This window comes from Streptomyces candidus, from assembly GCF_014207445.1.
Classification (GTDB): domain Bacteria; phylum Actinomycetota; class Actinomycetes; order Streptomycetales; family Streptomycetaceae; genus Streptomyces; species Streptomyces candidus.
In genome coordinates this window covers 171,646-402,331 of sequence record NZ_JACHEM010000005.1, presented here as the reverse complement: position 1 = coordinate 402,331, position 230,686 = coordinate 171,646, and the positions used below count along the sequence as shown (strand labels likewise).

The 230,686-nt window shown below is 70.9% G+C and carries 182 protein-coding genes, 1 tRNA gene and 6 pseudogenes (2 of these 189 running past the window's edge); 85 read left to right on the top strand and 104 right to left on the bottom strand.

The window, feature by feature from the left end:
• The 5 genes from HNQ79_RS12715 to HNQ79_RS12695 form a co-directional block, all read right to left on the bottom strand.
• Positions 1 to 651, bottom strand: the 5' portion of a protein-coding gene (locus HNQ79_RS12715; RefSeq protein ID WP_185030077.1) for an alpha/beta fold hydrolase. It extends 165 nt beyond the left edge of the window; the window shows 651 of its 816 coding nt (coding positions 1–651); its start codon is at positions 649 to 651; its stop codon lies beyond the left edge, outside the window.
• Positions 652 to 988: 337 nt separating this feature from the next.
• On the bottom strand, positions 989 to 1,750 hold the full coding sequence (locus HNQ79_RS12710; protein WP_185030075.1) for a glycerophosphodiester phosphodiesterase: 762 nt from the start codon (positions 1,748 to 1,750) through the stop codon (positions 989 to 991).
• 133 nt (positions 1,751 to 1,883) lie between these two features.
• Positions 1,884 to 2,084: a hypothetical protein gene (locus HNQ79_RS12705; RefSeq protein WP_185030074.1), complete on the bottom strand. Its 201-nt coding sequence runs from the start codon at positions 2,082 to 2,084 to the stop codon at positions 1,884 to 1,886.
• A 322-nt stretch (positions 2,085 to 2,406) separates the two neighbouring features.
• Positions 2,407 to 3,318, bottom strand: coding sequence for an endonuclease/exonuclease/phosphatase family protein (locus HNQ79_RS12700; protein ID WP_221507631.1), 912 nt, complete (start codon positions 3,316 to 3,318; stop codon positions 2,407 to 2,409).
• Positions 3,319 to 3,991: 673 nt separating this feature from the next.
• The gene (locus HNQ79_RS12695) at positions 3,992 to 4,270 is read right to left on the bottom strand and encodes a Kazal-type serine protease inhibitor family protein (protein ID WP_185030070.1); all 279 of its coding nucleotides are present in this window, start codon (positions 4,268 to 4,270) and stop codon (positions 3,992 to 3,994) included.
• A 206-nt stretch (positions 4,271 to 4,476) separates the two neighbouring features.
• On the opposite strand from HNQ79_RS12695, the gene HNQ79_RS12690 reads away from it, so the two are divergent.
• Entirely contained in the window at positions 4,477 to 4,866 is a 390-nt protein-coding gene (locus HNQ79_RS12690) for an FKBP-type peptidyl-prolyl cis-trans isomerase (protein WP_185030067.1), read from the top strand.
• A 453-nt stretch (positions 4,867 to 5,319) separates the two neighbouring features.
• Here the strand turns inward: HNQ79_RS12690 and HNQ79_RS12685 are convergent, their stop codons facing one another.
• On the bottom strand, positions 5,320 to 7,578 hold the full coding sequence (locus HNQ79_RS12685) for a hypothetical protein (protein ID WP_185030065.1): 2,259 nt from the start codon (positions 7,576 to 7,578) through the stop codon (positions 5,320 to 5,322).
• A tRNA-Arg gene (locus HNQ79_RS12680) sits at positions 7,578 to 7,653 on the bottom strand. The genes HNQ79_RS12685 and HNQ79_RS12680 overlap by 1 nt, the downstream gene beginning before the upstream one ends.
• 242 nt (positions 7,654 to 7,895) lie before the next feature.
• On the opposite strand from HNQ79_RS12680, the gene gdhA reads away from it, so the two are divergent.
• From gdhA to HNQ79_RS33695, 3 genes are all read left to right on the top strand, one after another.
• Positions 7,896 to 9,281 carry an NADP-specific glutamate dehydrogenase gene (gene gdhA / locus HNQ79_RS12675; RefSeq protein WP_185030064.1) on the top strand — a complete coding sequence of 462 codons (1,386 nt, stop codon included), beginning with the start codon at positions 7,896 to 7,898 and terminating at the stop codon, positions 9,279 to 9,281.
• A gap of 934 nt (positions 9,282 to 10,215) precedes the next feature.
• A complete protein-coding gene (locus HNQ79_RS12670; protein ID WP_185030062.1) occupies positions 10,216 to 10,842 on the top strand; it encodes a class I SAM-dependent methyltransferase in 627 nt (208 codons plus the stop codon).
• 348 nt (positions 10,843 to 11,190) lie between these two features.
• Positions 11,191 to 11,532, top strand: coding sequence for a hypothetical protein (locus HNQ79_RS33695; protein ID WP_229923407.1), 342 nt, complete (start codon positions 11,191 to 11,193; stop codon positions 11,530 to 11,532).
• A gap of 88 nt (positions 11,533 to 11,620) precedes the next feature.
• Here the strand turns inward: HNQ79_RS33695 and HNQ79_RS12660 are convergent, their stop codons facing one another.
• Positions 11,621 to 12,241 carry a class I SAM-dependent methyltransferase gene (locus tag HNQ79_RS12660; RefSeq protein WP_185030058.1) on the bottom strand — a complete coding sequence of 207 codons (621 nt, stop codon included), beginning with the start codon at positions 12,239 to 12,241 and terminating at the stop codon, positions 11,621 to 11,623.
• Positions 12,242 to 12,304: 63 nt separating this feature from the next.
• Between HNQ79_RS12660 and HNQ79_RS12655 the strand changes: the two genes are divergently transcribed.
• From HNQ79_RS12655 to HNQ79_RS12640, 4 genes are all read left to right on the top strand, one after another.
• Complete coding sequence (locus HNQ79_RS12655) at positions 12,305 to 12,967, top strand: TetR/AcrR family transcriptional regulator (RefSeq protein WP_185030056.1); 663 nt, start codon at positions 12,305 to 12,307, stop codon at positions 12,965 to 12,967.
• A 420-nt stretch (positions 12,968 to 13,387) separates the two neighbouring features.
• Positions 13,388 to 13,810, top strand: coding sequence for a CNNM metal transporter family protein (locus HNQ79_RS12650; protein WP_185030054.1), 423 nt, complete (start codon positions 13,388 to 13,390; stop codon positions 13,808 to 13,810).
• A 67-nt stretch (positions 13,811 to 13,877) separates the two neighbouring features.
• Positions 13,878 to 15,230 (top strand): hemolysin family protein, encoded by a 1,353-nt coding sequence (locus HNQ79_RS12645; RefSeq protein ID WP_185030052.1) that lies wholly within the window; start codon positions 13,878 to 13,880, stop codon positions 15,228 to 15,230.
• Complete coding sequence (locus HNQ79_RS12640) at positions 15,227 to 16,246, top strand: hemolysin family protein (protein ID WP_185030050.1); 1,020 nt, start codon at positions 15,227 to 15,229, stop codon at positions 16,244 to 16,246. The genes HNQ79_RS12645 and HNQ79_RS12640 overlap by 4 nt, the downstream gene beginning before the upstream one ends.
• Positions 16,247 to 16,417: 171 nt before the next feature.
• Here the strand turns inward: HNQ79_RS12640 and HNQ79_RS12635 are convergent, their stop codons facing one another.
• The 4 genes from HNQ79_RS12635 to HNQ79_RS12620 all read right to left on the bottom strand — a co-directional run bounded on the left by HNQ79_RS12635 (position 16,418) and on the right by HNQ79_RS12620 (position 19,773).
• Entirely contained in the window at positions 16,418 to 17,293 is an 876-nt protein-coding gene (locus tag HNQ79_RS12635) for a poly(ethylene terephthalate) hydrolase family protein (RefSeq protein WP_185030048.1), read from the bottom strand.
• 90 nt (positions 17,294 to 17,383) lie between these two features.
• Positions 17,384 to 18,034, bottom strand: coding sequence for a 3-oxoacid CoA-transferase subunit B (locus HNQ79_RS12630; protein WP_185030046.1), 651 nt, complete (start codon positions 18,032 to 18,034; stop codon positions 17,384 to 17,386).
• Complete coding sequence (locus HNQ79_RS12625; protein ID WP_185030351.1) at positions 18,031 to 18,789, bottom strand: CoA transferase subunit A; 759 nt, start codon at positions 18,787 to 18,789, stop codon at positions 18,031 to 18,033. The genes HNQ79_RS12630 and HNQ79_RS12625 overlap by 4 nt, the downstream gene beginning before the upstream one ends.
• Positions 18,790 to 18,975: 186 nt before the next feature.
• A complete protein-coding gene (locus tag HNQ79_RS12620; RefSeq protein ID WP_185030044.1) occupies positions 18,976 to 19,773 on the bottom strand; it encodes an esterase/lipase family protein in 798 nt (265 codons plus the stop codon).
• Between the two features lie 312 nt (positions 19,774 to 20,085).
• On the opposite strand from HNQ79_RS12620, the gene HNQ79_RS12615 reads away from it, so the two are divergent.
• The 4 genes from HNQ79_RS12615 to HNQ79_RS12600 all read left to right on the top strand — a co-directional run bounded on the left by HNQ79_RS12615 (position 20,086) and on the right by HNQ79_RS12600 (position 26,526).
• Positions 20,086 to 21,153, top strand: a complete 1,068-nt coding sequence (locus HNQ79_RS12615; RefSeq protein ID WP_308437328.1) for a 3-hydroxyacyl-CoA dehydrogenase family protein — start codon at positions 20,086 to 20,088, stop codon at positions 21,151 to 21,153.
• A 145-nt stretch (positions 21,154 to 21,298) separates the two neighbouring features.
• Positions 21,299 to 23,176 carry a helix-turn-helix domain-containing protein gene (locus HNQ79_RS12610; RefSeq protein WP_185030040.1) on the top strand — a complete coding sequence of 626 codons (1,878 nt, stop codon included), beginning with the start codon at positions 21,299 to 21,301 and terminating at the stop codon, positions 23,174 to 23,176.
• A gap of 124 nt (positions 23,177 to 23,300) precedes the next feature.
• Positions 23,301 to 24,962, top strand: a complete 1,662-nt coding sequence (locus HNQ79_RS12605) for a tannase/feruloyl esterase family alpha/beta hydrolase (RefSeq protein ID WP_185030038.1) — start codon at positions 23,301 to 23,303, stop codon at positions 24,960 to 24,962.
• Positions 24,963 to 25,143: 181 nt separating this feature from the next.
• Positions 25,144 to 26,526 carry an MFS transporter gene (locus tag HNQ79_RS12600; protein WP_185030036.1) on the top strand — a complete coding sequence of 461 codons (1,383 nt, stop codon included), beginning with the start codon at positions 25,144 to 25,146 and terminating at the stop codon, positions 26,524 to 26,526.
• A gap of 367 nt (positions 26,527 to 26,893) precedes the next feature.
• Here HNQ79_RS12600 and HNQ79_RS12595 read toward each other — a convergent pair whose 3' ends face one another.
• The 4 genes from HNQ79_RS12595 to HNQ79_RS33690 all read right to left on the bottom strand — a co-directional run bounded on the left by HNQ79_RS12595 (position 26,894) and on the right by HNQ79_RS33690 (position 29,463).
• Positions 26,894 to 27,205 (bottom strand): hypothetical protein, encoded by a 312-nt coding sequence (locus HNQ79_RS12595; RefSeq protein WP_185030348.1) that lies wholly within the window; start codon positions 27,203 to 27,205, stop codon positions 26,894 to 26,896.
• A 477-nt stretch (positions 27,206 to 27,682) separates the two neighbouring features.
• Positions 27,683 to 28,024 carry a hypothetical protein gene (locus HNQ79_RS12590; protein WP_229923406.1) on the bottom strand — a complete coding sequence of 114 codons (342 nt, stop codon included), beginning with the start codon at positions 28,022 to 28,024 and terminating at the stop codon, positions 27,683 to 27,685.
• Positions 28,025 to 28,421: 397 nt separating this feature from the next.
• Entirely contained in the window at positions 28,422 to 29,126 is a 705-nt protein-coding gene (locus HNQ79_RS12585) for an ANTAR domain-containing protein (protein ID WP_185030034.1), read from the bottom strand.
• Between the two features lie 124 nt (positions 29,127 to 29,250).
• Positions 29,251 to 29,463: a hypothetical protein gene (locus HNQ79_RS33690; RefSeq protein WP_229923405.1), complete on the bottom strand. Its 213-nt coding sequence runs from the start codon at positions 29,461 to 29,463 to the stop codon at positions 29,251 to 29,253.
• A 534-nt stretch (positions 29,464 to 29,997) separates the two neighbouring features.
• Between HNQ79_RS33690 and HNQ79_RS34500 the strand changes: the two genes are divergently transcribed.
• Both HNQ79_RS34500 and HNQ79_RS12570 read left to right on the top strand, forming a co-directional pair.
• The gene (locus HNQ79_RS34500; protein ID WP_185030032.1) at positions 29,998 to 30,735 is read left to right on the top strand and encodes a GAF and ANTAR domain-containing protein; all 738 of its coding nucleotides are present in this window, start codon (positions 29,998 to 30,000) and stop codon (positions 30,733 to 30,735) included.
• The gene (locus HNQ79_RS12570; RefSeq protein WP_185030030.1) at positions 30,732 to 31,460 is read left to right on the top strand and encodes a GAF and ANTAR domain-containing protein; all 729 of its coding nucleotides are present in this window, start codon (positions 30,732 to 30,734) and stop codon (positions 31,458 to 31,460) included. The genes HNQ79_RS34500 and HNQ79_RS12570 overlap by 4 nt, the downstream gene beginning before the upstream one ends.
• A 582-nt stretch (positions 31,461 to 32,042) precedes the next feature.
• Here HNQ79_RS12570 and HNQ79_RS12565 read toward each other — a convergent pair.
• Complete coding sequence (locus HNQ79_RS12565; protein ID WP_185030028.1) at positions 32,043 to 32,180, bottom strand: hypothetical protein; 138 nt, start codon at positions 32,178 to 32,180, stop codon at positions 32,043 to 32,045.
• Here HNQ79_RS12565 and HNQ79_RS35000 point away from each other — a divergent pair.
• The 3 genes and pseudogenes from HNQ79_RS35000 to HNQ79_RS12555 all read left to right on the top strand — a co-directional run.
• Positions 32,179 to 32,466, top strand: a pseudogene (locus HNQ79_RS35000) (3-methyl-L-tyrosine peroxygenase-related protein); the annotation flags it as partial. The gene HNQ79_RS12565 and the pseudogene HNQ79_RS35000 sit on opposite strands and share 2 nt — an antisense overlap.
• Before the next feature lie 513 nt (positions 32,467 to 32,979).
• Positions 32,980 to 33,843 (top strand): poly-gamma-glutamate hydrolase family protein, encoded by an 864-nt coding sequence (locus HNQ79_RS12560; protein ID WP_185030026.1) that lies wholly within the window; start codon positions 32,980 to 32,982, stop codon positions 33,841 to 33,843.
• Positions 33,844 to 33,979: 136 nt separating this feature from the next.
• Complete coding sequence (locus HNQ79_RS12555; protein ID WP_185030024.1) at positions 33,980 to 34,777, top strand: SAM-dependent methyltransferase; 798 nt, start codon at positions 33,980 to 33,982, stop codon at positions 34,775 to 34,777.
• Between the two features lie 141 nt (positions 34,778 to 34,918).
• On the opposite strand, the pseudogene HNQ79_RS12550 reads toward HNQ79_RS12555, so the two are convergent.
• Positions 34,919 to 35,122: pseudogene (locus HNQ79_RS12550) on the bottom strand (aldehyde dehydrogenase (NADP(+))); the annotation flags it as partial.
• An 18-nt stretch (positions 35,123 to 35,140) separates the two neighbouring features.
• Between HNQ79_RS12550 and HNQ79_RS12545 the strand changes: the two are divergent.
• Positions 35,141 to 35,371: a hypothetical protein gene (locus HNQ79_RS12545; protein ID WP_185030019.1), complete on the top strand. Its 231-nt coding sequence runs from the start codon at positions 35,141 to 35,143 to the stop codon at positions 35,369 to 35,371.
• Positions 35,372 to 35,443: 72 nt separating this feature from the next.
• On the opposite strand, the gene HNQ79_RS12540 is transcribed toward HNQ79_RS12545, so the two are convergent.
• A complete protein-coding gene (locus HNQ79_RS12540; protein ID WP_229923404.1) occupies positions 35,444 to 35,782 on the bottom strand; it encodes an STAS domain-containing protein in 339 nt (112 codons plus the stop codon).
• A 665-nt stretch (positions 35,783 to 36,447) separates the two neighbouring features.
• Between HNQ79_RS12540 and HNQ79_RS12535 the strand changes: the two genes are divergently transcribed.
• Positions 36,448 to 36,750, top strand: coding sequence for a GNAT family N-acetyltransferase (locus tag HNQ79_RS12535; RefSeq protein ID WP_308437327.1), 303 nt, complete (start codon positions 36,448 to 36,450; stop codon positions 36,748 to 36,750).
• Here the strand turns inward: HNQ79_RS12535 and HNQ79_RS12530 are convergent.
• Positions 36,726 to 36,977, bottom strand: coding sequence for a hypothetical protein (locus tag HNQ79_RS12530; protein ID WP_185030017.1), 252 nt, complete (start codon positions 36,975 to 36,977; stop codon positions 36,726 to 36,728). The two genes, HNQ79_RS12535 and HNQ79_RS12530, sit on opposite strands and share 25 nt — an antisense overlap.
• A gap of 73 nt (positions 36,978 to 37,050) precedes the next feature.
• On the opposite strand from HNQ79_RS12530, the gene HNQ79_RS12525 reads away from it, so the two are divergent.
• Positions 37,051 to 38,142 (top strand): carboxylate-amine ligase, encoded by a 1,092-nt coding sequence (locus tag HNQ79_RS12525; RefSeq protein ID WP_229923403.1) that lies wholly within the window; start codon positions 37,051 to 37,053, stop codon positions 38,140 to 38,142.
• 351 nt (positions 38,143 to 38,493) lie between these two features.
• On the opposite strand, the gene HNQ79_RS12520 is transcribed toward HNQ79_RS12525, so the two are convergent.
• Positions 38,494 to 38,886: a DUF6415 family natural product biosynthesis protein gene (locus HNQ79_RS12520; protein WP_185030013.1), complete on the bottom strand. Its 393-nt coding sequence runs from the start codon at positions 38,884 to 38,886 to the stop codon at positions 38,494 to 38,496.
• 47 nt (positions 38,887 to 38,933) lie between these two features.
• A complete protein-coding gene (locus tag HNQ79_RS12515; protein WP_229923402.1) occupies positions 38,934 to 39,101 on the bottom strand; it encodes a hypothetical protein in 168 nt (55 codons plus the stop codon).
• Positions 39,102 to 39,266: 165 nt separating this feature from the next.
• Here HNQ79_RS12515 and HNQ79_RS34495 point away from each other — a divergent pair.
• Together HNQ79_RS34495 and HNQ79_RS12510 are read left to right on the top strand one after the other, a co-directional pair.
• Positions 39,267 to 39,375 (top strand): annotated as a pseudogene (locus HNQ79_RS34495) (DUF1905 domain-containing protein); the annotation flags it as partial.
• A gap of 244 nt (positions 39,376 to 39,619) precedes the next feature.
• Entirely contained in the window at positions 39,620 to 40,060 is a 441-nt protein-coding gene (locus tag HNQ79_RS12510) for a DUF7144 family membrane protein (RefSeq protein WP_185030010.1), read from the top strand.
• A gap of 687 nt (positions 40,061 to 40,747) precedes the next feature.
• Here the strand turns inward: HNQ79_RS12510 and HNQ79_RS12505 are convergent.
• From HNQ79_RS12505 to HNQ79_RS12495, 3 genes and pseudogenes are all read right to left on the bottom strand, one after another.
• A pseudogene (locus HNQ79_RS12505) lies at positions 40,748 to 41,224 on the bottom strand (thiolase family protein); the annotation flags it as partial.
• Between the two features lie 82 nt (positions 41,225 to 41,306).
• Positions 41,307 to 42,353 (bottom strand): glucose 1-dehydrogenase, encoded by a 1,047-nt coding sequence (locus HNQ79_RS12500; protein ID WP_185030006.1) that lies wholly within the window; start codon positions 42,351 to 42,353, stop codon positions 41,307 to 41,309.
• Positions 42,354 to 42,581: 228 nt separating this feature from the next.
• Positions 42,582 to 42,944 carry a MerR family transcriptional regulator gene (locus HNQ79_RS12495; RefSeq protein WP_185030339.1) on the bottom strand — a complete coding sequence of 121 codons (363 nt, stop codon included), beginning with the start codon at positions 42,942 to 42,944 and terminating at the stop codon, positions 42,582 to 42,584.
• A 71-nt stretch (positions 42,945 to 43,015) separates the two neighbouring features.
• Between HNQ79_RS12495 and HNQ79_RS12490 the strand changes: the two genes are divergently transcribed.
• Positions 43,016 to 43,879, top strand: a complete 864-nt coding sequence (locus HNQ79_RS12490) for an NAD(P)-dependent oxidoreductase (protein WP_185030004.1) — start codon at positions 43,016 to 43,018, stop codon at positions 43,877 to 43,879.
• A 246-nt stretch (positions 43,880 to 44,125) separates the two neighbouring features.
• On the opposite strand, the gene HNQ79_RS12485 is transcribed toward HNQ79_RS12490, so the two are convergent.
• The 3 genes from HNQ79_RS12485 to HNQ79_RS12475 all read right to left on the bottom strand — a co-directional run bounded on the left by HNQ79_RS12485 (position 44,126) and on the right by HNQ79_RS12475 (position 45,551).
• Complete coding sequence (locus tag HNQ79_RS12485; protein WP_185030002.1) at positions 44,126 to 44,365, bottom strand: DUF6411 family protein; 240 nt, start codon at positions 44,363 to 44,365, stop codon at positions 44,126 to 44,128.
• Between the two features lie 467 nt (positions 44,366 to 44,832).
• A complete protein-coding gene (locus HNQ79_RS12480; RefSeq protein ID WP_185030000.1) occupies positions 44,833 to 45,054 on the bottom strand; it encodes a helix-turn-helix domain-containing protein in 222 nt (73 codons plus the stop codon).
• The gene (locus HNQ79_RS12475) at positions 45,054 to 45,551 is read right to left on the bottom strand and encodes a DUF2975 domain-containing protein (RefSeq protein ID WP_185029998.1); all 498 of its coding nucleotides are present in this window, start codon (positions 45,549 to 45,551) and stop codon (positions 45,054 to 45,056) included. Before HNQ79_RS12475 ends, HNQ79_RS12480 begins: the two co-directional genes overlap by 1 nt.
• A gap of 320 nt (positions 45,552 to 45,871) precedes the next feature.
• Between HNQ79_RS12475 and HNQ79_RS12470 the strand changes: the two genes are divergently transcribed.
• Both HNQ79_RS12470 and HNQ79_RS12465 read left to right on the top strand, forming a co-directional pair.
• Positions 45,872 to 46,192, top strand: coding sequence for a hypothetical protein (locus HNQ79_RS12470; protein ID WP_185029996.1), 321 nt, complete (start codon positions 45,872 to 45,874; stop codon positions 46,190 to 46,192).
• A complete protein-coding gene (locus HNQ79_RS12465) occupies positions 46,152 to 47,084 on the top strand; it encodes an NAD-dependent protein deacetylase (protein ID WP_185029994.1) in 933 nt (310 codons plus the stop codon). Before HNQ79_RS12470 ends, HNQ79_RS12465 begins: the two co-directional genes overlap by 41 nt.
• A gap of 156 nt (positions 47,085 to 47,240) precedes the next feature.
• Here HNQ79_RS12465 and HNQ79_RS12460 read toward each other — a convergent pair whose 3' ends face one another.
• From HNQ79_RS12460 to HNQ79_RS12450, 3 genes are read right to left on the bottom strand one after another with little or no spacing between them, the layout of a single operon-like run.
• Complete coding sequence (locus tag HNQ79_RS12460; protein ID WP_185029992.1) at positions 47,241 to 47,897, bottom strand: response regulator; 657 nt, start codon at positions 47,895 to 47,897, stop codon at positions 47,241 to 47,243.
• On the bottom strand, positions 47,894 to 49,057 hold the full coding sequence (locus HNQ79_RS12455) for a sensor histidine kinase (RefSeq protein WP_185030336.1): 1,164 nt from the start codon (positions 49,055 to 49,057) through the stop codon (positions 47,894 to 47,896). The genes HNQ79_RS12460 and HNQ79_RS12455 overlap by 4 nt, the downstream gene beginning before the upstream one ends.
• Positions 49,057 to 49,893: a CPBP family intramembrane glutamic endopeptidase gene (locus HNQ79_RS12450; RefSeq protein WP_185029989.1), complete on the bottom strand. Its 837-nt coding sequence runs from the start codon at positions 49,891 to 49,893 to the stop codon at positions 49,057 to 49,059. Before HNQ79_RS12450 ends, HNQ79_RS12455 begins: the two co-directional genes overlap by 1 nt.
• Before the next feature lie 273 nt (positions 49,894 to 50,166).
• On the opposite strand from HNQ79_RS12450, the gene HNQ79_RS12445 reads away from it, so the two are divergent.
• The gene (locus HNQ79_RS12445) at positions 50,167 to 51,126 is read left to right on the top strand and encodes an ATP-dependent DNA ligase (RefSeq protein WP_185030333.1); all 960 of its coding nucleotides are present in this window, start codon (positions 50,167 to 50,169) and stop codon (positions 51,124 to 51,126) included.
• A gap of 113 nt (positions 51,127 to 51,239) precedes the next feature.
• Here HNQ79_RS12445 and HNQ79_RS12440 read toward each other — a convergent pair whose 3' ends face one another.
• Genes HNQ79_RS12440 through HNQ79_RS12430 form a run of 3 tightly spaced genes read right to left on the bottom strand, consistent with a single transcriptional unit; the run spans position 51,240 to position 56,001 of the window.
• Positions 51,240 to 51,494, bottom strand: a complete 255-nt coding sequence (locus HNQ79_RS12440) for a hypothetical protein (protein ID WP_185029987.1) — start codon at positions 51,492 to 51,494, stop codon at positions 51,240 to 51,242.
• Positions 51,491 to 52,555: a DNA polymerase Y family protein gene (locus HNQ79_RS12435; protein ID WP_185029985.1), complete on the bottom strand. Its 1,065-nt coding sequence runs from the start codon at positions 52,553 to 52,555 to the stop codon at positions 51,491 to 51,493. Before HNQ79_RS12435 ends, HNQ79_RS12440 begins: the two co-directional genes overlap by 4 nt.
• Complete coding sequence (locus HNQ79_RS12430; protein ID WP_185029984.1) at positions 52,552 to 56,001, bottom strand: DNA polymerase III subunit alpha; 3,450 nt, start codon at positions 55,999 to 56,001, stop codon at positions 52,552 to 52,554. The genes HNQ79_RS12435 and HNQ79_RS12430 overlap by 4 nt, the downstream gene beginning before the upstream one ends.
• 248 nt (positions 56,002 to 56,249) lie before the next feature.
• On the opposite strand from HNQ79_RS12430, the gene lexA reads away from it, so the two are divergent.
• Entirely contained in the window at positions 56,250 to 56,933 is a 684-nt protein-coding gene (gene lexA / locus HNQ79_RS12425; RefSeq protein ID WP_185029982.1) for a transcriptional repressor LexA, read from the top strand.
• A gap of 61 nt (positions 56,934 to 56,994) precedes the next feature.
• Here lexA and HNQ79_RS12420 read toward each other — a convergent pair whose 3' ends face one another.
• Both HNQ79_RS12420 and HNQ79_RS12415 read right to left on the bottom strand, forming a co-directional pair.
• Positions 56,995 to 58,161 carry a serine hydrolase domain-containing protein gene (locus tag HNQ79_RS12420; protein WP_185029980.1) on the bottom strand — a complete coding sequence of 389 codons (1,167 nt, stop codon included), beginning with the start codon at positions 58,159 to 58,161 and terminating at the stop codon, positions 56,995 to 56,997.
• A 143-nt stretch (positions 58,162 to 58,304) separates the two neighbouring features.
• The gene (locus HNQ79_RS12415; protein ID WP_185029978.1) at positions 58,305 to 58,661 is read right to left on the bottom strand and encodes a hypothetical protein; all 357 of its coding nucleotides are present in this window, start codon (positions 58,659 to 58,661) and stop codon (positions 58,305 to 58,307) included.
• A 328-nt stretch (positions 58,662 to 58,989) separates the two neighbouring features.
• Between HNQ79_RS12415 and pdxR the strand changes: the two are divergent.
• Positions 58,990 to 60,467: pseudogene (gene pdxR / locus HNQ79_RS12410) on the top strand (MocR-like pyridoxine biosynthesis transcription factor PdxR).
• Between the two features lie 190 nt (positions 60,468 to 60,657).
• On the opposite strand, the gene HNQ79_RS12405 reads toward pdxR, so the two are convergent.
• Positions 60,658 to 61,470, bottom strand: coding sequence for a DUF6042 family protein (locus HNQ79_RS12405; RefSeq protein ID WP_185029976.1), 813 nt, complete (start codon positions 61,468 to 61,470; stop codon positions 60,658 to 60,660).
• 749 nt (positions 61,471 to 62,219) lie between these two features.
• Between HNQ79_RS12405 and HNQ79_RS12400 the strand changes: the two genes are divergently transcribed.
• A complete protein-coding gene (locus tag HNQ79_RS12400) occupies positions 62,220 to 62,966 on the top strand; it encodes a phosphotransferase family protein (RefSeq protein ID WP_185029975.1) in 747 nt (248 codons plus the stop codon).
• A 10-nt stretch (positions 62,967 to 62,976) separates the two neighbouring features.
• On the opposite strand, the gene HNQ79_RS12395 is transcribed toward HNQ79_RS12400, so the two are convergent.
• Together HNQ79_RS12395 and HNQ79_RS12390 are read right to left on the bottom strand one after the other, a co-directional pair.
• Positions 62,977 to 63,387, bottom strand: a complete 411-nt coding sequence (locus HNQ79_RS12395) for a hypothetical protein (protein WP_185029973.1) — start codon at positions 63,385 to 63,387, stop codon at positions 62,977 to 62,979.
• A gap of 428 nt (positions 63,388 to 63,815) precedes the next feature.
• Complete coding sequence (locus HNQ79_RS12390) at positions 63,816 to 65,036, bottom strand: lipase family protein (protein ID WP_185029971.1); 1,221 nt, start codon at positions 65,034 to 65,036, stop codon at positions 63,816 to 63,818.
• Positions 65,037 to 65,485: 449 nt separating this feature from the next.
• On the opposite strand from HNQ79_RS12390, the gene HNQ79_RS12385 reads away from it, so the two are divergent.
• Positions 65,486 to 66,463 carry a zinc-binding dehydrogenase gene (locus tag HNQ79_RS12385; protein ID WP_185029969.1) on the top strand — a complete coding sequence of 326 codons (978 nt, stop codon included), beginning with the start codon at positions 65,486 to 65,488 and terminating at the stop codon, positions 66,461 to 66,463.
• A 419-nt stretch (positions 66,464 to 66,882) separates the two neighbouring features.
• On the opposite strand, the gene HNQ79_RS12380 is transcribed toward HNQ79_RS12385, so the two are convergent.
• Both HNQ79_RS12380 and HNQ79_RS12375 read right to left on the bottom strand, forming a co-directional pair.
• Positions 66,883 to 67,140 carry a hypothetical protein gene (locus tag HNQ79_RS12380; RefSeq protein WP_185029967.1) on the bottom strand — a complete coding sequence of 86 codons (258 nt, stop codon included), beginning with the start codon at positions 67,138 to 67,140 and terminating at the stop codon, positions 66,883 to 66,885.
• Positions 67,130 to 67,366, bottom strand: a complete 237-nt coding sequence (locus HNQ79_RS12375; protein WP_185029965.1) for a hypothetical protein — start codon at positions 67,364 to 67,366, stop codon at positions 67,130 to 67,132. Before HNQ79_RS12375 ends, HNQ79_RS12380 begins: the two co-directional genes overlap by 11 nt.
• A 441-nt stretch (positions 67,367 to 67,807) precedes the next feature.
• Between HNQ79_RS12375 and HNQ79_RS12370 the strand changes: the two genes are divergently transcribed.
• The 6 genes from HNQ79_RS12370 to HNQ79_RS12345 all read left to right on the top strand — a co-directional run bounded on the left by HNQ79_RS12370 (position 67,808) and on the right by HNQ79_RS12345 (position 76,621).
• On the top strand, positions 67,808 to 68,794 hold the full coding sequence (locus HNQ79_RS12370) for a LacI family DNA-binding transcriptional regulator (protein WP_229923430.1): 987 nt from the start codon (positions 67,808 to 67,810) through the stop codon (positions 68,792 to 68,794).
• Between the two features lie 388 nt (positions 68,795 to 69,182).
• Positions 69,183 to 70,544 carry an ABC transporter substrate-binding protein gene (locus HNQ79_RS12365; protein WP_185029963.1) on the top strand — a complete coding sequence of 454 codons (1,362 nt, stop codon included), beginning with the start codon at positions 69,183 to 69,185 and terminating at the stop codon, positions 70,542 to 70,544.
• Positions 70,545 to 70,606: 62 nt separating this feature from the next.
• Positions 70,607 to 71,512, top strand: coding sequence for a carbohydrate ABC transporter permease (locus tag HNQ79_RS12360; protein WP_185029961.1), 906 nt, complete (start codon positions 70,607 to 70,609; stop codon positions 71,510 to 71,512).
• On the top strand, positions 71,509 to 72,405 hold the full coding sequence (locus HNQ79_RS12355) for a carbohydrate ABC transporter permease (RefSeq protein ID WP_185029959.1): 897 nt from the start codon (positions 71,509 to 71,511) through the stop codon (positions 72,403 to 72,405). The genes HNQ79_RS12360 and HNQ79_RS12355 overlap by 4 nt, the downstream gene beginning before the upstream one ends.
• Complete coding sequence (locus HNQ79_RS12350; protein WP_185029957.1) at positions 72,402 to 74,480, top strand: beta-galactosidase; 2,079 nt, start codon at positions 72,402 to 72,404, stop codon at positions 74,478 to 74,480. Before HNQ79_RS12355 ends, HNQ79_RS12350 begins: the two co-directional genes overlap by 4 nt.
• Positions 74,477 to 76,621, top strand: coding sequence for an alpha-galactosidase (locus tag HNQ79_RS12345; protein WP_185029955.1), 2,145 nt, complete (start codon positions 74,477 to 74,479; stop codon positions 76,619 to 76,621). The genes HNQ79_RS12350 and HNQ79_RS12345 overlap by 4 nt, the downstream gene beginning before the upstream one ends.
• 148 nt (positions 76,622 to 76,769) lie before the next feature.
• Here the strand turns inward: HNQ79_RS12345 and HNQ79_RS12340 are convergent, their stop codons facing one another.
• On the bottom strand, positions 76,770 to 77,171 hold the full coding sequence (locus HNQ79_RS12340) for a hypothetical protein (RefSeq protein ID WP_185029953.1): 402 nt from the start codon (positions 77,169 to 77,171) through the stop codon (positions 76,770 to 76,772).
• A gap of 64 nt (positions 77,172 to 77,235) precedes the next feature.
• On the opposite strand from HNQ79_RS12340, the gene HNQ79_RS12335 reads away from it, so the two are divergent.
• Positions 77,236 to 77,721 carry a TetR/AcrR family transcriptional regulator gene (locus HNQ79_RS12335; RefSeq protein WP_185029951.1) on the top strand — a complete coding sequence of 162 codons (486 nt, stop codon included), beginning with the start codon at positions 77,236 to 77,238 and terminating at the stop codon, positions 77,719 to 77,721.
• Positions 77,722 to 77,831: 110 nt separating this feature from the next.
• Here the strand turns inward: HNQ79_RS12335 and HNQ79_RS12330 are convergent, their stop codons facing one another.
• Entirely contained in the window at positions 77,832 to 78,362 is a 531-nt protein-coding gene (locus tag HNQ79_RS12330; RefSeq protein WP_229923401.1) for a TspO/MBR family protein, read from the bottom strand.
• Between the two features lie 256 nt (positions 78,363 to 78,618).
• Positions 78,619 to 79,311: a restriction endonuclease gene (locus HNQ79_RS12325; protein WP_185029949.1), complete on the bottom strand. Its 693-nt coding sequence runs from the start codon at positions 79,309 to 79,311 to the stop codon at positions 78,619 to 78,621.
• A gap of 208 nt (positions 79,312 to 79,519) precedes the next feature.
• On the opposite strand from HNQ79_RS12325, the gene HNQ79_RS12320 reads away from it, so the two are divergent.
• Positions 79,520 to 80,347: a gamma carbonic anhydrase family protein gene (locus tag HNQ79_RS12320; protein WP_229923400.1), complete on the top strand. Its 828-nt coding sequence runs from the start codon at positions 79,520 to 79,522 to the stop codon at positions 80,345 to 80,347.
• A gap of 130 nt (positions 80,348 to 80,477) precedes the next feature.
• Positions 80,478 to 81,359, top strand: a complete 882-nt coding sequence (locus HNQ79_RS12315; RefSeq protein WP_185029947.1) for a GNAT family N-acetyltransferase — start codon at positions 80,478 to 80,480, stop codon at positions 81,357 to 81,359.
• Positions 81,360 to 81,541: 182 nt separating this feature from the next.
• Here the strand turns inward: HNQ79_RS12315 and HNQ79_RS12310 are convergent, their stop codons facing one another.
• Positions 81,542 to 83,053: an alpha/beta hydrolase gene (locus HNQ79_RS12310; RefSeq protein ID WP_185029945.1), complete on the bottom strand. Its 1,512-nt coding sequence runs from the start codon at positions 83,051 to 83,053 to the stop codon at positions 81,542 to 81,544.
• Positions 83,054 to 83,219: 166 nt separating this feature from the next.
• On the opposite strand from HNQ79_RS12310, the gene HNQ79_RS12305 reads away from it, so the two are divergent.
• Entirely contained in the window at positions 83,220 to 83,966 is a 747-nt protein-coding gene (locus HNQ79_RS12305) for a helix-turn-helix domain-containing protein (protein WP_185029943.1), read from the top strand.
• A 101-nt stretch (positions 83,967 to 84,067) separates the two neighbouring features.
• Here HNQ79_RS12305 and HNQ79_RS12300 read toward each other — a convergent pair whose 3' ends face one another.
• Positions 84,068 to 85,057, bottom strand: coding sequence for a multicopper oxidase domain-containing protein (locus HNQ79_RS12300; protein WP_185029941.1), 990 nt, complete (start codon positions 85,055 to 85,057; stop codon positions 84,068 to 84,070).
• Positions 85,058 to 85,231: 174 nt separating this feature from the next.
• Here HNQ79_RS12300 and HNQ79_RS12295 point away from each other — a divergent pair, with 174 nt between their 5' ends.
• Positions 85,232 to 87,721: a ThuA domain-containing protein gene (locus HNQ79_RS12295; protein ID WP_185029939.1), complete on the top strand. Its 2,490-nt coding sequence runs from the start codon at positions 85,232 to 85,234 to the stop codon at positions 87,719 to 87,721.
• Positions 87,722 to 87,781: 60 nt separating this feature from the next.
• Positions 87,782 to 89,947, top strand: a complete 2,166-nt coding sequence (locus tag HNQ79_RS12290) for an OmpL47-type beta-barrel domain-containing protein (RefSeq protein ID WP_185030324.1) — start codon at positions 87,782 to 87,784, stop codon at positions 89,945 to 89,947.
• A gap of 148 nt (positions 89,948 to 90,095) precedes the next feature.
• On the opposite strand, the gene HNQ79_RS12285 is transcribed toward HNQ79_RS12290, so the two are convergent.
• Positions 90,096 to 90,902 (bottom strand): thioesterase II family protein, encoded by an 807-nt coding sequence (locus tag HNQ79_RS12285; RefSeq protein WP_185029938.1) that lies wholly within the window; start codon positions 90,900 to 90,902, stop codon positions 90,096 to 90,098.
• A 44-nt stretch (positions 90,903 to 90,946) separates the two neighbouring features.
• Positions 90,947 to 98,353 (bottom strand): type I polyketide synthase, encoded by a 7,407-nt coding sequence (locus HNQ79_RS12280; protein ID WP_185029936.1) that lies wholly within the window; start codon positions 98,351 to 98,353, stop codon positions 90,947 to 90,949.
• A 521-nt stretch (positions 98,354 to 98,874) separates the two neighbouring features.
• Here HNQ79_RS12280 and HNQ79_RS12275 point away from each other — a divergent pair.
• The 10 genes from HNQ79_RS12275 to HNQ79_RS12230 all read left to right on the top strand — a co-directional run bounded on the left by HNQ79_RS12275 (position 98,875) and on the right by HNQ79_RS12230 (position 123,005).
• On the top strand, positions 98,875 to 100,452 hold the full coding sequence (locus HNQ79_RS12275) for a S15 peptidase family protein (protein WP_185029934.1): 1,578 nt from the start codon (positions 98,875 to 98,877) through the stop codon (positions 100,450 to 100,452).
• A 38-nt stretch (positions 100,453 to 100,490) separates the two neighbouring features.
• Complete coding sequence (locus tag HNQ79_RS12270; RefSeq protein WP_185029932.1) at positions 100,491 to 101,861, top strand: wax ester/triacylglycerol synthase domain-containing protein; 1,371 nt, start codon at positions 100,491 to 100,493, stop codon at positions 101,859 to 101,861.
• Between the two features lie 84 nt (positions 101,862 to 101,945).
• Positions 101,946 to 102,395: a helix-turn-helix transcriptional regulator gene (locus tag HNQ79_RS12265; protein ID WP_221507630.1), complete on the top strand. Its 450-nt coding sequence runs from the start codon at positions 101,946 to 101,948 to the stop codon at positions 102,393 to 102,395.
• A 311-nt stretch (positions 102,396 to 102,706) separates the two neighbouring features.
• Positions 102,707 to 104,128 carry a PfaD family polyunsaturated fatty acid/polyketide biosynthesis protein gene (locus HNQ79_RS12260; RefSeq protein ID WP_229923399.1) on the top strand — a complete coding sequence of 474 codons (1,422 nt, stop codon included), beginning with the start codon at positions 102,707 to 102,709 and terminating at the stop codon, positions 104,126 to 104,128.
• 434 nt (positions 104,129 to 104,562) lie between these two features.
• On the top strand, positions 104,563 to 107,514 hold the full coding sequence (locus HNQ79_RS12255) for a type I polyketide synthase (RefSeq protein WP_185029927.1): 2,952 nt from the start codon (positions 104,563 to 104,565) through the stop codon (positions 107,512 to 107,514).
• 156 nt (positions 107,515 to 107,670) lie between these two features.
• Positions 107,671 to 108,390 (top strand): phosphopantetheine-binding protein, encoded by a 720-nt coding sequence (locus tag HNQ79_RS12250; protein WP_185029926.1) that lies wholly within the window; start codon positions 107,671 to 107,673, stop codon positions 108,388 to 108,390.
• Positions 108,387 to 110,720, top strand: a complete 2,334-nt coding sequence (locus HNQ79_RS12245; RefSeq protein WP_185029924.1) for an SDR family oxidoreductase — start codon at positions 108,387 to 108,389, stop codon at positions 110,718 to 110,720. The genes HNQ79_RS12250 and HNQ79_RS12245 overlap by 4 nt, the downstream gene beginning before the upstream one ends.
• A gap of 161 nt (positions 110,721 to 110,881) precedes the next feature.
• Entirely contained in the window at positions 110,882 to 119,587 is an 8,706-nt protein-coding gene (locus HNQ79_RS12240) for a beta-ketoacyl synthase N-terminal-like domain-containing protein (RefSeq protein ID WP_185029922.1), read from the top strand.
• Between the two features lie 77 nt (positions 119,588 to 119,664).
• Entirely contained in the window at positions 119,665 to 121,539 is a 1,875-nt protein-coding gene (locus tag HNQ79_RS12235; RefSeq protein ID WP_185029920.1) for a 1-acyl-sn-glycerol-3-phosphate acyltransferase, read from the top strand.
• Entirely contained in the window at positions 121,536 to 123,005 is a 1,470-nt protein-coding gene (locus HNQ79_RS12230) for an HAD-IB family hydrolase (RefSeq protein ID WP_185029918.1), read from the top strand. Before HNQ79_RS12235 ends, HNQ79_RS12230 begins: the two co-directional genes overlap by 4 nt.
• A gap of 1,036 nt (positions 123,006 to 124,041) precedes the next feature.
• Here HNQ79_RS12230 and HNQ79_RS12225 read toward each other — a convergent pair.
• Positions 124,042 to 124,248 (bottom strand): hypothetical protein, encoded by a 207-nt coding sequence (locus HNQ79_RS12225; RefSeq protein ID WP_185029916.1) that lies wholly within the window; start codon positions 124,246 to 124,248, stop codon positions 124,042 to 124,044.
• A gap of 163 nt (positions 124,249 to 124,411) precedes the next feature.
• Between HNQ79_RS12225 and HNQ79_RS12220 the strand changes: the two genes are divergently transcribed.
• Positions 124,412 to 125,974 carry an alkaline phosphatase family protein gene (locus tag HNQ79_RS12220; protein ID WP_373312537.1) on the top strand — a complete coding sequence of 521 codons (1,563 nt, stop codon included), beginning with the start codon at positions 124,412 to 124,414 and terminating at the stop codon, positions 125,972 to 125,974.
• 296 nt (positions 125,975 to 126,270) lie between these two features.
• On the opposite strand, the gene HNQ79_RS12215 is transcribed toward HNQ79_RS12220, so the two are convergent.
• Positions 126,271 to 128,271 carry a putative Ig domain-containing protein gene (locus HNQ79_RS12215; RefSeq protein ID WP_185029913.1) on the bottom strand — a complete coding sequence of 667 codons (2,001 nt, stop codon included), beginning with the start codon at positions 128,269 to 128,271 and terminating at the stop codon, positions 126,271 to 126,273.
• Positions 128,272 to 128,820: 549 nt separating this feature from the next.
• Here HNQ79_RS12215 and HNQ79_RS12210 point away from each other — a divergent pair.
• Positions 128,821 to 131,721, top strand: coding sequence for a helix-turn-helix transcriptional regulator (locus HNQ79_RS12210; RefSeq protein WP_185029910.1), 2,901 nt, complete (start codon positions 128,821 to 128,823; stop codon positions 131,719 to 131,721).
• A 65-nt stretch (positions 131,722 to 131,786) separates the two neighbouring features.
• On the opposite strand, the gene HNQ79_RS12205 is transcribed toward HNQ79_RS12210, so the two are convergent.
• Positions 131,787 to 134,219 (bottom strand): polysaccharide lyase 8 family protein, encoded by a 2,433-nt coding sequence (locus HNQ79_RS12205; RefSeq protein ID WP_185029908.1) that lies wholly within the window; start codon positions 134,217 to 134,219, stop codon positions 131,787 to 131,789.
• Positions 134,220 to 134,378: 159 nt separating this feature from the next.
• On the opposite strand from HNQ79_RS12205, the gene HNQ79_RS12200 reads away from it, so the two are divergent.
• The 6 genes from HNQ79_RS12200 (at position 134,379) to HNQ79_RS12175 (ending at position 141,893) form a co-directional block, all read left to right on the top strand.
• A complete protein-coding gene (locus tag HNQ79_RS12200) occupies positions 134,379 to 135,500 on the top strand; it encodes a substrate-binding domain-containing protein (protein WP_185029906.1) in 1,122 nt (373 codons plus the stop codon).
• Between the two features lie 46 nt (positions 135,501 to 135,546).
• The gene (locus HNQ79_RS12195; protein WP_185029904.1) at positions 135,547 to 137,382 is read left to right on the top strand and encodes a glycoside hydrolase family 35 protein; all 1,836 of its coding nucleotides are present in this window, start codon (positions 135,547 to 135,549) and stop codon (positions 137,380 to 137,382) included.
• A gap of 224 nt (positions 137,383 to 137,606) precedes the next feature.
• Positions 137,607 to 138,929 (top strand): ABC transporter substrate-binding protein, encoded by a 1,323-nt coding sequence (locus HNQ79_RS12190; RefSeq protein ID WP_185029902.1) that lies wholly within the window; start codon positions 137,607 to 137,609, stop codon positions 138,927 to 138,929.
• A gap of 164 nt (positions 138,930 to 139,093) precedes the next feature.
• Positions 139,094 to 139,942 carry a carbohydrate ABC transporter permease gene (locus tag HNQ79_RS12185; protein ID WP_185030321.1) on the top strand — a complete coding sequence of 283 codons (849 nt, stop codon included), beginning with the start codon at positions 139,094 to 139,096 and terminating at the stop codon, positions 139,940 to 139,942.
• Positions 139,939 to 140,871 (top strand): carbohydrate ABC transporter permease, encoded by a 933-nt coding sequence (locus tag HNQ79_RS12180; protein ID WP_373312532.1) that lies wholly within the window; start codon positions 139,939 to 139,941, stop codon positions 140,869 to 140,871. The genes HNQ79_RS12185 and HNQ79_RS12180 overlap by 4 nt, the downstream gene beginning before the upstream one ends.
• Complete coding sequence (locus HNQ79_RS12175; RefSeq protein ID WP_185029900.1) at positions 140,868 to 141,893, top strand: hydroxyacid dehydrogenase; 1,026 nt, start codon at positions 140,868 to 140,870, stop codon at positions 141,891 to 141,893. Before HNQ79_RS12180 ends, HNQ79_RS12175 begins: the two co-directional genes overlap by 4 nt.
• 583 nt (positions 141,894 to 142,476) lie before the next feature.
• Here HNQ79_RS12175 and HNQ79_RS12170 read toward each other — a convergent pair.
• Positions 142,477 to 144,159 (bottom strand): class I adenylate-forming enzyme family protein, encoded by a 1,683-nt coding sequence (locus HNQ79_RS12170; protein ID WP_185029898.1) that lies wholly within the window; start codon positions 144,157 to 144,159, stop codon positions 142,477 to 142,479.
• A 733-nt stretch (positions 144,160 to 144,892) separates the two neighbouring features.
• Here HNQ79_RS12170 and HNQ79_RS12165 point away from each other — a divergent pair.
• The 3 genes from HNQ79_RS12165 (at position 144,893) to HNQ79_RS12155 (ending at position 147,651) form a co-directional block, all read left to right on the top strand.
• The gene (locus tag HNQ79_RS12165) at positions 144,893 to 146,083 is read left to right on the top strand and encodes a globin domain-containing protein (protein ID WP_221507629.1); all 1,191 of its coding nucleotides are present in this window, start codon (positions 144,893 to 144,895) and stop codon (positions 146,081 to 146,083) included.
• On the top strand, positions 146,080 to 146,769 hold the full coding sequence (locus HNQ79_RS12160; protein ID WP_185029896.1) for a pyridoxamine 5'-phosphate oxidase family protein: 690 nt from the start codon (positions 146,080 to 146,082) through the stop codon (positions 146,767 to 146,769). The genes HNQ79_RS12165 and HNQ79_RS12160 overlap by 4 nt, the downstream gene beginning before the upstream one ends.
• Before the next feature lie 444 nt (positions 146,770 to 147,213).
• Positions 147,214 to 147,651 (top strand): ATP-binding protein, encoded by a 438-nt coding sequence (locus tag HNQ79_RS12155; RefSeq protein WP_185029894.1) that lies wholly within the window; start codon positions 147,214 to 147,216, stop codon positions 147,649 to 147,651.
• Between the two features lie 567 nt (positions 147,652 to 148,218).
• On the opposite strand, the gene HNQ79_RS12150 is transcribed toward HNQ79_RS12155, so the two are convergent.
• From HNQ79_RS12150 to HNQ79_RS12140, 3 genes are all read right to left on the bottom strand, one after another.
• The gene (locus tag HNQ79_RS12150) at positions 148,219 to 148,818 is read right to left on the bottom strand and encodes a class F sortase (RefSeq protein WP_506005053.1); all 600 of its coding nucleotides are present in this window, start codon (positions 148,816 to 148,818) and stop codon (positions 148,219 to 148,221) included.
• A gap of 64 nt (positions 148,819 to 148,882) precedes the next feature.
• The gene (locus HNQ79_RS12145) at positions 148,883 to 149,482 is read right to left on the bottom strand and encodes a hypothetical protein (protein WP_185029890.1); all 600 of its coding nucleotides are present in this window, start codon (positions 149,480 to 149,482) and stop codon (positions 148,883 to 148,885) included.
• 140 nt (positions 149,483 to 149,622) lie between these two features.
• Positions 149,623 to 149,868 (bottom strand): hypothetical protein, encoded by a 246-nt coding sequence (locus HNQ79_RS12140; protein ID WP_229923396.1) that lies wholly within the window; start codon positions 149,866 to 149,868, stop codon positions 149,623 to 149,625.
• Between the two features lie 49 nt (positions 149,869 to 149,917).
• Here HNQ79_RS12140 and HNQ79_RS33680 point away from each other — a divergent pair, with 49 nt between their 5' ends.
• Together HNQ79_RS33680 and HNQ79_RS12130 are read left to right on the top strand one after the other, a co-directional pair.
• Positions 149,918 to 150,052 carry a hypothetical protein gene (locus tag HNQ79_RS33680; protein ID WP_260421597.1) on the top strand — a complete coding sequence of 45 codons (135 nt, stop codon included), beginning with the start codon at positions 149,918 to 149,920 and terminating at the stop codon, positions 150,050 to 150,052.
• A 428-nt stretch (positions 150,053 to 150,480) separates the two neighbouring features.
• Positions 150,481 to 151,830 carry a carbohydrate-binding protein gene (locus tag HNQ79_RS12130; RefSeq protein ID WP_185029888.1) on the top strand — a complete coding sequence of 450 codons (1,350 nt, stop codon included), beginning with the start codon at positions 150,481 to 150,483 and terminating at the stop codon, positions 151,828 to 151,830.
• A 102-nt stretch (positions 151,831 to 151,932) separates the two neighbouring features.
• Here the strand turns inward: HNQ79_RS12130 and HNQ79_RS12125 are convergent, their stop codons facing one another.
• The 6 genes from HNQ79_RS12125 to HNQ79_RS12100 all read right to left on the bottom strand — a co-directional run bounded on the left by HNQ79_RS12125 (position 151,933) and on the right by HNQ79_RS12100 (position 157,744).
• On the bottom strand, positions 151,933 to 153,033 hold the full coding sequence (locus HNQ79_RS12125) for a serine hydrolase domain-containing protein (RefSeq protein ID WP_185029887.1): 1,101 nt from the start codon (positions 153,031 to 153,033) through the stop codon (positions 151,933 to 151,935).
• On the bottom strand, positions 153,030 to 153,950 hold the full coding sequence (locus HNQ79_RS12120; protein WP_185029885.1) for a DUF6895 family protein: 921 nt from the start codon (positions 153,948 to 153,950) through the stop codon (positions 153,030 to 153,032). The genes HNQ79_RS12125 and HNQ79_RS12120 overlap by 4 nt, the downstream gene beginning before the upstream one ends.
• Positions 153,947 to 155,026 (bottom strand): DUF6895 family protein, encoded by a 1,080-nt coding sequence (locus tag HNQ79_RS12115; RefSeq protein ID WP_185030311.1) that lies wholly within the window; start codon positions 155,024 to 155,026, stop codon positions 153,947 to 153,949. The genes HNQ79_RS12120 and HNQ79_RS12115 overlap by 4 nt, the downstream gene beginning before the upstream one ends.
• 11 nt (positions 155,027 to 155,037) lie before the next feature.
• The gene (locus HNQ79_RS12110; RefSeq protein WP_185029884.1) at positions 155,038 to 155,766 is read right to left on the bottom strand and encodes a serine/threonine-protein kinase; all 729 of its coding nucleotides are present in this window, start codon (positions 155,764 to 155,766) and stop codon (positions 155,038 to 155,040) included.
• A gap of 13 nt (positions 155,767 to 155,779) precedes the next feature.
• Positions 155,780 to 155,962, bottom strand: a complete 183-nt coding sequence (locus HNQ79_RS12105) for a hypothetical protein (RefSeq protein ID WP_185029883.1) — start codon at positions 155,960 to 155,962, stop codon at positions 155,780 to 155,782.
• A 954-nt stretch (positions 155,963 to 156,916) separates the two neighbouring features.
• Positions 156,917 to 157,744 carry an ATP-grasp domain-containing protein gene (locus tag HNQ79_RS12100; RefSeq protein ID WP_229923395.1) on the bottom strand — a complete coding sequence of 276 codons (828 nt, stop codon included), beginning with the start codon at positions 157,742 to 157,744 and terminating at the stop codon, positions 156,917 to 156,919.
• Between the two features lie 549 nt (positions 157,745 to 158,293).
• Between HNQ79_RS12100 and HNQ79_RS12095 the strand changes: the two genes are divergently transcribed.
• Entirely contained in the window at positions 158,294 to 158,899 is a 606-nt protein-coding gene (locus HNQ79_RS12095) for a DUF11 domain-containing protein (RefSeq protein WP_185029882.1), read from the top strand.
• Positions 158,900 to 159,235: 336 nt separating this feature from the next.
• Positions 159,236 to 160,609, top strand: coding sequence for a serine/threonine-protein kinase (locus HNQ79_RS12090; RefSeq protein ID WP_229923394.1), 1,374 nt, complete (start codon positions 159,236 to 159,238; stop codon positions 160,607 to 160,609).
• A gap of 190 nt (positions 160,610 to 160,799) precedes the next feature.
• Here the strand turns inward: HNQ79_RS12090 and HNQ79_RS12085 are convergent, their stop codons facing one another.
• The gene (locus HNQ79_RS12085) at positions 160,800 to 161,987 is read right to left on the bottom strand and encodes a cyanophycinase (protein WP_221507628.1); all 1,188 of its coding nucleotides are present in this window, start codon (positions 161,985 to 161,987) and stop codon (positions 160,800 to 160,802) included.
• 344 nt (positions 161,988 to 162,331) lie between these two features.
• On the opposite strand from HNQ79_RS12085, the gene HNQ79_RS12080 reads away from it, so the two are divergent.
• From HNQ79_RS12080 to HNQ79_RS12050, 7 genes are all read left to right on the top strand, one after another.
• Positions 162,332 to 163,279 (top strand): ABC transporter substrate-binding protein, encoded by a 948-nt coding sequence (locus HNQ79_RS12080; RefSeq protein WP_185029880.1) that lies wholly within the window; start codon positions 162,332 to 162,334, stop codon positions 163,277 to 163,279.
• Position 163,280: 1 nt separating this feature from the next.
• Complete coding sequence (locus tag HNQ79_RS12075; protein ID WP_185029879.1) at positions 163,281 to 164,240, top strand: amino acid ABC transporter permease; 960 nt, start codon at positions 163,281 to 163,283, stop codon at positions 164,238 to 164,240.
• On the top strand, positions 164,237 to 165,001 hold the full coding sequence (locus HNQ79_RS12070; protein WP_308437326.1) for an amino acid ABC transporter ATP-binding protein: 765 nt from the start codon (positions 164,237 to 164,239) through the stop codon (positions 164,999 to 165,001). Before HNQ79_RS12075 ends, HNQ79_RS12070 begins: the two co-directional genes overlap by 4 nt.
• Positions 164,998 to 166,233, top strand: a complete 1,236-nt coding sequence (locus HNQ79_RS12065) for a M20 family metallopeptidase (protein WP_185029878.1) — start codon at positions 164,998 to 165,000, stop codon at positions 166,231 to 166,233. Before HNQ79_RS12070 ends, HNQ79_RS12065 begins: the two co-directional genes overlap by 4 nt.
• 17 nt (positions 166,234 to 166,250) lie before the next feature.
• Positions 166,251 to 167,546, top strand: coding sequence for a cyanophycinase (locus HNQ79_RS12060; protein WP_185029877.1), 1,296 nt, complete (start codon positions 166,251 to 166,253; stop codon positions 167,544 to 167,546).
• Positions 167,547 to 167,653: 107 nt separating this feature from the next.
• Complete coding sequence (locus tag HNQ79_RS12055; protein ID WP_185029876.1) at positions 167,654 to 168,526, top strand: MurR/RpiR family transcriptional regulator; 873 nt, start codon at positions 167,654 to 167,656, stop codon at positions 168,524 to 168,526.
• 55 nt (positions 168,527 to 168,581) lie between these two features.
• The gene (locus HNQ79_RS12050) at positions 168,582 to 168,818 is read left to right on the top strand and encodes a hypothetical protein (protein WP_185029875.1); all 237 of its coding nucleotides are present in this window, start codon (positions 168,582 to 168,584) and stop codon (positions 168,816 to 168,818) included.
• 12 nt (positions 168,819 to 168,830) lie between these two features.
• On the opposite strand, the gene HNQ79_RS12045 is transcribed toward HNQ79_RS12050, so the two are convergent.
• Positions 168,831 to 169,268, bottom strand: a complete 438-nt coding sequence (locus HNQ79_RS12045) for a hypothetical protein (RefSeq protein ID WP_185029873.1) — start codon at positions 169,266 to 169,268, stop codon at positions 168,831 to 168,833.
• Positions 169,269 to 169,442: 174 nt separating this feature from the next.
• On the opposite strand from HNQ79_RS12045, the gene HNQ79_RS12040 reads away from it, so the two are divergent.
• Positions 169,443 to 169,871 (top strand): PRC-barrel domain-containing protein, encoded by a 429-nt coding sequence (locus HNQ79_RS12040; protein ID WP_229923393.1) that lies wholly within the window; start codon positions 169,443 to 169,445, stop codon positions 169,869 to 169,871.
• A gap of 369 nt (positions 169,872 to 170,240) precedes the next feature.
• Here the strand turns inward: HNQ79_RS12040 and HNQ79_RS12035 are convergent, their stop codons facing one another.
• The 6 genes from HNQ79_RS12035 to HNQ79_RS12010 form a co-directional block, all read right to left on the bottom strand.
• The gene (locus HNQ79_RS12035) at positions 170,241 to 170,639 is read right to left on the bottom strand and encodes a sensor histidine kinase (protein WP_229923392.1); all 399 of its coding nucleotides are present in this window, start codon (positions 170,637 to 170,639) and stop codon (positions 170,241 to 170,243) included.
• A gap of 208 nt (positions 170,640 to 170,847) precedes the next feature.
• Positions 170,848 to 171,390 (bottom strand): sugar O-acetyltransferase, encoded by a 543-nt coding sequence (locus tag HNQ79_RS12030; protein WP_185029868.1) that lies wholly within the window; start codon positions 171,388 to 171,390, stop codon positions 170,848 to 170,850.
• Between the two features lie 57 nt (positions 171,391 to 171,447).
• A complete protein-coding gene (locus tag HNQ79_RS12025) occupies positions 171,448 to 171,675 on the bottom strand; it encodes a hypothetical protein (RefSeq protein ID WP_185029866.1) in 228 nt (75 codons plus the stop codon).
• Positions 171,676 to 171,901: 226 nt separating this feature from the next.
• Positions 171,902 to 172,324 carry a hypothetical protein gene (locus tag HNQ79_RS12020; protein ID WP_185029865.1) on the bottom strand — a complete coding sequence of 141 codons (423 nt, stop codon included), beginning with the start codon at positions 172,322 to 172,324 and terminating at the stop codon, positions 171,902 to 171,904.
• A 277-nt stretch (positions 172,325 to 172,601) separates the two neighbouring features.
• The gene (locus tag HNQ79_RS12015) at positions 172,602 to 173,441 is read right to left on the bottom strand and encodes an ABC transporter permease (RefSeq protein WP_185029864.1); all 840 of its coding nucleotides are present in this window, start codon (positions 173,439 to 173,441) and stop codon (positions 172,602 to 172,604) included.
• Positions 173,438 to 174,376: an ATP-binding cassette domain-containing protein gene (locus HNQ79_RS12010; RefSeq protein WP_185029862.1), complete on the bottom strand. Its 939-nt coding sequence runs from the start codon at positions 174,374 to 174,376 to the stop codon at positions 173,438 to 173,440. Before HNQ79_RS12010 ends, HNQ79_RS12015 begins: the two co-directional genes overlap by 4 nt.
• A gap of 165 nt (positions 174,377 to 174,541) precedes the next feature.
• Between HNQ79_RS12010 and HNQ79_RS12005 the strand changes: the two genes are divergently transcribed.
• Positions 174,542 to 175,168: a PadR family transcriptional regulator gene (locus tag HNQ79_RS12005; protein WP_185029860.1), complete on the top strand. Its 627-nt coding sequence runs from the start codon at positions 174,542 to 174,544 to the stop codon at positions 175,166 to 175,168.
• A 61-nt stretch (positions 175,169 to 175,229) separates the two neighbouring features.
• On the opposite strand, the gene HNQ79_RS12000 is transcribed toward HNQ79_RS12005, so the two are convergent.
• Positions 175,230 to 175,514 carry an aldo/keto reductase gene (locus tag HNQ79_RS12000; RefSeq protein ID WP_185029858.1) on the bottom strand — a complete coding sequence of 95 codons (285 nt, stop codon included), beginning with the start codon at positions 175,512 to 175,514 and terminating at the stop codon, positions 175,230 to 175,232.
• Between the two features lie 220 nt (positions 175,515 to 175,734).
• Positions 175,735 to 177,108 carry an NAD(P)-binding domain-containing protein gene (locus tag HNQ79_RS11995; protein WP_185030301.1) on the bottom strand — a complete coding sequence of 458 codons (1,374 nt, stop codon included), beginning with the start codon at positions 177,106 to 177,108 and terminating at the stop codon, positions 175,735 to 175,737.
• Positions 177,109 to 177,331: 223 nt separating this feature from the next.
• Between HNQ79_RS11995 and HNQ79_RS11990 the strand changes: the two genes are divergently transcribed.
• Together HNQ79_RS11990 and HNQ79_RS11985 are read left to right on the top strand one after the other, a co-directional pair.
• A complete protein-coding gene (locus HNQ79_RS11990) occupies positions 177,332 to 177,691 on the top strand; it encodes an ArsR/SmtB family transcription factor (RefSeq protein WP_185029856.1) in 360 nt (119 codons plus the stop codon).
• 30 nt (positions 177,692 to 177,721) lie between these two features.
• Entirely contained in the window at positions 177,722 to 178,246 is a 525-nt protein-coding gene (locus HNQ79_RS11985; protein ID WP_185029854.1) for a GNAT family N-acetyltransferase, read from the top strand.
• Positions 178,247 to 178,387: 141 nt separating this feature from the next.
• Here HNQ79_RS11985 and HNQ79_RS11980 read toward each other — a convergent pair whose 3' ends face one another.
• From HNQ79_RS11980 to HNQ79_RS11970, 3 genes are read right to left on the bottom strand one after another with little or no spacing between them, the layout of a single operon-like run.
• The gene (locus HNQ79_RS11980; protein WP_185029853.1) at positions 178,388 to 179,452 is read right to left on the bottom strand and encodes an ArsO family NAD(P)H-dependent flavin-containing monooxygenase; all 1,065 of its coding nucleotides are present in this window, start codon (positions 179,450 to 179,452) and stop codon (positions 178,388 to 178,390) included.
• A complete protein-coding gene (gene arsB, locus HNQ79_RS11975; RefSeq protein ID WP_185029851.1) occupies positions 179,449 to 180,564 on the bottom strand; it encodes an ACR3 family arsenite efflux transporter in 1,116 nt (371 codons plus the stop codon). The genes HNQ79_RS11980 and arsB overlap by 4 nt, the downstream gene beginning before the upstream one ends.
• Positions 180,561 to 180,869: an ArsR/SmtB family transcription factor gene (locus HNQ79_RS11970; RefSeq protein WP_185029849.1), complete on the bottom strand. Its 309-nt coding sequence runs from the start codon at positions 180,867 to 180,869 to the stop codon at positions 180,561 to 180,563. Before HNQ79_RS11970 ends, arsB begins: the two co-directional genes overlap by 4 nt.
• Positions 180,870 to 180,964: 95 nt before the next feature.
• Between HNQ79_RS11970 and HNQ79_RS11965 the strand changes: the two genes are divergently transcribed.
• Entirely contained in the window at positions 180,965 to 181,378 is a 414-nt protein-coding gene (locus HNQ79_RS11965) for an arsenate reductase ArsC (protein WP_185030299.1), read from the top strand.
• A 224-nt stretch (positions 181,379 to 181,602) separates the two neighbouring features.
• Here the strand turns inward: HNQ79_RS11965 and HNQ79_RS11960 are convergent, their stop codons facing one another.
• From HNQ79_RS11960 to HNQ79_RS11870, 19 genes and pseudogenes are all read right to left on the bottom strand, one after another.
• Positions 181,603 to 182,670, bottom strand: coding sequence for a sugar phosphate isomerase/epimerase family protein (locus HNQ79_RS11960; RefSeq protein WP_185029847.1), 1,068 nt, complete (start codon positions 182,668 to 182,670; stop codon positions 181,603 to 181,605).
• 82 nt (positions 182,671 to 182,752) lie between these two features.
• A pseudogene (locus HNQ79_RS11955) lies at positions 182,753 to 184,135 on the bottom strand (alkaline phosphatase family protein); the annotation flags it as partial.
• Positions 184,136 to 184,308: 173 nt separating this feature from the next.
• Positions 184,309 to 185,592, bottom strand: coding sequence for a metabolite traffic protein EboE (eboE, locus tag HNQ79_RS11950; protein ID WP_185029842.1), 1,284 nt, complete (start codon positions 185,590 to 185,592; stop codon positions 184,309 to 184,311).
• 182 nt (positions 185,593 to 185,774) lie between these two features.
• Positions 185,775 to 186,626 (bottom strand): TatD family hydrolase, encoded by an 852-nt coding sequence (locus tag HNQ79_RS11945; protein WP_185029840.1) that lies wholly within the window; start codon positions 186,624 to 186,626, stop codon positions 185,775 to 185,777.
• Positions 186,626 to 187,354: an EboA domain-containing protein gene (locus HNQ79_RS11940; protein ID WP_373312531.1), complete on the bottom strand. Its 729-nt coding sequence runs from the start codon at positions 187,352 to 187,354 to the stop codon at positions 186,626 to 186,628. The genes HNQ79_RS11945 and HNQ79_RS11940 overlap by 1 nt, the downstream gene beginning before the upstream one ends.
• Positions 187,351 to 188,286, bottom strand: coding sequence for a sugar phosphate isomerase/epimerase family protein (locus tag HNQ79_RS11935; protein WP_185029838.1), 936 nt, complete (start codon positions 188,284 to 188,286; stop codon positions 187,351 to 187,353). Before HNQ79_RS11935 ends, HNQ79_RS11940 begins: the two co-directional genes overlap by 4 nt.
• Positions 188,283 to 189,359: an SCO3242 family prenyltransferase gene (locus HNQ79_RS11930; protein WP_185029837.1), complete on the bottom strand. Its 1,077-nt coding sequence runs from the start codon at positions 189,357 to 189,359 to the stop codon at positions 188,283 to 188,285. The genes HNQ79_RS11935 and HNQ79_RS11930 overlap by 4 nt, the downstream gene beginning before the upstream one ends.
• Positions 189,356 to 190,633, bottom strand: a complete 1,278-nt coding sequence (locus HNQ79_RS11925; protein ID WP_185029835.1) for an inositol-3-phosphate synthase — start codon at positions 190,631 to 190,633, stop codon at positions 189,356 to 189,358. The genes HNQ79_RS11930 and HNQ79_RS11925 overlap by 4 nt, the downstream gene beginning before the upstream one ends.
• A 157-nt stretch (positions 190,634 to 190,790) precedes the next feature.
• Entirely contained in the window at positions 190,791 to 194,519 is a 3,729-nt protein-coding gene (locus tag HNQ79_RS11920) for a ThuA domain-containing protein (protein ID WP_185029833.1), read from the bottom strand.
• Positions 194,520 to 194,837: 318 nt separating this feature from the next.
• A complete protein-coding gene (locus tag HNQ79_RS11915) occupies positions 194,838 to 195,845 on the bottom strand; it encodes a sugar phosphate isomerase/epimerase family protein (RefSeq protein ID WP_185029832.1) in 1,008 nt (335 codons plus the stop codon).
• An 8-nt stretch (positions 195,846 to 195,853) separates the two neighbouring features.
• Positions 195,854 to 197,017 carry a Gfo/Idh/MocA family protein gene (locus HNQ79_RS11910; RefSeq protein ID WP_185029830.1) on the bottom strand — a complete coding sequence of 388 codons (1,164 nt, stop codon included), beginning with the start codon at positions 197,015 to 197,017 and terminating at the stop codon, positions 195,854 to 195,856.
• A gap of 85 nt (positions 197,018 to 197,102) precedes the next feature.
• Positions 197,103 to 198,164, bottom strand: a complete 1,062-nt coding sequence (locus HNQ79_RS11905; protein WP_185029828.1) for a substrate-binding domain-containing protein — start codon at positions 198,162 to 198,164, stop codon at positions 197,103 to 197,105.
• 53 nt (positions 198,165 to 198,217) lie between these two features.
• On the bottom strand, positions 198,218 to 199,252 hold the full coding sequence (locus HNQ79_RS11900; RefSeq protein ID WP_229923390.1) for an ABC transporter permease: 1,035 nt from the start codon (positions 199,250 to 199,252) through the stop codon (positions 198,218 to 198,220).
• Complete coding sequence (locus HNQ79_RS11895; protein ID WP_185030291.1) at positions 199,249 to 200,745, bottom strand: sugar ABC transporter ATP-binding protein; 1,497 nt, start codon at positions 200,743 to 200,745, stop codon at positions 199,249 to 199,251. Before HNQ79_RS11895 ends, HNQ79_RS11900 begins: the two co-directional genes overlap by 4 nt.
• Positions 200,746 to 201,080: 335 nt before the next feature.
• Positions 201,081 to 202,262: an ROK family transcriptional regulator gene (locus HNQ79_RS11890; protein ID WP_185029827.1), complete on the bottom strand. Its 1,182-nt coding sequence runs from the start codon at positions 202,260 to 202,262 to the stop codon at positions 201,081 to 201,083.
• A 449-nt stretch (positions 202,263 to 202,711) separates the two neighbouring features.
• Positions 202,712 to 204,460, bottom strand: a complete 1,749-nt coding sequence (locus tag HNQ79_RS11885; protein ID WP_185029825.1) for a ThuA domain-containing protein — start codon at positions 204,458 to 204,460, stop codon at positions 202,712 to 202,714.
• Positions 204,457 to 207,279: a PQQ-dependent sugar dehydrogenase gene (locus tag HNQ79_RS11880; protein ID WP_373312530.1), complete on the bottom strand. Its 2,823-nt coding sequence runs from the start codon at positions 207,277 to 207,279 to the stop codon at positions 204,457 to 204,459. The genes HNQ79_RS11885 and HNQ79_RS11880 overlap by 4 nt, the downstream gene beginning before the upstream one ends.
• Before the next feature lie 480 nt (positions 207,280 to 207,759).
• On the bottom strand, positions 207,760 to 208,503 hold the full coding sequence (locus HNQ79_RS11875) for an SDR family NAD(P)-dependent oxidoreductase (protein WP_185029822.1): 744 nt from the start codon (positions 208,501 to 208,503) through the stop codon (positions 207,760 to 207,762).
• Complete coding sequence (locus HNQ79_RS11870) at positions 208,500 to 209,156, bottom strand: GNAT family N-acetyltransferase (protein WP_185029820.1); 657 nt, start codon at positions 209,154 to 209,156, stop codon at positions 208,500 to 208,502. Before HNQ79_RS11870 ends, HNQ79_RS11875 begins: the two co-directional genes overlap by 4 nt.
• A gap of 279 nt (positions 209,157 to 209,435) precedes the next feature.
• On the opposite strand from HNQ79_RS11870, the gene HNQ79_RS11865 reads away from it, so the two are divergent.
• On the top strand, positions 209,436 to 209,894 hold the full coding sequence (locus HNQ79_RS11865) for a DUF4383 domain-containing protein (protein ID WP_185029818.1): 459 nt from the start codon (positions 209,436 to 209,438) through the stop codon (positions 209,892 to 209,894).
• Between the two features lie 235 nt (positions 209,895 to 210,129).
• On the opposite strand, the gene HNQ79_RS11860 is transcribed toward HNQ79_RS11865, so the two are convergent.
• On the bottom strand, positions 210,130 to 210,879 hold the full coding sequence (locus HNQ79_RS11860) for a GAF and ANTAR domain-containing protein (RefSeq protein ID WP_229923389.1): 750 nt from the start codon (positions 210,877 to 210,879) through the stop codon (positions 210,130 to 210,132).
• Between the two features lie 485 nt (positions 210,880 to 211,364).
• On the opposite strand from HNQ79_RS11860, the gene HNQ79_RS11855 reads away from it, so the two are divergent.
• Positions 211,365 to 212,705 carry a phospholipase D-like domain-containing protein gene (locus HNQ79_RS11855; RefSeq protein ID WP_185029814.1) on the top strand — a complete coding sequence of 447 codons (1,341 nt, stop codon included), beginning with the start codon at positions 211,365 to 211,367 and terminating at the stop codon, positions 212,703 to 212,705.
• 226 nt (positions 212,706 to 212,931) lie between these two features.
• Here HNQ79_RS11855 and HNQ79_RS11850 read toward each other — a convergent pair whose 3' ends face one another.
• The 4 genes from HNQ79_RS11850 to HNQ79_RS11835 form a co-directional block, all read right to left on the bottom strand.
• Positions 212,932 to 214,563, bottom strand: coding sequence for a glycoside hydrolase family 13 protein (locus HNQ79_RS11850; protein WP_185029812.1), 1,632 nt, complete (start codon positions 214,561 to 214,563; stop codon positions 212,932 to 212,934).
• A 183-nt stretch (positions 214,564 to 214,746) separates the two neighbouring features.
• Positions 214,747 to 215,664 (bottom strand): carbohydrate ABC transporter permease, encoded by a 918-nt coding sequence (locus HNQ79_RS11845; protein WP_373312529.1) that lies wholly within the window; start codon positions 215,662 to 215,664, stop codon positions 214,747 to 214,749.
• Between the two features lie 72 nt (positions 215,665 to 215,736).
• On the bottom strand, positions 215,737 to 216,672 hold the full coding sequence (locus HNQ79_RS11840) for a carbohydrate ABC transporter permease (RefSeq protein ID WP_373312528.1): 936 nt from the start codon (positions 216,670 to 216,672) through the stop codon (positions 215,737 to 215,739).
• Positions 216,673 to 216,797: 125 nt separating this feature from the next.
• Positions 216,798 to 218,129 (bottom strand): ABC transporter substrate-binding protein, encoded by a 1,332-nt coding sequence (locus HNQ79_RS11835; protein WP_185029809.1) that lies wholly within the window; start codon positions 218,127 to 218,129, stop codon positions 216,798 to 216,800.
• Between the two features lie 266 nt (positions 218,130 to 218,395).
• Here HNQ79_RS11835 and HNQ79_RS11830 point away from each other — a divergent pair, with 266 nt between their 5' ends.
• The 3 genes from HNQ79_RS11830 to HNQ79_RS11820 all read left to right on the top strand — a co-directional run bounded on the left by HNQ79_RS11830 (position 218,396) and on the right by HNQ79_RS11820 (position 224,243).
• Positions 218,396 to 219,415: a LacI family DNA-binding transcriptional regulator gene (locus HNQ79_RS11830; protein ID WP_185029807.1), complete on the top strand. Its 1,020-nt coding sequence runs from the start codon at positions 218,396 to 218,398 to the stop codon at positions 219,413 to 219,415.
• 332 nt (positions 219,416 to 219,747) lie between these two features.
• Positions 219,748 to 223,122, top strand: a complete 3,375-nt coding sequence (locus HNQ79_RS11825; protein WP_185029806.1) for a CARDB domain-containing protein — start codon at positions 219,748 to 219,750, stop codon at positions 223,120 to 223,122.
• A 230-nt stretch (positions 223,123 to 223,352) separates the two neighbouring features.
• Entirely contained in the window at positions 223,353 to 224,243 is an 891-nt protein-coding gene (locus HNQ79_RS11820; protein ID WP_185029804.1) for an endonuclease/exonuclease/phosphatase family protein, read from the top strand.
• Between the two features lie 78 nt (positions 224,244 to 224,321).
• On the opposite strand, the gene HNQ79_RS11815 is transcribed toward HNQ79_RS11820, so the two are convergent.
• The 6 genes from HNQ79_RS11815 to HNQ79_RS11790 form a co-directional block, all read right to left on the bottom strand.
• Positions 224,322 to 225,860 carry a UvrD-helicase domain-containing protein gene (locus HNQ79_RS11815; RefSeq protein ID WP_185029802.1) on the bottom strand — a complete coding sequence of 513 codons (1,539 nt, stop codon included), beginning with the start codon at positions 225,858 to 225,860 and terminating at the stop codon, positions 224,322 to 224,324.
• Between the two features lie 233 nt (positions 225,861 to 226,093).
• Complete coding sequence (locus tag HNQ79_RS11810) at positions 226,094 to 226,738, bottom strand: hypothetical protein (RefSeq protein ID WP_229923387.1); 645 nt, start codon at positions 226,736 to 226,738, stop codon at positions 226,094 to 226,096.
• On the bottom strand, positions 226,735 to 227,415 hold the full coding sequence (locus HNQ79_RS11805; protein WP_229923386.1) for an alpha/beta fold hydrolase: 681 nt from the start codon (positions 227,413 to 227,415) through the stop codon (positions 226,735 to 226,737). Before HNQ79_RS11805 ends, HNQ79_RS11810 begins: the two co-directional genes overlap by 4 nt.
• A 181-nt stretch (positions 227,416 to 227,596) precedes the next feature.
• Positions 227,597 to 227,848 (bottom strand): DUF5133 domain-containing protein, encoded by a 252-nt coding sequence (locus HNQ79_RS11800; protein WP_221507625.1) that lies wholly within the window; start codon positions 227,846 to 227,848, stop codon positions 227,597 to 227,599.
• A 281-nt stretch (positions 227,849 to 228,129) separates the two neighbouring features.
• Positions 228,130 to 228,729 (bottom strand): dihydrofolate reductase family protein, encoded by a 600-nt coding sequence (locus HNQ79_RS11795; RefSeq protein WP_185029797.1) that lies wholly within the window; start codon positions 228,727 to 228,729, stop codon positions 228,130 to 228,132.
• Entirely contained in the window at positions 228,726 to 229,598 is an 873-nt protein-coding gene (locus HNQ79_RS11790; RefSeq protein WP_185029796.1) for a metalloregulator ArsR/SmtB family transcription factor, read from the bottom strand. The genes HNQ79_RS11795 and HNQ79_RS11790 overlap by 4 nt, the downstream gene beginning before the upstream one ends.
• Before the next feature lie 580 nt (positions 229,599 to 230,178).
• Here HNQ79_RS11790 and HNQ79_RS11785 point away from each other — a divergent pair.
• Positions 230,179 to 230,686, top strand: partial view of a xanthine dehydrogenase small subunit gene (locus HNQ79_RS11785; RefSeq protein WP_185029794.1) — the 5' end (the start) only. It continues 986 nt past the right edge of the window; only the first 508 of its 1,494 coding nucleotides appear in the window; its start codon is at positions 230,179 to 230,181; its stop codon lies off the right edge, out of view.

Sequence of the window (230,686 nt, the reverse complement as noted above, 5' to 3'; positions counted from 1 at the left end):
GTCGTCCGCGCCGACAACGATCAGTACCGGCTTCTGGACGGCTGCCAGGGTGTCCCGGTAGTCGGGGCGTTCGGCCCGCCCGCGCAGTGCCGCCGCAGCGCCGTATGGGTCTGTGGCGCGCATCATTTCCAGCACTCGCTCAGCGACCTCCGGCATCGCGGTGACGTTGTACGCCGCGAGCATCTTGCCGATCACCTCACTCGCGTAGCCGTCCATGCCCTCGGCGAGGAGACGGTCGGCCAGGCGGTTCCGGAACTCTTTGCCCTCATCGGTGTCGGCGGGAGCGGAGGTGTCGGACAGGACCAGGGCGTGCACCCGCTGCGGGTGACGGCGCTGGAGCTCCATGGCGATCTGACCGCCCATCGAGACGCCACCGACCACTGCCCGCTCGACGCCCAGGTGGTCGAGAAGCGCGGCGAGGTCATCGGCGAAGTCGGAGAGGAAGACCTTTCCGTGGGTGACGCTGCTGAGGCCGTAACCACGCAGATCAGGAGTGATGACCCGGTGTCCGGCTTCGGTCAGGGCCTTGCCCTGGGGTTCCCACAGAGTGCGGTTGAACGGGTGGCCGTGGATCAACAGGACCGGCAGCCCGGCCGAAGGACCGAAGTCGTCGTAGTTGATCGTGGCACCGCGCAGGGCTATGGCGTTCATGCAGAGCACCGTAACCCGGTGATCGACAGGTCTGCAGACGTATTCTGCCCAGTCGTCCAAGAAAGCGTGCACGGCTTGCCTGGGGGGTCGGCGCTTGCCCTGCCAGGGCTTGCCGAGTGGAGGTCACCGCCGGGCAGTTGCTGCCGTGCTTTCGATCCCAACAACCGATCCCAGGCGTGAGCAGCATACGAAGGACGGCGGCGGCGATCATCCCCGAGAACGGACTCGGTAGGAGAACCAGCTCGGGCAGCGGCGGCCCGCCCCTCGCCGGTGCCGCAGCGCCGTTCTGCGCACTGAGCGAGCCTCAAGCCCTGCGGTACAGGCGTGCCGGGCGGCTTCAGCGTGCCACAGGGGGCGGGGCAGTGGCGCACTGGGAGGTGCGCCAGCCGGCGAAGCGGTCGGCGACGTTGGTGATGATGCCGTCGACCTGCCAGGAGGCCGCCGCCTTCCAGTCACGTTCCTTGTCGACCGTCCAGACGTACACCTCGACCCCTGCCTTGTGCAGCCGTGCGACTTCCCGCGGTCTGGCCGACAGGCCTTGGAAGTTGACGGAGTACGCGGCAAGGGAGAACTTCTTCGCCGTGGCGGCGGGGTCGGGGTCCAGGGCGGATCTCAGCAGGGCCACGTCGGTGCGGTGGGGTGAGGTGTGTGCGTCCTTCACCACCTGTTCGTCGAAGGACTGGAGGACGGTGCGGCGGGTCATTCCGGCGTCCGCGACCTGCTGCACAGCCCGATGGACGGCGATTGCCGTCTGCGGGCCCTTGATCTCCAGCAACAGCCGGGCAGGGCCCGCCTGCAGAGGCTTCAACGCCTCCTTCAGGGTGGGGATGCGGCTTCCTCCGGTGACCGTCAGCCGGGAGAGCTGCACATCGGTCAGCCGGTCGACGCGCCCGGTGCCGTCGGTCGTCCTGTCGACGGTGTCGTCATGCATGAGCACCGGCGTGCCGTCCCTGGTGAACTGCACGTCCGTCTCCACCACGTCCGCCCCCTGGCGCACCGCTGCCTGCAAAGACGCGAGGGTGTTCTCCGGTACGGCCCGGGGTGCGCCCCGGTGGCCGATGGCCTGCACGCGCGGACAGACGCCCCAGTACCTCTTCACCGTCGGGGCCCTGTTCGCGGAATCGATTGGTGCGGTACCGACGGAGCCGCCGCAAGCAGTGAGCACACACACCAGCAACGCTGTGGCCGCCGCGGTGAACGGCTCCCGCACACACTTCATGCCGGCCCCTGGGTTACGGGACGGCGGTGTAAATGACGGAGGTGTCCTTGCACTGGCCGGACGCGAGGACGGCCAGGGCGTCGAGCTCGGCGGGGCCGGCGGCCAGGTCCCCGCGCAGCTTGGTGGCCGTCGACCCCGCGAGGTAGCGGCAGTGCGCGGTGGGCAGCGGGGGCAGCCACTGGGCAGGATCCTGGCAGACTGAGCGCGGCAACACCGCGAACATGGTTCTTGATCACCCCGGCACCATTACCGCCCGCCCGAAGAGCCTCACCCCGGAACCCGCAGCTACTCAGCCACTTGGGGCAACAGGTTCACCGGAGAAACGTTGCTGCCCAGCGACCCGCAACAACACGCGCTGCACTGGATCCGGGGGCCGCCCTGCACCGGGCCCGTGCGACCTCCCCCCTGCGGAGTGAGACCACCACCCCTGCGTATGTCTCATGCCCAGGGGGTGCGGGATCTGCCCCAGGTCTGCCCCGACAGCCGAACGGGTCCAGGGCCGGGGCGGAGGCCACCTGAACCCGGGACGGTTCCGGTCAGCGCACCGTGAACTCCGTGACCACCGCGCCGTGGTCGGAGTAGAACGGGCCGCTCTCGTGCTGCGGGAGACGCTGGTCGATCACGTACGACGTGTTGACCCTCAGCCGCGGGCCCCGGGCAAAGATGAAGTCGATCCGGTCCTTGGTGATCATGCTGGCGTACTCGGGCAGGGGGCTCCAGGTGCGTCCGGGGTCCGCGCACACGTTCGGGTTCGCCACCCGATAGGTGTCCTTGAAGCCCGCTTCGGTGACAACGTCCGTGGCGGCCAGGTCGTAGGAGAGCCCGAAGTGGTGGGCGCACCTCGCCCACCGCGCGGTCCAGTCGGCGGCCGGGACCGTATTGAGGTCACCGGCGAGCAACACGGGGTCGGTGTTGCCGCCGAGCATGGCGGGCACCTGCTTGGTCACGATGTCCGTGATCTGCGGGATCTGCCGGTCCTTCTCGGCATCCTCCACCTGCTGGGGGGCGTATGTCGGTGCGCGGCCCGCCTGGAGGTCCTTGGCGTTGGCATCGATCATGTCGCCGATCCACGGTTCGGTGTACGACGTCCACGTGTTGAAGAGATTCACCTGTCGGCCGCCGGGCAACTGCACGCGGGCGCCGCCGATGTTGAAGTCGGTAACGGAGGAGCCGGAAGGGTTCGGGAAGCCCTTCACGACGTCGTAGCGTGTGAAGATCCACAGGTTGTCGTTGCTGGCGTCGGTGATGCGTACGGCGCGGTAGTCGCCCTTGCCCGCACGCTCGCTCAGTGCCGCCCTGATCTCCTCGGCGGAACCGTAGGTCTCAAGGGCGAAGAACACATCGGGGGCGATGTCGGCCAGCTGGTCGAGCAGCAGCGGGAAGTTCTTCTCGCCGCCCAGGCCCACGTTCTTGCCGCCGTGGAAGATGTTCCACGACAGCACCCTCATGGCCTCGCTCCGAGCGGGGCGCGCGTGTGCGGGAGCCGAGAGCGTGGCCGCGGCGAGAGCCAGGGCCAACACAGCAGCTCCGCCTCCGAGTCGGCGCGCTCGCGTCGGTTGCGGTCCTGGCATGGTTCCTCCTGGCCGGTGGATCGGTGCGTGTCGCGTGATCTCAGCACTCCGGGCCGTACAGGACGAGAACGCACGGTGACGAGGTGGTGGTGTTGCCGGTCCAAACGTCATGTTCGTACGCGGATTCCGGCGGCGGGCTCCAACAGCGCGGTACGCAGGAGCGCCAGGGGCCGGACCAATGCGGGCCCTCCGAGTCGGGCTGTGGGGCTTTTGCTTGGTCGGTTCGGTGGCCCCGGCCGGGTTCTTGCAGCCGCGCATCTGGAATCCACTGTCGACCGAACAGCAGGAGCGGCTGTCGAACGCTGGACGTCCAGCGCCATGGGTCGAACGGGAAGGCACGGGTCGGCCGGTGCCGCACGGCCGCAGCGAAGAAATCCCGGTCGACGGGAAGACGGAACGGATGGTCGTCTGAAGCTGGGCGTACGGATCTCCCACACGAAACCGAGAAGGGACCGGCTGGACGCCGACCAGCTCGCCGCCCTCGCCTAACCCGGCTGCACCTGGGCTGCAGAACAGTCCCGTCGCAGCTGACGTTCGCTTCGCCGAACCGTTAGCTTGCGGAGGGCACCAATGACGTGACGTCGTTGACGGTCTCCCCCACGATGCCGGGCTGCTGCACCTGGGTACCTGCGGCTCCGGCGGCACAGGCGTTGGGGTAGGTCTTCCCGTCGGTTCCTACCACCGGGTTGTACTCGTGCGTGCAGTACACAGGGCCCGACTGCGCCGGATCGGCATGGGCGGCACCGGCAGGGGCCAGGGCCACCAGGGCAGCGGTGAAGGCGAAGGAAGCGGCCGCACGTGTGCGGGCCAGGGTGTTCTGGTGAGTCATACCAGGAAGACTCGCACCCCGACTTGGCCCGCACCCGCCGCCGAGCCCGACGACCACTCGGACGAGGGACCGAACACCGGCCCCGGCCCGCTCGCGCGGCCGTAGGGCGTCCGGCAGCGGCCTTGCATGATGATTTACTGCGCAGAGTGACCATGCGCCGGGCTGGTCTGGACGAAGGCTCCCGGCGGCAAGCGAATGAGACTGCGATGAGTGAACCGACCAAGCCCGAGATCGACTTGACCGGTCTTCGGGAGACCAACGCTCCCACCGAGCTGGCAATCCGCGACCTCGTCGTGGGGGACGGGCTTGAGGCGAAGCCGGGCAGGGTTGTCCGGGTTCACTACGTCGGGGTCACCTTCCAGTCCGGAGAAGAATTCGACTCCTCCTGGGACCGGGACCAGCCGTACAAGTTCGCCGTGGGCGGTGGCAAGGTCGTCAAGGGGTGGGACCGCGGAGTCAGAGGCATGAAGGTCGGGGGCCGGCGCGAGATCATCGTTCCTGCGCGCCTCGGTTACGGCAACCAGTCCCCCTCGCCGTTGATCCCGGCGGGCTCGACACTCGTCTTTGTGGTGGACCTGATCTCCGTCGCGGTCTGAGGCTCGCTGCCACCCGGCCCCCGTCTGCCGGAAACCATTCCCCGCCGACTTCTACTGTGCCGCACTGGGCCCGCGGGGCGTCCTTGCACACGGCCGGACCATCTCAGCGAGGCGTACAGCTCCCGCCGCAACCGCTGTTGTCGGCGCCGACGGCAGACGACAGAGACCATCGCTGTCACCAGCGCCGCCCCCACCGCGACCGTGCCCCCACCGCCCGGCCCGCTGCCCTGCGCTGCGCCGATTCCCTTCGTCCTCGCGGACGCGGCCCGCGACGGCCTCCGGCCCGGCGCGGCGTGCTGGTGACCTCCTTCGGTGCGGAGCTCACCTCGGGCCCGGCCGCCCCGATGTCGCCGGAGCTGGGCAGAGTGGCGCCGGTGCCGGACGCCGGATGACCGGGGCCCCGTAGCGCCGCGGCGGCGGCCAAGGCCCCGTCACAACGCCGTGAGCCGGTCGTCAGCGGAGCTCAAGCATCCAGTGACCGCCCGTGCTCCAGCCGAGGAAGCGGCGCGCACGGCCACCGTCCGCCGTGCCGTCCTCGTCGAACTCGCCGCCGTTCGCGAGGAGCCGGAGGCCTTCGACGGCCGGGCGGACACGGTCGGCGACGTGCTGTGGGAAGCGTCCGGTCTCGTCCTCCAGGGCCGCGAGCACGCGGTCGCGCGCCCCGGGCTCGCACAGCGACAGGTGGAAGAGCATCTGTCGCCAGGCGTATGCCGCGTCCTTGACCGTGGCCAGTGGCCGGGGGTTGCCCCGCACCTGGGCCGTCCGACGGCACACCTCCGCGTAGCAGCGCAGGGCGAGGGCGTCCCAGCCCGCACCGGGGTCGATCGACACCCGGTGCACGAGCGTGGCGAGGTTGTGGGTGGTGAGGATCTGGGCCTGCTCGATCACCTTGCCGTTGGCCGCCACCGACCAGGAGTGCGCGCTGTCGCCGCCGGCGCGTGCCGCGCACAGGGCGGCGAAGTCGGGGGCGGTGCGCGGTGCGTTCCGGCCCGGCCCGTCGGCGTCCGGGGCGCGCAGGGCCGCGTAGTCGATGCCGTAGTAGCGCGCGTACAGCGTGCCCTCCAGCACCTCGGCGGCGACTTGTGCGGCCTTGAGGAACTTCGGGCTGAACGTGCCCATGAAGATGTCCGCCGCCAGCTCCTCCACGAACGGGGCGTCCAGCTCCGCCTGACGGGCCAGCACTGAGAGCTCCCGTACGAGCGGATTGGGCGGGAGCGTGCCGGGGAAGGCGCGCACGGCGGTCCCGCCCAGCTCGCGCAGCGCGTCGCGGGCAGAGTCGGCGTTCGGCCTTTTGTGCGCGGAGACGGCCCGCACCCAGGGCAGCTCGTCCGCCCGTACCTGGTGCACCAGGTGGAACAGGAGGAGCGAGCGACGGTTGCGGAAAGCGCGGTAGGTGGCCGCGGCGAGGGTGCGCAGTGGCCCGTCCTCGTAGGTCCGGGCCGTCGTCGAGGCCACCAACTGCGGGACCAGTCCGGCCAGCACCTCGGCGGACGGCACCAGCCTCCGCTCGACCAGCGTGGCGAGCGGCGCGCTGAGCGTGCCCTCGACCACGCGGCGTACCGGAGCGGGAAGGGCGCTGCCCGCGGGCAGGCCGGACTCCTCGGCCTCTCGCGCGCTCACCTCCGTGACCAGCGGGCCGGTGTCCTCGACGCCGGTCTCCTGGGGGAGCACGGCGAGCCGGCGCGCGGCCAGGTGGGCGAGCGCGTGGTGCCCGGGCAGCGCCGCCTGGGCGGACTGGGCGCCGCGCAGGGCGGTGTGCCGCTCGGAGCCGGGCAGGCCGCGCTTGCGCACCATCGACCCGACGGCCGTACGGACGAGGCCCGCGCGGCGCGCGTCGAGCGAACGGCGGGCGCAGACCTCCGTGAGCGCGCCGACAAGGATGCCGACGTTCCCCTTCGGGTCGCGGTGCTTGGTGCAGAGCGTGTGCTCGGCGGCGAGCGCGCGGTAGCGCCGGAGGAGCGTGTCGCCGTGGGCGTACCAGGCGTCGTCGGGGTCCGTCAGCCAGTGGGCGAGGAGTTCGTCGGAGAACGGGTTCCAGACCGTGAGGGCTTCGCGCTGCGTCTCCACCGCCGTGTGGGGCAGGCGCGCCTCCAGGGACGCGCGCGCGTCGCCGGCCGTGCGCCGGTGCACCAGGTCGGCGCGGCCCGCGGGGGCGGTGGAGGGGCGTGGCAGGAACCGCAGAGTGTCGATGTGCGGGGAAAGCGCCTCGACCAGGTCGGCCGCCGCGGCGACGTCGCCCGCCCGCACCAGCCAGGCCACCGTGAGCAGAGCGGCCTCCTCGGGCACGGTCACCTCGTAGCGGCCGCTGTCGAGCAGCGCGAAGAGCGCGTCGAGGCCCGGCCCGGTGAGGGCGTGTGCGAAGAGCGCACCGCGCGTCGCCGGGATGCCGAACCGCTGGGCGGCCTGCGTCTCGTGCGGCAGGAAGGGGCCCGAAGCGCTTGCCGTGCCCGTCGCGAATCCGCCACGGACGACTTCCGGGGTCACCCAGGCGGGAAGGCCGCGGACAGGGGTGCGCGAGCCGATCGACAGGCGGCCCTCGGCGATGCCCGACAGCACGGCCCGCCAGCGCTCGCCGCGTGCGGCGGCGCGCTCGCGGGTGGCGGCGTGGGGGTGGGAGCCCGCGGTGGCCAGGGCCTTGGCCAGCCGGTCGGCGGCGTAGGCGGGGTTGACGGCTACGGGCTGCGAGGGCTGCTGGTCAGCGTGGGTGTCCATGGCCGACGTGGCGGGTTCTGCCCCCGCGTCCTCCGGGTCCGGAGCCCGGCGCTCTCGCTGCTGAGCTACACGTCGTTGTGCAGTGACCGTAGGGGAGCTTCGCGGCCGCCTCAACCGGATTTGGGGCGGGAGCGCCACTATGTGGACTGCCGCGAGCGCCCTTGACGTGCACTGGAACAATCATCCGTCAGATGCATCCGCGTGCCCGTGCACGCGGACGAGGAATTCCGGAGTCGGTATGCGGCCGACGGGGCCCCGGGCAGTCTCTCCGGTGGGCGCCGTACCGGGTGCCGACCAGCATGGAAAGGATGTGACCGATGTCTGCGACCCCCCAGAACGGTGCCGTCAGGAACGGTGCCTTCGACGACCGCGTCATCGAGAAGCTGTACGCCGAGGTGCTGCGCCGCAATCACGGCGAGAGCGAATTCCACCAGGCAGTGCGCGAGGTCCTGGAGACGCTCGGCCCGCTGCTGCACGCGCGCCCCGAATTCATGGACGCCCGCGTCGTGGAGCGCCTCTGCGAGCCCGAACGGCAACTGATCTTCCGTGTTCCGTGGTCCGACGACAAGGGCGACATCCACGTCAATCGGGGCTTCCGCGTGGAGTTCTCCAGTTCGCTCGGCCCGTACAAGGGCGGACTGCGCTTCCACCCGTCGGTCAATCTCGGCATCGTCAAGTTCCTCGGCTTCGAGCAGATCTTCAAGAACGCCCTGACCGGCATGCCGATCGGCGGCGGCAAGGGCGGTGCCGATTTCGACCCCAAGGGTCGCTCGGACGCCGAGGTGATGCGTTTTTGTCAGTCCTTCATGACGGAGCTGCACCGTCACATCGGCGAATACACGGATGTTCCGGCCGGTGACATCGGCGTCGGTGGGCGCGAGATCGGCTATCTCTTCGGCCAGTACAAGCGGATCACGAATCGTTACGAGTCCGGAGTGCTCACCGGCAAGGGCCTTGGCTGGGGCGGCGCGCAGGCGCGCACGGAGGCCACGGGCTACGGCTGTGTGATGTTCACGGCGGAGATGCTGCGCGCCAGGGGCGAGAGCCTGGAGGGCCGGCGGGTCGCCGTGTCCGGATCCGGCAATGTGGCGATCTACGCGATCGAGAAGGCCCAGCAGCTCGGCGCCACCGTCGTGACCTGCTCGGACTCCAGCGGCTACGTCGTCGACGACAAGGGCATCGACCTCGCGCTCCTGAAGGAGATCAAGGAGGCCGGTCGCGGCCGCGTCTCGGAGTACGCGGAACGCCGGGGCGTCCACGCGCAGTTCGTCGCGGGCCGCGGCGTGTGGAACGTGACGTGCGACGTGGCGCTGCCGTGTGCCACGCAGAACGAGCTGGACGAGGACGACGCGCGGACCCTGGTGGCGAACGGTGTCCGTGCGGTCGCCGAGGGCGCGAACATGCCGACCACGCCGGGGGCGGTGAAGGTCTTCCAGGAGGCGGGTGTCGCATTCGCACCGGGGAAGGCGGCGAACGCGGGCGGGGTGGCCACCAGCGCCCTGGAGATGCAGCAGAACGCCTCGCGTGACTCGTGGACCTTTGCCCACACCGAGGAGCGGCTGGAGGAGATCATGCGGCACATCCACGAGGCCTGCTACACCACCGCTGAGCGGTACGGGGTACCGGGCAACTACGTGGTCGGCGCGAACATCGCCGGTTTCGAACTGGTCGCGGACGCGATGCTGGCGCAGGGGCTGATCTGAGGGAACCCTTGCTGCCGGGGGCGGTTGCGGGTCTGGGTGAGTGCCTGCCGGGTGGGGAGTTGGGCGGCCTGCGACGTATGAAGCAGGGGCGATCCCCTCAGCGACCTGGGTTGTCGTCTGTCTTCGCCCTGGTGACAACCCTCCGGGCCGCTCACCCGTCGTGCGACGTATGAGAAACCGCAGCCTCCCCCTGCCGGGCCTGCTTTCGCTGCTCCTCGCCGCTGCCGCCTGCACGGCCGACAAGCCCGGCCGCCCCGCCCCGTCGTCCGCCCCCACCGTCCGCCCGTTCCCCTGCGCGTCCCGAGCACCCACTCCGTCCCTTCCGCCGAGGACAGCGGGAAGTACACCAGAGGCTTCGAGACCGACTTCGTCGGCGACGCGAACCTGATCAAGGCCGACGACAGGGTCACGTTCGACACCCCCACGCACGGCTTCCTCAGGTACTCGGCCTGGCCGACCGGCACCCCCGACGAGCACGAGGGCCTGCCGGACGACGCCCCGCACGGCACCGGCCCCCCGCTCACCCTGGCGCCGCCGGCCGACGAGGCCCCCCGTACGGCCGGCACCGCCCCCGGCGGCTTGACCTTCACCACCTCCTACCAGCAGGCGAAGACCGACTGGGAAGCCCCGCACGTCACACTCCGCGGCAGGCCGGGCCAGCGGGTGGAGCTGGAGATCCCGCCGATGAAGGCCCACCTGCTGGACCGCCCCGGGCAGGCCCCCCGCGCCCTGCGCCTGGTCCTCCCGGAAGGGACCACCGCCCACCTCAGCCCGCCGCCCAGGCACGGCACGCGGGGCGTTCCTCGGGGTGTGGGCGGGGTGGCAGGAAGCGTGGGGTGCGGAGGACGCCCCATCTGTGATCATGAGCAGGACGATGGCGCCGTTCTCGCTCCCGTCCGTTGGCGGGGCGAGTTGGACAGAAGTGGATGCCGACATGCCTGAACAACGGGACCGCTGGGCGGAACTGACCTCCGGACAAGCCGGAGAGGACTACGCCCGGCGCTTCGCGCAGCTCGCCGACGCGGGTCACGACGTCCACGGCGAGGCCGCCTTCTGCACCACCTTGCTGGAGCCCGGCGCGCGCGTGCTCGACGCCGGCTGCGGCACCGGCCGGATCGCGATCCGGCTCACCGAGCTGGGCCACCACTGTACCGGCGTCGACATCGACTCCTCGATGCTCGCCGTCGCCCGTCGAGAAGCTCCCACGCAGGAGTGGTACCTCGCCGACCTGGCCCGCCTCGACTCCCTCGGTCTGGAGCCGGAGTTCGATCTCGTACTCGCCGCCGGAAACGTCATCCCCCTGCTGGCCCCCGGCACCGAATCGACTGTCGTCCGACAGCTGGCTTCCGCCCTGCGTCCCGGCGGCCTGCTGGTCACAGGCATGGGGCTGGACGCGGCACACCTCCCCCTGCCGGAGCCGCCACTGACCCTGGCGGGGTTCGACCACTGGTGCACCCAGGCCGGACTCGCTCTCCGACAGCGCTATGCCACCTGGCACGGCGACCCCTACGAGGACGGCTGCGGCTATGCCGTCAGCGTGCACTCCCGTCCCGCTGCCTGAAACGGCGCCCTCTCCCCGGCCCGGTGCGCCCGCTCATCCGCGCGCACGCTCCCAGCGGTGACAGGCCTTTTCGGACGGCGTGCGGTGTCTCCACCCGGCGGGTACGAACGCGGGTCTACTCTGAGCAACGGCCCAAGTCCGGATGCGCGGGAGGCACTTGTGGAAGCACCCCACCGTCCCGCCTATCCGCCGCGGACCGAACCGCCGCCCAGGCGGCCCCTGCCTCCACCGGACCCGCCGCCGACACCACCGACGTCGGGGATGCAGACCCGGATCGCCGGCCGGCGCGGCCGGAACTGGCCTCTGGAGTCGCGGGCGTGGACCCCGAACAGCGCCGGCCGACGAGTCGTGGAAGCGCTCCACGCCTGGGGTTACGAACGCTTCGACGAGGAAGCAGTGCGCGCAGTCGTGAAGCTCCTTGTGACAGCGGCCGTGGACGACGGCGGCGCCCACCTGAGCCTCCACCTGACCGACCACCAGGACCACGCCCTGGTGCTCGTCCTCGGCAGCGGCCCCCGCACCGGACGCCCCGACGACGGCTCGCTCCTGCACGCCGTCGCCGCCCAGGGCGCCGCGGACTGCGGGACAGAGTCCGCCCAGGACGGCCGTCGCCGGTGGGCACTGCTCAGCCTCACATCCTCCGTTCCGGCCGATCTGCCGAAAGCCCTGCCCCAAAACGCGACCCCTTGACGGGAGGAGACGGCGAAGGCCCCACCAGTCGGATGGCGTGGCACCTGCCGCGCACGACGTCCGCGGCCCGGAGCCGGTGCGACCGGGCTTATGCGGCGTCGCGGCGCAGCGTGAACCAGAAGGTGGGGACCGGGTTCGTGCCGGGCGTCACGTCGGTCAGCTGCCATCCGGCGAATGTGGCGCTGAGTTCGTCCGCAGTGGTGCCGGACCAGGAGTCGTCAAAGGCCCCGGGCCCGTAGCCGAACATCAGCAGTCGTGCACCGGGGGCGGCGCGCTTGGTGAGGCCGGCCGCGTAGGCGGCGCGGCGGTGGGGTGGTATCCCGCAGTAGCAGCTCAGGTCGAAGAACAGGTCGTACGGACCGGGCACGCACGCCTCGTCGAGTCGGGTGGCGTCTCCGCACAGCACCGTGACGTCCGCTCCGGCCGCGTCGGCCTTCTCTCTCGCTTGCCGGACCGCGCGGTCGACCAGGTCGAGGGCCGTCACCCGCCAGCCGTGCCGGGCCAGGTACACCGCGTTGGTCCCGGTGCCGCAGCCGAGTTCGAGCGCTCGGCCGGCCGTCAGTGCGCCGGGCCCCTCGATCAGGGCCATCAGCTCGGGCGGCGTGATGCCGCTGTCCCACGGCGGTTTGCCGTCCCGGTAGAAGTCCTCCAACACGCGGCGCACAAAGGCCTCTTGGTCGAGTTCCGCAGCCGTCCGGGTCTCACGCATCGCTACCCCTCCAAGAATTTAGAGTCCGTCTCTAATGTCTGACTCTAGAGATAGACTCCCGGCATGGATGCGGTCAAGGGATCCGACGGACAGAACGCCAAGCGCCCCGACAAGCGGGCCGAACGCTCGCGGCGTACCCGCGAGAAGGTCGTGGCGGCGGCGCGGGAGCTGTTCGTCGCACAGGGATACGGCGCGACAAGCCTTCAGGAGATCGCGGACCGTGCGGGTGTGGCCGTCCAGACCGTGTACTTCGTCTTCCGCAACAAGCGCGCACTGTTCAAGGACGTCGTCGACGCCTCCATCGCGGGCGACGTCGAACCGGTCGCCACGATGGACCGCGACTGGTTCCGCGCCGCCTGCGCCGAGCCCACGGCCGCCGGGCAACTGCGCGCCCACGTACGGGGGGTACGCGAGATCCTCGGCCGCGTCGCGCCGATCATGCCGTTGATCGCGGCTGCCGCAGCCACGGACCCGGAGATCGCCGCACAGTGGCCCGCCGGCCCCGACCCGCGCTATACCGTTCAGCACGCCGCAGCGAAGGCCCTGACCTCCAAGCCTGACGCCCGCCCCGACGTCGGCACCGCCCGCGCCGCGGACCTGCTCTACGGGCTTCTCAGCCCGGAGCTGTACCTGGTCTTTGTCCGTGACCGGGGATGGTCCCCCGGCGCCTGGGAGGAGTGGGCCTGCGCGGCCCTGATCGCCGACCTCTGCACCGACCACGAGTAGGCGGCCCACCCTGCGGCAACTGCCGCGCGAGCACGGTCGCCCCGGAGGCCGGGCCGCTGCCGGGTCCACGGGGCGCGGGAACTACTCCGACTCACAGCCGTCCCACACCCGGCTTTACCACCCCTTTACCCTGCAGTTGGAGACACTGGTTCGCCGCAGCTTCGTCGAACCGAGCAGAGAATGGAGTGAGCGACCCGTCATGGGCGAGCCTCCCAGTACGAACCGTGCCACCGCCCGCGCACACCACCATGTGAGCCAGGAACCGGGGGTGGCACGGTGACCGGAGTGCTGCTGCTCCTCCCGGCCCTTGCGCTCACCCTGGCGTGTGCCGTCTACGTCGCCGCTGAGCACTCGCGGTGAGCTTGAGCGAGTTGCCGAGGCGCAGGAGCGGAGTGCCGAGAAAGGCCTCCCATCGCCCGTATGGTCCGCGACTCCAGCGACGCCGACCTTCTTTCACCGGCGGGCGGCGAGCGGCCGCGCGACGCTCTGGAGCTGGGCACACGGCCGGTCGGCGGGATCTTCGTCCCCGCGCCTGACATGGTTGCCGTCGACCGCACCGTCACCCCGGCCCGGCTGGAGCGCATCGACGCGGCGGCCGGATTCTCCCGCTTTCCCACCCGTCCCACCCGTCCCACCGGCGCCGACCTGGGCCATTTCCACATCAAGGACGCTCTCGACGTCGTCGAACGCCACCCGCCCTCTCGCATCGCCCCGCACGAGGTGACCCGCGAAACAGCTCGGCCCGACCGCCTGACGCCGGAGCGACGCGCCGCAGATCCACGGTTACTCGGCCCAGGACCTTCGGTCCCAGCAGGCCCGTCGTCCTCACCCACACCCCTTTGAAGGAGCACGTCTTGTCCGCCAGTCCGACGGACCCCGAAGGTCCGGGGCACAGTCCCCGGGTTGTCCGATGAACGCCGTACTCGGCCTGCTGGCCGTCCTCGTCCTGACCGCAGGCACCGGCTACTTCGTCGCACAGGAATTCGCCTACGTCGCCGCCGACCGGCTCGCGCTCGCCCGTGAGGCCGAAGCAGGCGACAGACGGGCCGCGCGCGCCGTGCAGGTGCTTGAGCGGCTTTCGTTCATGCTCTCGGGCGCCCAGCTGGGCATCACCGTGACCGGCCTGGTCGTCGGCTTCCTCGCCGAACCGTCCGTCTCCGCGCTGCTGCGGCCCGCGCTCGGGGGCACCGGCCTCCCCGACGGCGCGGTCTCCGCCATCTCGGTGACGCTCGCCTTCGTGATGGCCACCGTCGTGCAGATGGTGCTGGGCGAGCTGGCCCCCAAGAACCTCGCCCTGGCCGTTCCCGAACGGCTCGCCAAGTCCCTGTCGGCCTCCACCCTGGCGTATCTCAAGGTCGTCGGACCGGTGGTCCACCTCTTCGACGCCACCGCCAACAAGCTCCTGCGCAAGGTCGGCATCGAGCCGGTCGAAGAACTGCACCACGGCGCCACCCTGGAGGAGCTCAGCCACCTGATCGGCGAGTCCCGCGACCAGGGACAGCTGCCCCGCGCCAACGCCGAGCTCCTCGACCACGCCCTGGAGTTCTCCGAGCGCACCCTTGACGAAGTCATGGTGCCGAGCGTCGACGTGGCCTACGTGCGCGCCGACGCACCCGCCACCGAAGTCGTGCAGCTGATCGCCAAGCACGGCCACTCCAACTACCCCGTCACGGGCGAACGCTACGACGACATCAAGGGCGTCATCGGCGTACGCGAACTGATGCGGCTGCCGGTCCCCGACCTCGCGGGCACCACTGCCGGCGAGCTGGCCCGGCGCCCGCTGCTGCTGCCCGACACGCTGGCGCTGCCCGGCGCCGTCGCGCAGATGCGCGGGCGCAAGCAGAAATTCGCGGTCGTCCTCGACGAACACGGCGGGTTCGCCGGGATCGTCACCTTCGAGGACATCGCCGAGGAACTGGTCGGTGAGATCACCGACGAGTCCGACCAAGTGATCGAGATCGCAGCCGCCGACGGAACGGGATGGCTGGTCGACGCAGGCCGCCGCCTCGACGAGATCGCCGACGCCACCGGCATCGAACTCCCCGAAGAAGAGGACTACGACACCGCCGCGGGCCTGATCGTGGACCGGCTCGGCCGCTTCCCCACCATCGGCGACCGCCTCATCGTCGCCGACGTCCTCATCGAGGTCCGCACCCTCGACCGCCACGTCCCCGACCGCATCCGCCTCGAACGCCTGCCGAACACCACCCGCCCCGACGCGGACCCGTCGGCCGCCGTGACCGATGAGGAGCCGACCCGATGAGCTTCCCCCTGGCTCTCGCCCTCACCCTCCTCCTGCTCATCGGCAGCGGCTTCTTCGTCGCCGCCGAGTTCGCCCTGGTAGCAGCCAAGCGCCACCGCATGGAACGCGCCGCAGCCCAAGGACAGCGCGGCGCCAAATCGGCTCTCGCCGGGATGCGCGAACTGTCCTTGATGCTCGCCGGCGCCCAGCTCGGCATCACCATCTGCACCCTGGGCCTCGGCTCGATCTCCAAACCGGCCATCTCCCACGAACTCGACCCCCTACTGGAGAAGCTCGGCCTGCCCAGCGGACTGAGCTACGGCATCGCCTTCGCCGTCGCGATGACCGTGGTGGTCTTCCTGCACATGGTCCTCGGCGAGATGGCCCCCAAGTCCTGGGCCATCGCCCACCCCGAACGCTCCGCCATGCTCCTCACCCCGCCCTTCCGCGCCCTCATCCGTCTCGTACGGCCACTCATCCAGGTGCTCAACAAGGTCAGCAACGCCCTCGTACGGCTGTGCCGCGTCACCCCCCGTGATGAACTCACCTCCGTGCACAACCGTGAACAGCTCACCCACCTGGTCGCCGAGTCCGAACGCCTCGGACTGATCAGCGAGACCGACTCCGGCCTGATCACCCGCTCCCTGAGCGAACCCCAGACCCCGGTCGCACAGCTCCAGGTACCCGCCGCGCAGATCAGCTGCATCGACGCCAACGCGGCCACCGAAATGATCCTCAACGCCGCGGCAGTGGCCGACCACACCCGCCTGCTCGTACGCGACGGCGACACCATCATCGGATCCGTACACGCGCGCGACGCCCTCATCGCCCGCGCCCAGGGCCGGACCCCCACGGCCCACGAACTGGCCCGCCCCGTCCCGGAACTGGCCCCGCACCACACCGTCGCCCACGCCGTCGAGCAACTACAGCACCGCAGGGCCTCGCTCGCCGTCATCCGCGACACCGACGGCCAACTGACCGGCCTGGTAAGCCTCGACGACCTCATCATCCGGCTCATGGGGGCGCCCACGGTGTGACAGCAGACGGTGCGGCCGGTCATCCCGGAGAAAGGCCCGGTGGGACCGGTTCCCGGGGGTGCTCGCACTGGTCGTGAGTGGCTGACGAGCGAGACCCTGCGATCGTTGCCGCCCGGCACCTGTTCAGCCAGGTGCCGGGCGGTGTGGGACTCTGCACCGGCTGGTGTGTGGTCAGGGGCCGGGGACGGCCTTGGCGCGGGGATTGCGCTCGAAGACCGACCAGGACGAGGACGAGCAGTAGGTGCAGTCGGGGCCGAAGTACAGGCCCCGGGCCTGTTCGTCGCGCATGAGGTGGAAGCGGAACCACGCGGTGACGGGGCCGTGCAGACCAGGGATGCCGTAGTGGTCGGCGCCGCGTTGTTCGGCATAGACGGCCGGCACCTGGGTGGCCTGGCTGTACGTCCGGCGGACTGTCGAGGGCGGCACGATGGTGTCGTTCTGTCCGGCGAAGAACACCGCGGGGCCTCGGACACGGCTGCCGCTGCTGAATGCGAGGGGATAGATCGGCGCGATGGTGTCCACCCGGGCATCCGCGCCGGCATCGACCGCCGCTCCGCCGCCGAAGGAGTGGCCGGTGGCGCCCACGTTGGTCAGATCGACCTTGCCCCGGTAAGGGCTGCCTGTCCTGCTGTTCTCGGTCGTCAGGTGGTCGAGCCCTTGCAGCATGGGCCCTCCGGTGCCCGCGTTGCCCTCCGCCGCGGCCACCACGAAGCCGTGTGAGGCGAGGTGGTTCAGCAGGGGGACGTACCGGTCGAGCCCGGAGCGGGCTCCGTTGTTCCACAGGACGACCGGGTGCGTGGTGCAGCCCAGTGCACCGAGCTCGACCGGCCGGAAGACGGTCGTGCCCCGGCCGTTGGACGCGGAGCTGACGGTGTACGGGCCGGGGGCGTTCCATCGGCCGTCGACCGAGGGGCAGGAGGCGGCCGTCGCACCGGCCGCGGGGGTGCCCGCGATGCCGCCCGTCACCAGCAGGGCCAGTGCTGCGAGTACCGTGCCGATGGAACGGCGCCCGCGACGGGGTATCGGGGCGCAGGGTAGTGAAGCCATGATGCTCCTCGGGTCGAAGACGTACGGGTCTGTGCGGCGTAGGGAGAGATCTGCGCGTGCTGCGGGTCGGTCGGCCGCGTCCGCTCGTCGTCAGCAGGCGGCGTGGAGGTGGTTGAGGAGGACGGGCGCGGCGGTGCTGTCGGTGATGTCCTCGATGGTGGTACCGGGGGCGGTCTCCACCAGGGCGAGGCCCTTTTCCGTCACGTCGAGGACGGCGAGGTCGGTGACGATGCGGTGGACGCATCGTTCGCCGGTGAGGGGCAGCTCGCACGTATCGCGGATTTTGGGGCTGCCGTCCTTGGCCGTGTGGTCCATGAGGACGATGACGCGGCGGGCGCCGTGCACCAGGTCCATGGCGCCGCCCATGCCTTTGACCATCTTGCCGGGGATCATCCAGTTGGCGAGGTCGCCGTGTTGGGAGACCTGCATGGCGCCGAGGACGGCGGTGTCGATGTGGCTGCCGCGGATCATGCCGAAGGACAGGGCCGAGTCGAAGAAGGAGGCCCCCGGAAGGGCGGTGACGGTTTCTTTGCCTGCGTTGATCAGGTCGGGGTCGACCTGGTCTTCGTGCGGGTAGGGGCCGGTGCCCAGGATGCCGTTCTCGGAGTGCAGGACGACGTGCACGCCGGGCGGGAGGTGGCTGGGGATGAGGGTGGGCAGGCCGATGCCGAGGTTGACGTAGGAGCCGTCGGTGAGTTCGGCGGCGGCTCGGGCTGCCATCTGCGCGCGGGTCCAGGTCATCGGGAACGTACCGTCCGCTTCTCGATCGGTTTGTCCGCCGCCTGGGCCGGGCTGAGTTGGACGACGCGCTGGACGAAGATGCCGGGCACCTGTACGTGGCCGGCGGCCAGTTCGCCGGGTTCGACCAGATCCTCGACCTCGGCGACCGTGATCCGGCCGGCCATGGCCGCGAGCGGGTTGAAGTTGGCGGCGGCCCGGTGGAAGACGAGGTTGCCGTGGTGGTCGCCGCGCCAGGCCCGGACGAGGGCGTAGTCGGTGGTGATGGCGTGTTCCAGAACGTGCGTGCGCCCGTCGAAGTCCCGGGTTTCCTTGGGCGGGGAGGCGAGGGCGATCGTGCCGTCGGGAGCGTAGCGCCAGGGCAGTCCGCCGGTGGCGACCTGCGTGCCCACCCCGGCCGGGGTGTAGAAGGCCGGAATGCCCGTGCCCCCGGACCGCAGCCGTTCGGCGGGGGTTCCCTGAGGCACCAGTTCCACCTCCAGTTCGCCGCTCAGGTACTGGCGGGCGAACTCCTTGTTCTCACCGACGTAGGAGCCGGTGACGCGGGATATGCGGCCCGAGGCCAGCAGGATTCCCAGGCCGCGCCCGTCCACGCCGCAGTTGTTGGAGACCACTTCGAGGTCGTCGGCGCCCTGTTCGTGGAGCGCCTGGATGAGGGTGTCGGGGACGCCGCTGAGGCCGAACCCGCCGACAGCCAGAGTCGCTCCGGCAGGGATGTCGGCCACTGCGTGCGTGGCCGAAGCCATCGTCTTGTTCATGGAGGTGGAGAGGCCCTTCGGGTGCGGTGCGCCGTGGACCGGTTGCAGAAAGGTTCGCTGCACGGGCCACCTGGGGGGCGCGCAAGTGAGGGACGGTTGCGGACCGGGGCGGGGACGGCTGCACCGGGTGCCGCCAAGTGCGGTGCCCGACAGTCCTGTTGCGCACTGCCGTCCCCGCCGGAGAGGTCAGTCGTTCTCGTGCGCGGTGATGAAGGAACGCATCTTGGCCAGCGCCGTGGCGTTCGAGATGATCATGAAGTGGCTGGGTGCGGTCGGCCCGCTCATGAGGTAGTTCTCGTCCGCGCCCGCCAGCTTCGCGGTATCGACGGGCGTGGCGTTGTAGTCCGCGGTCGACCTGATCGTGAGGTAGTCGATCCGGTCGTCGTAGGGCACCTCGGTGGGACTGTTCAGCGCCTTGAGGAAGGGGGTGTTCGGGGAGGCGAACTGCTGGCAGGACACGTACCACTGGCAGCCGTTGTTGGCGGTGCCGTGCTGGGGTCCGGCGAAGCCGATGTACTGGGAGACCTTGTCGGCGCCGTCCAGGTCCTTGATGTAGTACCGGGCGGCGAGGGTGGAGGCGGACCAGGTGGCGAGGACGACCTTGTCGGCCCCTGTCTGGCTGCGGACCTGGTCGACCTTGACCGAGAGCTGCTGGGCCGCCTTGGCCAGGTCCTGCGTCATGGAGCTGCTGTCGGTCCAGGTGAACAGCCGGTCCGCCGGCCAGCCGTTGGACTGCAGGTTGGACTTCATCGGGTTCATGCTGGACGGGGTGCCGGTCATGCCCGGGATCATGATCACGGGATCGTGTCCGGCGGCGGGCGCCGACTGGGGTGCTGCGCCGGACGCCTGGGCAGCCAGGCCCAGCAGGCTCGTCGTCAGCAGGGCCGCGAGTGAGGCGCTGAGCAGCCGCCGCGCGCGGACCGGTCGCCGGTTGTCCGTCGGTGTCGATGACGCCCCGCGGGGCGTCGTGGAGGCGAACAGCATGTGGGGCTCCTTACCCGCCGTACGGTCGTCGAGCGCTGTGCGGCTCGTGCTCGGCGGACGCCGGCAGGGGTGGTGGGGGGTGTGACACAGAGCACGCTAGGGCGCCTGCCCGCGCAGTCAGATGGGCACAGCGCACGTCTTTCGGCCCCATCGGTGTCCGCTCCAGCCATTACGTCCCGCCCATGCGAGCGCGTCACGCGCGACCGCTCACGCGGGGGCCGCGAGGGCGCCGAGTATGCGTGGTGCACACCCCTGGCGTTCCGCGCATGTGGGCTGCACCTCTCGTAGCGCGTGGCGGGGCGCCATACCGTCATGGCGAATCGGCGGGGCTGCCCATCGACCGAGCCTGCGGACGGTGTGCCGCAGCAGCTTCGGCCTTCACCTGCGTGTGCCTCGCCATGCATCTCCAGCTCTCCGAGCCGCGAAGGTGCACGTCACCGCGCATACCCGCTCAGCCATGGGAGGACAAGCATGAACCGATTCGGAATCATCGGCGGAGGACTCATGGGGCACGGAATCGCTGTTGCTCTGGCCCAGGCGGGGCACCGTGTCACGGTGTACGACGCGGACCCCGCGACCCTGGCATCGCTCGATGAGCGCGTCGGGCGGGCGCTGGCACGCTGCGGCACGCCGCCGGGCGATGTCGGGGTGATCACCGCACGCATCACCTCGGCCAAAAACCTGGCAGATCTGGTGCCCCGCGTGGATGCGGTGATCGAAGCCGTCCCCGAGCGCCTCGACGTCAAGCATCTGGTCCTGGCAGCGCTGGAAGCGAAGGTCCCGGCCGTGCTGCCCATATGGTCCAACACGTCGGTGCTTCCGCTCACCGAGGTGGCCCAGGGCATGCAGTACCCACAGCGCCTGGTCGGGGTGCACTGGTGGAATCCGCCCTATCTCATCCCGCTGGTCGAGGTCGCGCCGGGCGCGGAGACGGACGCCCGGTTCGTGCAGGAAGCGTGCGACATGCTGGACGGGATGGGCAAGGCGACAGTGCGCCTGCACCGGGATGTCCCGGGATTCATCGGCAACCGGCTCCAGTTCGCCCTCGTACGGGAGGCACTGCACCTGTTGGAGCAGGGAGTCTGCGATCCGGGGACGATCGACACGGTCGTGCGGGCGAGCCTGGGTCTGCGTTGGTCGGCCGTGGGCCCCATGGAGAACGCAGACTTCATCGGACTGGACCTGACCAAGGACATTCTCGACAGCCTGGCACCTCACTTGTCGGCTGCGGGCACGTTTCCCGCGCTCGACAAACACCTCAGCGCCGGGCATCGAGGCCGCGCCTCCGGTGGCGGGCTGCTGGACTGGCCGGCCGGACGGGGAGAAGAAGTGGCAGAGCGCCTGGACAACGGCATCCGCCGCAACCTCCTCGATCCGTGAAAAGGGCCCCTGGCCCGCGGGTTGAGACCGGCAGAAGGGAAGCGATGACGGCAAGCAGACGGCCGGCTCGCCGAGATCACTGCGGTACCCGGGCAGGCAGCGCCATACTTGCCGGGCGCCGGGAGGACTGCTCGACGGAGGATCAATGACACACGAGTACGGATCGTCTTTCCTGAAGCTGCTCGTCGATGACACCGACATCGAAGCCTTCGACGAGGTACTGGCACGGGCCCGCGCCGCAGGGGAGCCGGCCGGCCGGCTCGACACGCTGGAGGAGGAGCGGGCGATCGCGCTGCGTCTGCGGGAAAGACTGCTGCGCCACCGCCGCAACGAGGCGGAGCTCCAGTTGCTCAACGACACCGCGAACGACCTGGCCTCCCTGCGGGACTTGGACCCCATCCTGCAGGCGATCGCGGACCGGGCACGGCGGCTGCTGGACTGCGATCTCGCCTACATCAGCCTCAGCGACCGCGGCCGCGGCGACAGCTACATCAAGGCCGCCGCCGGCAACATCTCCGGCCTGCTGCGCGAACTGCGACTGCCCATCGGTACCGGCGTCGGAGGAATCGTCGCGCGGACGGGCGAACCCTACGCCGTCGCCGCCTACCTCTCCGACGATTCCTTCGCCCACACCGCCGAGATCGACAAGACCGTGGCCGCCGAGCGGATCGAATCCTTGCTGGGGGTGCCGGTCAAACTCAACCAGGAGGTGATCGGAGTCCTGTTGGCCGCACACCGCAGCCGGCAGGACTTCAGCAGCAGGGACATCAGTGTGCTGATGATGCTCGGCTCCCACGCCGCCGTGGCCATCGAGAACAACCGCCTGCTGAGCGCCGCCCAACAGGCGGTGTCGGAACTGCGCGTCGCCAACGACACGATCAGCTCCCACATGGCGGACCTGGAACGCACCGCGGAGGTCCATGAACGCCTCACCCGCCTGGTCATCCAGGGCAACGGCGTCGATGAAGTCGTGCAGGCCACCGCAACCGCGGTGTCCGGCACGGTCATCGTCCTCGACGAGGAGGGCAGCGCCGTGGCCCAGTCCTGCGGCCACGGCACGGTGCTGGCCGACGAGCTCCGCCGGCTCAGCGCGGACGCCTGGCGGGCCGGACACACCGTGATCAACACCACGCAGTGCGCCGTTCCTCTGATCACCGAGTCCGAGCCCCTGGGCACGATCATCCTGAGTGCCACCACACAGGTCGACGCCACCGACCGCCGGATCCTGGAAAGGGCCGCGCTGGTGGCCTCCCTGGTGCTCGTCACCCGCAGACGCATGGCGGAGGCCGAAGCCCGCACACGGGGCGAGCTGCTGGGCGACCTGATGGCCACCCACCACAAGGACTACGACCTCCTGCAGCACCGGGCCACCCTGCTCGGCGTCGACCTCACCCTCTGCCGCATCGTCGTGGTGGCCCGGGTCGACGACGAACCGCGCGAGCGGGTCCACGCCGCCGCCGCAGCCATCGCCCGGCGCTCCCACGGCCTGGCAACCTACCGGCGCAGCACCGTCGTTCTGCTGCTGCCAGGAGATGACCCCCAAGCCGTGGCGCGCCCCGCCGTCGACGAACTGGCACGGATCTCACGCCACCCCGTCACCGCCGGCACCGCGCAAGCCGCAGACATCACCCGCATCCCCGCCGCCTTCCGCGAGGCGGACAACTGCCTGCACGCCCTGATCGCACTCGGCAGGACCGGTGAGATCGCCGGCACCCGCGGACTCGGCTTCGTCGGAGCCCTCTTCAGCGGCGAGCCCACCACTGCCTCCTTCATCGAATCCGTCATCGGCCCGGTCATCGCCTACGACCGCATCCACCACTCCGACCTGGTCCACACCCTCGACACGTACTGCCGCAGCGGCCAGCACGCCCGCAACACCGCACACCAGCTGCATCTGCACGTGAACACGGTCACCCAACGCCTGAGCCGGATCAGCCAACTCCTCGGCGCCACCTGGCGCGACCCGGAACGGCTCCTGGAAATCCAGGTCGCCCTGCGGCTGCTGAGAGTCAGCAAGCCCTGACACGGCCCCCGCGCCCAGCACATCTCACCTGCAGCGCATGTGTGCGCCCAGCCCATACCCTCACCGGCGGCGCCCTCCGTAACCTTTGCGCCCCGCGACACGAGGCACAAGCCACGGAGACCCCATGAAGACAACCCTCACCACAGCAGGCCTCGCCTGTGCTCTGCTCGGCGGCACCCTCCTGCTCCCGGCACACGGCACCCAGAAACCGGCCGATTGCAGTGACCTGCGCGGCCTGCAGATACCCGCCTCAGAGATCGGACTGCACACCACGGGCGGCGAAGTGAGCGCAGCGAGCACCATTGCGCCCACCGGAAGCGGAGCCTCGGCGACCGGCACCTACTGCCGTGTCGACGCCGTCATCCACCCCGTGGACCCCCAGGCTCCCGACATCACCCTGCGCGTCGCCCTGCCTCAGCGGTGGAACAACAAGACGATGATGTTCGGCGGCGGAGGCTACGACGGCACCATCCCCGATGTCACGGGCAACGTCCCCTTCGGCCCGGCCCATCACCCGCGCCCGCTCAGCCGCGGCTACGCCACCTACGCCAGCGACTCCGGTCACCAGGCGGCGCCGGACTTCAAACCGGTCACTTCCCTCGACGGCTCTTTCGGAGTCAACGACGAAGCCGTCCGCAACTTCGCCGGCGATGCACTGAAAAAGGCCCACGACACCGCGCACTTCGTCATCCGCACGCATTACCGGGGCGCCAGCCCCGCCCACCGATACTTCGCCGGCGGCTCCAGCGGTGGACGCGAAGCCCTCGCCGTCGCCCAGCGATGGCCGACCGACTTCGACGGCGTCATCGCCGCCTACCCGGCCTGGAACGCGGCGAGCCTCAACCTCTTCTTCGGCTACGAAGCCCAGGTTCTCTCCCGTCCCGGAGCCTTCCTCAACCCGGCCGAACAGGACCTGCTGTACCGCGCCGTCATCCGTTCCTGCGACGGCAAGGACGGCCTGCGGGACGGCGTCATCTCCGACGAAGCAGGATGCCGCTTCCGGCCCCGCACCCTGCGCTGCCCGGGTGGCAAGGACACCGCGGACAGCTGCCTGTCCGATCACCAGATCCACGCCGTACAGGCCCTCTCCTCGCCACTGCGATGGACATACCGCCTGGCCGGCGGCGAACGCGGCTACCCGGGCTTCCCCTTCCTCTCCGGCGCCGACATGACCACCCCGCTGCTGGGCATGGGGTCCCGCCTCCCCGGCCATCCGATGCCGAAGGACAGCGGCTACGGCGTCCAGTTCTGGGACCAGTGGGTGCGGTACTTCGTCACCCGCAACCCGGCACAGGACCCGCTGGCCGTGGACCCCCGCCGCCCCGGCATCTGGCAGCAGCGCATCAGCCGTCTCTCCGCCCTGCAGGACGTCAACGACCCCGACCTGCGCCGCTTTGCCAAGGCAGGCGGAAAGCTCCTTGTCCTGCACGGCACCGCCGACGAGCTCGTCAGCCACCGGTCCACCGTCGAATACTTCCAGCGCGTCCAGAAGGTCGTGGGCCGCCATGCCACCCGGGCCTTTGCCCGGCTCTACCTCATCCCCGGCGCCAACCACGTCAACGTCGACGCGGCCTTCGCGGCAAGCTACGACTCGCTGAGCGCCCTGGAAAGTTGGACCGAGGGGGGCAAGGCGCCCACACGGCCCGTCGTCACCGACGCGAGTCCCGCCGGCAACGCCCGTACCCGGCCGCTGTGCGCCTACCCCTCCTGGCCGAGGTACCGCGGCCACGGCGGCCCCGCCTCCGCCCACAGCTTCACCTGCCACAGCGCACCACCACGGACCTGATCCGCCGCAGGCTTCCCCCGCCCCGGCTCTCAGACACAGACACACACCGCCCGGTCCGGTATGGCTGCGCTGAGGACATCGGCGCAGGATCAGTGTCCGCTCCGCACATAACGGATCGCCGTCGCCGGATCTCATCCTGGTGGAAGATCCTCAGCCACCGTCACGAAAGCGGTACTCCCACATGTCTTCGCCACCTCCAGCCCCACCCCGGACCCCCAGCAGTCTGAAGAAGATCGTGGCCGCCAGCGTGATCGGCACCACCATCGAGTGGTACGACTTCTTCCTCTACGGTGCCGCCGCCGCCCTGGTCTTCAACAAACTCTTCTTCCCCGACTCCGACCCCCTCGTCGGCACACTCCTGTCCTTCCTGACCTACGCCGTCGGCTTCGCCGCCCGCCCCCTCGGTGCACTCGTCTTCGGCCACTACGGCGACCGGCTGGGCCGCAAGCAACTCCTCGTCTACAGCCTGCTCATGATGGGCGGCGCGACCTTCCTGATCGGCCTGCTTCCCACTCACGCCACCATCGGTTCCGCCGCCCCGCTCCTGCTCACCGTGCTGCGCCTCGTCCAGGGCTTCGCCCTGGGCGGCGAGTGGGGCGGCGCGGTGCTGCTGGTCGCGGAGCACGGAGACGCCAGTCGCCGCGGCTTCTACGCCTCGTGGCCGCAAACCGGAGCACCCGCCGGACAGTTGCTGGCCACGGGCGTCCTTGCCACGCTGACGGCCACGCTGTCGGAGGCCGCGTTCAACTCGTGGGGCTGGCGGGTGCCGTTCCTGCTCTCCGGCGTGCTGGTGCTCGTCGGACTGTGGATCCGGCTGTCCGTCGACGAATCGCCCGTGTTCAAGGCCGCCCTGGCAGCAGCCGAACGCCGCAGGACCGAACACGGCGTCCCCGAGAAGCCGCCCGTACTCGCCGTCCTGCGCGACCACTGGCGCGACGTCCTCATCGCCATGGGCACCCGCATGGCGGAGAACATCTCCTACTACGTCGTCACCGCATTCATCCTCGTCTACGCAACCGAGCACGCCGACGCGAGCAGACAGGCCGCACTCAATTCCGTCCTGATCGCATCCGCCGTCCACTTCCTGACCATCCCCCTGTGGGGCGCCCTCTCGGACAGGATCGGACGCCGCCCCGTCTACCTCATCGGCGCCCTCGGCATGGGAATCTGGATATACCCCTTCTTCGCCCTGGTCGACCGGCAGTCCTTCGGGGCGATGGTCACAGCCGTCACCGTGGCCCTGCTCTTCCACGGCGCGATGTACGCCCCCCAAGCGGCCTTCTTCTCCGAACTGTTCGCCACCCGCATGCGTTACTCCGGAGCATCGATCGGCGCCCAGTTCTCCTCCGTGGCCGCCGGCGCCCCAGCCCCGCTCATCGCCACCGCCCTGCTCGCCACATACGACAGCGCCACACCCATCGTCCTCTACGTCGTGGCCGCCGTACTGCTCACCGTCATCGCACTCGGGTGCGCCAAAGAGACCCGCCACCGAGACCTGGCGGACACGGAAGCCTACGAAACCGATCCAGCATCGGCCGACGGCCAACCGGCACACACGCCCTGAAGCACCCGCCGAGTCCGTTCGCCCCTCGGTGAAGCTGACCTCGTCGCCGCAAAGTCTCCGCCGGGGACAGGACAAGCGGACCGTCAACGGAATCCCCCTGCTCCAGGGACCTCGGAAAGGAACGGGTTCATCTGAGGAAGTCACCCCTGATCCACGCTCGCGAAAACTTCGCAATCCTGGGGGGACAGATCACATGAGCTTCATGACTGGCCGATTCCGGCAATTGAATGGACCGCTCGGTGATCACAATTTTGTCCCTGAGCCGGGTGAGCATGGCGACGGATACGGGAAACCCCGAGCGGGGAAGTGAAATGCACCCCTGGAAGCAAGGGTGCATTTCGCTTGCCGGAGGGGTCACGGGGAGCAGTCAGTGATCGTCCCAGTGGCCATTGTGGGAGGCATGCCTGTGACCGTCGTGCACGTAGTCCATGTGGTCGCCGTGGGGTACCGCCACATGACCACAGCCCTCGCCGTGCGCATGTGAGTGCACGCCGTGCTCCTGATGCCCGTCGGCCTCGCACTCGTCGGCGTGGTTGTCGTGCTCACGGTGCAGGTGCCCGTCGTGTACGTAGTCGATGTGATCGTCGTGGGGGACTGCCACGTGTCCGCACCCCTCGCCGTGCGCGTGGTCGTGTCCGGGATGTGGCTGATGCCGCAGGGATGTCGCCACTTCGCTCATCTCCATGAATTCGGACCACCGCACGGTTGCGACGGCGGCTCGGCCGTTCCTGAATTCCACCTTCGCCTACAAAGGCTGCCACGGGGAACACCTGTCGGCAAAAAATCCCACGACGCAGCATCGTGTCGACAATGATTTTCGGTGCTGCATCGAAGAATTGCGCTCATCGATTCCGTGTTCGCGAGCGATTTCGTACCGACACCTGAGCGCCGGTCTGCCGTGGCAGCCGCAGCGGTCAGAACCTTCTCCATCCAGAACATCCGCGGCCGGCCCCAAACAAACCTGGGCGACAGCACGTGGCTGCGCGCGGGCGCGGGAGTCACCGCGCAGGTCAGCCCCGAACGCGAGAGCGAGGAGAGACCTGCGAGAAGCTGCGGAGAGTCTCACGGTCACCGCCCCGCGGCCGGGCCCACCCGCGCAGCCGGAAATGGGGACCCGCCCGCGCGCCCAGCGCTTTCTAGGAGCCCCCTTCACGGGTCACCACGTGCGGTGCATCCATCGGAGGAGCACCGCGCAGGTGGTGTCGTCCAATGCGGACCGCACCTCAATGGGCTCCGCGTCACCGGGCGCCGGTGCGATGCCCGCGCCCGTCAGGGCGGCGTGCAGGTCGAGGCGCCTGTGGTCCGAGGACTCGAGCCGCGCAAGAGGACGCCCCGCGGTATTCGGTGGGGACAGGAGGGAGTCCTCGGGCGCGATCAGGTCGCATGCGGTCTCCGGCAGCAGGTCGTCATCGGCAGTGACGGCACCCGGGTATCGGTACGGGTCCGCGTGCAGCCACCCGTCCACCGAAGGAACAGAAGAAATCTTCCAGAGGGTCATGCGCATCTCCCCACACGTTGTACGAGTGTTGGGAGCGGGGACGACGTCAGGCACGCCAACAGTTTCGTCGACGCCCGTATCCCACCCGGACGCCCCCTTCGCCATCTCGTCACACCGGCGGCTGGACTCGGGAGAGCCCGGACGCCGGACATCGGCCGCCCGGTCAGTTCCTGCCCTGTATCAACAACGGCACCAGCCCCTGCGAGGCGACGACGAGCCAGAAAGACAGGCTCTGCCGGTGGCCGGATTCGCTACGCGAGGCGGGTTCCCAGCCGACGACCTGCCCTGGCGGGCGATTCTGCTGTCCGTTGGGCCCGGCCGAGCAGGGTGACGACTATCAGCCCGGAATGCCGACCGGTCCTGTCACCACGTCCCCCGCCACGGGCGAACGACAGTGCTAGTCAGGGGTGTCCTGGTCATCTTCGAGGCGAAGCCGCCCGGCGAGGATGTCACGAGCGACGTCCTTGAGGAGCTGCTGGTGGCTGAACGCGTGGGCGCGCATGCGTGCCAGGGCCTCGGCGACGGTGACATTTCCGTCCTCGGCGGCGGTGCCTGCCGCTTGGTGCACGACGGGCGGGTATCCCACCGGGCCCGTCTCCGGCGCCGCCTGTTCCCAGCCGATCAGTGCAGGCTGGAAGTCCAGGGTCAAAAGAGCGAGAATCCTGGCGTAGGCGACGAGCAGTTTTCGAGCCGCCGGGCCGAGGGGAACGGAGGTGGTGTGGTACACGTCCACGGCACCGACCGGGACACCGCCACCCACCAGCAGCGGCACAGCCACCACGCGCCGAATGCCGAGTTCACCGGCCGTCCGCGTGAAGACCGGCCACTGCCCGGAAGCGGACTGCACGTCCGCTTCCACCATCCTGCGCTTCCGGTACGCGTCCGTACAGGGGCCCTCCCCCGACACCAGCTGCGCATCCTCCAGACGGTGACTGCGCTCATCGGCCGCATAGACCACCGTTCGGATCTCACCCAAGGTGATACCGCTGATTCCCAGGCCGTCCGCCCCCACGTGTTCCATGCACGCCGTCACAGCCGACGGCAACGCCACCACCTGGCCGGAAACTCGCGCAACCGCGACAACGCGCTCCCAGGCCGCCATGCTCGACCGCACATCCATACCCACTCCCATGCCCTCCTGGAGCCCCGTCAACCCACTGCCCCCTCACTGACCAGCGCAAAGAAAGAAAGGCGGCGGTCCGGGGCGTTCTCGTGGACGCGGTGGGTCAGCCGGTTCGCCCGATCTGGACGACCACGATGGTGACCGTCTCGCCCGTGATCTCCACAGGATCCGGCAGCGGCCCACGCACGTCCGGCGCAGGTCCGGCGAGCCGTACTCGGCGGTGCCTGCGGGCCGCCCCTTCGTCCGTCGGCCCAGCCGTGCGGTCTGCCGCGCGCACGACCCGTTCGGTGATTCGGACCTCCGTGGTCGCGCTCATCTCCGTGCTGGCCAAGTCCACGAGGAACGTCGGCCTTCCCGCTCTCCTCGCCCCGCGTCGGCTTTCGAGACCGACCGGCAACGCACCGGAGCCAGGGTTCCGGCCGCCGCCGGGTTCGCTGCGGCGGCGGCCGGGCGCGAGGACCCTTCCGTGAAGCTGTCCCTCGCGCGTTGCCCTCAAGGGCGGGCACGGGACAGCGGGAGGTGCCCCGGCCCGCGGGTGAGGGCGGGGCTGGGTCCGCATGCTCGGTGACAGCGGCTCCAGCTGGCCTCAGCGCGATGACGCGGCCCGGGGCTGGGAGCCGTGGTGTGCACCCAGGTTAGAAAACACTGGGCGGCAGCGGAAGCGAAGCGACGGGCTTGGCCGGTTCCCGTCCACGCGGCACGGCACGTGCTGCGCCCCGTCGTCCCCCGAGTCCGCGTACGCGTCACACCGCGTGACGTACGCGAGTAGGCTCGGTAGACATGACAGCGAGCACGCCCGTCAGGGTCTCCGTGGAAGGCGGCCCCGCACACAGGGAGAGGGGTGGGGGCGGTGATCAGTGACGCCATGGCCGCCGTCCTTCAGCGCCTGAGTGCCTCCGATCCCGCCCTCGTCGAGGACTGTGCCCGGATCCTGGGGGCCGACGGTCTCGGAGTGTCGGCGCTGCTGGAGGGCGGCGCCCGCGAAGTCGTCTGGGCCAGTACCGGCCCAGGGGTCCGGTTCGAGGAACTGCAGTTCACCCTGGGCGAGGGTCCGGGACCCGACGCCGCCCGCACCGGCACCGCGGTCCTGATCAGTGACATGCGCGCGGTGCGCCAGGACCGGTGGCCGGCCCTGCTGCCCGCGCTGGCCGAGGACCGGGTCGAGGCGGTGTTCTGCTTCCCGCTCAACCTCGGCGCGATCACCGTGGGAGTCCTGACCCTGGTCCGTGAAACCCGCGGGGTGCTGACCGATCCGGAAATCGACGACGCCCTCGCCCTGTCCTCGGCCCTTACCGCATTCCTCCTCGGCGGCGACCGGAGCCCGCTGGAATCCCTCAACACCGGATCCGAGCAGGCCGTGCTGCGGCAAGCCGTGGTCCACCAGGCCACCGGCATGGTCAGCGTCCAGCTCGGCATGCCGCTCAACGCAGCACTCCTTCACCTGCGGGCCCACGCCTACAGCCACAACACCCCCCTCGGCGACGTGGCCGAGGACGTCGTCGCCCGCAGACTGCGCTTCGCCCCGCCCGCACCCGCCACCACCCCCGGGCCCACCGCGCCCGAAGACCCCGAGGATGATGTCTCATGACCGCGGCACGTGAACAACGCCTGACAGAGGTCTTCGTAGAGGTGGCCGACACCCTCGTCGAGGACTTCGACGTCCTCGACTTCCTCCACCGGCTCTCCCGGCGGTGCGTGGAACTCCTCGACGTGTCCGCCGCAGGCATCCTCCTCGTCGACGCCCACGGCGAACTGAGGCTGGTCGCTGCCTCCGACGAGGACACCCGCCTCCTGGAACTCTTCGCACTCCAGCACGACCAGGGTCCCTGCGTGGACTGCTTCCGCACCGGAACCCACGCCGTCAACATCGACCTCACCCATGCCGCCACCACCCAGGGCTGGGACCGGTTCGCCGCACGCGCCCGCCAGAGCGGCTTCACCACCACCCACGCCGTACCGCTCCGCCTGCGCCACCGCGTCGTCGGCGCCCTCAACCTCTTCCACACCCAGCCCACCCACCTCTGCGACAAGGACCTCACCCTCGCCCAGGCCCTCGCCGACATCGCCACCATCGCGATCCTCCAGCAACGCACCCTGGAAGCCGCCCAGACCGAAGCAAGCCAGCTCCAAGCCGCCCTCACCAGCCGCATCATCCTCGAACAGGCCAAAGGCATCCTCGCCGAACGCCTCAACCTCACCCCCGACCAGGCCTTCAACGTCTTCCGCGCCCACGCACGCTCCCGCGGACAGCGCCTCTCCGACACCGCACGCCAGATCATGGACGGCACCCTCACCCCCACCACCAACCCCTGAGAGGCGCGCCGACATGGGTGCGTCAAGGACCCACGCCATGGCTCTGCCCAGCACGGCCAGGCCGTGCTGGGCAGAGCAAAATGTTCGGGAAGCGCCCGCAGCCCCGTAGTTCGGCCCCGTGGCGCCTTGGACACCCGGGTCGTTCTTCGGCCCTGGGCACCACGCCGCGATCTGGACTGTCCCGCGGATTCCTCCTGCGGGACCGATCCGGGCCGTGCGGCCCGGCGGCCGTAACCCACCTCGTCGCATGCCGCGGGGCGCAAGGAAGGGGACACGGCGTGCGGCGCCGACAGCTCGCAACAGGCCGCCCGTGCACAGGCAACGAAGCCCAGGAGCAGGCGCCGTGGGCACGCCGTGAGGGGGGTAAGGCTGTGCTCGTGCTGACATCGCCGTTACACCTCCAGCCGCTGAACGCCCATTCCGGTTCAGCACAACGCCAGTACGGCTGACCAGTAGCTGGCTGTCCCGATGCCCCGCGGGCGCAGTCTGCCCCACTTGAGCCGGCTCCTTCGCGTCGCCCAGAAATGGCGTGGATCAGAGGTTCGGGTGAAGTGCCCGCCCCGAAATACTGTGGCTATGGGCTTATCCCCGGTTGTCGGTCATCCCGCTGTTGCTGTCTTCCGCGAGCCCCGGGGCGGGCAGCGCTCTCCGGTGCTGGGCCCGCGCATCGACACCGCGGCGCAGCAGGCCCTGCGCGAACTGGCGGAGGTGGCGACGCATGCGCGCCCTGTCGGGCGGGCCCTGGGCAGGGGCGTCGCTGGAAGAGATGTGGAGCGCCCGGTGGCTCATCGGCCACCAGGTCCATGTCCTGTTCAACGTCTGCGCCACGGTCGCCGTGGCCGACGCTGCCGGCCACTTGCGGCACGGCGACAGCGACCCGGCGCGGGGTCTTCCGGCGGCGATGACCCACGCCACGATCCCGGCCGACTACTACATGGCGTCCATACGCCACACCATGGCTCCCCCGGCTGTGGATGTTCCCCTGCGCGGGCGGCAGCACCGCGGATACAAGCTGTTCCGGGCGGCGATGAAGGACCGGCTGTCCGTGGTTCCCGACTCCTACGAGCGTCTGCCGGCCCGGTCACCGGAGTTGGCCGAGGCGCGGGGAGCTCTCCTGGAAGCCGACATCATCGACGGATCCGGTCCTGGCGAGCTGTGGCTCCGGCGGGGTCGCCGGTCGGGTCACCGACCACCTGTCGACCGGGGTCTTGAGTCCCACTGGTCGCAGTACTCGATGTGGATCTCGCGCGCGTCGCCGAGACCACGAGCCACAGGGCGAGGAGGCGGTCGTGACCCTGAGGGGGGGAGCAGGGCGCCGAAGTCGCCCACCAGCGTGTCGAGTTCGGCCGGCTCTGTCTTCGGGCGGGCCGCGGCAACCTTCTCCAGCAGGGCGTCGTCCTCAAGTGCAGACGCTCAGCTTCCACTTCCACACCTGTGCGTGTGCTTCGCGCACGCGTGTACGAGACTGCCTGCTTACATCGGCCGGACTGCAAGGCCGGCCATTCTCAGAAGGACTTCGATGCCAGGTCTTCACACCAACCGTCGCACTCTCCTCTCCACCCTCACCGCGGCCGTCGTGGGCGCCCCGCTGCTGAGCACCCTCGCCACGCGTCCCGCCGTCGCTGCGGTGGGCGACGACGTGTACGCCTCGAACACCGAGCTGTACCGGGGAGTTGTCGAGGGCAAGGACTTCGCCCGGCGCTTCAAGCGCCACGAGATGTCGGACAACGTCAAGACAACCACCCCGGGACCGCGCCTGACAACGATCATGGCTCTCCACGGCGGCGGCATCGAGATGGGCACCTCGGAACTGTGCCTGGGCACCGCGGGGTACCGCCCGGACACCCTCGCACCGCTCGACCCGGGGGCCCCGCTGTTCGACTATTGGATGCTCGAAGGGCTGCGTACCTCGAACAACGGTGAGCTGCACGTCACCGCCTCGCACTGCGACGACCCCACCGCACGCTCCATGGCAGCCGCCAGCGCCAACGTCCTCAGCTTCCACGGTTGCACGGCCGCCCAGGCGGGCGCACCCGCCTCCCGGCCCGAGGCCGTCGTCGTCGGCGGACTCAACGCCCGCCTGCGAACCCTCCTGTCCGAGAACCTGCGCGGGGCGGGTTTTCAGATCATCACGAGCAACCCCGAAGACCTCAACGGCGACCTGCCGCACAACATCTGCAACCGCACCCTGACCGGAGAAGGAGGCGGCCAGCTGGAGCTGACGACCGAGCTGCGCGCGAGCCTCTTCGACAACTTCTCCGGAGCGGCCAACCGGGCCTCGACGTTCAACGCCCAATTCCTGAAGTTCACCACCGCGTGCCGGACCGCACTCACGAGGATGGAAACGGAACAGCTGGCCCGTCCCAGCCTCTTCGCCCACTGACCAGTCCCCGGGGGCCGGACCGCGTCGTACGCGAGGGCACTTCCATCGATGCCGCCGACGCCGGGGGCCACTCCCCCACCGACACCCACTCCCGCACCCGGGCACCGCACCCTCACCCATCGAAAGAGGCTCTGAAATGACCGACCCCAGCAACCTGCCGCCCGGGATCGACACCTCCGTAGCGCACTCCGCGAGGGTCTGGAACTACTGGCTCGGCGGCAAGGACTGGTTCGACGCGGACAAGCAGGCCGGCGACGCCTACCGCGACAAGTACCCCCTGATAGAGACGTTCGCCCAGGAGTCCCGCGGGTTCCTCGTGCGCACGGTCACCTACCTGGCCGAAGAAGCCGGCATCCGCCAGCTCCTCGATCTCGGCGCAGGCCTTCCCACGGCCGACAACACGCACGAGGTCGCCCAGCGCATCGCCCCCGAAAGCAGGGTCGTCTATGTGGACCACGACCCTCTCGTCCTGCTGCACGTCCACGCCCTGCGCTCCAGCACCGCTGAGGGTGCCACCGACTACGTCCTGGCCGACATGGTCGACACCGACGCCGTACTCGAAGGCGCCGCCAGGACGCTCGACATGACCCGGCCCATCGCCCTGGTCATCAACGACGTCCTGGGCCACATCGTCGACTGGGACCAGGCCCTGGCCCTGGTGCGCCGCCTCGTCGACCGTCTTCCCCCCGGCAGCTATCTCTCACTGAGCCACTCCACCGCCTCGGACGCGGAGCACCGCCGGGTGCAGGACGAATACAACAACAGCGGGGCGATTCCCTACATCTTCCGTGCGCCCGAGGTCACGGAGGCCTTCTTCGACGGCCTGGAGCTGATCGAACCCGGCATGGTGTCGTGGCCCAACTGGCGTCCCACCGCGAACACCGGCACCACCACAGCGCGGGCGGGCTGGGGCGGAGTCGCTCGGATCCGATGACCGGACACCGCACAGGGTGCACCCGGCACGAACGTCCTCGTGCTCGGTCGGCGCCCCCTTGGGAGGAAACAGGGGGCACCGGCCCAGGACGCCCGCTTGACGGCACACATTTCTCTAGGGCGCTGTCCGCTGCGGCACTCCCTACGGGTTGGAGGTCTGCAGGGCTTGCGGCAACAGGGCTTCGGGCATGTTCTGGTAGGCGATCGGGCGCAGCCAGCGGGGGACGGCCGTACCGCCGACACTGGTGCGCAGTGGGCTGGTTGTGGAAGGCCAGGGGCCGCCGTGGTGCATGGCGCGGGTGACGGCCACTCCGGTGGGCCAGTCGTTCCAGATCAGACGGCCTGCCCGCAGCACGGACCAGATGTGGCGCGCGAGTTCCGCGTCCGTGCTGTCCTGGCCGAACCCGGCTCGCTCAACCCCGTGATCGTCACCCCCGCCGCCCTCGCCGCACGCGGTGCGGACCTCATGGACGAGTACATCGGGACTGTCACCCGCAGCCAGTGCCTTGACGACGACGGGGCAGCCGGCCCCGATCGCGCTGACTGTGTCGCCGCCGAGGACGGAGAAGGCGAAGGGGGAAGTTGGATGCGGTGAAGACAGATGTCTGCCGCGCGGGCGGGCGTGGCCGGTCGCCCGTACTCCTCACCGGAACGGGCGGCCGTCCGGTTACTCCTCGATGGTGGCCACCGCGTCGAAGCCGGCCTGCCGCAGGGTTCGCAGCACATGACGGCGGGCGCCGCGAACGGTGAGGGCGGCCGGCTCCGGTGCACCGGTCGCTGTCCGGAGCAGGGCGTAGGCGCACGAGAGGTCGATGCGCTCCAGAGCGCTCATCTCCAGCACCAGAACGCAGGCCTGCCGCAGACGCTGGTCGAGGAGTCGTTCCTCCAGCTCACACAACGCGTGGGCGTCCAGCACCCCTGCGAAGGCCAGCACCGCGCGCTTGCCGTCAACCTCGGCGATCCTCACCGTCCCCGAAGGGGGCCGTATCGGACGTTCGTCTGTCACGGAAACCTCCTGAGCGAGCAGGGTCCACATCCCCATTGTCTCCCGCCGGGTCCTCGCGGCGATGCTGCGGACTGTGCAGGATTTCTCGATGATCGAGCAGATCGCGGCCAACTCTCCGCACGCCGGTCAGCAACGCCACGGCGGGTCGCCCCAGAGCCTGGCGCAGTACCGGAAGGTGGGTGGCGGCTACATCGATCTCGCCGGCGGACAATCCGTCCCCGAGGCCCGTGGGAGTGACCGGTTTGCCGGTGCGGGTGGGGACCGGCTCCTGGGGCGGGCAGCGGCACGTTCCTCGTCCGTGATCCGCTGCTGGTCTCGCCGCAGGGCATCCGCTCGGGCTCCGGAGGTGACGGCTGGGACGAGGATGACCGCCTCGGTGCAGCCCACCGGGGCCGGCGATCACCTCAGGCCGCCTTGGTGGGCCGCGTGGCAGCTTGGAGTCGACCCACAGTGCACGCGGCAAGACAGCCCCATGACTGATCACGAACTGCCCGCCGCCGTGGACACGGAAGCGCTGCTCGCCCTGGCCCGAGACCACCATGAACGCACCGCAGTCCCGAACTCGCCGCCCAGCACGCCCTCTACGAACGCGCCGCTCCGCCCGCCTCCGACCTCGAACAGCGGCTCACCGCGCTGCTCTTCGACACCTCACCACCACGGCTCCGGTGCCTGGTGCGGAGCAGCCCGACGGAGGAATAGTCGGCTATGCCACCTGTGCACCGGAGATCTCCACCTGGCAGGGCCGCGAGTACCTGCACATGGACTGCCTCTTCCTGACGGCCGACAGCCGCAGTTCGGGCCTCGGCGGGCACCTCATGAACGCCGTGAAGGCCGAGGCCCGAGCCCTCGGACTCACCGAGGTCCAGTGGCAGACCCCCACCTGGAACCTCGGAGCAGCCCGCTTCTACGACCGCCTCGGCGCACACGCCCACGAGAAGCTCCGCTACAGCCTGCCGACGTCAGGCTGACTCCGGTCCTCCAGCGACGGAAGTTTGCAACGAACTCGGAAATCGTGGGGCGACAGCAAGAGCGTCATGCCGGTCAGAAAGCCGAGCCCGTACCCTCCGGTCTGCTCGGTCACTTCCATGAGCACGCGGGCGAAGTGAACTTCCAGCCAATCGAGTTGGCCTGCGCACTCGCCACCGGCCGCAAAGGGTCGACCTGTGCTGACCTCCGGTGCCAGCATGATGACCATGACGAGTACAGGGCGTACACCTGCTGGTTCCCAAGGGCCCACAGGCCGTGGCCGCAGCCGGACCGTCGGGGGTGTGCCCATCCCGTTGACAGTCGGCGCGGAAGAGGAATTTCTCCTGGTCGACCCCGTGTCACGCGCGGTGAGCGCGGAAGGTGCGAAGGTGGTGGCCGAGGCTGCGGATGATCTCGGTGACCGTGTGGGAACGGAGTTGACGGCCTATCAGGTAGAGGTGCGCACCGACGCGCACACCAGCCTGACGGAGTTCGCCGGGCAGGTCCGGGCCACGCGTGCGACCGTCGCGCGGGCGGCCGCGCGGCAGGGGCTGCGGATCATCTCCAGCGGCACTCCGATCCTCGGCCAGGCCACCCCGCCGCCTCTGACAGTGGGCGCCCGTTACGCCCGGAGTTCCGCGATGTTCCGTGCCCTGGACGACGAACAGACGGCCTGCGCCTGCCACGTTCACGTCGGCGTTCCCGACCTCGCCACGGCTGTGCAGGTGAGCAACCACCTGCGCCCCTGGATCCCGGTCCTGATCGCCCTCACCGGCAACTCGCCCTACTGGGCCGGCCGGGACACCGGTTACGCCAGCTGGCGTGCGACGACTTGGGGGCGGTGGCCGGTGGCCGGGCCGCCGCCGTACTTCGAATCCCTCTCCCATTTCGAGGACCTCGTCGCTGTGTTCATCGCCACCGGCACCGTAATGGACCGGGGCGGCCTGTACTGGGACATCCGGCCCTCCCATCACGTGCCCACGCTGGAGTTCCGGTTCGCCGACGCGGCTACCTCTCCGGATGAGACCGTGCTGCTCGCCGGCATCCTCAGGGCGATGACCGCTACTGCGCTGGAGGCCATTGCCGCCGACGAGCCGGCGTTCCGGCCGCGGCCGGAGATGCTGCGCGCCGCCTGCTGGCACGCGGCCCGCCATGGTCTGGCCGGACAGGGCATCGACCTGGCCACCGGCGGCCTGTCCCCCGCCATCGGCCAGGTGGACCGGCTCCTGTCCCGGGTGCAGCCGGCCCTGCTGGGCCACGGTGACGTCGGACTCGTCCGTACCCTCTGGTCGCACCGGCGCGCCCACGGCAACGGCGCCGAGCGGCAACGTGCCGCCCATCGAACCCGAGGCAGCCTCACCGACGTCGTCGATCACCTGATCGCCGCCGTCTGATCGCCTCCGTCGACGCGTGGCCGACGACGGCCGCACCTTCGGACCGCTCGGGTCGGCGACAACGAGCGGGGCGACGGCTGCCTCTCCGACGCCAAGCGGGCCGGACGGGCCAGCAGCTCCCAGGTTCGGGTCGCGCATGGATCGCCGGCCCCGAGGTGCTCGGTTCGGGAACCGGCCGAGGTCCCGCGACTCACCGAAACGCAAGGTTCGCCACCCGGGCCGAACGGCAGGATCCCGGTCATCGGCGCGGCAATGCTGCGGACCTCCCGAATTGCAGGCCAGTGTTGTCGAGGAGCAGGCTCCGCGCAGGCGGTGCTGGAGACCTGGCCGCCCCTCCGGTGCAGTGGCGGTTCACGTGGTCTGAGTGGCTGCGTCGTCCAGACGATCCAGACGTTCGTAGAGGGCGCGGACGAGTCGGGCGCGGTTCTGGACGCAGCACACCGTTCCCTCGATTGTCGCGGAGAGCTGCTGGTCCGCCTCGCGCAGGACGACGTCGGCGAGCGCCCGGGGCCCGTTGTTCGTCGGGAGGTGTTTCGCGCGGCGCTGGACGTCGGAGGCGACCGCGCGGGCGTGGGCGGTCAGTTGGAGGGCGATCTGTTCGTAGTCTCGCGGTGCGAGAGCGTCCTTGTCGGTCCACGCGAGGACGGCCTTGGCGAGGCTCTCGTACGGTTCGCGGTCGAGTGGAAGCTGGGCCTCGATCAGGCCGTCGGGGTCGTGCAGAACGGTGTGGCTGCTGGTGTGCATGGCGGGCCTCACTGCCGGGAGCGTCGCGGGCGGGTAGTCGGCGGCGGTCACCGTGGGAGGTCCCCGTGACCATCGGCCCGGTCGTCCTTCTCTCCGGTCTGCCGGGCGGGTCCCCGGCCCGCGCGGGCGACCAGGACCGGAGAAGACCGGCCGAAGTCGGCGCGCTGCGGGCCGGGACCTTCCGGCTCGGGGCCGGTGGGTGCAGGTGCGCTCACGAGTACCACCTCCGTTGCTGGGTGCGTCGGTGTCATTCGACGCTACGGAGCAAGCGGATTGGTCCTCCACGCGATTGCGGCGGAAGTTCACTTCGGGGCATCGGTCGCAGGCCGATCTTGGTGGCTCGCGATGAGTTTCCGTGCCCGCAGCCGTCCCCGGTATCCGTGGTCGACAGGCCGTTCACCGCGACCCTGCAGAAAAGCCCGGACAAGGGGCGGCCGGACCTATGTCGTATGGCCCGAGTCGGCCGCGTTCTTCGGTACCCGCGGCCTGGCGGGAGGGCGCACCGTCCGGACTGGTCTCCGGTCGGGCGCCGAAGACTGCGCTCCGCCACGGCTACCGGCAGCAGCTACGGACCGCACGCAAGGACGGTCGCCGCCGCCGGTGGCGCACCGGTAGGCCCACGGACCTTCACTCCCATGGCGGCGCCCCGCTGTCGCCGCCGCGGGCCGCATCAGAACATGGCCCCACGCCGTTTTCCGGCGCACCGCCCGACGAACGAGTAAAGGGGCCTCTCGTGGCGCACTCAACGACCTCCGCAGGAAACCCGGCCGGGCCGGGCAGCCCCAGGGCCGACAGCCCGTGGGCAGCGGGCGGGGCCATGTTCGCCGGCGTCCTGCTGCTGGTGGACGGCATCCTCGACATCATCAAGGGCATCGTCGGCATCGCCGAGGACGACGTCTACTCGCGTTTGGGCAACTACGTCTTCAAGTTCGACGTCACCGCCTGGGGCTGGATCCACCTCGTCCTGGGCATCGTGCTCGCCCTCGTGGGCGCCGGCATCCTCAAGAACGCCCTGTGGGCCAGGACCACCGGCGTGATGCTCGCCTCGCTGAGCATCGTCATCAACTTCCTGTGGCTGCCGTACGTTCCGGTGTGGGCGCTGGTCTCCATCGGCATCGGCGTCTTCGTCATCTGGGCCCTGTGCACCGCCCGCACGGACACCACCGCAGCCTGACCAACACGCTCGCCAACCCTGGCTCGCGGCCTCGGCCCCACACACGCGAGCCTACGGCTCCCCCAGGCCGCACCAGCCCTCGCCCCTGTTCGACGAGCTCCACGGCCACGGCGACGCCGATCCCCGGCTCGCTCCTACGGCGGGGCGGCTCCTCGCTCGCTTCCGGCTGCCACTCCTGTGCGGTCCTGGAGTGGCGTCGTACACCTGCTCACTCCTGCACCGGGCCGTCGCGCGCGGTTACCGCTCTCGAACTCGGTTCCAGCGACTTACGTGCAGGGCGTAGACGACGTTCCCGAGCCCGGCCGTGAACAGGAGCAGCCAGAAGTGAACCATCGCCGACTGCCGCCGACGGCGCCGCCCACCGTGGCCGCCGACAGTTGCCGACGCGGCAGCAGAAGCCGACACGTGGTTGTTGATGATCACCGTGGGGGCCTGGCCCGCACAGGGAGGCGGTTGCTGATTCGGTGCACTCGTCATACTCGGTGTCCTCCTGGTTGCACTGGTGTTGCAGCGACCACAACATAGGACCATCCGCCTGATCACCGACTGGAAATCGCGCCACGTCACCCGGACCTGGACGCACCGGTCCGGTCGCCCCGCACCACACCACCAGCCGTCAAGCGCTCGGCACGCGGATCAGCAGCGCATCGCCTTGTCCCGCACCACCGCACAGGGCGGCGGCACCGAGACCGCCGCCGCGGCGCCGTCGGAGATCTGCGAGGCCGACCCGGCGGTGATGGTCCCGTCGGCCACGTACGCGGGACGCAGCTTCGCCAGGGCCGCCACCGTGCTGTCGGGGCGTACACCCTCGTCGGCCTCGTCGGCGTCAAACACCACCGGGGCGCCCTTGGGCTGCGGAACGCTCGCGGGCACGATCTCCTCGGCGAACCGCCCCGCGGCCATGGCGGCGGCCACCTTCTGGTGCGAGGCGGCGGCGAACGCGTCCTGCCGCTCGCGGGTCAGCCCCTCGTAGCGGCTGTTGTACTTCTCCGTCGAGACGCCCATGCCGACCTGGTCGAACGGGCAGAACAGACCGTCGTGGATCATGTGGTCGATCAGCGGTACGTCGCCGCTCCTGAACCCCGCACGCGACTTGCCCAGCAGGTGCGGCGCCTGCGTCATGGACTCCTGACCACCCGCCACCACCAGATCGAAAGCACCGGCGAGGCGTGGGCGCACCAGGCCCGCAGATTCGGAGGACGCCTCTGCACACCCGTCACGCCGCTCGTGGCGGGTGCCGGGTCCCTCACAGATCGATGACCACCTTGACGTCGTCCGGCTGCGGCTGGAACGCCTCAACGGCGCGTTCCAGCGGCACCCGCCTGGAGATCAGGCGCTCCAGCCAGGCCGGGTCGGCCTTCCCCAGTGCGTCGGCGGCTTGCCGGTAGTGCCGGAGGTTCGCGTTGACGGATCCGACCACGGCGTCGTTCTCCAGCACGATGTCCCGGTTGATCAGACCGGCGTCCACGCTGATGCGGCGGCCGGCGGGTGACACTCCGGTCAGGCACACCACTCCGTACGAGGCGGTCCCGGTCAGCGCGGCGAAGACCAGGCTCCCGGCTCCGGTGGCTTCGATGATGACGTCGGGGCACACCTTGTCGATCACCTGTGTGACGTCCCCGCTGTGGTAGGTGGCGCCCAGATCCCGTACGAGCCGGGGCTTCGGCCCGTCGGTCACGCGGTCCAGGACATGTACGTCCAGGCCGCGCTGCGTACCGAGCAGAGCGGCCAGCAGGCCGATCGGCCCGGCGCCGGTGACCAGAACCCGCCGCGGCTCGAACCAGGAGCGTCCCCCGACACGCTCCACCTGCTCCCACGCTTTCGCCACGACCGAGGTCGGTTCCATCAGCACGCCGACGCGCTCAAGAGACGGTTGCAGCTTCACCGCGTAACCGGGCTCCACGCACCAGAGCTGGGCGCCGTAGCCGTCGATCTCCTTGATGCCGCGCTCGGTGTAGCGGCCGTTGCGGCACATGTCGAACTCACCGTGGGCGCACGCGCCGCAGGGGACAGGATCCGGTCGGCGTACTACCCCGGCCACCAGCTCACCGGCCGAGAACCCGCTGCCCGGAGCGGCCTGCTCCACCCGGCCCAGGGACTCGTGTCCCAGGATGAGCCAGTCGCGGCCCGGCGGCGCCCAGCCGTACTCAGCGTTCGCGATCTCGCGGTCGGTCCCGCACACACCCACCGTCAGGCCGCGCACCAGCAGTTCCCCGTTCGCCGGGGACGGATCGGGCAGTTCTCGTGCTTCCAGGGAGTTCTTCCGGCCGGGGCTTACGGTCAGTGCGCGCATGGGTGGCTCGCCCTTCTCCTCGCTCGTTCGTCATGCCTGCCGTTTCCTCGACACGGGCATCCTGACCCGGGTACCCGTCCGACGGGCCGACTCACACCCCGTACGAGCGTCCCACCCGCACGGCGCACGGCCCCCCTCGGTCCGGCGAACCCTCCGCTGGACGGGGCCCCGGCCGACACTGCGGCCCAGGAGTTTCCATCCGTCGGCCAGACGGTGTCCGGACAGCGTCTAACCAGTCAGTCGCCGCTCCGTGGCGGCCAGGTGATCCCGCAGTGTCCGGCGGGACCGGATGAGCGTGTCGATCTGTTCGTCCAGTCCGGCAATGCGTGCCCGAAGCAGGTCCAGGGTCTCCGGGCAGGGCTTCAGATCGGGGGCCGAGCCGGTGACGCACGGTTGGAGGTACCCGATCTCCTGGGTCGACAGCCCGGCGTCGAGCAGCTTCCTGATCTGGACCACGGTCAGTACGGCGTCGTCGCCGTACTCGCGGTAGCCGTTGTCACCGCGGGCGGGCACCAGCAGCCCCTGCGCCTCGTAGTACCGCAGTTGGTGCGGGTTCACTCCGGTCCTTCGGCTCAACTCCCCGATCAGCATGTCGCGTTCCCTCTTGACCTTCATACCGGTGTGAACGTTGACGATTGTGCCACCGATCAGCGAAGGAGCACATGATGCACACCGGCACTCCCGTCACTGTTCTGGGCCTCGGGCTGATGGGCGGCGCCCTCGCCGGGGCGTTCCTGCGCGCGGGACACCCGACGACCGTGTGGAACCGCACCACGGCCAAGGCCGACGACCTCGTGGCCCGGGGCGCGGAGCTCGCCGCGTCCCCGGCGGCCGCGATTGCCTCCGCGCCGCTTGTGGTGGTCTGTATGTCGGACTACGACGCTGTGGCGGACGTCCTCGGCGGACCGCTCGACGGTCGGGTTGTGGTGAACCTGACCTCGGGCACGCCCTCCCGCGCCAGAGCCCTCGCCCAGGAGGTGGCGCACCGCGGCGGCGGCTATCTCGACGGCGGGATCATGGCCGTACCGGAGGCCGTCGGCACCACCGACGCCGTGCTCGTCTACAGCGGGCCGCGGCCGTTGTACGACGCCCACGAGTCCACCTTGGGCACTCTCGGCACCGGCCTGTATCTGGGGGATGACGCCGGACTGTCTGCCACCCACGAGATGGCCACGCTCGTCCTCATATGGGGCATGCTCGACGGATTCCTCAACGGCGCCGCGATACTCGGCACAGCCGGTGTGTCCGCCACGGCATATCTCCCCCTCGCACAGACGGCGATCGGCACGGTGGCCGGCTGGCTGCCGGGGTACGCGCGGCAGGCCGACAACGGCGTCTACCCGGCCGACGACGGCACGATCGACACCCACCTGACAGCGATGGCGCAGGTGATCCAGGAGAGCGAGTCGCTCGGCGTCAACGCCGAGCTGCCGAGGCTCGTCAAGTCGCTGGCCGAGCGAGCGGCGGCCGCCGGTCACGGCGCCAGCGGATACGTGGCGCTGGTGGAGCGGTTCCGCGAGCCATGAGTCGTGCGGTCCCAGCCGGGTCACGCACACGGCGGGCGCTTGGGTTCGAGGCCGTGCAGCTTGGACGGACCGGAGCGTGACTGCGTCCGGTCGACCGCCGTACCCCGCACCCTTGCACCGGGCACGGCCGGAAAGCCCGCCGCCCAGGTTGTGCCGGGCGACATCGGCGCGCCGCTCGTACCCGCGCCCGGCCCGCTCCGTCGGGGAAGCGGGCCGGGCGCAGGAGGGGGCACACGGTGGCGGCTGCTAGAACGGCATGCGGCCTCGGGTGCGGCGGCCGGCCGATCCGCTCTTGCCGACCGCCTTCGAGCTGCTGCGGAACGGCTTGCTGAAAATTCGGCCCAGGACACCCGGCGCCTTCCCGCCCGCACGCGATCCCATACCGAGCGTCTTCTGCGTGCCGCGTTCGGGGTGCCGGGACATGCGGGGGACGAAGAAGGCCAGAACGGCCAGGACGACACAGACAACGACGATACCGATGATCACGGAAAGCTCCAGACTGGTGAGGGACCCACCGCGTGCCCGGCCCCGCCCGACCCATGCGCCCACCGCGGACCACACCGACCGTCCGTTGACCTCCTCGATGCCGCACGGCGTCCCGCTGGAGCAGACAGCGCGGCCGACGCTGGGCCTCCGGAGGAGCGCCGTATCCGCCCCCGGCGTCCGCGACCTGGCCGGAGACCGGGCCGTCGCCCTGGTCACACACCACCTTGTCCATGCGTCCGTCGCCGACCGTGTCATGGGCAAAGGGCGTGCAGTGCGGAACAGCACCCTCCATGAACTGGACAGCCGGCGCGGACTGTACGCCGGACATGCGGGGAACGTGCGGCTCGGTACGCGTGCCCGGCGCGGTTCCGGGCGGGCGCTTCGCCCAAGGGCGGGTTCTGGTCGGAACCGATGGGGTGGCTGAGGGCTTCGGTGAGACGGCGGTCACCCCTGATCGCTCGCCGCGGTCAGGGGTGACCGCCGTCCTCGGCCTCGAACCGCAGCAGCTCCCCCGGCTGACATTCCAGTACGTCGCAGAGGGCGGCGAGGGTGGTGAACCGGACCGCCTTGGCGCGGCCGTTCTTGAGTACGGCCAGGTTGGCTGGGGTGATGCCGACGCGGTCAGCGAGCTCACCCACGGACATCTTCCGCCTGGCCAGCATGACGTCGATGTCGACCACGATCGGCATCAGATCACCTCGTCCAGCTCCGCCTTCATCCGCGATGCCTGCACCTCACGCGCCACAGCCTGCGCGAGCAGCATCCGCAGAACGAGCACGACCAGCGCGACCCCAAGGATCGCCAGCCCGACTCCGCCCAGCAGCAGTACCACCCCCGGCGCGACCGCCTCCCCGGGCGCCAGCAGCGCGCCCAGTACGAAGACGAGCAGTGCGGCTGCCACGAACGCGCCGATCACCACATGGACGTAACGGAACGCCTGCTGCGAGAACACTGTTCCGCTCCGCACCATCGATACCAGCCGCCACACGCACACCAAGGTCACCTGAGCGGTGACCACCCCCAGCACGATGATCACCAGGACCGGTGTACGCAGGTGCACCAAGTCCCCGGTGCGACCGTTCATGTCGGCGGCCAGCAGTGGCACCATCACCGCCTGCACGAACAGCGAACCCCCCAGCAGCAGCACCAGTACGCCGCGCAGCGCGAGCACCGTCAATTTGCCCATGACTCATCCTCCTATCGAACAACGATGAGAATCTATCGTTATTCGATAGCTGTGGCAACCTCCCCCCACAGGCCTTCGACGAGAGGAGGCACGTGCGTCCTGCGGGCTGTCGAGGGCGGCACGATGGTGTCGTTCTGTCCGGCGCAGAACACCGGGGGACCTCGGGGGCGGCTGCCGCCGCGGAAGCGAGGGGGCGGATCCGGGGCCGCACGCTGCCCGGGACTGCTCGGGGGTGCGGTGCTGCTCGCTGCCGCATGAGTGCTCGTCGAACGCCGCGTGCGTCAACCCCTGGTGGACATGCGGATGTTCGTCTGCGGCCGGTGGCCGCCGGGCTGCTCACCGGCATCGCGGTCAGCTTCGGCTTCGCGACCCTGCCCGCGTTCATCGTGGCGGGCGTGCCCGCCCATCAGAGCGGCATCGCGAACGGCATCAACTCGATCGCCCGGTCGCTGGACAGTTCGCTGGGCAGCGCCGTGATCACCGCGGTACTGGGCGTCCGCCTGCTCACCGGCCGCCGAACCGTCCGCCGTCGGTCGGCACGCCCGCCGGCCCACCCGTCCGGAACAGCGTTCCGACCGGCCTTTTCGTACTCTGGGGAGCATGCGTATGCGCCCCACCCTGAACTGGTTCCCCGACGGTGACCTGCCGCCCGGCACCTCTGACTGGGAGCCCGTCGCCGAAGCGCTGGCCCGCGGCGGTGCACTGGTGCTCACCGGGGCGGGGATCTCCACCGAATCGGGGATTCCCGACTACCGGGGCGCGGGCGGAAGCCTCAGCCGGCACACCCCGATGACGTACCAGGAGTTCACCGCCGACCCGCAGGCCCGACGCCGCTACTGGGCACGCAGCCACCTGGGCTGGCGCGTCTTCCGCCGGGCGCGGCCCAACTCCGGCCACCTGGCCGTGGCGGCCTTCGCGCGGCAAGGTCTCGTTTCGGGCCTGATCACACAGAACGTCGACGGGCTCCACCAGGCCGCGGGCAGCGAGAACGTCGTGGAACTGCACGGAAGCCTGGACCGGGTCGTCTGCCTGACCTGCGGCGCTCTCGCAGCCCGCAGCGAACTCGCCGTCCGCCTGACCGAGGCCAATCCGCACTTCGCACCGGTGGCAGCCGGAATCAATCCGGACGGCGACGCCGACCTCACCGACGAGCAGGTGGGGGACTTCCACGTGGTGCCCTGCGCGGTCTGCGGCGGTGTACTCAAACCGGACGTGGTGTTCTTCGGAGAGGCCGTCCCGCCACAACGGGTCGAACAGTGCCGCGCACTGGTCCGGGACGCGGCCTCGCTGCTGGTTCTCGGCTCCTCGCTGACCGTGATGTCCGGGCTCCGGTTCGTCCGGGAGGCGGCGCGGGCACAGAAGCCGGTACTGATCGTCAACCGGGACCCGACGCGCGGTGACCGGGAGGCCACGGTCCGGGTGGCGCTGCCGCTGGGACAGGTCCTCACCGACGTCGCCGACCGGCTCGGCGTCCGCGTCGACGACACGCGGCGGCCTGAGAGGCCGGCCGGCGCCCCGCCAGGGTCCGGCTGAAGCTCTCAACACCCCAGTGGTCAACGCCCCGTGACCCCCGGCCGCCTTTTGCGGCGTTCGTCAAGCTGCGCGTCCTTGCCACTCGAACCCGCGCACCGGCAGCGCGGCGCGGCGGGCAAGCGGCGGTGTGTACCGGCTTTCACCGTGCGTGACGTGTCAGGTCACCAGTCCGTGGCGGTAGGCGTAGACAACCGCTTGAACGCGGTCGCGCAGGCCCAGTTTGGCGAGGATGCGGGACACGAAGGTCTTGACGGTCTCGGGGCTGATCACGAGCGCGGCGGCGATCTCGCTGTTGGAGAAGCCGTCCGCGATGAGCCGGAGGACCTCTGTCTCCCGGGGGGTCAGCGGGAGGTCGTGCGGGGTGCCCCCGGTGGGCCGGATCCGGGCGGCGTACCGGCCCACGAGGCGCCGCGTCACCTCGGGGTCCAGCAGAGCCGCACCCGTGGCCACGGTCCGGATGCCGTGCAGCAGCCGGTCCGGCGGCGCATCCTTGAGCAGGAAGCCGCTGGCTCCGGCGCGCAGCGCCTCGTAGACGTACTCGTCCAGGTTGAACGTCGTCACGACCAGCACCTTGACGGGATGTGCCACCCCGGCACCGGCCAGCAGACGGGTGGCCTCGATGCCGTCGAGCACCGGCATGCGTATGTCCATCACCACGACGTCCGGGCGCAGTTCGGCGGCGAGGTCGACCGCGCTCCGCCCGTCCCCGCACTCGCCCGCCACCTCCAGGTCGGGCTGGGCGTCAATGATCGTCGCCAGACCCGTGCGGATCAGGACCTGGTCGTCACAGACCAGGACCCGTACCGGCGTCATGACCGGCCCCCCGCGGGGATCCGGGCCCGGACGACGAAGCCGCCGCCCTCCCGCTGGACCGCGCTGAAGTCACCGCCCAGGACGTCGACCCGCTCGCGCAGGCCCGCCAGGCCCCGCCCGCTGCCGCCGGGGGACCCGGTCCGCGCACCCGAGCCGTCCGTGCCGACCTCCACGGTGATCTCCCGTTCGCCGTGGTGCACCAGGACCGCGGTGCGGCTTCCGCGGTCGTGCTTGAGGACATTGGTCAGAGCCTCCTGCACCACGCGGTAGGCCACGAGGTCGGCGCTGCCGGTCGACGACGCCGGTGTTCCCTCCTCGGTGAACTCCACCGGCTGCCCGGCCCGCCGCGTCTGCTCGACCAGTGTGAGCAGTCTGCCGACGGGTGGCGTCCTGCCCTCGGTGCGGCGGCCGGTGCCGTCGTCCGGGTCGAGCAGGTCGAGCAGGTGCCGCAGGTCGGTGATGGCCCGTCGGCCGGTGTCGCTGACGGCGGTCAGGGTCTGGTCCAGTCGGTCGGGCACGGCTGTCAAGTAGCGTGCCGCCTCGGCCTGGACGACCATCGCCGTCACGTGGTGGGTCACCACGTCGTGCAACTCACGTGCGATGCGTGCTCGTTCGGCATTGCGGGCGTCCTCGGCGACGCGGTCCCGGCGTTCGGCCTCCGCCGTCCGGGCCGAGCGCAGCCACACGCCGACGCCCCACGCGAGGGCCAGGACCAGGTAGAACGACACGAACTCGCCCGGCGGTTCGCCCGGACCGCGCCGGTGCAGCACGACCGCCAGTGGCACGTACGCCGCGGACAGGGCGAGCAGGGTGACGCGCCGGTACCGCTCCAGGTGGGAGCCCGCGCTCATCAGCGCCAGGGGCAGCGCGGTGCCCGCGAGCAGGTGGTAGCCGTTGAGTTGGTCGACGGCGAACCCGACCGGGACCAGGGCGAGGCAGGCGAGCGGCCACCGCCGGCGCAGCGCGAGCGGCAGGCACTGAAGCGCGAGCGCCACGCCGCCCAGCGCGTCCAGGGGCTGGGTGGGCAGGCCGCCGATCTCCGTCCCGTTGCCGCGGAGCGCCGGCAGGAGCGACGCGATGAGGAGCAGCACCCCGAGCGGGAGGTCCCGGACCGTGACGTCGAGCCGGTGCCACAGCTCCGTAACCCGCCGGCGATCCATCACCGGGGAAGTGTAGCTACGGAGTCGGCATGTGCGGCACGCCGGGAGCGGGGCACGATGTTTCCGCGCCGGCGGGCCAGCCACAGGAACGCGATGGTCAGCAGCACCCCGAAGCCCACCGCGTACACGCTGCCCTCCGGTCCGAACCCGCCGCCGGTGAGCAGTTCGGGTCCCGAGGCCGAGGTGTCCAGCAGCCCCCGGTTGGCGCCGCTGCCGGACACCTCGGTGCTGAAGATGCCGGCCGCGGCGAAGTTCCAGCCGAAGTGCAGGCCGATCGGGAACCACAGGGTGCGGGTGGCGGCGTACGCCGCGGCGAGCATGAAGCCGGCCTCGATGGCGATGGCGGCGGCGCCCCAGAGGGTCGCGTTCTCGTTCAGCAGATGCGAGAGGCCGAACACGACGCCGGTCAGCGCCAGGGCGGGATACGTACCGGTCCGCTCCTCGATGATCCGGAACAGGACGCCGCGGTAGACCACTTCCTCCGCCACGGAGACGGCGGCCATGAATCCGATCAGGCCCATCGCCCCGGACGGCGAGCCCAGGCCGTCGATCTCGTAGTGCCCGGCGGTGCGGAGGATCGCGATGACGGCCGCGAACATCCCGAGGCCGATCAGCATTCCCCGGCCGGTCCCGGCGGCGGCGCCTTCCCGGGCCACGTCCAGGGCCGGCCGGTGCTCGGTGCGCCGTACCACCCACCCGTACACGAGCACCGCGAACGCGGCCGCCGCAAGGCCGACGACGAGCGTGAGCCAGTCGTTGTCCTTCACCGCGTTGACCGCACCTCCGCCGATGGCGTACACCGCTATGACGGCGAGCAACTGCCGGACAAACCGCACGAGGGAACTCCTTGGTCGGGGCCGTGGCCGGAGTGCCGCGGACTGCACCGGACGCTACGGATCCGACGGCCGAAGATCGTCACCTCACGGTGGACACCTCGCCGTAGCTCGCACGGGGGACGAAGCCTGGGTTCCGGAGCCCTCGGGCCTGCCGACGGGCCCGCCGCCGGTCCTCTGCACGACCGGCAGCTCCCGGTGGCGCAGGCGGGGCCGAATGGACGGCACCCGCGGACGATACGTGTGAACGGGGCGGCGGCGGGCCAGGGCTGGAGCATGGTCACCCTGCCGCGGATCGCCCCGATGCTCGCCACCCCCGGTACGCTTCCCGCCCCGTCCGCGGAGCATCTGTGGAGTGCGGAGACCAAGTACGACGGGCAGCGTGCGGTGGTGTACCTGCCGGGCGACGGCACGCTGGTGCTGCGCTCCCGCTCGGGGGCCGCGGTCACGGCCGCGTATCCCGAACTCCGCCCCCTGGGCGGGGCACTGGGTGGAGTGCCGGCGGTGCTGGACGGCGAGCTCATCGCCCTCGACGAGCAGGGCCGTCCGGACTTCGAGCGCCTGCAGTCCCGTATGGGCCTGTCCGCAGCTCCGGCGAAGGCGGCCCGCCTCGCCGCCCGGATCCCCGCACACCTGGTCCTCTTCGACGCCCTGCACCTGGACGGCCGCGACCTGACCCACCTCCCCCATGCCGAGCGACGCCGGCTCCTGGAGGCGCTCGCCCTGCACGCGGCCCACTGGTCGACTCCGGCCGCGGTGACCGGGCACGCCCGGGAGGCCTTCGCGCTGACCCGCGAACACGGCCTGGAAGGGGTCGTCCTCAAACGGACCGACTCACGGTACGAGCCCGGTGTCCGCTCCCGTGCGTGGATCAAGCTGCGGCACCTGCGGACCGCGGACTGCATGATCGGCGGCTGGGTGCCGGTACGGGGCTCCGCCTCACCACTGCCGGGCGCGGTGCTGGTCGGGGAACGCCTGGAGGACGGCGGGCTGCGGTACGCGGGGAGCGTGGGCACCGGCTGGTCGGAACGCGAGCGCGCCGAACTGGCGCGCCTGCTGACGGTCGCCGCCGTCGACGACTGCCCCTTCACCACGCTCCCGCCCGTGCCCGCGGCCCGCTGGGTCCTGCCGCGCCTGGTCGGGGAGGTCCGTTACGCCACCCGCACCCGCGCCGGCCTTTTGCGCCAGCCGGTCTGGCACCGCCTGCGGCCGGACCTGGCCCCCGAGCACCTGTGACGCCCGGCCCCGGCGAGGGGCTGCGCCGCTACGGGTCTACGGGTGCCCCTCCTGCAAGGCGGGTGGGCTGGTCCCGGTCACGGTCACGGTCCCGGTCACGGTCACGGTCACGGTCACGGGAGAGTGATGCGCAGCCGGCAGGGGGCGCCGGAGCTGATGGCCTGTGCCTGCTCCTGGAGATCGGCGGGCGCGAAGCCCAACAGCGCCCGGTCGGCCGCACGGCGCAGCAGCGGCACGATGTCAGTGGTGGGGCGGCCCCGGTGGGAGGCTGCGAGGGCGGCGAACTCCGCCTCGTAGCGGGTGCCGTAGGTGGCACCGTCGTGGCGGGCGTGCGGGAGGGTATGCGCACGGATGCGGCTTCTGCTCATCTCCGTTGCTCCTTTTTCCTGGCGTCGGCCCGTAGGCGGGGCGACGTGGTGCGGTCGGGTCGTGCCAGTGCGGCGGGTACTGCGGCGGTGGGTCCGAAGCGGGCGCGGACGCGGTCGGCGGCGGCCTCCGCCGCGCGGGTCCGGTCGTCGTCCGGGTCCAGTGACAGTTGGCGGGTTGCGTCCTGTGCCGTGAGCAGGCCCTCTGCGCGGAGGGTGAGGGCGCGGACGCGGGCGCGTTGGAGTCCCAGGCGGGTGTAGAGGTCGTGGGCGGCGGCGGCGAGGGCCGGGCTGTGGTGGGTGGGTTCGGTGAGGGTGCGGCTGCGGGTGGTGGTCGTGCGGTCGGCGTAGCGCACGGTCAGAACGAGGGTCGTGGCGATCTGCCCGGTGGTGCGCAGGCGCAGCCCGAGGTCTTCGGTCAGGGCCAGCAACGTCCTCCGGTGGGCGGCGGGGTCGAGTTCGTCGTGGTCGTACGGGTGGGTGGCGCTGAGGGACGGGGCGGGGGCCTGGACGGTGACGGGGCGCGGGTCCTGGCCGTGGGCGCGTTCGTGGAGCTGGCGTCCTTGGGCGGTGCCCAGGAGGCGTTGGAGGGTGAGGAGGGGGGTGTCGGCGAGGGTGCCGAGGTGGTGGATGCCGTGCTTGTTCAAGGTGCGGGCGGTTGCCGGGCCGATGCCCGGCAGGGCGGCGACCGGGCGCGGGCGCAGGAAGCGGGTGAGGGCGTCGGGTTCGGCGGGGAGGGTGGTGAGGTCGCCTGGCGGGGTGGCGTCGGCGGCCATGGCGGCGAGCATCCGGTTGGGTGCCGCGCCGATGCTGGTGGTCACGCCGTGCAGGGCCATCACCCTGACCTGCAGCAGTCGGCCCAAGGCGGCCGCGTCGCAGTCGAACAGCCGCAACGAGCCGGTCACGTCGAGGTCGGCGGCCGACGGAGGGAGCCGCTGGACGAGCGGGGTGAGGGTGGTCAGGACATCGAGGAGTGCGTCGTAGAGGTCGGGGTCCTCGGTGGCCAGGTGGAAGTGGACGCGCAGGATGTGCCGTTCGCGGACGGCAGTCGTCGTGGTGGTCATCCTGGGCTCCCGGGGCTGCGGTGGCCGTAGGCGGTCAGGTCTGCGGAGCGGGTGCCGGCGGGCTGGAGGTCCGCCCAGGGGTGGAGGCGCGCGCCGGCGGTGCCGTTGGGAAGGGTGCGGTGCGGCTGGGCGGGGGTGGGGCTGGTCCCCCGGCGGCCGAGGAGGTGGAGGACGGCCTCGGGGCCGCCGTCGCGGCGGGCGTCGGCGAGGGTGTCGAGGTCCCAGACCATCGAGCCGACCACGGTGCGCCGTGGTCCGCGTTCCTGAATGGTGCCGCGTACGAGGAGGAGCCCGGAGTGGAAGACGGTATGGGCGCAGGCCTCGTGGGAGTCCTCGAAGAAGGCGAGGTCGACGAGGCCGGAGCCGTCTTCGAGGGTGACGAAGATGATGCGCTTGCCGGAGGGGATGGGCGGTGTCTGGGTCGAGGCGCGGACCCCGGCGACGAGGACGTGTTGGCCGGTGCGCAATGCCTTGAGATGGGCGGCGTCGGTGGCGCCGACTTCGCGCAGGAGGCGGTGGTGGTGGTCCATCAGGTGCTGGGTGACGTCGACCTTGAGGACCTCCAGCTCGGCGCCGAGGGCCTCGCGGGCGGTCATCTCCGGCAGCCCGGAGGGATCGGTGGCCGTGGTCAGGCCGTCGAGGGGGAGCTGGCCTTCGGCCTGCCGGGTGCGGGTCTGGTGGTGGAGCTCGCCGACCTGGAGCAGCAGGTCGCGTCGGGACTGGGATCCGCGCACGCTGTCCAGCGCGCCGACCTCCACGAGGCGTTCCGTGGTGGGGCGGGCGGGGCGGGCACGCTCCCACAGATCGGGGAGCCCCGCGTAGGGCTGCCCGGCGACGATGCGGTGGACGTCGTCCTCGGTGATCCCCTTCACCGACGACAGCGACATCCGTACCCCCCAGGTGCCGTCGGCGACCTGCTCCAGCTGGTGGGCGGCTGCGGAGCGGTTGATGTCCACGTTGAGGACGGGGACGTTGTGGCGGCGGGCGTCCGAGACGATGACCCGCATCGGCCACATCCCCGGGTCGTGCTCCAGGAGTCCGGCGTAGAGGGCGGCGGGGTAGTGGGCCTTGAGCCAGGCGGACTGGAGGGCGGGGACGGCGAAGGCGACCGCGTGGGCGCGGCAGAACCCGTACGCGCCGAACCCCTCGATCACCGCCCACACCTCCTCCAGCACTCCGCGGGCGTAGCCGTTCTCGCTCGCTCGGTCGAAGAACCAGGTGCGGACGTGGGGAAGCCGGTTCTTGTCGACGAGGGCGCGGCGGGCGATTTCGGCCAGGGCGCGGTCGCAGCCGGTCAGTACGGCGAACATGTCGATGACCTGCTCGTGCCAGATCGTGACGCCGTAGGTGTCGGCGAGGACGGGTTCGAGGTCGGGGTGGGGGTATGCGGGGGCGGCGCCGTGGCGGGCGGCGATGTAGGCGGCGGGCATGCCGCCGGCCATCGGGCCGGGGCGGAAGAGGCTGATGTCGGCGATGACGTCCTGCGGGTCGCGGGGCTGGAGCCGGCCCAGGAGGTCCTGCTGGCCGGGTGATTCGAGCTGGAACATGCCGACGGTGTCGGAGGCCTGGATCATCTTGAACGCGAAGAAGTCGTCCAGGGGCACCTGGGCGGGGTCGTCGAGGTCGATGCGGCGGCCGGTGGTGCGGGCGATCTCGTTCACGGCGTGGGCCATGGAGGACTGCATCCGCACGCCGAGGACGTCCAGCTTGATCAGGCCGAGGTCTTCGACGTCGTGCTTGTCGGCCTGGACCATCGGGTACTGCCCGCCCGGGGTCGGCTGGACGGGGAGCCGGTCCAGCAGGGTGGCGTCGGTGATGATGACGCCGCAGGGGTGCATGGCCATGCCGCGCGGCAGCCTGTCCAGGCCCTCCGCGACGTCGAAGAGCGGCCCGAACCGGCCCGACGCCGCCTCCTCCCGCAATTCACGCAGCTCGGGGAGTTCCGCGAGGGCGCCGGTGATGTCGCAGGCGCGGATGTGAGGGAAGGACTTGGCGATCCGGTCGACCTGTTGCGGGGCGATCCCCAGGGCGAGGCCGGTGTCGCGGAGGGCGTGGCGGGCGCGGTAGGTCTCGGGCATGCCGGTGACCGCGACCCGCTCGGGGCCGAAGCGTTCGAAGATGCGGTCGTAGACCTCCAGGCGGCGGGCGGACTCCACGTCGACGTCGATGTCGGGCAGCGAGGTGCGCCGCTCGGAGAGGAACCGTTCGAAGAGCAGGTTGTGTTCGAGGGGGTTGGCGGTGGCGAGGTGCAGGGCATGGCAGGCCATCGACCCCGCACCGGAGCCGCGGGCGGCGACCCGGATTCCCATCTCCCGCACGTCCGCGACGACTTGGGCGACGGCAAGGAAGTAGGGCTCGAAGCCCAGCTTGGTGATGACCCGCAGCTCCTCCGCAAGACGCTCCACCGCGGCCGGGACGCGGTCGAGGCCCCGGCGGGCGAGACCGGCTTCCGCGCGCTCGCGCAGCAGCGCGGCCGCCGCACCCGGCCCGGTGCCGGCGCCGACCACCTGGGGCTCGGGGAAATGCGGCTTGCCGAGCCCCAGGTCGGCGACCGGGTCCAGGGCACAGCTGTCGGCGACCGCGGCGGTCTCTGCCAGCAGCCGGTCCGCCCGCTCGGCGCCCTCGCCTGCCGCCTCGGCGATCCGGGCAGCGATGGCGGCCATGTCGGCGGAGCCCTTGAGCCACCGCTCCCCCGTATCCAGGCGGCGCCGGTCGATGGGCCGCAGCAGCCGGGCAGCGTCCAGGACATCGGCGAGCCGGTGCTGGGCGGGATCGGCGTACCGGGCCGCATTGGTCAGCACGGCGGGTACCCGGAGGTGGTCGGCGAGCTGCACCGTACGAGCCGCCAGGCGCACCGAACCGGGCCCGGTGCCCTGTACCCCGTACGACAGGACCTCCAGGCGCAGGTTCGCGCCGAACAGTGCCCGCCACGGGGCAAGCAACTGCTGCGCCCGGTCCGGACGCCCGCCCGACAGCGCACGCACCGGCTCCGAGACCGGGCCGAACAACGCCACCAGGCCCCCGACACCGTGTTCGGCGAACGCCTCGTGCGTGACCACCGGCGGACCACTGGGGAGGGCGTGCGCGGCCGACACCAGGCGGCACAGCCGGGCCCACCCGCCGGCGTTCCGCGCGAGCAGGGTGATGCGCAGCGGGGCCTCGGCCACGTGCGCGCCGCCGCGCACCGGCGTACGGCGCCGGGGCCCGGAGCCACGGGTGGCGGGGGTGTGGGGCTGTACGGCGACGTCGACACCGAACAGCGGGCGCACCCCGGACGCGGCCGCGGCTTTGGCGAAGCGCACCGCGCCGGTGACGGTGTCGCGGTCGGTCAGCGCCAGGGCACCCATACCGCGGTCGGCAGCCGCACGGACCAGCGCTTCGGGGTGGGCGGCGCCGTAGCGGGCCGAGAACCCGGAGGCGGCATGCAGGTGGGTAAAACCGGCCATGACCTGCCACCCATCTCCACCCCTCCGCTCGCCTCGTCTCCGCCCGATCCATTTATCGAACGTATGTACGACTGTAGCGGCAGACCGCACTCCCGGCATGCCGGGAGACCGGCACCCCGGCCGTCGCGCCCTCGATATTCCGTACCGCACAAGGGGTGAGTGGACGCAAAGAAATAGAATGCGTGTTCCTGATCGGCGCGGGGACGAGGTACGGTCGCGGCACCGGACGATCACAAACGGGGAGATTCATGCGCACGACGACCACCGCCGGGCCCGGACGGCCCGCCGGCATCCGCACCCGTGCCGACGGGCTCACCGACCGCCAGGCCAAGATCGTCGCGACCATCCGCCGGCACGTCACCGAGCGCGGCTATCCGCCGTCCATGCGCGAGATCGGCCAGGCGGCCGGCCTCGCCTCCACCTCCTCCGTCGCCCACCAGCTGTCCGCGCTGGAGCGCAAGGGAATCCTGGAACGCGACCCGTGCCGCCCGCGCGCCTACCGCATCCGCGCCGACCGCCACCACGGCACCACCCCCAACGACGGCCCGCCCTCCCCCGGTACCGCGTACGTGCCGCTCGTCGGCCGCATCGCCGCCGGCACACCCATCCTGGCCGAACAGCACGTGGAGGACGTACTGCCGCTGCCGCGCCAACTGGTCGGCGAGGGCGACCTGTTCGTCCTGACCGTCGTCGGTGAATCCATGATCGACGCGCACATCGCGGACGGCGACCAGGTCGTCGTCCGCGCCCAGCCCGAGGCCAGCAACGGTGACATCGTCGCCGCGATGATCGACGGCGACGCCACCGTCAAGCGCTTCAAGCGCCAGGGGTCCGACGTGTGGCTGCTCCCGGAGAACGAGCGCTTCGCCCCGATCCGGGGCAACGAGGCCACCATCCTCGGCAAGGTCACCGCCGTCCTGCGCGCGCTGTAGAGCCCACGCGCACCGAGCCCCGCGTCGCCCCGGTACGCGGCGCCGGACGTCAGGGCCGTGGTCATTCCCGGCGAGGTGCTCCGGCCGGAAACAGCGGCGTCCTGGAGTGGCCCTGTCCGCACAGGGTGTTCCGGATCGCCGTATCGGTGGCCTTCTCCACCGGCTCCCAGGCCCTCACCCGGGAGGACAGGGACAGCACGATGACCCGCCGGCCGTCTCCGGTGACGCCGACGCGGGTGGCGTAGCCGGGGACGCTGCCCGGGTGCGTCCAGTACCACCCTCCACAGGGCAGGGGGAGCCGGACGATGCCCAGGCCGTACCGTCCGCCGAGACGCGTGTCCACGGTGGTCGTCATCTCCGCCATTTGCGTGGGCCGCAGCAGTCGGCCGCCCATGAGCGCCTGCCAGAAACGGGTCAGGTCCTCGGTGGTGGTGATCAGTTCAGCGGCTGGGCCGGCCCAGCTGTGGTTGAGCCTGGTGGTGTCGATCAGCGGTCCGCCCTCGGTGAACTGCTCGTAGCCGGAGGCGTGCGGACTCGGCAGGTCTGCTCGCCGCCGGGGCGCGAGGGTGTGGGGTGCGAAGGTGTGCGTCAGGCGTAGCGGCCGCAGAATACGGTCGGTCACCTCCGTGGCCCAGTCACGGCCGGTCACCCTATTGATGATCATGCCGAGCAGGACGTAGTTGGTGTTGGAGTACGACCAGCTCCCGTCACCCGGCCCGTGTCGCATCGCCATCGCCACCAGCCGTTCCGGCGGGATGTCGTCGTTCCAGTGGCGGCGGTACCCCTGGGCGGAATTGAGGACCGGCAGGTCGTTGGCGTAGTCGTACAGGCCGCTGGTGTGTTGGAGCAGCTGCCGCAGAGTGATCCGGGCGCCGTTGTTCCCGTTGCCCCGCACCACGCCGGGCAGCCATGTGTGGACAGTGTCGTCCAGGGACAGCCGCCGCTGCCCGGCCAGTTGCAACACCACCGTGGCGACGAACGTCTTGGTGTTGCTGCCCATCCGGAAGTACCCGCCCTTGGGCACGGGTCGGCCGGTCCCCAGGTCGGCCACTCCGCTGCGGGCGGACCACTGGCCGCGCGGGGTGCGTACCTCTGCCTGCACTCCGGTGACGCCGGCGGAGCGGATCGCGTCCACGTCGCGCTGCAACACCTGCCCGCTCTGCTCGTGCACGGCCGCGGTCGACGCGGCCGGGAGCGTCCCCGCGCCCAGAAGGGCGAGAACGACCACCAGAGCCGCGCACCCTCCCCGGCGCCGCACAGCGCGGGCGCCGGGCCCGCTCCACCTCACGGCATTCACCTGTAGCTCCCCCCTCCTCGCCGCCTCGCCGCCTCGCCGCCTCGCGCCATGAGGCCCCGGGACGCGCTGGCGGGTCATGGAGAGGGCGGGCGCCCGGGATTATCCTTCGGATGTGGCGGATACTCGATGGGATCGGGCTGCCAGTACCAGTCCTCTCCCCGGTGGACCGCCCGGCCGGGCCGGGGGTTCGGACCGCCGTTTCGACCTGCGTCCCGATGGATGAAGACCACCACCGCGACGAAGAAGAGGACCATACCGAGGGCGGTCCACGCCTTCGGATCGCCCTCGGCGAGCCGTGGCCCGCCCGTGGTCCAGAGGAAACGCCCGAACCGCCAGGCCCCCACCACCAGCACGTACCCGAGCCCCAGGCCGAAGGGAAGGAAGACCAGTCCGAGCCCCAGACAGCCCTTGTCCACGTTCCCACGTCTCATCACTGCCCCCCGTTGCCCCGCCCCGTGTCCCCGGGGCGGGGCATACCCCGTCCCGGCGTCCCCACACCGTCGTCCTTGAGGGCCGTGCTGTTCACGCCAGGGCCAGGAGCCTTCCGGTGCTGATCAGAGTGCTGCTGCCCCGGCGGTCCCGGCCGGCGAGGCCAAAGGGGTTCCCCGGATCCCCCGGACTGCCCAACTCGCCCTACGGGCGGCCGGCGACAGCTCCCGCACCGCTCAGGGCGCTGTGCACTCCCGCCGATGCCCCGTCGCTTGCTGACGATCGCTGCCGGCCTCACGTTCCCCACCCCTTTGGTGGGCCACGGGGAGGATGGGGACGGAAAGGGGCCGCACACCGCCGGGAACCGACGCCGTATTGACCCGTGGGGCCACCCGCGTCCTCGCCGCCGAACTGGGCGTCTCCCGCGGCGTGATCACGGAGGCCTACCGCAGGCTCACCGAGGACGGCCACGTCGAGGGCCGTCGGCGCGGCGGCACGACGGTGGTCGCCGTTCCGCCCGCGCCGTCACCGCCGCCGTCCGTCCCCGGGCTGCCTCGGGGCCAGAACCAGCACTTCGGCACCGCCGCTCCGTGCTCCGTGTTCACGGGGGAACCGGGGCCGGATGCCTTCGACGCGCTGCGGGCCGCCGCCGCCCGCATCGACCTCACCCCCGGGCGCCCGACCTCTCGGCCTTTCCCCGCGCCGCCTGGCTGCGCGCCGAACGGGACGTACTCGCCGAGCTCTCCGCCGAGGACCTCGGGTACGGAGACCCACGGGGAGCACCTCGCCTGCGCCGCGCCGTCGCCGACTGGCTGGCGCGCAGCCGCGACATCCGGGTCGGACCGGACGACATACTGATCGTCGCCGGCACGGCTCAGGCGCTCACGCTCCTGCATCCGGTCCTGCGGGCGCACGGCGTCGACAGTGTCGCGGTCGAGGATCCCGGATCGCTCGGCACCCGCCAGCACCTCCTCAACGGAGGTTTCACCACCCCGCCGGTTCCGGTCGACGAGGACGGCCTGCGCGTCGACGCGCTGCGCGCCACCGGCGCATCCGCCGTCCTGGTCACCCCCGCCCACCAGTTCCCCACCGGGGCGGTGACCAGCGGCGAACGGCGGCGCGAGCTGCTGCGCTGGGCGTCGGACGGCGGGCTGATCGTGGAGGACGACTACGACGCCGAACACCGTTACGACCGGCCGCCGGTGCCCGCGCTCCACTCGGTGTTCGCCGACCGGGTGTGCTACCTGGGCAGCGTGTCCAAACTGCTCGCCCCGGCACTGCGCATCGGCTGGATGGTGCCGCCGCCCCGCTATCGCAAGGAACTGACCGACGCCAAACGGTTCACCGACCTCGGCAACGCCCTGCTGCCTCAGCTGGTGCTCGCCCGGCTGATGGAGTCCGGCCGACTGGAACGGCATCTGCGGCTGCTGCGGGGCCGGCATGTGCGCCGACGCGACGCGATGATCGACGCGCTGGCCGCCCATCTGCCGGGCGCGGTCGTGCACGGAGCCGCGGCAGGCCTGCACCTGACGGTGACCTACCCGCAGGAGGTCCCCGACACCGAGCTGGCCGCCGCCGCGCTCGCCCGCGGGGTGAAGTGCCAGCCCCTCTCCTGGCATCGCCAGCTCCCCGGCCGCCCCGGCCTGGTCCTCGGTTACGCGGCGGGCCCGTCCGGCGCTGTCGCGGAAGGTGCGGAACTGCTCGGCCGCACCCTCCGCGAGCTGACACGTGCCCCTTCGCGTCCCGCTGCCATCGGCACCGGGGCGGGTGCCGGCACCGGGCAGACCGTCTCCGGTGGAACCGGCTGAACCGGCAGGTCCGCGAGGATCTGGGGTGGTTCGCTACGTCGTTGCATTCGCAGGCGGTCCCCACCCGGGAGGAGGTCTTCGCCGCGCCGACGGGCGCAGGAGGGCGGACACCTCCCATGTCTCCGCCGACGGTCCTTTGCGATCCAGGCCGGCCGGGCCGAGGGCGCGCAGAGGTCCAACGCCCTCCGCGTCACGCGTCGTCGCCCCCGATGCCCAGCCGGATCCGGGTCGCGTGGAAGTGCTCCCAGTCCATGACCAGGCGGAAGCGCTGGTGTGCCTCCAGGCGTTCCGCGTCGGCCAACTCGCGGCCGCGGTACACCTGGGCGTCCCCGGACTGCGCGAACTCCGCGAGGGCGAGGCGGACGTTGTCGGCGTCCTGGCCGGTGGCCGTCGCCAGTCGGTCCAGGGAGGTGAGGATCTCCTGCGGTTCACCCAGATCGTCGACCAGGTGGTTGACGAGGGTGTTGACGAGCGGGCCGGTGCGCATCGTCCAGCGGTTCCTGTCGAGCCGTTTGGTCAGCTCGGGGTCCAGGGCCAACAGGTCGCCGGGCAGCGGTAGTACGGCGGGCATCGTCCACCGGGTGCCCTCCGGCGTCTCCTCGCGGCCGGCCAGGCCCCACGTCAGGTAGAGCTCGGACAGGTCCCGCACCGTTTTGGGTACCGGGAAGCCTGCGGCCGTCAGCATGGCGCCGAACTGCTCCCAACGACGCGCCTCGCATGCCTCTCGGCCTTCCGGCTCGTCCTCGTAGTCCCACTCCCCATCGGGCCAGAAGAACGTGAGAGCACCGTCGAGATCGCCACCGATCATGTCCCAGTGGCCCCCGCAGATCTCTTGAAGCAGGTCGTCCAGCGAGCCGGTGCAGCCGTGCTGGCTCGCGGTCCCGATCAGCATGGTCAGTGCGAACCCCTGGCGGGGCACGACATGTTCCCATCCCGAGAAGAACCAGTCGTTGTGCAGGGCCAGGTCCTCGCGCGGACCGGGTACAGAGGGGTTCTCAGTCATTCGCGGCTCCTCCTGGAAAACGGCCGGACGCTCGCAGCGTACGCACTGCGGCACGGCATGCTTGCCCGGACGGCCGACTCGGGCTGGATGGTCCGGCCGGCCCGGATCGCCGACGAGCATGCCCCCCGGTCGCCTCTCGTACGAGACGGGGTGGCGCCGGTGCAGACGTCTTTGCCGCCCTCACACGTCCCGGCCAGCGCGAGGTCGGCCGTGCCTGCCGTCCCGGTATGGTCGCCGTCCTGTACCTGGCGGGGATGCCCTCCTCGCGCTCGGTACTGACCGAGCGTGGTCACGCCGACGACGTCGGTCGAGTCGCTCGTCCTCCCGACGAGCCGCCCTCGCCCGCGCCGTGAGTGCCTGCGTCGGGTGGCCGGGGAGCGGGTACGCAGTGGTCAGGTGTTGAGGACGAGCAGGGCCGCGAGGGCGGGGCCGAACGCGCCGCCGAGGCGGTAGCCCAGGTTGCCCCTGATCACGGAGACGGGCTGCGCCAGGTGCTGGAGGCCCTGGGCGACACGGACATCAAGTGAGCCCCGCCCGACCAGAAGTGGCGGTGGGCCGCCGGAGGAAGGGAGGCCCGGTGGCCGCGGCGGTCACCGGGAAGTCCCTGTGTGCCCCGGACCTCGCGGCTTGATCTCGTCAAGGGTCGGTGTCGCGCACGCGCTGTCAGGTGGCGGGACGCGGTCGGCTGCGTCATCGCACCCGATAAAACAGGCGACTTCGTCGCTCACTTCCCGGGATAGTGATCGCCCATGGATGAGGTCGAAGTCGTGGTCGCCCACTCCGAACGCGCGACCCTGCGCGTCGGCGACGTGTTCCTTAAGGTGGACGCCGATCAGGCGCGTATGGACGTCGAGGTCGAAGTGATGTCCCTCGCGCCGGTCCCGACCCCCAAGGTCCTGTGGCGCAGACCGCCCGTGCTGGCGCTCGCCGCACTTGAGGGAACGACGCTCGGGCGCCTCGGCGGACCGTCGACCGGCTCGTCGGCGGCGTGGGCCGCTGCGGGCGCCGCCATCCGGAAGCTGCACGAAGCACCGCTGCCGCCCCTGCCGGGCCGGGCCGGCCAGAGCACTGCTGCGCTGGCGGCGAAGCTCGACGCCGAATGCGAGTTGCTCGGGACGAACGGTCTCCTGCCCGCCGACCTGGTGACCCGCAACCGCCGGGTCGCCGAGGCCGCGCTCCGGCCGTGGACTCCGGCGTTCACGCACGGCGATCTGCAGATTGCGCACGTCTTCGTCGACGGCGACGAGGTGACCGGCATCATCGACTGGTCCGAGGCGGGCCGGGGTGATGCTCTGTACGACCTCGCCACCTTCACGCTCGGACACGAGGAGCACCTCGCCGACGTCCTCGCGGGCTACGGCACCGACATCGACCTCGACGTGATCCATGCCTGGTGGTCGTTGCGAAGCCTGCTGTCAGTTCGCTGGCTGGTCGCGCACGGCTTCGACCCGTTCGCGCCGGGCTGTGAGGTCGACGTGCTGAGATCCCGGGCGTGAGGCACGGCGGTCACCTCGCCCGCACCCCCAAACCCGCCGCGTAGAAGGGACGGGCTGCGTCGACAGCGGCGAGCAGGTCGATCCGCTGCTGGGCGTCGCGGAACCGGCCGTGCTTCTGCACGAAGTCCGCCAGCAGGTCGAGCCACCGACGGCAGAAGGCGAGGTCGGACTCGCGCCGTACGCTGGCTCCGTCCACGTCCAGCCACGTGGCACCCGTGTGCGACCACGCCCGCTCGGCCAGCACGTCGGGGTGCGCTCCGCCCGTACAGCGGGCCGCCACCCAGGTCGGCTCCCGCACCTCCACGTCGAGCGACACCGCGAGCGGCCCGTCGCCCTCGGCGGAGCCGAGCACACGCCCGCCTGCCGTGACCAGTTCGAGCCGGCGTGCCTGGGGCCCGTACGCGGCTGCCGACAGGGGCACGCTCCGGCCCCGTCCGACCGACGTTCGCCGACTCGCCACGGCGGCGGGCATCGCTGCCCCTCGGTCCTCGAAGAACACGGGCAGACCGTGCGTTGGCTGTCGCGAACTGAGCAACAGGAGCGCCCGGGCATACGGACTATTCCCCAGGACGCGGGCCTGGTTCGCGGGCCCAGGGGCCGCGAGGCCCCGCACGAGGCGCAGCTGATCCTCGATCGTCCTCCCTGACAAACAGTCTGCTCTGCTACCGCTCCCACCCCGCAACGTTCTTCGGACGGTGCGGGACCGGGTCACAGGCCCTCCGGGACGTGCTTGCGAGTGCCGGGGGTGGTCGCCCCGCTACCTCGGAGGTCGGAGCGCCGACCGAGGGACGGCGCGGCGCGCGAGGCAACCCCGACGCCGGATGGTGCCCGACCTGTCGGTGACGTGCTTCAGTTGGTCCCTGCCGCATCGTCGAAGAACTCGATGATGCGGGGCAGAGCTTTGCGCACCGATCCGTTGTGGTCGTAGTCACCGACGTCGATCAGCCGGTGGGCGGCGCCGTTGCTCGTCAACTGGGCTGCGCAGTAGGCCGAGTGGCTGGGGAGGACGTCCTTGTCGCCACCGCCGTAGAAGATCTGCACCGGTACTTTCGGTCGCCAGTTGCACGTGTTGTCCATCGGGTACAGCCTGTCCTTCAGGACACCGTCCGGCTTGCGGATCTTGCTCAGGAAGTCCTCGGTGAACAGGTCCTTGGAGGCAGCCGGGAGCGCGCCGAGGATCTCGTCGGTGGTGTGATGACCGTCGAAGAGGCTCTCGACGCTGCTGTCGTAGGGGGAGCGGAAGGCTTCGGCGGGCGAGGTGTAGAGGCCGTACATCTTGTTCCAGGCGGTGACGAAGTAGGCGAGGTAGATGGCGGATTTGTCCATCTTGTCGTCGGCTGCTGCGGCCTCGAAGGCCGAGAGATTGTAGGGGCCGCCGACCGGGGCGAGTGCCCCGAGCCTGAAGTAGCGGTCGGCGCCCTCCTGCTGGAGCGCCCGGCCCACCAGCATGGTCGCGGGGCCGCCCTGCGAGAACCCGCTGACCTGCACCTTGCGTTTCAGCTCCCGGCCGCTGCGGTGGACGAAGGTCCGGGCCGCGCGCAGGCCGTCCACCGAGGCCGCGACGGTGGCTCCTGGGTCACCGTACGGGTGGAAGCCTTCGCCCGAGCCGAGGCCCACGTAGTCGGGCGCCGAAACGGCCCGCCCGGTCGAGGCGAGCAGCAGGGCGACGAGCCGGTCGTTCGACTTCGGGTTCTCCGAGGCGACGTCCTTGCGGTGGACGGTGGTGCCGTGCAGCCAGGAGACGGTGGACAGGTGGCGCGCCCTGTTCTTGGGCAGGACGACGAGCTGGCTTGCGGTCGTGGGCGCGCCCGCGCTGTCAGTGGTGCGGTAGGTGACCCGATAGGCGGTCACGCCATAGCGCACCCGGGACGAGTCGATCTTTTCCCGGAGCTCCTCGGCCACCTCCTCCGCCGTAAGGTCGGCCGCTTGCTCGACGGAGACCAGGGCCCCACCTCGTACCCGCTCACCGTGGGAGCCGGTCGCCGCCGAGACCGGAGCCACCAGGGCGGACACACTGCCGAGAACCGCCGCACCAGCCACAATGCGGATGCTTGTTCGCTGTAAAGTCATGGCCGAATCGTGCCCGTCGGCCGCGCCACTCGGACATGGGGCAACCACCCGGGCCGCAACGGGGGGTACCCCCCGCGGGGTCGTAGGGCATGACCGCAGCCCTACGGCGCGGACACCACCGTGGGCAGTACGGTCACCGCGCGGAGGACCTCGGTATGCCCGCGCCGGTGAGCTACCGGTCGCCCCGCCTCGGCGCACGACGCCGGAACGGCGGACATGCGCACGACGCGGGCAGCGAGTTCCGTCACTCCTCGACCGTCAGGTCCGCTCCGCCGTCCCCGTGCTACCGCGGCAGATGCCTGCACCTCGCCTCTACGGCCGGAATCGCCCACCTCATAGCTGTGTGAGAACGGGGCCGTCGCAGGCGACTCGCGGAGTGCTTGACCTCAAGGGGAGTTGAGGAAACAGAGTGTGGGTTGTCCATAGGAGCCACGCCGGAAGGAACAGTCATGCGAGCCGTCGTCCTGCACGAGTTCGGACCCGCCGAGAACCTCCGCTACGAGACCGTGCCCGACCCGGTGCCGGGGCCGGGCCAGGTCCGGGTGTCGGTGCGCGCCGCGGGGGTCCACCAGATCGAGACGGCGATGCGACAGGGGCTGGACATCGGCCCGCCGCTCCCCGCGCTTCCTGCCGTCTTCGGCGGAGAGGTGGCCGGTGTCGTCGACGCGGTCGGTCCTGACGTGGACGAGGGTTGGATCGGCACCGGCGTGACGACCCGTCACGGCATGCCAGGAGGCTACGCCGAACTCGCCGTCGCCGACGTGGCCTCCCTGCACCGGATCCCGGCCGGACTGGGCTACGAGGCCGCCGTCACCATGGTCGTGACCGGCACCACCGCGATCGGCCTGCTCGACATCGCGGAACTCACCCCCGACGACCTCGTCCTGGTCACCTCCGCCGCCGGCGGGATCGGCCGCCTTGTGGTGCAGTACGCCCACCGCCTCGGCGCCACGGTCGTCGGCGCGGCGGGTGGACCGGCCAAGACGGTGGCCGTACGGGAACTGGGAGCCGATGTTGCCGTCGACTACAACGAGGCGGACTGGACGGACACCGTCCGCGACGCCCTGGGCGGGCGCGGTGTCACGGTCGTCCTGGACGGCGTCGAGGGCGACAAGGGCCGGGCCGCGTTCGGGCTGCTCGCCGAAGGCGGGCGCTACCTCAGCATAGGCGCGGCCTCGCGGGAGGAGTTCCGGCCCGACGAGACGGAACTCAAGGCGCGCGGCGTGAGTTTCACCGACGCGCTGGATCTGCTGCTGCGGGGGCAGGACGCCTCCGCCGACGAAGCACGCGCGCTCGCGGCGGCCGCCGACGGCAGCCTGGTACCGGCCTTCCAGGCCTTCCCGCTGTCGCGGGCCGCCGAGGCGCACACTGCCCTGAAGGCGCGGGCCACGACGGGGAAGGTCGTTCTCGTCCCCGAATCCCGCTGAGCCAGTGCGTCCGGGGCGGGGCGCCCCCACTGTGTGCGCGCGTCCGGGGCGGGGCGCGCGCCCGTATCGAGGTGGTGCCCGAGTGCGCCCGCAGGTAGATCTTCTGTGCCGGGAGGCCCCCTCGCGGTGGGGCTCCCCTCGAACGAATCGCTCATCCTCGGGACCTCTTCGGTCGTCGGCAGAGACCTGTCAGGAGGACGGGAAGCAGCGGGCGCCGTCTCTCCCAGTGCCGTCATGTGCGCCACCCCGGCCACCGCCTCCGGCGGGGCACCGGCACGCAGCATGTCCGTATCGGTGGGGCGCGGCGATACCGCGTGGGCCGTGATCCCGCGCCGCCCCAGTTCCCGGGACGCATGTCTCCGAGCAGTAGACACCGCAGCGTCCCGGACGCCATCGGATCCGGGGCGCTGCCGCCATGTTCAGGCTTCGACGTACGCCACGATCGTGACCGTCCGCAGAGCCGTCACATAGAAGATCACGCGAACACCGTCGACCTCGTCGACGTAGTCGCGCAGCAGGGTCCCGGGCACCTCGGTGCCCAGCTCCGGGTTGACGCTGATCGCGACGATCGCGCGGTCCAGTCGGTGCGTCTCGCTCGCGGTGAGCTTCGCCAGCTGGGTGAGCGCGGGCTCCACCATGACGACGCGCGAACGGCGCGCCCCGTGCTCAGGCGACACGGGGCTGCTCGTCCGCGAGGCGCGCGAGGTGAGCGTCACGGGCGGCCTCCCACGGCACGCCGGACTCGGGCGAGGGGTAGCCGTTGGCGGCGATGTCCTCCAGGACCGAGGCAAGGACGTCCGTCTTGGCGCGCTCCGCGGCCGCGTACGCACGGGCCGATGCAGCGGCGTGCTCATCGAGGGGCTGACGGTCGGGCACGGGCGCGGGTGCCGGCTGCTGGCTCATCCGGGGCTCCTGGGCTTCTCTCTGGCGTGTGCCACCACGGTATCGCTGGTGCGGTTCGCCGAAGCCCGGTACGTACGATCCGGCCCCCTGTCTCGTCTGCGTGCTGGGGAGCGGTCGACTCCTCCGGACAGCCGCAGTCCTCTCTTCCTCCCATTGCCCTGACCCCGATCACGCGCGCTGAGACCGGCGCCGACATCCCCGCCATCCGCGACATCAGCAGAGCCCGCCGTGCAGTGGCGGCGGCACGACGCCGGGTGTCTCGGTGGCGGCACGTTGGATCATGCGGTCGACCCCGGGCGGGGGCGGTGCCGCGAGCGGAGTCACCGGAGAAGGACGGGAGCGGTGCGCGGGCGGCTGGGGATCCGGAACGGGCGCACGACCTGCGGTGTCACGGTGTGAAGTAGGGTGGCGAGCCGTACCGAGGGAGCGTGCGCGTTGGCAGTGCGGGTCACCATGGCCGATGTCGCCCGGGCGGCCGGAGTGTCGACGGCGACCGTCTCCTACGTCCTCTCCGGCAAGCGGGCCGTCGCCGGGGGGACCCGGAAGGCGGTGGAGGCGGCCATCGCCGAGCTGGGCTTCACCGTGAACACGGCGGCGCGGAGCCTGCGGACCGGGCGTTCGAGCATCGTGGCGCTGGTGGTGCCCGATCTGGCCAACCCCTTCTACGCACAGCTCGCGGCCTCTCTCCGGGAGGAACTGCGGCCCCTGGGTCTGCACGTCATGGTCTGCGACACGAAGGCGGACCGGGACGAGGAGCGGGCGTACCTGCGGGAGGCCGTCCAGCAGCGGTTCGCGGGCGTCGTGATCACGCCGTTCCGGCTGACGGCGAAGGACTTCCTGCTGCTGTCGGAGGCGGGCATCCCGGCGGTGGTCAGCGCCGATCTGCCCTTCGGCGAGACAGACTTGGTGACCCCTGACGCGCGGGCCGCCATGCGTGCGGCGCTGACGGAGGTGACGGGCGCCGGACGCCGGCGCATCGCCATGATCGCCGGTCCCCGGGACGCCACCGGCGGCGATCCCCGGCTGGAGCTGCTGCGGGCCCTGGCCGTCCAGTTCGGTCTCTCGTTGCCCGGACGGCTGGTCGTGCGGGGCGAGCACACCCGGGAGGCCGGCGCCGCGGGTTTCGCGCACCTGATGGGGGTGAAGCACCGGCCGGACGCCGTGTTCTGTGCGAACGACGCCGTCGCGATCGGTGCGATGGACAAGGCGGAGGAACTCGGGGTCGGTATTCCCGGCGATGTCGCGCTGATCGGCCACGACGACGCGTCGTTCGCGTCGTTGGTGCGTCCGCGGCTGACCACGGTCCGGTACTCGGCCGTCGATGTGGGGAGGGCCGCGGCGCGGCTCCTCGTCGAGCGCCTCGACGGACGTGTGACGCGCAGGACCGTGCGGGTGAAGGCGGAGTTCGTCCCGCGCGAAACCGTGTGAAGCGGGCCGCGAAACCGTGTGACCCCGCGCCACCAGCCCGCCAGCCCGCCCGGCGGTGACCCGGCGTCCCTCTGCGCGGCGCGCGGGGGGTGCCGGGCAGCCTGCCGTACCTGTTCCCCGCGGGTGCCGAGCTGTGGCATCCGGCCCGGACTGACGCGTAATCGATTACGTCTGTTTCCGGCGTTGACTGGAAGGGCTTGACCCGCGGAGTGTTCGTGCAGCTCAGAGTGGATTTTCGCCGCATCGGGTGCCTACTTGCACGCATTACGAATCGGTCGCACACGCCATGAAGAACAGAAGAACTGTTGACTTTCGTTGATCTCTGTTGTGAAGGTAGCCGCCATCGCCCTGCTCAGGCGTACCCCCCGGCTCGAAGGAGAGCAGACTCATGGCAGTTCGCAATCGCGGTTCGGTCGCCCGACGCGGCTCCGCCGGGGGCGTGGTCCTCATCCTCGCGGCGCTGAGCGCCTGCGGCGGCGGGCAGGACGAGGACGACCGGACGGCGTCCGCCGCGTGCGAACCGGCGTCGGGCAAGGTCACCCTCGACTACTGGTCCTGGGTTCCCGGCATGCAGAAGGCCGTCGACCTCTGGAACAGCCAGAACCCCGACGTGCAGGTCAAGCTCAAGTCGACGCCGGCCGGCAACGTCGGTACATACCAGAACCTGTCCAACGCGCTGAAGGCCGCCAAGGCCCCCGACCTCAGCCAGATCGAGTACGACTCGCTGGCCAGCTTCCGCCTCAAGGGCGGGCTCAAGGACATCGCCCAGTGCGCCGGCATCCCGGACGCCGCACCGAAGTTCGCCGACTGGACCTGGTCGCAGGTGGACTTCGGCGCCGGCGGCAAGGACGGCGTGTGGGCGGTGCCGCAGGACACCGGCCCGATGGCGCTCTACTACCGCAAGGACGTCTTCGACAAGCTCGGCCTGGCCGCGCCGACGACGTGGGAGGAGTACGAGGCCGCCGCCCGGAAGATACAGGCGGCGAAGAAGGGGCAGTACATCACCCACTTCTCGCAGACCGACCCCAACTGGTTCACCGGCCTGCTGTGGCAGAACAAGGCCCCCATGTTCGAGCGCGAGGGCGACAGGTGGAAGGTGACCGTCGACCGGCCCGAGAGCCGCAAGGTGGCCGACTACTGGCAGAAGCTCATCGACGACAAGCTCGTCGCCACCGACCTCCAGGGCTTCTCCCCCGCCCTGTACAAGGCGTGGAACGACGGTGAGGTCGTCACCTGGATCAGTGCCGCCTGGGGCTACAGCACCATCCGCGACAACGCGAAGTCCACGTCCGGGAAGTGGGCCGTCGCGCCCATGCCGCAGTGGGAGAAGGGCGGGCAGCAGGCGGGCAACTGGGGCGGCTCCACCACCGCGGTCCTCACCGGCAGCAAGTACCCGGCCGAGGCCGCGAAGTTCGCCCTGTGGCTGAACACCGACGCCAAGGCGCTGGAGATCCTCAACCGCGAGGGCGGCCTCTACCCCGCCGCCAGGACCGGGGCCGACCTGCCCGCACTGAAGCAGCCGGTCGACTTCTACGGCAAGCAGAAGATCTTCGACGTGTTCGCCGAGGCGTCGCAGAACGTCGACACCGACTTCACGTGGGGCCCGACGATGACCGACACCTACCGCTTCCTCAGCGACGGCACCGCGAAGGCCACCGGCGGCGGCAGCACCCTCGCCGAGGTCCTGAAGGCCACCGCCTCCCAGAGCGTGGAATCGCTGCGCAAGCAGTCGCTGGACGTGACGGACTGACCCTCCGGCCGGTCTCCCCCTCGTCCCCGCTCCGCCGGTACGGCCCAACCCGAAGGTCACCCGTGACGACCACCCGCACCCCGGCGACGACACCCCGCCGCCGCACGCTCGCACCGTTCGCGTTCCTCGCCCCGTTCCTCATCCCCTTCGTGCTCTTCACCCTTGTGCCGGTCGGCTACGCGTTCTGGCAGAGCCTGCACAGGACCGAGCGCACGGGGGGCACCTTCGGCCGCACCGAGACGGTCTTCGCCGGGTTCGAGCAGTACGCCGACGTCGTCTCCGAGCCATTCTTCGTGGACAGCCTGGTGCGCGTGGCGCTCTTCGGCCTGGTGCAGATCCCCGTGATGCTCGCCCTCGCGCTGGCACTCGCGCTCCTGCTCGACTCGGCGGTCGCCCGTCTCAAGCGGTTCTTCCGCCTGGTCTACTTCGTGCCGTACGGCATCCCCGGCGTCGTGGCCGCACTGATGTGGGCCTTCCTCTACGACCCGCAGCTCTCCCCCGTCGTCGGCCTGCTCCGCTCGGCGCACCTGGACGTCGACCTGCTGGGGCCCGGCGCCGTCCTGTTCTCCATCGGCAACGTCGTGACCTGGACGTACACCGGCTACAACATGCTGATCATGTACGCGGCCCTGCAGGCGGTGCCCGCCGACCTCAGCGAGGCCGCGCGGGTGGACGGGGCCGGGGCGTGGACGATCGCCCTGCGCATCAAGGTGCCGGTCATCCGGCCGGCCCTCGTACTGACCGGCGTGTTCTCGCTGATCGGCACCTTCCAACTGTTCACCGAACCACAGGTGTTCCGGGCCATCTCCACCAGCGTGACCAGTACCTACACCCCCAACCTGGCCGCCTACTCACTCGCCTCGAGCGACCGCTACAGCGAGGCCGCCGCGCTCTCGGTACTGCTCGCCGTGGCCACCTTCGCACTGTCCTTCCTGTTCCTTCGCTTCACTGCCAGGAGGCAGGGATGACCCTCCTCACCCGTACCGAGGGCGCACACGCCCCGGTCCCCGGCCGCCCGCGGCGCGGCCCCGGCCTGTCGGCCGTGCCGGCGTTCGTGTTCATGGCGCTCGTCGCCGGCTACATGCTGCTGCCCGTCTACTGGCTGCTCGTCTCCGCCACCAAGAGCCAGGGCGACCTCGTCAGCACGCCCGGTCTGCTCCTCGCCGACTGGCACCTGGGCGAGAACCTGAGCGCGCTCTTCGCCCAGCAGGACGGCGTGTACGCGCGCTGGCTGCTCAACAGCCTCGCCTACGCCGGAGCCGGTGCGGCGATCGGCACGCTGCTCGCCGCCATGGCCGGATACGCGCTGGCCGTCTACCGGTTCAAGGGACGCGAAGCCGTCTTCTCGGTGATCCTCGGCGGTGTGCTGGTGCCCGCCACCGCGCTCGCGCTGCCGCTGTTCCTGCTCTTCGCCGAAGTCGACGCCACCAACACCTTCTGGTCGGTGTTCCTGCCCAGCGTCGTCAGCCCGTTCAGCGTCTACCTGGCGCGGATCTTCGCCGCCGCCTCCATACCCGAGGAGGTCATCGAGGCGGCCCGCATCGACGGCGCGGGCGAGTGGACCATCTTCCGCACCATCGCGCTGCGGATGATGTCGCCGGCCCTGGTCACCGTCTTCCTCTTCCAGTTCGTCGTGATCTGGAACAACTTCCTGCTGCCGCTGATCATGCTCCAGGACGAGCGGCTCTACCCGGTCACCCTGGGGCTGTTCACCTGGCAGTCGCAGACCAGCCGGGTGCCCGAGCTCCAGACGCTGACCCTGGTCGGCGCCCTCGTCTCGGTCGTACCGATCGTGCTCACCTTCCTTCTGCTCCAGCGCTACTGGCGCGCGGGCCTGGCCGCCGGGGCGGTGAAGTCATGACCTCCCCTTTCCGGGCTTCGGCGGACACCCCTGCCGACCCCCTGGACGCGCTCGCCGAGCGGCTCGGCGGGATCGCCTACGGGGGCGACTACAACCCCGAGCAGTGGCCGAGCGAGGTCTGGCAGCAGGACGTACGCCTCATGCGCGAGGCGGGCGTCAACCTCGTCACGCTCGGGGTGTTCTCCTGGTCCCGCCTCGAACCCCGGCCCGGCGTCCACGACTGGGATCTGCTGGACACCGTCCTGGACCTGCTGCACGAGAACGGCATCGCGGTCGACCTCGCCACCCCCACCGCCGCTCCCCCGCCCTGGTTCACCAGGGCGCACCCCGCCTCGCTCCCGCAGAACGCCTCGGGCACCCGCCTGGCGCACGGCAGCCGGCAGGCGTTCTGCCCCAGCAGTCCGGACTACGCACGGGCCGCCGACGCCGTCGTCACCGCGCTGGCGCAGCGGTACGCCACGCATCCGGCCGTGGTCCTGTGGCACGTGCACAACGAGTGGGGCAACCACAACGCCCTCTGCTACTGCGACACCAGCGCCGCCGCCTTCCGCGACTGGCTCCGCCGCCGGTACACCACCCTGGACCGGGTCAACGACGTCTGGGGCACCGACTTCTGGGGTCAGCGGTACGGCGACTGGGAGGAGATCGGCCCGCCGCGCGAAACCACCGCCTTCCGCAACCCAGGGCTGGAACTCGACTACCGGCGCTTCTCCTCCGACGCCCTGCTCGACCGGCACCGGGCGGAGAGCGCGCTGCTGCGCGACCTGGCGCCCGGCATCCCGCTCACCACCAACCTGCTGGGCACCCTGGAGAAGAAGGTCGACGGACACGCCTTCGCCCGGCACTGCGACATCGTCTCCGTCGACCACTACCTCGTCGCGGCCGATCCCGGCAACCACGTCGACCTGGCTCTCAACGCCGACCTCGCCCGCGGCATGGCCGGCGGCCGCCCCTGGCTGCTCATGGAGCACTCGACGTCCGCGGTCAACTGGCAACCCGTCAACGTGCCCAAGGCGCCCGGTGAGATGCGCCGCAACAGCCTCACCCACCTGGCCCGCGGCGCCGACGGCATCCTGTTCTTCCAGTGGCGGCAGTCGCGGGCGGGCGCGGAGAAATGGCACTCCGCGATGCTCCCGCACGGCGGCACCGACACCCGTACCTGGGCCGAGGTCACCGCCCTCGGCGCCGAACTCGCCTCGCTGGCCGAGGTGCGGGGCACCCGGGTGCGGGCGGACGTGGCGCTGCTCTTCGACTGGCACGCCTGGTGGGCCCTGGAACTCGACGCCCGGCCCTCGGAGCGGTTGCGCCACCTGGACACGGTCAGGGACTGGTACGGCGCCCTGTGGGACCTCGGCATCACCTGCGACCTCGTGGCCCCGGACGCCGACCTCACCCCGTACCGGGCCGTCGTCGCCCCCAGCCTCTACCTGGTGTCCGACTCGGACGCCGACGCCCTGCACACCTTCGTACGGGGCGGCGGCCACGCCGTGTTCGGCCCGTTCAGCGGGGCCGTCGACGCCCACGACCGGGTACGGACCGGCGGGCACCCCGGCGCCTTCCGCGACCTGCTGGGTCTCGTCGTCGACGAGTACCTCCCCCTGCGGGAGGGCGAGTCGGCGCTGCTGTCCGACGGGTCCCGCGCCGGGCTGTGGACCGAGCGCATCGAGGCGCGCGGCTGCACCGCCCGCCTGCGGTTCGCGGACGGACCCGACGGGGGCCCCGCCCGGGGCGGCCCCGCCGCCACCCGCCACTCCTACGGCGCCGGCGCCGCCTGGTACGCCGGGGCGGCCCTGCCCGCGCGGTCCCTGCGCGACCTCCTCGACGCGGTGTGCCGGGAGGCGGGGGCAGCCCCGGCGGCGGCCGTCCCCGCCGGGGTCGAGGCGGTGCGCCGCAGCGCCGGCGACCGCGCGTACCTTTTCCTCGTCAACCACACGGACCAGGAGGCGACCGTGCCCCTCGAAGGTCACACACGGCTCGACGGTACGGCGCTGCCGGGAGGCGCGAGCGTCCCGCCGGGCGGAGTCGTCGTCCTGCGGGAGCAGGCCGCACCGGGCCGGGAAGCGGATCGCCGATGACGCTCGCCGAGACCGACCGTCGTTCGGGGACCGTGCTCCTGCGCGCCGGCGGCACCTGTTACGTGCTGCGCGTCGACACGGCCGCCGGCACGGTACGTCTGCTGCACTGGGGAGCGCCCGTCGGCCTGGCGGACGCCGTCGCGTCGGCGGAACCGGACGCCGGGGGCAGCAGCTTCCACAGTCCGCTCGACGGCACGGAGGAACTGGCCGTCGACGGCCAGGTGCGGTTCGCCCCGCCCGCCCTGGAGGTGCGGTACGCGGACGGCACCGGCGCGACCGAGCCCGTCGTGGACGGCTACGGGATCCGTGCGGACGCCGGGGGCGCGGAGCTGTCCGTGCGGCTGCGCGACGCGGACCGCCCGCTCGGGTGGGACCTGCACTACCGGGTGCGCCGCGACTGCCCCGTGATCGAGCGCTGCACCGTACTGCGGCACACGGGTGCGCCCGCGGAACGGCCGCTGACCCTGCTGCGGCACTCGGCCGCGCAGTGGAACCTGCCCGTCCTGCCCGCCTACCGGCTGAGCTCCGTGCACGGGCAGTGGGCGGGCGAGTTCCAGCTGCGGCGGACCCCGCTCGCCGTCGGCGAGACGACCCTCACCAGCAGACGCGGCCACACCGGCCACCAGAGCAACCCCTGGCTCACCCTCGACGCGGGGGACGCCACCGAGGAGAGCGGCGAGGTGTGGACCGTCGCCCTCGCCACCGCCGGGAGCTGGCGCATGACGGCGGTGCGTTCCGCCGAGGGCCGGTGCAGCGTGCTGGGCGGCAGCGGTCACGAGGGCGTGGAGCTCTCCCTCGCGCCGGGCGAGAGCTGGACGACCCCGGTGAGTACGGGGCTGTACGCGGCCGACGGGTTCGGGGCCGCGTCACGGGCGTACCACGCGTACGTACGGGAGCACGTGCTGCCCGCGCCCGGGGAGATGCGGCCGGTGCTCTACAACTCCTGGGAGGCGACGGCCTTCGACGTCACCTTCGAGGGGCAGCGGGAACTGGCCGCTCTGGCCGCACGGGCCGGTGCCGAGCTGTTCGTCGTCGACGACGGCTGGTTCGGGGACCGCGACAGCGACCGGGCGGGGCTCGGCGACTGGAACCCCCGGCCGGCCGCCTTCCCCGAGGGACTGCGTCCGCTGTCCGACCACGTCCATGCGCTCGGCATGCGCTTCGGGCTGTGGGTGGAGCCGGAAATGGTCAACCCGGACAGCGATCTGTTCCGCGCACGGCCGGACTGGGTGCTGCACCTGCCCGACCGCACCGCGCACCCCCTGCGCCACCAGTTGGTGCTGGACTTCTCCCGGCCGGAGGTCACCGACTGGGCCTTCGCATGGCTGCTGCGCACGGTCGACGCGTTCGACGTGGACTTCCTCAAGTGGGACTTCAACCGGTCCTTCACCGAGGCGGGCTCCACCGGTCGCCGCTCCGACGGGCGCAGGGTCTTCGTGGAGCACGCCCTGGGCACCCACCGCGTCCTGGACCGGCTGCGCGCGGCACGGCCGGACCTGCGGATCGAGACCTGTTCGGGCGGCGGCGGACGCGTCGACCTGGCGAGTCTGGCCCGTAGCGACCAGGCGTGGGTCTCGGACAACACCGACGCGGTGGACCGGCTGGGCATCCAGTACGGCTTCTCGCAGCTCTATCCCGCGCAGGTGATGGGCGCCTGGGTGACCGACAGCCCGAACCCGTACACCCGCAGGGCGGTGCCCCTGCGTTTCCGCCTGCACAGTGCGATGGCCGGGGCGCTCGGCCTCGGCGGCGACCTGACGCGCTGGACCGAGGCCGATCTGGCCGAGACGGCCGCGTACGTGGCCCGCTACAAGGAGGTGCGGTCCACGGTCCAGACCGGTGACCTGTACCGGCTGGGCTCCCCGGCGGACGGCTCCCACGCCGTGCAGTACGTGGCACGCGACGGCGGCGAGTGCGTGGTCCTCCAGTGGCGGGCGGGACCGCCGCAGCGCGGGGCGGTGCCCCGGTTGAGGCTGCGCGGACTGGCTCCGGAGGCGGCGTACCGCGTCGACGACGACAGCGGGGCACTGCCGGCGGGGACGGAGCGCACGGGCGCCGCCCTCGCGGCGTACGGGTGGAGCGCGGAGCTGCCGCCCGCGGAATACGCCAGCAGGATGCTGGTGGTGCGCCGGACGCGGTGACCGTACGGGACGCATGCGCGTGCCCACGGGCAGGAGTGCGCCCCGTACGGACGTGACGCGGCAGGGGGTTCGGGGTCCGGCAGGTGGCTCGGGGCCGGCGGGTTCCCGGCGCCCGGTGTCCGGCGGGCTCTCAGTGTCCGGTGGGCGCTCAGTGTCCGGTGGGCGCCGTGGGCCAGGCGAGGCCCGCGTCGCGCACGCCCGCGGTGAGGGCCGCCGCGTATGCGTCGACGTCGCCGCCCGTACGGTCCAGGGCGGTCCGGTCGAGGACGAGCCGCAGCCCCTCGTCCGTGTGGGCCAGGACGCACGGCGTCAGGGCGTCGCTCGCCGCGCGCACTTCGGCACTGCGCTCGTTGCGGTGGACGAGGTCGAACGGGACCGGCAGCGACTCCACCCAGGCGCTCCACTCGGGCTTCGCCCGGACCCCTCGGTGCGTGACGTCACAGAGCCCGCAGTGGCCGCGGCCGGTCAACTTCCGCGCCGCATAAGAGAGTTCGCCGATGAGGCCGCCGTCGGCATGGTAGACGCCCGTCAGGCGCAGGATCACGGTCATCGTCACACTGTCGGTGACGGCGTGCGTTCCGGCAACGCACCGGCCCGGATGTCGGCGGGCCGACGTGTCCCGCCCCTCCGTGTACAAGGAGTTCGGCAGTCGCGCCGGCCTCGGCCGTGCTCTGGTGACCAGCGAGACACAGGAGTTCTTCGCCCGTCTCGCCGACATCCTGTACCCGGGCCTGCCCGACACGCAGGCCTCTCTCGAAGCCGCCATCCTCCACCTTTTGCTCCAGACGGACGAGCATCCCCTCCTGCGCGCGGTCGTCGAGGCCGCCCGGGAAGGCTCGGACAGCCTGCTCCCCTACCTCACGGCCCGCGCGGACCCCGTTTTCGACACGAGTCAGGCTCTGCTGCGGGACTGGCTGAGCGAGCGCTGCCCCCTGCAGGAAGCACAGATCATCGAGGACGCGGCGGACATCACGGTGCGCATGACCATCAGCCACCTGATCCTGCCGGGCCGGCCACCGCACCACACCGCCCGCCGGTCGGCGGCAGCGGTGGCGGTGGCGAAGCTGCTGGACCGCCCCCGGCACCCCGCATCCGGCTGACCGGCAGGCGCGCGGACCCCGGTGGGCCGCGCCCGCGCACCAGGGGTGCCTGAGCTCGGCCGGGCGGCTCCACGGCATGCTCCGTACCGCCGCCACGCTGTCGCGTGCCTTCAGGTGTTGGACAGCCAGATCGACAGGTTCAGCGCGGCGGCGAACGTCACCCAGGCCGCGTAGGGAACGAGCAGAAGGGCCGCGCTCCTGCGGTGCCGCGCGAACATCACCATCGTGACCGCGAGAGCCACCAGCAGGAGGCAGATGTCGAGGAAGGCAAGGCCGTACTCGCCGGCCGCGAAGAAGAGCGGGGTCCAGGCGAGGTTGAGGGCCAGTTGGACGGACCACCACGTCATGGCCGGACGGACGGACCCGGCAGGACGGCGCAGCACCAGCCACGCGGCGACCGCGATCGTGGCGTACAGAACGGTCCACACCGGACCGAAGAGCCACCCCGGCGGCGCCCAGTCGGGCCGGTCCAGCGATCGGTACACCGAACCCGCGTCGGCCGATGCCCAGGCTCCGATGCCGGCCACCGCGAAGCAGACGGCGAGAAGCCCGAGCAGCATCAGTACGCCGGACGCAGGACGGCTGTCGTGGCTGTGCACGCCGCCGCCACCGTGTTCGTCACGGACCGGATTCGGCATCATGCTCCCGTCGTCGTGCAATGGTTCCGGTGCGTGTGCCCGCTGTCGCCGCCGTTACGCGGCCCGCCGCGGGCCCCCGGTACGGCCGAGTGTGCCGCGCCCGCCGCCGCGTAAGCCGCAGGCGCGCGTACACGGCCAACGGGCAGTGTGCGCGCACCGCATGCGTACGGGGATGCCCCTACCGCGGCATCCCGGTGCCGCGGTGGAGGCAGGGAACACGCTCGGGCCGGCCCCGCTGTGTCCGTCGCCCTGCTGCGAGTCAGGGCTTGCGGGGACGGCGGCCGGTGCCTCCGCCGGAACCGTTCAACGGCAGCAAGGACTGCAGGGTGGCCCCCTTCACCCAGGAACCGAGCAGGTCGCGGTGGATCGCGACGATGTCGTTGCGCAGCGCGAGGCCCTGCGCGTCGCGGGTGAAGGCCCGCCCCGTCGTCACGTACAGGGCCACGTCCGCACGGTGCTCCGGTCTCGCGGTGCCCACGAACTTCTGCATGTCCCCCGAGCCCACCGAACGTCCGGGAGCATAGTGCTTGCACTGCACGACCAGGCGTCTCCCGTCGGGGAGGCAGCCGATGACGTCCGCGCCGAGGTCACCTGTCCTGCCGCTCACCAGCACCTCGGTGCAGCCGTCGCGCACGCACAGCTGCGCGACGTAGGTCTCGAACTCCTGCCACGACATCGCGTCCACGGCCGCCATCGACAGCTCCCGCGCCCTGTGCTCCTCCGCCACCCGCCAGGCCGCATCCCCTGCCCGCTCCCGCCGGTGCGCCCGCCACAGCCACCACCCCCCACCCCCGAGGAGCGCGAGCGCCCCTGCGCCGGCAAGGTAGGGCCATACGGCGTTCCAGTTCGCCACCAGGAGCACCGACAGGACCGCGCCGGCCAGCGCACCCCAGCGCGTGACCTGCTGCCGCTGCCTCTTCGAGCGCCTGCGGCGCTTGCGACGAGCTGCCATGCCCACCCCCGGATCGGATCCACTGACCGCAGTGTCGGGAACAGGGCCCGGCAGGCACAAGACCACCCGCCCCGCGGCAGAGCCGCGCTCAGCGCCGTATCAGCAACGTTCGCCCTGACAGTGCTTCGATAGCGGGGGCGCGGGTCCGGCGAGGGCGACGTCTGAAATCCGCCAGTACGCCCGCGGCCGGGAGGGCGAGAATCCGTACATGAGCGAGGAAGCGCAGGGAATTCGCATCCGGCACCGCGGACACGCACCGCAGGTCCATCCCACCGCCTATGTCGCCCCGACGGCCACGCTCGTCGGTGATGTGCGCGTGGGGCCGAGGGCGCGGGTGATGTACGGGGCGGTGCTCGATGCCGAGGGGTCGCGGATCGAGGTCGGGGAGGCGGCGGTGATCTGCGAGAACGCGGTACTGCGCGGGTCTGCCGTCGCCGGCGATCAGCCGGTGCTTGTCGGCGATCACGTCTTCGTGGGGCCGCACGCCACGCTGCTCGGCTGCGAGGTGGACAGGTGCGTCTACGTGGCGACCGGGGCGACGGTCCTGCAGCGCGCACGGTTGGGAGCCGGCTCGGTTGTCGCCGTCGGCGCACTCGTCCACGCGCGCACCGTGGTGCCGGAGGAGTACTTCGTGCCGCCCTGCACGGTGGCGCTCGACGCGCCGGTGCGGCTGCTGGCACCTGACGATCCGGGTCTGGCCCAGGCCGTCGGACGGGTGGGCTTCGCACAAGTGGCGTTCAGTGTCGACGCGGAGTGGACCGACCGGATCAGCCGCAACGAGCACATCGCGGAGGTACGCGCCGCCGAGTTCGGCACGCACGCGGACGACGAGGTTCTTGGTTTCGGCTGGCGCAGCAGCAACGCCCCGTGCACTCCGCGAGAGGATTCCGACCGGATCGATGACGCCGGGGAAGCACACGATGACAGCGTCACGGTCGATGATCCGCGGGTGGCCCAAGGAGCCGTCGAGCGGCACGCCTCCGAAGGGTCCGCCCAGGACTCGCCCGCCGACGCCCACATGAAGGGCCGTCCGTGAGCTGACGGCCCTTCATCAACGGTCGACGCTGTCCGGTCACCACTTGTCGGTGCACCACTTGTTTGTTTCCGGCCTCCGGTAGCAGGCACGCATCACGAAGCTGCCGGCCGACCCCTACGACGGAGTCCCCTTGTCCGTTCGCCTCACCGCACTGACCGAGCCCGACACCAGCCTGTCCAGCTACCGCTTGGCGTGGCTGGCCTCCGACACCGACGGAATCCCCGTCGGGTCAGCGTTCCTGCGTCTGTACACCCGGCCCGAGCAGAACCACCTCGCCGCTCTGGAGCTCCACGTGCATCCGGCCGAGCGGCGCAACCGTACCGGCTCCCGGCTCCTGGACGCGGCCATCGCCGCCGCACGTCAGGACGGCCGGCGCTCTGTCATCACCCAGGCGGAAGCCGGCTCACCCGGTGACCTGTTCCTGTCGGCCCGGGGCTTCCGCAGGGTCCTGACTCTGACGTTCACCCGACTGCCGTTGGCCGGGGCGGACATGGCCGCCCTCACCGAGATCACAGACCAGCCGCATCCAGGCTATCGGCTGGCGTCCTGGGAGGGCACGGTCCCCGACGACCTCGCCGAGACGTTTGTCGCGTCGCGTCGTGCCATGGACGACATGCCCATGGGCGGCACCGACTTCGGCACAGTGACCTGGGACCTGGACCGGGTCCGGGCCGCGGCGGCGGCCGTCGAGAAGCGTGGCGACCTACTGACCACCGTTGTTGCCCTCGACGAGTCGGACGGCTCGATCGCGGGGTTCACCGAACTGGTCGTCCCCGGCGACGGCAGGGGTGAGGGCCAGCATTACAGCACCGGCGTCCTGCCCGAGCACCGCGGGTACGGCCTCGCCCGCTGGATGAAGGCCGCCTCGATCCGCCAGGCCCACGACCGCCACCCGGACCTCAACGGCCTGCGCACCGACACCGCCGACAACAACCCGTACATGCGCCGCATCAACGACGCGCTCGGCTATGTGCCGGTGCACACGGCATTCGAGTACCAACTCGACCTGTAAGAGCGTGAGTTCCCGGGCCGGGACGGCGTAGCAGGGTGAGGAGCCCGGCACGCCGTGCGGACGGCGCGGCGGACGGGCTGCGGGCGGCGAGCGCACCGCCGGGGATCCGGCGGTCGGTCCGCCGGGGTTGCGGCGGTCGGTCCGCCGGGGTTCCGGCGGTCGGCCCGCCAAGGTTCCGGTCGTCAGTCCGCGTGGCAGGACACGTCCTTCGCGGGCAGCTCGCCCTCGACGAGGTAGCGCGTGGTGGTGTTCAGCGCGCAGGAGTTGCTGCCCAGGACGTAGACGCCGTGCCCGCTGTCGTCCACGCTGACCAGCCGGGCCCGGTCGCCGAATTTCTCGCGCAGCATCTTCCCGCCCCGGTGCGGGGTCGACGCGTCGCGCCGGTTCTGCAGGAGCAGAACGTTGCGCGGGCCTTCGGTGTCGACCTTCACCGGTGGTTCGGCGGGGGCGTACGGCCAGAAGACGCACGGGGTGACGTTGGCGGTGGCGGCGCCGTACAGCGGGTAGCGCGCGCGGTCCTCGGCGACGCCCCGCCGGTAGGTGTGGACGTCCTCGGGCCAGTCGACGTCGTTGCAGGTGACGGAGAGGAAGACAGTCAGGGCGTTGTCGGTCGGCGACGGCGCCCCGGCCGCTGTTTCCTCCCGTGGGGTCGGCAGGTCGCGGGCCGCCGCCTCGTTGTTCTGGAGCATCGCCTGCCAGGTCTGTGCCAGCTTGGGGTACTGCGTCCGCTTGAACAGTTGACCGAACGTCAGGAGCCGGAAGAGGCTGCCGTCGATGCCGGCGACCGGCGCCCTGTCGAGTGTGCCGGCGATGGTGAGGTGGGAGGCGCGGACCTGTTGGGGTGTGCGGCCCAGGCCGTAGCTGTCGTGCCGGCGGGCGGCCCACTTCGCGAAGTCCGGCAGAGTCTGTTCCATGCCGAGCGCGTAGCGGCGCAAGCCGTCGCGGTCGAGGTGGGTGTCTCCGATGTTGCTGTCGAGCACGATTCGGTCGGTGCGCTCGGGGAACATCGACGCGTAGGCGGCGCCGAGTGCCGTGCCGTAGGAGTAGCCCAGGTAGCTGGTCTTTTCCTCGCCGAGCGCGGCCCGGATCCGGTCCAGGTCGCGGGCGGTGTTCGCGGTGGTGAGGTGGCGCAGCCGGCCGCCGCGGTCGTTGCGCGCGCACTGCTCGGCCGCCTGTTCGGCGATCTCCGCCTGTGCGGTGACCGCGGCGTCGTCGACCGCGTAGGGCGGGATGTTGGCGTAGTAGGGGCCGTTCTGGGTGAAGCCGCAGCCGACCGGTGTGGAGTGCCCGATCCCGCGGGTGTCCATGCCGATGAGGTCGTAGCGGTCGGTGACGCTGCTGGGCAGGCCCCGGGCCACCAGTAGCGCGGACAGTGCCAGCCCGGATCCGCCGGGGCCGCCCGGGTTGAGCATGAGGACGCCGCGCCTCTTGGACGGGGCGGCGGCGGCCAGCCGGGAGATGGTGAGGTCGATCTGCTCCCTCTCCGGGTCGGCGTGGTCCAGCGGCACGGGCACGGTGGCGCACTGCAGCGCGGACGGGGCGGCTGCCGCCATGACGTCGTCGGGGCATTGACCCCATTTCAGCCGCGGCTTCTTCGGCTCCTCGGCGGCGGCGGGCACGGTGGTCAGCGAGGCGCCCAGGGCGAGGACCGCCAAGAGGGCCAGGCTCTGAGCGACACTGCCTTGTCGTTTCATGTCCAGTCTCCGAAACCGGTTCGTGGTGGTGGTCGCGGCCATCCCACTCCGTGCCCCTGGGGCAGGGTCACCAACGGGCGGGGCGGCAGCGGCCCGTGGTTGACCGTGCCCCGGGGGCAGGGTTTTGTATGGCCGCCGGGGCACGATCCGGAAGAAGGGGCGACTGGTGGCGTGGAGTACGCGTCAGCTGGCGGAACTCGCGGGCACGACGACCAAGACCGTCCGGCACTACCACGAGATCGGCCTGCTGGAGGAGCCGGAGCGGGCGTCCAACGGCTACAAGCGGTACGGCGTCAGCCATCTGGTCCGCCTGCTGCGCATCCGCAGACTGACCGGCCTCGGCGTGGCTCTCGCGGACGTCACCTCGGTCGAGAGCAGGGACGAGAGGGCGCAGCAGATTCTCAGGGATCTGGACGCCGAACTCGCCGCGGACATCGAACACCGGCAGCGGATGCGGCGGGACCTGGCGGCCGTCATGGAGAACCGGGCCGCACTCGACATGCCCTCGGACTTCCGGACACTCGCCGACGACCTGCCCCAGGCCCAGCGGTCCCTGCTGCTGGCCTACTCCAGCATCCTCACGCCCGCAGCGATGGCCGCTCTCCAGGAGCAGCTCTCGGGGCCGCGCGGGGATCTCGACGCGGAGTTCGCAGCGCTCGACGAGGACGCTCCCGACGAGGTGCGGCAGCGGCTCGCCGAGCGGATGGTGCCCGAGGTCCGCCAACAGCAGAAGGACCACCCGTGTCTGGGCGACCTCGGGCTGGCCTCGCGCCGGGAGAGGGCAGTCGCCGAGTCGGTCGTCGTGCACGCGCTGGTCGAGTTCCACCACCGCGCCCACCTCGACGTACTGCGACGCGTCCACGCACTCCTCCTCGCGGACGTCGCCACGGGGGGCCGAATCAACGGCACCTGAGCAGCGACAGGACCGGACGTACCGTGCGGTGCCGGGTGCCCGGCGACCGCCGCATCTCCGCCTCGGCCTCGTCGTCCCGGGCCCGGTCGGCCCCGGGTCACTCAGTGGTCATGCTCCGGCGGGTGGTGCGGCTCGTACCCGGGGATCGTGCCGTCGGCCTTGGCCACCAGGAAGAGTCCGGCCATGCCCATGTCGGAGTGGCTCTGGACGTGGCAGTGGTACATCCACGCGCCCGCGCCGACGTGTTCGCCCGCGATGATCTGGAAGCCGAAGGAGTCGGCCGGGCCGGTGATCTTGTTGTCGACGATGCGGCTGGGGTCGTCGGGGCCGGTCAGCAGACCGGTCCTGTTGTCGGCCCAGCGGTGACCGTGCATGTGGAACGTGTGGTAGAACTCCCCGTGCGTGATCATGACGATCTCCACGCGCTCCCCGACCGTGGCTTCGAAGTCGGGACTCTGGTGTCCCGGCCTGTTGTTGATGGTCATGTCGTTGAAGACGATCGTGAAGGTCTTGTCGGGGAGGATGTCGCCCTGGCGGCGCACGATCAGACCGCCGTAGAGCCCTTTGCGGATGCCGCCCGTGCCGTGGTCGGTGCCCACGACGTGGTCGTGGTAGTGCCAGTAGCCGGCGCTGCCGGATCGCCAGGTGCCGTCCTTGCGGCGGCCGGGGGTGTGCGTGCGCCAGGTGTACGTGCGGGTCCCGCCGGGCTCGACGTGGCTCTTGCTGAGTTTGGTGCCGTCGCTGGTGATCTCGTAGTCCACGCCGTGCACATGGAGGCTGACCGGTACGTCCAGGGTGTTCTCGAACTCGATGTGAGCCGTGTCGCCCTCGATGAGTTCGATCAGTGGGCCGGGCACGGAGGCCTTGCCCTTCTCGAAGCCGTAGCCGAGTTGTCCGTCGGGCAGCTTCTCGGCGTACATCTTCAGCCGGTGGATCCGGCCGCCCGCCGGAGCGGTTTCCGGCGGGATGTCGGCCGAGGGGGCCGCCACGGCCCGGGGCGCGGTTTCCGCGGCGAGTGACAACGATGTCGCCCCTGTCGCGGCGACCGCACCGCCTGCCAGGAGGCGCCGGTTGAAGCTGCGTCTGTCCATGCCGAACTCCCCAACGTGATACGGAGGTTGACGGCCACACCGTAGCCGGACGAGCCCAGTTCATCCACACCGAGGACAAAGTTCGCGGTATTCCGGTCATACCCCTTGGCGGGCGCGCCAAAGAGGTCTAGCTTCATCGGCTGATCCTGCGACCACTGAGGGACGGGTGAACACATGCAGCGCACACCACATCGCCGGTCAAGACGCCGACGCGGACTCATCGCCGCTCTGACGGCCGGAGTTGTCGCATCCGGCCTGCTCGGCGGCACTGCGGCCTCTGCCCGGCCGTATCCCGATCCTCCGCCTCCGACAACGTTGTCCCTTCCCGCGCTCCCTTCTCCGCCCGGCGGCGCCACCGTCCGGGTGCTCGTCTTCCACGGTTCCGCGGGTGCCGAGGAGCCGCCGACCGTCAACGCCGGTATCGAGGCCATCGAGAGGATCGGCCAGACCGGTCCCGTCGCCCAGCGCTTCAGGGTGGAGGCCACCGACGACGCGGCCGTCTTCACCACGGCCAGGCTCGGCAGGTTCAACGCCGTCGTCTTCCTGACCGGGAGCGGCGACGTGCTGGATCCCGCGCAGGAGGCGGGACTTGAGGCGTACATGGAGGCCGGCGGCGGTTTCCTCGGCATCCACGACGCGGCGCGGACCGAACCGTACTCGGACTGGTTCGGCGGCCTGATCGGCGCCCGGCCCACCGCGGGCGGTCCCGCGACCGTGCAGCGCGCGACCGTGGAGGTCGGCGACCGGCAGCACCCCGCCACCAAGAACCTGCCGCTCCAGTGGAAGCGGCCCGACAAGTGGCTGAACTGGGCGAAGAATCCGTCCGGTGAGGTGCACACCGTGGCGCGCGTACGGGAGGCCACGTACCGGCCGGGAACGGGCGCGAACGGCTGGGACCACCCGGTCTCCTGGTGCCGCGACTACGACGGCGGCCGCTCCTTCTACACCGGCATGGGCGGCACCGCCGAGTCCTTCCAGGAGACGGACTTCCGCGACCACCTGCGCGGCGCCCTCCAGTGGACGACGCGCATCGCCCGCGCCGACTGCAAGGCGAGCATCAACGCCCACTACAAGGCCGAGCGGATCACCGCGCCCAACCAGCCGGGCCAGTCGGACCAGATCGGTGAACCGCACGGTCTGGTGACCGCGAAGGACGGCCGGGTCCTCTACATCGGCCGGGGCGGCGCCGACGGCAACGCGCCCGTCGTCACCGACTGGAACAACCCGGACATCGGCAAGGGCCAGGGCCAGATCCACGTCTACGACCCGAAGACCGGCAAGGTGACGCTCGCGGGCGCGCTGACGGTCTTCGGCAACAAGGGCGGCGGAGACGAGCTGGTCAAGAACGAGGAGGGCCTGCTCGGCGTCGAGACCGACCCGGACTTCCTGACCAACGGATGGGTGTACCTGCACTACACACCTCACTCGCAGATCAACCGGGACACGCACATGGCCGAGCGCCGCGTCTCCCGTTTCACCCTCGACCTCACCACCAACAAGCTGGACCTCTCCTCCGAGAAGGTCCTGCTCAAGTGGCCGGTCCAGATCCACAGTTGCTGCCACGCGGGCGGCGGCCTGGCCTGGGATTCGAAGCAGAACCTGTACATCGCGACGGGCGACAACAACTCGTCCGGGTTCAGCGGTGGTTACTCCGGCAACAACCCGGAGCCGAACTTCAAGGGCGTGTCCTTCGCGGACGCCCGCCGCACCGCGGGCAACACCAACAACCTCAACGGCAAGATCCTGCGCATCCACCCCGAGGACGACGGAACGTACACGCTTCCCGCGGGCAACCTGTTCACCGGCAAGGAGCCCGACGAGGGCGGCGGCAGGACGCGCGGCGAGATCTACGTGATGGGCGTGCGCAACCCGGCCCGGATCGCCGTCGACCCGCGGACCGACATCCTGTACGCCGGGTGGGTCGGCCCCGACGCGGGCGCGCCGAGCACCACCTGGGGCCCGGCGAAGTACGACACGTTCGCCGCGATCACCAAGCCGGGCAACCACGGCTGGCCGTACTGCATGGGCAACAACCAGCCCTACCGCGACCGCAATCTCCCCGACCCGGCCAAGCCGCTGGGCTGGTACGACTGCAAGGCCCCGAAGAACGAGTCGCCGCACAACGACGGCCTGGTGAACCTGCCGGCCGTCACGCCCAACACCATCTGGTACTCCCCGCAGGGCGGCGGCGTCGACTATCCGCGCGACGCGAACGGCGTGCCCAGCTACCAGCAGGAGGAGCAGAAGCTGCTGCTGCCATGGCTCAAGGGCGGCGGCCAGGCCACCATGAACGGTCCCGTGTACCGGTACGACGCGACGAGCGCCGGCAAGGACAAGTGGCCCTCGTACTGGGACGGCAAGTGGTTCGTCGGTGACTTCTACGACGGCGACCAGCCCCGGCACGCGGTGCTGACCGATCCGAGGACGGTGGGCAACGGCGGGCTGCCCACGCACGCCGAATCGCTCAAGAAGATCATCCCGGTGGGCGCGGACGGCATCCGCAACCTCATGGACTGGAAGTTCGCGCCGGACGGTTCCCTCTACGTCCTCGACTACGGGCGCGGCTTCTTCACCTCGGACGCCAGGTCGGCGCTGTGGCGCGTGACGTACAAGGGCGGCGAGCCGACCCCGGCCGCCGGGGACCTGGCCAGGAAGGCGGAATAGGCAGTGAAGCAGAAACGGAGAACTCCCCCGCTGTGGACGGCGCTGGCGGCCGCCCTGCTGATGGTCCTCGGACTGACGTCCACGGCGGCGTACGGCCGCGAGGACGACGGGCCCGGATCAACGGCGGCCGCGCCCGTCCAGACGCTCACCTGGACCGCGGGCGATCCGATCGACCGCTACCTGTCGTTCCCGAGGACGGCGGTGGCGGGCGAGACGACCATCGTCTTCGAGAACAGCACGGCGACCGGGAACACGACCGGAATGCCGCACACCCTGACCTTCGGCGTGTCCGACCCCGAGTACAACAACGACGTGCAGCTGAACATCCTCGCCAATCCCACCGACGACAAGGGCGGCAAGCACACCGCCACGGTCACCCTCACCCCCGGCCGGTACTTCTACCACTGCACCATCCCCGGCCACGGCGCCATGCAGGGTGTCCTGACCGTCACGGAACCGGGCGGCGAGGACACCGCTGCCCCGGAGACCTCGGCGAAGGTGGAGGGCGAGAAGAACGCCGACGGCGCCTACATCGGGCACGCCTCGGTGACCGTCGCGGCCACCGACGCGGGCTCCGGCGTGGACAGGATCGAGTACGCACTCGGCACGGACGGCGCCTGGACGCCGTACACCGCGCCCGTCGTGGTGCACCAGGTCGGCGCGCACACCGTCCGCTACCGGGCCACCGACAAGGCGGGCAACAGCGCGGCCGAGAAGACCATCGGCTTCACCGTCGTCGCACCACCGACGGACGACAGGACCCCGCCGGAAACGTCGGCGACGGTCAGCGGTGAGAAGAACGCCGAGGGCCAGTACCTGGGCATGGCGACGGTCACGGTGACCGCCTCCGACACCGGCTCGGGCGTCAACACCATCGAGTACGCGGTCGGAGCGGGCGGCGCCTGGACGGCGTACGCGGGTCCGGTCATGGTGCACGCCGTGGGCACGCACACGGTCCGCTACCGTGCCACCGACCGGGCCGGGAACGTCGCCGCCGAGAAGGCCGTCGAGTTCACGGTCGTCGCACCGCCCACCCAGGACAAGACCCCGCCGGAGACCACTGCGACGGTGACCGGCGACAAGAACGCCGACGGCGCGTACATCACCAGTGCCAAGGTGACGTTGACCGCGACGGATGCCGGGGGTTCGGGCGTCGACAAGGTCGAGTACTCGCTCGACGGCGGCCCCTACCTGGCGTACACGACGCCGGTGATCATCGACAGGGTGGGCCGGCACACGGTCGGCCACCGTGCCACCGACAAGGCGGGCAACACGTCCGTGGCCGGACAGGTGGTGCTCACCGTCGCGGAGGGCGGCGGCGTACCCGCGCCGAACTGCCCCGAGCACGACGAGCGCCTGACGGTCATCGTCGGCACGGTCGACACCGGCGTACCCAACCGCATCACGCGCAACCGCTGCACCGTCAACGAGCTGATCGAGGACGAGCGGGAGTGGACCTCCCAGGCCCTCTTCCTCAAGCACGTCGACCAGGTCCTCGACAAGCTCCTGTACGACGGCGTCATCGACGCGCGCGAGCACCGCAAGATCTACCGCGCGGCAAGGCAGTCCGCCATCGGCACGCCGGGCCAGACGGACGGCTACCGCGACCTGTTCGACGGTACGCAGTCCTCCTTCGCCAAGTGGCAGCAGGTGGGCGGCGGTTCCTTCGGCCTGAACGCGGACGGCTCGATGACCAGCTCGGCCACGACGCCGGGCATGGGCATGCTGTGGTTCCCCGAGCGCAAGTACGAGAACTTCTCGCTCAAGCTGCGGTGGCGCGACGACGCGCCGGGCACGGGCAACGCCAACGCCGGCGTCTTCGTACGCTTCCCGCAGGTCCACGACCATCCGGAGGAGCCGCGCCCGGAATGGGTGGCCATCAAGTACGGGCACGAGGTGCAGATCCTCGACCGCCCGGACGGCGACATGTACAAGACGGGCTCGGTCTACGGCTTCGACCGCGTGGGCCTGGGCGGCGCGGGCGTCACGCCCAAGGGCACCTGGAACGACTACGAGATCCGGGTGGAGGGCCAGCACTACTCGGTCTTCCGCAACGGTGTTCTGATCAACGAGTTCGACAACTTCGGCGGGCAGGACTTCTCCCCGCCGCGCGGCGACGACCCGGGGACCGACGGGCGTCGGTACGCCTCCGGCTACGTCGGCCTCCAGGTGCACGGGACCACGGATGTGATCTCGTACCGCGACATCCGCATCAAGCAGCTGTAGGCAGGAGTTGACGGGCCCGAAGGGGCCCGGCGGGTGCGGCCCGCGTGCTGAGGCGCGCGGGCCGCACCCGTCCTGCCGCATGAACACGATCAATGGACTGTGCGCTTCGACCGGCTTCATTCGAGCCCGGCCGGTTCAGGTTATGACTTCACGGGCACGAGGGTTTCGCTGGGACGAGCGGCTTGCCGTAAGCGGCCTGGATATCTCGAACCAATCGCTCGGTGAGCGGCTTTGGCTGATCGATGGGATAGGTGTGGTTGCCCGGGAACAGTGTCGGGTCGGCGGCGTTGGTGAACAGGTCGTTCCAGGTGGCCAGGTCGTCCGGGGTGGCGACCGGGTCGTGGCAACCGCCGTACAGCGCGACGGCGGACTCCACCGGGGGTTCCTCGTGATGACGATGTTGCAGTAAGAGGGTCAGGTCCGCCAGCAAGGGAACTCCGAATGCTGCCGCGGATTCCGGATGGTCGCAGAGCTCTTGCGGCAGTGGTCCGATGAGATCGGTCAGGACAAGATCACCGGTGATCAGGCAGTGGGGAATGATCGCGCGGAATCTGGCGGTGTGGGGCGCGGGCAGGGCGGACAGTGCGAGCAGTACTGGGGGTGCGCTTCTCGCACGGCGGAGGCGACGGGATGTCTCGAAGGCCGCGAGGGCGCCGAGCGAGTGCCCGAATAGGGCGTACGGGCGAGAGTCGTTTTCCTGGTCGAGGACATGGGCCAGGGAGGTGGCCAGATGCCGGGAGTCGGTGAAGGACGGTTCGCTGCTTCGGCGTCCGCGACCGGGGAGTTGCACGCAACCCAGCTCCACCGTCTCGGGGAGGTGCTCCGCCCAGGGAGCGTAGTAACCGGCCCCCGCCGTGCTGGGCGGAATGCAGTAGAGACGCACGTCCGCCGAAGGGCGCGGGTCTGGGTAATACAAGGTGGGAGCGGGAGCGGCCGGGTGTGATGCCGAGGTCATGAGAGAGGCTTTCGGCTGGATTTACGGTCGGAGATCGGCTGCTGTCAGGCACTCGCCCGGGTGAGCATGCGTCGCGCGAGCGGGGCCAGGCCCTGGGCGCTGGTCAGTTCGACGGTGAGAATGTTGCGGCCGAAGCGTTGCTTGACCAGGGTGGTGATCTCGGCTGCCATGAGCGAATCGACGCCGAGTTGGTCCAGCCGCCGGGTGCGGTCGATGTGTTCGGCGCTGGTCTGCAGAACGTGGGCGAGAATGTCGGTGAGAGCGTCTTCGGCCAGGCCGAGGGCTTCTTCTTCGGTCTCGGCTGCGGCCAGAGCCCGGCGCAGGTGGTCGTCCGCTGCGCTTTGTTCCACGGCCGGGAGGACGTCCTGATACCGCGGCCCGTTCAGGGTGGGCAGGAACGTCCGCATCTTGCCCCACTGGATGTTGCCCACGGAAACCGTGCCGCTGTCCGGGTCGGCCAGAATCACATCCAGAGCGTCGAGAGCCTCCTGGGCCGTGAGGGGCGTCAGCCCGATGGTGTCCGTGTGACTCTGGATCTGGTTGCGCTGGACATAGCCGGCGTCCGAGATCGCCCCGAACCGGACAGCCTGGCCGCGCCGACCGCGCTGCACCCGGTCCGCGACGAGTGCTTCCAGGGCGAGATTGGCGGCGACGTACGGAGCCTGCTGGCTGTTGCCGACCAGGACGGACATGGAGCTGTAGACGACGAAGAAGTCCAGATCCCGGTGACGCGTGGCTGCATCGAGCACGAGCCCTGCCCCGAGCTTGGGGTGAAGGACGGCCTGGAACTGCTCGTCGGTCAGGGAGGTGAAGGGAGCGTCGTTGAGGACCATGGCAGCGTGGATGACACCGCCCAGACGCCGACCGGAGAGGTCGATCTGCTCGAAGATGCTCCCCATGGCTTTCGGATCGGCGGCGTCCGCCGAGTGAACCGCCACCTGGGCTCCGAGGCGGCGCAGGTCGGCGAGCAGCTCATCGATGCCTTGAGTGTCCTGGCCGCGGCGGCTGACGAGAGTGAGGTGGCGGGCTCCGCGAACGGCGAGGTGACGAGCAGTGGCCGCGCCGAATCCTCCCGTGCCTCCGGTCACCAGATAGGTGGCATCCGGGTCGAGCGGGACGGCGGCGGTGGCGGGGAGGGCGGGGACGGGACGGTCGAAGGTGACGACGACTTTGCCGAGGTGCCGGGAGTGCTGCAGGCAGGTGAAGGCGTCCTCGATCCTGGCTGCCGGGTAGGTGAGGTGAGGCAGCGGAGTGAAGGTGCCTGCCGCGACGTTCTTCTGCAACTCCGCGACGAGGGCGTCGCCCTCGGCCGAGGGCTTGAGAAGGAAGGTTGTGACGTCCACCCCGTGGAACGTGAGGTTGTTGACGAACGGAGCCAGGGGCAGAGCGCTGTCCGCGAGGAAGTCGCGCTTGCCCAGTTCCACGAAGCGGCCACCGGGCTTGAGGAGCTCCAGGCTGCGTACGAGCGCCTGACCGGCCAGGGAATTGAGAACGACATCGACGCCGGCACCGTCGGTGAGGTCACGGACCTGATCGGCGAAGTGCAGGCTCCGCGAGTCCAGTACGTGGTCGGCGCCCATCAGACGCAGGAGCTGACGTTTGGCCGGAGTGCCGGCGGTGGCGATGACACGGGCTCCGACATGGCGGGAGTACTGGAGGGCGGCCATGCCGACTCCGCCGGCCGCTCCGTGGATCAGGATGGTCTCGCCTGCCGTGAGGCGAGCCAACTGCTGGAGGCTGTGCAGAACGGTGACGAAAACGGTGGGAACGGTGGCGGCTTCGGCGAAGGTCCACCCCTCGGGGATGGGCAGCACCCGGTCAGCACGGGTGACGGCGTGGGAACCGAAACAGCCCAGCGAGACCCCGGTCACGCGGTCCCCGGGGGCCAGGGTGCTGACCCCGGGTCCCACGGCGGTCACGGTGCCGGAGCATTCCAGGCCAAGTCCGGTGATGTCGGGGCGGCTTTCGTCCTGTGCGGGGGGAACCAGCCCGGTGGCGGCCATGATGTCCCGGTAATTGAGCGCGGCGGCCCTCACCCGCACGACCACCTGTCCGGGCCCTGGCGCGGGTACCTCCATGGGCTTCCAGGCGAGGCGGTAGTGCAGGCCGGGCGCGGAGAGGCCCAGCGTGTAGGCCTGTTCGGATGAGACCTCGGTGGGACACGGAGCAGCTTTCCGGACCCGGGGCACGAACCGGCCGCCCCCGGACAGGACGACTTCGTCCTCGTCCGTGCGGGAGGTCAGTTCGAGCAGCAGATCGTCCAAGGCGCGCGGTGTTTCGGGCGCGCAGCTCACCGCGATCTTCCGCACGGTCAGGTGGGACATCTCATTGGCCAGGGTCCGGGCCGCGCCCCACAGGACAGTGCCGGCACGGGGCCCGGCCGGGGGAAAGCGCAGAGGTCCTTCCGGCGTACGGACGACGATCCACACAGTGGGCCGGATGCGGTCCTCGGCCGCGTCGCAGGCCGCGGCGAGGGCACGCAGCACGGCGCAGTAGCGGACATTTTCCGAGGCGGACTGCGGGGCGCTGCTCTCAAGCTCCCCGGCGATCAGCACGATGTCCGCGGGGCCGTCGATGCTCGCGAGCCGGGACGTCCAATGGGAGGTTTCCGTGCTCGCCGGGACCACGACCGCAGGATCCTCGGTGCGTCCTGTCAGTGCGGTGAGCAGGTCCTGGCCGGTGAAGGCTGCTGACGGTGCATCCTCGTGGAGGTCGGCCACCAGCCAGTGCCGGGATTCGGCGGCAGGAGCGACCTGGGTTCGGCCGGGAGGGCTGTCGCGGGGAGCTCGCGAGGCGAGGATGACGGAGAAGTCGCTGTGACCGGGTTCGGTGGTGTCGCCCACCTGTGCACTCTCGGCGAAGCCGCATGAGGTGAGGAGCGCGGGCCAGTCGGCCCGGGAGAGGAGCGGGCCGTGTGGGCGCAGGACCGTGTCGGCGGCACGCCAGAAACTGTTGAGCAGCCCGAAGACCGGGGTGAGGAAATCGTTGCTGTGGCACTCCAGCGCGATCAGGTGTCCGTTGTCGGCGAGCAGGTGGGCCAGGCGGCGAACGGTGGTGTCCAGCTCACTGGTGGCGTGCAATACGTTGGAGGCCACGACGATGTCGAAGGACCCGCTTTCGAACCCCTGTCCCGAGGGATCGGATTCCAGGTCCAGGCACCGGTAGTCCAGAAAGTCGTACGCGGCGAACCGGGCCCGGGCCTTGGGCAGGAAGACCGAGGAGACATCCGTGTAGGTGTAGGTGGTGCGCTCGGGCGGCACATGGGGCAGCAGGTGTGCGGTGGTCCCGCCGGTTCCGGCACCGACCTCCAGGATGCGCAACGGCCGGTCCTCGGGCCAGTCGCGCACCGCTGCCCGCAGCAGCTCGGTGGCGGCTCGGTTGGAGTACTGCAGGAAGCGAGCGTGGTCGTAGAACCGGGCGGCGAGTGCGTCGGTGTCGCTGAACAGGATGTCGAGGGGGTCCTCGTCGCCGCGCAGCACCGCCGGGAGAGCTTGTGCGCAGATGCCGTAGACATGGGTGATGGCCCCCCAGTCCGGGAAGTTCCGCAGCAGGTCCTGAAAGGCACGCGTGCCGGTCGGGTGCTCACCGATGGCCGGCACGTCCCACCTGTCGGTGCCTTGCGCTGCGAGAGCCCCGCACCGTTCGGCGATGCCGGTCAGGGACAGCAGCAGTTGCGTGTGCTTGCGATGGACACCTGCCGCGATCAGGCTGGGGATGTCGAAGCTTGTGCGGCCGGGCAGAAGTGCGGTGAGTGCCTCGGAGAAGAAGAGCGAGACCATGTCCATCAGCGCTGTGCGGTAGGTGCCGTAATCGATGGTCTGCCAGTCGGTGAGCAGCGCGTCCAGGGTGGCGGCGCATGAGGCGACGAGCTGGGCGGGCGGCGGCAAGGGGGCGGGGCGGGCGGGAGCTCCTGCTAGGGGGGCGGCCCGGAGTGCTTCGGTCAGGCGGTCGTCCTGCGCCGGACGTACCGTGTCGAAGCGGTTGAGGTGACAGCCCAGCAGTTCCAGGGACACGGTCCCCTCAGCGTCCAGAACCGTCACGTCCCAGATGGCTTCCCGGGCAGACAGTGTCCGGGCTTTCACATGGATGAAACCGTCGTTGGCAGGGGTTGACCAGGAGCGGATCACGTCGATCCGTGCCGGCAGATACGGAGCGGGTTGCCCGTCCAGGGAAGTCAGCAAGGGCATGCCGGCCTGTAGCGCACCGTCGAGGATCGTGGGGTGCGCCGCGTGCCCGTCGGGCGTACTCCGGCTGTTGTACCGGGCCAGCACCTCGGACTCGCCCACGGACACCTCGGACAGGACCTGGAAGGCGGGCCCGTAGGGCAATCCGGCACTCGCGCACGCCGAGTACAGCTCTTCCGACGTAAGGGTCCGGGCGATACGGGCACGTACGGCGTCCAGCTCCAGCGCTGCGGGCGGAACACGGAGCAGTGGCCGGGTGCGGGCCTCGGCATGGATGGTCCACTCGGTACTGTCCGAGGTGCGGCTGGCGACGGTGAACTTGCCGTCCCGCGCCACCTGGCTGTGCAGGTGGATGTCCATGTCCGGGTCGTCCAGCGGAAGTGGCAGAGCCCGGGGGATGTCCAAGCCGACGACTTCTACAGCAGAATCCTCACCTGTTGCGGCGGATGCGAGGGCCATGTCCACATAGGCGGCGGCCGGCATGACAACGGTTTCACCGACCTTGTGGTCGGCCAGCCACGGCAGCACGGCTCCGTCCAGCCGGCGGTGCCATGTCGGGTGGGGGGCCGATTGCCGGGTTCCCAGCAGCGGGTGCTGCATGACCGGCGGGTTCTCCTCCTCGGCGCTGTCCTGCAACCACCAGCTGGGCTCGCCGGTCCAGTGCCGTTCGCGCTGCCAGGGGTACGCCGGAAGGGCCACGACGTGGCCGGGGCGCGGAAAGTAGACATCCCAGTCGATGTCCGCTCCAGTCGCGACGACATGGGCCAGCGTGGTGTCCAGCGCCCGGGAGCCGGTGGCGCTGCGGCTGAGGCTCGGAACAACGGCGACGGATGTGGAGTGCTCGGCGGTGATCCGGCGCAGGTACGTGCCCAGCACCGGATGCGGCCCGACCTCCACCAGCACATCGCACCCCGCGACGTCGGTCAGGGACCGGACAGCTTCGGCGAACAGAACCGGTTCCCGAACGTTGCGCCACCAGTACTCGGCGTCCGCTTCGGGACCGGCGATGCTTGCGCCGGTAACGGTCGACGCCATCGCGATGCGGCCCGGCCGGGGCTGCAGGCCCGCCAGTGCCTTGAGCAATGGTGTGCGTACCGCGTCCATGGCGGGCGTGTGAAAGGCGTAGTTGAGCCCCAGTTCGCGGTAGTACCAGCCCTCGCTCCCGGCGCGGGCGGCAAGGACGGCCATGGCTGCGCTCTCGCCGGCGACGGTGACGTCGCGGTCGCTGTTGATTCCCGCTACCGACAGACGGCCCCTGAAGGCGGGTTCGGTCAGCAGGCGCTGAGCGGCCTCCTGGCCCAGACCCAGAGCAGCCATCGAGCCGGTTCCTGCCGTAAGGCCCTGGGCCCGGCTGCGTTCGGCGATCACCCGGCAGGCGGAAGCGCGGTCCAGGATGCCGGCCGCGTACGCGGCGGCGACTTCTCCGACGCTGTGCCCCACCGTCGCGGCCGGGTTGATGCCCCGCGCGGCCAGTGACGCAGTGAGCCCCGCCTGCAGGGCGAACAGCATGGGTTGCGCGACCTCGGTGAGCTGCCAGCGATCCTCCTGAGGTGTGCGCATCTCGGCCAGCACGGACCAGCCCAGCAAAGGCTCCAACTCGTCGCTGACCGCCCTGACTTCATTGCCGAAGTCCTGATCGCTACCGAGAAGGTCGCGGCCCATGCCCGGCCGCTGCGAGGCGTTGCCGGCGAAGACGAAGCCGACCACCCCCCGGCTGACCGAGGCGGCGGACGCCGACGAAGGAGCGGCGTCACCGACGGCCACGGCGCGCAGGGCAGCCGACGCCTGCCGGGCGTCGGACGCGAGGACCGCGACACGGTTGTCCTCCCGGCCCCGACGGCGCGTGGCTGTATAGGCGATGTCGTACAGGTCCTCGGTCCGGCTCTCCACCGCATCCGCCATGCCGGCCGCGGCGGCGCTCAGCGCTGCCTGGGTATGGCCGGACACCATCAGCAACGTCTGCCTCGGGCGAGGTTTTCCGGCATCCTTGGCGGGCTGCGGAGCAGGAGCCAACACCACATGGGCGTTGGCTCCGCCGAAGCCAAAGGAATTGACCCCGACCATCGGCCGCGACAAAGCCGCGAGAGGCCGTGCTGCCACGACCGGCTCCAGCCCCATCTCCGCGAAGTCGATGTTCCCGTTGGCCGGTTCGGCATGCAAGGTTGCGGGAATTCTCCTTTCGCGCAGAACCAGCATGGCCTTCAGCACACTCGGGATGCCCGAGGCGGCCTCCAGGTGCCCGAGGTTGGACTTCACCGATCCGATGGGCAGCAGCTCGCCGTCCCGGCGGCTGCCCAGAGCTTTCCCCAGAGCCATGCACTCGACGGGGTCTCCCGCTTGCGTTCCCGTGCCGTGTGCTTCCAGATAGGCAAGGTGCCGAGGGTCGATGTGGGCCTGCTCGTACACCTGCGAGAGCAGGTGCGCCTGTGCCTCGGGGTTGGGCAGAGAAAGCCCGGCAGTCCGTCCGTCCGAGTTCACCCCACTGGCCTCGATGACAGCGTGTACGCGGTCGCCGTCCGCGATCGCTGCCGCCAGTGGCTTCAGTACCAGAACGCCGGCGCCCTCCGAGCGCACAAAGCCATCGGCAGACGCCGAGAAGGGTCGGCATCGCCCCGTCGGGGAAAGCATCGACGCCTGGGAGAACCCGACATAGTTCCCCGGAGCCAGAAGGACGTTCACCCCACCGGCCAGGACCAGGGAGCTCTGGCCGGAGCGCAGAATTTCACACCCCTGGTGAATCGCGGTCAACGCTGAAGCGCAGGCGGTGTCCACCGCCGTGGAGGGACCGTGCAAGTCGAAGAAGTACGACACACGGTTGGCCGCGTTGCAAGCGGCCCCGCCCGACATCGTGTAGGCATTCATCGACCGGGGCCGCCGATGTCCGAGATCGGCGTAATCATGCGCGGACAGCCCCATGACCACGGCGCAGTCCCCGCCGGCGATGGTCGACGGTGCGATCGCGGCATCGTTCAGAGCTTCCACCGAGCATTCGAGCAGCAGCCGTTGCTGGGGATCGATTTTCCCGGCCTCCTTCGGCGAAATTCCGAAGTAGTCGGCGTCGAAGCTCGCCACGTCGGTGAGGAAACCGCCGGCCGCGGTGTAGGACTTACCGGCCCGGTCCGGAGCAGAATCGGTGAACCGATCCGGGTCGAAGCGGTCAGCAGGGACTTCGCTCACGACGTCGAGGCCCTTGTCCAGTACTCGCCACAGGCCGTTCATGCTCACAATGCCACCCGGCAGCCGCAGGCCGATCCCCACCACGGCCACGGAGTTTTCTACGGGCGGACAGGATTTCCCGGGAGAGAGTCCTTCGGTGTTCAAGGTGCCACACACTCCAGTCTTGAATGCGAGGAACTGATGACCGTGCACCTGGCATCGGACAAGAAGGAATGTATCCGTAAGTGATTTGGCTGTCCTCTGCCCGAGTAAGTAAACAGGTACTGGTTTAGCCGTGTGTGACCGGGACTTTCGTCATGCGTGCCCTGATCGAGCTTCTGTGACTGCCTTGCGTTACAGCCGGAAAGGGGACTTTTGACGGTTCGGCTCCGTCCCGTAAATCGGTGGCACCGAAGGACCGGACCGGCGGACGCCGCGGCGAGGTTGCAAGCCGAAGTGTGTCCCCTGCCGTGCGGAAACCAGCTGCGCCGGGTGAACCGTGAGGGCGGTCGGTCCCTCGGCGCCCAAACAGCTTCCTTCGTACCCGTAAGAAGGTACTCGTTGCCACCTGCAAGGAACAGCTCCTACGCTGAATTGCATCAGCGACTCCGCTTTCTCCTCGATGGGACACCATGCGGCTGCATCGAAAATTTTCCTCGCATTTTTTTTCGCCCGCCGAAGGCAAGAATTTCTCCCTGTCGCCCTTCACGGGGAGGGGTGGCCAGAAGCACTGGGTGCTCACCGAGGACGGGGTTTCGCTCGACGTCGAGGTCCGGGGCGCGGGGAATACAGAGGAAGTCGGTCGGCCACTCGTCATTCTGCCCGCGAGTTGGGCCGCTTCCGCAAGCAGCTTCGGATGGTTTCTGGACTGGCTTGCCGAATCGGGTTACATAGTGGCCGCCTACTCACCCCGTGGTTTCCGCGGGTCCGGTGGCCGCGTCGAAGCCGCATCGCATTCGGACGTGCAGGATTTGAGCACACTGATCGACTGGGTGGAACAGCACTACCCGTGCGCCGACACCGAGCGAGTGGCCGCCGTGGGACTCTCCTACGGCGCCGGCATCAGTCTGCTCGCGGCGGCGTTCGAGCCGCGCATCGCCACCGTGGTCGCGGTCGACGGGTGGGCCGATCTCGGTTCTGCCCTCCTGGCGGGGGACACTCCACGACTGAGCACGGCCCTCCTGGTGGCGGGTGCGCTCGGGGGACACTTCTCCCCCGACGTCGCCCTGAAGTCCCTCTTGCTCTACAGCGGTTTGGGGCGCGCCCAACTCCGTGACTGGGCGGCTCAGCGTTCTGCCGCTCAGCACATCGAGCGCTTCGACCGGCCGGGACTGTCCGTCCTGCTCGCTGCGGGCTGGAACGACACGGTCCTCCGTGCCGAGCAAGCACATGCTTTTCACCAGCAGTTGCCCTGCCGGTCGCGGCTTCTGCTGCACCCCGACGAGCATCCCGTACTGCCCTGGGCCCAGCTGACCAGTGAATCGGGACGCGAAATCTGGCGTCGCGCGGGCGACTGGCTGGACCAGGAACTGCGCGGGCTGCCCCGTGGGGTTCCCACGGAGGGAGTCGAGGTGCTGGGGAGTCCCGCGAAGCAACGCCCGTTGCCGAGCCGAACAACGTCCCACCCGGTGGTTCCCGCGCGCACCCAGGTCTATGGACTGGGGCCTCCGCGTCGTCTCGGCCCTGGCCGCATGGGCGCCGAGGGGTCCGCCTGGCAGGCCCGGTTGCGGGGGGCTCTTCCGTCCGGAGCGACCGACCGCTTTCCCGCCCTGTCCCGGCTGGTCGAGCGGGTCACCGGATACCCCCCGTCTGTTTATTTTCCCCTCGTCCCCGGTCCGGCGGCAGCGTCGTGGACCACAGCCGTGTTCGACCGGCCCAGGAAGCTGCGGGGCTCCCCCGTCCTGGAGGGTTCGGTCAGCTGCCACGCCCGACGGGTGACGGTGACCGCGCACCTCTACGCGGTGGGGCCTTCAGGTGTCGGCCGTTTGTGCAGCCAGGGTGCGGTGACGCTGGCCACCGGCGGCAAGGGACCCGCTCCGTTCTCCGTCACCCTGCGCACCGCCGTGTGCGACGTGCCCACGGGCCACCGGTTGGGTCTGATCGTCGGCACCTGGGACCCCACATGCCGGGGAGCCACACGCCCCCTGAGCAGGGTGGTCCTCCACTCTTCGGAAGAGCACCAGGCCGCACTCACGGTGCCCCTGAGCTGAACACACCCCCTCCCACACCGAATCGAAGGAGGAATCCGATGGGCACAGCCGCCGGCGAAGGATCGCGTGCACTCAGCACGTCCGAAGCGCTCCTGTGGCAGGTCGAGAACTCAGGACTTCGGCTACCGGTCATCGGCGTCGCCGAACTGGACGGCACCCCGGAGCTGACCGCCCTGACCGCCGCGATGCAGCGCGCCATCCGCCACAACGCACTGCTGAGCTCACGGGTGACGGGTCCGCGTCTGTTCATCGGCGGCCCCCGGTGGGAGGCGCTGGACGAAGTCACCCTCTCCCACCACATTCGTCGCGCGGCTCTGCCGGGTGCGGCGGGCCAGACGGAACTGCTCGAGTTGGCGCAAGCAGCGGCGACCGCCCCCTTCGACAAGGACCGACCGCTCTGGGATGTGCTGTTGGTGGAAAGGGGGCCGGGGGAAAACGCCGCGCTGATCATACGTCTGCACCACGCCATGGTGGACGGCCTTCGCGCGCTGGAACTGTTTTCTTCGCTGTGCGACGAGTTGGCGCCGCGGCCCAGCCCGAACCGGCTGAGTCTGATCACCCAGGAGCAGGAAGCGGCGGACAGTCCCCCTCCGGACGGCCGCCTCTCATGGCACGGCCTCGGCGCGGGCGCGGTCGGCGCGGGACGTCGACTCCTGGAAAGTGGCTTGCGACACGTGGCGACGGCGGGAGCCGGACTGCAGGCATCCCAGTCCGCGCTCTGCCTGCCGGCCGAACACTCCCCCGCTCTCGTCGGCCGCTCTCAGGACCGCAGGCTCCTGACGCTCACCGCTCCCAAGGAGCAGCTGCGCCGGGCGGGACGCACTGTCGGCGGGACGACTCACGACGCGTTCCTGACGGCAGTGGTGGGTGGGCTGCACCACTATCACCGCGCGGTCGGCCTCGGTTGGGACCGCGTTCCGATGGCGGTCGCCGTCGCACTGCCCGCGCGGCCGGGCGAGCCGCGCAACCGTTTCACGGGCGTACGCCTCGCGGGAGCAACCGGCGAGGAGGACGTGCGGCGGCGCCTGGAAAAGACATACAGATCGGTTCGTGCGGCCCGCGCCCTGCCCTCCATCGACCCCGACCGGCTCGGTCCCCTCTCCCCCGTGCTGGCGGCCGCCCCGGCGAAGGCGGTACGCGTGTTGACAGACCTCGTCACCGAGAGCGACGTCCACTGCACCTACGTACCAGGCCCCGAAGAACGCAGAAGTATTGCCGGAAAGGGCCTCATCAAACTTTTCGGGTTCGCGCCGGTGGTGAACTGTGCACTCTCCGTAGCGATGTGCTCATACGACGGAACGTGCGCCATCGGCATGAATCTCGACCCGACAGCAGTAAAGGACGCCGAACTGTTACACAGTTCCTTTCGGGCGGGTTTGGACGAAATCCTGTCCCTCGGTGGTCAGTAGCCGATCCAGCACCTCCGTGCCCCTTTCCGCGCCCCTACCGCGAACACACGCCGAGTCTGTTCCAGTATGAAAGGAATACCATCTGTGGAGACACGTGGAGCTCACTCCCCGGAGAAGCGCACGCAACATGCCGATCTGCACCGGCACAACCTGCGCGATCTCTTGACCGCCGTCGGCAGGCTCAGCGAGACCGTGCAGCAACTGCATTCCAATCTGGCCCACTTGCTGCCCCACGGGGCTCAGCTCGCCGAGCGGGTGCCCGCGCCGGCCACCGCGCCGGACAACCGGCGAGACCCCTCACCGGTCGCCTCCGAAACCCCGGAGTCCGCGCTCAGTCCGCAGGAGATCCGCGTGCTCCAGCTCACCAGCCGCGGGTTCTCCAACCGGCAGATCGCACGCGCACTGACGTTGTCCGAGCAAACGGTCAAGAATTACATGTCCACCGTATTCCGCAAGATCGGGGTGCAGAGCAGAACGGAAGCCGCCTACTACTGGACCCACCGGGGTGGACAAACCCCCAACGAGTGCTCGTAGCACACGACATTCCAGGACTTTCGATGCAGGCACAAGTACCTAAGTACTCGACTGACACCACTGATTTCCAGGAAGAACTGAAGAGCCGAGAGAAAGGAGAAGAAATGGAAGTGCCGGTCGACGCCTCTCCGACTGCGTCTCTCTCACTGCAGGACACAAAGAAGGCTTCCGAGGCCGCAGAGCTGGCGGTTCGCGCAGTCGAGTCCCCGCGTTCGGATGTGTGGGTACTGGGCCACCGAAAGGACGGAAGGCGTCAGGCTTTTCTTCCCGACAGCGACTCGCTGGAAGCCCTCGACACCAGCGAATGGAGCGTGGAAGGAATTCTGCCCGGAATTTTTCCCGAGTGGCTGGGCGACCCCGGGTTCGCCGACCGGCACGGAGTCCGATTCCCCTACGTGGTCGGTGAGATGGCGAACGGCATCGCCACGACGGACATGGTCGTCGCGGCGGCGCGGGGCGGATTTCTCGGCGTGTTCGGTGCCGCGGGACTGACCGCGCAGCAGGTGGAGGAAGCGCTGGGGCGCATCCGGCGGGAGCTCGGGCCAGGTCCCGGGTGGGCGGTCAATCTCATCCACAGCCCGACCGAACCCGCCGTGGAACGTGCCGTCGTGGAACTGCTGTTGAAGGAGCGCGTGCCAAGCGTGTCGGTGTCCGCCTTCATGGAGCTCACCCCGTCAGTGCTGCGCCTGGCACTCTCCGGAATCAGTGAGCGCCCCGACGGTTCGGTACACCGGCCCGTACGCGTCCTGGCCAAGGTCTCGCGTCCTGAGACCGCCAAGGCCTTCATGACGCCCGCGCCGGCCGCCCTGCTGGAACAGCTGGTGGGCGAGGGGCTGCTGAACAAGGAGGAGGCGCGTCTCGCCGCACGGATCCCGGTGGCCGAGGACATCACCGCGGAAGCCGACAGCGGGGGACATACCGACAACCGGCCCCTCACCGCGCTGCTGCCCAGGCTGCTGGCGCTTCGCGACAGCGTCGCCCGCGTCCACGGGTACACCGTGCGCGTGGGAGCGGCCGGTGGACTCGGCACGCCGCAGGCCCTTGCTGCTGCCTTCGCCGCCGGCGCGGCCTATGCGGTCACCGGCTCCGTCAATCAAACGACGTGCGAGTCCGGCATCTCCGACCAGGCCCGCACGCTGCTGGCCGCCGCGGACCTCCCCGACATGGTCATGGCACCGGCCGCGGACATGTTCGAGCTGGGGGTCAAGGTACAAGTCCTCGGCAAGGGGACGATGTTCGCCCAGCGGGCGCGACTGCTCCACCGGCTCTACGAGCGGTACGACAGCCTGGACCAGCTCGACGAGAAGACACGTGACCGGCTCGAACGCGACGTCTTCCGGGCTCCCCTCGCGAAGATCTGGGCAGAGACCGAGAAATTCTGGTCCTTCCGCGACCGGGGCGAGATCGAGCGGGCCGCCTCCGACCCCAAACACCGCATGGCCTTGCTGTTCCGCTGGTACCTGGGCCAGTCGAGTCACTGGGCCATCCGCGGCGAGCAGGGCCGGGCAGTGGACTACCAACTGTGGTGCGGTCCCGCCCTGGGCGCGTTCAATCACTGGGTCGCGGGGAGTTTCCTCGAAGACCCCCAGCAACGTTCCGTGGTCCAGGTGGGACTCAATCTGCTGGAAGGGGCCGCCTGCCTCGCCCGCGCCCAGCAACTGCGTTGTCACGGTGTTCAGTTGCCGTCCCGCGGATGGACGTTCCGGCCGCGGCCCCTGCGCCAGGCGGCATAACCGAAGCGACACCGGAGCGACAGACGTCGCACCGATATCTGACCGGGCGAGAGACCGGCCGACCGACCCGAAGGACCCGACCACCGGACGGGCAGACAAGCGCCGCGAAGCCCACAGCCGGCGCCCCGTCCTCCCGGCCCTGATGCCCGCCGGCGCCTTCCGGGCGCCCAGCCAGCGGCATCGGGAGCGCCCTCTCACTTCGTCCCGGCGCGTGAGAACCCCCGACGCCCAGCCAGAGCGGCCAGTCGTCCGCCCAGCGCCGCCGGCACTCCCGCGCCTCCCCGCGCCGCTCCGGAGCACCGTGCCGGCTCCGCCCGCGGGTGCGCCGGACGCCGTCCCACACCCGAGGCGCGCCCCATCCCGTACCAGGCGTCGCCCCCACCGGCACGTGACAATCCGGCCCCTCAGGGCCCTTCACCCCCTACGGAGCCCCTATGGCCGCCCCGTCAGTCCCCGCTGCCCCCGCGCAGGTTCCCCCCTCACCCGCCTCCCCCTTGGACATCGCCGTCGTAGGCGTCAGCGCACTGGTCCCCGGCTCACAGTCGGCGACCGGCTTCTGGCGCACCGTCTCCTCGGGCCGCGACCTCATGCAGGAGGTTCCCGCGTCCCATTGGCTCGTCGACGACTACTACGACTCGGATCCCAGCGCCCCCGACCGCACCTATGCCACCCGGGGAGCCTTCTTGGACCCCGTGGACTTCAACCCCTTGGCGTACGGAATCCCGCCGAAGATGATCCCGGCGACCGACACCACACAGCTCCTGGCGTTGATGACCGCCGAACTGGCACTGTCCGACGCCTTCGGAAACGACCTGTCCTCGCTCGACAAGACGCGCACCGGGGTCATCCTGGGGGCTTCTGGCCTGGAACAGCTCACCGAGATGGGCTACCGGCTGCAACGGCCCGTCTGGCGCAAAGCGATGCGTGAGCGCGGAATCGACGACGAGCAGGCCGACCGGCTCTGCGACGCCATCGCCGACCATTACACCCCGTGGCAGGAAGCGACCTTTCCCGGCCTGCTGAGCAACGTCGTCGCGGGACGCATCGCCAACCGGTTCGATCTCAACGGCCCCAACTGCACCGTGGACGCGGCGTGCGCCGGATCGCTCGCCGCCCTGTCCATGGCGGTGAGCGAACTCCAACTGGGCAGGTGCGACACGGTACTCACCGGCGGGGTGGACACGTTCAACGGCATCGCCATGTACATGTGCTTCAGCAAGACCCCGGCACTGTCCCCCTCGGGGGACTGCCGGCCCTTCTCCGACGAAGCCGACGGCACGATGCTCGGCGAAGGGCTCGCCATGTTCGCCCTGCGGAGGCTGGCCGACGCGGAACGCGACGGCAACCCCGTCTACGCCGTCCTCAAGGGAATCGGCTCCTCGTCCGACGGAGGAGGCGGCGCCATCTACGCGCCGGTCCCCCGCGGGCAGCGAATCGCCCTGGAACGTGCCTACCAGCAAGCCGGATACGGTCCCTCCACCGTGGAACTCGTCGAGGCGCACGGCACGGGCACAAAGGCCGGCGACACCGCCGAACTCACCGCGCTGTCCGACGTGTTCGACAAGGACCGGCCCGGCGACACCACCGACGGGCCGTGGTGCGCCGTCGGGTCCGTCAAGTCTCAGCTCGGCCACACCAAGTCCGCGGCCGGCGCGGTGGGTCTCCTCAAGGCGGTGCTCGCACTGCACCAGCGGGCGATCCCGCCCAGCATCAAGGTGTCCGCGCCGAACCCCCTCCTCGCGGACCGCACCAGCCCGCTGTATGTCAACACGGAACTGCGCCCCTGGGTACGGGACGGCCGCCACCCCCGGCGGGCATCGGTGTCCAGCTTCGGATTCGGCGGCAGCAACTTCCACGTCACGGCGGAGGAGTACCGGCCGGGGCGGACACCCCTGCTGCGCAACGTGACGAGCGAGCTGCTGCTGCTCGGCGCCGACTCACCCGCGGAACTGGCCGGCGCAGCCCTGCGGCTCTCCGGTTCCACCGCGCCCCTCGACGAGGACGCGCGGTCCACCCAGCTCTCGTTCGACGCCGGCCGGCCCTACCGCTTGGCCGTCCTGGCGGGGGACCGCGCCCAGGCCACCGAACGTCTGCGCTCGCTGGCCGACCACCTCCGCGACGAGCCCTCTCGCAGCGTCTCGCACCCCGGCCGGGCGCACTACGCGGGCCCGGTCGGCGTACCCGGCAAACTCGCCTTCCTCTTCTCGGGCCAGGGGAGCCAGTACGTCGGCATGGGCGCGGCGCTCGCCCTGCACAGTCCACAGGCACTCGAGGTCTGGGACCGCGCAGCGGACTGGGGTGGCGAACTCGGGTGCACCCCGCACCGGCTGGTGTTCCCGCCGCCCGCCCTCAACAGGGCCGCCCGGCGTGGGCAGGCCCAGGCGCTGGCGCGAACCGAACACGCCCAGCCCGCGCTCGCCGTGCAGTGCCTCGCCCAGTTGTCCGTACTGACGTCCATGGGCCTGCGCCCCGACTGCGCCGGGGGACACAGTTTCGGTGAACTCGTCGCCCTCCATGTCGCCGGTGTCTACGACGCGCCCACCCTGTTCCGGCTGGCCGCGCGACGCGGCGAACTCATGGCCGGCGCCGGGGCAGCACAACCGGGCGGGATGCTCGCCGTCGAATGCTCGGCCGGCCGGCTGCGGGACCTCCTCGGCCCCCAGCTTCCCGAGGGGCTCTGGCTTGCGGGCCGCAACGCTCCCGAGCAGACGGTACTGGCCGGGGAACACGCGGCGATCCAGGACGCGGCGGACGCTCTCAGCAGGTGCGGAGTTCCCTCCACCAAACTCTCCACCGGTGCCGCGTTCCACAGTCCCGCCGTCGCCGCGGCCGCCGCGCCCTTCGACGCGTTCCTCGACGTCACCGCCCTGCGTACGCCCCGCATCGACGTGTGGTCCAACGTGACCGCGGAACCCTATCCGCAGGAACCGGCCGCCGTACGACGTCTCCTCGGGACGCAGATGGTATCGCCGGTGCGCTTCGCGGAGCAGGTGGACGCCATGCGGCGCAGCGGGGTGCACGACTTCGTCGAACTCGGGGCGGGCAGCACGCTCACCCGTCTCGTTTCCCGCAACCTCGGCGACCGTTCGCACCTCGCCGTCGCGGTCGACCACCGGGGAACCGATGCTTTCGCCGGTCTCCAGGACACCCTGGCGCGCCTCACCGTGCACCGCGCCCGGCCTCTCGACTTCGCGCCGCTGTGGGCTCCGTTCGCGGCCACCGACGCGCCGCCCAAGAAGCCCGGCAGGCACGCCATGACCGTACCCATCCGCGGCAGCAATTACGGGCGGCCCTACCCGCCCGACGCCGCCGACGCCCACCGGACGGCACATCCCGCACGCCGGCACGCGGCTGCGGCCGGGGACTCGCGCACGTCCGTGGTCTGATCCTCGCCCGCCCGTCCTCGCGCCGACCCGACAAGGCCCGACAGGCCCGACAGGCCCGACAGGCCCGACAGAAGGGGAACAGCCATGCCGCCCTGACGCACACCGGTACCGAGCCCATCAGCCCACGCCCCACGCACCACACCTCACGGAGCACTCATGACCTCCCTTTCGCACCGCAGCGCCTCCTCCTTCGCCCACGGCAACGACGCCCCGGGTGCCGCTCCCGAGGGCCACGAGGACTTGTCTGCCGTACTGCGCAGCCTGATCGGCCCCCTCACGCAGCTCCAGGAACACCACCGGACTTCTCTGACCGCCCTGGACCGGTTGCACACCCTCCTGGCGGAGGCCTCTGCCAGGAGCACGGCCTCTGCCCCGGTTTCCCCGGGCCGCGGTTCCCCGGCGGACACTCCGGATGCCACCCGTACCGCTTCAGCTGCGGATTCCCCGTCGGTGGGGCAGCCGCTGCCCGAGCCCGCGACCGCCTCCGCCGGATCCGGCGAACAATCCATGACACCGCCTCCCGGGTCCGCCTTCACCAATCCCGTGGCGCGCGCCGTCCCCGAGTCCCCCGCAGTGTCCGAAGCATCCACCCCGTCCGGACGAGCGAGCGGTGGCACGGATTTCACTCCGCTGCTCCTGTCGGTGATCGCCGATGTCACGGGCTACCCCGAAGAAGCACTCAGTCCGGACATGTCCCTGGAGGAGGAACTGGGCATCGACTCCATCAAGCGTGTACAGATCCTCGCGGTCGTCCGTGACCAGGTTCCCGGGCTGGACGACGCCAACGGGGCCGAGATGGCCCGGCTGCGTACCATCGCCGACGTCGCCCAGCGGCTCGGTGAGCTCGCCGGGGCTGCGAACGGGCAGGATTCGTGACCGACGACGGGGGGCGCGCCGCCCCGCACGCGTTGACGCGACTGGTTCTCGCGGCCCGTCCCCGGCAGTCGCCCGGTTTCGCTCTGCCGGGTCTGTCGCGTCGGGTGCTCGTCACCGACGACGGACGCGGGATCGCCGCGGAGGTCGTCGCCGCCCTCGTCGCCCGCGGTGTGCGGGCCGAGACGATGTGCGCCGGCCTGCCGTTCGACGAGGTGCCCCGGGACACCGGCTGTCTGATTCTGCTCCATGCTCTGCGTGGTCCGCGGCAGCCCGCCGAGGCCTCTCCCGAGCTGCACGGTGAGCTGCTGCGGCAACTGGGGCTGCTCACCCGCAGTCCGGCGGCGGTCGACTCCGTGGTGCTGGTCCACGACGGCGGCGGTGACTTCGGACTCTCGGGCCGTCAGGGCGAGGGCGCCTGGTTGAACGGTGCGGCGGCCCTCGCCAGGACCGCCGACCGGGAATGGCCGGACATCACGGTAAAGGCGGTCGACCTGCAGTGTGCCGGGCGCCCGCTCACCGAAGTGGGCCAGGCGCTCTGTCAGGAACTCCTCCTCGGCGGCACCGAGACGGAGGTGGCACTCGCCGCCGACGGCGAGAGGTACACGAGGGAATTCGTTCCGGCTCCGCCCGTCCCGGTGGACTCCGCAACGTCCGTCGACTCCCGTTCCTTCCTGGTGGTGACGGGCGGGGCACGGGGCATCACCGCGGACTGCCTCGCCGCACTGGCGGCGGGGCGTTCGCCCCGGTTGCTGCTCCTGGGCCGTACCGGTCTGGTGTCCGAGAACTCCCGACTCGCCGCACTGGATGACGAGCCTTCGCTCATCAGGGCCCTGCTGGAGTACGACAAGGCCGCGGGGACGTCCAGGCCGCTGCCGCAGGTTCGGGCCGCGGCCGCGCGCCTGCTCGCCTCGCGGGAGATCCGCGCCACGCTGCAGCGGCTGGAACGCGCCGGCGCGACCGTGCGGTACCGGACGGTGGACGTGCGCGACTTGGACGCGGTACGGGTGTGTCTGCGCGAGGCCAGGGGCGAATGGGGGCCGGTGACAGGTCTCGTCCACGCCGCCGGAGTGATCGCGGACAAGACGGTGGCGGAGAAGACTCCCGAACAGTTCGATCAGGTCTTCACCACCAAAGTGGCCGGACTGCGCAACCTCCTCGACGCCACCGCCAACGATCCGCTCAGGACCGTATGCCTCTTCTCGTCGGTCAGCGCCGTGGTGGGCAACACCGGGCAGAGCGACTACGCGATGGCCAACGCGGTCATGGACCATCTGGCCCCCCACCTCGCCAGGGAACACCCCGACGCCCATGTGGTGTCCATGGCCTGGGGGGCCTGGCGCGGCGGCATGGTGGGGCCTCGGCTGCAGGAGCACTTCACCGAGCAGGGAGTGGCGCTGATCCCCGTGCAGGAGGGGGCGCGTGCGTTCGCGGCCGAACTGGCCGCCGGGTCGGGTCCCGCGCACGTGGTGCTGGTCCCCGACGAACAGCAGGTGCGGTGCTGGGGCGAGAAGGCGCCCGCACACGATTCCGGGCCGGACCAGGGGGAGTTGACCGCCACCCTGCTGACTCATGGCACTCTGCAGCCCGAGTTGGCGGATCACTCCATCATGGGCCGGGTCATCGTTTCGGTGGCCACCGCCGTCGAGTGGATGGCACGCGCGGTGGTTCCGCCCGGAGATGCCGGCGGCCCCTTCGTTCTCAGCGACATCAAGGTGCAGAGCAAACTCGCGCTCGACCACTACCCCGGCGCCGAGTGGCTCAGTGTCCAGCGCTCGCCTGGCCCGGACGGGACGATCGCGCTGCGGCTCGGACGGCCCGACAGTCACCCCCAGTTCAGCGCGGTGGGTTCGGTCCGCGCCTCTGTGCCACGGGCGGCTCCGCGGGAGGCGCCCCCGCCCCCGGTGGGACCCACGCCCACGAACCGGCGCTTCCGGTACGACGGCACGAGCCGCTTCCACGGGCCCATGCACCAGGTACTGCAAGAGGTCGTGCACTGCGACCCGACCGGAGCAGAGGGCATTGTGCACGGGCTGCGGGAGATGGGCTGGGACGCCGCAGCGCCGTGGCGGACCGATCCCGCGCTGGTGGACGGCGCAGTGCAGCTGGCCGTGGTGTGGGGCGAGGAGGTCACGGGCCAACCCAACCTGCCCATGGCTGTGGACCGCTACGAGATGCACCGTCCGGGCCCGGCGCCCGGCCCGGTCACCTGTCGCGTGACCGCCCGCCGGGCCGATCGGATACGCGCCATCTGCGACGCCGTCCTGGTCGACGCCGACGGCGGACTGCGGGCGGCCCTGAGCGGAATCCAGCTCATCGTCCGGCCGCGGTGAGCGCGGGCCGGGGCTGAAAGTGCGCGCGGCAGGTCACGCACTCCTGCCGCCCTGCGACACGGCGAAAAGGGCGCCACGGGTTCCCCGTCAGTACGGCTCTGACGACGTCCCGCTACAGCTTCACCGGCTTCCCCGACTCCGCTCGACGAACGAGGCTTTTCATGCGCTTTTCACCGATCGCCATCGTAGGTCGCGGCTGTGTCCTGCCCGGCGCGCTGGATCCCGGCGCACTGTGGAGGACGGTGGTCTCCGGCGCTTCCGAGATCTCCCCACTCCCGCCAGGACACTGGGGCCTGGACCCCGATGTGCTGCTCTCCCCGGTCCGGCCGTCCCAGGACCGCGTCTGCAACCACGCGGGCGGTTACGTCCGGGACTTCGAGGAGGTCTTCCGCCCCGGCGAACTCGGGTGGAGCAACGACGAGGCGTCCCGTTTCTCTCCGCTGTTCCGGTGGACCGCGCATGCCGTCGGTGAGGCGCTGCGCGCCGTCCCAGGAGCGAGGGACAGCCCCCGAAGCGGGCTTGTCATGGGAAACCTCTCCTATCCGACCCTCGAATTCGCCCAGTTGGTCATGGACCGGCAGCGAACAGGACAGACCTTCGTGCGCACCCACGGCGTGCCCGTCGTCGATCCTCGCAATGCCTTCTGTTTCGGCCAGCCGGCCGTGCAGACGGCACGGTTGTTCGGGCTCGGCGCGGGAGCCCTCACGCTCGATGCCGCGTGTGCCTCCTCGCTGTATGCCCTCAAGATCGCCTGCGACCGGTTGCAGGACGACGAGGCGGACGTCATGGTCGCGGGTGGCGCGAGCGGCGCGGACAGCCTTTTCATCCACATGGGCTTCACCGCGCTCTCCGCGCTCAGCGTGCAGGGACAGAGCCGCCCGCTCGACCAGGCGGCGGACGGTCTGGTTCCCGCCGAAGGGGCCGCCTTCGTCACTCTGGTGCGATTGGCGGACGCCCTCGCCGGCAACCTTCCCGTACTCGGCATCGTCCGGGGTATCGGGTGGGCGAACAACGGCCGTCGTGGCAGTTTCGTCGCACCCAACGAAGATGTCCAGGCCTTCGTCATGCGCCAGGCCTATCAGCGCGCGGAGCTGGTTCCCGAGGACGTCGGGCTCCTGGAGTTCCACGCCACGGGCACCCCGCTGGGGGACAGCACGGAAATCCACAGCACGGCCCGCGTGTTCGCCGGCGCCACCGGCCTCCCCATCGGGGCGGCGAAAGCCAACTTCGGCCACACTCTGACAGCTGCGGGCCTGGTCGGACTGCTCAAACTGGCCGCTGCGCTGGAGGAGGGCGTCATCCCGCCGGTGTGCGGGGTGCGGACACCGTCCCGGGCTCTGCGCAACAGTCCCTTTCGCTTGCCGACCTCGCCCGAACCATGGAAAGGGCCGCGGTTCGCGGGGCTGAGCGCCTTCGGATTCGGCGGCAACAACGCACACCTCGTCCTCGAAGGCCCGCCCGCCCACCCGCCCGCGACTCCCACCGGAATCCCAGCGCGGACCCGCCCTCCGAGTACGGCGCACCGCACGGTCCCCGACGCGACCGACCACCCGCGCTTGCCCCAGCAGACAGGACCCTCCATGCCCACAGAGCCGGGCGATGCCATGCACACCGACCCTGAACACCCCACCGGCCGCACCCCGAACCCCTCCCCCACACGCTCGCACGTGACCCATGAGAAGCCGACGACCGGTGGCCGCCCGCAGGAGTTCGGGATCGCGGTGGTGGGCCTGGGCGCCCGTCTGGCGGGCGGCCGGTCCGTCGAGGACCTGGTACGCCGACTCGCCACCGGCGACCAACAGCGCACCACCCTCGCCGAACAGGTCGAACTCTCCCCCCAGGAACTCCACTTCCCGCCGGCCGACTACACCGGGGCCCTCCCCCATCAGGCACTGCTGATGGGCGCCTGTCAGGAGGCGACAGCCGGTCTGCGACTGCCCCGCGAGCGCACATTCGTCCTCGTGGGTGCGGAGGCTGCACCGGAAACCGCGAGTTTTCGGCAACGCTGGAACACGCTCTACGGAGACGACTCCGTCGTTGACAGCAGCGCGACCGCCGACACCGCCACCGACGCCGCAAAGGCAGACGCCCCGACGCCGGACCCGCTGACCGCCAATGCCGTGCTGCGGCATTCCGCGGCTACGCTCGCGAATCAGATCAACGTCTCACTGGACCTCACCGGGTGCGGTTTCGCGATGTCCGACCGGGAGGCATCGGGTCTGACGGCACTGCGTCTGGCCGCGCGTTCCATCCGTACGGGCGAGAGCGACGCGGCGGTCGTCGGGGCTGTGGCAATCCCCGACGAGCCGGTCCACCGCGATGTCCTCGCAGCACAGGGCCGACCGGCGCGCCCCGTCGACGCGGCCGTCGTACTCGTCCTGAAGCGCGCCGACCACGCCGCGCGGGACGGGGACCACGTACTCGCCCTGCTCTCCGACACTCCTTCGGCAGCCTCCCCGTCCCCGTTGACAGTGGGTGATGTCGCCGCACAGCAGGGTTCCGGGCGCACCGGCCTGAACGTGTCCGAGCTCGTCGGTCACGCGGACTGCGCGCACGGCCTGGTGTCGGTCGCGATCGCAGTGGTCTGCCTCGATCGCGCCACCCTGCCGCGGCCCGGCGCTCCGGCCTGCCCGTGGCTGGGGGAACGGGCGGCGGAGGTCGTGGTGCGGCCCGCTGAAGCGGCCGAGGCCCAGCGGCTGCGGTTGCGGGCCACGCCGTCCCCGCCGCGCGCCTGTCTCGTCGAGCAACCTCCTCGTCTGCACGTCTACCGCGGGTCCGGGCCGGCCTCGCTCGCGGACAACGCCTCCGCCTACCACGAGGGCGGGGACGGCCCCGCGCGTCTCGTCGTCCAGGCCCACGGGGAGGACCAACTGCGCGAGCGCGTGGGGGCGGCGTCCCGCTGGCTGCGCGAGGGCGGCGTGCGCCCGGTGGGAGTGCACTACCGGGAAAGGCCGTTGGAGGGCTCGGTCGCGTTCGTCTACACCGGAGGCGCGGCTTCGTACCCCGAGATGGGCCGCTCGCTGATGCTGGCCATGCCCCACTCCCTGCATCTGCTCGCGCAGCGCTGCGGCCGGCCGCTGGGGTCTTTGGTGCAGTGGCCGTTCGACCGGGTCGACACGGCGGAACTGTCCGCCATGCAACGGATCTGGGCAGCGACCACCCTGAGCGTGGTCCACACCTCCCTCACCCGGGACACCCTGGGTCTTCGCCCGCAGAGTGTCATCGGCTACTCCTCAGGGGCCACCAGCGCGCTGATCTCGCTCGGGTACTGGCAGCAACTGGGCCCGCTGATCGCCGATTCCGTCGCGGACCCCCTGTTCGCGGGTGCCCTCACCGGTCCTTGCAGCGCGGTACGCACCCAGTGGGGAAGGAAAGGGATCGCCGGTGAGCGCTGGGCCACCCACGTGGTGGGCGCCCCCCGCGAGCAGGTCGAAGAGGCGCTGGCAGGCGAGAAGGCCGTTCATCTCACCGCGGTCAACAGCCCGCAGAGCTGCACCATCGGTGGTGAGGAGGCGGGCTGCGACCGGGTGCTCGAACGGCTGCGGCCCCCGTACGCCTTCCGGCTGGAGTACGACATCGTCGCGCACGCCCCCGAGGTGAAGGAGGTCGCCGCCGAGTGGCGGACCTTCCACCACCGGCCGCTCAGCCCGTTGCCCGGCGTCTCCTTCTACGCATGCGCCACGGACACTCCCCAGATCCCGACCGCGGACTCCCTCGCCGACGCGCTGACCGCACAGGCCACCGGCACCGTGGAGTTCGCCGGCTCCGTGCTCGGCGCCTACGCGCGCGGAGCGCGTGTCTTCGTGGAGCACGGCCCCAAGCAGGTCTGTACGAACTGGATCGGCGAGACGCTGCGCGGCAAGGAGCACCTGGCGGTGGCGATGGACTCCTCCCCCGAGAACGCCGTCCCACAGGTCTTCGATGTCGCTGCGCAGTTGGTCGCGGCCGGCGTCGAGGTCGACCACGAAGCTCTGACACAACAGCTCTCCCCGCCGCCCACGCATCTCGCCGCGGCGGCCAGGACCATCCTCGTCTCGTCACGGACGACGCGTTCCCAGGTGCGGGAACGGGAGTCGTCGCGAGAGACGCGTTCCCAGGTACGGGAACGGAGGGAGGACCCCGGCCCGGAACAGAGCCACGCCCACGCCTCATCCGCCCCCCGCCCCCGGGAGGCCGTCCTCCGTCCCGCCTCGGCCACGGCCGGACCTGCTGCCGCGGCCGGGACCGTGCCGACCGTCGCTCCCGCGGCCCCGGTACCGCAGGCAACGCACTCCGCTGCACCGGACGCCACCTCGGCCGCACCAGACCGCCCGCCGACCGTCCTGTTCGACCGTGCCCAGCTCGAATACCTCTCCGAGAAGCCGGTGTCCCACCTGTTCGGGCCGCGTTTCCGTGCTCAGGACGGGCGGCGTCGGCAGACCAGGCTGCCCGCGCCACCCATGCTGCTGGTCGACCGCGTCACCTCCATCGAGGCGGAGCCCGCGTCCATGGGCACAGGGGTGATCTGGACGCAGACGGATGTCACCCACGACTCGTGGTACCTGGACCCCGCCGGGCGGATGTCTCCGGCACTGATGGTCGAAGCGGGTCAGGCGGACCTTCTGCTGATCAGCTGGCTCGGCGCCGACCTGGGCCCGGACGACGGCCGCGTCTACCGTCTGCTCGGCTGCGACCTCAGCTTCCACGGGCCGCTGCCCCGGCCCGGCGAAACCCTCACGTACCGCATCGAGATCACCGGGCACGCGGAGCACGCGGGCGTTCGCCTCTTCTTCTTCCACTACGACTGCTGGGTGGACGGCGAATTGCGCATCAGCGTGCGCAACGGGCAGGCGGGCTACTTCACCGACGCGGAACTGGAGCAGTCGACGGGGGTGCTGTGGCAGCCGTCGGAGCTGCCCCGCGCCGCACGGACAGGTCCGCTGCCGCCGACCGGGGACGCGGCACGGAGCTTCACGGCGAAGCAGGTGCGGGCCTTCGCCCAGGGCAGCCCCGCCGACTGCTTCGGCTCCGAATGGGACATCACGCGTACCCACCTGCGGACTCCGCGCATCAGCGGAGGCGGTCTGCAACTGCTCGGCGAGGTAACGGACTTCGCCCCGCGCGGCGGGCCCACCGGGGCCGGCTACCTGCGCGCGGAACTGGACCTGACAGAGGCCGACTGGTTCTTCGACGGGCACTTCCACGAAGACCCGTGCATGCCGGGCACCCTGATGCTGGAGGGCGGCTACCAGGCCATGGCCTTCCATCTGGCGGCCCTCGGCCTGACGATGTCGCGGGACGGCTGGCGCTTCGAGCCCGTCCAGGAAGAGACCGCGCGGATGCGATGCCGGGGCCAGGCGGTGCCCGCCAACTCGCTCCTGGTCTACGAGCTGTTCGTCACCGACTTCGACGAGGGGCCGGAACCAGTACTGCGCGCGGACCTGCTGTGCAGCGTCGACGGAAAGGCGTCCTTCCACGCGGCCGGCCTGGCACTGCGGCTGGTTTCCGACACGCCTCTCGACCACTGGCGCGGCCAGGCGCGCGCCCTGCCTTCCGCGCAGTGTCCTGCCATGCCGGTCGACCCGAACGAGCTCGCCCGGGTGGAGCCGGAAGGGGCGGCGTACGTACTGGACGGCACGCCCCTGGACCGCGAGTACATGCTGGGACTGGTCTGGGGATCGCCACGTCAGTACCTGGGGCCGGCCTTCGTCGGAGAGGACGACGGACGCAGGATCCCCCGCCTCCCCGGGCCGCCCTATCTGTGCATGGACCGCGTCGTCGCGCTGGGGGCGCAGGCCGCGCGACCGGTCGAGGGCAGTTGGGCGGAGGCCGAATTCGATGTGCGCGCCGACGCCTGGTACGGAAAGGAGAGCGGCGCGGCACTCCCCACCGCGATCCTCATGGAGGCCGCTCTGCAACCCTGCGGCTGGCTGGCCCAGTTCACGGGCTGTGCCCCCGACAACGGTCACGGTCTGTACTTCCGCAACCTGGACGGCGCCACCACCCTTCTCGAAGCCGTGCCCGAAGGCACACGGACACTGCGCACACGGGTCGAGCTCACCGGCCGCACCGTGGCCGATGAGATGGTGCTCACCTTCTTCACCGTCGAGTGCCTCGCCGACGGGGTGCCGGTGCTCAACTGCACCACCAGTTTCGGTTTCTTCCCGCCCGGCGCCTTCGAGTCGGCGGGTGGTCTGCCCGCTCCCCCCGCCCTGGACGGCGCGGAGTCACAGCCCGCGGAAGCACGTTCCGTGCCGGCCCCCGTTGACCTCACCACCCGCCCCGAGCAGTACTGCGGAGGCCCCCTGACGATCGGGCACAGCCGCCTGGTCATGCCCCAGCGAGTCACCCACCGCGACACGGCGGGCGGCGCAGCCGGGCTGGGCAGTATCCGTGGTGAGAAGGACGTCAGGGCCGACGACTGGTACTTCAGGGCGCACTTCTTCCAGGACCCTGTGCAACCGGGCTCACTCGGAGTGGAAGGCCTGTACCAGCTGCTCCGCGTCCTGCTGATCGACAAGGATTTCGGTGCCGGGATGCGCGCCCCGCGCTTCGAGGCGGCGGACATGGGCAAACCGCTGACCTGGAAGTACCGCGGGCAGGTGACTCCCGCGTCGCGTCGCGTCGTCTTCCGGCTGGACATCACCGAAACCGGTGAGACCGCCGGGGGACGGTACGCCGTCGCCAACGGCTGGCTCGGCGTGGACGGCGTGTGGGCCTACCGTGTGGACAACATCGCCCTGCGCGTGACGGACACCGACCCCCAGGCGCTGCCCCGCCACTTCAGCGCCCGGACACTCGACCCGGCCGTCGACACCTGGCTGGGCGACCACCGTCCCACCTGTGCCGACCCCGCCCTGCCCGCCACTGTGATCGCCGACATGCTGGCCTCGGCGGCCGAGAGGCACACCGGTCGCACCTGTCACTCCGTTGAATCCCTGGCGCTCGAACGCTGGGTGGTGCTCGACGGTCCGGTCCACCTGATGACGGAGGTGCGGGCCCGCCAGGACGGCACGACAGCGGAACTACTGGTGTGGCGTGACGCGGGGCGCCCCGCGCTCTCCCGGTACGAGCGGGTCGCCCGGGCCGGGATCCGGCACGAACCGCCTTCCCCTCCCGCAGCGCCGCCCCACCTGTCCGGCAGCCGACCGGTGCTCGGCTCCCCCTACACGGAAGGGCACCTCTTCCACGGTCCCGCGTTCCGCTCCCTGGTCGGACTGCGGTGGGGCGACACGGGAAGCAGCGGTGTGCTCGACACCCGCCGGTGCGAGGTGCCTGCGCGAACCCTGCATCCCGGCCTCCTGGACGGTGCGCTCCACGTCGTCCCCTTCCAGAAGCTGGAACTGTGGGACCCCCGGATCCCGCCCGGTCACGTCGGCTACCCCCGACACTTCCACCACCTGCGCCGTCACGCGCCCGTCCCGTCGCACGGCCCCCTGCGCACCGAGGCCCGGTACGCCGGGCTCGTCGACGACGACCCGCTGCGTCCGCTGCTCGACTTCTGGCTCTGCCAAGGCCGGAAGCCGCTGGTCACCATGCGACTGGAGCTACGGATGATGGGCCTGGGAAGGCTGGCCCCGCACGCCCCCGAGGACCGGCTGTCCTTCCTGCGCGGGGACGCCAACCTGCCCGGCGAGGGCATCAGCGAGGTGCGCGGCACCCACACCGTGCTGGCCGAGGACGACCTGCGGGCCCTCAACTGGTTTCCCCGTACGCTGACGCACGCCTTCGGCCTGGCGGACGACACCGACGACGGGGAACTGCCCTTCGCCATCGCCGTACGCGAACATGTCGCACGCCGCAGCGGAATCCATCCCCGGCTGGTGCACAGCGCCGCCCGCGCCCAGGCCCAGGCTCCGAACCTGCCCCTGACCACCCACCACCTCTCCGTACGGCGGCACGGCGCAGAGGTACGCGTGCGAGACGCGGCGCCCCCCAGCCTCGACCTGGCGCGACCGACCACCTGGTGGGCGGCGCAGAACGGCCCGGACTGGCCGGCCCTGGACCTCCTCTCGGCCCTGATCCACGGCTTCCTCGGCGGCATCTGCCTCTCGGACGAGGCGGCCCGGGTACCGCGGCCTCCGCACGGGCCCCCGGCGCCCGGCCGTATCTACGCCTGCGGACCGGACCACGAACCCGCGGCGTTGGTCCTGGCGGCGGCCAACTCCGCCCTGCGCGGACAGCAGACGCTCCTCCCCGCTCCTTCCCGCACCACTCGCGGGCTGCTGCGTCTGCTCTTCGACGGCCCGGGCACCCGCACCGATCTCCGCCGTTGTCCTTGCACGTCCCACACGGCCCCCCTGGAACGGCGGGCGCTGACCCACCTCGCGCACGGCGGCGACCTCGTGCTCCCCGCAGGCCTGGGACGGACCGGCCATGACGAGTGCGAAGCAGTGCTCACCGCTGCCGTCCGCGCCGGCGTCCCCGTGCACCCCGTGCACTTCCGGCCCGTGCACTCCGCCGACGGGGTGGAGGAACACGTCGCCGTGGGCGCCCTGCGGGTGACCGCCACGCATCACGTGGCCGCGGCCTGTCCCGCCGGTACGGTCCAGGACCTCCGGACGGGTCTGGCAGCCGCACTGTCGGCGCTCGCCCTCGTCCCCCCGCCTCCGGCCCTCGTCGTTTCCGCCGCGCTGGACGACGCCCGGGCCCGCGCCACCCGACATCCGGCGTACACCGGCATGGATCCGGACGACGCACTGCTGCTGGCGCTGGTCCGAGGGCTGCCGAGGCCGCGCGGAACCTTCGAGACCCTGCTCACCGCCGACACGCCCGTCTCCGACACGGCATGGGCGCGCGACGTCCGCAAGCGCTTCTCGTCGGCAGCGCGAACCGCTCGCGAGAGGTGCCGGCACGTACATCGCCGAACCGTCACGGAACCGGTGTGACGCGCACCGGCCACACCCCCCTGACCGCACGCCGGAGGGGTCTCACGACCTCACCCGGCAGACAGGAGAAGCAGCACATGTTCCGACGCCGCCGCTCGACCGAGGTAGCCACCGTTCTGCGTCATCCTCACGCACCCCGCGAGATCCTCGCATTGGCACAGCGCACCGGCGTCGACGCCGCGATGGCACGCCGTCGCGTGCGCCGGTGTCTGCGCGAGATGGTCGCCGTTCGCGGGACACCCTGGACCGGCCTCTTCACACGCGTCATGTGCCGTGCGCTCATCCCCTCCTGGAAGGTGAACATCCTTGAGGAGGACCGGCGGATGCTGCTGGGGCCGGCGACGACGGACACCTGTCTGATCTTCCTCCCGCAGCACCGCGCGTACACCGATCCGCTCTTCGTGTCGCTGGCTCTGCGCGACATCGGCAGGCCCCGGCCCCTCTGGTTCGCGGGTGACAACCTGCGGCTTCCCCTCATCGCCTCGCTCGCCGCGCGCGCCGGCGTGGTGTTCCTGCGCCGCTCCTCCCCCGGCGACGAGGACTACCGCAGCGCGCTCCGGCTGTATCTGCGGCACCTCATCGACAGGGGCGAGACCCTGGAGTGGTACCAGGAGGGCGGCAGATCGCGGACGGGGCTGCCGGGTCCTCCCCGGCACGGGCTGCTGGAGCACACCCTGGCCGCGGTCCGCGACATGCCGGGGAGCAAGGTCCGGCTCGTTCCTGTCGCCCTGTCCTTCTCCTCCCTGCCGGACGCGACCGCCCTCGCGAGGGAGGGAAGCGGCCACGCCAAACAGCCCGAGTCCTGGCGCTGGTTCCTGGGCTATCTGCGGGCACAGCGGCGCACCCGGGGCGTGGTGCACGTGCGGTTCTCGGCCCCGCTGTCGGTCGACGACTTCGTCAAGCACGGAAGAGGGTCCCATTCCGGGCCGACGGCCGCCCGCATCATGGCGCGCGAGGTGAGCCGTGCGCACTGCCGGGTCACTCCCGTCAGCGGGCAGACCGTGGTCGCTCTCGCCGTGTCGGCGGCGGGGCACTGGCCCACGACGGCACAGGTGCACCAGCGGGCGCAACCCCTCCTGGACAGCCTGGAACGGTCGGGTGCACCGACTCTCGGCACCGAGGACCTGCGCACCGAACAGGGAGTACGCAGGGCCCTCCTGTGTCTGCGGGACGTCGGAGCGGTCTCGCTGATGGGAACCGGCGCATCCTGTGCAGAGAACAGAGAGGAAACGGAGAACTGGCGAGGGCTGCCCCCGGTGCTCCGCGCTCACGTCCGCGAGCACCGCGCGGTGGCCACTCTGTACCGCAACCAGGGCATCCACTGGCTGTGGCCGCGGGCGGCGGCCGAGGTCGCCGCCCTCCGGGCCGCCCGCGTGACACCGTCGGACGCCTGGGACACAGCCGTGCAGGAATTGCGCAGCGTCCTGACGGCGGCCGCACGCGGTACCGGACTGGGCGTCGAGCCGAGCCTGCTGGCGACCGGGGTGGTCGAGCTGAAGCGGCTCGCCACACCCGTGGACGGCACCGATGAGGGCCCGTGGACGTTCCCGACGCCCCTCGCTCCCGCGGAAACACTCATCGCCCCCGACGTCCTGTCCGACGCGTCGGCGGGTCAACTCGTGGCCTTCCGGGAACTGGCCCGAGAACCGGACAGCCGGGCGGTGGACCCAGACGTCGTGCTTCCGCGCATACTGGCTCGCGTCCGCAGCACGGGCAGCGCCCTCGGAGGCTCGTCCCTCGTCCCCCCGCACGCGCCGGGCTTCTACCAGTCCCTGCTCCTGGACGCCCGCCGTTCGGATCTGCTGGAGCCGGGCATCGAAGCGGCGCGCAGGCGCCGGCACTTGCACACCGAGGCCGGACAACTCCATGCCGACCTGGTGACGCTCGCGCTGATCCGCCGGACCTCGAAGCCGCCCCAGGTTCCCGAGCAGCCCGACGGCGGTCGGCCGTGACGACCGGGACGCCCGCTCTGGCCATGCGTGAACTGCTGGCCGACATCGACAACTCGCCGCCCGGGCCGGCGACCGGAGCCTACTTCGACTTCGACGGCACTCTGATCCGCGGCCACTCCTCCATGGCGTTCTGCGTCAACCGTCTGCGCCACGCGGAATGGCCCGCCGAAGCCTGGCACGCCCTCACCTCGGCGCCGCCGCACCGTATCGCCGCCGACCTGTGGCGGGCCCGGTCCGGGGTCGAGACCTGCGCTGCGGCCCGGTTGGCAGCTGCGGCGGCTGCGTGCTGGCACGGACGCACCGAGGACGAACTGGGCATGCTGAGCGAGCGCGTCTACCGGGAGGAGATCGCGCCGAAGATCGACCGCGACATGTGGGCCCTGGTACGCGCCCACCAGGCCAAGGGGCACTCGGTGTGCGTGGCGACCGCGGCGAGCTCCGCGCAAGTGGCGCCGCTGGCGCACGCGTTGGGCGTCTCCGAGCTTCTCTGCACACCGGTTCCCGTGGTCGACGGACGGGTGGTCACCGACACCCTGCCCACCATGTGCTCCGGGGCGGACAAGCTGGCCGCCGTACGTGCGCACGCCCGGCGCCACGGCATCGCGCTGTCGGACAGCTACGCGTACTGCGACGGTTACGAGGACATCCCCCTGCTTCAGGCGGTCGGCAGGCCCAGAGTGGTGCGTGCCAGGGCAGCTCTGGCCGCCGAGGCCGGCAGACAGGGCTGGCCTTCCGCTCTGGTCGGGCGGCCCCGTGACTCGGTTCTCGACAAACTGAGAGCGACGGCGGGGGCCGCCGGCGCGGCAACGGTCTCTCTCGCAGGGGCCCTTGCCGCCGCAGGCGCGGGCTGCGAGCCGCGTGCCGTCGTTTCGAGGGCCGTCCGCCTGGGCAGCGCCCTGATCCTTCGGGCCGCCGGGGTCGAGGTAGCGGTCCGGGGCGGACATCGACCCGCCCCGGTGGGGCCCGCCGTCTACGTCGCCAACCACACCAGTCCACTGGATGCGGTCGTCCTGGCACGTCTCATCGACGGGGACTGGTGCGCCGTGGTGAAACGGGAGCTGGGCGACGTCCCCGTGCTGGGTTCCTGTCTGAGATTCGCGGACACCCTGTTCGTCGACCGGAGCAGACCGCTTCAATCGGTCGACCTCCTGGACCGAGCTGTCGAGCGCCTTTCCTCGGGCCGCTCCGTGCTCGTACTACCGGAAGGGACCAGGGCGTTGACCCCGGATGTCGGGCCCTTCCGGAGCGGCGCCTTTCACATGGCGGCCCGTGCCGGTGTTCCAGTGGTTCCCATCGCGATCCACAACGCCACCGATGTGATGGCGAGATCGGGACTGACCCTGCGGCCGGGCACGATCGAGGTCACCGTCCTGCCTCCGGTCGACACCCGGGGCTGGGATCCGGCGAAGATCCGCACCGAGGCGGACCGTGTGCGTCAGTCGCTCGTAGAGGCCCTGCGCGCCTGACGACGCTCGACGGGATCGGGAGCCAAAGAGCCGCTCCGCTCCGCCTTTCCCACCTCCCTCTCGCGTACCGCATGGGGAGCCCGTTGGACCACACAGGAGGCACAGGTGTTCATGCGCGGCCGCAGCCCTCTTTTCTGGCTACTCACTCTCACCAGTCTCTACCTCATTCTCACCGTCCCGGAAGCATTCGCCGAGGCCACCCAGAACCTCTTCAGGGGCTTCGTCGATTTCCTTCGATCCGCCCGGCGCTTCTTCGAACACCTCAGCTCTTGAGACGAGTTTCTGAGACCACCCCGAACAGAGGGACACCCATGTCCGTACGACAGATGCTCACCGCTTTCGTGGTTTCCCTGGCCGGTCTGCTCACCGCTGTGGGTTATCGGATTCAGCACTCGCCGCCGCCCGCCCCGCACGGCGTCACCGTGCTTCTTCCCACGGTGGCGAGTACGCAGGGCCCGCCCCTGTGGCTCCCAGTGCCCCCTGAGCAGCCGTCGGAACAAGCGCCGTCTCCCACCGGGGGCCCTGTCACCTCGGCCGCTCCGCCCTCACCGACGGCCCTCCCCCTCCCGCGGGGCTCCTCGCCCACCGCACCCTCCCTCCCGGCTTCAGAGTCCGCCGTGCCCGGCGGGCCGACGCCCGATGGCGACTGTGAGCCGGCGAGCGTGCGCACCCCCGCACACACCGAGGATCCGGGACGGACATCCGCGTCCGCCGAGGATCCGTCGGAAGCAGCACCGAGGCCCTCCGGGTCGCCGCGGGAGAACATCGGGGACGCGTTCACAGCGGAGTCCGACCTCACCGGAGCGCGCCGGGGCTCCGCGACGGCCTGTCCCGAAGGCTCCGAGGTCGGCGTCCTGACGCCGTCTGCCTGCCGAACGCCACCCCCCTGCCCGTCCGCCCCCTCCGCTCCTGTCGCATACCCCGTCGGCGAAACGGCCCAGTCCCACTCGGAGTTGCCCCGCAAGCGCCCCCTCCGGGGCCTGCAGGGGAAGACCGGTTCACCTGCGAGTGGGGGGTTGCCGTCCGACGACCACCATCAGTAGCCGTCCAGGACGACCGCGACGCGGACCCGGTGGGCACGGCTGGCGGCGGCAGGCGGCGCGCTCGCGCTCGTTCTGGCCCTGGCGGGATGCGGGGGAGACGGCGGCGCTCCGGCGGCGAGGACGCCGTTGATGGCCGTGTTCAGCGGCGCGGCCACGTGCCCCGCCCCCTCCCCGTCGTCCTCCGGAAGCGTTCCGGACACCGTCCGGCAACCCCCCACCCGGACAGTGCACATGAGGCGTCCCGACCGCGGTGCCGCGATCGACGGGTCATGTTCTCCCGCGCGCGCGGGTGCGCCAAGGAGGGGCGGGCCGGTCCGCGGCTCCCCCTGTTCCACGGATCCGTCCACGGAGGACCACGTGCACATCTATCCGTCCCGCTCCGCGCGTCGCAGTGCCCTCACGGTGGCCGTCGCCGCGGGCGCGCTGCTGGCGGGCACCGTCCATGCGGGCGCGGCCCCGACCTCGGCGACCGCAGCAGCCTCCGGTGCCGCCAACTCCCCTGCCGCGGAAGCGGACAGGAACAAGGTTCTGGTCATCGGCCTCGACGGCGTCGTCCTCGACCGGCTGAAGGCAGCCCGCGCACCGCACCTCCAGGGGATCATGAGCCAGGGTCTCACCGCCCGCAGCTCGCTCTACGCCCAGCCGATGGCCGCCACCTCCTCGGGCCCCGGCTGGTCGACGATCGCAACCGGTGTGTGGCCCGACAAGCACGGAGTGCGGGACAACTCCTTCACCGGCAAGCAGTACGGCACCCATCCCGACTTCCTCACCCGGATCGAGACCGCGAACCCGGCGCTCAACACCTACGCGGCCGCCGACTGGGAGCCCATCACCTCCAGCTCGCAGAACGGCCCGATCTTCTCCGCTCAGGTCGACAAGCGGCTCAACCTCAAGGGCGACGCGAACGGCTACCGCTCCGAAGACCCCAAGATCGCCTCCGCCGCGGCCGGCGAGCTGCGGAACGGCAACCCGGATGCCGCCTTCGTCTACCTCGGCGAGGTGGACGAGGCCGGTCACGCCTCGGGGGCCGCCGGTCAGGCCTATCTCGATGCGATCGCACGGGTGGACGCCCTGGTCGGGCAACTGCTCACGGCCGTCACCTCCCGCCCGACGTACGGCCAGGAGAACTGGAAGATCCTCGTCACCACCGACCACGGCCACACCGCCGGTGGCGGCCACGGCGGGTCCTCCGCCGCCGAGCGCGCCACGTTCGTTCTCGCCAAGGGCGCCGGCATCGCGGCGGGTTCGGTACGCACCGACGTGAAGCTCGTCGACGTCGCCGCCACCGCGCTCGACCACGTCGGCATCTCCGCGGCGGCCGTGGACGGCACCCCGCTGAGGGCCGCCGACGCGGACGTGTTCGACACCGTTCGGCCGTCGCTGCGGTCCCGCGTGGACGAGACGGGCATCGGCACGGACGTGAAGGGCTTCACTCACACGGCACCGGCCGGCTGGTCCGTCGACAACTCGCGGATGGGCACGGGCGGTGTCGCCGAGTGGCGCGGCTGGGCGTTCGCGACGGACGAGTTCTGGTCACAGTCCCAGCGCGACCAGTGGCGTGAGCTGAACGTCCGTTCCCGTGACGTCTTCGCCGTCGCGGACTCCGACGAGTGGGCCGACAAGCCCTTCACCGGCTCGTACGATTCGACGCTGATCGGGCCCAAGTGGGCGGTCACCGGCGGCACGAGCCGGACGCTGCGGTTCCAGAGCCACTACCGGCACGAGTCCGGTCAGCGGGCCGAGGTCGGCGTGTCGTACAACGGCGGGCCGCAGACGGTCGTCAAGAGCTACACGGCCGACGCGACGGCCGCGTCGGAGAACATCACGCTCCGGGTTCCGGCCGGCGCGACGGACGTCCAGGTGCGGTTCCGCTACTCGGGCAGCAACAACTGGTACTGGGCGGTGGACGACGTACGACTGGGCTGAGTCCCGTCGGTGGCGCACCCGTAGGGCACGGCGTACGGGGGCCCGGTCCCGGAAGAGGCTTGTCTTCCGGGGCCGGGCCCCTCGGTATGTCCCGGCGCCCGCGCGACCGGCCCGTCGTCCCCGGCGGGAGACGGCGGGGGCCCGCGGAAGCAGCGTGCGGTGGCTCATGGCACGTGCCGGCCTCCGCGGCGCGCGGCGAGCCGGCCGGGCGAGCCGGCCACCGCGGGAGCGGGACGGACGGAGGTGCGCCGCCCCGTGCCGGCGCACCTCCGTCCGCCCAAATCCCCGACGCGGACTCAGGACCAGACGGTGAAGGTCACGGTGACCCGCGAGGACCTGCCCGCGGCGTCGGTGACGGTGAGGACCGCGTTGCGGGAGCCCCAGGTGGTGGGGGTGCCGGAGACGACACCCGTGCCGGTGGCGATGGTCAGGCCGGGAGGCAGGTTGGCGGCCGTGAAGGAGTACGGGGCGGTGCCGCCGGTGACCGTGAGGGGCAGCCGGACCGGGCGGCCGACGTAGACGTTCTGGTTTCCGGGGTGTGCCAGGACCGGGGTGGTGCCGCTCGCCGGGGCGATCGTCCAGCTGAACGAGGCGGTCGCGGTCCTCCCCGCGGAGTCGGTGACCTTGGCGGTCACCTGCGAGGTGCCCGCGGTGGCGGGTGTTCCGCTGACGACGCCGGTGGCGGGGGCCAGGGACAGCCCGGCGGGGAGGCCGGTCGCGGAGTAGGTGTAGGGGGTGCTGCCGCCGTCGGCGCGCAGGATGAGGCCGGTGCCCTTTCCGACGGTCCCGTGCTGGCTGGCCGGTGCGGCGAGCGTGAGTTCCGCGTGGGTCGCGGTGACGGTCCAGGTGAAGGAGGTGCTGCCCTTCCTGCCCGCCGAGTCGGTCGCCGTGACGGTCACATTCGAGGTGCCGACGGCGGTCGGGCCGCCGGTGACGGTGCCGGTGGCCGCGGCGATGGCCGTCCCCGCCGGGAGACCGGTCGCGCTCCAGGTGTAGGGGGCCGTGCCGCCTTCCGCGCTGTTGCGTATCTCGGTGGCCGTGCCGACGACGGTGCTGCGGTCGCTGACCGCGGCGACGGTGACGTTCCCCGGCTGCGGGGTGGACGTCACCAGGCCCGCGCCGAACTTCGTCAGGGCCTCGTTGACCGGCTGGAAGATGGTGTACTTCTCTCCGGTGCCGCCGCTGCACGTGGCGCTGCCGCCGCCCGAGTGCAGGCCCACCGCCTTGCCGCCGGTGCCGGTGACGTAGCTGCCGCCCGAGTCGCCGCCGGCGGAACAGGCGCTGGAGTAGGACAGTCCGTCGATGACGACGTTGCCGTAGTCCACACTCTGGTTGACCTTGGTGACCTCGCCGCAGTGCAGGCCGGTGGTCTGTCCCGACCGGCAGACGGACGCGCCGACGACCGCCTCGGCCGAGCCGGTGACGGGAATGTCGCCCTTGCCCCAGCCGCTGACCACGCCGGAGAGTTCCCATCCCGACTGGTCGACGTCGACGATGCCCATGTCGCCCTCGCGGGCGTTGACGCTGCCTGCGCCGTTCTTGTTGGAGGTTCCGACGCGGGTGCCGTCCCTGCCGTAGGCGGGCTGGTTGAGGTCGTTCGTACAGTGCCCGGCGGTCAGGAAGGCCTTGGCGCCGCCGCTGGTCCGGGTGACGGAGAAGCCGGTCGAGCAGGGGCTTTCACTGCCCGGCACCCACTTCTCGCCGCCGCGCACCTCACCGCCCTGCTGGCGGGGCACGTCGGCGGACTCGGTGACGCGGACGAGGTCGCCGTACGCCGCGAGCCCCGAGAGGAACTCCGACGTCGCCCGGTTGGCGGTGCGCCGGTCGACCTCGACCACGATGCGGCCGGTACGCGCGTCGGGGCCCCAGGACAGGACACCCGGCGCGGCCGCCGCCCCACTGGAGAGGGCGCGGAGCGCCTCGTCGGCGGCGCGGCGGGAGTGGGTGGCGCGGTGGGCGACGGCCCCGGCGGCACGTACCGCGGCGGCGTCGGCCTCGGTACTGACGGCGGCATGCAGTCTGCCGTCCGCCGCGTCGAACCAGAGACCCGCGACCCGGTCGCCCACCCGGACCCGTACCGCGGTCGCGGCACGGGCCGCTCCGGCCTCCCGGTCGATGCGCGCACGCAGCCCCTCCGGGGAGAGGTGCAGGTCGCGCATCATCGCTTCCTGCACGTCGCGCGGTACGGGCAGGGGGTCGGCCGCGGATCGGGCGTGGGCGGGAAAGGAGCCGAGCGCCGCGAGTGCGGCACAGGCCGCGACGGCGGCCGTCACGGCCCGGTGGGGGAATGCACGCATGAGGGGGAGCCCTTCTGCTGGGGAGCGTTGGCCCGGAAGGGGCGGCCGCGGCAGGGGGCCGCGACATCCGTACCCGGGGCCGTGCCGTCACGGCCGGAGCGTGGAAGCCCGGAAGGCCGCTGGGGAGTCGACGGTTCCGGCCCCGGATGGCCACCACAGTGCGGGTCGGGCCGGGCGGCGTACATCGGGGAAATCCCCTGCCGTGGGGGCGAGTCGAGCCCGCGCGTGCGGAGGCGGGGACAGCGGTGGGCGGGCGCGCACGCGGACGGCGTGACTCGCGCCTCCGCACCGGACGCGGCGGACCGCCGCCGGCGACGTCCATGGGTGATACGGCGCGCAGTCGGCGTCAAGGGCGGTGCGGCCCGCCGCCCCCGTGTGCGGCCCCTCCTCCACGGACCCCCACGCCCGCACGCGGGCGCCCTCCCGGACCTCTTGCGCCTCTCGGGCCCCCCACTGCGCCCTGGACCACCACCAGGGATAACCCTTGTCGCCACCCCGCACCCCGTCGCCGGCGTTGTCTCCGCCCCTCCGCACGCCTACCGTGCCCGGATGACCAGCCCTCCCTGGCCGGCGTCGGCCGCCGACGAGCCCGACCACGCCTGGCGGGACGCCCTGTGCGAGGCGCGGAAACTGCTCGACCGGCACGGACGGCTCGCCGTCACCGGTGCCTGGGGCACGGGCAAAAGCACGCTCCTCGACGCTCTCGCCGGTTCTCTGCCCGACCGTCCGTCCCTGCGCATCCGCGCCGTGCCCGGCGACCAGGACCTGCCGTTCGGCGCGCTCACCCAACTCCTGGGCTCCCCTTGCGTCAACGCCCGTGACCTCGTCCCCGACTCCGTCCCGGCCACCTCCTTCGTCACCTCCCCCGCCGTCCCCCCGTGCCCCCTCGTCCCCACCACCTCCTTCGGCCCGGTGACGGATGTCGAGCGGAGCCTCCGCGCCCCCGGCCCCCTCCCCCACCGCGTTCCGGCCACCGACCTCGAACCCGGTGCCCCGGCAGGCCCCGCCAGGACCGGCGATCCGCGGCTCGCGATGCGGCTCGCCCTCACCCGCGTTCTCGGGAGCGCGCGACCGGTGCTCCTGCTCGTCGACGGCGCCGAGTGGCTCGACGCCGCCAGCGCACAGACCCTCGCGCACGTGCTGGGCACGTTGCCCGCCGGGCGGCTCGCCGCGGTCGCCACCGAGCGCACGACCGCGTTCCCGCAGGCCGCGGCCCGGCTGCTCGGAGGCCACCCGCCGGTGTTCCCGCTGCGCCCCCTCACGGTCACGGACACCGCGGAACTGCTGGGGCGGCGTGCGCTGCCCGCCCGGTGGGCCGCCGGTGTGCACGGGCACTGCGGCGGACACCGCGCCCTGACGGAGGAGTACCTGCGGGCCGCGGCGCAGGATCCCGCGCGGTACGGACCGCAGCGGCCGCCCGCCGCGGTGCGGGACCGCGCGGAGGTCTGGCTCTCCCTGCTCCCCGGCGGGGTGCGTACGACGTTGCGTGCGGCGGCCCTGGTGCACCGCCCGAACGTCGCGCTGCTGCGGGACGCGGGGTGTCCGGACGCCGAGGACCACCTCGGGCACGCCGTCGCGGCCGGGGCGGTGAGTGCGCCGGACCCGTACGACCTCGTCCGGTTCACGGCGGGGGCACTCGCCGAGGCCGCTGCCGCCGCCGGCACGTCGGCAGAACGCGCCGGCGTCCACCGGGCCCTGGCGGACGCCGTCCCCGACCCCGTACAGCGGGCCCGTCACCTCGCCCTCGCCCGGCACACCGCTGACACGGGCACCGCCCAGGACACCGACGACGCGTCCGCCGTCGCACGCGCGGACGGCGACCGGCAGCTGGCCGCCGAGCTGCTCCTGCTGGCGGCCCGGCTCACCCCCGCCGACCGGGCGGCTCTGCGCCTGGACCGGCTGGCGCGTGCGGCCGATGACGCGTCGGCCGCCGGACGGCCGGACCTCGCCCGGCAGGCAGCCCGCGCACTCGACTCGGGCCGCGCCGGGCGCGGCCGGCGGGTGCGGGCACTGCTGGCGGTCGTGGACGCGCAGGGGCAGGACCTCTCCGACCTGGAGACCGACCTCGCCGAGGCCAGGCGGCTGGCCGACGGCGACCCCGCTCTGCTCGCCGCCGTGGAACTGCGGGCGGCGATCGGCGCCAACGTCACCCAGGGCGTCGCGGCTGTGGCGCTGCACCACGCGGGCACCGCCGCCGCCCTCGCCGCACAGGCGCGGGACGTGCCGTTGCAGGCCGCCGCCCTCACCATGCGGGCCCGCACGGAACGCCTCTGCGGGCGCCACGACGACGCCGAGCGCACCCTCGTCCGGGCGCTGGCGCTCGCCGTACCGCCCGGCCGCATCGGCATCCGCAACAGCCCCGAGTACCTGGCGGCCCGGCACGCCCTCTTCGACGACCGTCTGCGGGCGGCCCGCGCCCAGTTCCTGGCCCTCCTGCCTCAGGCAGGGCGGACGGGCGGGGCCGAGGACCTGGTGGACCTGTGGCGCAGTCTCGCGGAGGCGGAGGTCCGGCTCGGCTCCTGCGCCGCCGCGCTGCAGTGGGCCCACCGGGCGCTGGAACGCACCGCGGGCGCGGGCCTCTCGCCCGGCCCGGCCTGGTACACGGCCGCTGTCGCGCACAGCCACGGCGGCTCCTTCTCGCAGGCCAGGCAGTACGCGCTCCAGGCCGTCCGCGCGTCCCGCGAGGAGCACGACAGCATCCACACGGCCCGGGGGCTGTGGATCCTGGGGGCGGTGCACCTGCACACCGGCGACGCGGAAAGCGCGGCCGTCGCGCTGGGTGAGGTCGCGGATCTCGAAGCGGCCGGTGACGCGGCCGACCCGGGAAGTCTGCGCTGGCAGGCGGACGCGGTCGAGGCCCTGACCGCGGTCCGCAGGGAGGGGGAGGCCAGGGCGCTGCTGGAGGCCGCGCACGCCGGGGTCGGCACGCACGACCGGCACGCGGGTCTGCGGGCGGCCCTCACCCGGGCCCGGGCCGGCTGTGTGCGCGCGGCGGGCCGTACCGACGAGGCTGCCGAACTCCTCGACGACGCGGCCCGGTCGTTCGCCGCCCTGGACATGCCGGTCGAACAGGGGCGCACCCTGCTGGCGCGCGGGCGGCTGGAACGCGGCCGGCGCAGGCAGGCGGCGGCCCGTACGGCGTGGCAGCAGGCCCGGGAGGTGTTCCGCGAGGCGGAGGCCGCGCCGTGGCTCGCGCTGGCGGAGGCCGCCCTGGAACGGCTCTCCGGTCACCAGCAGGCCGCCGCGCAGAGCCCGGCCGGTCTGCTCACCGAGAACGAACGCAGACTGGCGGCCCTGATAGGGCACGGCGCGACGAACCGGCAGGCGGCGGACCGGATGTACGTCTCGGTCAAGACGGTCGAGTCCATGCTCAGCCGCATCTACCGCAAGGCCGGGGTCCGGTCCAGGACCCAACTGCTGACCCGGCTCACGCAGGGCCCGCCACTGTGATGTTCCGCCAGCACCTGGACCGGGGGTGCACGGCACGCGCGTACGACGCGGCCGCCCGGGGGAGGTCAGCCGAGGGTGACCTGCGCCCGGTGCTGCGCTCCGAGCGTGCCGGGGGTGACGCGCAGGGTCAGGGCCGCGCCGGTGGCCACGGTCTGGATGGTGGGGTCCTTGGACGTGACGGCGGTGACCGGCCGGTTCCATGTGAGGTCGATGGCCGCGCCGTCGCGCAGGGGCCCGGAGACGCAGACGGTGGCCGTGGACCCGTTCGTCCGGATGAGAACGGCGGCGGGAGCGCCCACGGTGAGGTCCCCGATGGTGCCGGGGAGCCAGAAGTTGACGCCGGTGAAGCCGAGGGACGGGACGTGGACGCCCTGGTGCTCGCTGGTGTTGGCCAGGGTGCGGAGCCAGCCGGTGTCGGCGGCCCTGGCCGCGGTGGCGGCGGCGGTCGCGCCGGGCATGAGCAGGTAGGAGTAGGTCTTCCAGGTGGGGTCGATGCCGTGGTCGAACCAGAGCGTCAGATAGCGGCGGGTGACCGGGGTCGTGCTCCCGCCGCCGTTGATGGCGCTCCATGAGCCGGTGCGGGCCTCCCGCACCGCTTTGACCTCTGCGCCTCCGGGAAAGACGTAGCCGGCGTGCCCGGCCAGGTGGGCCCAGCGGGCGGCCGGGAGTGTGGCGCTCCAGCCGGTCGTGGCGGGCCGGACCGTGCCGTCGACGGTGAGGGCGTGGGTGCCGTTCGCGCCCAGGTTGCGGTTGTCGACGACGGACTCGACGGTCGCGCCGTCGCGGCCGTGGATGCCCGCGCCCAGGCAGACCACGGCGTCGTCGAGGAAGAACCAGGACTTCTTGGCCAGCAGCGTGGACGAGAGTCCTCTGAGGTACTGACCGACGGTCGCGTACGTGCCGTCGGTCGCGCCTCCCACCCAGCGCACGTCGGGGCGCGCGACTCCCCAGGCGCCGCCCTCGGCGTCGGCGAGCGGCTTGGCGGACGCGGTGGTGCCGGGGAGTCTGCGTGGGTCGACGGTGGGCCAGAAGCTGTCGCTGTACTGGCCGTTGGCGAAGTCGGAGCCCCACCAGTAGAGCATTCCGGAGCCGCTGTGCCAGCCGCGGAGATGTTCCCCGTTCCCGGTCTCGTAGTAGGTGATGCGCCGTGAGGCCATGGAGACGTTGGCGGCCCAGCCGGGACGGCGGTGGACCGCGCGGTCCATGCCGGGGAAGAGGCGGTGGCCGACGGGTTCGGCGACGGCGGCGGCCGTGCCGTCGCGGACGGCGGTGAGGCGGGCGAGGTGGGCGATCTGGAGTGCCGGGTCGGACGTCACCGGGCTGTGCACGTCACGGGCGATCCACCCCTTGATCATGCCCTCCCAGCGGGTGCGCTCGGCGGCCGAGGCGCTGCGGGCCAGGAGGGCGATGCCGGCGATGATGCCGTGGCCGCGCAGGTGGTCGTCCTGGCGGATGCCACGGGTGTCGGCGGTCTGGACGCCGCGGCTGACCGCGCGCCCCGAGACGCTGTCCATGACGAGGCCGTTGTAGAGGAAGGGGGCGTACGCCTTCTCGACGGAGTCGAGGACGATCTGCCGTGCGGGGTCGGTGACGTCCCAGGCGGTGCCCTTCAGCAGGGCGAACAGGAGCGAGAGCCCGCCGAGCATGACCGCTCCGTAGGAGCCGGCGTAGGGGACGTAGGTGTGCTGGATGAAGGAGCCGTCGGCGAACAGGCCGTCGCCGGACGTGACATAGGGGAAGACCGGGCTCAGTCCGTCGCGGGCCGCGGCGATCTTCGCGGAGTTCTTGCCGACGACGCCGCGCAGGGCGATGACCCGGCACAGGTCCACGCGGTTGGCCCCGGTGCTGGTGCCCGTGTAGGAGGCGAGGACGCTGTCGGGGACGAAGTGGTCGATGGCGGCGGTGCAGTCGGCGATCCGGGCGGCGCCGAGTTCGGTGTGCAGCAGGACGCAGATGTCGAGCAGGGCCTGGGGGATGCCGATCTGCCAGTTGTACCAGTTGCCGTAGCGGGTGCGGCCGGCGGCGAACGCCTCGTCGCGCAGGTGGTCGACGCCGGTGAGGATGCGGGCGGCGAGCGCCGGGTCGCCGGTGAGCCCTGTGCCGGGCTGTGCGTACGCCTCTGCCATCGTGCGCAGGCGCGTGTAACTGATGCCCAGGGCGCCCGAGTAGGCGTACGAAGCGGCGTCGGTGTCGGGCTCGGGGTCGGCGAAGACGAGGTCCGGCCAGAGGGAGCCGGGGGCCGGGGCCATCGAGGTCCTGAGGTCGGCGGCGGTGGAGCCGAGCGCGGTGAGTTTGCCGGCGAAGGGCTCGGCGGCCGGGTCGAAGCCGGTGCCGAGGATCAGGCCGCGCCAGGTGAGGCGCAGGGCGTCGTAGGCGTCGGAGGCCGCGGCCGGGGCTGCGGCGAGTCCGGTGAACGGAGCGGCGAGAGCGGCGGCGGCGATCGCGCGGAGCAGGGCGCGGCGGGAGAGGAAAGTGGGGGCGGGGAGAGCGGAGGACATGACGGGGAACCTCCGGAGGGAGGGTGCGTCATCGCACCGGGGGTGAGCGGGAAGCTCACGGGTGCACGGTTTCTAACACGCTCGAACGCGGCTCAGCAATGTCCTGAACAACAGACCGCTGGAACTGATTGTTTGAACAGAAACGGTCACGAACGATCGATGGGGCGCTACACTGCGGTTCAGGCCGGGGCGGACGAAGGGGACCGGAACATCGTGCATGCCGAAGAACGACACCAGGCGATCCTGCGGAGACTGCGGGAACACGGATCGCTGCGGGTGTCCGAGTTCGCGAACGAGCTGGGGATGTCGCCCATCACCGTCCGCCGTGACGTCGAGACGCTCGCCGGACGCGGACTGCTGGTCCGGGTCCACGGCGGGGCCGTACCGCCGCAGCCGCACGCGGAGACGGCCGGGCCCGGACAGGCCGACGCGGCCGGACCGGAGCGGCCCGCCCCCTCGCTGGTCTTCGGCATGATCGTGCCGACCGCCGACTACTACTATCCGGAGGTCATCAGGGGAGCCCGGGAGGCGGCCGCTTCCCGGGGCATCCGGCTGGTGCTGGGCATCTCGCAGTACGACCCCGCCGAGGAGCACGCCCAGGCGCGCCGGATGCTGGCCGACGGCATCGACGGGCTGCTGATCACTCCCTGCGGAGGCCTGGAGGACCAGCGCTGGCTGGGCGGCCTGACGGTCCCCTTCGCCATGGTCGAGCGCCGTCCCGAGGACGACGCCGTGGGCGCGGAACGGGCGGTGACCGACCACGTCTACGGAGGCCGCCTCGCCGTGCGCCACCTGGTGGACACCGGCCGGCGCCGGATCACCCTGCTGCTGCGCCAGGACAGTCCGCACAGCTCACTGGTCGCGGAGGGATACGAGGAGGGCCTGCGTGCCGCAGGGCTCGAACCGCCCACGCCCGAGGTCTTCAGGCTGCCCGCGCCCGGGGACCGGGGTCCGCGCGAGGTCCGGTTGGAGGCGTTCGTCGACGCGGTGGCCGCCGGGACGGTCGACGCGGCCCTCGTGCACAACGACCACGACGCGATCGTCCTGCTCCAGCGTCTGCGCGCCCGCGGCATCACCGTTCCCGAGGACCTGGCGATCGTCACCTACGACGACGAGGTCGCGGCCCTGGCCGACATCCCGCTGTCCGCGATCGCGCCGCCCAAGCGGGCGGTCGGCGCGGCCGCCGTCGACCTGCTCGCCCTGCGCCTCGCCGACCCCGCACGCCCCCGTCACCGGCTGGCCATCCTGCCCGAGCTGCACGTGCGGGAATCCAGCGGCTGACGACGGCCCCGCCCGCCCCTCTCGCACGCACCCCGGAGAACCCCTCATGTTCCGAACGTCCCCCGAGGGGTTCTCCCTCGACGGCCGCCCGCTGCGCCTGCTCTCGGGCGCCCTGCACTACTTCCGCGTCCTGCCGGAGCAGTGGCCGCACCGGCTGCGCCAGCTCCGTGCCCTGGGCCTGAACACCGTCGAGACGTACGTCCCCTGGAACCTGCACGAGCCGCGCCCCGGGGAGTACGACTTCGAGGGCCTCGCCGACCTCGACGCGTTCCTGCACACGACTCGCGCCGCCGGACTCCACGCGATCGTGCGCCCTTCGCCGTACATCTGCGCCGAATGGGAGAACGGCGGCCTGCCCTGGTGGCTGGGGGCCGACCGCGAGGTGCGGGCCGTGCGCTGCCAGGATCCGGCCTACCTGGCGCACGTCACCCGCTGGTACGACCGGCTGATGCCGGTGATCGCCCCGCACCAGACCACCCGCGGCGGCAACGTCCTGATGCTCCAGATCGAGAACGAGTACGGCTCGTACGGCACGGACACCGGCTACCTGGAGTGGATCGCCGACGCCATGACCCGGCGCGGGATCGACGTGCCGCTGTGCACCTCGGACGGGCCCGACGACTTCTTCCTCACCGGCGGCACGGTCCCCGGCCGGCTCGCCACGGTCAACTTCGGCAGCCGCGCGAGCGAGGCGTTCACCCGCCTGGCACGGGTGCGCCCCGAAGACCCTGTCCTGTGCATGGAGTTCTGGTGCGGCTGGTTCGACCACTGGGGCGACGGCCACACCGTACGTGAGCCCGCCGACGCCGCCGCAGCGCTGGCGGAGATCCTCGACGCCGGCGCCTCGGTCAACCTGTACATGGCGCACGGGGGGACCAACTTCTCCACCTGGGCCGGGGCCAACACCGGCGACCCCGCCACGGGGGCCGTCTACCAGCCGGACGTGACCTCGTACGACTACGACGCGCCGATCGACGAACAGGGCGGGGCGACCGCGAAGTTCCGCGCGTTCCGCGAGGTGCTGGCCCGGTACACGGACGGACCGCTGCCCGAGCCCGAGCCACCCGCGCCCCTGCTGCCCGCCGGCCGTCTCGAACTCGGCGAGTCGGTGCGCCTCTTCGACGTGTGGGACGCCTTGGCCGGGAAGCCGGTGTGCTCCCCGCACCCCCCGTCGTTCGAGGAACTCGGCATCGGACAGGGCCTCGTGCGGTACGCGTCCCGCATCCCGGGCCCCCGCGGGCCCTACCCGCTGTCGGTCCAGGGTCTCGCCGACCGGGCCCACGTCTTCGTGGACGGTGAACCGCGCGGGGTGCTGGAGCGGGACGGTGCGGACCGGGTCGAGGGCGTGGCCGTGGACGGCCCCGGGGCCCGCGTGGAACTGCTGGTGGAGTCGATGGGGCGGGTCAACTACGGCGTCGCCACGGGCGAGTCCAAGGGTGTGCACCGGGTGCTGCACACCCAGCAGCAGCTCCACGGCTGGAGCGCGCGGGCGCTGGAGCTCGGCCACGGCATCCCCGCGGCACTGTCCTGGCCCAGCGGCGTGGCGGGAGCGGCCGGGGGAGCCGGGAACCCCGGAGCCCCGGGTCCGGCCGGGGCGCGCGGCGAGCCCGGCGGCACGGGACCGGTGTTCCACCGCGGCTTCCTCGACCTGGGCGAGGGCCGGCTCGGCCACGACGCCCTCGTCGCGCTGCCGGGCTGGACCAAGGGCTACCTCTGGGTCAACGGGTTCTGCCTGGGCCGCTACTGGGACCGGGGACCGCAGCGGACCCTGTACGTGCCGTGGCCGTTGCTGCGGGCCGGGCGCAACGAGGTCGTCGTGCTGGAACTGGACGGCTGCGCCGAGGCCGCGGTCGAACTGCTGGAGCGGCCCGACCTGGGCTGAGGGGCTGGGCGGAGCTCCGGCCCGGCCACCCGCCCGCAATCATCCGGTCCGGGACGTTTGCCTCCGCCTCTGGCTGATCACTTCCCGCGAAAAGCTCAGTTCCGATCGATCGATACCGTTCCGAGCTGATCGCTTGGTTCTTTTCTATTGACTTCGATCGACTGCGACCGAAGGATGTGCGTCACATCCCACGACCCACGGTCCTTCTCGTAGGAGTCAGTGCAATGAAGCCCCTCTCCCGTACCTCTCCCCTGACCCTGGCGGCCGTCCTCACCACCGTGGCGGTCCTCACCACCGCCTGCGGCGGCACCGACTCCGGCACGGCGGGTGATCCGGGCACCGGCACGGCTGCGAAGCCGGTGGAGATCACCTACTGGTCATGGATGCCCGGCACCAAGGAGACCGCCGAAGCGTTCAACGCCGCGCACGACGACGTCAAGGTCAGATTCTCCGAGGTCCCCGCCGGGCTGGCCGGCGGCTACGACAAACTCGCCAAGGGCGTCAAGGCGGGCAACGGCCCCGACGTGATGAACGTGGAGTACCAGGCCCTGCCCGACCTCGTCACGCAGGGGCTGCTCGCCGACTCCTCGGAGCTGCTCGGCGACACCGTGCGGAAGTCCCCCGAGCAGGTCCGCTCGCTCGTGACGCTCGGCGGCAAGCAGTGGGCCGCCCCGTTCGACGTGGGCCCGCAGATCATGTACTACCGCAAGGACCTCTTCGAGAAGCACAAGATCGACGTCCCCACCACGTGGGAGGAGTACCGATCGGCCGCCGAGAAGATCAAGAAGGTCGACCCCGCGTCCCGTGCGACCTCCTTCTGGAGCGACGACGTCGCCACCTGGGCCGCGCTCGCGCAGCAGGCCGGCGCCCAGTGGTACGCCGCCGAGGGTGACGCCTGGAAGGTCGACATCGACGGCCCGGCGACGAACAAGGTCGCCGACTACTGGGGCGACCTGGTCGAGAAGGACCTGGTCTTCAACCACAAGGCGTGGAGCCCGGCCTCCACCAAGGCCACCACCGACGGCCACGTCTGGACCCGGATAAGCGCCTCCTGGGGCGCCGGCGGCCTCAAGACCGAGCAGCCCGCGCAGGCGGGCAAGTGGGCCTCGGCGCCCATGCCGGGCTGGGGCGACGGCCGGATCGGCATGGCGGGCGGCTCGTCCTTCGCCATCGTCAAGAACAGCGACAAGGCCGCCGCGGCCGCCAAGTTCATCACCTGGGCCACGACCGACGAGGCTGCGGTCCGTGCCCGGCTGAGCCTGGGCACCTCCTCCGCGCTCCCGGCGGACGAGAAGCTGCGTGCCGCCGCCGCGGCCTCCTTCGACACGAAGTTCTACGGCAGCCAGGACATCTACGCCACCGCGTCCGCGCAGGCCGCGAAGATCCGGGACGGCTGGGTCTGGAGCCCCGTCCACAACGCCACGTCCGTGGAGCTGACGGCGGCCCTCGGCAAGGCGAAGACCGGCGACTTCTGGCCCGCCTTCGCCCAGGGCCAGGCCGCCGCGGAGAAGCTCGTCACCGACCGCGGGCTGCGGCTCGCGAAGTGACGTCCCGCCGGGGGCCCGCACGCCACGCCGCGCCCCCGGCGGCCACGCCCCCGCCCCGCTCCGTGCACCCCTCTCCCCCAAGGAGCCCCCCGGTGGCCTCACGGCTCTCCACCTCCGCGGGCGCGACCGCCCGCCGCGGGCAGCGCGGCGCCGCAGCCCTGCTGATCGGCCCGTTCCTGCTGCTGTTCCTGGTCACCCTCGTCGCACCCATCGGGTACGCGGCCTATCTGAGCCTGTTCCGCGAGCAGTCCTCCGGGCTGGGCTTCGGCGGCACCGAGACGGTGTTCAGCGGGCTCGGCAACTACGTCCGCGCCGCCACGAACCCCTCCTTCCAGGAGGGCTTCCTCCACATCGCCCTGTACTGCGCGGTCTACATCCCGGTGATGATCGGCGGGGCGCTCGTCCTGGCCCTGCTCATCGACTCGGCCGCGGCGCGCGCCAAGCGCTTCTTCCAGCTCGCCGCCTTCCTGCCGCACGCCGTGCCGGGCATGATCGCGGCGATCATCTGGGTGTTCCTGTACACCCCCGGTCTCAGCCCGGTGCACCAGGCGCTGAACCTGTTCGGTGCCGAGGCGGACTTCCTGGGACCCGACGCGATCCTCTTCTCCATGGTCAACGCCGCCGCCTGGCAGTGGATCGGCTACAACATGGTGATCTTCTACGCCGCTCTCCAGGCGATCCCGCGCGAGACCCTGGAGGCCGCGACCGTCGACGGCGCCGGCGGCCTCCGTACCGCCTGGGCGGTCAAGCTGCCGATGATCCGGTCGTCCGTGGTGCTGACCACGCTCTTCACGTCCATCGGGGCGATCCAGCTGTTCACCGAACCCGAGACCTTCCGCGCCCACACGGCGGGGCTCTCCGCCGACTGGTCGCCCACGATGTTCATCTACCAGGCGGCCTTCTCCCAGCACGACTTCGGCCTCGCCGCCGCCGCGTCCCTGCTGCTCGCGCTGCTCGGCGTCGTGCTCTCCTTCGTCGTCACCAAGCTCGGCAACCGGTGGAAGGAAGCATGAGCATGCCCACCCTCACCTCCTCCCCTCCCACGGCGCCGCCCCGGCGGACCGGTCCCGGGCCGTCCCCGTCCCCCCGCCGCGCGCGCCGCCCCAGGGCGGGCCTCGGTTCACGGACGGCCGTCAACGGCGTGCTCCTGCTGATGTCGTTCTACATGCTCATGCCCGTCACCTGGCTGCTGCTCGCCGCGACGAAGGACAACGGCGACCTCTTCGGCCGGCCGGGATTCCTGCTGGGCGACTTCAACCTTTTCGCCAACCTCGCGGACCTGTTCGCCTACCACGACGGCGTCTTCGGCCGCTGGCTCGCCAACAGCGCCCTGTACTCCGTCGTCGGCTCGGCCGCCTCGACCCTGCTGTGCCTCGCCGCCGGGTACGCGTTCGACAAGTACGCCTTCGCGGGGCGGGAGAAGCTGTACGGCTTCGTGCTGCTGGGGCTGCTGGTGCCCTCCACGGTGATCTCGCTGCCGATCTACCTGCTCGCCTCGAAGGCCGGCCTGATCGACACCTACTGGGCCGTCCTGATCCCCGCCCTGGCGAACCCGTTCGGCGTCTACCTCTCCCGCGTCTTCTCCGACGGATACGTGCCCGCCGAGACCCTGGAGGCGGCCCGGATGGACGGGGCGGGCGAACTGCGGATCTTCTTCTCGATCGCGCTGCCGATGATGCGGCCCGCCTTCATGACGGTCTTCCTGTTCTCCTTCACCGGCAGCTGGAACAACTTCTTCCTGCCGCTCGTGATGCTGAACGACCACCAGCTCTACCCGGTCGGCCTGGGCCTTTTCACCTGGAACGCCAACCTGTCGCAGTACCCGGAGCAGTACGCCCTGCTCGTCACCGGCTCGCTCGTCTCGGTGCTGCCGCTGGTTCTGGCCTTCGTCTGCCTGCAGCGCTACTGGCGCTCGGGCCTCACCGCAGGAGCCGTCAAATGAGCACCCCCGCACCCGTCCGCCGCCCGCGCACCGTCCTCGCGATGGACCCGCCGGTCATGCAGGCACTGTTCGACGAGGAGTCCCTGGCCCGGCTGACGCGGATCGCGGACACCGACCCCGCGCGGGTCGTGCGGGACTTCCACGACCCCGCCCACGCGGCCGAACTCGGCCGCGCCGAGGCCCTGCTCACGGGCTGGGGCTGTCCGCCCCTGACGTCGGCCGCCCTTGAGCTGATGCCCCGGCTGCGGACCGTGGTGCACGCCGCCGGTTCGGTGAAGCACCACGTCACCGACGCCTGCTGGGAGCGCGGCATCACGGTGGCGTCGGCGGCCCGCGCCAACGCCCTGCCGGTCGCCGAGTACACCGTCGCCGCGATCCTGTTCGCGGGGAAGGGCGTCCTGGGTGCGGCCCTGGCGTACCGGGCGGCGCGGGACCGGGTCAACCCCCTCGACCTGGTCGCCGACCGCGGGAACTACCGTCGCACGGTCGGCGTCGTGGGCGCCTCCCGGATCGGCCGGCGGGTCATCGAGCTGCTGCGCCCCTACGACCTCCGCATCCTGCTGTACGACCCCTACGTGCGGCCCGAGGACGCCGAGGCGATGGGGGCGCGGTCCGTGCCGCTGGACGAACTCGCGGCGGCCTGCGACGTGATCACCCTGCACGCGCCGGAACTCCCGGCCACCCGCCACCTCCTCGATCGCAGGCGGCTCGCGCTGTTGCCGGACGGTGCCACGGTCGTCAACACCGCGCGGGGCAGTCTGATCGACACCGAGGCCCTCACGGCGGAACTGGTGTCGGGGCGGCTGCACGCCGTGCTGGACGTGACCGACCCCGAGGTGCTGCCCGGCAGCTCCCCCCTGTACGACCTGCCGAACGTGCTCCTCACCCCGCACATGGCCGGATCCCTCGGCAACGAACTGGGCCGGATGACCCACACCGCCCTCGACGAGCTGGAACGACACGCGCGCGGACTGCCCTTCGCGGACCCCGTCCGGGCCGAGACGCTTCTCCACTCCGCCTGAAGGTCGAGGTGTCGTTCACCCTTGAACTCGGCTCCGGCCGCTGGGAAGCCCGCCAGGTACGTGTCTGGCCGCGGAACGAGCGGGACGCCGCCCCCACCCTCCGGCTGGCCGGGCCCCGCAACGCACTGTCCCCCCGGCACGTCCCCGCACCGATGGCCGAGGGACGCGAGGGACCCAAGGGACCGAGTTCCCGAACTGGATTGATCCGCGTTGACGGACATTCGAGGACGGGGGCCGGCCCCCGGGACAACGGACCGCGCCGGGGGGATGCGGGCACCAGGGACTGCTGCTCGGGCAGAATCGGCTCCGCCCTGCGCAACGGGCATCCGCCCGCTCCCGCGCCTCGGGGGTGTCCGAGGCGTTCAGGACCAACGCCCGGCCCGCCCTGAGCAGCCTGCCCGGCCGGTGATGGGCGAGAGGGACGCCTGTGCGCACAGCTCAACTCCTGGCTGGGGCAATGGGGTTGTTCATGCAACCAGAAGGTGGGCACGAACGGCTGCGGGGCCGTCCGCCGGCAGCCGACCGCGGCGGTCCCCGGGCCCGGAGAAGCCGGGGCGACTCCCGGGCCCGGGTCCGCGCCGCACTACGGCATGTCCGGGGACACCTTGTGGGTCCACGCGGCACGCAGCGCCTTCTTGTCCACCTTGCCGACGTTGGTCGTCGGCAGGCGGTCCAGCAGGACCGTCCTGCGCGGAGCGTACAGCTCCCCCAGCTCGGCGCTCACCGCGGCCCCGACCGCCTCCGGGTCGACGTCGGCACCCTCCGCCGTGGCAAGGAAGACCTGGACCGCCTCCCCGTACTCCTCGTCGGGTACGCCCACTGCCGCCGCGTCGCGCACACCCGGCATCGTGAGCAGGAAGTCCTCCAGCACGCGGGAGTAGACGTTGTCGCTGGTGCTGCCGGTGACGATGATGTCCTTGGCCCGGTCGACGAGGTAGAGGTATCCCTCGGCGTCGAGGTAGCCCATGTCCCCGGTGCGCAGCCAGCCGTCGTGCAGCGCCTCGGCGGTGCGCTCCGGATCCTCGTAGTAGCCGAGCATCACCGTCCTGCCCCGTACGCAGACCTCGCCGATCCGCCCGACGGGCAGGGATGTCGCGCTGCCCTCGGCACGGATCTCGATCTCGGTGTCCGATATCGCCCGGCCGCAGCTGCGCCAGAGTTCGGGTCGCCGGGCTCCCTCCGAGGAGAGGTCCTCCGCGCCGAACGCGGTGATGCCCAGTGCCTCCGACTGTCCGTAGCCCTGGCTGAGCACGGGGCCGAGGACGTCGACGCCCTGCTGGAGCCGGGTGGGCGAGGTGGCCGCACCCCCGACGACGACGCGCCGCAGCGCGGGGAGGGCTCCCGGCTCGCACCGCGGGTGGTCCAGGAGCGCGTACAGCATCGGCGGGACGAACATGACCGCGGTGATCCGCTCCTCGCGCAGCACCTTCAGCGCGGCCCCGGCGTCGAACTCGGGCAGCACCACGAGGACGGACCCCGTCACCAGCGCCTGAATCGCGGTGAGATGCCCGCTTCCGTGGGTGAGGAGCGTGGCGGCGAGCACCCGGTGCCGGACCGGGTCCGTGGTCGGGTCCAGGACCGCGTCCGTGTCGGCATCGGGGAGTGAGGCCGGAGGCGCGGCCAGGAAGGCTGTCGGGCCGGAGTCCTCGGAGTCGCCCTTCGTCAGGTCCACCAGCGCGTCGTAGAGGCGGTGGCTGTGCGCGGCGAGTTTGGGGCGGCCCAGGGTGCCGCCGGTGTAGAGGACGGTAACGGCCTCGTCCGTTCCCGGTGCGGGCACGTGCTCGGGGCGCACCGCGGGACACTCGGCCTCCAGTGCCAGCAGGTCCGCGCACTGCTCCTCGCAGGGCCCGAGGCCGAGCAGTACGGGCGCGTGAACGCTGCGACCGGCCGCTGCGGCGGCCCGCTGCGCGAAGAGTGGGTCGGTGACCACCACGCGCGCCCCGGACTGTTCGACCAGCGCGGCGAGTTCCCCGGGGCCGGGCTCGGGCGGCAGGAACACCACGCGGCAGCCGATGAGGTGGACGGCGAGCTGTACCAGGACGGAGTCCACCCGGTTGGCCAGGAAGAGCCCCACCCCGTCGCCCGGCGCGAGCCCCTGCCTGCGCAGCGCGTGCCCCAGCCGGAACAACCGCCGACGGGCCTCTCCTCCGGTCAGCCGCTGGGTGCCCTGGACGAGTACCTCCGCGTCCTCGTCCTCGTGCCAGTGCTCCAGGACGTGGTCCAGGTACGTCCGCTGCTCGTAGGTGTGCTGAATGTCAATGATCATTGCTACATACAAGCATCCGCTCAAGTGCCGTGCTTCCGCAGGGAGGTTCCTGCGGTCGCCGGGCCGCGGAGTACCATGCCCCCGCCGTTCGGAGGGGGCCGGCGCACCGCAGAGCGGGAAACGACGGCCGGCCGCTCCACCGGGGCGGCGGGCGTGCACTGTTGGTGATCGCGGGGGTGCGCGGATCCGGCCGACGGTCCCGCCGACGCTGTCCGTGGTGCAGCCGACGGTGACGAACCGAAGGGTTCGGTCGCGGTCGGCACCTGGCACCCCGGCCCAGCCGACGGGGGTGCCGGGGTGTGCGAACCGTCCAGGGAAGGTACGCAACGCACCCCCCATAAGCGGAACTTGCCGACGGGCTGCCGAACTGCCGCGGTTGGGTGCTGTATCCACGGGCGGCGGACCACGGACATCGCTGCCGCGCCCGCTGCCGCCCCGAAGGCCGGCCAGGGGTCAAACCCGTGGTCGGCGCCGAGATCACCGAGTTCGCATCGGTTTCCGGGGTAGGGGTCCGGTTCAGCCGCGCACCATGCACAATGGCTCGTCCACTGTTCAAACATTCGAGGCTCGCCGCCTCGAACGGAATGGGATTTCCTCCTAGGATTGCGAACGTTCTCTTGTCAGCACAACTGCCCAGCCCGGTGACCCCCACGTCGCCCGCGGCACCCGGCTCCCCCCACGCCGTTCCCGCTCACCCGGCGAGGGTGCGCCGCCGCCCCGTACTGACGGGGAGATGGACGTGACGTCCGCGCCGCTCACGGACCGGGAGATCTCGCTCATCCGCACGAGCCTGGCGGTGGTCGCACCACAGGCTCCGGAAATGACCGTCTACTTCTACACCGTCCTCTTCGCCCGTTATCCCGGAGTGCGCGCGCTCTTCCCGGACAACATGGACGTCCAGCGCGACCGCCTGCTGCGTGGGCTGCTGCGCATCATCGATCTCGTCGACGACGTCGACAACCTCGTCCGGTTCTGCTCCCGGCTGGGGCAGGACCACCGCAAGTTCGGTGCACTGGAGGCGCACTATCCGGCGGTCGGCGAATGCCTGCTGGCCTCCCTGGCCCGCTACGCGGGTACCGCGTGGAACGCCGAGGTCGCCGCCGCCTGGACGCACGCCTACACCGTCGCCGCCCAGGTGATGACCGCGGCCGCCGCCGACGACACCCGCCTGCGCCCGGCCACCTGGGAGGCGCAGATCGTCCGCCACGAGCACCGCGGCGACGGCATCGCCGAGATCACCGTACGGCCCGACCTGCCCTACCCCTACGTCGCCGGGCAGTACGTGAGCATGGAGACCCCCTGGTACCCCCGCACGTGGCGGCACTACTCGCCCGCTCACGCGCCTCGCGCGGACCACTCGCTCACCTTCCACGTCCGCGCCGTCCACCGGGGGCAGGTCAGCCACGCGCTGGTCCACCGCGCCGCCCCGGGGCACCGGGTACGGCTGGGGCCGCCGCAGGGGGACATGACGCTCGCCGCTGCGGGCGACCGCGACCTGCTGCTGGTCGCCGGCGGCACCGGCCTCGCACCGGTGCGCGCCCTGCTCGAAGAAGCCGCCGCCTCCGGCATGCGGCGGTACGCCGACCTGTTCGTAGGAGCGCGGACGGCCCGTGAGCTGTACGGCCTCCACGACATGCTGCGCCTGGCCCAGCGCCACCACTGGCTGTCGGTCCGCGCGGCCGTCTCCCACGAGGACATCCCCGGGCAGCAGGGCACGCTCCCGCAGGTCCTGCGCGAGTTCGGGCCGTGGAACCAGCACGAGGCCTTCCTGTGCGGCCCTCCCGGCATGGTCACCGCGGCCGTGCAGGTCCTGCTGCGCCAGGGCACACCCGAGGCCCGCATTCACCACGACCCGCTCGACACCCCCGTCCTCACCGCTCCCCTCACCCCGCCCCGACCCGCTCAGGAGATCGACCAGCTGTGACCCACCCCGACGCCACCCCCTCGCAGGGAGAGCGCCTGCTGCAGGCCCACCTGGGCACCAGCGAGCGCGCCGACGCCTTCTACGACCGTCAGGTCCACCCCCACCTCACCCCGCCCATGCGTGACTTCATCGGCCGGCAGTCCATGGTCTTCCTCTCGACCGCCGACGCCCGCGGCCACTGCGACGCCACCTTCCGCGCCGGCCCTCCGGGCTTTGTCACCGTCCTGGACGAGCACACCCTGGCCTACCCCGAGTACCGCGGCAACGGCGTCATGGCCAGCGCCGGGAACATCACCGAGAACCCGCACATCGGCCTGCTCTTCATGGACTTCACCCGCGACCACATCGGGCTGCACGTCAACGGCTCCGCCCGGCTCCTCGGAGAGGAGGAGATACGCGCCGCCCACCCCTGGATACCCGCCGACCCCGCTCCGGGACGACAGCCCGTGCTGTGGACGTACATCACCCTCCACGAGGCCTACGTCCACTGCTCCAAGCACATCCCCCACCTCGAACCGGCACCCCGCCCCCTGCGACTGACCCGAGCCCGCCCCAGGGACCCCGACTACTTCACCGAACCGGCCCCGGTGCCCACGGCGTACGACGCGCGACCGGCTCCGGCACCCGGCGAGCCCGCGCACGACCGTCCGGCCGGGCACCCCCTGACCGGCGCACGCGAACACTGAACGAAAGCCGGCCACGCAGCGAACCCCGCACGGTCCGCAACCGGAGATCCGGTCCTCACGAGGACGGTGTCGGTGCGCTGCACGCCGCGCTGATGCGCGGCGACATGGCGGAGCGGATGAGCGCGCGTCACGACCCTTGCGTCGCGACGCGCGCATGTCCACGCGCCCGCGGGCCTTGGCCGAGGGGGTGTGCTGCGCCAGGAGAGCCCGCTGGTGCCCCGACCGCGAGCGTGAGCGCGTTGCGGGCGGTGGTGCTGTTGCCCTGGCAGGCGGCGAGCACACCCTCACCCGGCTCAGACCCTGAACTGGACCCGTATTGGCACCTGCGCACGCGAAAGCTTGCCACCTGTGCACGCAAAAGCCGGAAGACGGACATACCCGCGCAGGGATCGGGAAGCTGAACTGGCGACCCTCCGGTTCCGGAAGAGCGAAAGGGAGAGTGCCATGGGCGTCGAACGCAAACCCCTGCCGAGCGAATCCGACCTGAATACCTTGGCCGTGGAACAGACCTGGCATTTCGCGGGTGAACTGAGCAATGTGACCGAGGCGCGTGAGAGCGCGGCCGTCTTTCTCGGCGGCCTGGGGCGCATGCAGCCCCCGTGCTCGCCCGATGCGCACGACGACGTACTGCTGGTCGTCACCGAGCTGGCCTCCAACGCCTTCGCGTACGCACCCGGCCCCTTCGTTCTCCGGCTGCGGGCAGTGGCCGACACCGTACAGATCGCAGTGACCGACACCAACCCCACCGCACCGAAGCCCCGTCCGGCCGATCTGTCCGGACGCGGCGGCATCGGGTGGCACCTGATCAACGCTGTCACCGAGCAGACCATCACCGTGCCGGAGGGCGCGGGAAAGACCGTGCATGCCTTCATGCCATGGTGACCACCGCAGGAACCACCCGCTCGGTCGGACAGCCGTCGAATGCACGCCCGGACCTGGGGCTTGCACGAACAGCGCTACTCCGTAGTACTACCGACCGCGACTACGCGGTCAACCCTTCGGGCGCGCGGCGCGTCACCCGCACCTGCGCTGCCGGGTGACCCGGGGGCGCCCGGTCACTCGGATCATGATCCGCCCGTTTTCTCCCGGGACGGTAGGGTTACTCGATCGCGCGGGTCCCATCCGCGGTCGGCACACGGCAGACGGGCCGGTGTCCCTGCCACTCTCCGTCGCCCCTGCGCCTCCACCCCTCACGGGTGCCGACGCCGCGTGAGGGCGCTCGTGTTCCACCGGAATCGCCCCGGACCTGGGCCGGCGCAAACTGGACGGGCCCAGGTCCCCACCGTCTTCCGGCGGGCGAACCCTCACCGAGGTCCCCGGGAGACGGCCGACGCAGGCAGATCGTGGCCGGCGACAGGACGAGGTCCGACCGGCGCAAGGGCACCGCGTGCACACCGCACCGGCCGATCTACAGGTGTCGGCCGGAGCCGATGGGGTCGCACCGAGGGGTCAGGCCTCCTTCACGTCCGTGAGATGAGCGAACACGACCACGTTGGCGGTGTAGCCGGTCTTGCGATCGAATTTCCCGCCGCACGTGAGGAGTCGAAGCTCCGGGCGGCGGGTTTTGCCGTAGACCTCGGCGTCGGGGAAGGCTTCCTTCTTGTAGGTCCGTACGGCGTCGACGGTGAAGACGGCCGTCCTGCGGTCCGCACGCACGACGTTGACGGTGTCGCCGGGGTCGAGCGCGTTGAGGTTGAGGAAGATCGCGGGACCGGTCCGCGTATCGCGGTGGCCGACGATGAGAGCGGTGCCTGCCTCACCGGGGCTCGGGCCGTCCCGGTACCACCCGGCCAGGCGGGGATTGTCCACCGGCGGGGTGGCCAGGCGTCCGGCCCGGTCGAGCCCGAGGCCGGTGATCGGTGCCTCGATGGTCATGGCAGGCACCGACAGCTTCATCGCGGAGGAACGCGGCAAGGGCGGGTGTGAGGCCCGGACCGGTTTGGGCACCGCGGGGGTACCGGCGTCCGCCCCGTGAGCGGTGGTGACCGGCATGTCCGTGGGCGTGTCACTGCATGCCCGGACGATGCCGGTCACCATCGAAACCGTCACGCTGATCGTGATCGCAAGGCGGCAGGCCCGTGTCGGGCCTCGTCGGCGGCGGGGGCGACGGGCGTTACGCGGCGCCATGGGTGCGGTGACGTGCCCGTCGGACGAGGATCAGGCCCGCCGCTCCCGCGGCACCCAGGACGAGTACGGGGGCCATCATGTCCGACGAGTCGCCGTTCTCGGCCCCGGGCATGCCACCGCCGCCCGCCCCGACCGCGCCGCGCGGCGTGCTGTCCTTGTCGTCGCTGATGGCGCAGTCGACTCGGAAGACCTTCTGCTTGGGAACGCCGCCGGGGAACGTCCAGGTCAGTTGATACAGGCCCTTGGGGAGCGAGTAGTCGGACGTGTGGCCCCGGCCGCCGACCATCGTGATGCCCCCGGTCAGAGTCGGCATGCTGGGCGTCTTCGGCTGCGCGGTGACCGTCCAGTTGACCAAGGGGACCGTCTCGAAATTGGACGCGGCGAGGTTGAACCTGCAGACCTTGGTCTCGTCCCTGCTGTCGTTGAAACTGGTGCCCGCCTTGTGGATCTTGATGTCTCCGGAGTCTCCGGGCGCGGCCTGGGCCGCCGGTGCCCCCCACAAGGCCATGCCTGCGAGGACCAGCGCGGTGAGGGATGCCGGGCCCGTACGGGCAGCGCGGGAGCGAAGAGATGCTGAGACAGTCATGTGGGTGGAACTCCTTCGAGCCAGGATGATTGTCATACCGGACATTTAAGGAGATCTCACATCTCGGCTCCGAAGAAGCGCCGAAGCGCTGATGAACCATCAAATATGACCTGACTGGCCGACAGTCGGTTCCCATGTCGTCATCCGCGGTCGCGCAGGAAAGTGGAAATCTCGTCGCGAGCCGGATAGTTCGGCAGGGGTGCCGACTTGTCCTGAAGGAACGCGGTGATGGTGGCGGCGGCTCGGTCGTTGTTGTCGCGGAGGCCGTTCCACATGTGGTGTCCGACTCCGGGCATGTACTGCGTGCGCCGGACGGCAGGGGCTTGGGCGAGGACGGCGGCCGCCCATTGACGGACCTGGGACGAGCACTCGGCGATCATCAGCATCGCGGGGGTCCGGGAGCGCCTCAGCTGTGGGGCGACGGAGGGTGAGTCCTTGACCGTCTGCTGGATGCGGAGGCTGGCGGCGGGGCTGAAGGAGAAGTCGCTCCGGGCGACTCTGCACGGGCTCGTGACCCTCGAACTGGCCGGGGCGCTCGACGCCGCCACCGCCGAGATGCCGGTTTCGTGAGCGGTGATGCGCAGCCGATCGAGCTCTGCCCGTCACGGCGCACGGCCGACGACCCGCACCGTTCCTCCTCAGGTGAGGCCCGCCTGGGCTGGACCAGGTTCCACGAGTCACGCGAGTACGAACCCTTGGGGGTGCGAGACGACGAGGTGGTGTGGCCGTAAAGTCTCGGCTTCGCCGTGCTTCCGGTGATCCGGGGGACGCGACGGCCTGGCATGGCATCAGGTGCGTGCACGAGTAGGGGCTTTGATGTACGGAGGACGCACGTACCCGGTGGAACGTCCGTCGGCACCTGGTAGTGCGCCGGGTGGGTTCTTCATGTCACCCAAAGCACAGAACCGGGCGTAAGTGGACATTTTCTGCGCTCATGTCGGCAAGGTCTAGTTTCTCGACGCCCCTTTTGCCATCGAACCCGACATCGAGGTCACCTCATGGTCCACAGACACTTCGGCGGAGCCGCCCGCGTCTCCCTCACCGTGCTCGGCGCAGTCGCGCTCACGGGACTGCCTGCCGCCGCGGCCGTCGAACCCCCCGCGCCGTCCTCCGCCCAGACGCTCGGTGCCGGCAGCCCGTCGCCCGCCGTCCTGCACGCGATGAAGCGTGACCTGGGACTGACCGGTACGCAGGCCAGGGCCCGGCTGGTGAACGAGGCGGAGGCAGGCACGCGGGCGGGCAAGCTTCAGAACGCTCTGGGCAAGCGCTTCGCGGGCGCCTGGGTAAAGGGCCCGACCTCCGCCGTGCTGACCGTCGCGACCACGGAGGCCGCGGACGTCCCCACCATCACGGCGGGCGGAGCGAAGGCGGTCGTCGTCAAGAACACGCTGGAGGACCTGGAGTCCGTCAAGGCGAAGGTGGACGCCGCGGCGGGACAGGCACTGGACACGCCGGTCCGCTACGTCGACGTGCGGACCAACCGGGTGATCGTCCAGGCCACGAGCCGGGCGGCCGCCCGCACACTCGTCACGAACGCCGGCGTCAACAGGCAGCAGGTGCAGGTCAAGGTGAGCGCGGACCGGCCTCGCGCCCTGCACGACGTCCGCGGCGGTGACGCGTACTACATCGACGAGAAGGCCCGCTGTTCGGTGGGGTTCTCCGTGACCAAGGGCGAACAGCAGGGCTTCGCCAGCGCCGGGCACTGCGGAAAGAAGGGCGCCAAGACCACCGGCTTCAACAAAGTCGCCCAGGGCTCCTTCGAGGGCTCCGCCTTTCCCGGCAAGGACATGTCCTGGGTGAGCGTCAGCAGCGAGTGGACCGCCACCTCGGCCGTCAAGGGGAAGGACGACAAGGACGTGCAGGTGACCGGATCGGTGGAGGCGCTGGTGGGCGCGGCGATCTGCCGGTCCGGTTCCACCACCGGCTGGCACTGCGGCACGATCGAGCAGCACGGCACCAGCGTGACTTACGCGGAGGGCGTCGTGGAGGGGGTGACGCGCACGACGGTGTGCGCGGAACCCGGTGACTCCGGCGGTCCCTACCTCTCCGGCACCCAGGCGCAGGGCATCACCTCCGGAGGCTCCGGCGACTGCAAGAGCGGCGGCGTCACCTTCCACCAGCCGGTCAACCCGCTGCTCACCGAGTTCGGTCTGACGTTGAAGACCGCCGCGGAGGAGAGCACGCCCGGCGTCCAGGCACGCCCGGCGGGCAAATGGAGCCCGGGCAAGGTCTACGGGACCGGCGTACGGGTGGTCCACAACGGTGTCGCTTACGAGTGCCTGCAGTCGCACCAGGCGCAGGGCGTGTGGCAGCCGGCCCGGACGCCCGCCCTGTGGCAGCGCGTCTGACGCACGGGTGCAGTCACCCTTCCGGTCGCGCCGGATGCCAGGTGGGCGGTCGCCCGCTGTCCGCGGCGTGTCGCGGGGCCGATCCGCTCGCCGGCCGCCGCCTCACGCCTCGGCCAGCAGTGCGTACGCCGTCGCCACGAAGGTTTCGTGCGCACGGAAGCGGCGGGTGCACACGGCGGCCAGCGCCGTCCCGGTGTCGGGTCTGAACCCCAGGAAGGCCTGCTGCCCGAGGGTGGCTCCGGCATGGAAGTACATGGGGCCGTCCTCGGTGGGATGCTGGAACCAGCCCACCGTGTGCACATGCCGGTGCCCCCAGCCGCGCCGCAGGACCGGGCGGCGCACCGCTCGCAGCGCGTCGGCCAGGGGGCGGCTGCGCGACGGGTCCAGATGGGCTTCGAGAAAGGTCAGCAGATCGGCCGGGGTGGCTCGCACCGCCCCGGCCGACCGGAATCCGCCGATGACCAACGGGGGCGTGGGCGTCGAGCCGTCCTTGCGGTGCCCGGTGGCGTCGGTGTCCGGCCCGGCCGGTTCGAGGGCGGTGCCGTGCAGTTGGAGCGGCTCCAGCACCTGCCCGGTGAGCAGGTCGTCCCAGGGCGTCGCGGTGGCGGCGGCCAGGGCGTGTCCGAGCACAGCGACACCGAAGTTGGAGTAGTGCCACCGGGTGCCGGGCCGCCGGGGCGGCCGACGGCGCAGAAAGGCGTCCACCACCCGCCGGTCGGGATACGCCGCGTAGGGGTTGGTGCGCCAGGTGGGCAGCGCCCGGCGGTAGAAGTCGGCGGGCAGCGCGGGCAGCCCGGACGTGTGGGTGATCAGGTGCGCGAGGGTGACGGGGTCCTGGCCGGTTCGCCGGGCCGGGTCCAGGCAGGCAACGGCGGACTCGCCCCCTGACAGGACGCCGGTGTGCGTCAGTTGGGCCATGAGCAGACCGGTGAACGTCTTGGAGGCGGAGCCGATCTCGTAGCGCAGCCGATCGCGGGGAACGGCCGGGGGCGGCGCGGTGCCGCCGCAGCGCACTGTGCGGTGGCCACCCCGGGAGAGCGCGAAGACGGCGTCCGGTGCGTCGGTGGCGCTGATGGCCTCGTCGAGCCGCTCGTACAGCGCCTCGCCGTCCGGGGGCTCCGTCGGTGACGGGCGACCGGTCGGGAGTCCGACGGGGACGCCGGGCGCACCGGCCGGCCAGGCTTCGGGGCGTGGAGTCGTCATGCCGGTGCGTGCGCCAGCTGCGTGAGGGCGCGGGAGGTGGCCAGTACGGAGGCGAAGGCGGCGACGAGCGTCGGGTGGTAGACGACGTCGAACACCTCGTCGGGGTCGCCCTGGGGCATCGTACGCACGGCGGGCATGGCGCCGTCCGGCTGTTGCGCGGCGGCGAAACCCTCCCAGGCGCGCTCGTCCAGGGTGGGGCGCGGCAGACAGGCGTCGACGACGAGCAGTTCGCCGAGCAGGTCCCAGCGTTGCAGGTCGAGCCAGTCGTCCAGCCAGACGGGAAGCCAGACGGCGAGGTAGTCCGCGAGAGGGGCCGGCAGGCCGTCGGGGTTCTCCCCCCAGTCGGTGAGGTGGAAGACGGTGTGCGTGATGTCGTAGGCGATGTGCCCTTCCACGGTCCATGGTTCCGGGGTTCGGCCGAGCCAGGTGCCGGCGACGACCTCGGACTCCGGCGGCCGGGGCGGCAGCCCGTAGCGGCGCTGGACCGCGGACAGTCCCAGTCGGCGCACCGATGGCATCTCCAGGGCGGCGAAGCTCTCCAGGCGCTGGACGCGCCGGAAGGCCCGCTCGATCTCCGGGTTGCTGAAGCCCAGCTCCTTGAACGGCAGATAGACCTCGAAGGGGACGGGCGAGAGCGGCTCGATGCGCTGGCCCCGGACCAGCACCCGGCCACCGTCCAGGACGTGGCCCCAGGCGTGGTCGAGCAGCTGCCGTGCCAGTTGTGCCTGTCGTGAGCCGGCGACCCCTTCGCGGAACAGCACCTTGCAGATGACGGCCAGCTCACCGACCGGCTTGAACCGTTCCAGGAAGCCTACTTCCGGGTCCACGTCCTGCTCCAGACGGAACCCGTCCCGGTGGGCGTGCAGCCATTCCAGGGCGCCGGTCCCCACGGTGTGGATGAGGCGGGTGCTGGTCATCTCGACGCTCCTTTCCCGCTGTGTCCCGGCCGCACCGCTTGAGGGGCCGCGTTCGGCGCCACGCGAGGCGCAGTATGTGCGAATGCGCGCCGGTCCCCCGTCTGCGCACCGTGACCGGCGCTCCGGCCAAGCTGGTGGGCGGTGAGTACGGCGGCATAGGCAGCCATCAGGGTCGAGTGGTAGCAGGCGAAGAAGTCGTCTGCGAGCGGGTGCCCCTCACGCCCCGTGCCGACCTCCGGGAGGGCCCCGGAGGCGTCCTGCGCCCGATTGATCTCCGCCCAGGATTCCCGTAGCAGCACGCCGTCCGGAGGGCCGGGCAGAATGCCCGCCACAGCCAGCAACTCGCAGCCGAGATCCCATCGTTCGTGCTCCAGACAGGTGTCCAGCCACGGCGGCAGCCACTGCCGCAGATACTCCACGACGTCCTGCGGGACACCCTGCGGAGCGAGACCCCAGTCGCTGAGGTGGAAGATCACATGGGTGAGCGTGTAGCCGGCGTCCCGTTCGAACGTCCACGGTTCCGGCAGCGCACCCAGCCAGGTGCGCCGCAGCGCCCGTTCCGTCTCGTCGTGCTGTGGAATGCCGCTGCGTCGTTCGGAGTTGAGGATGCCGAGGCGGCGGTTGGGCTGCTGCTCGGTCATCTGCCAGCTGCGGGTACGGGCCGTCGCCGCGAGGGCGCGCTCGTAGCCGGCGTGGCGCAGCCCCGCCGACGCGAACGCCGCGTAGATCTCCAGGGGGTACGTCGCAAACGGTTCGAGACGCTGCAACTCCAGAAAAAGTGCGCCGTGTCCGGTCTGCTGCCAGGTGAAGTCCAGAAGTTCACCGGCGGTTCTGTGGAGCGGGTCCGTGGGCTCGGTGTACCGGCGGACACTGACGCACACCTGCGCGAGTTCGCCAAGGGGTTTCCACGTACGGTTCACGCTGCCGTGCTCGTCCAGCGCCTCGTCGTCGAGTGCGAACTCGCTGCGGTGGGCGGACAGCCAGGCAACTGCGGCCGCGCCGATGCTTTCCACGTCCCGCACCAGTTGCGCGTCATGCGCCGGTCGACCGTCGCCCGCCGTCGCCTCCGTTCGCATGTCCTGCGCCGTCACGGCCGCGCCCCGGCCTGGAGGTGGCGCGCCGCCTCGACCTGCAGGGCCACCCGTGGGTCGTCGCCGCCCATGTGTGCCACGAACTCCAGCCCGGCCCCCAGGCCGAGGGTTGCCGGCACACCGTCCAATAGAACCAGCCAGCGTCCGGCTCCGGCTGCCTGCAGCCAGTCCCGGCGGCGCACCGCACGGACGAACCCCCGGGCGACGTCGACAGGCCGGTCGCGGGCCACATCGGCCACGGCACAGTCCGCTTCGGGGACCGCGAGCGGGGCCAGGAGGGCGAGTTGATGGGTGAGCACCTGCCACGGAACGTCAGCGAGCCAAGCCACCTGGGGCTCCGCCTCGGGGCCTGCCTCCGCCGCGCGGTCCGACCCGCCGCCGGAGGGCGCGTCCAGCCTCCGCAGGGTTTGTTTCATCGCCCAATGGCTCCACACCGAGACAGGGGAAGCATCCGCGGCGGGTGGGTAGATGTGCACCGCTCTGCCGAACAGGGCGAGATCGTCGGCTTCGGCAGGAGCACGGCGCAGAACGCTCGGCAGAACGGCATCGGCTCCCACCACGCGTACGGCGGCGAGGGCCAGGCCCGCGTTCGCCTCGGCGCCGTGGACATCCGGGATGCCGGCGGCCAACCGGAACCGGCCCCCGCTCCGAAGAGCGGAGGCCAGCTCCGAAGCGAGGCCCTGCACCGCGCCCGTCAAGGGCGTCGAAGTGCTTGACTGCTCCATACGACTGCTCCCGTCAACCCTTCTTCGGCCGCGGCGTCGGAGGCGACAGCAACAGGTTGCCCGCACCGCTCTGCAGAGCGAGGGCCGCGCATTCGCGGGTGTCGCGGTAGAAGCCGACGACCTCGGTCGGGTTCAGAGCCTCCTCTACGTCCGGGATCTCGGTGAGCTCGACGGTCAGAAAATCGGTGGAAGGCATATCCGCCATCCCCTTTCTGTTGAGCACTGTGTCCTGGATGCGCTGGTGGCTCGGTCACGTATTCAGTGCCTGGCCACGTCACTGCGCGATGAACACACGTCCAGCTTGATACGTAATGCCCCATTTGTCCACCAGAGAGCAGAACGCGGCGCCCTCCGTTGCCATTGACGCGTCCCGCCCGGAGGGGAGTTGATAATTGAACTACTGAGGTAGGCCGGGGTTGATGGTTGAACTACTGAGGCAAATGGCCAGAACCAGCCAAAGTACTGGCGTCGAGGTCGCGCACGCCGCGCATTTCGGAGGCTCGGGGCTCAAGTGACCTCTGTGGTCCGTGCGTTGCGGGTGCGTGGCGCCGTGGACGATGGCGGAGACCCGAACGTTGAGGCGAGCAAGGCTTCACGGGTGCCGTCGTGCGTTCCCGGCGATGCGTGACCGGCGGAAGCCGTGCAGCCGGGCACCACCGGGCTGAACGCCCCTGGTACAGGTGACTCCGGTCCTGCAGGGCACGCCACGGTGCGGGATCATCGGCCCGGTACCCATGGTCCGTGCCTGACGGCGACACTCACACACGCCCCAACCGCGGTCACGCGCCCGGCTGTTGCGGCCCCTTGGGGTCGACCGCACGGCCGCGGCACGGCCGCTCGGCGAGGTCCACTTGAGGGACCTCGCCGAACGGTCCCACACGACGCGGGTTGTGGATGCCTGAGATGTCCGCGCGAGACCTGGAGGTCAAGCCGGCCGACCACATACTCGTCGGCGTCAGGGAGGCGGGGGCCGTCGCCCGGAGATGGCACTCGGCTCTGGTCGGTGCGCGTCCGGACGACGTGCGGCCGGCCGAGGGTGTACGCCAGGACCAGAACGTCGGCGACGGGGCGCGCGTAGCCCATGACGCGGCCATGTCCGGGCCGACGGAGTCGGGCGGCAGCAGGAAGCGATACCGCGCTGGGTGCGGCGCTACTGCCCCGCGGTGGGGGCGCGACAAAAGGGAAGGTCGCGCGCTGCTGTACGGCTGCGCGGGCCGGCCGCGCGCAGGACGACCTCCAGGGCCCGGTCGGGGTCTGCGGCGTAACAGTTGCTGAACCAGGCCATGTTCGCCTCGACAACTGCCCACCGGTCGCCGTCCCCGCCGCCGCGCACGGGCGCGCTCAGCACTCCGACGTCGACGACCACCGCACTGGGTAGGCCGTCCCCGCAGCCGGCCAGGAGATCGTGCGCGAACCGGCGTACCGGGCCTTCCTGGCGATGGCCTTCCAGCGGTGCGACATCGAGGCGTCCGAAGGTGGCGTACTGCGATCCCGTGAGTACGGCGCCGTCCAGGACGTACAGGCGGAACTCCGCGGCCCAGGTGACCACGTCGCTGAGCAACACCGGTGTGTCCCCGGGAAGTTCGGGATCGCCGGGAAGGCTGCCCCCGTCGGGGTGCACGGCTGCCGGAAAGCTCTTGTCACGCGGTGGCTTGGCGAACACCGGCCGGGTCACGCGTCGCGCCTCGGCCAGGGTGGCCAGGGTGACGCGACGGCCGGTGCAGGTGGGAGGGAGGGCAGCCAGCCATCCGTCGGACGGTTCCATGAGTGCGACGTCCCAGGCGTCGAGGACCTGGCCGAGGTGCGCCGCGAAGGTGGGGCCACCGTAGTAGTGGACGTCGGTGCGCCCTCGAACGGAAAGACCGTCGCGGGCGGACCACACCTGTACGTCCATTCCTCGCCGAACCGCCGCCCGCGCGAGCAGTTCGCGGGTGCTGGTGCACTGCGGCGCCAACGCCAGGAGACCGTGATCGTTCACGAGCACCGACGATGCCACCCTGCCCGCCCCGCGGTCCACCGTCTTTCTCGTGGCCGGTCCCCTTTCGTGGTCCCGGGAGGGAAGTTCGGGAGCGGAGCCGGCCGGGCACGGGCAACGGCGCACCGGGTGGCCGGCAGAGGTGAGCCCGGTACGACGGCACGGGCGGACGTGCGCGTGCAGACGCGCGGCGTCGGGCGGGGCCGGCAGCCGTGTGGCGCGCGCACCGCTGCGGGAAGCATCGTCCGCACCCCGGGCCGACGCGTCGCCCGTGCCGCAACCGTCGCCGTCTGCCGCGTTTTCTCCTCCGGGCCCGCGGGACCATGGTCACTCGGCCCCACGACCGCCCCCGCCCAACGCCCGGGCCGCGCACGCCATCGCTGTTACCTCATCGACGTACGACCGTCGTACGGGCGAGGCAGGCACAAGGACCTCCTTCTCGTACGGCCGGGACTTGTGCGGCCCGCTCGCGCCCCGGCGGCGTGGTCTGGTGGAGGTACCGGGCGCCCACCGCCGCGCGCCGCACGCATTCCGCACCGGAGGTCCGTTTCCATGAACTCTGCACGTTTCGCCACGTCACGCGGTCGCTGCGCCGCCTCCGTCGTGGCTGGCCTCGTCGTCACGGGGGCGGCCCTCACGGCCGTCACGGCGGCTCCCGCCTTCGCCGCTCCCGCCGCGCCGAAGCCCCCGGCACCCTCCTACGGGTACGACGGTCACTACGGTGACGCCTGGGTCGGCGGCAAGTGGGGTCAGGACTACTACCGGTACCCGAAGCCCACGGTCGCCCACGCCGACCTGAAGGTCACCGCGTCGGGCCCCTCGCACATCGACCACAACCAGGAGCAGGTCTGGCGTGTGAAGGTCACCAACGTCGGCAGGAGCACCGCGCACGCGGTCAACCTGGTCACCACGCTCCCCAACGGCATCGACCACGTCGCCGACCGGGTGAGCCGGGGGACATCGTCGTACACGCCCGGAGGCAGCCTCGTTGCCGGCCTCGGTTCGCTGAAGCCCGGGGCCACGGTCACCCTGGACATCGCCGGAAGGGGCCCCTCGTACGGTGGCGGCACGGTCCACCTGCGTACCGAGGCGGGCACCAGCAGCCGTGAGATCAACACCTCCGACAACTCCGCCACGGTGACCACACGGATCAGCTGACGCCGACCCTTCGAGAAGAACCCCGCACATCCCGGACGCGGGACGTCCACTCAGTGGGCCGGGAGCGACGGCCGCCGTGCGAGAACCTGCCCGCACGGTGGCCGTCGTTCGTTCAGCACCAGTGTCGGTGTTTCCGGCTCGGTCACCCGCAGTGTCATGCCCCTGGCGGAGACACATTCTCGGCAGTCCGGTCCTTTTGCCCCGGCGATGGGGGGCTACCGCGGTTCCTTTCGGGTACCTGCTTGCGGTGGCTTGCCGGTCACGGTCGGTCGGGGGCGTGTGTCCCCTGCATTGAGGGTGGGAGAGGGTATGGGACTTCGTGATTCGGCTCGGGCCGTGGCTTCCCGGTGTTCCACCGAGGTGCTGGGCGGCCGGTACCGTCTGGACGAACCGATCGGCTCGGGCGGGGCCGCCGACGTCCACCGGGGTCTGGACCTGCGGCTGGGGCGGCCTGTGGCGGTCAAGGTCTTCCGTCCCGACTCCGGCGTCGACATCGAGGAGGAGTCCCGGCGCGAGGCGGTGCTCCTGGCCCATCTGCACCATCCCGGCCTCGTCAGCGTCTACGACGCCGGCCAGGACAAGGGGCACGCCTTTCTGGTCCTGGAGCTGATCGAGGGCAGCACGCTGCGCAGCCGCATCGAGCAGGGGGCCCTCCCGGTCGCGGAGACCGCCGCCCTGGGGGCCGATCTCGCCGGAGCGCTTGGGCACGCCCATGCTGCAGGCGTCGTCCACCGGGACGTGAAGCCCTCCAACATCCTCCTGGACGCCTCCGGCCGCCCGCACCTGACCGACTTCGGCATCAGTCGGCTACTGGACACCACCTCCCGCACCGCCACCGGCACCCTCATCGGGACCGCCGCCTACCTCTCCCCCGAGCAGGTCCTCGGCCAGAGAGTCGGCCGAGCAGCCGACATCTACGCCCTGGGTCTGGTCATCCTGGAATGCCTCACCGGCCGCCCCGAGTACGACGGCGGCCCGCTCGAAGCAGCCATCGCGCGACTGCACCGCGCCCCCGCTCTCCCCGGCCACCTGCCCGAACAGCTGCAACGCCTGCTGCGGGACATGACGGCACTGGACGGCCACGACCGCCCCGATGCCCACGAGTGCGCCGACGCCCTGGCAGCCCTGACCGGCAGCGCCGCCCCTGAGGGGGCCACCCCCGACAGCGGCCCGCCGCTACGGGTCACCAGCCTCTGCGCCCCCGCCGAGCCCCCGCGGACGGCCGACCGCACCCACCCGAAACCTCCCGGGGACGCCGGGCGGACCTCTCGGCGTGCCCGGGCCGCGCGCGCACGCCCCCTCGTGGCGGGGGCCGCCGCGCTCACCGCCGTCCTGGCGACCGCCCTCACCCTCACCGACAGCCCGCCGGTACAAAAGGGCCAGGACGCCGCACGCACCCCCGTGGCGACGCCTCCCGCCACGCACCGCACCCCCGCCGGCCCCCCTCCGGGAACCGCACCCGTGCGCAGTACCCGCCCCTCCCCCACCGGCCCGCAACCCTCGGCGCCCGCTCCCGTCTCCATGAACAAGACCGTCAAGGCCCCTTCCGGCAGCCTGAATTCGCCCGCCGCCCCTCCACGGCGTACGGCGTCCGCTCCTCCCGCGAGCCGTCCAGACAGCCGGAAGAAGGAGGCCAAGACGGCCGAGAAGGCGGAGAAGGCCGAGAACAAGGCGGAACGGAAGGAAGCCAAGAAGGCAGCGAAACGCTGACGGCACCCGGCCGGCGGGCGCGACAGCAGGCGGAGTCGCACCACGCGGGCGGCAGTTCTTCGTGCAGCGGCAGGCCGGCGCGCTGGGTGCGCCGGCCTGCCGCGCCTTCCCCCTGACCGGCCGCCCCGCGCTTGCGAGGAATTCCGGCCGAGCACCGGGGGACGGGAGGAGCGGCCCGCTCAGGTCCTGGTCACGGCGCAGTGGTAGGTGCGGCACCGGAGCCGCGGTAGGCCTCCACGTCGAGGTAGTAGGTGCCCGTGCCCGCGGTGGTCCTGGTGAGGGTGTCGTCGTCGTCCGCCTCGGTTTCGGCGAAGGTGGTGGCGGGTGCGGTGCCGCAGTCGGTGTGCGGTGTTCCGTCGTAGAGGTTGGCGTCAGCTCTTCCGTTGGTGATGCTGCGCAGGTAGTAGCCGCAGGTGGGGCGGTTGCGGAAGTCGTAGGTCTGGCCGGCGGTCAGGCGCCAGATCCTGTAGTTCGAAAAGGTCAGCGGACGGCCTGGTACCGCCTGTTCGGGCTGGTGGTCGCCGAGGACGACGTAGGCCTGCTTGCCGTAGAGCGTGGCCTGCCCCGAGCGGTCGAGGTACAGGGAGCTGCCTTCGTCCACTCCCACGCCCCATGCTTTGCCGCCGGTGGTCCGTCCGTCCTTGATGGCCCGGGCGACGAACGCCATGGTGCGGCCCATGCGGTCGCGGGTGACGAAGTGCGAGTCGTTGACGACGCCGCCGTAGTCGGCCCACTCGAACATGCCCGTGGTGAACGAGAGGTAGCGGTCGTACGGGTCGGCGAGCGCTTCGGAGCTGGTGACGCTGCCGTTGCAGGCGTCGTAGACGACAGGGCTGTTGATGTGGTGGCCGGCGCTGCCGCCGCCGGAGCCGCCGCCCTTGGCGACGACGGATTCCACCGATGCCTCCAGGGCCGTGCCCTTCCATGCGGCGTAGCGGCACTGGTCGCCGCCGGCGAAGAAGACGAACTCGGCGTTGCGTATGTCGGAGTTGACCTGGGTGTTGTTGCCGTCGCGGGCCGCGGTGAGCGTCCAGGTCGTGCAGGAGTTGACTCCCGGCAGGGTCATGACGGTGTCGCACTCGGGGGTCCTGCTCCCGGAGGTGGGTGCCGAGCCGCTGAGGACGACGACATCCATGCTGCCGGTGCCCCCGCGGATGGCGTCGACGGCGCGTGCCATCGGAGCGGTGAGGATCTTGCCGTCACCGTTCATGACGTACGCGGGGCCCTGCCAGGAGGCGCGTTTCGCGTCGGTCGCGCTGCCCAGTCGGATGCGCGTGGCAGCCGCCTCGGCGGTTCCTGCCGTGACGACAGTGGCGGTGAGGGTGAGCAGCGCGAGGGTGGCGGGGGCCAGCTTCGCGTGCGGGGACTTGGTTCTCATGGGGGGCTCCGGGGCTCGGGGATGGGTCCCGTCGGCGGACGGGACCCGGTGGCACCGCAGGGGAGGGCCAGGTCGTTGAGTCACAGACTCCGGACCCGGCGGTCACGCGGTAACGGAACTTACAAGCCATGCCGGTTGCGCGATAGGTGTATGGCAGAAGATGTTGGTACAGGCCGATGGGCGCCGCCGAACGCAACACTTCCGGGGCCGAGGGCACAGCGGGCGGCCCCGTTACGCGAACGTAACGGGCGATACATCTAGCCAATTTTCCGGGCGATCTGTAACTTCCCTGTTCGAGTCGACGACCTACGTTTCCGTCGGCCCGACTGGAGAGGTTCGACCCCATGAACGTTCATTTCGCCCGACCGGTGACGGCAGTCCTCGGCGCAGCGGCGTTGGCCGTCCTGACCGCCTGCTCCGGCTCGGAGGCCGGCTCGCCCCCTGGCGGCGGGAGCGACGCGAAGATCGCCGGGGTAGCGGTCGCCAAGGACCGGAAGCTCCACGACATGCTCCCCGCCGCGATCCGGAAGTCGGGAACGGTGCGGGTGGCGACCGACGTGCCGTACGCGCCCTTCGAGATGTTCGTCAGGGAGGGCGCGAGTGCCCTCACCGGGGTGGACTACGACCTCGGCCAGGCGCTGGGGGCCAAGCTGGGAGTGAAGTTCGCCTTTACTCCGCAGAAGTTCGACGGCATCGTGCCCGCCCTGCAGGCGGGAAGGTTCGACGTGGCGTTGTCGGCCATCACCGACAACAAGGAACGGCAGAAGGTGGTCGACTTCGTGGACTACTCGCAGTCCGGTTCCGGCATCATGGTCGCGGAGGGCAACCCGGCGAAAATCGCCACACTGGACGACCTGTGCGGCAAACCGGTGGGTGTCCAGGCCGCCACGAACCAGCTCGACCTCCTCAAGGCGCACCAGAGCCGGTGCAGGGCCGCCGGCAGGAGCGAGATCGCCGTCCAGACCTTCCCCAAGGACTCCGACGCCCAACTCGCCCTGCGCGCGGGGAAGGTCGTCGCGGACGTCCTGACCAAGCCCGCGGCCGGCTGGACGGCCAAGACCGCCGATGACGGCAAGGTGTTCGACCTCGTCGAGGACCCTGCGGCTCCCGGTGGCTACAACGCCTCCCTGAACGGCATCGCCGTCTCCAAGAAGCTGCCGGAACTGACCGGTGCGATCCAGCAGGCGCTGCAACACCTCATCGACGACGGCACCCTGAAGAAGATCTGCGACAAGTACGGCGTCGCTTCGATCGCGGTGAAGGAAGCCACCAGGAACGGGTCGGTGAAGTGACATGGTGACCCTCTCCCCCGCAGACACCCAAGCGCACCGGCCGGTCCCGGACGAGAGTCTGGAGGTCGTGCCGCTGCGCCGGCACGGCCGCTGGATCGCCGCGTCGGCCGCGATCGCCGCTCTTGCCGGGCTGGTCGGGTCCCTGGCGAAGAACGACAACCTGCGCTGGGACGTGGTCGGCGACTACCTCTTCGCCGACCTCATCTTCGACGGCCTGGTGACCACGCTGTGGCTGACCGCCGCGGCGATGGCCCTCGGTCTGGGGCTGGGCACGGTCATCGCCGTCATGCGGCTCTCCAGCAACCCCATCCTCCACGGCATGTCCTCCCTGTTCGTCTGGGCGTTCCGCGGGACTCCCCTCCTGGTCCAGATCATCTTCTGGGGCTATGCCGCCGCCCTCTATGAGCAGATCAAGATAGGTGTTCCGTTCACCGGTATCACCTTCGTCTCGTGGGACACCAACAGTGTCCTGACCCCCGCCGTCGCCGCTCTCCTCGCCCTCGGTCTCAACGAAGCCGCCTATGCGTCGGAAATCGTCCGCGCGGGCATCCAGTCCGTGGACCCGGGCCAGGCGGAGGCCGCCCACTCGCTCGGCATGCGACCCGCTCTCACGACGAGGCGGATCGTCCTGCCGCAGGCCATGCGCGTCATCATCCCGCCCATGGGCAACGAAACCATCAACATGCTCAAAATGACCGCCCTGGTCTCCGTCATCGGGGCCCACGACCTGATGTCCAACATCCAGGAGGTCTACGCCCAGAACTACCAGGTCATCCCCATGCTCGTGGTCGCCAGTCTCTGGTACCTGGCCCTCGTCTCGCTGCTGAGCATTCCGCAGGCCTACCTGGAGCGCCGCTACGGCCGCGGCACCGCCCGCGGCCAGAGCGCCTCCGTGGTGCGGCGCATGCTCGGTGCCCGCGCCTGGCCGACACGACCGACCAAGAAGGAGGCCGGCCGATGACGGCACCCATGGTGCAGGCCAAGGGCGTCATCAAGAACTTCGGCGCGCTCGAAGTCCTCAAGGGCATCGACCTCACCGTCGAACGCGGGCAGGTCTGCTGCCTGTTGGGCCCTTCCGGCTCCGGCAAGTCCACCTTCCTGCGGTGCATCAACCACCTGGAACGCATCGACGCGGGAACGCTGACCGTCGACGGCGACCTCGTCGGATACCGCCGTCACGGCCAGAAGCTCCACGAGCTGCGCGAGAGCGAGATCGCCCTGCGGCGCCGCGACATCGGCATGGTCTTCCAGCGCTTCAACCTCTTCCCGCACATGAGCGCGGTGCAGAACATCATCGAGGCACCCGTCAACGTCGCCGGAATCCCCCGGGCCCGGGCCGCGCAGGAGGCGCTCCGCCTCCTCGAACAGGTCGGTCTCGCCGACCGGGCCGACCACTACCCCGCGCAACTCTCCGGCGGTCAGCAGCAACGCGTCGCGATCGCCCGCGCCCTGGCCATGAAACCCAAACTGATGCTGTTCGACGAACCCACCTCCGCGCTCGACCCCGAACTGGTCGGCGACGTACTCGACGTCATGCGCACCCTGGCGGCAGAAGGGATGACGATGGTCGTCGTCACCCACGAGATCGGGTTCGCCCGAGAGGTCGCCGACACCGCGGTCTTCATGGACGAGGGCGTCGTCGTCGAAGCCGGGGACCCCCGCCAGGTGCTCGTCGAGCCCGAACAGGAACGCACTCGCGCGTTCCTCTCCGCGGTCCTGTGACCGCCACGTTCAGCCGGCAGCTCCAGGCCTCCGCCCTGCACCGCAGGGCAGAGGCCCGCCAACGCCAGTACCTGGCCGATCTCCGTACCCTCGTCGCCATCGACTCCGGGTCCTACAGCCCCGACGGCGTCAACCGCGTGGCCGCCTGGTTCCAGGCCCGGCTGGAACGCATCGGTTACGGCACCGAGCGCATCGCCCTGCCGGGGCACCGCGGCCGCGCCCTGGGCGACGTGCTGATCGCCCGCAGGCAAGGCGCTCTGCCCACCGGTTCCGGCGGACGGCGCATCCTGCTCGCCGGCCACATGGACACGGTGTTCGAAGACGGCACCGCCCTCGCCAGGCCCTTCCAACAGGCCGGGGCACTGGCCCACGGGCCGGGCGTCAGCGACGACAAGGGCGGCCTTCTCGCCGGCCTCACCGCCCTGGAGATCCTCCAGGAGGCCGGGTTCGACCAGTACGCGGAACTGGTGCTGCTCGCCACCCCCGACGAGGAGATCGGCTCCCCGTCCAGCTCCGAGGTCGTCCGGCAGACCGCCCGCGGCACGCACTACGCCCTGGCGCTGGAGTGCGCCCGGGAGAACGGCGACGTGGTCATCGCCCGCAAGGGCGTGGCCGACTTCCTGATCACCGTCCAGGGGCGCGCCGCCCACGCGGGCATCGAACCCGAACGGGGCGCGCACGCGGCCCTGGCGGCAGCCCACCTCACCCTCGCTCTCCAGGCACTGAACGGACAGTGGGCGCAAGCCACCGTCAACGTGGGCGTCGTCCGTGCCGGCACCCGCGCCAACATCGTGCCTCCGCATGCCGAACTCCACATCGAGGTCCGCGCCGCGAGCGCCGCCGCACTGCACCGCATACGCGCGGCCATTCACGCACTGGCAAGCCGCACCGAAGTACCCGGCACCACCGCCCACGTCCAGCAGCTCGACCTCTGCCCGCCGATGGAGGACACCCCCGCGAGCCGGCGCATGTTCCACCTCGCCCGCTGCGAGGGGCGCAGACTCGGCCTGGACCTGGGGGCGGCGGCCACCGGTGGTGTCGGTGACGCCAACACCATCGCCGGCGCCGGTGTACCCGTACTCGACGGGCTCGGACCGGTGGGCGGCGCCGACCACACCCCCGAGGAGTGGCTGGACACCGACTCGGTCGCCCCGCGCATCGCACTGCTCGCCTCGCTGATCGTCGCCCTAGGCGAAGAACGCGAACCACCCTCCGCCACCCCGCAGACCTGACACGCAGGAGAACCCTCATGCGCCATCCCTCCACCCCACCCCGACGCGCCGTCCTCTCCGCAGGCGCCGCCGGTCTCGTCCTGGCACTGACCACCACCCCCGCCGCCCTCTCCGCCCCGAACCCCACGCCACCCGCCAGGGGCTCGCTGGTGCTGGTCGGCGGCGGCCTCAAGGCGGACAACGCCGCCGTGTACGGGGAGATAGTCAAGCGCGCCGGTGGGGCGGGCGCACGTATCGGCGTCCTCACCGCCGCCTCCGTCCCCGCCAGCCAGGACCCGCACGCCCACGATCCCCGGAAGTGCAGCAACTCCTCCTGCAACGGCACCTACTACGCCGGCCTCTTCAAGCACCACGGTGCCGCCGACGCCCAGTGGATACCCGTCGACCTCGATCACATCGATGCCGCGGACTCCGACGAGGTCGTGGCCCAGGTCAACACCATGACCGGCTTCTTCTTCGGCGGCGGCGACCAGTACCGCTACGTCACCACCCTCCTGCACGGTGCGCGGCACACCGACTCCAAGGTGCTGGCGGCCATACGCGCCAAGCTCGCCGCCGGTGCCGTCGTCGCCGGCTCCTCCGCCGGAGCGCAGATCGCCGCCGGCCGCGACATGGTGACCGGAGGTGACTCCTACCGGGGCCTGCGCGACGGCAGCGCACCCGGTTACTTCGACGACCCCACCCGGCTGGCCCATCTGCCCGCCGGCGGCTTCGGCTTCCTCACCTCCGGCCTCATCGACACCCACACCGGGGCATACGGACGCGAGGGACGTGCCCTTCGACTCGCCGCGGACACCGGCCACGACCGCGTGTACGGCCTGGAGGAGAACACGGCCCTCGTCGTCGACCGCCCCGGTACCCCGGCCGAGACGCTCACCGTGCGCGGCACCCGCGGCGTCACCATCCTCGACCTGCGCCACAGCCGCACCGGGGAGAACTCCCAGGGCTGGTCACTGCACGGCGCCCGCTACCACCACCTCGCCGACGGCGACCGCTACGTCCCGCACACCTGGACCGCCCGCCCTGCCGCCACCAAGCACCGCCTGCGGGCACTCGGCCGAACCCCCGTGCCCGTGAACACGGATGTCTTCCACTCCGCCGACAACCCCGAGGGCCGCCCCTACTCGCTGCTCGGCACCGCCCGCGCCCTCGCAGCGACCCGCGCGCAGCGTTCCGCCGCCGCCACCTCGTACGAGGCTGCCCCTCGCTTCACGGTCACCCTCACCAAGACCAACCGGTTCGCCACGTGGACCTCGGACGGCTCCGCCCCGGCCACCCTGACCGGACTGGATCTCTCCGTCACCGCGCAGTAACCGTTGCGCCCCCGGCCGGCCGCGTGCGCCGGGACACCGCATCCGCCGAGCCGGGGGCACTAGGCTCGGCGGATGCGGCCTGCACTTCCCGAGAGGACCCCCACCCGATGAGCAGCACCCTCGCCGACGACATCCGCACCAAACTCGGCGACCTCAGTCCCGCCGAGCGCAAGGTCGCCCGCGTGCTCCTCGCCGGATATCCCTCGGCCGTGTTCGAAACCGTCGCCACCATCGCCGAACGCGCCGCGGTCTCCGCCCCCACCGTCCTGCGCTTCGCCGCCCGCCTCGGCTACCGGGGCTTCCCCGAACTCCAGGCCGCCCTGCGCACCGAACTCGACGCCCGCAACGCCTCGCCCCTCAGCCTGTACGAGGCCAACGACCTGGCCCGCGAGGACGATCCGCCGAGCACGAACCGGCCGAGCCTGCTGATCCGGACGAGCACGGTACTGCCCGCTGCCGTCGTACAGACCTGCGCCGAGATACCGCCCCACGACTTCGAGCGTGCCGTGGCCCTGCTCACGGACCACAAGCGGCACATCACCCTCGTCGGAGGCCGCTTCACCCACCTGCTGGCCCAGTACCTGGGGCTGCACCTGATGCAACTGCGCCAGGACGTGCGCCTCCTCCCCGACCGCCCGGTCGAACGCACCGCCGCCCTGGCCCAGTTGACCAAGCGCGACGTCGTGGTCCTCTTCGACTACCGCCGCTACGAGGACGACAAGACGGCCATCGCGCGTCTCGTGCGTGAAGCCGTCGGCAAAGTGATCGTCTTCACCGACCCGTGGCTCTCCCCCGCCGCCGCCCATGCGGACGTCGTCCTGCCCAGCCAGGTCAGCACCCTCTCGCCCTACGACAGCCTCGTCCCCTCGCTCGCTGTCGTCGAAGCACTCATCGCCGGCGTGGTCGACGCGCTCGGCCCCCAGGCCCACCAACGGATGCGCACCTACGAGGAAGTCGCCCGCCGTTCGGGACTTGTCTGACCAACACCGGTGCGCGACGGGGACGCCGGACGGGGACCTCCGAAGGAACACCCACATGAAGCGCAGTCGTCGTCGGAGCCCCTTGCGGCTGGGGCTCGCCGCCCTGTTCGCACTGCTCCTCACGCTGCTCGCGACCCCGTCGACGTCGGCCGCACCCGCCGTGCGAGCCGACGCGGGCTCTGTCGTGGCGTCGTTCGACGTCACCGCGCACACCAGGTGGGGCCAGCAGGTCGAGGTGCCGAGCGGACGGACCGCTCGGCACTTCCCGTGCTCCGATCCCGATCGGGAGTGACCGCACGTGCCGTCAGGATGCGGGCCCGGCGGTGTGGTGAGGATGGTGACGGGTGCGGCGCTCCTCCTTCATCTCCGCCTCGTACACATGCTCCCTGCCTTCGGCGAGCGCGGTGCGGGCCTCCTCCTCCAGCTTCTGGAAGGGCTTGTAGTACGTGTCGTTGTACGCCTCGACCACCTGGAAGGTCCAGTGCCCGGGGATGACGTTGCGCCCCAGGATCTCCCGCTCGACGCGGTCCGCGTACGCGTCGTGGCCCGCCTTCCGGAGCAGCCGCACCGCATCGTCCAGCGTCAGGTCGGCCGTGCCCGTCAGCTGATGGAACTCGTACAGGGCGCCGCGGGCCCGTTCGGTCGTCTCCAGGGCCTTCGACAGGGCTCCGAGTGCCTCCACCGTGGTGTCGTCAACGCCGGGCGGACGCCGGTGAGCGGGGTTCTGTGGATCTTTGTTCATGCCCAGCCGTGTTCCCCGTCCGGCCGCTCCCTCACCCCGAATCACCCACTCGCGGCAACCGGGGGCGGTACGAGCAGAAGGTGCGTAGCGCCCGTGGTTTCGGGCATGCGCCCCGGAAGAGGCAGACGACGCGTCACGCGCCCTGCGCACGCCCGACCCTCCGGAGGAGGAACCGTGGACAATACACGTATCCCCGCACTCATCAAGCTGAGCGACACGGATCAGACGGTCGCCGCACAGGAGGAGGACATCCGGGGCCGGACGGTGATCGCCGCCGACGGCGAAGAACTCGGCAGGGTCGACGACCTGCTGGTCGACGACACCGAACGCAAGGTCCGTTTCCTGCTCGTCGAGCACGGCGGCTTCCTGGGGATCGGCCAGAAGAAGACGTTCGTCCCCGTGGACGCCGTCACGCGGATCGCCGAGGACCAGGTCTTCATCGACCGGTCCCAGCAGCAGGTGAGCGACGCCCCGGCGTACGACCCCGACCTGGTGGTGGAACAGGAGTACACCGAGGGCGTGTACTCGCACTACGGCTACATGCCGTTCTGGGGCGTGGGCTACACCTACCCGCCGTATCCGCTCGGCCGGGGCATGCAGTAGGAACCGGACGGGCGCATGCTCTTCGACTCCTGGGGCGACATCGTCCGGGTTCTGGTCAGGGGATCGGCGCGTTGGAGGACGTACCGGCCGTGGTGCTGGAGACGGACGGCAGCTTCAGCGTGATCTCCCGCTCCCAGTACGGCTCGGGCACGGCTTTGGACAACGTCCCGCTTCCGGAGGGAAGGGCGAGGTGAGCGGAGCGCGCCGGGGGAATCCGTCCGGCGTTCCGGAGTCGGTGCGCCCGCCGTTTCGCGGTACCGGTGCGTAATGATCACCTCCCGTAGCAGGACACACTCGTTGGCGGTGCCGCCGGTCCGAGGGCCGGGTCAGCTGCTGTACGCCTCCAGCCGTCGCCCCGCAACCGGCGTGTCACGGGAACGTGAGAGTGACAGTGAGTCCGCCGTCTTCGTTGGCGTGTGCGGTGACGTGGGCGTGGTGGGCGTGCGCGATGGAGGCGACGATCGCCAGCCCGAGGCCCGCTCCCTCGCCGGCTGTGTGGGTGCGTTCGGTGAGGCGGCGGAAGGGTTCGAAGAGGTGGGGCGCGAGGTGGGAAGGGACCGGCGCGCCGGTGTTGGAGATGCGTAGTGTCCGGTCGGCGAGGGACACGTGGACGTGGCCGCCGGGGTGGTTGTAGGTGACGGCGTTGGCGAGCAGGTTGCGGACCAGATGGCGCAGCAGGATGGGGTCGCCGGTGACGACGGTCGGCTCCAGGGTGAGGTGGAGGGTGATCTGCTTCTCCCGGGCCCGGTCCGAGAAGCCCGTGGTCACGCCGACGGTGAGTTCGTCTCTACCCCGCCGTCCGCGCCGCCCGCATCTCCCCCACCCTCGCCCTCCACTCCGCATAGAGACGCCACCGGCGCAGCGCGGGACGGGGCTGCGCCGGAGGAAGAGTGTCACAGTTCGCCGGACGCACAAGCCCGCCCCGCTGCCGCTCGCGCCGGCTGCGAGCCGTCACGCACCCCCGAGCGCGACGCCGTCACCACTGCCGGTGCACGGTTGCCTTGCCGCCGGTCACCAAGCTGGCCGGCGGAACGTCCTCAGCCACGACCGCGCCGGCGGCAACCACGGCGTCACGGCCGATGCTGACGCCGGGCAGGATCGTCGCACCGGCACCGATCCACACATTCTCCGCCACGTCGATGGGTGCGCCGGTGAGGTACAGCCGGCGCTCCTCGGGATCAACCGGGTGGCCACCGGTGATGAACGTGACCTTCGGTCCGATCATCACGCGCTCGCCGAGCCGGATACCGGCGTAGTCCAGGAACGTGCAGTTCTGGTTGATGAAGACGCGCTCGGCGAGGTGCAGGTTCAGGCCATGGTCCGTGTAGAAGGGCGGATAGATCGTGACTCCCGGCGGCAGGGGCTTGCCGAGGATCTGCTCGAACAGTTCCGCCTTGCCCGCCTCGTCCTCGAACGGCAGGACGTTCAGGCGGGAGGTGAGTTCGGTGACCCGAAGGACCCTCTCGGCCATCGCCTGGAACTCGGCGCTGTGGATGCGCATGAGACGGTCGCTGGACACGCCACGATCCCTTCTGTGTACCGGTGGCGGGGCAGGACGCGCACCGGTTGATCCATGTCAACGGTGACAGAGGAAACAGCCCTCCCAGTGCGGCAATGCGCTGAGCACTCGATGCCGCGCGCACGAGCCGACATGCTGATCCTGCAGTGTCAGCAGAGCAGCGAATCGGTAGTCCCACGCCTCATCAGCAAGGTCGGACACCGCCAGCATCAGCACATCGATGAACACCTCGGTGCCGCCGTTGGACAATTCCAGACGCTGCCCGACGGCTCTGCACACGTTCATCGGCCCACGATACGTTGGCGGCAACCGGCAGCAAGAGACGTACGCCGCCCTGGGACCGCGTTCCGCGTTCCCCCGCGAACGGTCCGCCAGGGATGCCGTGCTCGTCGCGGACGGCACCCCAGTTGCCCTCCCGCGACCGCGCCCTGGCCGAACCGTCCAGGAACCAGCGGTGGCCCACCGACCGCGAGGTTGGCATCGACGCCCCGCAGCACGAAGCAGGACGAGGTCACAGCCGCTTGAGTCCGACGTACTGGAGCGCGGCGAATCCGCCGACCGTCAGGCTCTGCAGCACGATCCACACCGCGCCGACGCCGGTCGGGGAAAGGGCGCCGGAGATGAGCACCGCCAGGCTGAGTACGGGCCACAGCAGGTTCGCCGCTATCACCGCCGACAGACTCGCGCGGTTGATCTCCCTCCGCGTCCCGATGACGAGCACGCCCAGCGCGTAGAGGAGCAGGAACGCCCCGACCGGATACTGGACCGCCGTCGTGACGCCCAGGAGGGAGTCGAGGACCGGGGCGAGGGCCAGGTAGGCGATGCCGTTGAGGCCGGTGACCACCGCGTCCAGCTTGAGTACCCGTCGGGCGAGACCCTCGGATGCCGTCGGCCTCGCGGATGCGGCCACCCCGTCGTACTGCGTCGAAGCCATTGTCTTCTTCCTCTCGTACGTCAGGAAAGGTGCCCGGTACGGAAGCGGCCCGTCCGTGGGGCCGCCTGCCGTTGCTGCACGGTAGGCGGCACCGGGACGGGCCAACAATTACCTCCGAGGTAATGACCCGGTCGCGGTCAACTGCTTCGCTGCCGGCCGGCAATTCCCGTTCTCCGCCGCCTTCTTCGCCTTCTCCGGCGCCGCTCGACGGAAGAGGTCCTTTGCGGGAACGACCGCCGGGCCGGCCGGCCCTGACGGGGGTCACGGGCCGGGTTCGTCAGCGGCTCAGGTCACGGAACCTCTTGACCGCCAGCGGGAAGAACACCGCGACCAGGGCCACCGGCCAGGCCAGGGCGAGGAACTCCGCGTGGGTCGCGGCCCAGGAGTGGCCGACCGCGCCCGGGTTGCCGAAGAGGTCGCGCACCGCGGTGGCCGTGGCCGACATCGGGTTCCACTCGACGACGGCGCCGAGCCAGGAGGGCATCGACTCGGGCGAGGCGATGGCGTTGGAGAGGAAGGCGACCGGCCAGACCAGGATCTGCACGGCCTGCACCAGTTCGGGCTTGCCCGCGACCATCGCCAGATGGATGCCGATCCACAGCATCGCGAACCGCAGCAGCAGGAGCAGACCCACCGCTCCCATGAAGGAGGCGAAACCGTTGCTCCAGCGCCAGCCGATCGCGTATCCGACACCGATCATCACCGTCAGGCCGACCACGGATTGCAGCATGTCGGCGATGCTGCGGCCGACCAGAACGGCGCCCGAGTTCATCGGCATCGAGCGGAACCTGTCGATGACACCCTTGCCGAGGTCCTGGGTGACCGAGAGCATCGTCGCTTCCAGACCGAAGGCCATCGTCATGGTGAGCATGCCGGGCAGCAGGTAGGACTTGAAGTCTCCCTCGATGCCCTTGCCGCCACCGATCAGGTAGCCGAACATCAGCAGCATCATGACCGGGAAGACCAGCCCGACGACCACCTGCACGGGCTGGCGTGCCCAGTGCGCCAGTTCACGCCTGGTCATCGTCCAGGAGTCGGCTGCCGCCCAGCCCAGTTTCGAACCCGCCCCATCCGCCGGGTTCGCCTCAACCGTGGTCACACTGTGGGTCGCGGTCATGCCGCCTCCTCCTTCGTCAGCTGCATGAAGACCTCGTCGAGGGTCGGCCGGCGCACCGCGATGTCCTCCGCGTCGATACCGGCCGCCTGCAGTGCTTGTACGGTCTCGGTCAGCGCCGCCATCCGGTTGCTGATCGAGGCACTGACCATCCGCCGGTCCCTGTCCTGGTGCACGTCACCGGGCATCACCGACGCGGCGCGGTCCAGTTGCGCCGTGTCGTGCAGGACCACGTCGATGCGGTCGCCGCCGGTCCTGGACTTCAGCTCGTCCGCCGTGCCCTCGGCGATGACCCTCCCGTGGTTGATCACCGCGATCCGGTCGGCGAGTTGATCCGCCTCCTCCAGGTACTGCGTGGTCAGCAGTACGGTCGTTCCGCCGCCGACCAGGGAGCGCACCGCGTTCCACACCTCTGTGCGGCCTCGTGGGTCGAGCCCGGTCGTGGGCTCGTCCAGAAAGAGCACCTGAGGCCGGGAGATGAGGGATGCCGCCAGGTCCAGGCGCCGCCGCATACCGCCGCTGTACTGCTTGATCGCTTTGCTGCCGGTGTCCGTGAGACCGAACTGGGCCAGCAGTTCGTCGGCCCGCGTCCCGGCCCGCCGGGCGCCGAGGTGGTGGAGACGGCCGAACATCTCCAGGTTCTGACGGCCGCTGAGCTCCTCGTCGACGGCGGCGTTCTGGCCGAGGAGCCCGATCCGCGAGCGCACCTCGTCGGCCCGGGTCCGCACGTCGATGCCCGCCACCTCGACGCGCCCCTCGTCGGGGCGCAGCAATGTCGACATGATGCGTACGGCCGTGGTCTTCCCGGCGCCGTTGGGACCGAGGATCCCCAGGACGGTCCCGGCCCGGACCGTCAGGTCGAGGCCGTCGAGAGCCGGTTTGTCCTTGTACCTCTTGCGCAGACCTTCGACGACGATCGCCGGATCGAGGTCAGACAAAACATCCTCCTACAGCCCAGTGGCTAAGTTTGACTAGTACGCCAGGATCCAGCCCCGGCGCCAATTGGTCAAACTTGATCAGACGGTGAGAGTACGGCAGGGCTCGCCACTAGTCAAACTTGTATAGGGATAGTCTGGTCAAGATTGTCCAGAAGGGGGATGTCCATGTCGGCGATCCGACTACTCGTTCTCGGCGCGGTCCGCCAGCACGGACGGGCCCATGGCTACCAAGTACGCAACGACCTGGAGTACTGGGGCGCCCACGAGTGGTCCAATGCCAAACCGGGCTCGATCTACCACGCGCTCAAGCACATGGCGAAACAGGGGCTGCTCATCGCCCACGAGATCGCACCGAGCACCGCCGGCGGCCCGCCCCGCGTCGAGTACGAGATCAACAGCGACGGAACCGAGGAGTACTTCAGACTGCTGCGCGAGGCCCTGCGCTCGCACGAGCAGAAGGCCGACGTCCTCTCGGCGGGCGTCGGCTTTATCGTCGACCTGCCGCGCGACGAGGCGGTCGCACTCCTCAGGGAACGGGTCGCCGGGCTCGAGGAGTGGCGGTCCGCGGTCACCGAGTACTACACACCGGAGGGCGGGCCCGACCAGCTCGGCCACATCGGCGAGATCATGAACCTGTGGGTGCACTCGGCCGACGGCGGGATGCGGTGGACACGCGGCCTGATCGAGCGGATCGAGGGCGGCGCCTACACGTTCGCCGGCGAGGGCGAGCCCTTCGTGGGCGTACTCGCGGACGGCGAGCCGAACCCCTTCGCGACGGACGGGCGGTCGTAGGACGACGAGCGCCGCTGGACCACGGCCCTCCCCGCCGAGATGTCCGCCGGTTCCGGTTCCGTCACCTCCTGGCGCCTCGGTCCAGGCCGGACACGGCTGCGCCGAATACTCCGGGGTGGACCTGCGCGAGGAAGTCGCCGGGGAATCCGGGAGTGAAGTCGGCGCCGGCCTCCAGACGTTGTGCCTGTTCCCCGGACAGGGTCGTGTCGAGCACGCCGAGGTTGTCGGCCAGCTGCTCGGCGCTACTGGCACCCAGGATCGGATGCGCAGCCGCGGAGCGTGACCGGATCCAGGCGAGGGCGACCTGGGCGGGCGTGGCGCCGATCTCATCGGCGACCTCGCGCACGGCAGCGACCTCAACGGCTACCGGTGCTGATCAGCCACCCGCCGTTCGCCGTGCTCACCAGTACGGGCACCCCACCACGGCGCCGTGAGGCCGCATCGAGCCGTCGCAGAGCGGGTTCGAGGGTTGTTGGTCGCGCGGGGCGCGGGCAGCATGGCGCGGGGCCGCGACCGGCCCCCGGGTCCGGTCGCGGCCCCTGTCGTATCGAGGCGTCCCGGGGGCGTCAGCAGCCGCCGGTGGAGGAGGCAGGGTCGCCGGAGCCAATCTGCACGGTGGCCGGTGCGGCGCAGCAACCGCCCCCGTCCTCGGCGCGGGTTGCCTCGTCGGCCTGCGGGTCGTCGAAGAGTCCGGCGCCGCCGCACACCCCGGTCTCCGGAAGGGTCAGCTCGACGCGGTCGGCGGCTTCCCGGTCTCCGGCGAGGGCGGCGGCGATCGAGCGGACCTGCTCGTAGCCGGTCATCGCGAGGAAGGTGGGGGCGCGGCCGTAGGACTTCATGCCCGCCAGGTAAAGGTCCTGCTCGGGGTGGGAGAGCTCGCTCGCGCCGTGCGGGTAGACGGTGCCGCAGGAGTGCTGGTTGGGGTCGATCAGCGGTGCCAGCCCAGTGGGTGCCTGGAGGCGTTCGTCCAGGTCCAGGCGAAGTTCGGCCAGGAAGGAGAGGTCCGGGCGCAGACCGGTCAGGACGATGACTTCGTCGACCGCGTCCAGGCGGCGGCCGTCCTCGGCGACGAGGACGATCCGCTCGCCGTCGCGTTCCAGGGCGGTGGTGCGGAAACCGGTGACCGCGGTGGCGTGGCCGTCGTCGACGGCTGCCTTGGCGGCCAGGCCCAGGGCACCGCGGGCGGGGAGCTGGTCGGCACTGCCGCCGCCGAAGGTCGACCCGCTGATCCCGCGCCGCAGGACCCACACCGAGTGGGTGTCCTCGGTGTCCTTGGCCAGCCGGGCCAGTGTGGCGAGGGCGGTGAACGCGGAGGCGCCGGAGCCGATGACCGCGGTGCGCTTTCCGGCGTAACGCGCCTTGACCGCAGGGTCGTTGAGGTCCGGAATGCGGTAGGAGACGCGGTCCGCGGCGGCGCGTTCCCCGAGGGCGGGCAGGCCGTCGGCGCCGATCGGGCTCGGGGTGGACCAGGTGCCGGAGGCGTCGATGACCGCGGCGGCGAGCAGGCGCTCCTCGCGGCCGTCGGCGTGGGTGACGTGGACGGTGAAGGGCTGGGTGTCCCGGTCCGCGTCGACGATGCGGTCGCGGCCGAGCCGGGAGACTCCGGTCACCGTCGCGTCGTAGCGGACGGTGTCGCCCAGGGCGTCGGCGAGCGGCTGGAGGTACAGCTTCGCCCAGTCGCCGCCGGTCGGGTACGCAGCGCCGTCGGGCTTCACCCAGCCGGTGGGGGCGAGCAGCTTCTCCGCTGCGGGGTCGACGAGTTCGGCCCAGGTGGAGAACAGCCGCACGTGTCCCCACTCCCGCACCGCGGCGCCCGCCGACGTTCCTGCTTCCAGGACGAGGGGGGTGAGGCCGCGTGCGGTGAGGTGGGCGGCGGCGGCCAGGCCGACGGGGCCGGCTCCGATCACCACGGTGGGCAGGGCGGCGGTGGACGCGTTCACGAGGGCTCCCCGGGTCTTGTATCGATGTTTGTCGATGGCTTGCGCCGTCAGCATCACACTTGATTCGATGTTCGTCAACATAGACATCGACCGAATCAGTGGGGGTCGCTGCGGGGTTCACCGCGGTCACGTCCCACCGCGCCGGCGCTTCCGGTGACGCCGCCCCTGGCGGCGGGCACACCCGCCCCTGCCGCTTTGATTCGACATGTGTCAACATAGATGCATGTCGAATAGCCGCGCCCTGCCCCTGCTGGACCCGGATGTGCAGCCGTGCTGTCCGCCGCTGAACGAGCGCCCGCTGACCGCCGAGGAAGCGGTCCGTACGGCGGCGATGTTCAAGGCGCTGGGCGACCCGGTGCGGCTGCGCCTGTTCTCCGCCGTCGCCTCCCACGAGGGCGGCGAGGCATGCGTGTGCGACATCTCCGATGTCGGGGTGTCGCAGCCGACCGTCTCCCACCACCTCAAGAAGCTCAAGGACGCGGGCCTGCTGGCCTCGGAGCGGCGCGGGACGTGGGTCTACTACCGGGTCGAGCCCAGCGTGCTGGCCGCCATGGGCCAGCTGCTGACCTCTGCCGCGCGCTGAACCGACTGACCTCCTGCCCCGAGGATCCCGATGAAGGAGTCATTCGTGCCCCGCCCCGCCGTATCGGTGACCGTCGTGCCGCTGCAGTCCCTGCATGCGACACAGGTGCGGGAGATCTTTCAGGCGGGTATCGACGAGGGCCACGCCACCTTCGAGACCACCGCCCCCGCCTGGGACGTCTTCGACGCCGCCAAGCTGCCGGCGCACCGCTTCGCCGCCCTCGACGAGGAGGGGAGGCTCCTGGGATGGGCCGCGGTGAGCCGGGTCTCCGAGCGGTGCGCGTACGCCGGGGTGGTCGAGCACTCGGTGTACGTCCACCCGGACGCACGAGGGCGCGGCGTGGCATCCGTCCTGCTCAAGGCGCTGGTCAACTCGACGGAGGCGGCCGGGATCTGGACGCTCCAGGCCGGCATCTTCCCGGAGAACGCTGCCAGCCTCGCCGTTCACCGGCGGGCGGGCTTCCGTGTCATCGGCACTCGCGAACGCATCGGCCGACACCACGGGGTCTGGCGGGACGTGGTCCTCCTCGAACGCCGTAGCACTGCCGTGTCCTGACCTTCCACCGGCGGTGATCGAGGGGGCGTCGGCGACGATGACACCCCACACGGGCACCGCCCGGGCCCCAGCTGACGGCTTCGGCGTGCTGACTCGACGCCGCTCCCCCTGGGAACCGCCCGACGGACCGGGCTGCCGTGTTCAGCGCAGCAGGTCCGCCAGGGCGCGGGCCGCGTCCCGGGCCGGGCGGCCGACGCCTATCAGCGTGGCGGACGCAGGGCCGGTCCAGTCGCCGTAGCCCAGCAGGTGCAGCCGGGCCTCCCCCACCGCCTGCGTACCGGTGGTGGGGATGCGTCCCCGCGGCCCGCGCAGACCGAGCGGGGCGAGGTGGGACAGGGCGGGACGGAAGCCGGTGCACCAGATGACCGCGTCCGCGCCCGTGGTGCTGCCGTCGGCCCAGCGGACGCCGTCGGCGGTCAGACGGCTGAACATCCCGGCCGCGCGGAGGAGCCCGGCGTCGCGTGCGGCGCGGACCGGCGGGACGGCGACGACGTCTCCGAGGGAGGCCACCCCGCCGGTGTCTTCGCGGCCCGCTTCCAGGGCGCGGCGGCGTGCGGTGGCCACGTCGAACAGGGCGCGGCCGTCGATGTCGTCGGGCAGGAAGCGCGGCGGGCGCGCCGTGACCCACGTCAGGTCGGCGGCCCGGCCGTCCAGGGCGAGGTCGGCGGCGATCTGCGCGCCGGAGTTTCCTCCGCCGACGACCACCACGCGCTGCCCGGCGAAGTCCGCCGGGGAACGGTAGTGCACGGTGTGCAGCTGACGTCCGGCGAACACCTCGCGGCCCGGGAGGGCGGGGAGGAAGGGCCGCGACCAGGTACCGGTCGCGCTGATCACTGCCCTCGCCCGCCGGACGCCGGTGTCCGACTCGACGAGGAAGTGGTCGCCGTCGCGGCGTACGGCCTCCACCCGGGTGCCGTGCTGGACAGGGAGGTCGTAGCGCTTCTCGTAGTCGGTGAGGTAGCCGACCACGTGCCCGGCGTCCGGGTAGGTCTCGCCGGCCTGGGCGGGCATGAGCCGTCCCGGCAGGGAGGAGTGCTCGGCCGGGGAGAAGAGGTGCAGGGAGTCCCACATGTGCTGCCAGGAGCCGCCCGGTGCCGGATCGGCATCCAGGATCTGGAAGTCGAGGCCCCGGCGGCGCAGGTGGTAGCCGGCGGCGAGCCCTGCCTGGCCGCCGCCGACCACCGCCACTTCCGTGTGCTGGGTCACGGGGCCGTCGTCACAGCGTCGGGAGGGAACTTCTTGCGCCAGGCGAGCGCGACGTGGACCAGGCCGATGAGGACCGGGACTTCGATGAGCGGTCCGACGACGCCCGACAGGGCCTGTCCGGAGGTGACGCCGAAGGTGGCGATGGCGACCGCGATGGCCAGCTCGAAGTTGTTGCCCGCCGCGGTGAACGCCAGGGTCGTGGTGCGGTCGTAGGCCAGGCCCAGGCCCTTGCCCAGGAGGAAGGTGCCGAAGAACATGATCGCGAAGTAGACGAGCAGCGGCAGTGCGATGCGGGCGACGTTGAGCGGCTGCGAGGTGATGGTGCTGCCCTGGAGGGCGAAGAGGACGACGATCGTGAACAGCAGCCCGTACAGCGCCCAGGGGCCGATCTTCGGCAGGAACTTCGCCTCGTATCCCGCACGGCCCATCTTCCGCTCGCCCAGACGGCGGGTCAGGAACCCCGCCAGCAGGGGGATGCCGAGGAAGATGACCACGTTCAGCGCGATGTGCCAGACGGACACGTCCAGGCCCTGGCCGTCGCCCAGGTTCAGCCAGCGCGGCAGCAGGTCGAGATAGAACCAGCCCAGCAGGCCGAACGCGAAGACCTGGAACACCGAGTTGAGGGCGACGAGGACGGCGGCGGCCTCGCGGTCACCGCAGGCGAGGTCGTTCCAGATGATGACCATGGCGATGCAGCGGGCGAGGCCCACGATGATCAGACCGGTGCGGTACTCGGGCAGGTCCGGGAGGAAGATCCACGCCAGCGCGAACATCACGGCGGGCCCCAGGACCCAGTTGATGACCAGCGAGGAGATCAGCAGCTTGCGATCGCCGGTGACGCGGTCGAGCCTGTCGTACCGGACCTTGGCGAGGACCGGGTACATCATGACCAGCAGACCGAGGGCGATGGGCAGGGAGATGCCGCCGATCTCGATCTTCGCGAGCGCGTCGTTCATCCCAGGGATCAGGCGGCCCAGGCCCAGGCCGACGGCCATGGCGAGCAGGATCCACACCGCGAGGTAGCGGTCGAGGGTGGAGAGCTTCTTGACGATCGAGTCGTCCCCGGCCGGGCCGGAGCCCCGGGCGGGGGTGGTGGTCTCGGCGGAGGTCACGGGCAGGCCCTCTTGTTCTCGGCAGCGGTACGGGCGGAGTCGGCCAGGGCGGCGAACTGCTCGGACAGGCCGGCCAGGACCTCGGGCCTGAGCTTGTAGTAGGTGAAGCGGCCGCACGGCTCGGTTTCCACCAGCCCGGTCTCGCGCAGCACCTTCAGGTGGTTGGACAGGTTGGTCTGCTTCGCTCCGGTCTCCTCGACCAGGTGCGTCGTGCAGAGGGTCTCGCGCGCCAGCAGGGTCACGATCCTGAGGCGGAGCGGATCGCCCAGCACCCGGATCACGTCAGGATCGACTGAAGTCAGCATGCGCTGATACTGTCACATCATCACTCGCTGATACCAGCGAGGGCTGAAGTCATGGGCGGCCGGGTGCCGTCATGCGACGAGAGAGAACGATCACCATGGCCGACAAGCCGTCCGTCCTGTTCGTCTGCGTCCACAACGCCGGCCGCTCCCAGATGGCCGCCGCCTGGCTGACACACCTGGCCGGCGACCATGTCGAGGTCCACTCCGCGGGCTCCAGCCCGGGCACGGCCGTCAACCCGGCCGCCGTGGAGGCGATGGCGGAGGTCGGCATCGACATCTCCGCCGAGACGCCGAAGATCCTCACCGTCGACGCGGTCAAGGAGTCGGACGTCTGCATCACCATGGGCTGCGGGGACACCTGCCCCGTCTTCCCCGGCAAGCGCTACCTGGACTGGAAGCTGGAGGACCCCGCGGGCCAGGGCGTTGCGGCCGTGCGCCCCATCCGTGACGAGATCAGGACGCTGGTCGAAGGCTTGATCGCCGAGATCGCCCCGGCGAAGACCATGTGAACCGGAGACGCGGCGTCGCCGTCCTCGGCCCCGCCCGCCGGATACACCGCCGCGCGCACCAGGACCAGGGCCTTGTCGTCCGGCGGCGGACGCGGTCACGCAGGTGGCGTTCCCGGTACCTCTCGTCCCGACGCCGGCGTGCCGCCTGCTGGTGCACCTCGACGGGCCGGCCACCCCTGGGTGGCCGGCCCGTCGAGCTCCACGTGTCCGGGCGGCTCTGCGCGTCAGTGGCGGCGCTCGCGCAGGGAGTGCAGGTGGGCGCTGGACTTGCGGGCGAAGGCGAAGGAATCGGTGGGGTTGTCGTGTTCTGCCTGCCAGTGGTGGTCCCTTCGGCCGCGGTGGGTGCGGTTGACCGCCGAGATGAAGCGCTTGTAGTCGATGTCGCCGTCACCGACGTCGGTCATGCGGTAGCCGTCGCGGGCGGCCGCGTCGTGCTCGCCGTCCTTGACGTGGAAGAGCGGGTAGCGGTCGGGGTGCTTGAGTACGTAGCGGAGCGGATCGAAGGGTGCCGGGGTGCCGTCCGTCCGCCGGGAGAAGCGGAACTGCGCGACGTACGCCCAGTAGACGTCCATCTCCAGGTGGACCAGACCTGGGTCGGTCTCGGCGAGCAGGACGTCGTACAGGCGGACCTTGGGGTTGTCGGTGGCGAAGGAGAACTCCTCCGCGTGGTTGTGCTGGTAGAACTTCATGCCGCGTTTGCGGGCCGCCTCGCCGTACGTGTTGAACTCCTCGGCGCAGCGCTTCCAGCCGTCGACGGTCGTGCCGTAGCGCCAGGGGCCGGAGGCGGTGCCGATGTGCGGCAGACCGAGGGCCTGGGCGTCGTCCAGGACCTTGTCGAGGTTCTGGGCGAAGGTGTACGCGTTCGGATTGCGGTCGTCGTAGTAGCCGACGTGGCTTCCTATGCCGCGCAGGCCGTGGTCACGGGTGAGGCGGCGGAGTTCGGGCAGGGTGATGGGGCCCGCCGAACCCTGGGTGTAGCCGGCGTATTCGACCTCGTCGTAGCCGTAGAGCGCCAGTTCCGCGAAGACCTTGGCGAAGCCGAGGGAGGCGACCTTGTCACGCAGGGAGTAGAGCTGGATGCCGAGGCGTCCTGGCGGCAGTACGGGTTGTCCGCCCCGCCCCTTGCCGCGTGAGGTGTCACGGGCGGAGTCCTGGGCCGCGGCGGGAGTCGCCGCGGCTCCCAGGAGGGCGGCGGCGGTGCTCCCGGCGGCCACGCCGAGCATGTTCCGCCGGGAGAGACGGTGGGCGAGCTCGGGGTCGTCGGTCTTGCTCGGGCGGGTCGTGCGGGGCATGCGGTCTCCTCGGTGAGTGGAGGGAGGCCGGTGGACGGGGTCCGCCGGGGGCCGATTGTCAGTGCTGTCTGCTTCAGTGGAGTCAGTGCAGGCCCGCCAGCCGGAGCAGGAGGGCCTTCACTTCGGTGGCCGCGGTGCGGCCGGGGAGAGCATGGGGGGTGGAGCAGAGGATGAGAGGACCTTCGTCGTCGCTCTCGGGGAGCCGGCCGTGGCTGCCGCGAATAGGCGTCGGGTCCAGGGGGACCACGGCCATCCGGTAGCGCATGCCGAGCTTCTTGCGGGCCACGGCCTTCGCCGCTTTGAGGCGGACGTACGGGTCGAGGGGGTCGAGGAAGAGCTCGACCGGGTCGTAGCCGGGTTTGCGGTGGATCTCGACGAGCTGGGCGAAGTCCGGGGCCCTCGCGTCGTCGAGCCAGTAGTAGTACGTGAACCAGGCGTCCGGAGCGGCGATCGCGACCAGTTCGCCGGCCCGGGGATGGTCGAGGCCGTGGGCCTTCTTGCCCTCGTCGTCGAGGAGTTCGTCGATCCCGTCGAGACCGGCGAGCGCGGTCCGCGTGGCGTCGACGTCCTCCGGTCGGCGTATGTAGACGTGCGCGATCTGGTGGTCGGCGACAGCGAACGCCCGGGAGGTCATGGGGTCGAGGTACTCCATGCCGGCTTGGGTGTGGACCTCGACCAGGCCGGCGCGGCGCAGCGCCCGGTTGATGTCCACGGCGCGTGACACGCGGGTGATGCCGTACTCGGAGAGCGCGACGACCGTCCGGCCCTCGGCCTCCGCCTCGTCCAGCAGCGGAGCCATGACCGCGTCGAGTTCGGCTGCCGCTCGGTGGGCGCGGGGATCGTCGGGACCGTAGCGCTGGAGGTCGTAGTCGAGGTGCGGCAGGTAGCAGAGGGCCAGGTCGGGACGGTTGGTACGGAGGATGTGACGGGTCGCGCCGACGATCCAGCGGGAGGAGACGATGTCGGCGCCCGGACCCCAGAAGTGGAAGAGGGGGAACGTGCCGAGCTCTTCGGTCAGTTCGTCGTGGAGGGACGGGGGGCGGGTGTAGCAGTCGGGTTCCTTGCGGCCGTCGGCGTAGTAGACGGGGCGAGGAGTGACGGTGATGTCGGTGTCCGCCCCCATGGCGTACCACCAGCAGATGTTGGCGACGGTGTAGCCGGGGTGTGCGCGGCGGGCGGCGTCCCAGAGTTTGTCGCCGGAGACGAGGCCGTTGTGCTGGCGCCAGAGGAGGACTTCGCCGAGTTCGCGGAAGTACCAGCCGTTGCCGACGATGCCGTGCTCGGCGGGGGTGGTTCCCGTAAGGAAGGTGGACTGGGCGGCGCAGGTCACGGCGGGCAGGACGGTGCCGAGGGGAGCCTGGGATCCGGAGCGGGCGAGCTGCTTCAGGCGGGGCATGTGGTGGAGGAGGCGGGGCGTGAGGCCTACGACGTCGAGAACGAGGAGGGGGGTGGGGGCGGCGGGCGCGGAGGGTGAGTTGGCGACTGGAGCCGGGGCCGGGGGTGGGGCCGCGTTCGGGGCTGGGGTTGGGTCCGGGGCTGGGGCCGGAGCCGGGGCTGGGGTTGGGTCCGGGGCTGGGGTTGGGGTTGGGTCCGGGGCTGGGGTTGGGTCCGGGGCTGGGGTTGGGTCCGGGGCTGGGGTCATGGGAGCTCCTTCAGGCCCAGGTCGGTCAGGAGGTCGCGCACGAGGGCGAGTTCGGCGGCGATGCCGTCGACGAGTTGAGCGCGGGTACGGGGCCGGAGTTCGGGCGGCAGCGCCTGCCAGGTGTACGTCTCGACCTCCAGGTGGTGGGTGAGGGGTCGTCCGGACGGGGACGCGACGAGGCGGGTGAGGACGTCCTGGAGGACGGAAAGGGTGGAGGTGAGGGGTGGCGCCGGCGGTGCGTGGAGGGGTACGTGGAAGTGGGCTCGCCAGGGGCCCGTGGTGGGCAGGGAGCCGGGGGCAAGGGCTTCGGGGAGGTCGTCGGTGCCGCACAGCGGGGTGGGTGGGGTGCTGGGCGTGGGGGTGGACGCGGGGTGGTGACGGAAGTCGGCGCGCACCTCGGCGGTGGTGCCTCCCCTGTGGGCGTGGACGGCGGCGGGCGGGAGGCGGGGGGTACGGGTCTGGTGGAGGAAGCGGGGTTCGGCGAAGGAGGAGAGTGCGGCGCGGACGTCGGGGCGTTCGGGGTGCTCGGCGTGCAGGGCGGCGGAGAGCTGGGCCTTCACGATGGTGATGTCCGCGGCGGTGAGGGCGTGCAGGGCGGTGGCCGGGTCCTCGAAGGACGTGGCGAGGTGGCAGGTGTCCACGCACACACCGATGCGGGGCTGCGACAGCGCGACGAGGGGGGTGATGGCGTCGGCGGTGGTCTCGACGGTGCAGCCGGGCTCGGGTTCCAGGCCGACCCTGATGGACTTGCCGGTCAGGTCTTCGAGGGCGTCGAAGCGTCCGGCGAGAGTGGTGAGTGCGGTACGGGCCGCGTCGGCGGCGGTGGGGTGCTCGTCGTACGGGGTGCGCCAGGCCAGCGGGAGCGTGGAGATGCTGCCCCGGGTGACGTCGTCGGGCAGGAGCGCGGCGAGCAGGCGGCCGAGCGTGGTGGTGTGGGCCAGGCGTTCCGGATCGGTCCAATCCGGCTTGTAGACCCTGTACTTGACCTCGCGGTCGCCGAACCCTTCGTACGGGAAGCCGTTGAGGCTGACGACTTCCAGCCCGCGGCGTTCGAGTTCCGCCCGCAGGCCGCGCAGGGCGGACGGGTCGGTCGCCAGGGTCTGGGCGGCTGCCCTGGCCAGCCACAGGCCGATGCCGAGGCGGTCCCGGCCGAGGCGTTTGCGTACGGGCTCGCAGTGGTCGCGGAGCTGTGCCAGCACGCCGTCGAGCGTTTCGGCGGGATGGACATTGGTGCAGTACGCCAGGTGGACGGTCGAACCGTCGGGGTGGCGGAAGCGCATGCGGGATGTCCCCTTCCGGTACCGAGGGCGGTGCGGGTGTGAGTACGGGAGGTGTGGCTTCGGACGCGGGGTGTGGCTCTGGGGGAGAGGCTGCGGGCGCGGAGGTGGGTGTACGTGTGGCTACGGGCGTTTGTATGGGTGTGTGGCTGCGGGCATCGCTCGCACGTACGCCGGCTGGGAGGTCACTCGCCGCCGCGGAGGATGGAGTTGCCTTCGTGCAGGGAAGGCGGGGTGGCGGGGGCCGCCAGGTCGAGGCGGCCGCTCAGTCCGTAGAAGGCGACCGGATTGCGCCACACGATCCGGTCCACGTCGTCGGCCGAGAAGCCTGCGGCGAGCAGGGCATCGGCGGCCCTGCGGGTCTTGAGAGGGTCGCTCCTCCCCCAGTCCGCCGCCGAGTTGATCAGGATCCGTTCGGGCCCGTGCTCCTTGACGAGCGCGACCATGCGGTCCTCGTCCATCTTGGTGTCCGGGTAGAGGGAGAAGCCGAGCCAGCAGCCGCTGTCGCGGGCGGCCTTCACGGTTGTCTCGTTGAGGTGGTCGAGAAGGACCCGCTCCGGCGGCAGGTGCGATTCGCGTACGACATCGAGGGTGCGGTGCAGGCCGGCGAGCTTGTCGCGGTGCGGAGTGTGGACGAGGGCGGGCAGGCCGTGGTCCGCGGCGAGTTGGAGCTGCGCGGCGAGGGCGTGGTCCTCGGCGGGAGTCATGCCGTCGTAACCGATTTCGCCTACGGCGACGACGGAGTCCTTGATGAGGTAACGGGGCAGTTCGTCGAGGACGGGAGTGCAGCGGGGGTCGTTCGCCTCCTTGGGGTTGAGGGCGAGAGTGCAGTGATGGGTGATGCCGTACTGGGCGGCCCGGAACGGCTCCCAGCCGAGGAGGGAGTCGAAGTAGTCGAAGAAGCTGGCGGGTGAGGTACGGGGCTGGCCGAGCCAGAAGGACGGCTCGACGACGGCACGGACTCCGGCGGCGTACATGGCCTCGTAGTCGTCCGTCGTGCGCGACGTCATGTGGATGTGCGGGTCGAAGATGCGCATCAGGACTCCTCGGCCGGGACCTTGGGGGCGGGGACAGGGGCGGGGCACGGGGTGGCGTCGGAGTGGGCGGTTGTCGCGGTGAGGGTCAGTGCGTGGGTGAGGTCGTCGGGGACGGGCCGGCCGGCCGCGGTGCGTTCGGCGGCGTAGTCGGCGAGCATCCGGGCGAGTTCGGAGTCGCCTCGGGCCCGGCGGGCCAGCGCATGGACGGAGTCCACGGGGACGCCGGTGAAGAGGCACTTGAGGACGGCGTGCCGCCAGGCGTGCGGGTCCAGGTGTGCCGAGGCGTACGGTCCGACGGCGGCGGCGACCAGCCGGGTGTCGTTCGTACGGAGTGCGTCCTCGACCAGCGGCAGGGCGGACCCCTCGCGCGCGTGGGCGAGGTGGGGCAGGGCCAGCAGAACGGCCCTGCGCTCGGCGGCCGTGCCGTGGGCGTAGAGGCGGTGGAGGGTGGGGGCGTCGACTCCGGCCGTACAGAGCAGGAGAACGCGGGCGGCGGCAGCACCGGGGGCGTCGCAGTGGCGGCCTGCTTCCGCGAAACGGATCTCCCAGGGGGGAAGGGCGGCTCGCGGGCCGGGTGCTCCGGCTTCCGCTCCGGCCCCGGCTTGCGCTTGCGCTTGCGCTTGCGCTTGCGCCAATGCTTCACGCAGCCATGCTCTGCCCGCTTCCCCGAGGCTGGATTCCAGGGCTGTCCGCAGTGCGGCGGGGTCGCCGGTGAGATCGATCGTCACAGCATTCCCTTCGCCGGATCGAGTACGGGCTGCACCGTGTGCGCTTCCGTCGCCTCCGCCGCGGCTGCGCGCAGGAACTCCCTTGAGGTATGGGCGAGTTCGGGGCCCGCATGGGAGTGCCTGGGCAACTCGACCACCGTCAGCCCCTGGTAGCCGGTGGCGGCCAGCGCCGCCAGCACCGGCGGGAAGTCGATCTCGCCGTCACCGAAGGGCAGGTGTTCGTGCACACCGCGACGCATGTCTTCGATCTGTACATGGCGCAGCCATGGCGCCGCCTCCCGGACGCAGTCGGCAGGCGTGGTCGGCTCCAGGCACTGACAGTGGCCGATGTCGAGGGTCAGCCCGAGGTACTCGGGGTCGCCGAGGGCTTTCCGGAGGTGGTGGAAGTCGGCGAGTGTGGCGAGAAGGTGGCCGGGTTCCGGCTCGACTGCCAGAGGGACCTTCGCCGCGGTGGCCGCTTCGAGGACGGGAACCATCGAGTCGGCGAGTCGCCGCCACGCGGTACCGGGAGGAGTGCGGGCGGGCAGCGTCCCACTGAAGCAGTGCACTGCGTGCGCGCCCAGTTCCGCCCCGACCTGGACGGCCGTGCGGAGGAGGTCGGCCCGGCGGGATTTGGCGGCGGAGTCGGGGTCGAGGAGGGAGGGGCTGTGCTTGCGCCGGGGGTCCAGGACGTAGCGGGCACCGGTCTCGACGGTGACGGTGAGGTCGAGACGCGACAGAGCTTTCGCCAACCTTCTTGTCTGTTGCGGCAGTTCGGGTGACAGGGGGTCGAGGTGCATGTGGTCGAGGGTCAGGCCCACCCCGTCGTATCCGAGGTCGGCCAGGAGCGCCAGCGCGTCGTACAGGCGGAGGTCGGTGAGGCCGTTGGTGCCGTAGCCGAAGCGGAGGGACGACGGGAGGAGATGCGGGGGCGCGGTCGGGTGCTTCGTCATGTGGGGCTCACCTTTCGCGCCAGGCGGCGGGCGAGCGGTGCGAGGACCAGCAGGGCCGCCCCCGTCCCGGGGGCTCCTGAGCGGGCCGACAGCGCGGCCTGGAGCGGGATCATGGCGCGGATTCCGCCGCCGACCGCTCGTTGGGTGAGGGGTGGCGAGGGATTGAGTGCGGCGTGCACGAGGGGGCGGGCGGCGGTCCGGAGGTAGGCCGCCGCAAGGACGCGGGGCAGGACGCGATCGAGGTGGGGGACCGGTTTCGGCCCGTGGACAGCCCCTGGCGCGGCCGGTGCACGCCGGGCGGACGTGGCGCTCCTGCGGGAGACAGCGGCGGTCAGCGCGAGCACCCCCGCGAGGGCCGACACCGGCGCAGCCGTCGACCCCCCTTGCGCCTCGTGCCGGGAGACCTGCGTCACCGCGTAGGTGTGCGCACCCAGCAGGGCCGCGGCGGTCAGGGCGTCGACGGCTCCGGGGAGCGGGGCGCCCGGAACGACGGCAGGTTCGGAACACGAGGGGGCCGCGAACCCGGCGAACCCGGAGCGCGCGCCGGACCTCATGCTCCGTGCCGTGCTCGCAGGTGCCGATCCAGTCCCCCTTGCCGCTGCCGTTGCCGTTGCCGTTGCCGTTGCCCCCATCAGGAGGTCGAGCGACCGTGCCGTCGCCATGGCCGCCGGGGCGAGCGCGGTGTGCTTGAGCTTCAGGTCGTACGCCCAGACGGTGGCGGTGAGCGCCGTGGCGGCGGCGAGGGTGGGTCGGCCCGCCCGGGAAGCCAGGGCCAGACCCGAGGCCGACAGGGCGCAGGCGGCGGCGAGGGCGGCGTGCGGGGCGATCCGGCCCGAGGGAATCGGCCGGTGGGGCCGGTCCTGGGCGTCCTCCGCGCGGTCCGCCCAGTCGTTCAGGGCCATGCCCGCCTCGTACAGGCACAGGGAGGACGCGAGCGCCAGGGCCGTCCCCCTGTTGGGGCGCCGGGAGAGGGCCGCCGCTCCGGCGAGGGCGTCGCCCGGCACCGTCAGCAGGGCGGAGACCCGCAGCAGTTCGAGCCACGGCTGCACACGGGCGGACAGGGGCCGGGTCATCGGGCGTCGCCCCCGAGTGTCGCGGCGAAGGCGCACAGGTCCGCGTACTGGTCGGCGAGGGAGGCCGAGCCTGCGCCGTCCGGGTCCTTGAAGTAGAAGGCGAGGGCGGGGAGGGGACCGGAGAGGCCGCGTTCGTGGGCGCGGGCGAGCAGGCGGGCCAGGTCGAGGACCAGGGGGGCGGCGAGGGCGGAGTCGCAGCCCTGCCAGGTGGTCTGGAGGGTCATGCGCGTGCCGAGGAAGCCCTCGAAGGCGATGTGGTCCCAGGCCGTTTTCCAGTCCCCGAGGGCCGGGACCTCGTCTATGTGGACCTCGCCCTGCGGAAGCCCGCCGAGTGTGTCGGCCAGGACGCGGGCCTTGCCCGTGTTCTTGGCCGCCGCCGCTGCGGGGTCGGCGAGGGCGGCCCCGTCGCCGCCGCCCAGCAGGTTCGTGCCCGACCAGGCACGTACGGGCAGGGCGCGTTGGACGAACATGGGGGCGAGGACCGCGCGGAGCAGTGTCTGGCCGGTCTTGCCGTCCCTGCCCGCGTACGGCAGCCCGCCGGCGGCCAGCTCGGCGGCGAGCGCGGGTGCGTGCAGGCCCGTGGAAGGCGTGAAGTTGACGTAGGGGCAGCCGGCGCGGACGGCGGCCGCCGCGTACAGGGAGCTGGGGGCGAGGCTGTCGCCGGAGGGGGCCGGTTCGGTGGAGGAGACGTTGACGACGACGACCCTGGCGAGGCCGTGCCGTACGCGGAAGTCCGTCAGGTCAGCCGCGAAGGAGTCGATGAGTTCGTCCTGCGTACGGGTCTCGCCCGGGAGAGGCCCTCCCGGCAGCAGCGCGGCTTCCGCGGCTGCCAGTTCGGACCGTACGGCGGCGGCCAGGCCGTGCGGGAGCACACCGCCCGCCTCCAGCTCTTCGGCCCGTTTGGGCAGCGGGCAGCTCGCCGTGTCGTGGCCGCCGAAGACCAGGGAGGAGAGAGGCGGCAGGCCGGCCTCCGTGAACGGCGCGGTCTCCGTCACCATCCCGGTCGGCGGGTGCAGGCCCGCCACCGTCGCCGCGCAGCCCGCGACGGCCGTGGTGGCGACCGAGCCTCGCGCGCCGACGAACCAAACGCCGGTACGGGCAGGTCCGGCGGGGCCCTGGTCGGACTCGGACGTGGCGCGTGCCACGACGGGAGTGCCCGGTGGGGCCCCGGCCGGGTCGCGTGCGGCGCCGGGGGGACGGTGCGCGCCCTGTACGGCCACGGCATCCGTGGAGACGACGCCCGTGGGCACAGAATCCACGGGCGTGGCACTCATGGACACGCCCTCTGCCGACGCGGCATCTGTGGGCACGGCATCTGTGGGCACGCGAAGCCTCCCTGCGTTGGAGCACGAAGCACTGAGGTGGGGGGGCGGTGGTGGGAGAGAAGTACCGGCCCCTCTCCCACCACCGCCGGTGATACGGGAGCGCCCGTCAGGAGGGCAGTTCCTTGAGCTGGATGTCACGGAACGACACCTGGTCGCCGGCCCCGTGGTTCTGGAGGCCGATGTGACCGTCCTTGAGGCTGCGTGCCGGGTCCTTGTTGGTGAAGTCGTTGATCTTCGCTCCGTTGAGGAAGACCTGGAGGCGTTCGCCCCGGACCCTGATCTCGTAGCTGTTCCACTGGCCCGGCGGGCGGAGCACCCGGTCGCGTTCCTTCAGGTTCGCGGACTTGAAGGAGTAGACGGACCCGGTGGTGCGGTCGGGTGCGTCGGTGGCGTCGATCTGGATCTCGTACCCCTTGTTGACGGCCGACCACGGGTCGTCGGAGGCGGGGAAGCCGACGAAGACACCGGAGTTGTCGTCGCCGGTCATCTTCCAGTCCAGCTTCAGGGAGTACGACGCGAACTCCTTGGCCTGGTACCACAGGAGGCCCATGCCTCCCTTGGAACGCAGCTTCCCGTCGACGACGTCGAACGTGCCGGGGCCCGCCTGCTTGAAGCCTTCCAGCGTCTTGCCGTTGAAGAGCGGGCGGTAACCGGTCTGCGGCCTGCAGTCGGCCTTGACCTGGCCCGTGGCGTAACGCAGTCCGCCCAACAGGTGCTGACGGAAGCCGGGTTCGGCGTAGGACTCCTTGGTGTGGCCGCCGCCGGTGTAGAAGGAGCGCCCGCCCTCGTAGGTCTGGCACCAGGCGATCGGGTGGTCGCCCTTCATGGTGCCGCCGCTGTACGTCGTCTCGTCGAGGGTGGCCAGGACGCGGGTCTTCGAGCGTGGGTTGGTGCGGTAGTTGTACCACTCGTCGGTGCGCTCGACGGCGTCGTCGAGGTGGGCGGTGGCCGGGTGGTTGTGGTCCTCGACGCGTACGGTCGCCTTCTGGATGTGCGGGTGGGAGGCGAAGTGGGCGCCGACCAGGCCGCCGTAGAAGGGCCATTCGTACTCGGTGTCGGCGGCGGCGTGCACGCCGACGTAGCCGCCGCCCGTGCGGATGTAGTTCTCGAAGGCCTTCTGCTGTTCCGCGTCGAGGACCTCGCCGGTGGTCGACAGGAAGACGACGGCGTCGTAGCGGGCGAGGTTGCTGGTGGTGAACTGGGCTGCCGTCTCGGTGGAGTCGACGGTGATGTTGCTGGTCGTGCCCAGTTCCTTCAGCGCGGCGACGCCCTCGGGGATGGAGTCGTGGCGGAAACCGCCGGTCTTGGAGAAGACCAGGACCCGCTTGGCGGTCTTGTCCACCGCGGTGCTCGACAGTTCGAAGTCGTCGAGGTCGTAGAGCGCGCCGGGGCCGCCCTTGAAGACGAGGAAGAGTTCGGTGGTCTTCTTCGGGACGTTGCGCAGCGGTACGTCGACGTCCTGGAAGGTCTCCCAGCCGCCGGTCACCGGGATCGGCGCCGAGCCGAGGATCGGTCCCTGCGCGGAACCGGTGCGCACCTCCAGGAAGCCGCCCGCCCCACCGGAGGAGATGCGCGCGGTGAGCTTGGTGGTGCCGGTGAGGAGGTAGGGCTTGAAGGAGATCCAGTCGTCGTTGTCGATGTCGCCGACGGTCTTGCCGCCGTGCGCCGCCGCCTTGTCGTGGACCTTGATGCCCGACTGGGTGGAGTAGTGCTCGGCCTGCCGCAGCCGGGGCTGGAGCTGGGCCTGGTCATGGGTGGTCAACGGGGCTTGGCCGCCGCCTCCGGAGTCCGTGTACTCGGCGTCGAAGACGCCGAATATGTTGGCGTTGGGGTCGTGGCCGCCGTCGGACGAGGTCTTGATGGTGCCGGAGCAGCCGGTGGCGGAGGTGATCGGGTGGCCGTGGCTGTCGTGGCCGAGGATGTAGGTGACCTTCACCTTGGTGCAGTCGATCGGTGTGCCGCCCGCACCGTCCTCGGCGTCGGTGACCTTCACCTTGAAGGGGATCTCGTCACCGAAGCTGAACAGCGTTCCTTCGGCGGGGAGTTCGAGTGTCACCTTGGGCGCGGTGTTGCCGACGACGATGTGCGCGCTCGCCGAACCGGTGCGCCCGGTGGGGTCCTTCGCGGTCACGGTGGCGGTGTAGGTGCCGTTCTTCCGGTAGGTGTGGGTGGGGTTCGGTTCGGTCGACGGGGGTGTGCCGTCGCCGAAGTCCCAGCTGTACGTGAGCGTGTCGCCGTCGGCGTCGGTGGTGCCCGCCGAGGAGAACGCGACCTTCAACGGGGCCTGCCCCGACGTCTTGTTCGCGGTGGCGACCGCGGACGGGGAGCGTCCGCCGGTGGCGTTCTCGATGCGGTACAGGCCGGAGTTCTCGTCCCCGCCGAACCAGGCGGTGCCGTAGTCGAGGACGTACAGCGCGCCGTCCGGGCCGAAGGTGCTGTCCATGACCTGGGTGCCGGTCCACGGGAACGGGTTGATCTTCTGGACGGTGCCGTCCTCGGTGTGCTCGATCCGTTTGATCCACCGGCGGCCGAACTCGGTGGCGAAGAAGTCGCCGTCGTACGCCTCGGGGAACTTCACCGGGGAGTCGAGGTCCGGATCGTAGCGGTAGACAGGTCCGCCCATCGGGGACTCCGAGCCGGTGCCGAACTCGGGCACCGACCCGCCGTCGTACGGGATCCACGCGGGCTGGGCCGGCGGGAGGTCGACGAGGCCGGTGTTGTGCGGCGAGGTGTTCCTGGGGGCCGCGCAGTCGAAGGCGGCGCCGGAGGTCTTCGTCGCGAAGTCGTAGTCCACGTAGGGCTGGTTGTCGCCGACGCAGAAGGGCCAGCCGAAGTTGCCGGGCTTGGTCACCCGGGCGAACTCGACCTGTCCGGCGGGTCCGCGTTTGGGGTCGGCGGCGCCCGCGTCGGGACCGTACTCGCCGATGTAGAGGGCGCCGGTCTTCTTGTCGACGCTGAAGCGGAAGGGGTTGCGGAAGCCCATCGCGTAGATCTCGGGGCGGGTCCTGGCGGTGCCCGGCGCGAAGAGGTTGCCCGCGGGGACGGTGTACGACCCGTCGTCGGCGACCTTGATGCGGAGGATCTTGCCGCGCAGGTCGTTGGTGTTGCCCGAGGTGCGGCGCGCGTCGAAGGCCGGGTTGCGTCCCGGGCGGTCGTCGATGGGGGTGAAGCCGTCGGAGGCGAAGGGGTTGGAGTCGTCGCCGGTGGACAGGTAGAGGTTCCCCTGTGCGTCGAAGTCGATGTCCCCGCCGACGTGACAGCAGATGCCGCGGGTCGCGGGGACGTCGATGACCTTCTTCTCGCTGGCGTTGTCGAGCGTGCCGTCGGCCCTGAGGACGAAGCGGGAGAGGCGGTTCACGCCCTCGAACCTGGCGAAGTCGGCGGCGGTGCCGTTCTCGGGGGCGTCGCCGGCCGGAGTGTCGAGCGGGGGCGCGTAGTAGAGGTAGAGCGCGCGGTTCCGGTCGAAGTCGGGGTCGAGGGCGATGCCTTGCAGGCCTTCTTCGTCGTGGGAGTAGACGGGGACCTTGCCGACGACTGTGGTGTTGCCGGCCGCGTCGGTGGCCCGGAGTTCCCCGTTGCGTGAGGTGTGCAGGACGGTGCGGTCGGGGAGGACGGCGAGCGACATGGGCTCGCCGGTCTCGGCGGCCCCCTTCGCGAGCGTGACCTGCTGGAATTCTTCGGCCGCCGCCGGCTCCGGGGCGGCCGGGGGCTGCGCCGCCGCGAGCTGAGGGGCCGTGAAGGCGAAGGAGGTGGCGGCGAGCAGGGAGCCGGTGAGGAGGGCGAGTGATCGCCGGGCATGGTGGGTCCGCTGGTTTCTGGGGCGCTTTCTGTGCACGGGGTCCTCCGGGGAGAAGTGCCGGGCGGAGCGGGTGGGGCCTGGTCGCGGAAGCGTGGTCGGCTCATGTCATGTACACGCAGTTAACGGTAGACCCGTTCCTACGGAGCCGGAAGGGGTTGGGCGGCAGAGAAGTCGCGGTTTGACCCGGGAGTGGACAAAGTGGCGCCGCAGGTCCAGCGGGGCATCGCGCGGGACCTGCCGCAGGCAGGCCCAGCGGGGGCACCTCGCAGGCCCCGGGGGGACCGCCGTGGGCCCGGAGAAGCGCCCGCCATCCGCCCCCGGGCCCTGGGCCCTGGGCCCTGGGCCCGCCGCGGGCTACCCCCCTCCCCCGCCGAACGCCGCGTCGAACGCCGCGCCCGGCGGGTCGAAGTCGAAGCGTTTGAGATGGGTGAGCGCCTCCGGGGCCCCTGCCAGCCGGTCCATTCCCGCGTCCTCCCACTCGACCGAGACGGGACCCTCGTACCCGATGGAGCGAAGCATCCGGAAGACGTCCTCCCAGGGCACGTCTCCGTGCCCGGCCGAAACGAAGTCCCAGCCACGGCGCGGGTCGCCCCAGGGGAGGTGCGAGCCGAGCCGGCCGTTGCGGCCGTCCAGGCGCGTGCGGGCCTCCTTGCAGTCGACGTGGTAGATGCGGTCGCGGAAGTCGTAAAGGAAGCCGACCGGGTCGAGGTCCTGCCAGACGAAGTGCGAGGGGTCGAAGTTGAGGCCGAAGGCGGAGCGGTGGCCGATGGCTTCCAGCGCCCGTTGCGTGGACCAGTAGTCGTAGGCGATCTCGCTCGGATGGACCTCGTGGGCGAAGCGCACGCCTTCCGCGTCGAACACGTCGAGGACCGGGTTCCAGCGTTCGGCGAAGTCCTCGTAGCCCCGTTCGACCATGCGCTCGGGGACCGGCGGGAACATCGCCACCAGATGCCAGATGGAGGATCCGGTGAAACCGACGACCGTACGGACTCCGAAAGCGGCGGCCGCCCGCGCGGTGTCGGCCATCTCCCGGGCGGCCCTGCGGCGGACCCCCTCGGGATCGCCGTCGCCCCAGATGCGGGACGGCAGGATGGCCTGGTGCCGCTCGTCGATGATGCTGTCGCAGACGGCCTGGCCCACCAGGTGGTTGGAGACGGCCCAGCACTTGAGGCCGTACTTGGCGAGCAGGGCGTGCCGGGAAGCGAGGTAGCCGGGGTCGGCGAGCGCCTTGTCCACCTCGAAGTGGTCTCCCCAGCAGGCGAGTTCGAGTCCGTCGTATCCGAAGTCGGCCGCGTAGGAACAGACTTGTTCCAGTGGCAGGTCCGCCCACTGGCCGGTGAACAGGGTGAAGGGGCGTGGCATGGGCCCTCCTAGGTCTGCACGGGGGTGTACACGGCGTTCTTCTCCGCGCTCTCCTCCACGGCGGCCAGCACTCGCTGCACCTGGAGGCCGTCCGCGAACGACGGCCGCGGGTCGGTTCCGGTCGCGATGGCTTCGAGGAGGTCGCGGGCCTGGTGGACGAAGGTGTGCTCGTAGCCGAGGGCGTGGCCCGGTGGCCACCAGGCCTCGAGGTAGGGGTGTTCCGGCTCGGTGACGAGGATGCGGCGGAAGCCCGCGGAGTGCGCCGGCTCGGTGTGGTCGTGGAAGGAGAGTTCGTTGAGGCGTTCCAGGTCGAAGGCCAAGGAGCCGCTTTCGCCGTTGACCTCCAGGCGCAGCGAGTTCTTGCGGCCGGCCGCCATGCGGGTGGCCTCGAAGGAGGCGAGAGCACCGGAGGCGAGGCGGCCGGTGAACAGCGCCGCGTCGTCGACGGTCACTTCGCCCCGGGGGGCCGACGCGCCGGGGTCCGGCCGGGAGCGCACGAACGTCTCGGTGAGGGCGGAGACCCCGACCACCGGCTCGCCCGTGAGGTACTGCGCGAGGTCGACGATGTGCGCTCCCAGGTCACCGAGGGCGCCCGAACCCGCCCGGTCCCGCTGGAGCCGCCAGGTGAGCGGGGCGTCCGGGTCGACGAGCCAGTCCTGGAGGTAGCAGACCCGGACGTGGCGGATCGGCCCGATTCTGCCTTCGGCGACGAGCCTGCGGGCGTACGAGAGGGCGGGAACCCGACGGTAGTTGAAACCCACCATCGCCAACTGGCCGCGCTCACGCGCCCGTCGGGCGGCGAGGACCATCGACTGCGCCTCCTCGACCGTATTGGCGAGGGGCTTCTCGCACAGGACGTGCTTGCCCGCCTCCAGGGCGGCGATCGCTATCTCGGCGTGGCTGTCGCCAGGGGTGCAGATGTCGACGATGTGCACGTCGTCCCGGGCGATCAGGGCCCGCCAGTCCGTTTCGGCCGCCGCCCAGCCGTGCCGCTGGGCCATGGCCTCCACGGCGGTGCGGTCGCGCCCGCAGACCGCGGCGAGCACGGGGGCGGCGGGCAGGTCGAAGACCCGGCCCACGGTGCGCCAGCCCTGGGAGTGGGCGGCCCCCATGAAGGCGTAGCCGACCATGCCGACGCCCAGCGCGGGGACGGGGGGTTCTGCTTCTTCCATCCGGGTCTCTCCTTGTCCGTCGTACGAGATCGGTGCCGTCGCGGGCGGTCCGCCCGGAGGACGGACCGGCGTTCGGCGGGCCTGCTCAGGTGAAGGACTGCGGCAGGTAGTCGTCGACGTTCTCCTTCGTCACGACCGCCGAATAGAGGGTGACCGAGGCGGGGATCTCCAGCTCGGACATGCCGCCGATGCCCTTTCCCTGGCCGAGCGCCCGGGCCAGGTCGATGGCCGACGCGGACATGGTGGGCGGGTAGAGGACGGTCGCCTTCAGCACTCCGTTGTCCGCCTTGATGGCGTCCATGGCGGACTTGGCGCCCGCGCCGCCGACCATCAGGAAGTCCTTGCGGCCGGCCTGCGCGATGGCGCGCAGGGCGCCGACGCCCTGGTCGTCGTCGTGGTTCCACAGGGCGTCGAACTGCGGCTGTGCTTGCAGGAGTTGGGCCATCTTCGCCTGTCCGGACTCGACGGTGAAGTCGGCGGCCTGGCGGGCGACCTTCTTGATGTTCGGGTAGTTCTTGAGGGCGTCGTCGAAGCCCTGGGTGCGGAGCTTGGTCAGCTCCAGGCTGTCGAGTCCGGCGAGCTCGATGACCTTGGCGTTCGGCTTGTCCTTGAGCTTCTCGCCGATGTAGCGGCCGGCGTTGAGTCCCATGCCGTAGTTGTCGCCGCCGATCCAGCAGCGGAACGCCTGGGGGGAGGCGAAGACCCGGTCCAGGTTGACGACGGGAATGCCCGCCTTCATCGCGGCGAGACCGACCTGGGTGAGTGCTTTGCCGTCGGTCGGCAGGATGACCAGGACGTCGACCTTCTTGTTGATGAGGGTCTGGATCTGCCCGATCTGGGCGGCGGTGTCGTTGGAGCCCTCGGTGATGTCGAGGGTGACGTCGGGGTACTTCTTGGCGCGCTCGCGGGCGTTCTCGTTGATCGCGTTGAGCCAGCCGTGGTCGGCCTGGGGACCGGCGAAGCCGATCGTGACCTTCTTGCCGGGTTTGTCGTCGGCGACGGGCTGGTTGTTGGTGGCGGGGGCCTCCTTGCCGGACGGCTCGTTGCTCGTGCAGGCGGTGAGCAGGGCGGTCGCGGAGACGGCGGCGCCGCCGAAGAGGATCCCTCTTCGGGTGGCTCCTTGGCTGTTTGCTGAGTTGTGCGGCATGACGGTCGGACCCTTCGACTCGGGTGGTCAACTGGCTCGGGCGGGGGCGGGCGTCAGGCGTGCTCGTCGCGCACGGTGCGCCGCTGGACCAGAACGGCGGCGACGATGATCGCGCCCTTCGCGATCTGCTGGACGTCGCTCTGGAGGTTGTTGAGGGCGAAGATGTTGGTGATCGTCGTGAAGACGAGTACGCCGAGGACGGAGCCGACGATGGTGCCGCGGCCGCCCGTGAGCAGGGTGCCGCCGATGATCGCGGCGGCGATGGCGTCGAGTTCGTACAGGTTGCCGTTGGTGTTCTGGCCGGAGCCCGACAGGACGATCAGCATGAAGGCGGCGATGCCGCAGCACAGTCCGGAGAGCAGGTAGAGGTAGAGACGCTGACGCCGTACGTCGATGCCGGCGAGCCGGGCGGCTTCCGCGTTGCCGCCGACCGCGACGGTACGTCGGCCGAAGGTTGTGCGGTTGAGGATCAGCCAGCCGACGACGGTCACCAGCGCGAAGACGAGGACCAGCGGCGGGATGCCCAGGACGTAGGCGTCCGGGATGCCGAGGTCGAGCACGGAGTCGACGGTGACGATCTGGGTCGTGCCGCCGGTGATCTGGAGCGCCAGGCCACGGGCGGAGGCGAGCATGGCGAGAGTGGCGATGAAGGGCACCAGCCGGCCGTACGCGATAAGGACTCCGTTGACGAGTCCGCAGGCCGTGCCGACGATCACCGCGGTGAAGAGGATGCCCGCGAAACCGTACTCCTGGGTGGCCACGGTCGTCGCCCACACGGAGGCCAGGGCGACGATCGCGCCGACGGATAGGTCGATGCCGCCGCTGATGATGACGAAGGTCATGCCGACGGTGACGACGCCGATCACCGACGCCTGGGTCAGGACGAGTTGCAGGTTTCCCGTGTCCAGGAACTGGTCGGGTTTGGTGATCCCGCCGACCGCGATCAGGACGGCCAGGACGCCGAGGAGGGAGAGGTTGCGCAGATCGAGCCGGAGCCCGAGCGGCCGCCTGCCGCTCTTGTGCGGGGGTGACGTGATGCCGTCCTGCGGCTTGACTTCGGACGCGTCGGAGACGTCGGAGTGGGTCATGCGGCGGGGCTCCCTTCCATGACGAGGTCGAGCACGCGGTGTTCGTCGAGTTCGTGCGCGGGCGCGGTGTGCACCAGTCGCCCTTCGCGCAGGACCAGCACCCTGTCTGCGAGCCCCAGCACTTCGGGAACCTCACTGGACACGAGGAGCACGGCCAGCCCCTCGTCGGCGAGGCGGCGGATCACCGCGTACAACTCCGCCCGCGCGCCGACGTCGACCCCGCGGGTCGGTTCGTCGAGCAGCAGGACGCGGCAGCCGCGCAGGAGCCAGCGGGCCAGTACGGCCTTCTGCTGGTTGCCGCCGGAGAGGGTACGGATCCGCGCCTCGGGCCGGTCGGGCCGCAACGACAGCTTCCGGGTGGCCTGTTGAGCCGCGGAGCGTTCGGTGCCGCGGTCGATCCAGCCGCCGCGCGAGAAGCGGGACAGGGTCGAGACGGAGACGTTGCGGGTGACGGACTCCAGCATGAGCAGGGCCTGCGCCTTGCGTTCCTCGGGGGCCAGACCGATGCCTGCCCGTACCGCCGCACGGACACTGCCGGTGCGCAGCCGGTTTCCGTCGACGACGACGTGGCCCGAGGTCGGCCGGCGGGCCCCGTAGATGGTTTCCAGGATCTCCGAGCGGCCCGAGCCGACGAGTCCTGCCAGTCCGACGATCTCGCCGGGGCGCACATCCAGGTCGATGGCCTCGAACTCGCCCTGCCGCGCCAGTCCTTGGACGCTCAGTACGGGCGCCGCCGACGTCTGGCCGACCGGCTGCGGGCGCTGCGGGAAGGCGTGCTCCACGTTGCGCCCGGTCATCAGGGACACGATGTCGCGGGTCGGGGTGTCGCGTGCGGGCAGGCCCACGGCCACCGCCCGGCCGTCCTTCAGGACGGTGACGCGGTCGCCGATGCGGCGGATCTCCTCCAGCCGGTGCGAGATGTAGACGACGGCCACGCCGTCGGCGGTCAGGGCGGCCACGATGCGGAAGAGGTTGTCGACCTCGTCGGGGTCGAGGGCGGCGGAGGGTTCGTCCATCACGATGAGGCGCACGTCGTGGGAGAGCGCCCGCGCCATCGAGACGATCTGCTGCTGGGCCGCGGACAGGGAACCGACGAGCCGCCCGGGGTCGACCTCGGGATGGCCGAGGCGGGCGAGGAGCGCCGCGGCTGAGGTGCGGGCGGTCCTGCCGCGTACGACGAACCCGGCGGTGGTCGGCTCGTGGCCGAGGAAGACGTTCTCGGCCACGGACAGGCCCTCCACCAGGTCCAGTTCCTGGTAGATGGTGGCGATGCCCAGGCGCATGGCGGCGATCGGCGACTTGAGGGCCACGGTCTCGCCGCCCCAGGTGATCCGGCCGCCGTCGGGCTGGTGGGCGCCCGCGAGGACCTTTATGAGAGTGGACTTGCCCGCGCCGTTCTGGCCGAGGAGGCAGTGCACTTCGCCGGGCAGTACTTCCAGGTCGACGCCGTCGAGGGCGCGGACGCCGGGGAAGGACTTGGTGATTCCGGACATGGTGAGGAGGGGGCCCGCCGGGGGCGGGGGTGCTGTGGGTGGTGCCGCGTGCTCTGGTGCCATGACGATTCCCCTCGGCGGATACGGCCGTGAGCGGACAGGGCGGTGCCAGGTTCGGGTGTGGTGCGGACTGCGTGGCGGTGGTGCGAAAGGTGCTGGTGGTACGGGTGATACGAACGGTGCTCGGATGATGCAGGTGTCACTAGTGGCGTGAACTTGCCGGTGGTGCGGGTGGTGACAGTGGTGCGGTTTGGGTGGTGCGGGGTGGTGGTGAGCCGTACGAGGGCCCCCGGGTGTGGTGTGCCGGGGGCCGCGCGTCGTGCGGCCGGCCGGGGTCAGGCCGGGGAGAAGACGTGGTCGCTGATCAGTCGGGCAGCGCCGGTGACGCCGGCCGCGGGACCCAGTTCGCCCAGGACGATGGGGAGGTTGCCGGTGGCCAGCGGCAGCGACTGGCGGTAGACCTGGGTGCGGACACTGGCCAGGAGGTTGTGGCCGAGGCCCGTCACGCCACCGCCGATCACCACCAGGCCGGGGTTGAAGAAGCTGACGAGTCCGGCGATGACCTGGCCGACCCGGTTGCCGCCCTCGCGGATGAGGTCCAGGGAGGTGGCGTCCCCGGCCGCCGCTGCCGCCGCCACGTCAGCGCCGCTGAGTCGGCCCGCCGCCTCAAGACGTCCGGCGAGTTCCGCGGAGTGTCCCGCGCGGGCGGCGGTTTCGGCGTCACGGGCCAGGGCGGCACCGCTGAAGTGCGCTTCCAGACAGCCCCTGTTGCCGCACGCACACGGGCGGCCCTCGGGTTCGACCTGGATGTGGCCGATGTCGCCGGCGCTGCCCGTCGTCCCCCGGTAGACCTCGCCGCCGACGACGATGCCGCAGCCGATGCCGGTGCCGATCTTCACGCACAGGAAGTCGTCCACGGAACGGGCGACGCCCGCGTGCTGCTCTCCCATCGCCATCAGGTTCACGTCGTTGTCGACCATCACCGGGCAGCCCAGTTCCTGACTGAGCGCCTCGCGGACCGGGAATCCGTCCCAGCCGGGCATGATCGGCGGGGCCACCGGAACGCCCTCGGGGAAACGGACCGGGCCGGGGACGCCGATGCCCGCCCCGTCGAAACCTTCCGCGATGCCGGACGCCTTGAGTTTGGCGGCCATGGCGAGAGCCTGCTCGAAGACGGCGACCGGGCCCTCGCGGACGTCCATGGGGTGGTTGAGGTGGCCCAGGATCTCCAGCTCGGCGTTGGTGACGGCCACGTCGACGGAAGTGGCCCCGATGTCGACGCCGAGGAACCGGAGTCCGGGGGCGAGGCGGATGTTGTGCGAGCGGCGTCCGCCCCGCGAGGCGGCGAGCCCGTCGGCGACGACCAGTCCCGTTTCGAGCAGGCGGTCGACCTCGACGGCGAGCTTGGAGCGCGAGAGGTCGACCTGATCGCCCAGCCGGGCACGGGAGTTGGGGCCGCCGTCGCGCAGCAGGCGGAGAAGTCGTGCCTGGTGCGCGTTCGCGGGTCGAGCCGTCATGCGCCTCACGTGCCCCTCCTGTCGCATCTTCGGCCGCCCCCGGCTTCACCGGGTGTGCGGGCTTTGGAGGGGAACGTAGCAGCGGGTGCCGGGACTGGGAAGAACTTGCGCCAGAATCCACCGCAACTTTCTCCACCGGAAAGACAAAGAGGCGGGGCAGGCCCGGAAATCCCCCGCGCGGCCGGAAGCACAGCGGCCGTGCGGAGGGCCCGATGGCACCGGCTGGGCGAAACGAGCCGCGACGCCGTGTCCGCGCCGGAGGACCCGGGCCCGAGGCGGGCGGGATCCGCGGCGCAGGCCCGGTCCGCCGCAGAGCACGTGCCGGGAACGCTTGGAGGTACGGCGGCGGGACGCTTCGGCGTCGCGTCCCACCGCCGTCACCGGCCCGATCGTGCGGCCGGTCCCGCCGTCACCGTCCTCCACGGTGACGGCGGTGTCAGGTGGGCCGCTCAGGCGGGGAGGGCCCATTTCTGGTTGGCGCCGGTGTGGCAGGTCCACAGGTGGAGCCTGGTGCCGTCGGCCGAGGACACTCCGGCCGCGTCCAGGCACTTGCCCGACTGCGGGTTCTTCAGCGTGCCGTCGGCCTGGTGCACCCACTTCTGGGCACCGGAGGCGTTGCACCCGTACAGCTGGATCTTCGTCCCGTCCGCCGAGCCGCCGCCGCTGACGTCCATGCACTTGCCGAGCGCGCGCAGGGTGTCGTCGGAGTGCCGGGTCCACTTCTGGGCGGGTGACTGGTTGCACGTCCAGAGCTGGATCTGGGTGCCGTCCGCGCTCGCACCGTTCGCGACGTCGGCGCACTTGCCGCCGATGCCCTTGATCTCGCCCTCGCGCGGGCCGGGGGTGCCGCCGAGTTCCTTGATGCGGATGTTGCGGAAGGACACGTCGTCGCCGTCGCCGTGGTTCTGCAGGCCGATGTGGCCCTGCTGGAGGCTGCGGGCGGGGTCGGTGTTGGTGAAGTCGTTGATTTTGCGGCCGTTGAGGAACAGCTGGAGCCGCTCCCCCTCCACGCGGATCTCGTAGGTGTTCCACTCCCCCGGCGGGTTCAGGGCCGCGTCGCGGGCCGCGAGGTCGGCGGACTTGTAGCCGTAGACGGCACCGGTGGTGCGGTCGGCGGCGTCCGTGGAGTCGATCTGGATCTCGTAGCCGTTGTTGACGGCCGACCAGGGGTCGTCGGAGGCCGGGAAGCCCACGAACACACCCGAGTTGTCGTCACCGGCCTGACGCCAGTCGAGCTTGAGCGAGTACGACGTGTACTCCTTGGCCTGGTGCCAGAGCATTCCCAGGCCGCCCTGGGAGGTGAGAGTGGCGTTGGAGTGCGCGAAGGAGCCGGGGCCGGCCTGTTTCCAGCCGGCGGTGCCCGACGAACCGAACAGCGTGGTGTAGCCGGTCTCCGGGCGGCAGTCGGCCTCGGTCATCTCCGCGGTCCAGCGGATCCCGCCGAGCAGATGGCGCCGGAAGGCCGGATCGGCGTAGGAGGCCTCGGTGTGGCCGCCGCCGGTGTAGAACGCGCGCCCGCCCTGGTAGTCCTTGCACCAGGCGATCGGGTGGTCGCCGCCCATACCGCCGCCGCTGTAGCTGGACTCGTCGAGCGAGGCCAGGACGTGCGCGCTGGTGCGCGGGTTGCTGCGGTAGTCGTACCACTCGTCGGTGCGCTGCCAGGTGGGGCCGAGATGGGCGGTGGCGTCGTGGGCGCGGTCCTCGACCTTGACGGTGGCGGGCTGGATGTGCGGGTGCGACTGGAACAGGGCTCCCGCCAGGCCCGCGTACCAGGCCCAGTCGTACTCGGTGTCGGCCGCCGCGTGGATGCCGACGTAGCCGCCGCCCGCCGCGATGTAGCCCTCGAAGGCGCTCTGCTGGGTGGCGTTGAGGACGTCGCCGGTGGTGGAGAGGAAGACGACGCTCTCGAACCCTGCCAGGTGGGCAGGGGTGAAGGCGGTGGGATCCTCGGTGGCCGTGACGGTGAAGTTGTTCGCGGCGCCCAGTTCGCGCAGGGCGCTGATGCCTTCGTCGATGGAGGAGTGGCGGAAGCCGGTGGTCCGAGAGAAGACGAGCACGTCGTACGCAGGGTCGGCCGCCGCCGCACGGGCGGGCGGGGAGGAGGGCTGGGCCGCCGTGGAGAGGGCGGTGGGCAGGGCGACGGTGCCGAGCAGGCCGCAGAGGGCCCAGCAGGCGACGCGTCGGAGTCGTCGGCTCACGTCAGGCTCCATTTCTGGTTGGCGCCGGTGTGGCAGGTCCACAGGTGGAGCTTGGTGCCGTCGGCCGAGGACACTCCGGCCGCGTCCAGGCACTTGCCCGACTGCGGGTTCTTCAGCGTGCCGTCGGCCTGGTGCACCCACTTCTGGGCACCGGAGGCGTTGCACCCGTACAGCTGGATCTTCGTCCCGTCGGCCGAGCCGCCGCCGCTGACGTCCATGCACTTGCCGAGCGCGCGCAGGGTGTCGTCGGAGTGCCGGGTCCACTTCTGGGCGGGTGACTGGTTGCACGTCCAGAGCTGGATCTGGGTGCCGTCCGCGCTCGCACCGTTCGCGACGTCGGCGCACTTGCCGCCGATGCCCTTGAGTTCACCACCCGGCGCGGGGGTCGCGGAGGTGGTGAGGGTGAAGTCGTCGACGTCGAAGAGGGATCCGGTGCCCCCCTTGAAGACGAGGTGGAGGGTGGTGGCGCCGGCCGGGCGGTTGGTGAGGTTCGCCGCTACGTCCTGGAAGACGTCCCAGCCGCCGGTGGCGGGGACGGCCGTCGAGCCGAGCAGGGTGCCGGTGGGCGAACCGGCCCGTACCTCCAGAGTGCCTCCCGAAGTGCCGGAGGAGACGCGGGCGGTCAGCCGGGTGACGTTCGAGAGGTTGTACGGCGTGAAGGAGATCCAGTCGCCGTTGTCGATGTGGCCGACCGTCTTGCCGCCGTGCGCCGTCGCCTTGTCGACGATCTGCACGCCTGCGGAGCCGCCGAAGTGCTCGGCCTGGCGCTTGCTGCCCTGGCTGATGTTCTGGTCGTGGGTGGTCAGGGCGGGCTGGCCGTTCGCGCCCTTGTCGGTGTACTCGGCGTCCCAGACGCCGAAGATGTTCGCATTGGGGTCGTGCTCGCCGTCTGCCAGTGTCTGCAGGGTGCCGGAGCAGCCGGTGGCGGAGGTCTGCGGGTGGCCGTGGCTGTCGTGGCCGACGATGAAGGTGACCTTGACCTTGGAGCAGTCGATCGTGCCGTCCTCGGGATCGGTGACGGTCACCTTGAAGGGGACGGCCGCACCCGGATCAATGACGGACCCGTCGGAGGGCAGGTCCAGCGTGACGGTGGGCGCGGTGTTGCCGACGGTGACGGTGACCGAGGCGGTGGCGGTGTTGCCGGTGCCGTCGGAGACGGTCAGCTGCGCGGTGTAGCGGCCGTTGGCGGTGTACGTGTGCGAGGGGTTGGCCGCGGTCGAGGTGGCGCCGTCGCCGAACTTCCAGGAGTGGCTGATCGGGTCGCCGTCGGGGTCGGAGCTGCCCGCGGAGGAGAACTGGACGGCGAGCGGGGCGGTGCCCGAGGTGCGGTTGGCGGCCGCCTTGGCGAGCGGGGCGCGTCCGCCGGTGACGCTCTCGATGCGGTAGAGGGCGCTGTTGGCGTCGCCGTTGAAGTATCCGGTGCCGTAGTCCAGGACGTACAGCGCGCCGTCCGGGCCGAAGGCCATGTCCATGACCTGGGTGCCCTGCCAGGGGAAGGCGTTGATCGACTGTACGGTCCCGTCGCCGCCCTGCTCGATGCGTTTGATCCACCGGCGGCCGAACTCACCGGCGAAGAAGTCGCCGTCGAAACTCTGCGGGAACTTTACCGTGGAGGTGGACGCGGCGTCGTAGCGGTAGACCGGTCCGGCCATGGGCGACTCCGAGCCGGAGCCGAACTCGGGGACCGACCCGCCGTCGTAGGGGATCCAGGCGGGCTGCGCCGGGGGGAGGTCGGTCAGGCCGGTGTTGCGCGGCGAGGTGTTCTTGGGCGCGGCACAGGAGAAGGCGGCGCCGGACGTCGAGGTGGCGAAGTCGTAGTCGACGTACGCGCTGTTGTTGCCCGTGCAGTACGGCCAGCCGTAGTTGCCCGCCTTGGTGATCCGGTTGAACTCGACCTGGCCGGCCGGGCCGCGTCCGGGGTTCGCGGTGCCCGCGTCGGGGCCGTAGTCACCGAGGTAGACCGTGCCGGTGGGTTTGTCGACGCTCATCCGGAAGGGGTTGCGGAAGCCCATGGCGTAGATCTCGGGGCGGGTCTTGGCGGTGCCGGGGGCGAAGAGGTTGCCCGAGGGGATGGAGTAACCGCCGTCGGCGTTCACCTTGATGCGCAGCACCTTGCCGCGCAGGTCGTTGGTGTTGCCGGAGGAACGCTGGGCGTCGTAGGCGGGGTTGCGGGAGGACCGCTCGTCGAGGGGGCTGTAGCCGTCCGAGGCGAACGGGTTGGTGTCGTCGCCGGTGGAGAGGTACAGGTTGCCCTGGGCGTCGAAGTCGATGTCGCCGCCGACGTGACAGCACAGTCCGCGGCTGGCGGGCACGTCGAGGACCTTCTTCTCCGAGGCGACGTCCAGGGTGCCGTCCGCCTTCAGCACGAACCGCGACAGCCGGTTGACCCCGTCGAACGGCGCGAAGTCGGCCGCCGAGCCGCTCGCGGGGGCGTCGCCGGTCGGGGTGGTGAGCTTCGGGGCGTAGTAGAGGTAGACGAAGCGGTTGGCGGTGAACCCCGGGTCCGCCGCGACGCCTTGCAGTCCTTCCTCGTCGTGCGCGTACACATCCAGCTTGCCGGAGACCTTGGTGGTGCCGGCGGCGTCCGTGAGGCGCAGGGTGCCGTCCCGCGAGGTGTGCAGGACGGATCTGTCGGGCAGCACGGCGAGCGTCATCGGCTCGCCGGTCTCGGCCACCCCTTTGGCGAGGGTGACCTGCTGGAACACATCGGCCGCCGCGGGTGCCGCCGCGGCCGGCCGCTGCTGAGCGGTGAGGGCGCCCGCGGCGGCGAGCAGGGTGCAGGCGAGCGCCGCGAGGGGTCGGGAGAGTTTCCTGTGCACGCGCATCCTCCGTGTGACAACGGGGTGGGGGTGGAGCACAGGCGCGCGCCGTCGCGCCGGGTGCACGGACGTTCAGCAGGAGGAGGCTGAGCGTCCGGCGTGTTGTCCGGTACAGACCAGGAAGGTAATGGCTTTTCCTTTGGGCAGGAAGTCTTTCGTCGTAGGAGGCGGCAACTTTCTCCGGCGCAGGGACAAAGCGTTCGGACGAGAGACGAGGCGGTGGACGGGTGGCGGGCGGTGACGGCAAGTCCGTTGCGGTGCTGGGGACCTGGGGGCGCGGAGGGGGCAAGCGCGGGGCGGTGACGGTGAGCCCGGGTGTCTCACACACTTCCGGGGCGACGGTGCGTAGGTGCGGACCTGGCCACGCACGCCCGCATCCGGCGCCACCGTGACCATGCGGACTCAGGCCTTCGGCAACGGGCGAAGATACAGCTTCCGGCTCGCTCCAAAGCCCTTGCCCGGGGCCCGCCGGGGCTGTCCTCAGCTGCCACGTGTACGCGAGCGTGCCATGCGGGCAGCGAGGTGGCGGGGGGCGTGACGCACGACGGTGGCGTAGAGCTTGAAGTGCCGGCCCGCGACGCTGACGGGGCGTCGTCGGTGCAGATCCTTCATGGCCTGGTCGACGACCTGGTCGACATCGAGCCAGATCCACTGGGGCACGGAGGGGATGTGCGCCGCGCCGGTCCGGGTGAATCCCGGGCAGACGGCCAGGACGCGTATCCCGTGCGGGGCGAGGTCGATGCGCAGGGATTCGCTGAACCGGATCAGCCATGCCTTGGCCGCTCCGTAGGTGCCGGCGGGCAGGAGGCCCGCCACGGAGGCGATGTTGAGGATGGCTCCGCGCCGGCGTTCGGTCATCCCGGGGATGACGGCGTGGGTGAGCCGCAGCGGGGCGCGTACGAGAAGGTCGAGCATTTCTTCTTCGTCGGCCAGAGTGCTACGGGGGTAAGGCGTGGGAAGGCTGTGGCCCGCGTTGTTGACGAGGATGTCGATGCTGCTGGTGCGCAGCCGATCTTCGACCAGGGCGCAACCGTCGGGCGTGACGAGGTCCGCGGTGAGAGTGTCGACCCGGATGCCGTAGCGGGTCCGGAGGCCGGCGGCGGCCTGCCGCAGACCGTCGGCGCTGCGGGCGACGAGGACGAGGTCGTGGCCGTCCGCGGCGAGGCGCCGGGCGAAGGCCGCGCCGATACCGGACGTGCCACCTGTGATGAGGGCTGTGGTCAAGAGGTGCTGCTTTCTGCCGAGCGGTGTGCGGCTGTGAGAGGAGTCTCCGTCGGGCTGGGGGTGAGGGCCGGTCGGTGTGGGCGACAGGGCTTGCGCATGTAGAGGGCGTACTCCCCGGCCGAGGCGGTGAACTCGTAGAGCGAGGTGTCGAGGCCGCAGAGGACGAAACCCATCCGCCGGTAGGCGCGGACGGCGGGCACGTTGACGTTCGTGACCTCCAGCCAGATGTGCCCGGCACCCCGTTCACGCGCGAATCCTTCGGCCCGGCCCACCAGCGCCCTGCCGACGCCGCGCCCACGGTGCTCGGGGGCGACCTCGATGTCCTCAATGGTGAGGCGGCGGTTCCAGGGGGCGTACGCGACGGAGACGAACCCCGCCAGGGATCCATCGGCGCCGAGGGCGAGGAAGGTGCGGCTGTTCTGGTCGACCCGCCCTCGTTCGTCGTCTCCGTCGCTGTCGCCCTGATCGTCCTCGGGGAACACCTTGGTCAGGGGCGGCTCGATGAGGGACTCGCGCAGTGCGAACCCGTTCTCGCTGGTCTCCACGTGAAAGACAGTGGTCGTGGTGAAGGAACCGTCCAACGCCTTGAGGGCCCCGGCGTCCTCGCGGGCGGCGATACGGATTTCGTAAGGGGTGTCGTCGGCAGTGGTCATGGCGCGACGTTACGACCAGTGCCTGCGCGGTACGCGGAATCCGGCCGCCGCGGCCCTGGCGGTCCGGTGCGATCTGCGCCGCACCTGTGCCGACTGCCGCCAGCCTCCCGCCGCCGGATGATCGGGCCGTCCGGCGGCCGCACCGCCGGCCGGTCGATATCAAGTTCGGATGCCGCCGAGTGGCGAGGATCGAGTAAAGGAGAGATAAAGGGGTACACGGCATTCCCGCCCCGTAAAAGCGGGGCGGCGACTCGCCTTCACGAGGGGAAGTGCTGTCCGATGACTACCGCGCACACTCCGGCTTCGTCCGCGAAAAGCCCCGTACAGAAAGCCGCGCTGCTGGTGGGCGCAGTTTTCCTGCTGGTGGGCGTCCTCGGATTCATTCCGGGCGTCACGACCGACTACGACACGATGAAGTTCGCGGAGCACCACTCCGAGGCGAAACTGCTGGGCATCTTCCAGGTGTCGATCCTGCACAACATCGTCCACCTGCTGTTCGGCATCGCCGGAGTCGCCATGGCACGTGCTGCCTCCACCGCGCGCAGTTACCTGCTGGTGGGCGGAGCCGTCTACCTCGTGCTGTGGCTCTACGGACTGTTCATCGACCACGACAGTGCCGCGAACTTCGTCCCCGTCAACAGCGCGGACAACTGGCTCCATTTCGTCCTGGGTCTGGGCATGATCGCCCTGGGCGTCCTGCTGACCCGGAACGCCCACCGCACCACTCACACACGCTGACGCAGACTCGCGGTCGCCCCTGCACAGCGGACGCACGTGGCTCCTCGCAGGAGAAAGGGTTCCTGCCGGGGGCCACGCGTGCGTCCGGCTCGGTTGCGGGAAGGACGTCGAGCTGCGCCGCCGCACCCGGTACGTGGGGCCGGGGGCCGCGCTTCCGGGGGTATCGCCCGGCGCCCGGACAGCGGCCGAGTGCGAGTGCGAGCCCGGGGTCACGGGTGGACCTCGCGCCGGGGCGTCACGCCGGGGGCGGGGGCCTGAGCTCGGGCGGGTCGTGGGGCGGCTGCCCGGTGACCCGGATGATGAGGTCGGTGCACAGATCGCGGAGCTTGATGTTGCGGTTCTGTGAGGCGCGGCGCAGCACTGCGAACGCCTGCTCGCCGGAACAGCGCTGCTGCGCCATGATGATGCCGGCCGCCTGGTCGATCACCCCGCGGTAGCGCATCGCGTTCTGGAGGTCCGTGGCGAACTCTCGGGTCCTGGTCATCTTGCGGGCCAGCGCGAGAGCGCCGGTGGCCTGTTCCGCCAGGGCCCGCAGGGTGGCCACATCGCTGGAGGCCAGCCCGTCCGGCTGCGGCGAGTACAGGTTCAGGGCACCCGCGATGTCCGTATGCGCGGAGACCGGCAAGGACAGCGACGAGCGGGTCCCCGCTGCCAGCGCGTGGGCGGGATAGGCACCCCACCGCTCCTCATCCAGCAGATCCTTGACGTGGACTTCCTCGCCGGTCCGTACGGCCTGAAGGCACGGGCCGTCGTTCAGGCCGTACTGCTCCTCGTCCAGGGTGGGCGCACTGCCTCCCACGCTGGTGACGGTGACGTACCCGCTGTCCGTCTCCAGGGTGATGCCGCAGCCGTCCGCGTCCGGTGCGTGCGCCAGCGCGGCGGCGGCCAGGCCGTGCAGGAAGTCCTCCACGCTCTCGGAGTTCAACAGCAGGTCGACCACGTGCGGCGGACGCCGTCCGGGGAGATCTTCGGGTGAGGAGTTCACGAGGAGTGTCCGTTCCGCGGGCTCAGCTGTGTGTGCGGCCCGCTGGCAGGAAGCGGTGGGCCACCGAGGACCACGGAACTGCGCCGCCGCAGGAACACATCCCGCACACGCCTGCACCCGGCCTCCGGCGAAGACCTGGAGAAATGAGCCGCGCCCCACACTGCAACCATCGCGCGACCCGGAGCAACCCGCAAACAGGACAGACCTTGCACACATGCGCCGCATCTCGCTGCTCCAGGCCACCATGCGTGCGTCGGTACCGGGCCGAGGGTGCCCGGGCAGGATCGCGCCCCACCTGTGCGACAGGGCGGCAGCCGCACGACACGGGCGGGGACGGGGGCGGGGACGGGGACGGGGACGGGGACGGGGACGGGGACGGGGACGGGGACGGGGACGGGGACGGGGACGGGGACGGGGAACGAACGACTGAACGCCGTACCGCGGCGACCGGCCGCGAAAATCCTCGACTGCCTGTGGAGCGTGCCATGATCATGGCCGTCCGCCAGCCGCCCGGCATGCGCGCGGACACGTTCGAAAGGGTTCTTCTCTTGCACATCAGGTTCCCGTCCCGCCTCTGCGCAATCGCCGCGGCTCTGCTCGCCATCACCCTGCCGGTCTCCGCCGCACCGGCAGGGGCCGAGCCGGCGGAAGTGACGACCCAGGCCGTCTTCAACAACCCGATAGGCACCGCTGCCCAACGATGGGCGATAGTCAACAAGCAGGTGGAGCTGGTCGACGGCGCGCCGGCGGGTTCCCGGATCCGCGTGGCCATGTACTACGCGAAGGAGGGCACGTTCCCTGCCGCGCTGATCAAGGCGCACGCCCGAGGTGTGCACGTCCAGGCGATCTTCGACCACAAGGTCGTCGCCGAGAACCAGGCCCCGTACGCCAACCTCGTGGCCGCGCTCGGCAGCGACACCACCAAGCAGTCCTGGGCCATCAACTGCGGATCCGGACGAGGCTGTGTCGGCACACGGGCCATGAACGACGTGAGCGCCATCCAGCACAACAAGTTCGTGCTGTTCACCGAGACCCGGGGCACGCCCCGCGTCGTCGTCCAGTCGTCCGCCAACCTGAACGACGGCCGGGACGGGACCAAGGGCTGGAACAACGCACTCGTCCTGGCCGGCAACGACGGCATCTACCGCGCCTACGACAGCTACTTCGACGACCTCGCCGCCCGTCGCGCGAACGACAACTACTACGACACCGGCCGACCGCCCCTGGCCTCCGGCAACGCAAAGATCCACTTCTTTCCCCGCGCCGCAACCAGCGACTCCGTCTTCTACGGCGACCCGAGCGAGGACACCGTCAGTACGATCCTCGACAACGTCAAGTGCCACGGAAACTCCGTCGTCGGCACGACCGACTCCCACCGGACCCGCATCCGGGTCAGCATGACCCAGTTCTCCCGCCCCTACCTCGCCGACCAGCTCAATGAGCTCGACGCGCAGGGGTGTTACATCGAGGTCGCCATGACGTACGACGCGGCCAACGGCCTGGCGAAGAGGTCCCTGGAGAAGCTGCTCGCCCGGACGAGCAGCCCGTACGGTGGCGTCATCACCAAGTACTACTGCGCCAAGGACGCCACCTGGATCCACGACAAGTACCTGCTGGTCGAGGGCCACTACTACGGGGCCCCGGACCGCAAGATCGTGTGGGCCGGCAGCCACAACTGGACAACCAACTCGTTGAGGCAGAGCGACGAGACAATGCTCCAGTTCGAGAGCCCCGCCATCCACGACGCCTACGTCGCCAACTTCAACGCGACGCGGGCCGCCACCAGCCACCAGCCGTCCAACGGCGAGGCGCCCGCGGCCTGTTGATCTCACCGTACCGCCGGCGGGCCCACGTGCGGGGCCGGCCGACGGCGGACGGACGGGGTCGCGCCGCACGGGGACGGCGCCCGGGTCGCACGCGGCGCGACCCGCGACCGCGAGGGGCCACTCAGGAGCGCACTTGTCGATGTCCGGCACTCGGGGGAGTTCTGCCCAGCCGCGACCATGGACTCCGCCTCGCGGGTGCCGCCCCGGAGAGCGGACAAGAGACGGCTCAGGTCCGCAGCCACACCGCGGTGTCGTCCGGAAGGTGTCCGTGCGCGTCCAGCGGAGCGCTCGACAGAAGCAGTTGTTCGTACGGGGGCAACTCCACGGGCCCGCCGGAGAGGTTGACCACGCAGACCAGGCCGTACGGGCGGGCAAAGGCGAGGACCCCGTCCGGAGCGGGCAGCCAGGTCATCGGGCCGTCGCCGAAGCCCCGGGTGGCGCGGCGCAGGCGCAGAGCAGTGCGGTAGAGGGTGAGCATCGACGCGGGGTCGGCGCTCTGACGGTCGACGGCGTAGTGCGCCCAGTCGTCGGGCTGCGGCAGCCAGGGTTCGGTGTGGGAGCCGAAGCCGTAGTGGGGGGCGTCGGCGCTCCACGGCAGCGGCACCCGGCAGCCGTCGCGGCCGGGGTCGGTGCCGCCGGAACGCACGTGCATGGGGTCCTCGATGCGGTCGCGCGGGATGTCCGCCTCGGGGAGGCCGAGTTCCTCGCCCTGGTAGAGGTAGACCGACCCGGGCAGGGCGAGGGTGAGGAGGGCGGCGGCGCGGGCGCGGCGGGTGCCGAGGTCGGGGTCGGTGGGGGTGCCGAAGGCTTTCGTCGCGAAGTCGAAACCGGTGTCGGCGCGGCCGTAGCGGGTGACGGTCCGGGTGACGTCGTGGTTGCAGAGCACCCAGGTGGCGGGGGCCCGCACGGGGGCGTGTTCCCCGAGGGTGTCGTCGATGGTGCGGCGCAGCCGGGCGGGCTCCCAGGGGCAGGCGAGGAAGTTGAAGTTGAAGGCGGTGTGCAGTTCGTCGGGCCGCAGATAGCGGGCGAAGCGTTCGGCGTCGGGGAGCCAGACCTCGCCGACGAACACGGCGCCGTACTCGTCGGCGAGTGCACGCCAGGAGCGGTAGATGTCGTGGAGTTCGTCGCGGTCGACGTACGGGTGCGGGCCATCGTCCGGCGCGGGGCCGTCGTCCGGGGACGGGGTGGCGAGGTCGGGGAGGTCGGGGTGCTTGGCGAGGAGGGCGGCGGAGTCGATGCGGACCCCGCTGACGCCGCGTTCGAACCAGAAGCGGAGCACGTCCTCGTGTTCGCGGCGGACGGCGGGGTGGCTCCAGTTGAGGTCGGGCTGCTGCGGGGTGAAGAGATGGAGATACCACTCGCCGTCGGGGACCCGGGTCCAGGTGTCGCCGGCGAACTGCGACGGCCAGTCGTTCGGCGGGAGTTCGCCGTCCTCGCCACGGCCGGGGCGGAAGTGGAACAGCTCGCGCTCGAGGCTGCCCGGTCCGGCCTCCAGTGCGGCGCGGAACCAGGCGTGCTGGTCGGAGACGTGGTTGGGGACGATGTCGACGATGACGCGGATGCCGAGCTCGGCGGCTGCCGCGATGAGCTTTTCGGCGTCGTCGAGAGTGCCGAAGGCCGGGTCGATGGTTCGGTAGTCGGCGACGTCGTACCCGCCGTCGACCATCGGGGAGAGGTACCAGGGGGTGAACCAGACCGCGTCGACGCCGAGTTCGGCGAGGTACGGGAGGGCGGTGAGGGCGCCCGCGAGGTCTCCGGTTCCGTCACCGTCGCCGTCCACGAAACTTCGGGGGTACACCTGGTAGATGACGGCGTCGCGCCACCAGTCTTCGGGCCGGGGTGAGGAAACGGCTGCCACGGGGCGGTCCTTTCGGGCAGGTGGGATTCCGCCGCCGGACCTGTGCGGGGGCAACGACGGGCGGTCCGGCGACGGAGTGCTTGGGGTGGCGGGGAAGGGGGCGGTTCTCGCGGAGGAGACGGGGCGGGAAGGGGGACGCGGACCGCATGAGGGACGCGAACCACCGCGGGGACTGACGGATGGTCAGCCCTTGAGGCTGCCGACGGTGAGACCCGCCATGATGCTGCGCTGGAAGAACAGGAACACGATGATCATCGGGACACTGGCGATCACCAGACCGGCCATGATCTGGTTCTGCGTCACCGCTCCCGCGGTCTGGGACAGACCTACGCTGATCGTCATCTTGCTGCTGTCGGGAAGGACGAGCAGCGGCCAGACGAAGTCCTTGAAGACCAGGACGACGGTGAAGATGGACACCACGCCCAGGATGGGCCGGGAAATGGGCAGGATGATCGACACGAGGACGCGCCACGGAGGTACGCCGTCGATCTCGGCCGCTTCGAGGATTTCGTTGGGAATCGAGTCGAAGAAGCGCTTCAGCAGGAAGATGTTGAAGCCGTTGGCAGCCACGGGGAACCAGATCGCCCAGGGCGAGTTGAGCAGCTGCCAGCCTAAGAGGGGCACGTCCGTCACCGTGATGTACGCGGGGATCATCACGACGATCGGCGGGATCATCAGGGTGGCCAGCATGGCGCCCAGGATCACGCTCCCGAACATGGGTCGGAGCTTGGAGAGCGCGTAGGCGGCGGTGACGTCCACCGCGAGGGCGAACAGCCATGCGCCGAGGGCGTAGTACAGGGTGTTCCGGAGCAGCAGCCCCATGTCGAAGAGTTGCCAGGCGTCGGCGAAGACGGAGAAGTCCGGCGTCTTCGGGAACAGGGACGGCGGCATCCGGGCGATCTCCTCGCCCGTCTTCATCGCGCCGGTGATCATCCAGTAGAGCGGAAAGACGAACACCAGGGTGAACACGATCAGCACGGCAGCGAGCAGCGCCCAGTAGATCTTCCGGCCCCAGCGGGACTTCAGCTCAAGCGGGGACACGATGGTCCGGGCATGCCCTTCGGCCCACCCGCCGCGACGTCTTGTGCTCTTCTCGCTCACGGGTGGCGCGGCGGGTGCAGCCGCCCGCGGCTCATCTTTGCTTGCGGGAGGCGCAGTTGCGTTCAGCACGGGCTACCTCTTCTCGTCGCGGGTCAGTCGGAGCTGGACCGCGGCGACTGTCAGGAGGACGATCATGAGCATCAGGCCGAGCGCGCTGCCGGCCCCGTAATTTCCGCCGTAGACGAAGGCGTACTGGTACATCAGGTAGGCGACGGTGACCGTCGCGTTCTCCGGTCCGCCGCCCGTGAGCATGTACGGCTCGATGAACACCTGCATGGTGGCCACGATCTGGAGCATCAACATCAGCAGCAGGATCAGCCGTGTCTGCGGGATCGTGACGTGCCGGATCCGCTTGAGGATGCCCGCTCCGTCGAGTTCGGCGGCCTCGTACAGGTCGCCGGGGATGTTCTGCAGGGCCGCCAGGTAGATCAGCACCCCGGAGCCGAGGTTCATCCAGGTGGAGACGATCACCAGCGAGATCAGCGCGGTGTCGGTGGAGTCCAGCCAGGCCAGCGCGGGGAGCCCGACGACGTCGAGGACCTGGTTGAAGAGCCCGGGGCCCGGATCGTAGAACCAGCGGAACAGCAGGACGGAAACGATCGGCGGCAGCATCACGGGCAGGTACACCACGAACCGGAGGTACGCCCGTGCGTGCCGCAGTTCGTTGAGCACGATCGCGACGGCGAAGGGCACGACGAAGCCGCACACCAGGGCCAGCAGTGTGAACACCAGGGTGTTCCGCCAGGCCTGTCCGAACGCCGGATCCTCGACCACCGTGCGGAAGTTGTCGAGGCCCACCCAGGTCGGCTCGTCGACGAGGTTGGTCTGCTGGAAGCTGAGGAGGACTTCCTTGACGATCGGCCACCACGCGAACATCGCGAAGCAGAACAGCGCCGCGCACAGAAATCCGTAGGCGCTCAGATTGCTGCGCAGTGCGCGGCCGCGTCTGGACGGTGGCCTGCGACGCGGCGCGGCCTGCCGTCGCGGCTCCATGGTGAGGGTTCCCATCGTGATCTCCAAGTTCCCGGCCGAGTTCCCGGCCCTGGGCTACCGGCTGTGGTTCCGGCCAGGGGTTCAGCGGCTGTCGTGGCGGTGCGGGGGCCGTCCGTCGGGCGGCCCCCGCACCCGCGCCGTCAGCCCTTGGCCAGGATCGAGTTCGCCTTGGCCTCGGCGTCCGCGAGCAGCTTGTCGATGTCGGCGTTCTTCCGCGTCAGTACGGCGGACATGGGCACGTCGAGCACCGCGTACAGCTCCTGCGCCTTCGGCGGCTCCAGCTTCGCCTCGACGCCGGAGGCGGCCTCGACGTAGAACCGGTAGTTCTTGGTCGGCAGTACGGCGTTCTCCTCACGGGCCTTGGCGAGGGCTCTGCCGGTCGGGGAGTCGCCCATGTAGTCGTTGTTGGGGACGCCCACGGCCTCGCCGTTGGCCTTGCCTCGGGCGTAGTCGTGGCGGCCCTTGCCGGGCGTGTTGAACTGGAAGTCGATCCACTGCAGGGCGGCCCTGGTCTGCGCGGCGTCCGCCTTGGGGTTGATCATGTAGGCCTCGCCGCCGGTCAGTGAGGCCTTGCCCCCGGGGACGCCCGCGATGCCGTAGGCGTCGACGCTGCCCTGGAACTTCTGCACCAGGTCGGTGACGACGTCCGGCGCACCGAGCATCATGCCCGTCCGGCCCGCCGCCATCTGCTGCATCAGGGCTTCCCAGCCGATCAGCACCTTGCTGCCGACACTGTTGTCCTGCCAGCGCATGTCGTGCAGGGTCTGCAACACGGCTTTGCCCTCCGGGCTGTTGAAGGCGGCCTTGCCGTCGGCGGTCATCTCGCCGCCGCGGCTGAAGAGGGCCTGCGCGAAGTGCCAGCCGCCGACGTTGCCGCCGCCGTACTCGCCGTAACCGACGTAGCCGGGACCCAGGCCGGCTATCTTCTTCGCCGCGGCGCGGACCTCGTCCCACGTCCTGGGCGGGCTGTCCGGGTCGAGGCCGGCCTGGGTGAAGAGCTTGCGGTTGTACACGAGGCCGACGCTGTAGCTCACGTTGGGGACCCCGTAGACCTTGCCGTCCTTGGTGACCATGTCCCGGACGTCCTGCTTGATGTCGCCGAAGTTCTTCACCAGGCCTGTTTCGCCGGTGATGTCCTTGGCCTGCTTCTTGGCGATCACGTCGGCGTAGTTGGTGACGGGGACCATGAAGACCGTCTCCATCTGCCCGCCCGCCAGCTTCGCGGCGAACGTCTTCGGATCGAAGCACGGCTGCTGATCGGTGCTGTTGACCTTGACGCCCGGGTGCGTCTTCTCGAACGCGGCGATGTCGTCGTCCCACGCCTTGCGCTGCTTCGCGGCCGTCTTCGCCGGCTGGCACGCCACGGTGATGGCCACGTCTCCGGCCTTGGCGTCCGACGAGGTGCCGCCGCAGGCCGAGAGGCTGAGTACGAGACCTGCGGTGAGAAGGATCGGGAGGTTACGGGGCTTCATTACGGCTCCTCGGAGGTGACACCCAAGCACTGCCCTGATTGCTGCGCAACCATAGGACCTCCGACATTGACGCGCAATAAGTCGATCGCAACTTGCAAGATTACGACTGCGTCACGACGGGCCGCTGGGAGACGGCGTTGCCGCGCGAGGGAGGGGACGCCCCCGCGGAGCGCCTCTGCATGTCGTCCGCGGGATCCGTTCGTCCGACCCGGGCGGCCACGCACATTACGCAACTGGCTTGCACCGCTTGCGTTAGGCTTGCGCGCATGACGCGACGACTTGCCCAGGTGGCCAAGAAGGTGGGGGTCAGCGAGGCCACGGTCAGCCGTGTGCTCAACGGTAAACCGGGTGTCTCGGAGATGACCCGCCAGTCCGTGCTGACCGCGCTGGACGTACTGGGTTACGAGCGCCCCACCCAGCTGCGGGGCGAGCGCGCCCGTCTCGTCGGGCTCGTCCTGCCCGAGCTCCAGAACCCCATCTTCCCCGCGTTCGCCGAGGTGATCGGCGGGGCGCTGGCACAACAGGGCCTCACGCCCGTGCTGTGCACCCAGACCAAGGGCGGGGTCTCGGAGGCGGACTACGTGGAGCTGCTGCTGCAGCAACAGGTCTCCGGGGTCGTCTTCGCCGGGGGACTGTTCGCCCAGGCCGACGCGCCGCACGACCACTACCGGCTGCTCGCCGAGCGCCAGGTCCCGGTGGTACTGATCAACGCCCCCATCGAGGGGCTCGACTTCCCCTGCGTCTCCTGCGACGACGCGGTCGCCGTCGAGCAGGCGTGGCGCCACCTGGTATCCCTCGGGCACGAGCGGATCGGCCTGCTCCTGGGACCCTCCGACCACATTCCGTCCCGGCGCAAACTGGACGCCGCGCGCGCGGTGGCGCGTTCGGCGGGCGCGGAACTGCCCGAGGAACTCGTCGAACGGTCGATGTTCTCCCTGGAGGGAGGCCAGGCGTCCGCCGCCCGCCTGCTGGAACGCGGGGTGACGGGCATCGTCTGCGCGAGCGACCCGCTGGCCCTGGGGGCCATCCGGGCCGTCCGCCGACGGGGAATGAACGTTCCCACGGACGTCTCCGTCGTCGGCTTCGACGACTCGGCCTTCATGAACTGCACCGATCCCTCGCTCTCCACCGTTCGCCAGCCCATCGAGGCGATGGGGCGTGCCGCGGTGGAACTGCTGTGCACCCAGATCCAGGGCGCGCAGACGTACCCGGGCGAGCTTCTCTTCGAGCCGGAACTCGTCGTCCGCGGTTCGACGGCGCAGCCGCCCGCGGCGTCGCCCCGGTAACCGCCACCAGCGCGCCCCCGGGCCCCCGGGCCCCGGATCCCCGGTTTCCCGAGGCCGTGGAACTCCGGGAAACCGGGGCGAGTACCGCGCGAACATGACATGCACCTGCCATTCTCGGTGCTCGTCCACGACTGACCTGCGCCGACTCCCCCAGCAACTCGCACCACTGTCACGGCCGTTGACAAAGCGACGCGCCGGTAGAAACCTGTGTCCTCGGCAACGCAAAAACTCGACCGTTTCGCTCAAATTGAGCACACGTCCGTTGCCGGTTTCTCTTGAGCTCTCCGTCACTTCCCGACCGGAGCTCCCGTCATCTCGGAACAGAGGCCATCATGAGATGGAGACAACAGGGCTGGCGGCTGATCACCGGCACGGTGATAGCCGCCCTCATCACAGTCGGGCTGCTGCCCGTCACCGCACAGGCGGCGGAAAGCCCCGATCTCGCATTCGGCAGGACCGCGACAGCCGGTGGCGCCCACGGCGCCCATCCGGCGGGCAACATCACCGACGGCAGCCAGCTGTCGTACTGGGAGGGGCCCGCGGGCGTTTTCCCGCAATGGGTACAGGTCGACCTGGGCAGCAGCGTCCGGGTGAACCGGGTCGCGCTGAAGCTGCCCCAGGCGTGGGAGCCGCGCCGCCAGACACTGAGCGTCCAGGGCAGTACCGACGGCAGCGCCTTCAGCGACCTCGCCGCCTCGGGGGTGCGCACCTTCGACCCGTCCGCCGCGAACACGGTGAGCATCGCCCTCTCCCCCGCCGTCACCCGCTTCGTACGAGTGCGGGTGAGCGCCAACTCCGGCTGGAACGCAGCCCAGTTGTCCGAACTGGAGGTGTACGGGGAAGCCGACCAGGGCCCGGGGGATCCGCCGACGGGCGGCACCAACCTGGCGCGCAACAAGCCGATCGAGGCGACCTCCGCGACGCAGACCTACGTTGCCGCCAACGCCAATGACGACGCGGTCACCTCGTACTGGGAGTCCTCCGGGTTCCCCGCGAGCCTGACGGTGAAGCTGGGGGCCAACGCCGACGTGAACGCCGTCGTCGTGAAGCTGAACCCTGCCCAGGAGTGGGGTGCGCGGACACAGGCGATCCAGGTCCTCGGGCGTGAACAGTCGGCCTCCGGCTTCACCTCCCTCAAGGCGCGGGCCGACTACGCGTTCAGCCCCTCCGCCGGGCAGAACACCGTCACGATCCCGGTGAGCGGGCGCTACGCGGATCTGCGGCTGACCTTCTTCTCCAACACCGGTGCCCCCGGCGCCCAGGTGGCGGAGTTCCAGGTCGTGGGCTCGGCCGCGCCGAACCCGGATCTGGTGGTCACCGACCTGACCTGGACGCCGTCCGCCCCGTCCGAGTCGGACGAGGTGACGGTCAACGCCCTGGTACGCAACACGGGCACCGCCGCGGCTCCCGCCAGCACCGTGAACGTCAGCCTGGAGGGCACGGTGGCCGGTTCGGCCCCGGTGTCCGCGCTGGCGGCCGGTGCCTCGGCAACCGTCCCGGTCAAGGTGGGCAAGCGCCCCGTCGGCTCGTACACCGTGTCCGCGGTGGTCGATCCGACGAACACCGTCGTCGAACAGGACGACACCAACAACAGCCGCACGGCCGCGACCAAGCTGGCGATCGGTCAGAGTCCGGGCGTGGACCTGCGGGTCACGGGCATCACCACCAACCCCGCCGCCCCCGCGGTCGGCGCCCAGGTGGGGTTCACCGTGGCGGTGCACAACCGCGGGACCACGGGTGCACCGGCCGGTACGGTGACGCGGCTGGCCGCCGGCACGACCACGCTCAACGGCACCACCGGTGCGATCGCGCCCGGTTCCACCGTCCAGGTCCCGATGACCGGCACGTGGACGGCCACCAGTGGCGGCGTCACCCTGACGGCGACGGCCGACGCCACGAACACGGTCGCCGAGACCGACGAGAACAACAACGTCTTCGCCCGCTCCGTCGTCGTCGGACGCGGCGCCGCCGTGCCGTACACGGAGTACGAGGCCGAGGACGCCCGCTATCAGGGCACGCTGCTCACCGCCGACCAGAAGCGGACCTTCGGACACACCAACTTCGCCACCGAGTCCTCCGGCCGGAAGTCGGTGCGACTGAACTCCACCGGCCAGTACGTGGAGTTCACCGCCGCCAGTGCCGCGAACTCGATCGTCGTGCGCAACTCGATCCCCGACGCCCCGGGGGGCGGCGGAGCCGAGGCGACGATCAGCCTGTACGCCGACGACACCTTCGTACGGAAACTGACCCTGTCCTCGAAGCACAGCTGGCTGTACGGGCTGACCGATGACCCGGAGGGCCTGACCAACACCCCGAAGGCGGACGCGCGGCGCCTGTTCGACGAGTCCCACGCGCTGCTGTCCCGGACGTACCCGGCGGGCACGAAGTTCCGGCTCCAGCGGGACGCCGGTGACTCCGCCGCGTTCTACATCATCGACCTGGTGGACCTGGAGCAGGTCGCCCCGCCGAGCGCGAGGCCGGCGGAGTGCACCTCGATCACCACGTACGGCGCGGTGCCGAACGACGGCATCGACGACACCGCCGCCCTCCAGCGTGCGGTGACGGCCGACCAGAAGGGCGAGATCGCCTGCGTCTGGATCCCTGCGGGCCAGTGGCGCCAGGAGCAGAAGATCCTCACCGACGACCCGCTGAACCGCGGGCAGTTCAACACGGTGGGCATCCGCGACGTGACGATCCGGGGCGCCGGGATGTGGCACTCCCAGCTGTACACTCTCACCCCGCCGCACGAGGCGGGCGGCATCAACCACCCGCACGAGGGCAACTTCGGCTTCGACATCGACGACAACACCAAGATCTCCGACATCGCGATCTTCGGCTCCGGCACCATCCGCGGCGGCGACGGCAACCACGAGGGCGGCGTCGGGCTCAACGGACGGTTCGGCAAGAACACGAAGATCGACAACGTGTGGATCGAGCACGCGAACGTCGGGGTGTGGGCCGGACGCGACTACTCCAACATTCCGGAGCTCTGGGGGCCGGGCGACGGCGTGCAGTTCACCGGGATGCGGATCCGCAACACGTACGCCGACGGCATCAACTTCGCCAACGGCACCCGTAACTCGACCGTGTACAACTCCTCGTTCCGCAACAACGGCGACGACGCGCTCGCGGTCTGGGCCAGCAAGTACGTGAAGGACACGTCGGTGGACATCGGCCACGACAACCACTTCCGCAACAACACCATCCAGCTGCCCTGGCGGGCCAACGGCATCGCGGTGTACGGCGGTTACGGCAACACCATCGAGAACAACGTCATCGCCGACACCATGAACTACCCCGGCATCATGCTGGCCACCGACCACGACCCGCTGCCGTTCTCGGGGCAGACCCTCATCGCCAACAACGCGCTCCACCGCACCGGCGGCGCCTTCTGGAACGAGGACCAGGAGTTCGGCGCCATCACCCTCTTCGCCCAGGGTCCCGACATCCCCGGCGTCACCATCCGGGACACCGACATCCACGACTCGACCTACGACGGCATCCAGTTCAAGACGGGTGGCGGCACGATGCCGGACGTGAAGATCACCAATGTCCGCATCGACAAGTCGAACAACGGCTCCGGCATCCTTGCGATGAGCGGTGCCCGGGGCAGCGCAACCCTCACGAACGTGACCATCACGAACTCGGCGCAGGGTGATGTACTGATCGAACCCGGCTCGCAGTTCACCATCAACCGGACGCCCTGACCACCCCTGTCCCTTCCCCCCGACCCCCGTGTCCGCGGTTCACCGCCGCGGGCACGGGGACGTGCGGGGTGAACGCGCTCGGGGCGCCGTGCGTTCCCTGCGGGCCGCCCCTCGTGTTCAGTGAACGGTGGGTTCCGGGGCCTGCGTGTTCCCGCCGGTTCACGAGAGCACTACGGGTCCTCCACGACATCGCCCGTGCCCGGCCGCATCCGACGGTTGCACACTTGGGCATGTCCTCGATCACTCTCCGGCGCACCGCCGCCGCGGCCGCGGCCGTACTCGTCCTGAGCAGCACCCTCTCCGGTTCGGCCTTCGCCGTGCCGGACCCGAAGCCCCGGGCCGCGCCCTCCGCGCAGGTCCTGAGGGTGATGTCCTTCAACACCTGGCACGGCGGCAACCGGGTCAGCAACGGCATCGCCAAGATCGCCGACGCGATCACCCAGGCCAAGGCCGACGTCGTCGCCCTCCAGGAACACGACGGCGACTCCGCCCGACGCATCGCCGACCGCCTCGGCTGGTACACCACCGCGACCGGCACCCACGTGGACATCGTCTCCCGTTACCCCTTCGAGAAGACCGACCGGACCAGTACCGGCAACGGCGTGACAGCCGCGAAGATCAAGGGATTCTGGGTCTACTCCGTGCACTTCGACTACACCAAGTACGGCCCGTACAACGCCTGCTGGGACAACGACTCCTATGCCACGATCCATGCCGACGAGGCCAACCGGAGCAAGCAGGCCAAGGAGGTCGTGAGCTGGGCGGGGTCCAGCCCCGCCATCATCGCCGGAGACTTCAACTCGCCCTCGCACCTGGACTGGACCGCCGACACGAAGGCCGCACACTGCGACTCCGTGGTCCAGTGGCCGGCCACCAAGGCGTTCTCGGACAGCGGCTACCGGGACTCCTACCGCGAGGTGCACCCCGACGAAGCAGCCCAGCCCGGCAACACCTGGTCCCCGGTGGTGAAGTCCACCGGCGGCCGCCCGGAGCCGCAGGACCGCATCGACTTCATCAAGTACCGCGGAGGCACCCTTGACGCCGTCTCCTCCACCACGGTCGGCGGCGGTGCGAACTGGCCCAGCGACCACATGGCGGTGCTGACCACCTTCACCTACTGAGGAGGCTGCCCTGCGACCCGGTGACGTGCTGGTGACTGCTGGGGTGGTGGAGCAGGGTAGGGGGTCCGGATCCTGTCGTCAGTCGGAGGCGGGCCCCAGCGCGTCCCACGGGGACGGCGGTTCAGGGGCCTCGGGCGGGTGGCTGTCGCCCGGGCTGCCGTCGGGGTGCTGATTGATCCAGTCCAGGCCGCCGAGGTCGAGCCGGTGGCGGGCGCGGGTGACGGCGACGTAGGCGAGGCGCGCTTCGGCGTCGTCGATGTCGCCGGGCAGCGGGTTGCCCGCCTCGTCCGTCTCCTCCTGGTCCGCCGGTTCGGTGAAGTCCTCCCCGATGCGGACCGAAGCCCACTCGCGGCCCTTGGCCCTGTGCGCGGTGGACACGACGATGTCCGCGCCCTGTTCGGCGGAGAGTTTGTCCACCGCGTGCAGGATGACCTCGACGCCGTGCTCGTCGATGAGGTCCACCAGAGGCAGCAGGTCGCGGCCGGAGGGATCGTATTCGGCGTACTCCTGGAGTTCGCCCCAGGAGTCGAAAAGGATCAGTTCGGGGTGGGTGCAGCGCCTGCCCTCCTTGAGGTCCCGGGCGGCTCGCGCGAGGGCACGCAGGGCCTCGCCGCCACCCACGAGGGCGACGCGGCGGCCGTCCTCCAGCAGCCGCATCACTTCGAGCATCGCGCCGACGTTCGAGCGGCACAGGATCGCGTCCGGCTGCTCGACGCGTTCCAGCCGGGTGCTGATCGCCGGGGTGCCGGTCAGCCGGATGGGCGAGTCCACAATGCGCAGCCACCGGTTCGCCTCCTCGGCGAGCGCGGAGCCGAACCGGAAGGACTGGGACAGGGCCAGTCGGGTGCCGTCGAAGTCGCTCATCACGTCCCGGGCTCCGCGCCAGCCGTAGATCGCCTGGGCGGAGTCGCCGACCATCACCAGCTGTGCGTGGTGCCGCTGCCGGCTGAAGACCTGCTCCACGACGGGGTTGGTGTCCTGCGCTTCGTCGAGCAGCAGGAAGTCCGCCTTGATCACCGGGTCGGTCAGGGCCCAGATTTTCAGGTAGTGGTCGTGGTCGAAGCGGACGACGCCCTCGAACGGGTTCTGCAGGTCCTCCCATGCCTTGGTCGCGTAGGGCAGGACGACGTCGACGAGCTGGGCGTGCAGATGCTCGGCTTCGATGCCGCGCAGGTGCGGGACGTGGTGGCGCTGGATGACCCGGTCCGCCGACTGGCAGAAACGGGTGACTGTTCGCAGCACGGTGTAGGAGAGCGCCTTGTTGGTGACGTTCCGTTCGCCGATGCGCATCCGCAGGTTGCCCGCGATGCCGAGCAGGACGCCGGTCCTCCAGCCGGGGACGCGGGGGGCGTCCATCCGTGAGGCGTACTTGTGGCCCACGGCGCCGAAGGCGAGCGAGTGCGCCGTCCTGCACCGCACGTTGCCCGGGAACTTGCGGGCCGCGTCGGCGGCGATGGCCTTGTTGAAGGCGATGTAGCGGCCACGCCTTTCGGTGGCTTCGGCGAGCATGGTCAGCGTCGTGGTCTTGCCGGTTCCGGCACCTGCCTGCAGGACCACGTGGTCTCCGCGCCGGAAGGCGTCGACGGCTGTGCTCTGCTCATCGGTGGGGGCGGGCATCGTGCTCCTCACGGGGTCGCGACTTCATGGCGCAACCTCACGCTTTCACAGGGGCGTTGCGTGTGTCCGGCGATCACCCACTCCCCCGCTCCCGCGTGGCTGGCCCCGTGCCCCGGCCAGAAGGTTCCGGCGGGGCGTCGGTGGGTGCCGTTGCCCGGGGCCGTTCAGTGCCGTACGAAGGCGGGGCGCCAGACCTACGCCCCGGGCCGCACCTTGCCGTCTTCGAACCACTTTCACTCGTCGGACGCGCCCTCCGGGCCCCGGCCGTCGCTCTTCTTCCCGCGTGAGCCGTTCCGGCCGCGCGTGAAGGCCAGGACGCTTCCCGCGGCGGCGATGACGGCCAGCGCCAAGGCGATGCTGATGCCGCCCTCGGTGTCCCAGTACACGTCCTCCAGGCTGATCAGCAGGGCGGCCTCGTCAATGACCAGGGCGAGCCCCACTCCGTACGCCAGTCCCATCCAGGCCCGGGTGCGCGCCGAGCGGTGGACCAGGCCGACCGCCCCCACCAGCGCGAGCAGCAGGAAGCCCCACACGTAGTGGTGGAGGTGCACTCCCCCGGCCTGTACGTCCCCCACCCCGGCCATGTCGATGTGGATGAGCCAGGTCAGCAGCCGCATGCCGCCGAACGTGACGGTGAACCCCCACCAGGCCAGGACGAGACCCCGGCGCTCCGGTGTGATGCCCGGCAGCAGGCGCTGCCAGCCGGTGCGGTGCTGGTGACCGGACGCGGCCCGGTGCGACGCGGACGAGCCGCTCCCGTCGTACGGTGCCGCAACCCTGTCCTGCGTTGCCGCGGGCTCGTCGTGCGGTGCCGCAGCCCTGTCGTCCGGTGTGGCAGCCCCTTCGCGCGGCGCCGCGGCCTCTTCGTGCGGTGTCACGGTCCTTCTTTCGTGGTGAACGTACGGATCAGCCCGGCGACGGTGTCGGGTGCGCTGTAGTGGGCCGCGTGCGCGACGCCCGGCACGTCGACCACCCGGCCGTCCCGGACCAGCCGTGCCACCCGTCGGGCCCAGCCGGCGGAGGCGACGGTGTCGCCGGCGCCCCGGACGACCAGGGTCGGCGCGTCGAGACGGCGCAGATGCCCCTCGAACGAGGCGTGGGCGTCGTGCGCCGCGCGGCGGAAGGACTGGACGAAGCGGACGGGGCCGGTCGTCAGGTAGTCGGCGGTGGCGAGCGCGAGCAGTGGGAGCGGCTCCCGTGGCGCGTCGGCGATCAGCCGTCCGAGGTGCCGCAGGGCCGGGACGCGCGGTTCGAGCGCCGGACCGATCAGCACGGTCCGGCGCACCGACTGCGGGTGGCGTGCGGCGAAGGCCGCGACAACCTGGCAGCCGACCGAGTTGGCCACCAGCACGGCCGGCCCGGCACCGCTCTCCTCGTGCCAGCGTGCCAGGGCGTCACTGAGCTGTCCGATGCCCGGGGTACGGCGTACGGCCGCCCGTGAGCGTGCGTTGCCCGGGAGATCCGGTACGAGCACGGTCGTACCGTCCGCGGCCAGCCGCCGGGCGAGCGGGACGAAGTACCGCCCCGAGAGGCCGAGTCCGTGCACCAGCACCACGGCCGGGCAATCCGCCCCGGGGGGCCGGCCGAACCGACGGGTGAAGAGGCCGGATCGCCTCAGGTGTTCCATCGGCCCGCCCTCCGAGCGGTACGTGAGCGCTCGCTGCGACGCGCCTCGGTGGCCGGAGCGGCCGGTCGCCCCTGCACGGGCAGGCGGCCCCGGGCCCCGGCTCCCGGATTCACGCCGCCATCGGGAGGTCTTCACGAGACCGCTCCGCTGCGACCGGGGCAGCCGGAAGCTCGGCGCGGGCGAGCAACTGGTCGGCCACCGCGAGCGCCTCCCGGACCTCCCTGGTGCCCGTCAGCACGCACAGGGTGTAGGCGATGTCGCGGAGCTCTTCCTCCGTGCCGGGCCGAACGTGCTGGGTATGTGCGATGCGCGCCTCGGCGAACCGGGCGAGAAGGGTGCGGAGGGTCTTTGCGTCGGGCATCAGCACGTTCGATTCCTTGTCGTGAGAGGGAGGATCGGAGTCCTTCAACGCTGACCGATTGCCCCGCAATACGGATCACAACCCCGACTAAACGACCTTTGTCATGAGATCACATGAAGAAGGGATATGAGGGAGTTTGACCGTTCCGGCGGCTTTGCGCCGAGCGACTGGCGCCGCCAACAAGCCCCTCCCCCACCTCGCCGCCCACATCCTCCCCACGACGAGCGCACCTGGCCCCTGCTCGCCGTGGCGAGCGGGGCCGACTCGCCCACCGAACGCGCTCAGCGGGCCCGGTCGTAGACCATGGCCATCTCGCCCAGTTCGCCGGTCTCCTGGTGGGCGAGCTGCCACTTCGAGCCGGGCAGGCCGTCGTCGAACAGCCGCCGCCCGCCGCCGGCGATCTCGGGGAAGATCATCAAGTACAGCCGGTCGAGCAGGTCTGCGGCAAGGAGCGGCTTGATGACGCTCGGGCTGCTGTTGACGAGGATGTCACCCGCGCCGGTCGCCCTAAGTTCGGCGACGACATCGGCGGCCGGGGCGTTCACCACGCGGGTGCGTTCCCACGGCGCTTCGGTGAGGGTGGTCGAGAGGACCACCTTCTCCGTGTCGACCAGCCACTTCGCGTAACCGCGGTCGCGCGGGTCGGCGTTCTCGTCCTCGGCGACCTTCGGCCAGTAGCCCAGGAATCCCTCGGCATTGATCCGGCCGAGCAGCGCTGTGGTCGCGCCGTCCCAGATGCGGCTGAGCTGGTCCCGCGCGACCTCGGAGGTCACGTACGGCGCGAACATGCTGAAATCGCCGGGTCCGCCGGGGCCGTGGTAACGCCCGTCGAGGGTGAGGCCCAGGTTGGCGGTCACCCTGCGTCCGGTCGAGTCTTTCATGTCGCCCTCCTTGTGTCGGTGCTGTCAGTGCCGTCAGTGCCATCGGCGGCGTGCGGTTCTGCGGCGAGGGCCGCCACGAGCTTGTCGAGGCACTGGCCGAAGCCGAGCTCGATGCCTGCGACGAAGTCGGCGGAGTCGAGGGCGCTGTCGGTGATCCGCCAGTGGACGTCGAGGTCCGTTGCCGTGCCGGTGGGCGTCAGGTCGAGGGCGACGTGGGCGGTGAAGGCCAGGGTGCCGTCGGGAAGCCCCGGGGAGAGCCGGTAGGCAAGGTGCTCACCGGGGCGTACGTCGGCGACGACTCCTTCCGCGCGCCCGGCGACCGGGTCGGAGCCGTCGGTGTCCTCGGCGTCGCGGTACTCGTGGACGATGCGCCCGCCTTCTCGCGCCTCGAAGACGAGTTCGGAGACGTGGAGGTCGTCGGGTGTCCACCATCGGGCGAGCAGACCGGCCTCGGTCAGGTGGCGCCAGACCTGCCCGGGGCGCGCCGTCAGCGAGCGGTGGAAGCTGAACGAGCGGCCGTCGGCCCACCCCGGTTCCTGTGCCGCGAGCCGTTCCGCGCGGAGGTCGGCCCCGTAGCGGTCGTAGGTCTCGTACGGGCGACCAGGCTGGTCCGCGGTGTCGGCGAGGCGACCGAGGGCAGCCGCCAGGTCCCGCAGGGGGCCCGGCCGGAGCGCGTAGACGCGGCGCTGCCCGGCACGCCGAGCGGTGACGATCCCCGCGCGCTCAAGGGTTTGCAGGTGCTTGGTCGTCTGCGGCTGCCGCGCTCCGGCGAGCTGGGCGAGGACACCGACCGGGCGCGGTCGTTCGGCCAGCAGTTGCACAAGCTGCCAGCGGGACGGGTCGGCCAGAGCGGTGAGGAGGGCGTCCATGGTGCGAGTATTCGTTGAGAAGAATATTCGCGTCAAGGAATAATCTGACGAAGATCCGAGTCGGATCGGCCGAACCGCAGCCCTCTCCGTACGGGCGGGCGGTGGGTCCCGGCCGCCGTGGGGTCGCTTCGGGGTTTTTGACTGCTCTTTCAGAACTCGTCCCGAATTGCTTTTGAGTTTTCGCACAAAGCTTGACCCCCGCACCTCCCGCGACGTAATTTCGAATGACAGAGCCCGCGCACCACAGAGCCACGCACCGAAGGGAGGCGACGTCGGATGTCGATCATCTCCGACCTGCAACGCCTCGCCCGGCGTACGGCCTGGTCTCCGGGGCGTGTCGCGCACGGCTGCTGACGCAGCCCCTCTCCCGGTGTGCCCCGTTCGGCAGGGCCCCGGCACGTTGTGAACTCTCTCCGCCCCGGCACCGCATGCGCGCGTCGTAGCGTACCGATCCGCGCATCCTGCCCATGGGGCGCGCCGTCGAAGGCTACGCGTCGCACGCCGCACCACCGAAAGAGGAAACTCCCGAAATGGCCATTACGGCACCTTGGCTGACTGCGCCCAAAAATGAGGTTTTGTCATGGTAAGCGCGCGAATCACGGTCAATGGGAAAGAAACCCCCCTTGCACCGGATGCACCCCACACCACAGTGCTCGACTTCCTGCGTGAGCGCGGCCTGACCGGCACGAAGGAGGGCTGTGCCGAGGGTGAGTGCGGCGCCTGTTCGGTGCTGGTGGCCCGGCCGGGTGTCAACAAGCCCACCGACTGGGTGGCGGTGAACGCCTGCCTGCTCCCGGCCGCGGCACTCGACGGCCAGGAGGTCATCACCTCCGAGGGCCTCGCCACCCCCGGTGCCGACGGCACGCCCGCCACCCTGCACCCGGTGCAGGAGGAGATGGCGGTCCGCGGCGGTTCGCAGTGCGGTTACTGCACCCCCGGGTTCATCTGCAGCATGGCCTCGGAGTACTACCGGCCCGACCGCTGCGCGCACGAGGAGTCGCCCGACACCGCCGACGCCGCGGGCACCGTCGCCGACAAGGGCGACCCCGAGCACGGCCCCAACGGCTTCGACCTGCACTCGCTGAGCG

What these genes read in the sequence shown, in the direction of transcription:
- HNQ79_RS12700 (WP_221507631.1), bottom strand. Translation starts at nt 3,318, where the DNA reads ATGAGGGTGCTGTCGTGGAACATCTTCCACGGCGGCAAGAACGTGGGC.
- HNQ79_RS12695 (WP_185030070.1), bottom strand. Translation starts at nt 4,270, where the DNA reads ATGACTCACCAGAACACCCTGGCCCGCACACGTGCGGCCGCTTCCTTC.
- HNQ79_RS12690 (WP_185030067.1), top strand. Translation starts at nt 4,477, where the DNA reads ATGAGTGAACCGACCAAGCCCGAGATCGACTTGACCGGTCTTCGGGAG.
- HNQ79_RS12685 (WP_185030065.1), bottom strand. Translation starts at nt 7,578, where the DNA reads ATGGACACCCACGCTGACCAGCAGCCCTCGCAGCCCGTAGCCGTCAAC.
- gdhA (WP_185030064.1), top strand. Translation starts at nt 7,896, where the DNA reads ATGTCTGCGACCCCCCAGAACGGTGCCGTCAGGAACGGTGCCTTCGAC.
- HNQ79_RS12670 (WP_185030062.1), top strand. Translation starts at nt 10,216, where the DNA reads ATGCCTGAACAACGGGACCGCTGGGCGGAACTGACCTCCGGACAAGCC.
- HNQ79_RS12660 (WP_185030058.1), bottom strand. Translation starts at nt 12,241, where the DNA reads ATGCGTGAGACCCGGACGGCTGCGGAACTCGACCAAGAGGCCTTTGTG.
- HNQ79_RS12655 (WP_185030056.1), top strand. Translation starts at nt 12,305, where the DNA reads ATGGATGCGGTCAAGGGATCCGACGGACAGAACGCCAAGCGCCCCGAC.
- HNQ79_RS12650 (WP_185030054.1), top strand. Translation starts at nt 13,388, where the DNA reads ATGGTCCGCGACTCCAGCGACGCCGACCTTCTTTCACCGGCGGGCGGC.
- HNQ79_RS12645 (WP_185030052.1), top strand. Translation starts at nt 13,878, where the DNA reads ATGAACGCCGTACTCGGCCTGCTGGCCGTCCTCGTCCTGACCGCAGGC.
- HNQ79_RS12640 (WP_185030050.1), top strand. Translation starts at nt 15,227, where the DNA reads ATGAGCTTCCCCCTGGCTCTCGCCCTCACCCTCCTCCTGCTCATCGGC.
- HNQ79_RS12635 (WP_185030048.1), bottom strand. Translation starts at nt 17,293, where the DNA reads ATGGCTTCACTACCCTGCGCCCCGATACCCCGTCGCGGGCGCCGTTCC.
- HNQ79_RS12630 (WP_185030046.1), bottom strand. Translation starts at nt 18,034, where the DNA reads ATGACCTGGACCCGCGCGCAGATGGCAGCCCGAGCCGCCGCCGAACTC.
- HNQ79_RS12625 (WP_185030351.1), bottom strand. Translation starts at nt 18,789, where the DNA reads ATGAACAAGACGATGGCTTCGGCCACGCACGCAGTGGCCGACATCCCT.
- HNQ79_RS12620 (WP_185030044.1), bottom strand. Translation starts at nt 19,773, where the DNA reads ATGCTGTTCGCCTCCACGACGCCCCGCGGGGCGTCATCGACACCGACG.
- HNQ79_RS12615 (WP_308437328.1), top strand. Translation starts at nt 20,086, where the DNA reads ATGGCGAATCGGCGGGGCTGCCCATCGACCGAGCCTGCGGACGGTGTG.
- HNQ79_RS12610 (WP_185030040.1), top strand. Translation starts at nt 21,299, where the DNA reads ATGACACACGAGTACGGATCGTCTTTCCTGAAGCTGCTCGTCGATGAC.
- HNQ79_RS12605 (WP_185030038.1), top strand. Translation starts at nt 23,301, where the DNA reads ATGAAGACAACCCTCACCACAGCAGGCCTCGCCTGTGCTCTGCTCGGC.
- HNQ79_RS12600 (WP_185030036.1), top strand. Translation starts at nt 25,144, where the DNA reads ATGTCTTCGCCACCTCCAGCCCCACCCCGGACCCCCAGCAGTCTGAAG.
- HNQ79_RS12595 (WP_185030348.1), bottom strand. Translation starts at nt 27,205, where the DNA reads ATGAGCGAAGTGGCGACATCCCTGCGGCATCAGCCACATCCCGGACAC.
- HNQ79_RS12590 (WP_229923406.1), bottom strand. Translation starts at nt 28,024, where the DNA reads ATGACCCTCTGGAAGATTTCTTCTGTTCCTTCGGTGGACGGGTGGCTG.
- HNQ79_RS12585 (WP_185030034.1), bottom strand. Translation starts at nt 29,126, where the DNA reads ATGGCGGCCTGGGAGCGCGTTGTCGCGGTTGCGCGAGTTTCCGGCCAG.
- HNQ79_RS33690 (WP_229923405.1), bottom strand. Translation starts at nt 29,463, where the DNA reads ATGAGCGCGACCACGGAGGTCCGAATCACCGAACGGGTCGTGCGCGCG.
- HNQ79_RS12570 (WP_185030030.1), top strand. Translation starts at nt 30,732, where the DNA reads ATGACCGCGGCACGTGAACAACGCCTGACAGAGGTCTTCGTAGAGGTG.
- HNQ79_RS12565 (WP_185030028.1), bottom strand. Translation starts at nt 32,180, where the DNA reads ATGCGTCGCCACCTCCGCCAGTTCGCGCAGGGCCTGCTGCGCCGCGGT.
- HNQ79_RS12560 (WP_185030026.1), top strand. Translation starts at nt 32,980, where the DNA reads ATGCCAGGTCTTCACACCAACCGTCGCACTCTCCTCTCCACCCTCACC.
- HNQ79_RS12555 (WP_185030024.1), top strand. Translation starts at nt 33,980, where the DNA reads ATGACCGACCCCAGCAACCTGCCGCCCGGGATCGACACCTCCGTAGCG.
- HNQ79_RS12530 (WP_185030017.1), bottom strand. Translation starts at nt 36,977, where the DNA reads ATGGTCATCATGCTGGCACCGGAGGTCAGCACAGGTCGACCCTTTGCG.
- HNQ79_RS12520 (WP_185030013.1), bottom strand. Translation starts at nt 38,886, where the DNA reads ATGCACACCAGCAGCCACACCGTTCTGCACGACCCCGACGGCCTGATC.
- HNQ79_RS12500 (WP_185030006.1), bottom strand. Translation starts at nt 42,353, where the DNA reads ATGCGCGCACTGACCGTAAGCCCCGGCCGGAAGAACTCCCTGGAAGCA.
- HNQ79_RS12495 (WP_185030339.1), bottom strand. Translation starts at nt 42,944, where the DNA reads ATGCTGATCGGGGAGTTGAGCCGAAGGACCGGAGTGAACCCGCACCAA.
- HNQ79_RS12490 (WP_185030004.1), top strand. Translation starts at nt 43,016, where the DNA reads ATGATGCACACCGGCACTCCCGTCACTGTTCTGGGCCTCGGGCTGATG.
- HNQ79_RS12480 (WP_185030000.1), bottom strand. Translation starts at nt 45,054, where the DNA reads ATGCCGATCGTGGTCGACATCGACGTCATGCTGGCCAGGCGGAAGATG.
- HNQ79_RS12475 (WP_185029998.1), bottom strand. Translation starts at nt 45,551, where the DNA reads ATGGGCAAATTGACGGTGCTCGCGCTGCGCGGCGTACTGGTGCTGCTG.
- HNQ79_RS12465 (WP_185029994.1), top strand. Translation starts at nt 46,152, where the DNA reads ATGCGTATGCGCCCCACCCTGAACTGGTTCCCCGACGGTGACCTGCCG.
- HNQ79_RS12460 (WP_185029992.1), bottom strand. Translation starts at nt 47,897, where the DNA reads ATGACGCCGGTACGGGTCCTGGTCTGTGACGACCAGGTCCTGATCCGC.
- HNQ79_RS12455 (WP_185030336.1), bottom strand. Translation starts at nt 49,057, where the DNA reads ATGGATCGCCGGCGGGTTACGGAGCTGTGGCACCGGCTCGACGTCACG.
- HNQ79_RS12445 (WP_185030333.1), top strand. Translation starts at nt 50,167, where the DNA reads ATGGTCACCCTGCCGCGGATCGCCCCGATGCTCGCCACCCCCGGTACG.
- HNQ79_RS12440 (WP_185029987.1), bottom strand. Translation starts at nt 51,494, where the DNA reads ATGAGCAGAAGCCGCATCCGTGCGCATACCCTCCCGCACGCCCGCCAC.
- HNQ79_RS12435 (WP_185029985.1), bottom strand. Translation starts at nt 52,555, where the DNA reads ATGACCACCACGACGACTGCCGTCCGCGAACGGCACATCCTGCGCGTC.
- HNQ79_RS12430 (WP_185029984.1), bottom strand. Translation starts at nt 56,001, where the DNA reads ATGGCCGGTTTTACCCACCTGCATGCCGCCTCCGGGTTCTCGGCCCGC.
- lexA (WP_185029982.1), top strand. Translation starts at nt 56,250, where the DNA reads ATGCGCACGACGACCACCGCCGGGCCCGGACGGCCCGCCGGCATCCGC.
- HNQ79_RS12415 (WP_185029978.1), bottom strand. Translation starts at nt 58,661, where the DNA reads ATGAGACGTGGGAACGTGGACAAGGGCTGTCTGGGGCTCGGACTGGTC.
- HNQ79_RS12405 (WP_185029976.1), bottom strand. Translation starts at nt 61,470, where the DNA reads ATGACTGAGAACCCCTCTGTACCCGGTCCGCGCGAGGACCTGGCCCTG.
- HNQ79_RS12400 (WP_185029975.1), top strand. Translation starts at nt 62,220, where the DNA reads ATGGATGAGGTCGAAGTCGTGGTCGCCCACTCCGAACGCGCGACCCTG.
- HNQ79_RS12390 (WP_185029971.1), bottom strand. Translation starts at nt 65,036, where the DNA reads ATGACTTTACAGCGAACAAGCATCCGCATTGTGGCTGGTGCGGCGGTT.
- HNQ79_RS12385 (WP_185029969.1), top strand. Translation starts at nt 65,486, where the DNA reads ATGCGAGCCGTCGTCCTGCACGAGTTCGGACCCGCCGAGAACCTCCGC.
- HNQ79_RS12375 (WP_185029965.1), bottom strand. Translation starts at nt 67,366, where the DNA reads ATGAGCCAGCAGCCGGCACCCGCGCCCGTGCCCGACCGTCAGCCCCTC.
- HNQ79_RS12365 (WP_185029963.1), top strand. Translation starts at nt 69,183, where the DNA reads ATGGCAGTTCGCAATCGCGGTTCGGTCGCCCGACGCGGCTCCGCCGGG.
- HNQ79_RS12355 (WP_185029959.1), top strand. Translation starts at nt 71,509, where the DNA reads ATGACCCTCCTCACCCGTACCGAGGGCGCACACGCCCCGGTCCCCGGC.
- HNQ79_RS12350 (WP_185029957.1), top strand. Translation starts at nt 72,402, where the DNA reads ATGACCTCCCCTTTCCGGGCTTCGGCGGACACCCCTGCCGACCCCCTG.
- HNQ79_RS12345 (WP_185029955.1), top strand. Translation starts at nt 74,477, where the DNA reads ATGACGCTCGCCGAGACCGACCGTCGTTCGGGGACCGTGCTCCTGCGC.
- HNQ79_RS12340 (WP_185029953.1), bottom strand. Translation starts at nt 77,171, where the DNA reads ATGACCGTGATCCTGCGCCTGACGGGCGTCTACCATGCCGACGGCGGC.
- HNQ79_RS12330 (WP_229923401.1), bottom strand. Translation starts at nt 78,362, where the DNA reads ATGATGCCGAATCCGGTCCGTGACGAACACGGTGGCGGCGGCGTGCAC.
- HNQ79_RS12325 (WP_185029949.1), bottom strand. Translation starts at nt 79,311, where the DNA reads ATGGCAGCTCGTCGCAAGCGCCGCAGGCGCTCGAAGAGGCAGCGGCAG.
- HNQ79_RS12320 (WP_229923400.1), top strand. Translation starts at nt 79,520, where the DNA reads ATGAGCGAGGAAGCGCAGGGAATTCGCATCCGGCACCGCGGACACGCA.
- HNQ79_RS12310 (WP_185029945.1), bottom strand. Translation starts at nt 83,053, where the DNA reads ATGAAACGACAAGGCAGTGTCGCTCAGAGCCTGGCCCTCTTGGCGGTC.
- HNQ79_RS12300 (WP_185029941.1), bottom strand. Translation starts at nt 85,057, where the DNA reads ATGGACAGACGCAGCTTCAACCGGCGCCTCCTGGCAGGCGGTGCGGTC.
- HNQ79_RS12295 (WP_185029939.1), top strand. Translation starts at nt 85,232, where the DNA reads ATGCAGCGCACACCACATCGCCGGTCAAGACGCCGACGCGGACTCATC.
- HNQ79_RS12290 (WP_185030324.1), top strand. Translation starts at nt 87,782, where the DNA reads ATGGTCCTCGGACTGACGTCCACGGCGGCGTACGGCCGCGAGGACGAC.
- HNQ79_RS12285 (WP_185029938.1), bottom strand. Translation starts at nt 90,902, where the DNA reads ATGACCTCGGCATCACACCCGGCCGCTCCCGCTCCCACCTTGTATTAC.
- HNQ79_RS12275 (WP_185029934.1), top strand. Translation starts at nt 98,875, where the DNA reads ATGCGGCTGCATCGAAAATTTTCCTCGCATTTTTTTTCGCCCGCCGAA.
- HNQ79_RS12270 (WP_185029932.1), top strand. Translation starts at nt 100,491, where the DNA reads ATGGGCACAGCCGCCGGCGAAGGATCGCGTGCACTCAGCACGTCCGAA.
- HNQ79_RS12255 (WP_185029927.1), top strand. Translation starts at nt 104,563, where the DNA reads ATGGCCGCCCCGTCAGTCCCCGCTGCCCCCGCGCAGGTTCCCCCCTCA.
- HNQ79_RS12250 (WP_185029926.1), top strand. Translation starts at nt 107,671, where the DNA reads ATGACCTCCCTTTCGCACCGCAGCGCCTCCTCCTTCGCCCACGGCAAC.
- HNQ79_RS12240 (WP_185029922.1), top strand. Translation starts at nt 110,882, where the DNA reads ATGCGCTTTTCACCGATCGCCATCGTAGGTCGCGGCTGTGTCCTGCCC.
- HNQ79_RS12235 (WP_185029920.1), top strand. Translation starts at nt 119,665, where the DNA reads ATGTTCCGACGCCGCCGCTCGACCGAGGTAGCCACCGTTCTGCGTCAT.
- HNQ79_RS12215 (WP_185029913.1), bottom strand. Translation starts at nt 128,271, where the DNA reads ATGCGTGCATTCCCCCACCGGGCCGTGACGGCCGCCGTCGCGGCCTGT.
- HNQ79_RS12210 (WP_185029910.1), top strand. Translation starts at nt 128,821, where the DNA reads ATGACCAGCCCTCCCTGGCCGGCGTCGGCCGCCGACGAGCCCGACCAC.
- HNQ79_RS12205 (WP_185029908.1), bottom strand. Translation starts at nt 134,219, where the DNA reads ATGTCCTCCGCTCTCCCCGCCCCCACTTTCCTCTCCCGCCGCGCCCTG.
- HNQ79_RS12200 (WP_185029906.1), top strand. Translation starts at nt 134,379, where the DNA reads ATGGGGCGCTACACTGCGGTTCAGGCCGGGGCGGACGAAGGGGACCGG.
- HNQ79_RS12195 (WP_185029904.1), top strand. Translation starts at nt 135,547, where the DNA reads ATGTTCCGAACGTCCCCCGAGGGGTTCTCCCTCGACGGCCGCCCGCTG.
- HNQ79_RS12190 (WP_185029902.1), top strand. Translation starts at nt 137,607, where the DNA reads ATGAAGCCCCTCTCCCGTACCTCTCCCCTGACCCTGGCGGCCGTCCTC.
- HNQ79_RS12180 (WP_373312532.1), top strand. Translation starts at nt 139,939, where the DNA reads ATGAGCATGCCCACCCTCACCTCCTCCCCTCCCACGGCGCCGCCCCGG.
- HNQ79_RS12175 (WP_185029900.1), top strand. Translation starts at nt 140,868, where the DNA reads ATGAGCACCCCCGCACCCGTCCGCCGCCCGCGCACCGTCCTCGCGATG.
- HNQ79_RS12170 (WP_185029898.1), bottom strand. Translation starts at nt 144,159, where the DNA reads ATGATCATTGACATTCAGCACACCTACGAGCAGCGGACGTACCTGGAC.
- HNQ79_RS12165 (WP_221507629.1), top strand. Translation starts at nt 144,893, where the DNA reads ATGGACGTGACGTCCGCGCCGCTCACGGACCGGGAGATCTCGCTCATC.
- HNQ79_RS12155 (WP_185029894.1), top strand. Translation starts at nt 147,214, where the DNA reads ATGGGCGTCGAACGCAAACCCCTGCCGAGCGAATCCGACCTGAATACC.
- HNQ79_RS12145 (WP_185029890.1), bottom strand. Translation starts at nt 149,482, where the DNA reads ATGACTGTCTCAGCATCTCTTCGCTCCCGCGCTGCCCGTACGGGCCCG.
- HNQ79_RS12140 (WP_229923396.1), bottom strand. Translation starts at nt 149,868, where the DNA reads ATGCTGATGATCGCCGAGTGCTCGTCCCAGGTCCGTCAATGGGCGGCC.
- HNQ79_RS12130 (WP_185029888.1), top strand. Translation starts at nt 150,481, where the DNA reads ATGGTCCACAGACACTTCGGCGGAGCCGCCCGCGTCTCCCTCACCGTG.
- HNQ79_RS12125 (WP_185029887.1), bottom strand. Translation starts at nt 153,033, where the DNA reads ATGACGACTCCACGCCCCGAAGCCTGGCCGGCCGGTGCGCCCGGCGTC.
- HNQ79_RS12120 (WP_185029885.1), bottom strand. Translation starts at nt 153,950, where the DNA reads ATGACCAGCACCCGCCTCATCCACACCGTGGGGACCGGCGCCCTGGAA.
- HNQ79_RS12115 (WP_185030311.1), bottom strand. Translation starts at nt 155,026, where the DNA reads ATGCGAACGGAGGCGACGGCGGGCGACGGTCGACCGGCGCATGACGCG.
- HNQ79_RS12110 (WP_185029884.1), bottom strand. Translation starts at nt 155,766, where the DNA reads ATGGAGCAGTCAAGCACTTCGACGCCCTTGACGGGCGCGGTGCAGGGC.
- HNQ79_RS12105 (WP_185029883.1), bottom strand. Translation starts at nt 155,962, where the DNA reads ATGCCTTCCACCGATTTTCTGACCGTCGAGCTCACCGAGATCCCGGAC.
- HNQ79_RS12095 (WP_185029882.1), top strand. Translation starts at nt 158,294, where the DNA reads ATGAACTCTGCACGTTTCGCCACGTCACGCGGTCGCTGCGCCGCCTCC.
- HNQ79_RS12085 (WP_221507628.1), bottom strand. Translation starts at nt 161,987, where the DNA reads ATGAGAACCAAGTCCCCGCACGCGAAGCTGGCCCCCGCCACCCTCGCG.
- HNQ79_RS12080 (WP_185029880.1), top strand. Translation starts at nt 162,332, where the DNA reads ATGAACGTTCATTTCGCCCGACCGGTGACGGCAGTCCTCGGCGCAGCG.
- HNQ79_RS12075 (WP_185029879.1), top strand. Translation starts at nt 163,281, where the DNA reads ATGGTGACCCTCTCCCCCGCAGACACCCAAGCGCACCGGCCGGTCCCG.
- HNQ79_RS12070 (WP_308437326.1), top strand. Translation starts at nt 164,237, where the DNA reads ATGACGGCACCCATGGTGCAGGCCAAGGGCGTCATCAAGAACTTCGGC.
- HNQ79_RS12060 (WP_185029877.1), top strand. Translation starts at nt 166,251, where the DNA reads ATGCGCCATCCCTCCACCCCACCCCGACGCGCCGTCCTCTCCGCAGGC.
- HNQ79_RS12055 (WP_185029876.1), top strand. Translation starts at nt 167,654, where the DNA reads ATGAGCAGCACCCTCGCCGACGACATCCGCACCAAACTCGGCGACCTC.
- HNQ79_RS12050 (WP_185029875.1), top strand. Translation starts at nt 168,582, where the DNA reads ATGAAGCGCAGTCGTCGTCGGAGCCCCTTGCGGCTGGGGCTCGCCGCC.
- HNQ79_RS12045 (WP_185029873.1), bottom strand. Translation starts at nt 169,268, where the DNA reads ATGAACAAAGATCCACAGAACCCCGCTCACCGGCGTCCGCCCGGCGTT.
- HNQ79_RS12025 (WP_185029866.1), bottom strand. Translation starts at nt 171,675, where the DNA reads ATGAACGTGTGCAGAGCCGTCGGGCAGCGTCTGGAATTGTCCAACGGC.
- HNQ79_RS12020 (WP_185029865.1), bottom strand. Translation starts at nt 172,324, where the DNA reads ATGGCTTCGACGCAGTACGACGGGGTGGCCGCATCCGCGAGGCCGACG.
- HNQ79_RS12015 (WP_185029864.1), bottom strand. Translation starts at nt 173,441, where the DNA reads ATGACCGCGACCCACAGTGTGACCACGGTTGAGGCGAACCCGGCGGAT.
- HNQ79_RS12005 (WP_185029860.1), top strand. Translation starts at nt 174,542, where the DNA reads ATGTCGGCGATCCGACTACTCGTTCTCGGCGCGGTCCGCCAGCACGGA.
- HNQ79_RS11990 (WP_185029856.1), top strand. Translation starts at nt 177,332, where the DNA reads ATGTCGAATAGCCGCGCCCTGCCCCTGCTGGACCCGGATGTGCAGCCG.
- HNQ79_RS11985 (WP_185029854.1), top strand. Translation starts at nt 177,722, where the DNA reads ATGAAGGAGTCATTCGTGCCCCGCCCCGCCGTATCGGTGACCGTCGTG.
- HNQ79_RS11970 (WP_185029849.1), bottom strand. Translation starts at nt 180,869, where the DNA reads ATGCTGACTTCAGTCGATCCTGACGTGATCCGGGTGCTGGGCGATCCG.
- HNQ79_RS11965 (WP_185030299.1), top strand. Translation starts at nt 180,965, where the DNA reads ATGGCCGACAAGCCGTCCGTCCTGTTCGTCTGCGTCCACAACGCCGGC.
- HNQ79_RS11960 (WP_185029847.1), bottom strand. Translation starts at nt 182,670, where the DNA reads ATGCCCCGCACGACCCGCCCGAGCAAGACCGACGACCCCGAGCTCGCC.
- eboE (WP_185029842.1), bottom strand. Translation starts at nt 185,592, where the DNA reads ATGCGCTTCCGCCACCCCGACGGTTCGACCGTCCACCTGGCGTACTGC.
- HNQ79_RS11945 (WP_185029840.1), bottom strand. Translation starts at nt 186,626, where the DNA reads ATGCGCATCTTCGACCCGCACATCCACATGACGTCGCGCACGACGGAC.
- HNQ79_RS11935 (WP_185029838.1), bottom strand. Translation starts at nt 188,286, where the DNA reads ATGACGAAGCACCCGACCGCGCCCCCGCATCTCCTCCCGTCGTCCCTC.
- HNQ79_RS11930 (WP_185029837.1), bottom strand. Translation starts at nt 189,359, where the DNA reads ATGACCCGGCCCCTGTCCGCCCGTGTGCAGCCGTGGCTCGAACTGCTG.
- HNQ79_RS11925 (WP_185029835.1), bottom strand. Translation starts at nt 190,633, where the DNA reads ATGAGTGCCACGCCCGTGGATTCTGTGCCCACGGGCGTCGTCTCCACG.
- HNQ79_RS11915 (WP_185029832.1), bottom strand. Translation starts at nt 195,845, where the DNA reads ATGCCACGCCCCTTCACCCTGTTCACCGGCCAGTGGGCGGACCTGCCA.
- HNQ79_RS11910 (WP_185029830.1), bottom strand. Translation starts at nt 197,017, where the DNA reads ATGGAAGAAGCAGAACCCCCCGTCCCCGCGCTGGGCGTCGGCATGGTC.
- HNQ79_RS11905 (WP_185029828.1), bottom strand. Translation starts at nt 198,164, where the DNA reads ATGCCGCACAACTCAGCAAACAGCCAAGGAGCCACCCGAAGAGGGATC.
- HNQ79_RS11900 (WP_229923390.1), bottom strand. Translation starts at nt 199,252, where the DNA reads ATGACCCACTCCGACGTCTCCGACGCGTCCGAAGTCAAGCCGCAGGAC.
- HNQ79_RS11895 (WP_185030291.1), bottom strand. Translation starts at nt 200,745, where the DNA reads ATGTCCGGAATCACCAAGTCCTTCCCCGGCGTCCGCGCCCTCGACGGC.
- HNQ79_RS11890 (WP_185029827.1), bottom strand. Translation starts at nt 202,262, where the DNA reads ATGACGGCTCGACCCGCGAACGCGCACCAGGCACGACTTCTCCGCCTG.
- HNQ79_RS11870 (WP_185029820.1), bottom strand. Translation starts at nt 209,156, where the DNA reads ATGACCACTGCCGACGACACCCCTTACGAAATCCGTATCGCCGCCCGC.
- HNQ79_RS11865 (WP_185029818.1), top strand. Translation starts at nt 209,436, where the DNA reads ATGACTACCGCGCACACTCCGGCTTCGTCCGCGAAAAGCCCCGTACAG.
- HNQ79_RS11855 (WP_185029814.1), top strand. Translation starts at nt 211,365, where the DNA reads ATGATCATGGCCGTCCGCCAGCCGCCCGGCATGCGCGCGGACACGTTC.
- HNQ79_RS11840 (WP_373312528.1), bottom strand. Translation starts at nt 216,672, where the DNA reads ATGGGAACCCTCACCATGGAGCCGCGACGGCAGGCCGCGCCGCGTCGC.
- HNQ79_RS11835 (WP_185029809.1), bottom strand. Translation starts at nt 218,129, where the DNA reads ATGAAGCCCCGTAACCTCCCGATCCTTCTCACCGCAGGTCTCGTACTC.
- HNQ79_RS11830 (WP_185029807.1), top strand. Translation starts at nt 218,396, where the DNA reads ATGACGCGACGACTTGCCCAGGTGGCCAAGAAGGTGGGGGTCAGCGAG.
- HNQ79_RS11825 (WP_185029806.1), top strand. Translation starts at nt 219,748, where the DNA reads ATGAGATGGAGACAACAGGGCTGGCGGCTGATCACCGGCACGGTGATA.
- HNQ79_RS11820 (WP_185029804.1), top strand. Translation starts at nt 223,353, where the DNA reads ATGTCCTCGATCACTCTCCGGCGCACCGCCGCCGCGGCCGCGGCCGTA.
- HNQ79_RS11815 (WP_185029802.1), bottom strand. Translation starts at nt 225,860, where the DNA reads ATGCCCGCCCCCACCGATGAGCAGAGCACAGCCGTCGACGCCTTCCGG.
- HNQ79_RS11800 (WP_221507625.1), bottom strand. Translation starts at nt 227,848, where the DNA reads ATGCCCGACGCAAAGACCCTCCGCACCCTTCTCGCCCGGTTCGCCGAG.
- HNQ79_RS11795 (WP_185029797.1), bottom strand. Translation starts at nt 228,729, where the DNA reads ATGAAAGACTCGACCGGACGCAGGGTGACCGCCAACCTGGGCCTCACC.
- HNQ79_RS11790 (WP_185029796.1), bottom strand. Translation starts at nt 229,598, where the DNA reads ATGGACGCCCTCCTCACCGCTCTGGCCGACCCGTCCCGCTGGCAGCTT.